Source organism: Paraburkholderia adhaesiva, from assembly GCF_021390575.1.
Classification (GTDB): domain Bacteria; phylum Pseudomonadota; class Gammaproteobacteria; order Burkholderiales; family Burkholderiaceae; genus Paraburkholderia; species Paraburkholderia adhaesiva.
Genome location: NZ_JAJEJQ010000001.1, coordinates 916,129 through 1,090,000 on the forward strand (window position 1 = coordinate 916,129; position 173,872 = coordinate 1,090,000).

Sequence of the window (173,872 nt, forward strand, 5' to 3'; positions counted from 1 at the left end):
CGTTATTTAAGTTCGTAGAGTCCGACGTAGGTCGTCGAGTCCAGTTCGTTCAGGTGCGTCATGAAGCGGGCGACTGCGTTGGTCGTCTCCGGCGTCACCGGAAGGTGTGCCGCCTTCAGCGCATGCACGCGAAAGATATAGCGATGGGGCTGGTCGCCCCGCGGCGGCGCCGCACCGCCGAAGCCGACCGTGCCATAGTCATTGCGCATCTGCACGGCGCCCTGCGGCAGCAGACTGCCGTCCGCCTTGCCCGCATTGCGAGCGAGCGAGCGCACGTCCGGTGGAATGTTGACGACGACCCAATGCCAGAAGCCGCTGCCGGTGGGTGCGTCGGGATCGTAGACCGTCAGCGCGAAGCTTTGCGTGTCCTCGGGCGGCGCGTCCCACTGCAGGGCGGGCGAGACGTTGTCTCCGTCGACGCCGAAAGCCCGATCGTCGAATTCCTGCGCCTTTGGCATGAAGCCGTTGCTCGGGAAGTCGTCGGACCAGAGTCGGAAATCAGCCATTGGTTATCTCCTTCTCGTCGTTTCTTGCAGGCGTTGTTAAACCAGGCGCGGCTGGCCAAAACCAGTCGAGTGAGTTTATCACCGCGACACGACACACAGCCTTCAGCCGCGCGCTTCGAACCAGACCGAGCCGCTGTCCTTCAACCACGCGTCGAGACGCTCGACGACCGCCTGCGGATCGTGATCAGCGCCGCGCAGCGCGCATTCCCAGATCACCGCGACGCGCCAGCCCTGCGCGGCGAGTGCGGCGAGCGTGCGCGCGTCGTTGGCGCGGTTGCGCGCGATCTTTTCGCGCCAGAACTCGGGGCGGGTCTGCGGCCATTTGAAGAGCGCGCACGCGTGGCCGTGCCAGAAACAACCATGCACGAGCACGACCGCACGATAGCGCGGCAACACGATGTCGGGACGGCCCGGCAGCTCCCGCACGTCGAGCCGGAAGCGAAAGCCGCGCCGGTGCAGCAGGCTGCGGATCACGCGCTCAGGTTTCGTGTCGCGGCCGCGGATGCCGGACATCATCCGGCTTCGGGTGGCGGCATCGACGACGTCGACCATGGCTTGCCGTCCGATCGTCGCGGGTTCGCGCGCCGCGGAGTCAGGCCGCCTCGGCGGCCGACTCGGTGCGGGGCGTCCTGCCCGCTTTTGCCGCTGTGGCTGGCTTGCGCGCCGCGCCGGATTTCGCCTGCGCCTTCGGGCCCGCCATCGCGAGCGCCGCGTCGAGGTGCGGCATCATCGTGCGCGCCACTTCGCGCATCACCGGCATCACCACGCTGTTGCCGAACTGGCGATACGCCTGGGTGTCGCTCACGGGAATGCGGAACGTGTCGGGAAAGCCCATCAGCCGTGCGCACTCGCGTGGCGTCAGGCGGCGTGGGCGCAAGCCTTCGCCCTGGTGGACGAGGATCTCGCTGCCGTCCTTGTGATAGCGCGCCGACAGCGTGCGCGTGACGCTCTGCTCGAACGCGAGGCCGAAGCCGAAGCCGTTGCCCGCGGCGCGATGCTTCTCGGCGTATTGCTGGAGGTACTGCCAGAGGCCCGGCGTGAGTGTGTACTTCGGTTGCACGCGGCGGGCACCGTGATCGAAGAAACGATCGCCGTCCCACGGGAGGATGGGCTCGCAGCCGTCCGTGCGATGAAGGATCGAGCCGAGACGCGGGCCTTCTTCGGGCAGCGCGAGCGCGTCCCAGGTGAACGCGGCGGGCTCGCGGAACCCGGCGATGATGATGCGCTCGCGATGCTGCGGCGTGAAATGGCGCCCATCGATCACGCGATAGTGGATGTCGTAGCCCAGTTCGTCGCGCAGCACCTGGCGGATCACGTCGAACGTGCGGCCGCGATCGTGCGAGAGCAGGTTCTTGACGTTCTCGAGCAGGAAGGCGGCGGGCCGCTTTTCGGCGATGACGCGCGCAACGTCGAAGAAGAGCGTGCCCTGGGTCGAGCACTCGAAGCCGTGCGGACGGCCGAGCGCGTTCTTCTTCGACACGCCGGCAATCGAGAACGGCTGGCACGGAAAGCCGGCGAGCAGGACGTCGTGATCGGGGATGTCGGCGGCGGCGACCGCCGTGATGTCGCCGGCGAACGTGTGGTCCTCGCCGTGGTTCTCCAGATAGGTCTTCTTCGAGAACGTGTTCCACTCGCTCGTGAACACGCACTCGCCGCCATGCGCCTCGAAGCCCATGCGGATGCCGCCGATGCCCGCAAACAGGTCGACGAAGCGAAAACGCGCGGGTGTCGCGACGGCGCGAGCGCCGCCGTGCAGGAGTTCACGCAGCGCGGCTTCGAGCATGGCGGGGCAGGGTGTTTCGCCTTTTTCCCAGCGACGCACGGTTTTGACGTCTTTGCCGACATGCTCGGCGATCTGCTGCTGGGTGAAGCGCTGGCGTGCCTGCTGAAGCAGGTCTCGCGAATGGGCCGAGGACACAGGATTCTCTCTGGGGATTTTGGCGGACATTATGACCGATAGCCGACCCGCGGCACCAGGAAATCTGCCCGCTGACTGCGAGGCGTCACGCAAAACCAGCCGGTGCCGTTTGTCGCGGCGAGAAGGATCAGGCGAGTGTCGAACCGCCGGCAGCGGCCCGCTGCCCGGAAGTCTCGTCGGCGTCTCCGGCCGCTTTCAGGTCGTACTCGTCGAGCACGTTCAGCAGGCTGTCGATTTCGCTGAGCTGGCCTTTGTTGACGTAGCCGGTGTCGAGCAGGCGATGGAGGCGCTTGCGCCAGTAGGTCGACGGGAGGATCGGCCCGGCGAGATCGCCGCTCAGCGCGAGCGGCATAACACGGCGAATGTGCGTGATGTCCTGATCGATGAGGCTCGACATGAGGTGCCCGGCAGGGGTGGGACGATCGGAGTCCATACCGGCCATAACGGCATGGATTGCCGCAGCTTTAGGGCTGCGTGCATTCATGTTTACCCGGGGCGATGAAGCGGCTCGTGCAGCCGTGCGCGCGGCCCGGCTGTCGCGGTGACGCGACGCCGCGCGAACGGGCTTGCCGGACTTACTTGTCTTGCAGCGGCGTGTCCGCCTGCGGAACCGCTGCGGCTTCGAAGAAGCGGCGGGTCGCTTCGAACGACTGCAGCATTTGTTCAGGCCACGGCGTCTGGAGCATCACGGCCTGATGATTTTCAAACGCCGATGTGAGCAGCCGGCTGAGTTCCGGCGAATTCAGATGACGCATCACGACGCTCAGCGCGATAGCGGTAGCCTGGCTGGCGCCAGCCGTCTGCAGTTCGGACGCGGTGAGGGCTGCGACTTGTGTGTTGATGTCCATGGGGAGTCAGGCCTTTGAGAATAGCGTCGCCGGCCGTATCGCAGATAGCGGCCCGTGGCGTGGAATGGGTGTTCGCGCGGAGCCTCGCCGAATCCGGCAAGCGGATTAACGGGCGTAGGGCGCGTCACGCGGTTGGTCCCCCCGGCAGGAATCGAACCTGCATCTAGCGCTTAGGAGGCACTTGTTCTATCCATTGAACTACAGGGAGGCGTGCGGGACGCAAACCTGCGGGCTCCGCTATGTCCGCCATGTTTCCCAAGTCACCCGTCATGGCGCGGAGCGTTCGCGTTTTCGCGCCTGAGGCGAATCGCGATGCAGGACGTGGAGTATAGCAAACGCCTTCCAGCGCGAAAATGACGCGTTGCGGCGCGCCGGGGCTATTGCGTTTGGTCCGGGGTCGCATCCACATTGTGTGCGGTCACTAACCAGTGAAACCTTACCGGGAAAGGGGCCTGACGCACTTACCTGGCAGCGGCGTCGTTCCGGGTGACGTCGGCCTCGGCCGGGCATCGCGATGCGTGCCCGTGGTCGAGGCCTTCGAGCGACTCAACGATATGCTGCGTCAAGCGTTTCCCATGCTTCATGCACTGCCGTAGGCCCGGACGAACATCGCGTAGTTGTCGGCATTGGTGATGGCTGCCTGGTCGTTCGTCGCTGCGAGACGGTGGTCATCCTCCATACCGTACGAATGATCCTCCGTGCCGCCGATGTTCGTGAAGTGACTTAGCTCGTGGACAAGCGTCGTTTCAAGGGTATTCGGACCTTCCACCTTGGTAAGCGCCAGCGGCGTCAGATCGATCTTATGGGGGGAGTTGGGGAACACGTGGGCCAGTTCATGACTGTCCGCCCCTCGGGTGGCGATCAACATGTTCGCGTCGTGTGCGAGAGCATGCTGGATGTTGCTCAATACCTGCGTCACGTGCTGTACGTTTTGGGGTGTCGGTGTCCCGAACCAACGTTGAAAGTTGCTGTCCGGACCATGACCGAGAAGATGGTCGAGCGCTGCATCGACCATTTGTTTTGCGTGGTGATACGCGTTGCGAAGCGTGTGTTGCTGCTCCGTATTGAAGCCTTTCGTGAGCGGGTCGCGGGCTGATGCGTGCGGCGATTTCTCAGCGAGGAAAGTGTCCAGCGCACCGGCTCGGACGGCTGGGCCTGTCCCTGTCCCATTGAGTGCCCCGGATTCGCCGACGAGTTGGCCCGAATCGCCATCTCCGGGTTCGCCGACTGGACCGGCTTCGTTACCACCGCCGTCGTATGCTCCGCCGGGTGCTCCGCCACCACCGCCACCGTATGCTCCGCCGGGTGCGCCACCACCACCATCGTATGCTCCGCCCGGTGCGCCACCACCACCACCATCGTATGCTCCGCCCGGTGCGCCGCCTCCACCACCACCGTCAGCTCCGCCGGGTGCGCCGCCACCACCGCCACCGTATGCTCCGCCGGGTGCGCCGACGTCACCGCCGCCACCGTCTGCTCCGCCGAGTGCGCTACCACCACCGTCACCGTCACCATCTGCCCCGCCCGGTGCGCCGCCACTGCCGCCGTCATCCGAGTCGGACCCGCCATCTGCATCTGCAGGAGTATCGTTTGTCCCGTCGTCTGGTGGCCCACTCATACCCGGTGCGCCGATACCCGCAGGTAGCAGGCCGTCCCAGGGGTGTTTGCGGTGTGGCTTTCCGTCGTCGTAGTCGATGAAGCGCAGATGGTGACCTTGCTCGTTCCAGATGTCGCGTATGCGGTCGCCTGCCTTGTCCTGGATGTCGCGTATGTAGTTGCCAGCCTTGTCCCAGATCTCGCGCGTATGGCTGCCAGTCTTGTCCCACGCCTCGCGCGTATGGTTGCCGGCCTTGTCCCAGACCTCGCGTATGTGGTTGCCCGCCTTGTCCCGAATGTCGCGAATGTGATTGCCAGCCTTGTCCCACGTGTCCCGAATATGGTCGCCATTTTTGTCCTGTGATTCGCGGACGATGTTGCCATCCTTGTCCCGTGTGCCACGTATTGGGCTACCCGCGTAATCGCGCACATTGCCTGCGGGATAATTCGCTGTATCTCCGCGTGGGGCGTGCGATTTGCCGAACACTGCGGTATCGAATGCGCTATTACCGCTTCCAGGTCCGTATTCAGTTGGTGAATGGATTTTGGGCTCGCGAGCGATACTGGCGGATTGCATTGCGCATTCCACGTTTTCCGAATGCCACGCGCAATAAGTGCTGGAGAGGGAATCGACGTCCATGAGCGCTCCAATAGAATGAATCGGTAAAACGATTTAATCATCGGAGAATCGCGAGGTGTAACACGCTGGTATGTGATCGCCCACAGGGCCCGCAGGCATTCTCGCCTGATGCAGCGATGTGCTGTTCGCTCTGTATGTGGTGAAGTTCCGGCGTCACCGATTGCGCATATATGCCGCCCATCATCGCGTAGTGGTTTCATTGCGGCGCATGCGAATTTCAATCGATGCCTTTGCAGGGCATTTTCTGCATGCGAATGCGCGTGGAGCAGCAGAAAACGGCAACTGGCTGACACCATCTGGTTTTCCACGCGATCGCATCAAATTTCGCTTGCGACTGCCGCCACGGGAAAGTTGTGGCAAATGCGGTGGTTTTTTGGACGTGGACCCTGTATTCAACGTGAACGTGCAGGAAACTGAGTCGGCAGCAATTTCGTCAGGCCGATGGGGCTGGTCCGTAAAAGGCGTGTCTGACCAGGACAGGCCCGTAGTTGCCAGGCGGTAATGTCTTTTCTAATGCGTGCGCCATTCGTCCGTCGTTTTCCTGGCGCTGGACTGGCGTCCCCGCAAACCGACCAACCGCCCCGACCAGCGAAGCGTGAACAATGATTAACGTGATTGAATCGCCACGGTTGCTGCTTCAGCCTTTTTCTCCCGCTGACGCCGATGAAGCGTATCCGTGCATTACGCCTTCGCTCACGCGTTACATGATGAGCGAGCCACCGGCACGCCAGAGTGAATTCGCCGGGAGTTGGCGGGCGTGGATGCAGGCCTTCGCCGACGGCACCGAGTGGGTCTTTACGGTGAGAGAGAAGCTACACAACCGTTTCCTTGGACTGGCCGGACTGGGTCGTATACAGACACCGAATCCGGAACTCGGAATATGGATTCGCGAAAGTCGCCAGGGCAACGGATTCGGATGGGAAGCGGTAACCTGCCTTTACCTGTGGGCAGGCGCGAATTTCGACTACTCGTGCTTCATCTATCCCGTTGCTGAAGATAACCACGCCAGCCGTCGCATCGCTGAATCACTCGGTGGTGTCGTGACGAACAGCGGTGCGACGCCAAAGTATCGATACGTTGTGTACAGCATTCCACGCTATCGCCCGGTGTCGGAAAATTCATTCGCAAAAGCCACGAACGCAATCTCCGATGCTGATTGGCACGTTTCGTTCGGGCAGTCGTTCATTGAGTCAATACGACGATCGACGCGATGAATGATCGATGATCTGCCATGCGTGCCACCGTTGCGGTAGTGAGACTCCGCGCGCTGTCAACATTACCGGAATCGATTTCGGCGCCGACGTCCCCGCTGCATCCGCAAGGAAATCGCCGCCCTGAATCTGGCACTCCTCGACGCTTCGTGATTAACGCGCCCGGGCTCGACGCGACACCGAAACGCCGGTTAAGACGGCATGGGACGCTGATTCCCGCCACAACCTGCTCGACATGCGAGCCACAGCCTGGTGCAATCGCCTTGTGAGGCGCGCGGCGCGCTCAGAACTCGACGATGACGAAGTCGCCCTTGCCGACGTCGCACAGCGGGCAGCGCCAGTCTTCGGGGATATCGGCAAAGCGCGTGCCCGCCGCGATGCCCTCGTCGGGCAGTCCATCTTGTTCGTTGTAGACCCAGCCGCAGATCACGCAGACCCAGCTCTTGTATTCGATGACTTCGCTCACTGCGCACCTTCTATGTGTTTGATGGCTTGCCTGCGATGCACCCCCTATTAATCGTCAAATCATTGCCGGTGTGCGGGTGGCAGGCGACGCGCGATGATACCGGAAATGGTGGTGCGAGCCACCCGCTGGGAGCGCCGCGCCGGGGGCGGCATTGGGTGTCGCGTGCAACGAGCACCGGCGGCGCCGGCGTCGGTCGACGCGTGTATGCTAGCCCGCAGGCGTTTCGTGAGCACGGAGGCATCGTGCGGAGCCGGTTGGACCACTTACTCCCGAGGAGAACCATGATGGTCAAGAACACCTGGCTGGCGGGCGCGGCATTCGCGGCCCTCCTTTTCGTGAGTGGCGTTGCGCGCGCCGAAGGCGTCTCCATCGTCGAGCCGAAGGACGGCGCGACGGTGACCAACCCGGTGCACGTGCAATTTGCCGTCGAAGGCATGACGGTCGCCCCGGCGGGCACGACGACGCCCGGAACCGGCCACCATCATCTGCTGATCGACGGCGCGCCGCTGCCCCAGGGGCAGGTCGTGCCGGTGGGCGACAAGTCGCTGCACTACGGCAAGGGGCAGACCGAAACCGATCTCACGCTGCCGCCCGGCGATCACACACTCACGGCGCAGTTCGCCGACGGCGCGCACCGCTCGTACGGGCCCGCGTGGAGCCAGACGATCACGGTCCACGTGAAGTAACGCTGCCGCCTGCGTGACCCGCCGCGGTATCGGTGCGCGCAGGCGCTGCCCGATCGTGGCCGCGCCGGACCGGTACAATGCGCGCTTCAGGTCCAACGCAGGCATCGTTTCCCAGTCATGTCGCTTTACACCATTACCGGCGCGCAACTCGCGTTCGGTCACGTCGCGCTGCTCGATCACGCGGACTTCTCGCTCGAAGCGGGTGAGCGCGTCGGGTTGATCGGCCGCAACGGCGCGGGCAAGTCCTCGCTGCTCAAGATCGTCGCCGAACTTGCCAAGCCCGACGACGGTCTCGTCACGCGCCAGCAGAATCTTTCGACCGTTTATGTGCCGCAGGAGCCTGAATTCGACACCGACGCGTCGGTGTTCGACACGGTGGCCTCGGGGCTCGAACGCGTGCGCGCGCTGCTCGACGAATACGACACCGTCGCGCACAAGCTCGCGGACACGCCTGAAGGCGTGGAGCACGATGCACTGCTCGCGCGCATGAACGCGCTGCAGTCCGCGCTCGACGCCGCCGACGCCTGGAACTGGCGCACGCGCGTGGTGACGACGCTCGCGCAGATCGGCCTCGACGGCGATGCACGCGTGGGCGCGCTCTCGGGCGGCATGCAAAAGCGCGTGGCGCTTGCGCGTGCGCTCGTCGTGCAGCCCGACGTGCTGCTGCTGGACGAACCGACGAACCACCTCGATTTCGACGGCATCCGCTGGCTGGAGGACCTGCTCGTCGCGCAGCGCGCGAGCCTCCTCTTCATCACCCACGACCGCGCGTTCCTCGACCGGGTGGCCACGCGCATCGTCGAACTCGATCGCGGGCGGCTGCTCTCGTATCCGGGCAACTTTTCGCAGTATCAGGAGCGCAAGGCGCAGCAGCTCGAAGTGGAGCGCGTCGAGAACGACAAGTTCGACAAGCTGCTCGCTCAGGAAGAAGTGTGGATCCGCAAGGGCGTCGAGGCGCGGCGCACGCGCAGCGTCGGGCGCATCGCGCGGCTCGTGCAGATGCGTAACGAACGCGCCGAGCGCCGCAACGTGCAGGGCAACGTGAAGCTCGACGTCGCGCAGGGCGAGAAGTCGGGCAAGATCGTCGCGGAACTCAGCGACGTCGTGAAACGCTACGGAGACCGAACGATCGTCGATCGTTTTTCGACGATCGTGATGCGCGGCGACAAGATCGGTTTCGTTGGCCCGAACGGTGCGGGCAAGACCACGCTGCTCAAGCTCATTCTCGGCGAATTGAAACCCGACGAGGGCACGGTGCGCGTCGGCACGAATCAGCAGGTCGCGTACTTCGACCAGATGCGTGCGCAGCTCGACCTCGAAAAGACCCTCGCCGACACGATCAGCCCCGGCAGCGACTGGGTCGAGATCAATGGCGCGAAGAAGCATGTGATGAGCTATCTCGGCGATTTCCTGTTCGCGCCTGAACGCGCGCGCTCGCCGGTGAAGTCGCTCTCGGGCGGCGAGCGCAACCGTCTGTTGCTCGCGCGTCTTTTCGCGCGGCCCGCGAACGTGCTCGTGCTCGACGAGCCGACCAACGACCTCGATATTCCGACGCTCGAACTGCTGGAAGAACTGCTCGCCGATTACGACGGCACCGTGCTGCTCGTGAGCCACGACCGCGCGTTTCTCGACAACGTGGTGACCTCGGTGATCGCGGCCGAGGGCGAGGGGCAGTGGCGTGAGTACGTCGGCGGCTTCACCGACTGGCAGACGCAGAGCGCGCGTTCGCAGGCGATTGCCGAGGCGCGCGCGAGCGCGCCGTCCGCGCCGGCGGCCGCTGCGGCGAAGGACAGCGCGGCGGGACGCAACGCCCAGCGCACCGTGAAGCTCTCATTCAAGGAGCAGCGCGAACTGGAGGCGCTGCCCGCGCGGATGGAGGCGCTGGAGGCAGAACAGAAGGCGATCGGCGCGCAGATCGAGGACGGTTCGATCTTCGCGAAGGACGCGCAGGAAGGCGCGCGGCTCACCGAGCGCTATGCGCAGATCGAAGAGGAGCTGCTCGTCGCGCTGGAGCGGTGGGAGGAACTGGAGAGCAAGCGCAAGTGAGCAAAGCGGCCTTTGGAGGCCGCTTTTTTCTTGTGGGCCGGGCCTCTCCCGTTCGGCCATTCGACGCGAAGCAAATTGCCGGGCCACACCAAATCAGTACAATACCTGGCGAATCGGCCCGCGATGCAAGTGCCTGCAGTTGCCTGTGCGATGGGCAGACCAGTTCACCCCGTTGTTTCGTTTTGCTTTTTTTGAAAATTCAACGCGTTGTCCACGCGGTTGTCCACAGGACCTGTGGACAACCTTGCGGAAAACCGACGGACCACCATGTCTACGAAGAAGTCAAACGCCGCATATAGCGAAGCGTCGATCAAGGTGCTCAAGGGCCTCGAGCCCGTCCGGCAGAGGCCGGGCATGTACACGCGCACCGAGAATCCGCTGCACATCATCCAGGAAGTCATCGACAACGCTTCGGACGAAGCGCTCGGCGGCTACTGCAAGCACATCACCGTGACGCTGCACGCGGACCAGTCCGTCTCAGTCGAGGACGACGGCCGCGGCATCCCGTTCGGCCTGCATCCCGAAGAGAAGGTCCCTGTCGTCGAAATCGTCTTCACGCGGCTGCATGCGGGCGGCAAGTTCGACAAGGCCGCCGGCGGCGCCTATACGTTCTCGGGCGGCCTGCACGGCGTCGGCGTGTCGGTGACCAATGCGCTGTCGAAGCACCTCGATGTCACCGTCTGGCGTGACGGCAAGGTCGCTGAAATCGGTTTTGCCGATGGCGAGGTCGTCAATCAGCTCACCACGCGCAACGCCGCGCGCGACGAAAAGAAGAGCGGCACGCGCGTCACGGCCGTTCCCGACCCGAAGTATTTCGATTCGGCCAACGTGTCCGTCGGCGAGTTGCAGCGTCTGTTGCGCTCGAAGGCCGTGCTGTTGCCCGGCGTCGAAGTGACGCTCGTCAACGAGAAGACGGGTGAGCGTCAAAGCTGGAAGTACGAAGACGGCCTGCGCGGCTATCTGCTCGAAGGCATGAACGGCAGCGATCTCCTGATCCCGCTCTTCGAAGGCGAGCGTTACGCCGACAATGCGCGCACGGGCGACGACACCTTCGCGGACGGCGAGGGCGCTGCCTGGGTCGTCGCGTGGAGCGAGGAAGGGCCGCTCACGCGTGAGTCGTATGTGAACCTCATCCCGACGCCCGCGGGCGGCACGCACGAATCCGGCCTGCGCGACGGTCTGTTCCAGGCCGTGAAGAGCTTCGTCGAATTGCACAACCTGCAGCCGAAGGGCGTGAAGCTGCTGCCCGAGGACGTGTTTGCACGCGTCTCGTTCGTGCTGTCCGCGAAAGTGCTCGACCCGCAGTTCCAGGGGCAGATCAAGGAGCGCCTGAACAGCCGCGACGCGGTCAAGCTCATCTCGTCGTTCTCGCGTCCCGGGCTCGAACTGTGGCTCAATCAGCACGTCGAGCACGGCAAGAAGCTCGCCGATCTCGTCATCAAGCAGGCCCAGGCGCGCACGCGCGCGGGTCAGAAGGTCGAGAAGCGCAAGAGCTCGGGCGTGGCCGTGCTGCCGGGCAAGCTGACCGACTGCGAATCGACGGATATCTCGCGCAACGAGCTTTTCCTCGTCGAGGGCGACTCGGCGGGCGGTTCCGCGAAAATGGGCCGCGACAAAGAGTATCAGGCGATCCTGCCTTTGCGCGGCAAGGTCCTCAACACGTGGGAAACCGAGCGCGACCGCCTGTTTGCGAACAACGAGGTGCACGACATTTCGGTGGCGATCGGCGTCGATCCGCACAGTCCGGACGAGATCGTCGACCTCTCGAACCTGCGCTACGGCAAGATCTGCATCTTGTCTGACGCGGACGTCGATGGTTCGCACATTCAGGTTTTGCTGCTCACGCTCTTCTTCAAGCACTTCCCGCAACTGATCGAGCGCGGCCATGTGTGCGTGGCTCGCCCGCCGCTGTTCCGCGTCGATGCGCCCGCGCGCGGCAAGAAGCCCGCACAGAAGCTCTACGCGCTCGACGATGGCGAACTCGACGCGATCCTCGACAAGCTGCGCAAGGATGGCGTGCGCGATACGCAATGGGCGATCAGCCGCTTCAAGGGCCTGGGCGAAATGAGCGCCGAGCAGCTCTGGGATACGACCATGAACCCGGACACGCGGCGTCTTTCGCCGGTCGCACTCGGCGAGCTCGACTACGAGGCCACCGTCGCACGCATGACGATGCTGATGGGCAAGGGCGAAGCGGCGTCGCGCCGCTCGTGGCTCGAAGAGAAGGGCAACGAGGTCGAAGCGGATATCTGACGCGCGAACCTGCGCTTATGTGCGCTGCTTGTATGCGCTTTATGCGCTTGTTTGCAGGTCTGGACAGGAACACGGACTGATTGAATATGGACGATCTTTTTGCTGAAGTGACTGGCGGCGCCGAAGGCGACACGCTCACGCTCGGCCACTACGCGGAGCGCGCGTACCTCGACTACGCGGTTAGCGTCGTGAAGGGCCGCGCGCTGCCCGATGTCTGCGACGGCCAGAAGCCGGTGCAGCGGCGCATTCTTTTCGCGATGAACGAGATGGGCCTCGGCGACAACGCCAAGCCCGTGAAGTCGGCGCGCGTGGTGGGTGACGTGCTCGGTAAATACCATCCGCACGGCGACCAGTCGGCGTATGACGCGCTCGTGCGTCTTGCGCAGGACTTCTCGATGCGCTATCCGCTCATCGACGGCCAGGGCAATTTCGGCTCGCGCGACGGCGACGGCGCAGCGGCCATGCGGTACACGGAAGCGCGCCTCACGCCCATCGCGAAGCTGCTGCTCGATGAAATCGACATGGGTACCGTCGCTTTCATGCCGAACTACGACGGCTCGTTCGAAGAGCCAAAGACGTTGCCCGCGCGCCTGCCGATGCTGCTGCTGAACGGCGCATCGGGCATCGCCGTGGGTCTCGCTACCGAGATTCCTTCGCACAACCTGCGCGAAGTCGCGGCGGCGGCGGTCGCGATGATCCGCAATCCGCAGCTCACGCACGCCGAGATCATGGAGCGGTTGCCGGGGCCGGACTTCCCGGGCGGCGGCCAGATCATTTCGAGCGAAGCGGAGATCGCGGCGGCCTACGAAACGGGACGCGGCAGCCTCAAGGTGCGCGCGCGCTGGAAGATCGAGGATCTCGCGCGCGGCCAGTGGCAACTGGTGGTCACCGAACTGCCGCCGAACACGTCGTGTCAGAAGGTGCTCGAAGAGATCGAGGAACTGACGAACCCGAAGCTCAAGCTCGGCAAGAAGACCCTCACGCCCGAGCAGTTGCAGACGAAGCAGTCGATGCTCGCGCTGCTCGACGCCGTGCGCGACGAGTCGGGCAAGGACGCGCCCGTGCGTCTCGTGTTCGAGCCGAAGACGAGCCGCATCGATCAGACCGAATTCGTAACGTCGCTGCTCGCGAACACTAGCCTCGAATCGAACGCCTCGCTCAATCTCGTCATGGTCGGCGCGGATGGCCGCCCGCGTCAGAAGGGCATCAGCGAGATCCTGTACGAGTGGATCGGCTATCGCTTCGCAACGGTCACACGCCGCACGAAGCACCGGCTGATGAAGGTCGACGACCGCATCCACATCCTCGAAGGGCGGATGATCGTCTTCCTCAACATCGACGAAGTCATCCGCATCATCCGCGAGTCGGACGAGCCGAAGACGGCGCTCATGAGCGCATTCGGGCTTTCCGAGCGCCAGGCCGACGATATCCTCGAAATCCGTCTGCGCCAGTTGGCGCGGCTCGAAAAGATCAAGATCGAGAAGGAACTCGAGGAGTTGCGCGACGAGAAGGCGAAGCTCGAAGAGCTGCTCGCGAACGAGTCGTCGATGAAGCGGCTCATCGTGAAGGAAATCGAAGGCGACGCGAAGCAATACGGCGACGATCGCCGTACGCTGATCCAGCAGGAAAAACGCGCGTCGTTCGAGGTGCGTGTGGTGGACGAGCCCGTCACCGTGGTCGTGTCGCAGAAGGGCTGGGTGCGCGCGTTGAAGGGCCACGGGCTCGACCAGCAAGGCTTCACGTTCAAGGCCGGTGACGCGCTCTACGCGGCGTTCCAGTGCCGCACGCCCGACCTGCTGGTCGCGTGGGGCAGCAACGGCCGCGTCTATTCGGTTGCCGTGGCGCAATTGCCGGGCGGGCGCGGTGATGGCGTGCCGGTTACGTCGCTGATCGAACTCGAAGCGGGCACACACCTGCTGCACTACTACGCGGCGAGCGAGAACCAGCAACTGCTGCTCGCGTCGAGCAACGGCTTTGGCTTCATTGCGACGATCGAAAACATGAAGAGCCGCGTGAAGGCGGGCAAGTCGTTCATGACGATCGACGAAGGTGCTTTGCCGCTCGCGCCGATGCCGATGCTGCCCGGTGCCATCCAGGTGGCGTGTCTTTCGTCGGGAGGGCGTCTGCTCGTGTTCGGCCTCGACGAAATGAAGACGCTCTCGGCGGGCGGCCGCGGTGTGACGCTGATGCAACTCGACGACAACGAAAAGCTCGTGCAGGCGCTCGCGATCAGCGCGGCGGGCGTGGTGCTGACCGGCACGGGCCGCGGCGGCAAGCCTGGCGAGGATCTGATGTCGGGGCCGGTGCTTGCGCCGCAGATCGGCAAACGCGCGCGCAAGGGTCGTGCACCGGACTCGAAGCTCAAGCAGGTCGTGGCTTTGCGTCCGGTTCTGCCGCAGTAAGGCGTGCCGTGCGGCGCAATGAGGCAATGAGCGCGGCAGGAAGTAAATGTGCGCAGTCGGGTGTGCGCCTTGAACGCACCCGCCGCGCCGTCCCATTACGACAAAAAGGAATCTGAAGCATGGGTTACGCGATGGAAATTGCGCTGTTTGCGCATCTGCTGAGTGTTGCCGTCTGGGTGGGCGGCATGGTGTTCGCGCACTTCTGCCTGCGCCCCGGGCTCGCAGATCTCTCGCCGCAGTTGCGGCTGCCGCTCTGGGAGTCGGTGTTCAGCCGCTTCTTCAACTGGATTGGCGGCGCCGTGATCGTGATTCTGGTGAGCGGTGGCTTCATGCTGATGGAGTTCGGCGGTGCCAACGCCGCCTGGCAACTGAACACGATGGCCGCGCTCGGCTCGGTGATGATGCTGATCTTCGGCCACATCCGGTTCGCCGTCTTTCCACGTATTCGCCGCGCTGTGCAGTCGCAGAGCTGGCCCGAAGGCGCGCAGGCCGTGAACACCGTGCGCCGGCTCGTGCTCGTCAATATCGTCCTTGGTGTTGTGACTATCGGCGTCGCGGTGTTGGCGCGCGGGTACTGAGCTTCTTCTTTCTCGGGACGTAGGTCGCGCGGCGCCGCCCACAAGCGCGTCGCGCGCCACCGGCATTCAGCCGGAATGCGGCGCGTCGCTCACGCGCTCCTTACGTCCGTTCTGTCCGTTGCGTTCGGCAGTATTTTCTCCATGCGCGCTCGCGCATACTCCGAATCGTTCGATCAGCGCGCTTACGCCTTCCACTGGGACGGGACGCGAGAACAGGTAACCCTGTGCCTCGATCGGCCCGAGCGCCGAAAGCCATGCGATCTGCTCCTCGGTTTCAGTGCCTTCGACGACCACCGTCAGTCCGAGCGAGCGCGCAAGATTCACGATCGCCGAGACCATGACGCAGACGCTGCGGTCTGCGGGAATCGCCTGCACGAACGAGCGGTCCACCTTGAGCGTATCGACTGCGAAGCGGTTCAGATATGAGAGCGACGAGTAGCCCGTGCCGAAGTCGTCGAGCGCCACACGCACGCCAAGGCGCTTTAGCGCGAAGATCTTCTCGGAGACGAGTTCGGGGTACTCCATCATCGCCGTTTCGGTGATCTCCAGTTCGAGCCGGTGCGCGGCGACGCCCGATTCCTCAATCGCGTGCGCAACCGTTTCGTAGAGATCGCCGCGCCAGAACTGGACCGCCGAAATATTGATGGCCAGCGTGAGCGTTTCGTAGCCCTGTTGCTGCCACTGCGCGAGCTGCGCGCAGGCCGAACGGATCACGAAATCGCCGATGGGCACGATGAGTCCGGTCGATTCGGCGACAGGAATGAATTCGTTTGCGGCGATGAGTCCGTACTGCGGATGGGTCCAGCGCACGAGCGCCTCGAAGCCTGTAATGCAGCGCCGCCGTAGATCGATCTTCGGCTGGTAAGCGAGGAACAGCTGGCCTTCGGCGAGCGCCACGCGTAATTGCTGCTCCCACTTCATCAAATGGTCGGCGCGATGCGCGAGTTGTGGCGAGTAGAAGCGGAAGCAGTTGCGGCCCGCTTCCTTCGCGGCGTACATCGCGAGATCGGCCTTTTTCAGCAGATCGATTTCGCTTTCGTGCGCGACCGAGTAGAGCGCGATGCCCGTGCTCGCGTGCAGCACGAATGCGCTGCCGCGCACTTCGAAGGGCTGCGTGAACGCTGCGCCGGTCGCTTCCGCGATCGCGACCGCGCGATTCTCGATGTCGTCGCCCTTCACGATCACGACGAACTCGTCACCGCCGATGCGCGCGAGCGTGCCGCCACCGCCCACGGCGTCGGCGAGACGCGCCGAGCTCATCTGCAGCACGATGTCACCGGCGTTATGGCCGAGCGTGTCGTTGACGGTCTTGAAGTTGTCGAGATCAATGAAGAGGATCGCGAGGCGTCCGACATTGCCCGGCTGCGAGACCTCATGGCGCAACTGCTGCAATGTGGCGTAGCGGTTGGGCAGGCCGGTCAGCAGGTCGTACCGTACGAGTTGCGACATCTCGCGCTCTCGCCCGAGCAGCTTGCCGATGAGTCCCGTTGCGACCACGAAGAACGACAGCATGGCGAGCGAGATGAACGACGCCATGAGCAGGTACACGTCGCGCGTGTGGTTGTAGTCGGTGAACTCTTCGGCATCCGAAAGACCTACGAGCACGCCGAGCGGATAGCCGTCGATATGCCGGTACGACACGATGCGCTTGACGTGGTCGAGCGGGTCGTCGTAAGTCCCGGAGACGTGTTCGGAGATCGGGTACTCGCCGCTCGCGGAGAACGTGCCGCTCGCGCGTTCTGCGATGCCGGTGCGGCGCGCGAGCACCGTGCCCGTGTCGGAGATCACGGCGATTACGCCTTCGCGCCCGATGGCCGCGTTGTTGTAGAAGTCGCTCGTGAAGTAGCTCGGGTCTTCGGAGACCACCACGACGCCCGCGAACGAGCCGTCGGGATGGTTGAGGCGGCGTGTCATCTGCAGCGTCCACTGGCCGGACAGACGGCCGAGCACCGGTTTGCTGATGTAGAGCTGGTCGTCGTTCTCGTGTTCGTGCACGCGGAAGTGTTCGCGATCGGAGAGATCGATCGGCTTCGGGTTCGGCTGGGCGGTGCTCGCCACGAGCCTGCCGTGTTCGTCGATGAGCGAGACCTGCACGAGCGAATCGCTTTGCACGACGCCCTTCTCGACCGTGTTCGCGAGATTGAAGTGCTCCGGCGATTTCTCGAACTCGTACTTCACGAAGCGCGTGATCTGGTCGACCTGATGGATCGCCTTGACCGTATGTTGTTCGAGCGCCGCCGAGAGGATCGCTGCGGACGCGGTGGCATCGCGCATCGTCGATTCTTTTTCGACGGAGAGGCGCATGAAGATCACGGCCCACAGCACCGCGAGCACGAGGAGGCCGAGGACCGGGATTGCCAGAAGCGTGCGCGGGCGCGCGATGACTGGAGCGGGCGTCGCGTGCAGGCCCGCTACGCGGGAGAACGGACTCCGGCCCGCGCTCATCTTGATCGCCTCGCGCATGACTCACCGTGCCGCGGGTGCGGTGGCCGGAACGGCAACGTAGCGCTCGGACTGGTCGGCGGCATGCTGTGCAGGTCGGCTGAGGAATGCGCGCGGGACGTGCGCGGAGCGATGGCATCAGACGCCCTTCAGCGCCCGATGCGACCGTTCGATATTAAAGGCTGGAAATAGTTTACGGAAGCGTTTGCGGCTCAGGTATTACGCGAGTTCCGTTGCTGCGCGGGCGTTTGCGGCGATACGCCGAGCATAAATGAGCGATGGCGCATAAGCCGACGCCTGTCCCCGCAGAGGCGCGAGGCGCCGACGCTTGATCAGGGCAGGCGGCAGGTACCGTCGACGATTGTGACCGACGAACCGCCGATCCACACCCGGCCGCCGTCCTCGTAGTCAACCGTGACGCGGCCATCGCGCCCCATCACGGTGCCCTGGCGCACGGTGTAGCGTGTGCCTGGCCGACGGTTTTGCTGATCGAGCAGCATGGCGATGGCGGCGTTCGCGCTGCCCGTGACGGGGTCTTCGCCCTTGCCGAGGCCCGTCATCAGGCAACGGACCTCGAACGTGGCCGGGCCGCCCGCCGCGTGCGGCCCATAGGCGGCGAGACCGTGCGCGCCCACGCCCTCGGCGATCGTCGTGAAGGCCTGCAGGTCGGGGTCGAGTGCGAGCACGGCATCGGCGGACGCGAGGCGCACGACGAGCCACGGCGCGCCATTGTCCACACCGCACGGCGCTGCATCGAAGTCGATCGCATCCGAGCGCAATGCAGTGCGCAATGCGTCGTACTGCGCGTTGGGCAGCGGGGTCACACGCGCTGGCGGCGCGGCGAATGCCCAGGCACCTTCCTTGCCCGCGGCCAGTTCGACGAGACCGGCGCCGCACTCCTGCACGAGGCGTCCCGGCGTCTTCGGTCGATAACCACTTTCGAGCAGGGCGTGCGCGGTGCCGAGCGTCGGATGTCCGGCGAAGGGCAACTCGCCGCGCGTCGTGAAGATGCGCACGCGGTAGTCGGCGCGTGCGTCGGCGGGCGGCAAGAGGAAGGTGGTTTCGGAGAGATTGGTCCAGCGTGCGATGGCTTGCATCTGCGCGGTTTCGAGGCCGTCGGCGTCGAATACCACGGCAAGCGGATTGCCCTTGAACGGCACCGACGTGAACACGTCGACCTGTTTGAAGCGGACGCTGCGGTTAGTCATGGCAGTGTGGAGTGAAGGCGTAAAAGAAAGGTCCGGGCACGGGACGCTGTGGGCGACCCGCACGCGGGCCGCGTGCAGTGAAACCGGTGGGCGTCGCAGGAGCGCGAGGCCCGGAAGTTGATCGACGTTTATTCGACCTCTGCGATCAGCTCGATCTCGACGCACGCGCCGAGCGGAATCTGCGCCACGCCGAACGCCGAACGGGCGTGCTTGCCTTTTTCGCCGAACACGTCGGCGATCAGTTCCGATGCGCCGTTCGTGACGATGTGCTGTTCGGTGAAGGTGAGCGTCGAGTTCACGAGGCTCATGACCTTGACGATGCGCGTGACCTTGTTGAGATCGCCGGTGTGGGCATGCAGCGTGGCGATCAGGTCGATCGCGATCGAACGCGCGGCGGCCTTGCCCTCTTCGGTGGACAGGTTGTCACCCAGCTTGCCAGCCCACACCTTGCCATCCTTCTTGGCGATGTGACCGGACAGGTACACCGTGTTGCCGCTCTGTGCGCTCATCACGTAGGCCGCGGCGGGCGCGCCGGCCTGCGGCAGGGTGATGCCAAGCTGTTCGAGACGATCGTAGACGTTGATGTCAGCCATGTTCGGAAATCCTCGTGCGAGAAATATAAGTACGAAAACGTGTGTGCCGATCTAAGGGTGCGTGACGTCAGGCGCGCGCACGGATCAGTGCGCCGAGCTTCGCGATGCCTTCGTCGATCTTTTCGGGCGGCACCGTGACGAACGACAGGCGCAGTGTATTGTGTCGCGCTTCATTCGCAAAGAACGGCGCACCGGGCACGAAGGCCACGTTCTGCGCGATGGCTTCTTCGAGCAGCTTCATGCTGTCGATATGCGCGGGCAGATTGACCCAGATGAACATGCCGCCTTCAGGCCGGTTCCAGCTTACGCCCTCGGGCATGTAGCGCGCGAGCGCGGTATGCATCGCCTCGCACTGGTCGCGGTAGAGCGCGCGAATCTTCGGCACATGCGTATCGAGGAAGCCGTCTTTGACGACCTCGTGGACGATGCGCTGCGTGAAGCTCGGCGTATGCAGGTCGGCGGCTTGCTTGGCTTGCACGAGTTTGAAGTGCAGCGCTTCGGGCGCAATGATGTAGCCCACGCGCAGGCCGGGCGCCAGCACCTTCGAAAACGAGCCGAGATGGACGATGTGCTCCGGCGCCATCGAGAGCAGCGTCGGCAGCGGCTGGCCCGCGTAGTCGAGCGCGCCGTAAGGATCGTCCTCGATCACCGGGAACGGCGCGCGCAACGCGTAGGCGGCGAGCGCTTCGCGACGCGCGAGCGGCAGGCGGCGGCCGGTCGGGTTCTGAAAATTCGGAATCGCGTAGAGCAGGCGCGCGCCGGCGGTCAGTTCGGGCGTAAGCCCTTCGGGGACGAGGCCGAGGTCGTCGGACGGCACCTGCACGTAGCGCGGCTCGAAGAGCGAGAACGACTGGAGCGCGCCGAGGTACGTGGGCGTCTCGACGAGCACGGGGCTGCCCGGCGACACGAGCACCTTGCCGAGCAGGTCGAGCGCCTGTTGCGATCCGGTGGTGATGAGCACCTGCGAAGGACGGATTTTCACGCCGCCCACCGAATGGCGTTGTGCCACCCACTCGCGCAGAGGCAGATAGCCTTCGGTCGCGCTGTACTGGAGCGCCGCGGCGGCGTTCTCGCGCAGGATGCGGTCGGAGGCGGCGCGCATTTCCTCGACGGGGAAGGTGGCCGGCGAGGGCAGGCCGCCCGCGAACGAAATGACCTCGGGACGTTCGGTTACCTTCAGGATCTCGCGAATTGCCGAGCTGGTGAGCTTGATGGCGCGCTCGGACAGTTGCCAGGTGCGGGCGGCTTGAAGTTCGCTTTGATCCATGTGGGTCTCCTGTGTCCCATGCCCGTCAGGGCGGTCGACTGGAATAGACGCTTTAGCGCTTACTCCGGTCCCATAAAGGTGCGGCTTACCACTACGCGGAACATCAAATGTACCGGCGCGCGACCAGACAGTAACGGTACAATCGATCCGATAGTGTTCGGTACAGTTGAGAGAAATCATGTCCTCCGTCCCGCTCGACCAGATTCCGGCCCCACACGACGCGGCCACGCTCACGCTCGTCGATCAGCTCGTGCAGTGGGGCCGTCGCCGCATTGATGAGCGCGTGTTCCGGCCCGGCATGCGCATGCCGTCGATCCGCAAACTCGCGCTCGACAAGGGTGTATCGCGCTTCACGGTGGTCGAGGCCTACGAGCGGCTCGTCGCGCAGGGTTACCTCGACTCGCGGCGCGGCTCGGGCTTCTACGTCCGCGAACGGTTTGCGAACGTGTCTCCCATCGAGCGTCGCGGGGCCGCGGCGAGCGGTCCGGCCGATTCGGCCGAACCCATCGAGCCGCCCACCATCGACGTAGTCTGGCTGCTGCGCAGCATGCTTCAGTCCTCGACGCGTCCGGAGAAGGGGCCCGGCCTCGGCTATCTGCCCGCGCGCTGGCTGGACGGCGAACTGATCTCGGGCGCGCTGCGCTCGCTCGGGCGCCAGAGCGGCTCGCAGATACTCGGTTTCGGCTCGCCGCAGGGTTTCCTGCCGCTACGTCAGCAGTTGCAGACGCGTCTCGCCGAATTCGAGATCGGCGCCTCGCCCGACCAGATCGTCATGGTTTCCGGCATCACGCAGGCCATCGACCTGCTCGCTCGCATCTACGTGCGGCCGGGCGACACGGTGATCGTCGGCGATCCCGCGTGGTTCCAGATGTTCGGGCGCTTCGCGTCGCAGGGCGCGCGGCTCGTCGGCATGCCATACACGCCCGAGGGCCCCGACCTCGACGCGCTGGAGTCGCTCGTCGAAACGTGGCGGCCGAAAATGCTCGTCATCAATTCGGTGCTGCAGAATCCCACCGGCACGTCGCTCACGGCCGCGCAGGCGTTCCGCATCCTGCGGCTGGCGGAGCAGTACGACTTCATCGTCGTCGAGGACGACGTTTACGGCGACCTCTGTCCGGCGGGCTATCCGGCCACGCGTCTCGCAAGCCTCGACCAGCTGCGCCGTGTGATCTACCTCGGCAGTTTTTCGAAGACGCTCGCGCCGAATCTGCGCGTCGGCTTCATCGCTTCGGCACTCGACGTCACGCAGGCTGTTAGCGACCAGAAGATGCTCGTCGCCATGACGACCCCCGAACTCAACGAGCGCGTGCTGTATCGCATCCTCTCCGAAGGCCATTACCGGCGCCACGTGGAGCGCCTGCGCGCGCGGCTCGACGGCGTGCGCGACAAGGCCGCGCGGATGCTCGAGCGCACGGGCATGCGCCTTTTCACGGCGCCCGGGGCGGGCATGTTCCTGTGGGCCGACACGGGCGTCAGCGCCGATGCGCTCACGGCCGCCGGCCACGAGGCTGGCTTCCTGTTGACCCCCGGAAGCCTGTTCTCGCCGCACCAGTCGCCGACCACGTGGATGCGCTTTAACATCGCGAACTGCGCCGATCCGGCGCTCGCGTCGTTCCTGGCGGGCTACCTGGACCGCGTCGGGCGGCGAACCGGTTCGACCAGCGTTTGAAACACTCGAAACACTTGAAACGCGGGTGGATCGTCCCCATTTGCACGGACGGCGCGCCGAACCGGGCGCGAACCCGCCATATTCGCATTGCAACGAAAGAGGACCCTCGACCATGGCTCAAGAAACGATGAGCTTCCAGGCAGAAGTGAAACAGCTTCTGCACCTGATGATCCATTCGCTGTACAGCAACAAGGAAATTTTTCTGCGCGAGCTGATCTCGAACGCATCCGACGCGGCCGACAAGCTGCGCTTCGAAGCGATCGCGAACAACGCGCTCTACGAAAACGATCCGAACCTGCGCATCCGCGTGGGATACGACAAGGCCGCGCGCACGATCACGATCGACGACAACGGCATTGGCATGAGCCATGACGAGGCGGTCGCGAACCTCGGCACGATTGCGCGATCGGGCACGAAGGAATTCTTCGGCAAGCTCTCCGGCGACCAGCAGAAAGACGCGGCGCTGATCGGCCAGTTCGGCGTGGGCTTCTATTCGGGCTTCATCGTCGCGGACAAGATCACCGTCGAGAGCCGCCGTGCGGGTCTCCCGGCGAGCGAAGGCGTGCGCTGGGAAAGCGCAGGCGAGGGCGAGTTCTCGGTGGACAGGATCGAGCGCGCGCCGCGCGGCACCACGATCACGCTGCATCTGCGCGAGGACGAGGACGAACTGCTTTCGTCGTGGAAGATCAAGTCGATCATCCAGAAGTATTCGGATCACGTCGGCCTTCCGATCGAAATGCAGCAGGAAGAGTGGGACGCCGAAAAGAGCGAGATGGTCACGAAGGACGAAGTCGAGACCATCAACCAGGCCAGCGCGCTGTGGACGCGCGCGAAGAGCGACATCAGCGACGAGCAGTACGAGCAGTTCTATCAACACCTCGCGCACGATCACCAGAATCCGCTCGCGTGGACGCATAACCGCGTCGAAGGCCGCAGCGAGTACACGCAGCTCCTCTACGTGCCGTCGCACGCGCCGTTCGATATGTGGAACCGCGATCATCGTGGCGGCCTCAAGCTCTACGTGAAGCGCGTCTTCATCATGGATGACGCCGAGCAACTGCTGCCAGCTTATCTGCGCTTCGTGAAGGGCGTGGTCGATTCGAGCGATTTGCCGCTCAACGTTTCGCGCGAAATCCTGCAGGAAAGCCGCGACGTCAAGGCGATCCGCGATGGCGTGACCAAGCGCGTGCTGTCGATGCTCGAAGAAATGGCCGGCGCGCAGACCGACGCTGAGGCGAAGGACGAAGACAAGGCGAAGTACACGACGTTCTGGACCGAGTTCGGCCAGGTGATGAAAGAGGGCGTCGGCGAGGACTTCGCGAATCGCGAACGCGTTGCGAAGCTGCTGCGCTTTGCCACGACGCACGGCGACACCGCGGAGCAGAACGTGTCGCTCGCGGACTACGTCGCGCGCATGAAGCCCGAGCAGACGAAGATCTACTACGTCACCGCCGACACCTGGCTGGCCGCGAAGAACAGCCCGCATCTCGAAGTGTTCCGCAAGAAGGGCGTGGAAGTGCTGCTGCTCACGGACCGTGTGGACGAGTGGATGCTTTCGTATCTGAACGAGTTCGACGGCAAGCCGCTCGCGAGCGTCGCGCGCGGGGACCTCGACCTGGGCACGCTCAACGACGAAGAAAAGCAGCAGCAAGAGAAGGTAAGCGAGGACCTGAAGCCGCTCGTCGAAAAGATGAAGGACACGCTCAGGGACAAGGCGAAGGACGTGCGCCTCACGTTCCGCCTGACCGATTCGCCGTCGTGCCTCGTGGCCGACGAAGGCGAGATGAGCGGCTATCTGCAGCGCATGCTGAAGGCCGCGGGCCAGCAGGCGCCCGAGTTCCATCCGATTCTGGAAGTGAACCCGGAGCATCCGCTCGTGAAGGCGTTGTCCGCGGATCATGCCGACTTCGCCGACTGGTGCCATCTGCTCTTCGATCAGGCGCTGCTCGCTGAAGGCGGTGCACTCGAAGATCCGGCGAGCTTCGTGAAGCGCACCAACGCGCTTCTGCTCGCTCGCGCAGGCTGACGCACAGGGCGCGCGTGACGTAAGCGCCTTCGAAACCCCTCGCGGCCTTTGCGCTGCGAGGGGTTTTTCTTTGACGCGTCTGAGTGCGGCGCGAACCATGCGCGGCCTATAATGCGCGCCATGCCCATCCGATTCGATGCAGCCGACGCGCACTGGCGCGTGGCGCAAATGCCCGGCTTCAGTGCCGATCAGAAAGACTGGCTTACGCGCGGCGGTTCGCTGACCGCACATCTGCGCACGCTAGGCCAGGTCGAGGTGCGTGTGACGCGCGAAGCCGTGGATCTACCGTGGCCCGACGAGCGTGCGGCGCTTGGACTCGCACCGCGTGCAAGCGCGTGGGTGCGCGAGATCATGCTCGTGGTCGACGGCGTGCCGTTCGTCGCCGCGCACAGCGCGACGCCGCTTGCTGCAAGTCATGGCGCCTGGCGGGCGATGCGCAGCTTGCGCACGCGGCCGCTCGCCGAACTCCTGTATAGCGACAGCGGCGTTTCGCGATCCGCGCTTGTGAGCCGACGCGTGAATGCGCGACATCCGCTTCATGCGCTCGCCGCGAACGCAACGCACTCAGGCGTGCCGCACGTTTACGCTGCACGCCGGTCGGTGTTCGAACGGCACGGCGCCCCCTTGCTTGTCACCGAGTGCATGTTGCCCGCACTGTGGTCGCATCTTGTGCACGTTGCGCATGTCGAGCGCAACGTGCATATGGGACGCGAACGCGGGCCGCTCGATCACACTGCTTCGCGTGCAAATGCCGCGCAACGTGCGCATTCTGAATCGCGCTGAGGCGTTGCCGGAGGGGCGATGACTTTCAAGCGATGTTTCCCGCCCGTCGTCGATGAAGAGACACGTGTGCTCATTCTCGGCAGTTTGCCGGGGGAGGCGTCGCTTGCGCAGCAGCAGTACTACGCGCATAAGCAGAACAAGTTCTGGCGGCTTGTTGGCGATGTTATCGGGCGGGATCTGGTTGGGATGGACTATTCGACCCGGCTCGATACGTTGCTCGAATATCGCATCGGGCTATGGGATGTCGTTGCAGAAGCACGCCGCGTTGGAAGCCTCGATAGCCGGATACGTGACCATGCCGGGAACGATCTTGTCGCCCTGATCGATACGTTGCCGAATCTGGCAACGATCGCTTTCAACGGCGCGACGGCAGCCAGAATCGGGATACAAGCATTGGGCGAGCGCGGAGAGCAATATCGGCTTGTCCGTTTGCCATCGAGCAGTCCCGCTCATGCCTCGGTTTCATACACTCAAAAGCTAGAAATTTGGCGACAGCTAACCCGCGTCTGATCGACGGACAGCTCGCCGCTTGCCGTCATAGCTTCAGTGCAAGGAACCGGGTGCCTTCCACCGGATTCTCGTAGTACGGCACGGTATCGACGAACCCCAATCGCTCGTAAAGACGCTGTGCGAAACGCGTTTGCGGAACGGTGTCGAGAACCAGCGTAGAGAATCCCAACGTCTTCGCTTCCCGGATCACCGATGTGACCAGCTTTTCGCCGAGAGACAACCCTCGGAATGCTTCGCGAACATAGAGCCGCTTGATCTCCGCAGTCTCTGTCGTATGACGAAGCAGCCCCGCGCAACCGGCGACGTCGCCGTTGGCGTCGGCGACGAAGAACATTCCGGACGGCAGCGTATAGACGTGTTCGAACGCGTCCATTTCGGCATCGAATCCGCGGTATGAGAGATCCATATCCAGCCAGCGGACATACTCGCGGATCAAGGCGATCAGAGCGCGCGTATCCGACGGGAAAACGGCTTCGCGGATGATCGGCATCGGCGTTTGCATAGCGGCTCTCAGATCCACACGTCGTTTTCGGCCGTTCTTTCGTTGGTCATATCGCCAGTGTTGACGACGCCGCGCGGTTCGATCAGCAGCATCTTCACTTCCGACCCGGCATACGGCTTGTGCTCCACTCCCTTGGGGACCACGGCCATTTCGCCGGGAAGCACGTCGATCGAGCGATCGCGGAAATCGATGCGCAACCGGCCTTCGAGGACGACGAACGTTTCGTCGGTATCGCTATGCCGGTGCCAGACAAAATCGCCGACTATCTTTACGACCTTGAATTGATAGTCGTTCATCTCGGCAACGACGCGCTGTTGCCAGAAGCCGTCGATCTGGCGGATTTTGTCGAGCAGCTTGATCGTCTTCTGTTGGCCGCGTTGCTCGGGCGTCGGTTGGGAATCGGCGTGCATGGTCGCTCCATTCGGCAATATCTGGAACGGAGCTTAGGCCGGGCGCCGGCGAGCGTCTTGAACGATTGTGCAAACCGGCGCTAACGGGCGCGCCGATCGTCCATCATCGCGAGCCAGCGCGCGGGAGGGATTCCGTATGCGTGGCGAAAATGCCGGGTCATGTGGCTTTGGTCGGCGAATCCGGCGGCGGCTGCAATGTCGGCGAGGGAATCGCCCCGCAACATCAATGCGCGCGCGATTTCGAGCCGGCGCATGACCAGGTAGTGATAGGGACTGGTGCCGTAGAACGTTCTGAAATCGCGCGACAGGCTCCAGCGGTCCCGTCCACTAACGGCGGCCAGTTCATCGAGTGTGACGGCGCGTGTGCACGATGCGTGCAGATAATTTCGCGCCTGCTGTGCCGCTGCGAAATCGGCGGACTTGCGCGTCGGTCGTGCGCCCGACGCGCTATCCAGTGCGAGCGCGAGACCGGCGAGTGCGTCGTCGCGTTCGATCGGCTCGGAGTCGCCGCGCATCTGGCGCAGCGCTGTCTTCGTGGCTTCGAACAGGCGTCGATCGTTCGTGACGCCGCCTTCGATGAACGGCAGGGCCCGGCCGCCGAGGACTTCCTGGATCGCGGCGGGCTGGACGTAAATCATCTGGTAACGAAAACCCTCATGCGTACCGGCCTGACCGTCGTGCGCTTCGTCGGGATGCAGGACCATCGTCTGTCCCGGCAGGCTGCTGCGCAAGCTGTGCCGGTAATGGAAGCACTGGACGCCAGCGAGGGTCAGGCCAATCGCATACGTGTCGTGCCGATGCATCGAGTACGCGTTGCCATGGAAAAAGGCTTCGATGCGTTCGATACCGTCGGCGGGTTCGGAACGGGAAATCCAGTCGGATTGGAGTTGGGTGGTGTTGCTGTCCATCGCACGCTCCGGCGTGGTTTGGCAGGTCTGCGGGAACATCGATGTCCGATCATTGTATCGGTGCAAACGTCCGCGCGCAGGGCATGCGAGGCAGTGCGAGTGACGTTGGGTTCTCGTCACCGGGGCGTTGCTGGCGGCAACTGCGCAGCGGCGCCACGCGCTTTCACTTGTCTACGCCGGGCGGCCCGGTTATTGTGCGCTGCTCATTTACGGGAAAGCGAACGGAAAAGCGTCGCGACTGGCAGAGCAGAACCTGCCCGACTCCCGCTTCCGCGCCCGCGGTGACCGGATTTGTGGCTCAGGTAAAATCACTCGCCGCCGTGTTTCTAGAAGGCAGATGAAACAACGCCGGTGTCCCGGCGAGTGTAAATTCGTGCCATTTCACCTTCTGCCGAACCGGGGTCATGCCCGCTGCTTTTGAGCCGGGCGCGCAGGCCACCTGAACGCGAATGTCGATTAAAAACCATGCCAGCCGCACCAAACTCACCCAACGAAAACAGACGACTCGCCGCCGTTCACAAAGTCAGGTTGCTCGGTACTCCGGCCGAAGAGCGCTTTGACCGGATCACCCGCTTGGCCCGGCGGATTTTCGGTGTGCCGATGGCATGTATCGACATCGTCGGGGAGAAACTGGCGTGGCTCAAAAGCGTTCAGGGCTTCGACGGTATCGAAGGGCTGCGCAAGGACTCGTACTGTCACTACACGGTGCTGGATACAGACGTCTGCGTGATACGCGATGCCCGCGAGGACGTTCGCGTTTGCGATAGCGCATTAGCCCACGATTGGGTCTTCTACGCCGGCGTGCCTTTGCTGTTCGACGGCGAACACGTTGGCGTGCTCTGCATCGGCGATAGCACGCCCCGTGACTTCGGCATGGAGGAGATGGATAGTCTCGCCGATCTGGCCGCAATGGCGAATCACGAATTGCAGGTGGCGGCTTTGTCGGAGTCGCAGGTCGCGCTCGCGTTGTCGAACGAAGAGCTTGAGATGAAGGCGCGCATCGACGTGCTGACGCATCTGTGGAATCGTCTGGCGATCCGGGAGTTGCTCGACGCAGAACTGGCGCAGGCGGGGCAGTCGTCGGTCGCCGTTCTGATGATCGATGTCGATTACTTCAAGGCCATCAACGACAAGCAAGGTCACGCGGCTGGCGATCAGGTCTTGCGCATAGTGGCCGAACGACTGCGGGCCGGCGCACGGGCGATGGATGCGGTAGGCCGATACGGCGGCGAAGAATTCCTGATGGTGTTGTCGGGTGTCGATGAGGACGAGGCGGTTCGAGTTGGCGAGCGCGTTCGGGAACAGGTTGCGAGGACGGCGATCCAGTTCGACGAGCAGGGCATCCCGGTCACCTGCAGCATCGGCGTCGCAGTGGCGGCGGGTTCGACCGACGCCGATGCGTTGATCCGGCGGGCCGATGATGCGTTGTACCGGGCCAAGGCGGCGGGCCGCAACCGCGTCGAGATCAAGCGGGGGCCGGGCGGATCGCGGCATTAAGCGCGGTGTAGAGCCGTTGCCGTCAGCAACGGACACTCCACAATTCGCTGTGAGTGTCCGTTAGCTATGCATGATCACCATGCGGCCTGACGGCCAGCATTGACCGCCGACCTCTGTGCGTGCGCGCAGCGAATACAACGATCAGGTGAAGGATCATCCGTGAATTTGTTTGCATTCCTGATGTATATTTCGTGTGCGTAAGTCTATTGGAGACGATGGCGCGGGGCAAGGGTTCTTTTAACGGCATGCCCCAATGGCAGCGTCGAAACATGGGCGAGCGCAACGCGCATTGCGTCGGCGCATTCGGGGTTGGGATAACTGCCGAAATAGCAGCGCGAGCCGCACGAAAATTTTAGCGCTTGCGGTGCGCACGCAGTGGTGCGAGACGCTCAAGCTGGCGGCGGATTCGTGCGGCCTGTGCCGCAGCGGCGTCGCCCATCAGTGTCGCGGCGGACGGTACACCCTGGTGCGGCACGCCGAGCGAGGACGCGCCGCCGTGCTCGACGGCATGACGCAACGCGTCGCGCAGGGCCGCAGCGGTGCCCGCGTAACCGTCGCGCATGGTGAGGAAATCCGGGGGACGCTCAGGAAAGTGACGCCAACGTTGCACGGGCATCGGGATTCAGGGGTAGCAGAAGAGCGTCCTGAATAATCGCCATTGCAGCCAGATCTTGTTATCTGTCAAGTTCTGAAGCGTTTATGCGCTTTGCGTTGCTCCTGACTTTTCTTTAAACCTTATCTGATTGCCGTGTCAGTGCAGTCCATGAAACACTAATCAACGTGGTGCCTGTGCGTTCGGGGATTGCGAGGCAGGTCTGCCAGAACCGTCAATGCAGGACTCCGATGGACTGCATACGACTGGAGTGTTACGCCACCGAGTTGCCCTGCATCGGTGGGACCACGCAGGAATTCTCAGCGCTGCGAACCGGTATGCACAAGGTTTTCTGAACTCCTCTTATCGTTTTTATTTCCCTGCATGGAGTCTGCGATGTCATGGTTCAGGCAGTCCCGCATACTGGAGTTATCGGGCGCAGCACTACCCACCTGGCGCGACATGCCGCTCTTTACGGTGTCGCGCGTGTCGGGCAAGGAAAAGCTCGGTCACCTGTACGACTACACGGTCGAGGTGGCGACGCTTGACGAGATGATGCTCGGCGTGCGCGAAGCGCAGTCGCTGGTCGACGTCGACCAGCTCGTGGGCAAGGAAGTCACCGTGAGCATCGCGATCGAAGGGCGCGGCGATGGCTTCATCGGTGCGGCCAATATCGGTGCCGACACGCGCACGATCACGGGACTGATCGTTTCGGCCCGCTGTGTCGGGGCCGATGAGCGGCGCGCGTTCTACCAGTTCCGCATCCGTCCGTGGCTCTGGTTAGCGACCCTGAAGATCGATTCGCGCATCGACCAGGACAAGACGGTGATCCAGATCACCGACGCGATCCTGGAAAAATACCCCTACCCGTACGAGAAACGCCTGAACGGTCCGGGCTTCAGGCGCGGCTATCCACGGCGCGACTACCAGCGTCAGGCGTGGGAATCGGATTTCGCCTACCTGAACAGATTGTGGCAGGAATGGGGTATTTCGTTTTTTTACGAAGACAGCACGTTGGTGCTGGTGGATTCGGTCGGTGGCTTCAGGAAGCATGGCCCGGCCTATGCCACGCTGCGCTATCTCGCGCCCGAGGGCCAGCGCATCGACGAGGAACACGTCTCGCAGTTCGAGATCGCCCGCACGCTCACGACGGGCAAGGTAAGCGTCACCGACTACGACTACACGCGCTCACGCGCGGATCTGGCCGCGAAAGACCAGGATTTCCAGAAGCGCGCATTCGACAACTATGAGGAATACGCGTGGGGCGACTACTCGCAGCCGCTCGCGGGGGCGATGGGTATCGAAGGTGAGCCCAACGATGCGTGGTTCGAGGGCGAGCATCTGGCGTGTGTGCGGCTCGAAGCGCACCGCGCGAAGAGCCTGCGCGGCAAGGGTAAAGGCAACCTGCGTGGTCTCATGACCGGGCACATCTTCAGCCTTGAGGGCTACCCGCAGAAGCTGGGTAATGCCGGGTATCTGGTCGTCTCCACCCACATTGATATCCGCAACAACGACACCTCGACCCAGGCACCGGGCTCGGCCGCGCACTATAGCTGCGAGACGCGCTTCACGGTGCAGCCGGCCAACTCGCCATTCCGGACCGCGCAGAAGGCCAGGAAGCCCCGCCTGCATAGCGAGATTGCCGTAATCACGGGCTATGACAATTCGCCCGTGTGGACAGATTCGTACGGGCGGGCCCGCCTGCAGTTCATCTGGGACCGGCAGGGCCAGATGAACCAGGATTCGAGCTGCTGGATCCGGGCGGTGTCGCCCTGGCAGGGGGAGAACTACGGCGCGATCTTCATTCCGAGGCCGGGACAGGAAGTGGTGGTGGGCTACTACCATGGTGACCCGGACAAGCCGTATATCGCGGGGCGGCACGTGAACCAGTTCAATGAGCCGCCGTGGGTGCTGCCGCACAACGATGCGCTCTCGGGCTGGAGGAGCCAGTCGCTGGAGGGCCAGGGCTCGAACACGGTGGTCACCGACGACACGCCGGGCAAGCTCCAGGTACAGGTGTCGAGCGACCAGGCCAACTCGCGGCTCGTGCTCGGCGCCAACACGCACATCGATGGCAACCAGGGGCGGGCGCAGGCGCGCGGTGAAGGCTTCGAACTGGCCACCGATGCGCACGGTGTGGCGCGAGCGAACCGCGGCATGCTGATCACCACCGAGACACGCGCGGGGGCGGGCGCACCGGTGAAGGATATGGGCGAGACGGTGCAGCGGCTGACGCAGGCGCACCAGCAGCACGAGGACCTGGGCGCGCTCGCGCTGAAACACCAGGCGCAGACCACGGTAGCAGGCCAGCATGACGCAGCACAGACCGTCAAGACACAGAACACGGCCATCAGGGGCGGTGCGGCCAGCACCGGCAACCCCTCGCCGGAAATGACGCGGCCCGATCTCGTGCTCGCAAGCGCTGCGGGCATTGCCACGACCGCAGCCGACAGCACGCATCAGGCGAGCGTAAACGATCACGCGGTGACGGCGGGCCGCGACTACAGCGGCTCGGCGGGGCGTCACTATCACCTCTCGGCGCGCGGTGCGGTGTCGCTCTTTGCCTACCAGGACGGCATGAAGCTCCACGCCGCGAAGGGCAAGGTCCAGATCCAGGCGCAAAGCGACCAGATGGCGCTCGCCGCCCTCAAGGATCTCACCATCAGCAGTACGGACGGAAAAGTCATTATCACCGCCGCGAAGGAGGTCTGGATCGGCTCAGGCGGCTCCTATATCCAGATCAATGGGAGCGGCATCATTAATGGATCGCCGGGTCCGATCTTGGAGAAGGGTGCAACGTGGAGCAAGCTGGCTACGGATTCAAAGCTTATACCAATGCTGGTGCTTCCCCACGGCGACTATGACGAAACGATTGTCCTGAAGGACGAAACCGGTCAGCCCATTGATAATCAAAATTATAGAATTACCACCGAAGACGGTCACGTATATGAAGGTGTGACAAATAATTTTGGCGAAACAATGCGAATTTATTCGGCCGAGCCGAAGGAATTAACCGTCGAATTATTGGTATAATTATGAGTAATTTTTTACAAAACAATGATGCCGCGACCAATCAAATTCAAAATAGCAGTCACGTGGTAATCGGCGAAACTCGATATGTCAAATTAACATCCTTTAGATCTAAGTGGTTGACCGTGCTTCTTTCAAATGAAGGGGCGCCCGGGAAGCCGGTTTCTATTTGCGAGTACACCAAAACAATCATAATTAATTCGCAAAATGGCTATACTTTTTTTAAAATCGCTGATGGCAATAGCGAATATGTAGGAAAGGTGGCCTGCATATCCGATGATAATGTTGATAAATATTTATTGAAAAATCCACCAAGCGCTGCCAAGGCGACATTGCTGGTGCAGTACAGCAATATGGAAACCAGAACTAAGTCGCTCCCGAGGCGGGATCCCGGATATGGCGGCCACCGCGATGAAATTTTGGATCAACAGTGGGGGGTGGCATCAATTCCAGGTAATTCCTCAATTAAGGTGACGCTTAACAGCGTGTGGGGTCAAAAATATTCTCCAATACCGCGTGGCGTTCACCGTATCATGGCTCCGGAAAATCCACATAATAGTAACATGACGGATTTCTACGTGAAATATGCCAAAGATCATGGAGTTGGTGAGGTAATAGCAGATCAAGTATGGTTCCCAATTGAATTGAAGGGGACGTCTGGAAATTCTTCGAGATACGTTCACATTGGAAATTTATCGGAAGGATGTGTAACTGTTTACGATTTGAATCGGTGGAGCGATGTTTACGTGTTTTTAATATCCCACCGCATTCCAGAAACCAGGGGTAAATATGTCGGTTATTTGGAGGTTAAATGATAAAAATAATTGTTTGTTTTATTTTAATATTCTTATTAAAAGATGTGTATGCGGAAAAAAGACCGGAGCCTCCGCTGGTTTGCGGTGACTTTTTGGCGCAGATTGGTCTGGGTCGACCCGATGTGCAATTTTTCAATTGCAAAATCGGTAGCGAGGATGGGGGGGCTTTGGAGTGGTTAGAGGCTGAATATCGTGTAAGTGGCAAAGATGCTGTGCATGTGGAAAATTGGTTGGCTCGGACTGCAAATACTAGTCACTTAAAATTTGCTTGTTGTAATTGGGAGACCAATCAAAAATCTATTCGGGGAAGGGGTAGCGACTGGTATGTTGTCGAAATGCATAGCGGGGAGACTGAAATTGATCGGAGAAAATATTTTTCAAAAATACCTTTTATGTATTTAACAGTAAGACATTATACTCGCACTCCATGAGCGTTATATTGTCCACAGACGCCATGCCGGGGGGCTGGCTACGTGAGTAGGGAGCGCAAGTGAAGCAGATTTTATTTGGTACGATGGCTATTGCCATTTCATTTGCATCTAGCGGTCGAGCCTGAATGCTGTTTACAACTCTAACAGACCGGACTGATATGGAGCTATTTATTCGTCTGCATTTGTTCTGTCCCGCATTACATAAGCGTTACTAAGCAAAAGAAATCAAAACAAAACCCTCAAGGATTCTCCCAGGTGGCCGACATTTGAATTAGGACAGGCTAAAAGCGTCGAGGCGCTTTTCTAGACGTTGCTAATCAAGGGAGTCGTAGATGGGGTTTAGTTTGAACAGCTTGCGCATTGGTGCCCGACTCGGTGTCGGTTTCGGGATTTTGCTGATTCTGCTGTGTGCGGTCGGTGGCTTCGCCACGTTCGAGGCGTCGAAACTCAACGACAACACCGTCGACCTTGCCGATAACTGGCTGGTGGGCACGCGCGACCTCGGCGACGTGCGGGCGGCCGAGAACGGATCGCGGCGCACGTCGTTGCGTTACGTGCTCGAAAGCGATGCAACGAAGAAGCAGAGTCTGCACGCCGCCCACGAATCCGCGCAACAGCAGTTCGAAACGGCGATGACCGCCTACGAGAAGACAGTTTCCGGGTCGGACGAGACGCAACTGGCCCAACGCATCCGGAGCACCTGGAGCGACTATCTGACAACCGACAAGCAGATGCTCGCATTGTCGGATGCGAACAACGCTGCGGCAGCCGATGCGCTGGCGACCGGCGACAGTTCCTCGACCTTTAACACGGCGATGGACGCGATCTCCAAAGACGTCGTGTTCCAGACGCAGGGCGCAAACGCCGCACGTAACGAGGCCGCGTCGACCTACCACACGGCACTCATTGCGATCGGGTTGGCGATTGCGCTCGCGGTGGTGATCGGCGTCGTGACGGCTGCAGTTATCGCGCGTTCAATCGTCGAGCCGATGCAAAAAGCTGTCGCGGTCGCGCAAACGGTTGCGAATGGCGACCTGACCTCGCATATCGACGCGCAGGGCAGCGACGAAGCGGCACAACTGCTCGGCGCACTCAAGCAGATGAACACGAATCTCGCGAACCTGATCGGCCAGGTGCGCAACGGCAGTGAAACTATTGCCACCGGCGCATCGCAAATCGCCACCGGCAACACCGATCTGAGCTCGCGTACCGAAGAACAGGCCGCGTCGCTCGAAGAAACCGCCGCGAGTATGGAAGAGCTGACTGCCACCGTGCGTCAGAACACGGAAAGCGCGAAGCAGGGCAATACGCTGGCAGCGAATGCATCCGATGTCGCTGCGCGTGGCGGCGAAGTGGTCGGGCGCGTGGTTCACACGATGCGCGAAATCTCGGAAAGCTCGGCGAAGGTCGCCGACATCATTAGCACGATCGAAGGCATTGCGTTCCAGACCAACATCCTCGCGCTGAATGCGGCCGTCGAAGCGGCGCGGGCGGGCGAGCAGGGGCGCGGTTTCGCGGTGGTCGCGGGCGAAGTGCGCAGCCTCGCGCAGCGTGCGGCGACGGCGGCGAAGGAGATCAAGGAACTGATCAACGAGTCGGTGGAACGCGTCACGACCGGTACGGAGCAGGTGGACGAGGCGGGGCGCACGATCAACGAGGTGGTGTCCGCCGTGCGTCGCGTGACGGATCTGATGGGCGAGATCGCCGCCGCTTCGAACGAGCAGCACAAGGGCATCGAGCAGGTGAACTCGGCGGTGGTCCAGATGGATCAGGTCACGCAGCAAAATGCGGCGCTGGTCGAACAGGCGTCGGCTGCGGCGCAGTCAATGGCCGAGCAGGCGCGCGGTTTGCGTGATGCAGTGTCGGTGTTCAAGGTCTCGACGGCACACACGGCTTTTGCGGGTACGGCCAGCGTCGTGGCGCGCAAACCGGCTATGCCGGCGACTAAAGCGCCGGTGGCACCGGTGGCGCCCGTGCGCTCCGCGCCGCGTTTTGCGGCGAAGTCGGTCGTCGCGACAGAAGCGGTCAAGCCGGTCGAGCAAAGCGACGAATCCTGGGAAACGTTCTGATCAAATCTTCGGCGCGCGACAGGAGGGCGGACGTCATGTCTGTCGACAGAAAGAAACCGCGTTCGTGCCGCGCAGCAGATGCCAAAGGACGGGGCGGTGGTCGACGGCAAGACGATCCACCGTGCTGAGGCGCACGAGTACCAGGCCCGGCGAGTGCTATGCTCTCGTTCGCCCGGGAAACCGCCTCTATTAGCACGATATTTCCAACATGACGACCTTGATCAAACGCGCCTCGGCCGAAGCGCGCGCATTCCGCAAGACCTCCATTGCCCAGAACGCGGACGCTGCCGCGAACCTGGAGAACGCGGAAGCCGAAACCGCGCCACGCGCAAAGACCGCGAAAACTGCAAAGAGCGCTGCACGCACGCGCCGCGCCACCGACGATCTCGACCGTGCGCCGACTATCGAAGCGCCGCGCAAGCCGCGTTTTGCACCGGTGACGTTTTCGGAAGAGGACGGCGTGCGCTATCTGCACTTTGGCACCGAGTGGGTTCAAGGCGCGATGCGCCTGAAGAAGCCGCATCATATCGAGCTGGAATACGCACAGCAGATGATGGCCTGGCTGCTGTTCCTCGCGACGCCGAAGCGTATCGTGCAACTCGGCCTCGGCGCGGCAGCGCTGACGAAATTCGCGCATCACTATCTGCGTGACGCGAAGGTCGAGGCGATCGAACTGAATCCGGCGGTCGTGATCGCTGCACGCACGATGTTCGAACTCCCGCCCGACGATGCGCGCCTCACCGTGCGTGAGCTCGACGCGTGGGACTTCGTGAACGACCGCGCAAACCATGGCACCATCGGCGCGATGCAGATCGACGTCTACGACGCGACCGCGCGCGGCCCGGTGCTCGACGGCGTCGCGTTCTATCGCGCCGTGCGCTCGTGCCTCACCGATGCCGGTATCGCGACGATCAACCTCTTCGGCGATCATCCGAGCTTCGTGCGCAACATGAAGCGTCTCAACGAGGCGTTCGAGGGCCGCGTGATCGCGCTGCCGGAAGTGCACGAGGGCAATCGTGTCGCGCTCGCATTTTCCGGTCCCGCGCTCGAGGTAACGTATGAGGCGCTCGAAAAGCGCGCCCGAGTGCTCGAAACCACGCTTGGTCTGCCGGCGCACCAGTGGGTGACGGCGTTGCGCGAATCGAGCGGCCAGAAAGGCGAGACGTTCTCGATCTGATCGGATATCCCCCGTTTTCTTTTCGTTAGGCTTCGCACGACCGGCAATTGCGCCGGTCCTGCGATGTCGACGCGCACAAACCGGCCGCTGGCCGGTTTTTTATTGTCGATTGAGTATTCGCAACAGCATCGCTGTTCAAGCGTGCGCTGAGGGCTTGACAGCCGCGCCAGGATTGGGGTCGGCCCCGGCTTGACCTCGCGCCGCGCCCTCGATACTCTTTTTGTGCTCTCGGGGACCTTGCTGGCTACGGGTCGGCAAGGCCATCGGCCGCTCCGCGGGGCGGCGCGCACATCACAATAAAGTAAAAAGGAGACGTCATGGCTAACAACGCCAACGGCGGCAAGGGTAGCCAGGGCAGCAAGCACTGGCTCTGGCTTCTGGTGCTGCCGTGGATCGCGATGGTCTGGGTGCCGTCGTACAACCGGATCGAACCCACGCTGTGGGATTTCCCGTTCTTTTACTGGTATCAGCTCCTCTGGGTGCTGATCAGTGCCGTCATTACCGCGTTCGTTTATCAAAAGACGAAGCAACGCAGTCGCGGCGATGAAGGGGAGGCGCAATGAACATCGTCGCCACTACCGTCTTCGTCCTGTTCTTCATCGGCGTCACGATTCTCGGCTTCTTCGCGGCGAACTGGCGTAAGGGCGACCTCGCTCATCTCGACGAGTGGGGCCTCGGCGGCCGCCGCTTCGGCACGGTCGTCACCTGGTTCCTGCTCGGCGGCGACCTTTACACCGCCTACACGTTCATCGCGGTGCCCGCGCTCGTGTTCGGTGCGGGCGCAACGGGTTTCTTCGCGCTGCCGTACACGATCCTGATCTATCCGTTCGCGTTCGTCGTGTTCCCGAAGCTGTGGGCCATCGCGAAGCGTCATCACTATGTCACGTCCGCCGACTTCGTGAGCGCACGCTACGGTAGCCGCTGGCTCGCGCTTGCCATCGCCGTGACGGGTATCGTCGCGACGATGCCGTACATTGCGCTGCAGCTCGTCGGTATCGAGGTGGTGATCGGTGCGCTCGGCTTCAATACGACGGGCTTCGTCGGCGACGTGCCGCTCATCATCGCATTCGCGATCCTTGCCGCGTACACGTACACGTCGGGCCTGCGTGCCCCGGCGATGATCGCGATCGTGAAGGACCTGCTCATCTACATCACGATCGCTGCGGCAATCATCGTGATTCCCGCGCAGCTCGGCGGCTGGGGCCACATCTTCGCTGCCGTGCCGCCGGAGAAGCTGCTGCTCAAGTCGCCGGATGCGTCGAGCCTGAACGGCTATAGCGCGTACGCGACGCTCGCAGTGGGTTCGGCGCTCGCGCTGTTCCTGTACCCGCACTCGGTCACGGCGATTCTCTCGTCGTCGTCGGGCAACACGATCCGCCGCAACATGGCGATGCTGCCCGCGTACTCGTTCGTGCTCGGCCTGCTCGCACTGCTCGGCTTCATGGCGCTCGCCGCGGGCGTGCAGAACATGCCGGAGTTCGTGCCGTACTTCAAGGCTTTCGGTCCGAGCTTTGCGGTGCCGGCGCTGTTCCTGCACTTCTTCCCGTCGTGGTTCGTCGGCGTGGCGTTCGCCGCGATCGGCATCGGCGCACTCGTGCCCGCTGCGATCATGTCGATTGCCGCCGCGAACCTCTACACGCGCAACGTCCACAAGGAGTTCATCAACCCGAGACTGAACCACGAGCAGGAGACCAACGTCGCGAAGCTGGTTTCCCTGATCGTGAAGGTTGGTGCGGTGGCGTTCATCGTCGGCTTGCCGCTCAAGTACGCGATCCAGCTGCAGCTCCTCGGCGGTATCTGGATCATCCAGACGCTGCCGGCCATCGTGCTCGGCCTCTACACGCGCAAGCTCGACTACCGCGGCCTGCTGCTCGGCTGGGCCGTGGGCATCGCAACGGGCACGTGGATGGCGATCTCGCTGAAGCTCGCTAGCTCGATCTTCACGATCCATCTGTTCGGTATTGCGATCCCGGGCTACGCGGCGGTGTGGTCGTTGATCGTGAACCTCGTCGTGGCAGTCGTCGTATCGGCGCTCGTGCACGTCTTCGGTATGGAGAAGGGCGAGGACCGCACGCGTCCGGAAGACTATCTCGACGTCGTCGAGAGCTGATCGACACTGATCGAACCGGCGGCGGGGCCGTATCCACGAACCCGCCGCGCCGATGCCCGCAACGCGCAGTTGCGGGCATTCGTTTTTCTGGTGCACGATGAGCGCTGCAGATGTTTCCTCACCGGTTCACGTTCACTAGCGCCATGGCCCAGTCCGAATCCGATTCCGCCGCTGTTCGTCCCGTGCCGCCGTTGCGCCGCAGCCGTTCGCGGATCTCGCGCATCTGGCACGCGCTGGCTTCGCCGTATTACCGCTACCGGAACGCCCGCCTTATTCACAGCATCCGCGTCGGACTCGCGATGCTGGTTTCGATCCTCGCGACCACCGGCATCGACATTCCGCACGGCATCTGGGCGTCGGTGACGGTGCTCGTCGTGATCGGCGGGCTTCAGCATCACGGCAATATCCGCAAGAAGGCCGCCGAGCGCTCACTTGGCACACTGCTCGGCGCGGGCATCGGCCTCGTGCTCATCGTCATCCAGGCGGTCACGGATTCGACGGTGTTGACCTACGTGCTGATGTCGGTCGTGGCGGGCGTCTGCGCCTGGCATGCGATCGGCAAGGCCGGTTACGTCGGGCTCCTCACGGCGATCACGATGTGCATCGTCGCAGGCCACGGCGACAATCTCATCGACACCGGCCTCTGGCGCACGCTGAACGTGATGATCGGCATCGTGATTGCGGTGGCGTTCTCGTTTGCTCTGCCACTGCATGCCACGTATTCGTGGCGCTACCGGCTCGCCGATAACCTGCGTGAATGCGCGCGTATCTACACGCAGGTGGCGCACGGCGAGCGTGTCGATGGCGAGGAACAGATCCGGACCTTCATGCGCCTGAATGAGCGGCTCGTGCAGTTGCGCGCGCTGATGCCTTCGGTAGCCAAAGAGATCGGCGTGCCGCTCGCGCGGCTGGAGCACATCCAGCGGTCGCACAGGTCGCTGCTGAGCGCGCTGGAAATGATGTCGATGGGGATGCAGCGCTACGAGCAGGAACTCATTCAGGTCGCGTTCGCCGGACGCGGCGCGAGCGTGCGCGTGGCGCTGCTCCAGACGGCGCGGGCGCTGCGTTTCGGCGGCGGACGCCATCCGGAGGCGGTGGCGGGGGCGCTTGGCCCCAGCCATGACATAGCGCCGGAGGCCCGGGATGCAGCGAACGGCGCCGGCGACGACGCCGTGGCCGAATTCTCCGCTCCGCTCGCGCCCGAGATGGAGGGACCGTACTGGCTCGGTCTGCGCGTGGAGGAACTGGTCGACATGCTGCGCGCGCTGCTGCTCGAAACCGAGCCGCACTGGAACATCGAGCGCACCTCGGGGCACCGGGTGGCGTGAGTGCCGTGAAGCGCGCTCCGCAGTTTGACTCCTTAGCCCGACGTTATCCCGCGGGCATTTCCATCGGCGGCGCGGTGACCATCCAGGGCACGCCAAAGCGGTCCGTGAGCATGCCGAATCCCGGCGACCAGAAGGTCTTCTGGAATGGCATCGTGACCTGTCCGCCTTTTGCGAGCGCGTTGAAATGCCGTTCGGCGGTCGCGACGTCCGGCGCGCCGAGTGAAATGCTGAATCCCTGGAACTTGTCGTTCTTCGTCATGCAGCCGCCGTCGGACATCATGAGTTCGGCGTCGCCGACCTGAAGCGTCGCGTGCATGATCTTTTCGTTGAACTCGGGCGGCATCGGGTGCTCGGGATCGGGCGGGGCGTCCTTGAAACGCATCTTGAACAGCTCCTTCGCGCCAATCGCGTCGCGGTAGAACGCGATCGCTTCCTCGCAGGTGCCGTTGTAGAAAAGATAGGGCTGGATTTGCATCGTCGGTTTCCTTGCGGATGGGACGTATGGCCGGCCCGAAGCCAGGGCCGGATCGCGCGGCAGAGGGTGCCGCTCAACTGATTCTAGGCGTGTGGTTTCGTGCCTGCGTGCCATCTGTCCGGCCAGAGTTTGCGTGATCGCTGCCGGGAATGGGGGGCGAAGTGGGGGAGCCGCGAGACGTTGCCAGACGTTGCGAAACGGGGCAAATCGGCGCGTAAAGCCTTGGGCCGGTTGCCGAGGGGTACGAGGACGGGCCGGCCGCAGCCGGCCCGTGTGCGGCGTGAGCGCCATACGAAAACGCAATAGAGGCGCCTCGGCGCCCTGGCGCGTCAGTGCGCGCGCAGTTCCAGGATCAGCTTTTCGAGCTTCACGGCGTCGGCGGCGAACGCGCGGATGCCTTCGGCAAGCTTTTCCGTTGCCATCGCGTCGTCGTTCACGAGGTAGCGGAACGACGCCTCGTCTACCGGCACGCGCGCGATTTCCGCATTCTTCGACGCCTCCGGCGAGAGCTTGCGCTCGACCGTTTCCGTGCTGTCGTGGAGCTTCTGCAGCAGGTCCGGGCTGATCGTAAGCAGGTCGCAGCCCGCGAGTTCGACGATCTGGCTCGTGGTGCGGAAGCTCGCGCCCATCACCTCGGTCTTGTAGCCGAACTTCTTGTAGTAGGCGTAAATGCTGCGCACCGAGCGCACGCCCGGATCGTTCGCGCCGCCGTCCTTCGCCTCGTCCCAGTTCGGGCCTGCGGCCTTCTTGTACCAGTCGTAGATGCGGCCGACGAACGGCGAAATCAGTTGTGCGCCCGCTTCAGCGCACGCTGCGGCCTGCGCAAGCGAGAACAGCAGCGTCATGTTGCAGCGGATGCCGTCCTTCTGCAGCACTTCGGCCGCGCGGATGCCTTCCCACGTCGATGCGAGCTTGATCAGCACGCGCTCCTTCGGGATGCCGGCCGCCTTGTACAGGTCGATGATGTGGTGGGCCTTGTCGATCGACTTCTTCGTGTCGAACGAGAGGCGCGCGTCGACTTCGGTCGAGACGCGGCCCGGGATGATCTTGAGGATTTCGGTGCCGAAGGCGATCAGCAGGTGGTCGATGATCGATTCGACCGATTCGCCTGCGTGATCGCGCACGGTTTTCTCGAGCAGCGGACGGTACTCGGCCTTCTGGACGGCCTTGAGGATCAGCGATGGATTCGTCGTCGCGTCCTGCGGCTTGTACTGCGCGAACTGCTGGAAGTCGCCCGTGTCGGCGACGACGGTGGTGTACTGCTTCAGCTGGTCGAGTGCGGTAGTCATGTCAGGCCTTGAGGGCGCTCACGCGCCGTGACGGTTGAGAGTCGAACGGCTGGCCGGCGTTGGCGTCCAGCCGTTGTGTCAGGGGGACTGCAACGCCCCCGCGTCCGGTACAGATTACGTGCTTTACGCGGACGGGGTGCGGCTCGCGACAATCATTTTATGGCGGATCGGGTGTAGTTGCGATGACGCGGTCGAAGCCGCCGCCTGAGCCTCGGGACAGCGTGTTCCGGCGTGCTCAGGCGCGCCGGGTGTTAAGCACGAATTGCGTGATCGCCCCCGCGATGAGCCCCCAGAACGCCGCACCGATCGAGAGCAGCGTCAGGCCCGAGGCGGTCACCATGAACGTGACGAGCGCGGCTTCGCGCTGCTTCGGATCCTGCATCGCGTTGGTGAGGCCGCTCATGATCGAGCCGAACAGGGCGAGTGCCGCGATCGAGACGACCAGCGCCTTCGGAAACGAGGCAAACAGCGCGGCGATGGTCGCGCCGAATACGCCCGCGATCAGATAGAACACGCCGCCCCACACAGCGGCCATGTAGCGCTTCGAGGGGTTCTCGTGAGCGTGGGGCCCGGTGCAGATCGCCGCGGTGATGGCGGCGAGGTTCACGCCATGCGAGCCGAACGGCGCGAGCACGAGCGACGCGAGGCCCGTCGTCGCGATGAGCGGCGAGGCGGGCGCGACCGTGTGATCGTAGCCGTCGGCGCGCAGCACGGCGACGCCGGGCACGTTCTGCGATGCCATGGCGACGACGAAGAGCGGAATGCCGATGCTCACGATCGCCGAAACGGAGAACGCGGGCATCGTGAAGACAGGCTTCGCGACGGCCACACGGAAGTGGCTGAAATCGAGCAGACCGAGCATGGCGGCGGCGGCAATGCCGACGAGAAGCGTCGCGACGATCGCATAGCGCGGCAGGTAGCGCTTGATGACGAGGTATGCGAAGAACATCGTGAGAACGAGGGGCGTCTGGTACTGCGCGGCCCTGAATATCTCGATGCCGATCTCGAAGAGAATGCCCGCGAGCAGCGCGGCGGCGATGCCCGACGGGATGCGCTTCATGAGCGGGTCGAACCAGCCGGACACGCCCACTGCGGTGAGCAGTAACGCGCAGACGATATACGCGCCGATCGCCTCGGCATAAGGGACATGGGGCAGCGAACTGATGAGGAGCGCCGCGCCCGGCGTAGACCATGCGACCACGATCGGCGCGCGGAACCACAGCGAAAGGCCGATGGTGCAAACCGCCATGCCGATGGAAAGCGCCCAGATCCACGAGGAAATCTGCTCGGCGCTGAGATGGGCGGCAGAGCCGGCTTGGAACATCAGCACGAGCGAACTCGTGTAGCCCGTCATCATCGCGACGAAGCCCGCGACCACCGTGGACACTGATGTGTCCGCGAACGGTCGCAGCGGTCCCGGCCGGAATGCCTTGAGGTCGGGGGATGAAGGCGCGCTCATGCGGTGGGTCTCCTCGTCGTGCCTGATTGTGATAGGGGGGACGCTTTACTTGCTCATCACGCGCATGGCCGTTTCCAGCCCGGCGATCGTGAGCGGATACATGCGGTGGCCGAGAATCTCGCGGATGACCGACACCGACTGCCGATATTCCCACAGCCGCTCGGGCTCGGGATTGAGCCACGCGAAACGCGGGAAATGATCGGCGAGACGGCGTAGCCACACGGCGCCCGCTTCCGGGTTGTTGTATTCAACCGAACCGCCCGGCTGCAGCACCTCGTACGGGCTCATCGTGGCGTCGCCGACGAAGATCAGCTTGTAGTCGGGTGTGAACTTGTGCAGCAGGTCCCAGGTGGGCGTGCGCTCGGCGTGCCGGCGGCGGTTGTTCTTCCACAGATAGTCGTAGACGCAATTGTGGAAGTAGTAGAACTCAAGATGCTTGAACTCGGCTTTCGCCGCCGAAAACAACTCTTCAGTACGTCTGATGTGATCGTCCATCGAGCCGCCCACGTCGAGCAGCATCAGCACCTTCACGTTGTTGTGCCGCTCGGGGACCATCTTGAGGTCGAGCCAGCCCGCGTTCGCCGCGGTGCTGCGAATCGTGCCGGGAAGATCGAGCTCCTCGGCCGCGCCTTCGCGCGCGAAGCGGCGCAGTCGCCGCAGCGCGACCTTGATGTTGCGCGTGCCGATCTCGACCTGATCGTCGTAGTCGCGAAACGCGCGCGCGTCCCATACCTTCACGGCCTTGCGCTGGCCGCCTTCGCCGCCGATGCGTACGCCCTCGGGATTGAAGCCGCCGTTGCCGAACGGCGACGTGCCGCCCGTGCCGATCCACTTGCCGCCGCCTTCGTGGCGCTCCTTCTGTTCTTCGAAGAGTTCCTTGAGGCGCTCCATCAGCTTGTCGAGGCCGCCCATCGCTTCGATCTGCGCACGTTGCTCCGGCGTGAAGTCGCGCTCTAGCCGCTTCTTGAGCCAGTCCTCAGGAATGTCGAAGGCGAGTTCCGACTTCTTCTCCATGCCGCGGAAATACGCGCCGAATGCAGCGTCAAAGCGGTCGAAGTATTGCTCGTCCTTCACGAGCGTCATCCGCGAAAGGTAGTAGAACTCGTCGAGCGACGGCGCGATCACGCGTTCCTTTAGCGCTTCGACGAGCGTCAAATACTCCTTCACGGAAACCGGCAGCTTCGCGTCGCGTAGCGAGTAGAAAAAGTCGATCAGCATGCGGGTGCTCCGGGCGCGCTCGTTCAGCGGTTGTGACGGTTCATGTAGATCAGGCGCTCGAACAAGGTCATGTCCTGTTCGTTTTTGAGCAGCGCGCCCGCGAGCGGCGGCATGGTTTTCTGGCCGTCGGCGGCGCGCAGCGCTTCGGGCGGAATCTCTTCCGCGAGCAGCAGCTTGAGCCAGTCGAGCAGTTCGGACGTCGAAGGCTTTTTCTTCAGGCCCGCGATGCCGCGCAGTTCGAAGAAGCTTTCGAGCGCCGCATTCAGCAGTTGCTTGCGGATGCCCGGATAGTGCACCTCGACGATGCGCTGCATCGTCGACGGATCGGGGAAGCTGATGTAGTGGAAGAAGCAACGGCGCAGGAATGCGTCGGGCAGTTCCTTCTCGTTGTTCGACGTGATGATGACGAGCGGGCGCTGCTTCGCTTTCACGAGCTCGCGCGTCTCGTAGACGTAGAACTCCATGCGGTCGAGTTCGCGCAGCAGGTCGTTCGGGAATTCGATGTCGGCCTTGTCGATTTCGTCGATCAGCAGCACGCTCTGCTCGTCCGACTCGAAGGCCTGCCACAGCACGCCCTTCACGATGTAGTTGCGGATGTCCTTCACGCGCTCGTCGCCGAGCTGCGAGTCGCGCAGGCGCGAGACCGCGTCGTATTCGTAGAGGCCCTGCTGCGCCTTCGTCGTCGACTTGATGTGCCACTGCATGAGCGGCAGGCCGAGTGCCGCAGCGACTTCCTCGGCCAGCATGGTCTTGCCGGTTCCGGGTTCACCCTTGATGAGCAGCGGGCGCTTCAGCGTGAGTGCGGCATTGACCGCGAGCTTGAGATCGTCGGTGGCGACGTACTGCGAAGAACCTTCGAAACGCATGGCGCACATGGTGTACCGCTCGCTGAAAAAAATTCCAGTATAAGTCTAATGCGGTACGGCGTCGGGATCAGCCCTGGTGTTGTCCTGGCCGCCGTGGGGCCAGACTGGGGCACCCGTTGTGTCCGGCATCGCGCAAGAGCCCCGTCCCCACTGCGCGCCCCGTGCCACGCGGCTTGTGCACCGTCCCCCCGGGGCGTTCTGCGACGCCTGCCGGGCGCCCCGGGCCGTGTGGACGCGCGGACGGACAGCACGGTACAATCGGTTCGATTTTTTTCGGCCTGCACGGCGACGCATAAGTAAAAACGGCAGTACCTACGGCGCAGGCCGTCGCCTGCGGTTCGAGCTTTCGATTCCCCTCAAAGCAGGTAGGGTGCTATGAAAAAAATTGTCGGCAAGCACGTCGTGTTCGGAGCATTGACGGTGCTGGCGGGCTTCGCGGTCACGGCTCACGCGGATATCGTGGGCGACGCGAAGGCGGGGCAGGCCAAGGTGGCGATGTGCATCGGCTGTCATGGTATTCCCGACTATCGCACCGCTTATCCCGAGGTCTATCGCGTACCCATTCTGGGCGGTCAGAACGCCCAGTACATCATGAATGCGCTGCACGGGTACAAGAAGGGCGACCGTCACTTCGAGACGATGCACGCGATCGCCGCGTCGCTCACCGAACAGGACATCGCCGATATCGCGGCCTACTACGCGTCCCAGACGATCACTTCGAAGAACAATCCCGAGAAGTAACGGGCACCCGGCATGCACGGGATCAGAGTAAGCGCCAAAGCGCTAACTCTGGTCGACAGACAGGAGAATTCATGAACCAGTCGATCCACGCCGCACAGTCTTTCTTCGCCGATGCTTTCAATACGCCCGCCTCGTTTGTGAAAGGCGCTGCATACGCGGCGACGCTCGCCGCCATGCTGGCGCTGAGCCCGGCCCACGCCGCCGACGCAGCCAACGGCAAGGTGCTCGCCGATGCCCACAACTGCGCCGCCTGTCACGGAGTCGGCCTGAACAAGCCGATAAGCCCTGAATATCCGAAGCTCGCGGGCCAGCACGCCGACTATATCTACTGGGCGCTGCGCCAGTATCAGATGGGCGTCGGCAACCCGCATATGGGGCGCAGCAATCCGATCATGCAGGCGCAGGTGCAGACTCTTTCGCAGAGCGACATGAGGGATCTCGCCGCGTATATCGAGTCGCTACGGGGCGATCTGATCGACAAGAAGTGATGCGTCGGTGGGTGTGGGCCATGCCTCGCGGCATCCGCGCCACTTACGTTACTTGTGTCGCTCAAGCCGTATAGCGCGCAACGAAAACACCCCGCGAAGGTTTCGCTGACGAAGGCGATCCGTTCGCGGGGTGTTTTTTTGCTCGTCGGGAATGCTTGTGGATTGACCTCTGAATACGGTCGGTCGTTCACACCCGGGGCCGCGTTCGCGGCAACGCGTGTCGTGTGAGGTCCGATGGGGAATCGGCGATGCCAGTTAAGCAAACGCGGCTAGGCACATGCACGCCGGTCCAGGCGACCATATCACCACCTGCACGATCTAGACCCTCTTCACGGATGTGACTCCATGCCAACCAACGCCGCCTACGCGAAGCGCTTCGATGCGGTCCTCGCTCACATCGACGCCAATCTCGACGGTGACCTCTCGGTGAAGGCGCTGAGCGAGGTCGCGAACTTCTCGGCGTTTCACTTTCATCGGCAATTCAGGGCGTACGTGGGCGTTCCCGTTGCACGCTACGTGCAATTGATGCGATTGCGCCGCGCTGCCCAGCGCCTGGCTTCTGCCGCAAACGGTTCGGTGCTGGACGTCGCGCTCGATGCCGGATTCGAGAGTCCCGAGGCATTCAGCAGGGCGTTCAGGCGCGCGTTCGGCATGGCGCCGAGCCTCTTCCGGCAAAACCCGAACTGGCAAGTCTGGAGTGCGGTATTCGTTGTCCCTTACTTTTCCAGGAGCTTCATCATGCAAGTGCAAATTGTCGAATTCGCTGAAGCCCGGGTCGCGGCGCTCGAGCATTGTGGGCCACCCGGACTCGTCAACGAGAGCGTGCGCAAGTTCATCGAATGGCGCGTGCAAAGCGGGCAATCGCCCGTTTCATCGAGCCGCAGCTTTGGTATCCCTTATGGCAACCCCGACGTCGTGCCGCCGGACGCATTCCGTTTTGCCATCTGCGGCGAGATCCACGAGGCGGTGGTGCCGAATAGCTATGGCGTGCGCGAACTCGTCATCCCCGGCGGTCGTTGCGCTGTGGTGCGGCACGTGGGATCGCTCGACCACATCGGCGAATCGATTTATCCGATTTACCGCGACTGGCTTCCCACGAGCGGGGAAGATCTACGCGATCAGCCGATGTTCTTTCACTACCTGAGTGTTTACCCCGAGACGCCAGAGGATCAGTGGCAGACCGATATCTACATTCCGCTGGCGTAGTCACCGTGCGTACGACGTTGTTATGCCGTTACAGTCTAACGCTCGTGGAATTCAGTACTGGTGGGGGAAGAGGCCAATGATGGCAGGCATCGGCCGCCTCGCGGCGATGCCTGAGCCGGACGAGATCCGTGCCCTGGCAACAAAATCAGACCGGTCACAGCGACCGGGTCGCAAGCTCGTCATTCATGCGATTTTGCTAAGCCCGGTTCTTCGCCGTGCGCAACCGGCACGCGCACGCAACAACGCTCCGGCTTCAATCGCGCGACGCGCGGCGCTCGATGCGGGCGAGATAGGCGTCGGTGTCGGGCGGCGTGTTGGTCCGTTGCGCTTCCCAGATCGTTTCGCCGAGGCATTCCATGATCGCGTGCTGCGCGTCGTGCGTGGAGCCGAGCCGCACTGCGAGCCGCTCATGTGCCGCACGGATGCCGGGCGGCTGATCGATCGACAACTGCTCGCTGATCGCGAGGTGCATCGACAGATGCAGGAACGGGTTGCTCTGGCCGCGCTCGGGCGAGTAATCCTGCGCGGACGCCGCATCGGCGTCGGCGAGTTCGGAGTGGTACTCGGGATGCTCGACGATCCAGTCGGCAGCGATCGCTTCGAGCGGCGTGAGGATTTCGCCTGCGCGCTGCTTGCGCCAGGTTTCGGTGAAAAAGCGGCGGACTTCGTCGCGGCTGGGATTGAACATCTTCGGTGGGTGGTGACGTTTAAGGCGAGCGCCTATTTTACGCCGCACGGCGTGCGGTCGCTGGCGGCGCTCAGAGTTCGGGCGGTGGCGTTTTCGGCTTGAACTCGCAGAGCGGTTCGATCACGCAGTGCCAGCATTCGGGGCGGCGCGCCTTGCACACATAGCGTCCGTGCAGGATCAACCAATGATGCGCGTCGTGGCGGAACTCGGGCGGTGTGAATTTTTCGAGCGCAACTTCGACGGCCCGCACGTCTTTCCCGGGCGCAATGCCGGTACGGTTCGCAACCCGGAAGATATGCGTATCGACGGCGATGGTCGGCTCTCCAAACGCGATATTGAGCACGACGTTGGCCGTCTTGCGCCCGACGCCGGGCAGGCCTTCGAGCGCTTCGCGCGTCTTCGGGACTTCACCGCCATATTGCGCGAGCAGGATCTCGCAGGTCGCGACGACGTTCTTCGCCTTCGTGCGATACAGGCCGATGGTCCTGATGTAGTCAGCGATGCCTTCCTCGCCGAGTTCGAGCAGCTTGCGAGGCGTGTTCGCGACCGGATACAGCTTGCGCGTGGCCTTGTTCACCGACACGTCGGTCGCCTGCGCCGAGAGCATCACAGCGATCAGGAGTTCGAAAGGCGTGTCGTACTCGAGTTCGCTCTTTGGGTGCGGGTTGAGGCTCTGCAGCGTTTCGTAGATGGCTCGGCGCTTGGTGGCGTTCATTGCTTGTGGGCGTTGTCGCGTCAGCTCGTGCCCGCTCAGGCGGGCGTGTCTTCGTTCTTGTCGCCGCGCGGCGCGGGGGTATCCGTGCCGTCCTGCGCGGATTCGTCGATGCCGAGACGGCGTCGGCGCGCATGTGCTGCGTCGATCTGCGCCTGCACGTCGGCGCTGACGTTCGCGGTGTTGCGAGGGCCGTCGCCCTGCTGGGCCATTTCGGCCTTCTTGCGGCGCGCGCGTTCGAGCGCGGCCTCGATGATGGCCTTTTTCTTTGCTTGCGCATCATCGGCAGGCGTGACTGAGCTTTGCACTGCAGCAGCAGATGCGGCACCCTGGGTAGTGCCGGACGTTGACGCAGCGGCGCCGGCAGACGCGCTGGACAAAGCCGCCGCCCGCCGCGCCGCGAGCCTTGCCTCAGCCGCATCTCGTTCGCTCGCGAGCCGTGCCTGGCGGCGCTCGTAATTCCCCCGTGCTTCGTCGGCCTGAGCCTGCGTCCACGCGTCCCAGCCGGTCGCCGTGCCGGTGACGGGGATCATGGCGATGCAATCGACGGGGCAGGGTGCAACGCACAGATCGCAGCCCGTGCAGAGGTCCTTGACGATGGTGTGCATCTGCTTGGGCGCCCCGACGATCGCATCGACCGGGCATGCCTGCATGCACAGCGTGCAGCCGATGCAAAGACTTTCGTCGATGAACGCGACGGGGCGCGGACGCTCGACGCCGTTGTCGGGATTGATCGGGATGACGCTCTTGCCGAGCAGCTTCGCGAGGCGCGCGACACCCTCAGCGCCGCCTGGCGGGCATTGGTTGTAGCTGGCCGTGCCGGCGGCGATGGCCTCGGCGTAGGGCCGGCAGCCGTCGTAGCCGCACTTCGTGCATTGCGTCTGGGGGAGCAGATCCTCGATGCGGTCTGCGAGGGTCCTGGAATCGTTCACGGGTTTATGTTTGCAACAACTGGGCGGGCCGCGGGTTGTGTCTTGTGTATGCGTGTCTTGCGCGCCGCCATGCGGCGGCGTGGTCACGGCCCGAATGTCGCATTATCGCCGATTTCCCGCATTGCGATTGCCGGGTCCTGTGCCATAATCAAAGCGCTTAATTCGAAACGATTGTCGGGGAAAGCGTCGAAAGATGGCGCGCGAAACGGCAAAGTACGGCAACCAGACCGGCCAGTAAAACAGAGAACGCAAGACCGTTGGATGAAGGGTGTCTGTCCATTAACCTGGCGCGCCCCGTTCAACGCCGCCGCCCGCGGGTATGAATCCGGGCGAAAAACGGGCTAGGAGAGGCCCGGCGGTGTTATCCGGAAAACGCGGCTTACCGAGCGATCCTGCCACTATGAATCAGCCAAAAATCAAAAGAGATCCTGAAGGCACACGTCGTCGCATCCTGCTTGCCGCGGCGGAAGAATTTGCAGGTGGTGGACTGTTCGGCGCACGCGTCGATCAGATCGCCCGCCGCGCGGAAACCAACGAGCGCATGCTCTATTACTACTTCGGCAGCAAGGAGCAGCTGTTTACGGCCGTGCTCGAGCATGCGTTCACCTTGCTCACCGAAGCCGAACGCGCGCTCGACCTCGCCGACCTGGCGCCTGTCGAGGCGATCACGCGGCTCGCGCATTTCGTCTGGGACTACTACCGGGACCACCCCGAGTTCCTGCGGCTCATCAATAATGAGAACCTGCATGAGGCTCGCTACATGCAGAAGTCCACGCGCATCCGCGAGATGGTTTCGCCGATCGTAGCGACCGTCGCGGCGATTCTCGCGCGCGGCGAGGCGGCGGGGCTGTTCCGCGCGAACGTCGATCCGCTGCGGCTCTACGTGACGATCTCGGGCATGGGCTACTACGTCGTGTCGAACCGCTTCACGCTCGCGGCTACGCTCGGGCGTGACTTCAGCACGAGCACCGAGCGCGCGGAGATCGTTCAGCTCAACACGGAGATGCTGCTTGCGTATGTGATGCGCAAGTAGCGTCGCTGAAGGCCCGGGCTGGCAAGGAAGCGCGCGCCGCGTACTGCGGCGCGCTTCACGTGGTTCATACCGTTAGACGCGGTCCTTGAGGGAACTCAGGCGACCGCGTTTTCGCTCGTCCGTTGCTTCGTTTGCTGGTGCTGGCGGATGAACTCGCGCAGTTGCGGATAGATGATCGTGCGCCAGCGGCGGCCCGAGAAGATGCCGTAGTGGCCGCACTTCTCGGCGGTCAGGTGATGCTTCTCTTCGTCGGGGATGCCCGTGCACAGGTCATGCGCGGCGCGCGTCTGGCCTGCGCCCGAGATGTCGTCGAGTTCGCCTTCGATCGTCAGCAGCGCCGTGGTCCGGATGTCCTGCGGCCGCACGCGCTCGCCGGCCACGTCCCACGTGCCTTCCGCGAGGCGGAACTCCTGGAACACCGTCTTGATGGTCTCCAGATAGTATTCGGCGGCCATGTCGAGCACGGCGTTGTACTCGTCGTAGAACTGGCGGTGCGCTTCAGCATCCTCTTCGTCGCCGCGCAGCAAGCTCTTGTAGAAGTCCCAGTGCGACGCGGCGTGGCGCCCCGGATTCATCGCGACGAAGCCTGCGTGCTGCAGAAATCCCGGGTACACCGCGCGCCCCTCGCCCGGATAGTTCGCGGGAACCGTGTGGATCACGTTGTTCGTGAACCAGTCGAGCGAGCGCTCGGTGGCGAGCGAGTTGACCGACGTGGGGCTGCGGCGCGCGTCGATCGGGCCGCCCATCATCGTCATCGTGCGCGGTGTGTCCTCGCCGCGGCTCGCCATCAGCGAAATGGCCGCGAGCACCGGCACCGTCGGCTGGCAAACGGAGACAACGTGCAGGTTCTTCGCGCCGATATGGCGGATGAATTCCTGGATGTACGCGACGTAGTCGTCGAGGTGGAACGGGCCTGCCTCGACCGGGACCATCCGTGCGTCGATCCAGTCGGTGACGTAGACCTTGTGGTCCTGCAGCATCGTGGCGATGGTGTCGCGCAGCAGCGTGGCGTGGTGGCCCGAGAGCGGCGCACAGATCAGCACCACCGGGTCGTCCTTGAGCACCGTGACGGCGCCGCTGTCGTCGGCGTAGCGCTTGAAGCGCAGCAGACGGCAGAACGGCTTCTGGATAATCGTCTGCTCGACGATCGGAATGTTGAAGCCGTCCCTGACGATCTGGCGGATATTGAATTCCGGCTTCTCGTAGTCCTTGCCGAGCCGGTAGATCAACTCGTAGCCGGCGGCGAGTCGCGTCGCGCCCGGCACGAGCGAAAACGGGCTCGCCGGATTCGAAAACGACTTGGACGCCGCCTGGGCCCAGGCGGTCATCGGGCTCAGCAGTGCGCGCTGAAATTCACGGATGTGGTAGAGCATAGGTGCTCCGGCGTTATGGTCTGGTCTATATCCGGCGTATCCGGTGCGCGCGGGCTCGCGCGTCTCGAAAAAGCCGGACGGATTGGATTTTTTTTTCGGGCGGCACACCGGTCGGGGGTAAGGAAACATGCAGAACACGCGTCGCACGCGTAACGCGTGGGGCGCGGAGGTCATGCCAATTCCTTAGGGTGCCAGATCGTTGTGCAGCGCAACAACTCTAGTGTAGCTCAGCTTTTCGAATCCTGACGCATGCGTCACGGCGTCGCAACAGTTTCCGTCTCCGCGGGAACGCCTTTGCACGGCGGGTGCCCAGTCTCCTTCGCCATTTCCTGTTCGTGGCGGATCAGGTTCAAGCCCGTATGGACTAGCGCAACGTGCGAAAACGCCTGCGGGAAATTGCCGACCAGCCGCCCTGCGACGGGGTCGTATTCCTCGGACAGCAGCCCGACGTCGTTTGCCAGTGACAGCAGGCGCTCGTACATCGCGCGTGCGTCGTCCGTGCGGCCCTGCAGCGCGAGGTTGTCGACCATCCAGAAACTGCAGGCGAGGAAGGTGCCTTCGCCGGGAGGCAGTCCGTCGTTGAATTCTGTCGTCCGGTAGCGCATCACGAAACCTTCGCACATCAGATCGCGCTCAATGGCCGCGACCGTTCCGGCGATGCGCGGGTCAGATGCGGGCAGAAAACCGACCAGCGGCATGAGCAGGAGGCTCGCGTCGAGTTCGGTGCCCTCGTAGATCTGTGTGAACGAATTGAGCTGTGCGTTGAAGCTGCGCGCGCAGATGGTCGCGTGGATCGTGTCGCGCACTGCGCGCCAGTGGTCGAGCGGTCCCGGCAGACCGAATTTTTCCGCCGATCGGACCGCGCGCTCGAAGGCCACCCACGCCATCACTTTCGAGAACGTGAAGTGCTGGCGGCCGCCGCGCGTCTCCCAGATGCCCTCGTCGGGCTCGGTCCAGATCTTTTCCAGGTGATCGAGCATCGCGCCCTGGATCGACCACGCGGTTTCGTCGGCCTGAAGTCCGCCCACACGGGCTAGATGCAGCGCGTTCGCGACTTCGCCATACACGTCGAGCTGCAGTTGCCCGACTGCGTTATTGCCGATTCGCACGGGCTTCGCGCCCTCGTAGCCGGGTAGCCAGTCGATTTCGGACTCAGGCAGACGGCGTTCGCCGGCGAGCCCGTACATGATCTGCAACTGCGACGGCGAGCCCGCCATGACGCGGCCAAGCCACGCACGCCAGGCGCGCGCCTCGTCGAAGTAGCCGCCGCGCATCATCGCGAGCAGCGTGATGGTCGCGTCGCGCAGCCAGCAGTAACGGTAGTCCCAGTTGCGCGTGCCACCGAGTTGCTCGGGCAGCGAGGTGGTTGGCGCGGCGACGATGCCCCCGGTCGGCTCGTAGGCGAGCGCCTTCAGCGTGATCAGCGAGCGCCGGATCGGCCCGGCCCAGCGACCCTCGACGGTGCCGCGCGCCGACCATTCGGTCCAGTAGTTCTCGGTGCGCGCGAGCGCCGTGAACGGGTCGCGCGGCGGCGGCGGACGCAGGTGCGAGGCCGCATACGACATCGAGAACGGCACGCGCTCGCCTTCTTTCACCTCGAACTGTGCGACGGTGCGCATGTTTTCGCCTTGCAGGTCCACGGGCGTGCGCAGGACGACGGTATCCGGGCCGACGACCGCCTTGACGCCGTTCTCGTAGGTGAGTCGGCTCACCCACGGCACCGAAAAGCCATAGTCGAAGCGCAGCACCAGTTCGGAATGCATGCGCACGGTGCCGCGCCGGCCCACGACGATGCGCACGAGTTCCGACCAGCCGTTGCCCGGCGGCATGAAGTCGATCAGCGTGACGGCGCCTTCGGGCGTCTCGAAGTCGGTTTCGAGAATCAGCGTCTCGCCGCGGTAGCGGCGTGTGACCTTGACCTCGACGCCGGGGGCGACCTCGGGGGCGATGAGCCAGCGGCCGTTCTCCTCGGTGCCGAGCAGCGCGGCAAAGCACGCACCGGAGTCGAATCGCGGCCAGCAAAGCCAGTCGATGGATCCGGCGCGGGACACGAGCGCGGCGGTGTGGCCGTCGCCGATCAGGGCGTAGTCTTCGATGGGAGCGGGCATGGTTAGCGATCCGACAGGCGTTGTACGGTTTAACGGCACATGCACGGACAAGATTAGTGGGTGCAGGGGTGTGTGCGCAACGCGTTTTGCCGGTGCCGCTTGCCCGACGGGGCAGGGCGTGGCGTTCAGAGGTGCCCGCTGGCGCCGACGAGCCCGAGCATTCCTATGATGATCAGGTATAGCGCGACGATGTAGTTGAGCAGGCGCGGCACCACGAGAATCAGGATGCCGGCGATGAGCGAGGCAACCGGGCCAATGCCGAGGTGGATGTTCATGTTCGATTCCTGATAAGGCCTGTTCACGCGAATCACAGGCGTGTTCCATGGCTTAAAAAATCGTTCCCACGGGCCGACGCGCCAGAAGGGACGCTTGCCGGTTCGTCGCAATCCGCGTGCTCGGCCCGGCTGGCGGGCGGCGCAGGCCCGTTATCGATGTGTACAGGCCGTATGCGGGCGCGTGTCGCGCGCGGGTGATCGGCCTCTCTTATACTCGGGGCAGATCCGTCAGAACATGGTGCGCTCGCGCGCGACGCCGATCTGCTTTGTTGCGTAAGAAGGGGGCGACGTGTTCTTGCGCCTTGCATCTGCATACGCCGTGCCCGGCCTGGACCGGTTCATCCCGTGCCGGCGTGCACGCGGACTGGTCCATCTTCTCAATCAATTCATTGACGGTCTCGTCATCATGACTCTCGTTTCCGCCACCCACGCCTTCGCCCAATCGTCCGCTGCCGATGCACCTGCGGACGGCGTCTACAACCTGATCGTCGGGACCTATACGGGCGGCAGGAGCGAGGGGATCTACGTCTACCGTTTCGATACGAAGACTGGCGATGCCACTCCTGTGAGTGTCGCGAAGACGGTGAATCCCGCGTATCTGGCCGTGAGCCGCGACCGTCGCTTCGTTTATGCCGTCAACGAATTGCCCGGCGAAGACGGTCCCGCGTCGCTACGCGGCGACGTGAGTGCGTTCGCCTTCGATCCCGCGAGCGGACAACTTACGTTTCTCAACAAGGTGTCCGCCGAGGGCAACGATCCGTGCTACCTGATCCTGTCGCCGGATGGGCGCTATGTGTTCGTTTCGAACTACTCGATTGCCGCTGATCCCGGTGGCAGTTTTGTTGTGCTGCCGGTCGAGCAGGACGGCACGCTCGGCACGCCCGTGCAAACCGTGCGGCACGAGGGGAGCGGCCCGGTGAAGGGGCGCCAGGACAGCGCTCACGTCCACTCGACGGTGTTCTCGCCCGATGGCCGTCTCCTCTACGCGCAGGATCTCGGCGCCGACAAGCTCTACACCTGGCGCTACATGGCGGACGGTGGCCACGATGTCGTCAGCCCGGCCGAGTGGCATTACACGGAGATGAAGGCGGGTTCCGGCCCGCGTCATCTGGTCTTCAGCAATGACGGACGCCACGCGTACGTCATCGACGAGTTGTCCGCGTCGGTCACAGTGCTTCGCGATCAGAACGGGCAGCTCGTGCCCGAGCAGACCGAGTCGCTCGTCGAACCCGGCTTCAAGGGCGTGGTGGGGGCAGCGGCGCTGCATCTGTCGCCGGATGGGCGTTTCCTGTACGCATCCAATCGTGGCGACGCCAACGACATCACGATCTTCGCAGTCGATCAGGCTAGCGGGAAGCTTTCGTTCGTCGGGCGTCAGTCGAGTCTCGGCAAGACGCCGCGCGAGTTCTCCATCGATCCGACCGGCCGGTGGCTGATCGTCGGTAACCAGAATAGCGACACGGCTTATGTGTTCCGCCGCGATCCGCAGACCGGCCTGCTCGGGCCGGACCCGAAGCGGCTCGACATTGGGGCGCCGGTCGATTTCAGGTTCGTCGCCCGATAACGCGTTTGCCGTGCGATGCCTCGCGAGCGTCAACGCACCGTGATTCCGGCTAACCGACCGAGGCGCGGCGTATGCCGCACCTCAATCACTCAGGCTGGCCCGGAACGAGCACTTCACGGCTGCCGTTGATGCCCATCGGGGAGACGAGGCCTGCTGCCTCCATCTGTTCGACGAGCCGCGCGGCACGGTTATAGCCGATGCGCAACTGCCGCTGCACGGACGAGATCGACGCGCGCCGCGTGCGCACGACGAACGCGACGGCTTCGTCGTAGAGCGGATCGGCTTCGGCGTCGGGCGCGTCGCCGAAGAGATCCTGCGCCGCGCCTTCGGAGGCGGGTCCGTCGAGGATGCCTTCCACGTACTCGGGCTCGCCGAACTGCTTCAGATACTCGACGACCGCGTGGACTTCTTCATCGGCGACGAACGCGCCATGCACACGCTGCGGATAGCCCGTGCCGGGCGGCAGGAACAGCATGTCGCCCTGGCCGAGCAGCGACTCGGCGCCCATCTGGTCGAGGATCGTGCGCGAGTCGATCTTCGACGACACCTGGAACGCCACACGCGTCGGAATGTTGGCCTTGATGAGGCCCGTGATGACGTCGACCGAGGGGCGCTGCGTCGCGAGAATCAGGTGGATGCCGGCCGCGCGCGCCTTCTGCGCGAGACGCGCGATCAGCTCTTCGATCTTCTTGCCCGCCACCATCATGAGGTCGGCGAGTTCGTCGATCACGACGACGATCATCGGCATCGGCGAGAGCGGCTCGGGTGCCTCGGGCGTGAGCGAGAACGGATTGCCGATCTTCTTTTCCTGCGCCTCTGCGTCCCGGATCTTCTGGTTGAAGCCGGCGAGATTGCGTACGCCTACGGCCGACATCAGCCGGTAGCGCTTTTCCATTTCGCCGACGCACCAGTTGAGCGCGTTGGCTGCGAGCTTCATGTCCGTGACGACCGGCGCGAGCAGATGCGGAATGCCCTCGTAGACCGAAAGTTCGAGCATCTTCGGATCGATCATGATGAGCCGCACGTCCTCGGGCGCCGCCTTGTAGAGGAGCGAGAGGATCATCGCGTTGATCGCGACGGATTTGCCCGAGCCGGTCGTGCCCGCGACGAGCATGTGCGGCGCCTTCGCGAGATCGGTGACGACGGGCTGGCCGATGATGTCCTTGCCCAGCGCGATCGTGAGCTTCGAGGCCGAGCGCTGCCACGGCGTCGATTCGAGGATCTCCGAGAGCCGGATCATGTGGCGGCGCGCGTTGGGCAGCTCGAGCCCCATGCAGGTCTTGCCGGGGATCGTTTCGACGACGCGGATCGACGTGAGGCCGAGGCCGCGCGAAAGGTCCTTCATGAGGCCGACGATCTGGCTGCCGCGCACGCCGAGCGCGGGCTCGATTTCGAAGCGCGTGATCACCGGACCCGCCGACGCGCCGACCACCGTGACCGGCACCTTGAACTCCTGGAGGCGCTGCTCGATGAGCTGGCCCGTTTCGGCGAGCTTTTCCTCGGAGACCGGTTCGGCGTCCGACGAAGCGCGCTCGAGCAGATCGAGGCCGGGCAGTTCGACTGCCGACGCGGTGAGCGGTTCGAACACGAAGCCCGTCGGCGCGTGGCCGCGCACCGGCTGGCGCACGGGGGGGTCTTCTGTCGTGGGGGACGGTCGGGCTTCCGTGTCGTCTGGGTCGCTTTCGGGCTCAGCGGTTGGGGCCGAGGTGGCTGCGGCGAACGTTGGTCCGGGTGCGGCAGTTGTCACGGCGTGTGGGAACGGCGCGGGGATTGCGGGGACTTCCCATGGTGCAGCGATCGACGGCGCGCTGGGTGCGATTGGCGTGGTCGGCGAGGGTGCTGGTTGTGCGACCTGTGCGGGCGCGATTTCCCACGGCGTTTCAACGACGCGCGGGAAGCGCACGACGTTCGAGCCGTCCGATGACCCCTGCGAAGCGGGGAGGGCGCTCGCGCGCTGTTGTGCCGCTTCATCGGCGCCGATCGTCACGCGCGCGGGTGGCGTTTCATTTGTGTTCGTGTCTGCCGTTATGAGCTGTTCGGCGACTGCGTCGGCGATGATCGGTTCGCGCGCTGCAGGCGTCTCAACCGCAGGCGTATTAACCGTGACAGGGGCCGCAACCGGCGCAGCCGTCGGCGTGATGGGCATCGCCACGTCCGTACGCACTGAGGCGAACGTCATGAGCGCGTCGTCGGTGCCCGTTGCCTCGGCTGGCTCCGGTGACGCTTGAATTTCGTCCAGCGGTTCGTCGTCGAGCAGGACCCACGGTGCGAGGCCGTGCTCAGTCGCCGGCCAGGACGGCTGCGGCGGCGCTGCGAACGCGAGCGGCGTCACCCCGCTGTCCTGACCAGCCGTCATGGTCGCACTTTGATGCTGCGCGGCTTCGGCTGGCGGCGCGTCGGGCATCACGTTGTGCAGGAATTGGCCGCGCGTTGTCGCAGCGGTTACGTGGCCGGTTTCGGTGCGCCACATCGACTGAATGCCCGCGTGGGGGGCGTCGGGAACGGTATCGTGGGCCGGTGCGCCGAAGGGTGCAGTCACGCCTGTAGTGGCCGGCACCGCAGCAGGCCACGCGTCGGGCAGATCAAACGGCGTCGTGGAAAACGGCGTTGCCGTATCGGGCGCGAGCGTGCGCGTGCCATCAGCGATCGAGTCAGCGGGCGGTGCCTCGTCACCCGGCACGAAGTCCGGATCGGCATCGTGCATGGCGACTGGCTGCGGTGTGACGAACGTCGTAGGCGTGTCGGGCAACCACGCAAAAGGCGCGGCTGCGGACTGTGTCTGTTGCACTCCGGTGGCCGGTGATGCATCGAATTCGCCATGGGCCGTGGCGATAGCGTCCGTTTCGGCGGACCACATCCCAGCGGTGGCCGGGAGAGGTGCGGCAATCGTGCCCACACTCGTCGTAGCCGCGGCAGCGGCGGGTTGTGCCGCAGCGCTCGGGAATTGCGGCTCCGGTGTATTCGCGTCAGACAGATTCGCATCCGCCCCAATCGCGTCCGCCGGGTGATCCTCGATAGCGGAGCGTCGAGCGAGGCTCGCGCCGGCGAGCGTCGTCCAGCGCGCGGCGTTGTCCTCGATCGAGCGCAGCGTGTCGAGCACGTTTGTCGTCACCGGTGCGGGCGATTTTGGCTGGGCCGGCAAAGCAGTTTGCGGCCAGGATGCAGTCGCTTCGGGCGGCACTGTCATCGGCGTGCCCGGCTGCGCTCGCATGGTGTCGCGCGCAGATTTCGTCGGCCATACGAAAGGGCGGGGCGGCTTCGGCCGAGGCAGCGGCGGAGCAGAAGCGGCGGCGCGTGCAGCCGTGCTGCCCGCTACCGGCGGCGGGCCGTTGCGCCGGGCCGGCAGCGTTTTCGCAAATGGCGACGCGAGCGGATCGAGCGGCGTCGCGGTGCGTGCGCCTGCAGTGGCGGCGTCGAAGGCCTGGGCGGCCGGCGTAGCGCCGGGCGCGACCGAAATAGCCGATGCCGCAGTGCGTACCGCTGGCATCGGTGGGCGAACCGGTTCGGCGCGCCACGGCGCATTAGCGCCGGGCGTCTGCGTAGGGGCTCCAGCCAGAGGTTCGGCTGCGCGTGCCGTTTGCCGTCGCGTGTCGGTAACCGAAGCGGGTCCCGTCGCGACACGACCGCCCGTGGGCGGCGTCGTGCGCAGCCATCCCGCGGGCGCGACCGGTTCACTGCGGGCCAACCCCGACGCCGGGGCCGTCTGGTCCGTCAGACGCGGTTCGGCGCGCCATGGCGAGGCGCCTCGCGACGCGTCACCGCTTGCCGCAGCCGCGCCCGACGCAATGCCACCTGCAGCAGCGCCCGCCGCCTTTACGGTCGTCGCGGGCGGCCGCCACACGGTCGGGCGCCGACGCGGCGAACCGTCGAGCGTGGTCTGTGAATCGACGGAATGAGCACCGCTCACGCCACGCGCAGGCGCGGTGTCGTTATCCACTGCACGGCGGCTGCGCCGCTCGCTGCGCGGCTGGCGATCGTCGTCATGTTCCGCGCGGATGTTGAGGCCCAGCCCGAGCGACACGTCCGCCCAGGCGAGCACGCCGCGCCAGCGGAAATCGAGGAACCACGGCAGGCTCACGACGAAAAGTGCTGTCATCACGAGCGGTGCGGCGACGTGACCGACCAGTTTGCCGAGTCCCGAGCCGAGCGCCTGCCCGAGCGCATTGAAACCGCTAATGTGAATCAGCGTCGCTTCGAGCGTGCAGCTCGCGACGAGCACGCAGAGAAAACCAACCCAGAGCCGGATCGTGCCCGGTCCGCGCACGCCGGAACCACCGGGCAGGACGGACCTGACGAGACGCCAGATCAGAGGGATCAACCAGATGGACGAGGCGCCGAGCCAGCCAGGAACTACCGTGTGCATGCCAGAGATAAACGAATGGAAGTAGTACAACGCGTCGAGTGTAACCGCTCGGCCGTCTTGGCCCGACACGCGGCTGGCGGCGACGCTACGCGCACCTTGACGCAGGCGTAATCGCGTGCGGGCCGCCGTGGCCTGTGCGTATCGCGCCCGCCGTGCGAACCGTGCGAATCGCGAGAATCAAGCGCAATGCCACGCCGGTCCACGGCGTGGCGCCCGGAGCGTGAGGCGCTCACTGGGCGGGCTGCGTCGCCGCAGCGCCGTCCGGATGCTTGAAGGTCAGGCGGTCGCCGTTTTCGAGGATGAGCAGCAGCGAGCGCGGCTCGCGCATCTGCACGCCGCTGCGCGCGATGTGGGAGAGGGCGTCGAGGAACGCACCTTCGATATCGCCGCCCAAACCGACGCACGCCATACGCGTGCCGGCCATCTGCCCGAACGAAAGCAAGCCGTTCTTCAGCGTGTAGCTGCCCGTGTAGCGGTTGCAGCCCGAGAAGCCGCTCACGCGGCGCTGGCCGGTCTCGGTCGACAGATCGAGCGTGATGGGGTGTCCGCCGGCCACGCCGTTGGCCGCCGCGCCAGGCACTGCGCGCAACGTGCCGTCGGCCTGCTTCCATTCGACTAGCTGCCACTGAGTGTTGTCGAGCAACTGCGTCGCCGCGGGCACGAATGGATCAGACGGCGGCGCGGATGCGTAATCATGGACGGGCATCGTGCACGCGGCCAGCAAAAGGGCGGCGGCGAACGGCGCAATGCGCGACGCGATCAGGCGCATGGAAGAGCGCTCCGGTTTGCGTCCGGTCTGGAGTCCGGGTTGGCGTCGCGGCGGGCGCGTGCTCGAGCGGATTGGCATCGCATCGGTCCTCGTATTCAGCGAAGGCGTAAGCGTAACGCAGTAGTGGGGATGCGCGCGAGACAATCATCGCGTTACCTGAGCGCCGACGTCCTGCACGCGCGGGGCGTGGCAGCGCTTTCATGCGTTCGCGCGTGTTAACATCGGCGCTCTTTCGTATCGTGCAACACCGTCATTCTGGAGACATCATGGAGATCGGCACTCGCATCGGCACGCCGCTGTCGGCCTCGGCCACGCGCGTCATGCTGCTCGGCGCAGGCGAACTGGGCAAGGAAGTGATCATCGCGCTGCAGCGCCTCGGCGTCGAAGTGATCGCCGTCGACCGCTACGAGAACGCGCCCGGCCATCAGGTCGCACATCGCGCGCACGTGATCGACATGGCCGATCCCAAGGCGCTGCGCGCCCTGATCGACGCCGAGCGCCCGCATCTCGTCGTGCCCGAGATCGAGGCCATCGCCACCGACGCGCTCGCCGCTGTCGAATCCGAAGGCGTCGCCGAGGTGATTCCGACCGCGCGCGCCGCCCAGCTCACGATGAACCGCGAGGGCATCCGATGCCTCGCCGCCGAGGAGCTGGGTCTCGCCACCTCGCCGTACGCGTTTGCCGACTCGCTCGACGAACTGAAGGCGGGCGTTGCGAAGGTTGGCTACCCGTGTGTGGTGAAGCCGGTCATGTCATCGTCGGGCAAGGGGCAGTCGGTCGTGCGCAGCGATGCCGACGTCGAGAAAGCGTGGGAGTACGCGCTCGCGGGCGGGCGTGTGAATCGTGGCCGTGTGATCGTCGAAGGCTTCATCAACTTCGATTACGAAATCACGCAGTTGACCGTGCGCGCCATCGATCCGGCAAGCGGCCAGGTGAAGACGTATTTCTGCGATCCGATCGGCCATCTGCAGGTGGATGGCGACTACGTCGAATCGTGGCAGCCGCAACCGATGAGCCCGAAGGCGCTCGAACGCTCGCGCGACATTGCGCACAAGGTGACCGAGGCGCTCGGCGGGCGCGGGATTTTCGGCGTCGAACTGTTCGTGCGCGGCGACGACGTGTGGTTCTCGGAAGTGAGTCCGCGTCCGCACGATACGGGCTTGGTCACGCTCGCTTCACAGCGCTTTTCCGAGTTCGAACTGCACGCGCGCGCAATCCTCGGCTTGCCCGTCGATACGACGGCCCGCGCTCCGGGCGCGTCGGCCGTGATCTATGGCGGGCTCGAAGGGCATGGCATCGCGTTTGAAGGGGTGCAGGCGGCGCTTTCGGTGCCGGATTCGGACCTGCGTCTCTTCGGCAAGCCGGAAAGCTTCGTGAAGCGCCGCATGGGCGTCGCGCTCGCGACCGGGGCGGACGTCGAAGAAGCACGTGCGCGTGCGCGTGCATCGGCGGCGGCGGTTCGCCCGGTGCCGGGTTCCTCGGCGGACTGAGCGATCGGCACACCGCTCCCCGGTCACGCAGTCCTGCTCCTCGACGAACTGAGCGGCGCGGCGTTGACCTGGACGGAGCGCACATATCGCTGAGCGTCGCATAATCGCCGGATGGTGCAGCGCGCGCGCCGTTCGCGCGCTGCCTGTCTATCGTGTCGTACGAAGGCAGGAAGATCCGATGAAAATGTCGATGCCGTCTCGCTGGGTACGCCTCGTCGTGGCCGCTGCGTACGGGCTCATTGCGCTGTCGGGCTGCGGTCTCGCGGCGGCGCCGTGCCGCGTGGCCTCGGCGGGGCTGAAAATCGTGCCGGTAGTCGGTCATGCCGCCGCAGCGCCAACCGATGCCTGCGCCGCGGTGATCGATCCCTGATAAGCCGCACGTGGAGCAACGAACGATGCAACGGTGGGAGGACGCGATGAAGAGCAAGCACAAACGCGTTGCAGATCGGGTGAGTCGTGCGGCTCATGCCGCGGCAGCGCTGGCCCTCGTCTGCGGCGCAGCCACGGTGCGCGCGCATGCTGCGCAACTGGTCGTGCACGAGATCCAGACGCAATCGCGTCACACCTTCAGTTACACCTGTGCCAACGGCAAGACTTTCAAGGTCACCTATCTCAATGCGAAGAACGGCCAGAGCTTCGCAGTGTTGCCGGTACGGGGACAGAACTTCCTGTTTGTCTCGACCATCGCGGCATCGGGTGTGAAGTATCAGGCGGACCGCTACACGTGGTGGACGAAGGGGCCGCGCGCCGATCTCTTCGATGCCACGGCGGGCGAGAACGCAGCGGCGGTGCTCGCCGGCTGCGCGACGATCATGCGCTGAGCGCGCGCTGCTTCCGGATTGCCTCTGCGCCACGTTTCGCGGGCGCCCCAAATGATGGGGAGCGACCACGCCGCGCCGGACAAGGGGCGGCCCGGCGCAGAGGCCCTGACGCGTTGCCAGTGGGATTTATGCCAGGGTGCTACAATACCGCGCTTTCGGCGGGGTGCGCCGGCCGCAGAAAAACGCTGCGGGCCGCTCGACCTGCCGGATGAGAGCCGGGGGAAGCGCGCGACCTTGCGTCCGGGCCGATTCGTCGGTGCGGGAGCGATACCCCGGCTGTACGCCGGTGACTTGCGCCGGGCGTACTCCTCGCGGCCCGCCGGGCTGCGAGCCGCGACCCGCGCGTCCGTTGCGGCGCCCGGCCGTCAGCGCCGCGGCGTCAAGCGCTCAGGCGCCTTTATAGCGAAGCCACCATGTCCGACACTGACGTCAAGCCCAGCACTGCGACTTTCGACCAGTTTGGCCTTGCACCCGAAATCCTCAAGGCGATCGACGAGCAGGGCTACACGACGCCCACGCCCATCCAGGCGCAGGCGATCCCCGTGGTGCTCACGGGCCGCGACGTGATGGGTGCCGCGCAGACCGGCACCGGCAAGACCGCGAGTTTCTCGCTGCCGATCCTCCAGCGCCTGTTGCCCAACGCGAACACGAGCGCCTCGCCCGCCCGCCATCCGGTGCGTGCACTGATCCTCACACCGACACGCGAACTGGCCGACCAGGTCGCCGCCAACGTGCGCTCGTATGCGACGCACACGCCGCTGCGTAGCGCGGTGGTGTTCGGTGGCGTCGACATGAATCCGCAGTCCGACGAACTGCGCCGCGGCGTCGAGATCCTGATCGCGACGCCGGGCCGCCTGCTCGACCACGTCCAGCAGAAGACGACGAATCTCGGCCAGGTGCAGATGCTCGTCCTCGACGAAGCCGACCGCATGCTCGACATGGGCTTCCTGCCGGATCTGCAGCGCATCCTGAACCTGCTGCCGAAGGAGCGTCAGACGCTGCTGTTCTCGGCTACGTTCTCGGGCGAAATCAAAAAGCTGGCCGCCACGTATCTGCGCACTCCGCAGACGATCGAAGTCGCGCGCAGCAACTCGACGGCCACGAACGTCACGCAGGTCGTCTACGAAGTCCACGAGGGCGACAAGGCCGGCGCCGTCGTGCAACTGATCCGCGATCGCGGCCTGAAGCAGGTGATCGTGTTCTGCAACAGCAAGATCGGTGCGAGCCGCCTTGCGCGCACGATCGAGAAGCAGGGCATTGTCGCGGCGGCGATTCACGGCGACCGTTCGCAGAACGAGCGCATGCAGGCCCTCGACGCGTTCAAGCGCGGCGAGATCGAGGCGCTTGTTGCGACCGACGTGGCCGCGCGCGGCCTCGACATCGCCGAACTGCCGGCCGTGATCAACTTCGATTTGCCGTTCAACGCGGAAGACTACGTGCACCGCATCGGCCGAACGGGCCGCGCTGGTGCGTCGGGCGACGCGCTTTCGCTGTGCAGCCCGAACGAGAAGAAGCAGCTCGCCGACATTGAGAAGCTCATCAAGCGTCCGCTGACCGTGGAGCGTCTGGTCGTCGATGCGCCGGCCGTGCATCACGAAGGCGGCAGCCGCGGCCGTCACGAGCGCGGTGAGCGTGGTGATCGTGGCGAGCGCTCGGCTCATGGCCATCGCCGCACGGGGTCGTTCGACAGGCCGCATCATCGTGCGCAGCCCGTCGACGAGTTCTTCCTGAAGCCCTATGAGCCGTCGCCGTCAACGCGCAAGGCCGCCGAGGACACGAATGCGACGAACACGGTCGCGCCGCAGAAGTCGCAGTCGAAGCAGCCGCTCGCGGCGCTGTTGGGCGGCCTCGGGGCGTCGTGGCGTAACAAGCCTTCTTCGTCTTCGTCGAACTGACGTCGAACTTCGGCGCAGGTAAAGGTAGAAACAAAACGGCGTGCCAGGCGGCACGCCGTTTTGTTTTGGTGGGTTTGAATGGTGCGGGTCGTGCTCGTGGACTTTGCGGCCAAGTGTGTGTGGCGCGTCCGCCGCGTCTCGACTGCCTGACTCGGTTTGCCGCGTTCCGATTACCGTGCGTCGACCACCGGGTTCAGGCCAGCGCATTCAGCCAGCCGTATCTAGTCCACGACAGGCAACTTCGCGAGCCGACGCCGCCAGGCGTCGATGGCGTCAGCGTGAAAAGCGTCCAGCGTGGCCGGTGCGGGATCGCACAATTCCAGCCCCAGATGCCGGGCTGCCGCGACGAGCGCATCGAGCGGACGCACACCATCGAGTGCCTGCGCGCCAGTCTGTTTCGAGAGCTTCTCGCCGTCGTCGTTGGTCACGACCGGAACATGCAGGTAAGTGAGCGAAGGCACGCCGAGGCAGCGTTGCAGCCAGATCTGGCGCGCCGTCGAGTCGAGCAGGTCCGCGCCGCGCACGACGTGTGTGATGCCCTGTTCGGCGTCATCGACGACCACCGCAAGCTGGTACGCCCACTGACCGTCCGCGCGCAGCAGAACGAAGTCGCCCACATCGGTTGCGAGATTCTGCGACTGCGGGCCTAGCCAGCGGTCGTCGAAGCGGATTACGGCCGCGCCCGGCGGTGCGTCTACGGGTACGCGCAGGCGCCACGCGCGCGCGTGCTTGCCGTGCAGGCCGTTCCGGCAGGTACCGGGGTAAATCAGCGTGGTATTGCGCTGATGCGCGTGCAGTTGCGAATCGGCGATTTCCTTGCGCGTGCAACCGCACGGATAGACGTGGCGCGCGGCCAGCAGCCTGTCGAGCGCCGCGCGATAGCGATCGGTTCGCGCGCTTTGCCAGACGGGAGGTTCATCGGCCTGAAAGCCGAAGCGTTCGAGCGTCGCCAGGATGTCCTGCGCCGCGCCGGGCACGGTGCGCGGACCATCGATGTCCTCAACGCGCACGAGCCACGTACCGCCGTGCGCGCGCGCGTCGAGCCAGCTCGCGAGCGCCGAGACGAGCGAGCCGAAATGCAGCGGGCCGGTCGGCGAGGGGGCGAAGCGGCCGCGGTAGGGAAGATGACCGGGCGCGCTCGCGTAGTGGGTGTCGCTCACGCGCGCGTGCGTTTTCGGTGCGCTCAGGCGGCCAGGCCGGCCTGCGCCGAAGCTGCGTCGCCTTGCTCGCGCGCCGGATGGCACGCCGGGCAGGTCTTGCCCACAACATAGAGCGGCGATGCCTGCCCGGCCGGGGGCACAACGGCACGGCATGCAAAGCATTGAACGGTGTCGGTGGCTTCGAGGTTCGGATTAAGCGCGGTGCGTTGGTCGAACACGAAGCAGTCGCCGTGATAGTGCGCGCCGCCCACTTCCTCGAAATATTTGAGAATACCGCCTTCGAGCTGGTAGACGTTCTCGATGCCCGCTTCCTTCATGTGGATGGCGGCCTTCTCGCAGCGGATTCCGCCCGTGCAGAACGACACGACGGTCTTGCCTTCGAGATCGGCGCGGTTCGCTTCGATCACAGCGGGGAATTCGCTGAACTTGTCGATGCGGTAGTCGAGCGCTTGCTCGAACGTGCCGACGTCTACTTCAAAGGCGTTGCGCGTGTCGAGCATCACGACCGGGCGGCCCTCGTCATCGTGACCCCGGTCGAGCCATGCCTTCAGCGTGACCGGCGCAACCGACGGCGCGCGGCCCTCTTCGGGACGGATCGCCGGTTTCTTCATCGTGATGATCTCGCGCTTCAGGCGCACGAGCATGCGATTGAACGGGCGCGTTTCGGAGAAGCTTTCCTTGAACTGCAGCGTCGCGAACTTGCCCTCGAAGAGCGGATCGTGGCGGATGTAGTCGATGAAGGTGCGCACGGCGGTTTCTTCGCCCGCGACAAACAGATTGATGCCTTCCGGTGCAAGCAGGATCGTGCCCCGCAAGTCGAGCGACTTGCAGCGATCGAGGACTTGCGGGCGCCATTCGACCGTGTTGTCGAGCGTCGCGAACTGATAGGCGGAGAGATTGAGGATGCGCATGGACAGAACTGATGAGACTCGCACGCGTTTTCTGGCGCTGCCGGGAGGCCGGGCGGCGGGCGTAATCTCGTATTATCGCTCATGGTGCTTCGAGGCGCTCTGCAACGGCATGCAGCGTGCATTGTGGGACCCACGGGGCGGAAAGGCGCTCGCAAGGGCCAATGGACGGGCGTAAGGCCCGACATCAGGCCAACGACGCCTTATCCGTATGGCCAACGCCGTCGCGACGGCCCGAATTCGCCCCAGGCTGGAGTTACAATGACGCGCATGTCAGATCCCCGCTTCGTTCATCTTCGCGTCCACTCCGAATTTTCGATTGCCGACGGCATCGTGCGCCTCGACGACCTCGTCAAGGCGGCGGCCAAAGACGGCCAGGGGGCGCTCGCGCTCACCGACCTCGGCAACGCATTCGGCCTCGTTCGTTTCTACAAGGAGGCGCGCGGCAAGGGGGTCAAACCCATCGCCGGCTGCGACGTCTGGATCATGAACCCGGACGACCGCGACAAGCCTTCACGTCTACTGCTGCTTGTGAACGACAAGCGCGGCTACCTGAACCTCTGCGAACTGCTTTCGAAGGCGTGGCTGACGAACCAGTATCGCGGCCGCGCTGAAGTCGATGTCGCGTGGCTCGAAGCCGGGCTCGGTGAAGGGCTGCTCGCGCTTTCGGGCGCCCAGCAGGGCGATATCGGCCTGGCGCTTGCGGCGGGCAACGTCGAAAGCGCGAAGCGCCATGCGCAACGGTGGGCCACGCTGTTCCCGAACGGCTTCTACATCGAACTGCAGCGCTGCGGCCAACCGGGCGGCGAGCCGTACGTGCAACAGGCCGTTGCGCTTGCGGCGGACCTGAAGCTGCCCGTGGTCGCCACGCACCCGATGCAGTTCATGGAGGCCGATGAATACACGGCGCACGAAGCGCGCGTGTGCATCTCGGAAGGCGACATCCTCGCGAATCCGCGCCGCCAGAAACGCTTCACCACGGACCAGCGCTTCCTGTCGCAGGAGGAAATGACCGCGCTTTTCGCGGACATTCCGTCGGCGATTACGAACACGATCGAAATCGCCAAGCGCTGCAATCTCACGCTCGAACTCGGCAAGCCGAAGCTGCCGCTCTTTCCGACGCCGGACGGCCTCTCGCTCGACGACTACCTCGTGCAGCTCTCGAAGGAGGGCCTCGAAAAGCGTCTTGTGCAGCTGTACCCCGACGAAGCGGAGCGTGAGAAAGAGCGGGCGCACTACTACGAACGTCTGGAATTCGAGTGCGGGACGATCATCAAGATGGGCTTCCCGGGCTACTTCCTGATCGTCGCGGACTTCATCAACTGGGCGAAGAACAACGGCGTGCCGGTCGGGCCGGGCCGGGGCTCGGGTGCGGGCTCGCTCGTCGCTTACGCGCTCGGCATTACCGACCTCGATCCGCTGCGCTACAACCTGCTGTTCGAGCGCTTCCTGAATCCGGAACGCGTGTCGATGCCCGACTTCGACATCGACTTCTGCCAGCACGGGCGCGACCGCGTCATTCAGTACGTGAAGGAGAAGTACGGCCCGGACGCGGTCTCGCAGATCGCGACGTTCGGCACCATGGCCGCGAAGGCGGCCGTGCGCGACATCGGCCGCGTGCTCGACCTCGGCTACAACTTCACGGACGGCGTGGCGAAGCTCATCCCGTTCAAGCCGGGCAAGCACGTCACCATCGCCGACGCGATGAAGGAAGAGCCGCTCCTCCAGGAGCGCTACGACAACGAGGACGAAGTCCACCAGCTGCTCGATCTCGCGCAGCGCGTGGAGGGTCTCACGCGTAACGTCGGCATGCACGCGGGCGGCGTGCTGATCGCACCCGGCAAGCTCACGGATTTTTGCCCGCTCTACACGCAGGGCGACGAAAGCGGCGTCGTGAGCCAGTACGACAAGGACGACGTGGAAGCCGTCGGCCTCGTGAAGTTCGACTTTCTGGGCCTCACCACGCTGACGATCCTCGACTGGGCCGAGCGCTATATCCGCATGCTCGATCCGTCGAAGAATGACTGGTCGCTCGGGCAAGTACCGCTCGACGACGCGGCTTCGTTCCAGATCCTCAAGAAGGCGAACACGGTCGCCGTGTTCCAGCTGGAAAGCCGCGGCATGCAGGGCATGCTGAAAGACGCCCAGCCCGACCGCTTCGAGGACATCATCGCGCTCGTGGCGCTGTACCGTCCGGGCCCGATGGACCTGATTCCGAGCTTCTGCGCGCGTAAGCACGGGCGCGAGGTCGTGGAGTATCCGGATCCGCGCGTCGAACCCGTCCTGAAAGAGACCTACGGCATCATGGTCTATCAGGAGCAGGTGATGCAGATGGCGCAGATCATCGGCGGCTACTCGCTCGGCGGCGCGGACTTGCTGCGCCGCGCGATGGGCAAGAAGAAGGCCGAGGAGATGGCCGAGCATCGCGAGATCTTCGCAACGGGCGCCGCCACGAACGGCCTCACGCGCGAGAAGTCCGACGAGATCTTCGACTTGATGGAGAAGTTCGCGGGCTACGGCTTCAACAAGTCGCACGCGGCTGCCTACGCGCTGCTCGCGTACTACACGGCGTGGCTCAAGGCGCACCATCCGGCCGAATTCATGGCAGCCAATATGTCGCTCGCCATGGACGACACCGACAAGGTGAAAATCCTCTTCGAGGACTGCATCACGAACGGCATGAAGGTGCTGCCGCCGGACGTCAATGCGTCGGCGTATCGCTTCGAGCCTGTCGCTGAAACAGACGCGGGTGACAAACACACGCGCTCGCGCACGATCCGCTACGGCCTCGGCGCGATCAAGGGCAGCGGCCAGAACGCCATCGAAGAAATCCTGCGTGCACGTGAAGAAGGCGGGCTCTTCAAGGACCTGTTCGACTTCTGCGAGCGTATCGACCGCCGTCTCGTGAATCGCCGCACGATCGAAGCGATGATCCGCGCGGGCGCGTTCGACACGATCCACGCGAATCGCGCGCAACTGCTCGCTTCGGTGCCGATGGCGATGGAAGCCGCCGACCAGGCGAGCGCCAACGCCATGCAGGCCGGCCTCTTCGATATGGGCGACGCGCCGCTCGCCGCGCATGAACTGGTGGACGAACCCGCGTGGGGCGAGAAGCGCAAGCTTCAGGAAGAGAAGGGTGCGCTCGGCTTCTATCTTTCGGGACACCTCTTCGACGCCTACAAGGACGAGGTGCGCCGTTTCGTGCGCCAGAAGATCGGCGACCTGAAGGAAGGGCGCGACAAGCTCGTCGCAGGCGTGATTGCGTCGCTGCGCACGCAGATGACCCAGCGCGGCAAGATGCTGATCGCGCTGCTCGATGACGGCTCCGGCCAGTGCGAAGTGACGGTCTTCAACGAAACTTACGAGGCGCACAAGGCGCTCTTCAAGGAAGACGAACTGCTCGTCGTGCAGGGCGGGGCGCGCAACGACGCGTTCACGGGCGGAATCCGCTTTACCGTCGACACGGTGATGGACCTGGAGCGCGCGCGCAGCCGTTATGCGCAGGCCGTGAAGCTGGAGATGAACGGCAATGCGAATGCGCAGGCACTACGCGCCGTGCTGGAGGCGCATCGCGCGAAGCCCGACGATACGCTGCCCGCGCCTGCAGCAGACACGCGCGCACGCGGTGGCCGCGACGGCGGCGGCGGGTACGGACGCGAGCGAACTCAGGCGGTGATTCCGAACGGACTCGCCGTGCAGATCGTCTATCGCAACGCGAGTGCTGAAGGCGAAGTGCGGCTTGGCGATGCGTGGCGCGTCAAACCGACGGACGATCTGCTTGCGGCGCTGCGCGGCGAATTCGCGGGCAGTTCGATCGAGATCGTGTACTGACGTCGATGTTCGTTCGCTATGCGAAGGCCGCGCGAAGTCTATGACTTCGCGCGGCCTTCGTACTTCTGGGTTCTATTTCCGCGCCTCGCCCTTCTTCGCGACGCGGCCATCGCGTGTCAGCAGCGCGAGCTTCACGTAGCGGTAGTAGGTCGTCTCGGCGTTGTTGATGGCGAGCATCAGTCCCTCGGGGCCATCAAGGAAACCCGCGCGCAGCACCCACGTGCGGAAGAACGCCCAGAATCCCTTGCCGAGCGCCTTGCCGAGCGACGAGCGCTTGCCGGCTTCGGCCATCGTCAGTGCGCCGGCCGTCGAATACGCGTTGGTCTTCTCCAGCGCTTCGTGCAGGTCCGGCATCGAGAGGTGGATGATCGGTCCGTCGAAACGGCCGACCGTCCCCTGGATTTCCAGGTGCGTATGCGTGCGAACGTCGGTGAAGCGGGCGCTGCCGCGTCGGAAGATCCGCTCGATGCGGTCCGGCCACCAGCCCGAATGCTTCATGAAGCGGCCGCAGAAGCTGGAGCGGCGGGGCGTCGAAAACGCGGCGTGCGGCGTGCCTTTTGCGAGCAGCGCTTCCAGTTCGGCGCGCAGCTCGGGGCTTATACGTTCGTCGGCATCGAGGCACATCACCCAGTCCCCGTGCGCTTCGGCGAGCGCGCGGTTCTTCTGCGGGCCGTCGCCGGGCCAGTCCGTTTCGAATACGCGTGCGCCAAGCGAGCGGCACAGGTCGGGCGTACCGTCCGTGCTGCCGGAGTCGAACACGATGGTTTCCATCGCGAGCCCGCGCACGGATTCGATGCAGTCGCGAATGTCATGTGCCTCGTTCATCGCGACGACGATGACCGAAAGCGTCGCGCGCGCGGAGCCGTGTGCCCCGCGGGCGACCGTGGCCGGGGCGGGTTGCGTGGTCGAGGAAAGTCCTTCGGACATGAGGGTGACGCCTGTTGTGGACGGATAGCGGGAGCGAGTCCGGCGGCGGGGCGGCGCGGCTCGCAGAGGTGCGTATTCTAGACCATGCCTTCCGGCGCGGGACGGCTTGCCCATTCGTTTCCGGTCCCCGGAAAGCGATGGCGACGCACCGCGGCGTCCGTTCCGTCCCCGAAAATTAGCGCCGACACGCCGTCGCGTGCGCCCGACGCATCCCGTCGCATCGAGCGGCGCACCGCGCGGAGCGTTTACAATGCGGTACCCCGTTGCCGGCCCGAGTGCCGGATGACGGCGTTCGTGAGCATTTCCAGAGGATTCCTTGAGCAAGCAGCCCCCCCAGTCCACTCTCAGCAAGCCGATCGGCACCGGTCAGGCTTCGTCTCCGGCATCGGTCGGACGGCGGCTCTGGCCGTATCTGAAGCCGCTCCTCGGGGTGGCGATCGCAGCCGTGCTCACGCTGGCCCTCGTGGCCGCGACGGAAGCCGGCATTCCCGCGCTCCTCAAGCCGCTGCTCGACCACGGTTTCGGCACGAGTGGCAGCCCGATCGCCAAATGGCTCGTTCCCGTCGCCGTGATCGGGCTTTCGCTCGTGCGCGCGCTCGCGCAGTACGCGTCGGGTTATCTGCTGCAGTACACATCCAACCGGATTCTGCTCGAACTGCGTCTGAAGATGTTCGAGCGGATGATTCATGCGAGCGTCGGGTTCTTCCAGCGCGAGACGGCGAGCACGGTCATCAACGCGATCGTCTTCGAGGTCAACCAGATCCTGAACGTGCTGATGGGCGTGCTGGTCACCGCCGTGCGCGACTCGCTCACGGTGGTCTTCCTGCTCGGCTACCTGTTCTACCTCAACTGGCGTCTCACGCTGATCGTGGCCGTGCTGCTGCCGGCCATCGGCTGGCTCGTCAGCAAGATCAACCGTCGTCTTCGGCGCCTGAATCGCGAGAGCCAGTTGCTGACGAACGAGTTGTCGTACATCGTCGAAGAGACCGTGGGCGGCTACAAGGTCGTCAAGGTTCACAACGGCGAGCGCTACGAAATGGACCGCTTCGGCGAAATGAGCCGCCGCCTGCGCGGCTACCAGATGCGCATGGTGGTCCACGGCGGGCTCGCGCAGCCGCTCACGCAGTTCCTCGCTTCCATTGCGCTCGCTATCGTCGTGACGATCGCCGTGGTGCAGGCGTCGCACGATCAGACGACCGTCGGCGGCTTCGTTGCGTTCGTGACGTCGATGCTGCTCGTGATTTCGCCGCTCAAGCACCTGATCGACGTGAACCAGCCGCTCCAGCGCGGCATGACGGCGGCCGAACTGATCTTCGGCCTGATCGACGAGCCGGCCGAGCCCGTCGGCGGCGGCAAGCCGCTCGATCGGGCGCGCGGCGAGGTCGAGTTCCGCAGCGTTTCTTTTACCTATGGACCGGGCGGGCGGCCAATTCTCGAAAACGTGTCGTTCAGCGCAGCACCGGGCGAGATGATTGCGCTCGCGGGCCCGTCGGGCAGCGGCAAGACAACGCTCGTGAACCTGCTGCCGCGCTTCTTCGATCCGACTGGCGGGCAGATTCTGGTCGACGGCGTGCCACTGCCGGACTATGACATCCACGCGCTGCGCAGCCAGATCGCGCTGGTGAGCCAGGACGTGACGCTCTTCAACGACACCGTGTCGAACAACGTCGCCTATGGCCAGAAGGCCGACCGCGAACGCGTCGAGAAGGCGCTGCGCGCGGCGAACCTGTGGGACACGATCGCCGCACTGCCGGAGGGCATGGACACGCTCGTAGGCGACAACGGCATGAAGCTCTCGGGCGGCCAGCGCCAGCGTCTCGCGATCGCGCGCGCGATCTATAAGGACGCGCCGATCCTCATCCTCGACGAGGCCACGTCGGCGCTTGATTCGGAATCGGAGCGCCACGTGCAGGCGGCGCTCGAAACGTTGATGGCGGGACGCACGACGCTCGTGATCGCCCACCGTCTGTCGACCATCGAGCGCGCGGACCGCATCCTCGTGATGGAGGCGGGGCGCATCGTGGAGCGCGGGTCGCATCAGCAGTTGCTCGAACAGCGCGGCCTCTACGCGCATCTGCATCAGATCCAGTTCCAGCAAAGCGCGGCGTAAGTCGCTCGCAACGCGGGTCTTTCAGCCGCGGGGCGCGGTAGCGTCTCGCGGCACGTTTCGTCGCTGTGCGTTTGGCCGCTGTGCGTTTCGTATCAGGCAGCGGTTCAGGTTCGTTCAGGAAGAGGCAACCGGCGGCCTTGTATCAGGCTGCACGTGGCCATGAGCGCGTGCCTGAGCCGTGTCTCGCTGCGTTTGCGCCCGGAGTGCATCCAGTGCGCATTCGCGTCTGCGCGCGACGATCGCCGCCAGAAAGGTGGCCATGAGAAGCGCGAGCACCACGGTCACCATGATCGGCACGAAGACATCGATCGTCAGCCCGAACAAGATCGTGCTGAGTGAGACCGCAAGTCCGCTGCACGCAGCGGTGCGGATCACCGGGTCGGCGTCTCGTCGCGCGCGCCAGAAATAAACGGACGTCCCGAAGTACACGACGAAGATGCTCGCCGCACCGATCGCGCCCATCTCCGCGAGCGCCGAGAAGAAGTCGCTATGCGCGCGCTCGTTGATGATCTCCGGACTGGCAAGGCCACGCTGGGCGAGATCGCGGATCGCGCTCCTCAGATGTCCCTTGCCTACGCCATAAACCGGGTGCTGCTCGAAGAGCGTGATCGACGCGCGCCAGAGCTGCAGCCGCTGTCCGATCGATGTGTTCTCATCGCCGTGTTCGAGGAGCGAGACGTCCTTGGTGGCGTCGATAATGCGCTGATGGATGCGCTCAGTAGCGAGGAGCGCGGCCACGCACGCAGCAATGCACACCGCCGCGACGACGATACGCTTCCAGTGCGTGAACCATCCGTGCTGCACACCGATCAGGATCAGGAATAGCGGAATGGCGATCCAGCCGCCGCGCGTGCCGGAGAGATATGAGGCGACGCCGCCCGCGATCAGCCCGAGCAATTTGACGACCAGCGCAAACGCGCGGTGCTGGCGATCCCAGCCGAACGTAATCAGGCTGAGAAATGCGAAGAGCAGTGCGGTATCGCCGAACGGTATCGGGTTGGTGTAGGAGTTCGTGAGGCGTACCGTGGCGCTCCAGTCGCCTGCCGGGGGGGCGATGATCAGCCAGGCGCTCGCCGCCAGCGCACCGAGCGCACAGCCCCAGCCGATGGCGGCGAGATTGCGCGAAGGCAGGCGGCACAGCATCACGAAAATGGGCAGGGCGAGTGCGAAGCGGGAGAGCGGATCGAACTGACGCGGGTCCCAGTAGCCATATACGGCTTGCTGGACGAGCATCACGATGAGCGGGACGACCATCGCGACGACGTACCATGGGTGCGCTCGCAACGGCGCGAAGTAGTCGCGGTCGTTCCGGTTCACCCACGCCTGCTGCAAGGCAATCGCGAGCAAGATGAAGAAGCCGTAGCCGGTTCCTCCGCGCCAGACAAGGTTGACGGCCGGAGCGAGGAGCAAAAGCAGTGTGACGACAGGAACCAGGCGGCGAGGCAAGAACTTTGGTGCGTAATTCATGGCGGCTGGCGCGAATCGTTCGGGCTGTTGTTGTGGCGACATAATCCTTGCGGCGCGGTGTTCTGCGCGACTGAGGATCAACGGGACGCTGTCATGCCCATACCTGACCGATTATACCGAAGGCCCCTTTTGCGGCGCAGAAAGCGGGGAACGCTGAAAGAACCGCTGGAAGTCGTGCCGCATGATGCCCGCGCTATATAATCGGCGCGCGCCGCAGCCGGCGCCCGAAAAGGCGGCAGCCGCTACATCACACACCACGCACATACCACGTCGGACGGGGTCATGAAGATCGGAATCTCCAGCAACGCGCTCAAGCACAGCGGCGGCCTCGAACGGTACGCCATGGATCTCGTGCGCGGGCTCGCCGCTCGGGGCCAGCGACCGGCATTCTTCGCGCGTAAGTTCGATCTCGCAGTGCCGGAGTGTCAGCTCGTCGACCGGTATCGCATCAATGTCTCCTTCCTGCCCGGCAAGTGGCGCGATGCGTGGTTTTCGACGCAGCTCGCGACGCTGCGCCAACGGGCCGATGTGGACGTCCTGATCGGCTGCAACCGTGTCGATTCATCGGAGATTGCGATCTGCGGCGGCACGCACCGCGGCTTTCTGCGGGCCACCGGCCGCCCGTTGCGCCGGTCCGACCGCTGGCAGATCGAACTCGAAAGCCGTCAATACGAGCGTTCGCGCGTGATCGTCGCGCATTCGGACCTGATGCGCGCGGAGCTACTCGAACTGTACAACGTGGACGACGCGAAGATCCGCGTGCTCTACCCGCCCGTCGACGGTGCGCGCTTCTCGCCCGTCGATGACGCCGCGCGCGCCGCGCTACGCGCGTCCTATGGCTTTGGCGAGCACGAAACCGTGCTGCTCTTCCCGTCGAGCAGTCACGACCGCAAGGGTCTTCCGCTCATCGAGTCGGTCGTGAACGGGCTGGACCTGCCGGTTGTCGTCGCCGTGGCAGGGCGACCGCCCGAGCGCACGAGCGAGCACGTGCGCTATATCGGCTACGTAAAAGACCTCGAAAACGCCTACCGCGCCGCCGATTACGCGATTCTTGCATCGAAGTACGAACCGTTCGGGCTCGTCGGCATCGAGTCGGCGATGTGCGGCACGCCTGTGATTCTTTCGTCGAATATCGGCTGCTGCGACGCCATTGCCGACGCCGCGAAGCACGTCTTCCGCCCGGGCGATGCCGCCGACCTGCGCCGCGTGATCGAGGAGCTGGTCGCGGGCGGCAAGCGCCGCGTCATAGCTGATGGCGCCGCCATCCGCTATGACGCGAGCGTCGATGCCCACGTCGGCCAGCTTCTTTCGCTGGCAGCGGACATCGTCGCGGCACGATAGTTTCGCTCTGCGTAGGCGCGCACACCGCGGTGCACGCCGTGCGCGCATTGCCAGCGGCCGCGAGGCGGCAGCGCCGCGGATTCTGCTCGATCCTGCAAAGATCCTCTGAAGAACTAGGGGTTAACCCTCGCACTTGATCCTCCTACACTGCGCACATCGGTCACATGCACATACCGTCGCATGCAAACCGCACCAGCCAAATGGAGGTATTACCGTGAAGTCCCTGATTCAAGCCGTTGCTGTTGCCGCTGCACTTATCGTTCCCGTTGCTTCGTACGCCCAGGCAAATTCGCCCATCACCCGTGCGCAGGTTCGCGCTGAACTCGAGCAACTCGAGAAGGTCGGCTACCACGTCGGCGATGGCGGCGACGCCCACTATCCCGATGCGATCCAGGCCGCCGAAGCGCGCGTGGCGGCGGCGAACGGCAACACCGGGTACGGTGGCGTGGCCAACGGCACTTCGCAGGCCGGCGGCGGCGTCAAGGTATCGCAGAAAGACTGGGACGCGATGTACAGCCACTAAGCACGTTTTCAGACGCACTGCATGAGGCTGGCGGGTGCCACCTGTGCGGTGTGCCCGCTGCGAGGCCGATCGGCAAGACCATGCCTCGTACCTGAACGGATGCCCCACACCTCCGCCATCGGATGTTCGATGGCTTAGCCCGGACCCTTGCGGTCCGGGCGCTTTTTACAGCGTCCGACGAGAGGTTTTAGCGTAGCGCGCCGGCGTGTTCGGAGCGCGTTTCGGGAAGGGGTTCGTTCAGCGGTTTGCTCAATTGTTCGAGCAGCGTTCGCGCTTCGTCGACGACATCGCCGTTCACCGGATGAAACGCGAACCGCGGCGACTTTTCCAGCCTCGCGAAGTTGCGTCGGGTGCTACGCGTATAGGCCGGATCGTAGTGCTCGGCGATGAGCGCTTCGGACAGCGCCTGGCGATCGTCCGCCTCGAGCAGCCGGCACCACGCGTCGATGCGCTCGTGCCCGTGCAACGGCACGAGCTTTAGCAACTGCTCCCGAAAGTAGGCCCGGTTGTCGAGCAGATGGCCATATTCCTCGAGCAGCAGCGCGACACGCTCGTCGCGCGCAACATCCAGCACGACACAGGGCGCCTCGCGGATGTGATCGATCAGTACGACCGGCAGCGTGATCGTGCCGATGCGCCGGCTCTCCGCTTCGACGAATACGGGTCGCGCGGGGTCGAGCGCGTGCAGCGCTTGAATCAACGCTGTGTCGAACGACTTTTGCGAGGGCTGGGCACGCTCGGGCAGTGCGCCGAGGAGCGAGCCGCGATGGGCCGCAAGCGCTTCGAGATCGAGCGTCTGCGCGCCCGCAACGCCCAGTGCCTTCAACAGGCGCGTCTTGCCGCTGCCCGTGGGACCCGCGAGCACGACATAGCGGAAGTTCACGGGCAGCACGCCGAGCGCTTCGACGACCGACTGCCGGTACGCCTTGTAGCCGCCTTCGAGCTGGCGCGCGCGCCAGCCGATCATGTTGAACACCGTCGTCATCGCCCCCGAGCGCTTGCCGCCGCGCCAGCAGTAGATGAGCGGCCGCCAGTTGCGCGGCCGGTCGGCGAAGAGCGTATCGATATGCGTGGCGATGTTACGCGCAACGATGGCCGCGCCGATGCGCGAGGCATCGAACGGCGAGTCTTTGTAAAGCGTGCCGACGATCACGCGTTCTTCATTGCTCATCACCGGCGCGTTGATGGCGCCGGGAACATGGTCTTCGGCAAATTCGGCCGGCGTTCTCACGTCGATGACTTCTTCGAATTCGCCGATGTGCCCAATGGTGACGCGTTGGTGATTCAACTGCGGTGCTCCCTGATACTGCGTTACATCAGCACGATGTCGTACTGTTCCTGGCTCAGATTCGACTCGACCTGCAGCGACACCGGCTTGCCGATGAAGTCGATCAGCATCGCGAGATGCTGCGACTCTTCTTCGAGAAAGAGGTCGATCACCTGCTGCGACGCCACCACGCGAAACTCGCGCGGATTGAACTGGCGCGACTCGCGCAGGATTTCACGCAGCACGTCGTAGCAAACCGTGCGCGAGGTCTTCACCTGGCCTTTGCCGAGGCACGTCGGACACGGCTCGCACAGCACATGCGCGAGCGACTCACGCGTGCGCTTTCTCGTCATCTCGACGAGTCCCAGTTGCGAGAAGCCGTTCACGGTCACGCGCGTGCGGTCGCGCGAGAGCGCTTTCCTCAATTCGCCGAGCACCTGTTCGCGATGCTCCGCGTTTTCCATGTCGATGAAGTCGATGATGATCACGCCGCCCAGATTGCGCAGGCGCAACTGGCGCGCGATCGTATGCGCGGCTTCGAGGTTGGTCTTGAAGATCGTGTCGTCGAAGTTGCGTGCGCCCACGTAGCCGCCCGTATTCACGTCGATCGTCGTCATCGCCTCGGTCTGGTCGATCACGAGATAGCCGCCCGACTTCAGATCCACGCGACGTGATAGCGCCCGCTGGATTTCGGCCTCGATGTTGTAAAGGTCGAAGAGCGGCCGCTCGCCGGTGTAGTGGTGCAGCTTCGGCGTGACGGCGGGCGTGAACTCCATCGCGAACTCCGTGAGCATCTGGAAGGTTTCGCGCGAATCGACCTGCACACGCGTCGTCTCTTCATTCACGAAGTCACGCAACACGCGCTGTGCGAGATTCAGGTCCTGATAGAGCAGGCTCGTTGCGGGCAGGCGCTGCGACTGAGAGACGATCGTGGCCCAGGTCTTGCGCAGATAGGCCACGTCGGCGGCGAGTTCCTCGCTCGACGCATCCTCGGCGATCGTGCGCACGATGTAGCCGCCTTTTTCGTCGGCGGGCAGCACGGCCGTGAGGCGCGCGCGCACCGCTTCGCGTTCGGCCTCGCTCTCGATCTTCTGCGAGATGCCGATATGCGGCTCCTGCGGCAGATAGACGAGCGTGCGTCCCGCGATGCTCACCTGCGTCGAAAGCCGCGCGCCCTTCGTGCCGATCGGGTCCTTGACGACCTGGACCATGAGCGTTTGGCCCTCGAAGACGGTTTTTTCGATCGGCTGATGAGGCGCGGATTGATGCGATTCACCTGCGATGCGCGGCTGCCAGATGTCGGCGACGTGAAGAAATGCGGCGCGTTCGAGCCCGATGTCGATGAACGCGGACTGCATCCCCGGCAGCACGCGCACGACACGGCCCAGATAGACGTTGCCGACACGCCCGCGCGAAAGGGTGCGTTCGACGTGAAGCTCCTGTACTGCGCCTTGCTGGACCAGCGCGACACGCGTCTCCTGCGGCGTGACGTTGATCAGGATTTCTTCGTTCATGGTGTTGTTTTAGAAGTCGATGCGCGCCGCGCGCAATAGCGCGGCTGTTTCGAATAGTGGCAAACCCATGATACCCGAATAGGACCCGTCGATTCGCTCGATAAATTCGGCGGCGCGGCCCTGGATGCCATACGCGCCGGCCTTGCCGAACGGCTCGCCGCTGACGACGTAGCGCGCGATTGCCGCGGGCATCGCGGCGGCGAAGCGCACCAGCGAACGCGAGAGCGCGATCGGCAGGCACACGCCTTCGGCATCGACGACCGCTACGGCCGTGAGCACTTCGTGGGTGCGGCCGCAAAGGCGCTCGAGCATGGCGTAGGCGTCGGCGGCGTCGTGTGGCTTGCCGAGGATATGGCCGTCGATCGTGACCGTGGTGTCGGCGGTGAGGATCGGCGCGTGCGCGTGCGCTCCTGCGACGAGACGCGCACGTGCCGCATCGGCTTTTGCCGCGCACACGCGCACCACATAGTCGGCGGCGCTCTCGCCGGGCAGCGTGTTTTCGAGCGCTTCGGCGTCTTCGTCGGGACGCGGCAGCAGCAGCTCGAAACGCACGCCCAGCTGTTGTAGCAGTTCCTGGCGGCGCGGGCTTTGCGAGGCGAGGTAGATGTACGGATAAGTCACGGAGGAGGCCATCGGAGCGTCTCGGTCGTGGCGGTTAGCCGGGTGAAGAAAAGGGGGCGCGGTGTTGCGTCGTCGCGTCAGCGCCCGCTTCGCCGCGCACGGCGCCGCATCGTGGCTCAGGGTTGCGAGGTGCGCGCGGCGCACGAACGCGCCGGGATCACACGCGATGATAGGGGTGATTCTGCGTAATGGTCCAGGCGCGGTAAAGCTGCTCGGCGAGCAGCACGCGCACCATCGCATGGGGCAGGGTGAGGCTCGACAGGCGCAGCAGCAGGTCGGCGCGCGACTTGAGTTCCGCATCGAGTCCGTCCGCGCCGCCGATCAGGAACGCCACGTCGCGCCCGTCCTGCTGCCAGACCGGCAGCGCCTGTGCGAGCTGCATCGTGGACCAATCCTTGCCGCGCTCGTCGAGGGCGACGATGCGCGCGTTCTTCGGCAGCGCCGCCTCGATGCGCGTGCGCTCGGCGACCATGACGCTTTCGGCGGCGCGGCCCGACGAACGCTGCTCTGGCTTTACCTCGCGCAACTCGATGCGCAGCTCGGGCGGCATGCGCTTCGTGTACTCCTCGAAGCCCTCGGCGATCCAGTCCGGCATCTTGTGCCCGACGGCGACGATATGCAGTTTCATCGCGTGAACGAGCGGGCGGCGCTCACTTCGCGGCGCTGCGGCGCGCGGCGGTCTTGCGCGCCGGTGCCGCAGACTTCGCGGCGGGGCTCTTGCGCGCTGCAGCCGGCTTCGCGGCGGATTTTGCCGCCGGCGTTCGGGTGGTCTTCTTTGCGGCCGGCTTCTTCACCGGGGCGCTGGTTTCTTCTTCGATATCGTCCTCGTCGTCGTCCATCGGCTCGCTCGGGCGCGCGCCCGAGAAACCGCCCACGGCTGCGAGCTTGACGTGCACCGGCTTGTCGCCCCAGATTTCCTCGAGGTTGTAGTACTGACGCAGCGCGGGCTGGAGGATATGGACGACAGCGTCGCCGCAATCCACGAGCACCCATTCGCCGATGTCCTCGCCTTCCGTGCTGATGATGTCGCCGCCGGCTTCCTTGACCTTCTCGCGCACGCTGGAGGCGAGTGCCTTGGTCTGGCGGTTCGAGGTCCCGCTCGCGACGATCACCCGATCGAAGAGTTCGGTCAGATGGCTGGTGTTGAACACCTTGATGTCCTGTGCCTTGACGTCTTCAAGGCCGTCGACGATGGCGCGTTGCAGTTTGCGGATGTCCATATTTACCCGTGGTACAGATGATGTTGAAGAATATAGTCCCATACGGCCGGAGGAACGGGCGCGGTGGGGGTATCGCCAGCGCGCGCGACACTGTGGGGCGCGCTGTGGGTCGTTTTAGGGCCGGTTTCGCGTGCGGCCAGCGACTCGATCTGGCACGCGCGGATCTGGCGGCGAATTTCGGTGGCCGAGACGTCGTAGGCGAGCGACTCGTCGATCACCACGTGGCCGTGCGATGTCGCCGCGAGCGTCGTGGGCGCGGTGCGACGCGCGGCGACTTCAGCGGCGACGCCCAGCGGCAGCGTCGCAAAGTCGAAACCGGGACGGCTCGCCACGCCGATGTGGGCCAGTTCGAACAATTCGCGCCAGTATTGCCAGGTGTCGAGATGCACAAACTGATCGGCCCCCATCAGCAGCGTGAGCGAGCAGTCGTTGCCGTTGCGCGCTCGCCAGCGGCGCAGCGTTTCCACCGTATAAGTGGGGCCGTCATGCTCGATTTCGTCCGTATCGACGCTGACCGCCACACCCGGCAGCACGAGCGATGCGGCTGCGGCGCGCGTCATCGCGAGACGGTGCTCCGCCGCGCTCACCTCGGGCTTTTGCCACGGTTGACCGGCCGGCAGCAGCACCAGTTCCGTGAGGTCGAGCAGCGCGGCGAAGCGCCGCGCGAGTGCGAGATGACCGTCATGGATCGGATCGAAGGTGCCGCCGAACAGGCCAACGCGGCGCGCGCGCACACGAGGCGCTAAGACTTGCGTCACGGCGTCAGATCCAGTCGCGCACCGGCAGGAAGTCGGTGTAGAGGCGCGCTTCCGGCGTGCCGGGCTGCGGTTGCCAGTTGTAACGCCAGCTCGCGCTGGGCGGCATCGACATCAGGATCGATTCCGTGCGGCCTCCGCTTTGCAGGCCGAAATGCGTGCCGCGGTCGAGGACCAGATTGAATTCGACGTAGCGGCCGCGCCGGTACGCCTGGAATTCGCGCTCCGCTTCGCCATACGGCATCGCGCGGCGCTTTTCGATGACCGGCAGGTACGCCTTCAGGAAGCCCTCGCCGACGCTCCTCACCATCGCGAAGGCTTGATCGAAACCGCCTTCGGCGTAGTCGTCGAAGAAGATGCCGCCTACGCCGCGTGCCTCGTTGCGGTGCTTCAGGAAAAAGTATTCGTCACACCAGCGCTTGAAACGCGGGTAGAGGTCCGCGCCAAAGGGCGCGAGCGAATCGCGGCAGACGCGGTGGAAATGCTGCGCATCTTCCTCGAAGCCGTAGTACGGCGTGAGATCCATGCCGCCGCCGAACCAGAAGACGGGCGCTTCGCCCGCTTTGGTCGCGAGCAGCATGCGCACGTTCATGTGCACGGTCGGGCAGTACGGATTGCGCGGGTGGAGTACGAGCGAGACGCCCATCGCCTCGAAGCCGCGTCCGTTGAGCTGCGCGCGCGCAGCCGTGGCCGATGGCGGCAGCGCGTCGCCCGACACGTCCGAGAAGCCGATGCCCCCGCGCTCGAAGAACTGACCGCCTTCGATGATGCGCGTGCAGCCACCGCCGCGCAGCTTGTCGCCGGTCTCGCGCTCCCAGCGGTCGGTGGCGAGCGGGGTGCCGTCGAAGGCGCCGAGCGCGTCGGCGATCTGCGTCTGCAGTCCGGTCAGCCAGGCGCGAACGGCCGCGCTGTCGGGGGTGGTGCGCTCTTCGAGTGCGACGGTGCGATTTGTGTCGGTCATCGTGATGTGCGGGCGATGCGCCGGGTGAGTCCGGCGGGCATATCAGGTTGTTTGGGGAACGGCGTCATGCGGTGCACGTTTGAACGCACGGTGCATGCCGACAGCGGCAGTGTAGCGCCGTTCGGGCAGCCGACGGCACGCGCCGGGGCCGGATGCGCTACGTAACGCTTTCGCCCTGTTTTCGCGAACCGCACGATGCGCCCGGTCGCGGCACATCGGTTCGTTCAGGCTGCAGCGGGCAGGGCCACTGCGCAGGGGCCGGGCCCAATGTTCCCGGCATCGCAGACCTGGACTGGTCCACAAAAGCCTGGCCGCGTCGCCTTGCGAGACAACGCGGCCAGTCCGGTGACGCTTAACGCTTAACTCTTGCGTCCCGCAGCGCGGTAGCCGATGTCGTGGCGATACTGCATGCCATCGAACGAGATGCGGTTCACGGTCTCGTAAGCCACCGATTGCGCGCTGCGCACCGAATCCGCGAGGCCGACCACGCACAGCACGCGGCCACCCGCCGTGACGAGCTTGCCGTCGACGAACTGCGTGCCCGCGTGGAACGTCACCGAATCGTCGGTTTCCGCGGGGATGTCGCTGATGCGGTCGCCCTTGCGCGGCGTCTCGGGATAGTTGTGCGCGGCGAGCACGACACCAAGCGCCGTGCGCCGGTCCCATTCGAGTTCGATCTGGTTCAGCGTGCCTGCGATCGCATGCTCGACGACCTTCGAGAAGTCACCCTTCAGGCGCGCCATGATCGGCTGCGTTTCGGGGTCGCCCATGCGGCAGTTGAATTCGAGCGTCTTCGGGTTGCCTTGCGCGTCGATCATGAGACCGGCGTACAGGAAGCCCGTGTAGCGGATGCCTTCCTTCTCCATGCCCGCGACGGTCGGCAGGATGATTTCGCGCATCACGCGCGCGTGCAGCTGCGGCGTGACGATCGGCGCGGGCGAGTAGGCGCCCATGCCGCCCGTGTTCGGGCCCTGGTCGGCGTCCATGAGGCGCTTGTGGTCCTGGCTCGAAGCGAGCGGCAGCACGTGCTTGCCGTCCACCATCACGATGAAGCTCGCTTCCTCGCCCGCGAGGAATTCCTCGATCACGACGCGCGCGCCGGCGTCGCCGAGCTTGTTGTCGGCGAGCATCATGTCGATGGCCTGATGCGCTTCTTCCAGCGACATCGCCACGACCACGCCCTTGCCCGCGGCGAGGCCGTCGGCCTTGATCACGATGGGGGCGCCGTTCTTTTCGACGTAGGCGTGCGCGGCGGCGGCGTCGGAGAACGTCTCGTAGGCGGCCGTGGGCAGGCCGTGGCGCTTCATGAACGCCTTGGCGAAATCCTTCGAGCTTTCGAGCTGCGCGGCTTCCTTCGTCGGGCCGAACACCTTCAGGCCGCGCGAGCGGAACACGTTGACGATGCCGGCCGCGAGCGGCGCTTCCGGCCCGACCACGGTGAGCGCGACCTGCTCGCGCTCGACGAAGTCGGCGAGCTCGTTGATGTCCGTGATGTCGACGTTGGCGAGCCGCTCGTCCTGCGCGGTGCCGCCGTTGCCGGGTGCGACGTAGACGAGCTGCACGCGCGGCGACTGGGCGAGCTTCCACGCCAGCGCATGTTCGCGGCCGCCAGAACCGACGACGAGTAACTTCATTTGAATCCCCGAAAGACCTGAAAGGCCAGAAAGACCAGAAAACAGTGACGGCCGACGCACGAGCGCCGGCCGCGGTAACACGATGGGGCGACGCCGCCCCTCAGCACGACCGGCACGACGCCCATGCGTCGTGCCGCCCGGAAATCATTCGTCGACGATCGACGCGTTGGTGTAGACCTCCTGGACGTCGTCCAGGTTTTCCAGCGCGTCCAGCAGCTTTTGCATCTTCACGGCATCGTCGCCCGTGAACTCGACTTCAGTTTGAGGCTTCATGGTGACTTCCGCCATTTCCGCCTTGAAGCCCGCGGCTTCGAGCGCTTCCTTGACCTTCGTGAAGTCGAACGGCGGGCAGACCACTTCGATACTGCCGTCGTCGTTCGTCACGACGTCGTCGGCGCCCGCTTCGAGCGCGGCGTCCATGAGCTTGTCCTCGGGCGTGCCCGGTGCAAACACGAACTGGCCGACGTGATCGAACATGAACGCCACCGAGCCGTCCGTGCCCATGTTGCCGCCGAACTTCGAGAACGCGTGGCGAACTTCCGCGACGGTGCGGGTGCGGTTGTCGGTCATCGTATCGACGATGACGGCCGCGCCGCCGATGCCGTAGCCTTCGTAGCGGATTTCCTCGTAGTTCGCGCCGTCGACGCCGCCCACGCCACGCTGGATCGCGCGGTTGATGTTGTCCTTGGGCATGTTGGCGTCGTACGCCTTGTCGACGGCCAGGCGCAGACGCGGGTTGGTGTCGATATCACCCCCGCCCATGCGTGCGGCCACCTGGATTTCCTTGATGAGCCGCGTCCAGATCTTGCCGCGCTTCGCGTCAGCAGCCGCCTTCTTGTGCTTGATGTTGGCCCATTTCGAATGACCCGCCATACGTTTCTCCGTCGCACGCTCTTCTCGCGTGCATGGTGCAATGTGCAGTTGTCTATGCGTGTTCGCGGGCGCGGCCGCGCAGATCCGCCGGTGCGGCCTTTGTGCCCATGATTGTCCTGTCCGCCCTGAACGTGGTGAATGCGGCAGATGCGGCGCCAGGCACCGTCCGGTCTGCGGCTCGAAGCACACGTTGGCGGCCGGCTGCGGCGCGTGTCCGGCTTATCTGTGCGGCATGGGTGCGGTGCTTGTGCCATGCACGCCATGCAGCGAGCGCGCCGGACGCCCGTTCAGGTGGATCTGAATTTTATCACGCGGGGCTCTACGTCCGTGGCCCCGGTTGGGGGATTGGCCGTTTCAGGAAGCAAGCGGGAGCAGGCGGCTTGCCCGACGTGCGACGCAACTGCGGCGCAACTGCAACGCAGATGCAGCGCAAACGCAGCGCAAACGCAGCGCAAACGCAGCGCAAACGCACCGCAAACGCAGCGCGGGTGCGACTTCGCGGGGATTTACGCCGCCCGGCGATGCTTGCCGGTTCCCTGCCGTTCGGGTTGTTCCGCGAAGGCAGGGGACAGGGCGCACCGCCGTCAGTTCTTCGTACCGAAGAGCCGGTCACCCGCATCGCCGAGGCCCGGCACGATGTACGCGTGCTCGTTCAGGTGCGAGTCGAGGGAGGCGACGTAGAGTTTCACGTCCGGGTGTGCGTTCTGGAACACCTCGACGCCCTCGGGCGCCGCGACGAGCGCGAGGAACGAGATGCGTTCGCCCGGCACACCGCGGCGTTTGAGCACGTCGATCGCGTGCGCCGCCGAGTACCCGGTCGCCACCATCGGATCGCAGAGGATGAAGTGGCGGTCTTCGAGGTCGGGCAGACGCACGAGGTATTCGACCGGGCGATGATCGTCGGCGCGGTAGACGCCGATATGGCCCACGCGTGCCGAGGGGACCAGTTCGAGCAGCCCGTCCGACATGCCAATGCCCGCGCGCAGCACCGGCACGATGGCGAGCTTCTTGCCCGCGATGACGGGTGCGTCCACCTCGACGAGCGGCGTGCGTACGCGCCGCGTCGTGACCGGCAGGTCGCGCGTGATCTCGTAGCCCATCAGCAGCGTGATTTCGCGCAGCAGTTCGCGGAACGTCCGTGTGGATGTGTCCGTGTCGCGCATGTGGGTGAGCTTGTGCTGGATCAGCGGGTGATCGAGGATGAAGAGGTTGGGAAAGCGGCTGTCCTGTTTCATGGCGGGGCGCACAAGGCTGCAAGAGGGATCGGGGAGTCGGGAAATCGGCGGTTGACGCCGTGCGGCGTGGCCGCGCGCGGCAGGTGGCCGGACAGGCAGTCCGGCGCGGCATGAGCCGCGCACAAGCCGCGCTACAGGCGCAAGTATACGAAAATTCCCCCTCGTCCGGCAGGCTTGCGCCGGGCCGCGCGCGGGTGTCGCGGATGCAGGCGGAGCGTGGCGAGGCGGGGAACGTCGGGCGCGATGCCCGCGATTCTTCTAGAATCCGGAAAGGATGGGCCGCCTGCCGCAGACGGCCGTCACGAAAGCGTTACGTAACCTGCGACGACCGACTCACAAAAGCCGCGCCATGAAGGCGCCGGCAAACACGAAAGAAAGGACTGGGCAACGATGGACATGGGCATCGCAGGACGCAGCGCGCTGGTGTGCGCGGCAAGCAAGGGGCTCGGCCGGGGCTGCGCCGAGGCGCTTGCCGAAGAAGGCGTCAACGTCACGATCGTCGCGCGCACCATTGAGACACTCGAGGAAACCGCCGCGCAAATCCGTGCACGCACCGGCGTCGAGGTGAAAACCGTCGCGTGCGACATCACCACGGCCGAGGGCCGCGCCGCCGCGCTTGCGGTGTGCGGCCAGACGGACATCCTCGTCAACAACGCAGGCGGGCCGCCGCCCGGCGACTTCCGTACCTACACGCACGAAGCGTGGACCGCCGCGCTCGAGGCCAACATGCTCACACCGATCGCGCTGATCCAGGCCACCATCGACGGCATGATCGCGCGCGGCTTTGGGCGCATCGTCAACATCACGAGTTCGTCCGTGAAGGCGCCCATCGATGTGCTCGGCCTCTCGAACGGCGCGCGCTCGGGGCTGACTGGTTTTGTCGCGGGCATCGCGCGCCAGGTCGCCGCGACTGGCGTCACGATCAACAACCTGCTGCCGGGCGCGTTCGACACCGATCGCATCCGGGCCACCCTCGTCGCTCAGGCCAAGGCGAACACCATCTCGTTCGACGAAATGCGCGAGCGCCGCCTCGAGTCGATTCCCGCGCGCCGCCTCGGCACGCCCGATGAATTCGGCCGCGCCTGCGCATTCCTGTGTAGCGTCCATGCGGGCTATATCACCGGGCAAAACTGGCTGCTCGACGGCGGCGCTTTCCCGGGCACGTTCTGAGCCACGGGTTTGATCGCCCAGCCCATTTCGTAGCGCATCTGGTCGTCCATCCCTCCAACCCGAAAGAAGGAGCACCGAAGACATGGCAACTCGCGTCGCGCTGATCGCGCACGACCACAAGAAGGACGACATCGTCAAACTGGCCGGCGAATACGCCGATACGCTGCGTCGCTGCGAGCTGATCGCGACAGGCACGACAGGCTCGCGCATCGAGGCGGCGCACGGGCTTCCCGTCGAGCGCATGCTCTCGGGCCCGCATGGCGGTGACCTGCAGATCGGCGCGCAGCTCGCGGAGGGCCGCGTCAGCATGGTGATTTTCCTTCGCGACCCGATGACGCCGCAGCCGCACGAACCGGACATCAACGCACTCGTGCGCGCGTGCGACGTGCACAACGTGCCGTGCGCGACAAACATCGCGACGGCGCGCATGCTGCTGGAAGCACTGAAGCTGCACGTCGCCGGCACGGTTTGAGCCGAGCGCCGCGCCACGACGAACACAGCAAACTTTGTGTGGGATGGGACCAGGCGCTAAAGCGCCGAGTCCCATCGACAGCTCTGCATGGGACGGGACTAAGCGCTAAAGTGCTAAGTCCCATCGACAGGAGACACCATGAGCAAGGCAATCCAGATCGAGCAGACCGGCGGCCCCGAAGTCATGAAGTGGGTGGACGTCGAAGTGGGTGAACCGGGCGTTGGGCAGGTGCGTCTTTCGCAGACCGCGTGCGGCCTCAACTATATCGACGTGTATTTCCGCACGGGTCTTTACCCGCAGCCGCTGCCTGCCGGGCTCGGCATGGAGGCGGCGGGCGCGGTGACGGCGGTCGGGCCGGGCGTGACGGACCTGAAAGTGGGCGATCGCGTCGCTTACGTGGCGCGGCCGCCTGGCGCGTATGCGCAGGACCGCGTGCTGCGCGCCGACCAGGTGATCCGTCTGCCCGATGCAATCAGCGACGAGGCCGCCGCGTCGATCATGCTCCAGGGCCTCACGGCGCAATATCTGCTGCGCCGCACGTATCGCGTGCAGCCCGGCGACACGATCCTGATCCAGGCCGCCGCGGGCGGCGTGGGGCTTCTCGTTTGCCAGTGGGCGAAAGCGCTTGGCGCGACAGTGATCGGCACGGTGGGCTCCGATGAGAAAGCGCAGATCGCCAAGGCGCACGGCTGCGATCACCCGATTGTCTACACGCGCGAGGACTTCGCCGCGCGCGTGCGCGAGATCACGAACGGCGCGGGCGTGCCGGTGGTGTACGACTCGATCGGCAAGGATACGTATTCGAAATCGCTCGAGTGTCTCGCACCGCTTGGCATGTTCGTGAGCTTCGGCAACGCATCGGGGAAGCTGCCGCCGATCGATTCGCTGGACCTCTCCGCTCGCGGCTCGCTCTTCTTCACGCGCCCGACGCTCTTCACCTACATCGCAAAACGCGCGGACTACGAAGCGATGGCGGCTGAACTCTTCGAGGTCGTTGCTTCGGGCAAGGTGAAAACGTCAATTAACCAGCGTTATGCGTTGAAGGATGTTGGGCAGGCGCATGCGGATCTTGAAGCGCGCCGCACGACTGGGTCGACTATTCTCGTTCCCTGAACGCTTCCTTCTGCGGGGATCGCCGCAGTGCTCGTATAAGGGAGCGCAAGCTTTGCTTGCGCGCCCTTTTTCTTTGGGTCATCGAAGATAAGCGGGCCACGCGGCCGGACATCCGGGAACGGCGCTTGCTGTCCACTACGCCGCAGCAGAGCATGGCATCCAGGCTATCGCTAAAGCGGATTCGCAGTACAGTTGGCGCGAATTCCACGCTCAATCCCGGCATACCTCGTCTGTCACTGGATTGACACTAACCGCGACTAGTTTCATACGGCAACTTACAAGACTTTCGAGGAGTCTGTCATGAAGAACCTGTCGATCGTGCTTTGCGTGGCTATCAGTGGACTTGTCGGCGTGCCGGCTCATTCGGCCGATATCACTGGTGCGGGCAGCACATTCGCCGCGCCCATCTACAACAAGTGGGCCGCGGCGTATCAGAAAGCCGGCGGCGCGCGCGTCAACTATCAAGGTATCGGATCGGCAGGCGGGATCAAGCAGATACTCGCCAAAACCATCGACTTCGCCGGCTCCGACGCGCCGATGAAAGATGACGAACTTCAAAAGAATGGCCTGTTCCAGTTCCCGACCGTGGTTGGGGGCGTCGTGGCCGCGATCAATCTTCCGGGCGTCAAGCCGGGCGAACTGACGTTGTCGGGTCCTGTGCTCGCCGACATCTATCTCGGCAAAATCAAGAAATGGAACGCGCCCGCCATTGCGGCGCTGAACCCGAACATCAAGTTGCCGGATACGGACATCGCGGTCGTCCGGCGCGCGGATGGCTCGGGCACGAGTTTCATCTGGACGCACTTCCTGTCGCAAATGAGCCCGGACTGGAAATCGAAGGTCGGTGAAGGCACGACGGTGAGCTGGCCGACCGGAACAGGCGGCAAGGGCAACGATGGCGTGGCGGCATTCGTGCAGCGTCTTCCGGGTGCCATCGGCTATGTGGAATGGGCGTACGTGAAGCAGAACAAGATGATCTATACCGCGATGAAGAACCAGTCGGGCGCGGTCGTCCAGCCAAGTATCGAAACGTTCAAGGCCGCGGCGGCCGGCGCGAACTGGTCGCAGAGTTTCTATCAGATACTGACCGATCAGCCTGGGAAGAACGCATGGCCTGTCGTCGGCGCGACGTTCGTGATGCTGCACACGGTGCAGGCCAAGCCGGAACAAGGCACGGAAACACTCAAGTTCTTCGACTGGGCGTTCAAGAGCGGCGAGCAGGCGGCGCAGGAGCTCGACTACATCTCGCTTCCCGAGTCCGTTGTTAACGAGATTCGCACGCAATGGCGCGGGAAGGTGAAGGACGCTAGCGGGAAACCGGTTTTCCAGTGATCCGTCGCGGCAACGCGACGACTCGCACGTCACTACGGATTGTCTCGGTGACGATCTTTCTCTCGTTGTGCTGACTGTGGTTCCCGCTCGAAAGTAGCCACTAAGTAGTCATCTACGCGGCCCTCGCTCCAACAGGAGCAGGGGCCGGCGCACATTATCCATTCCTCGCAGATCTGAGAAGAGCCTTCTCTTTTGACCTGGTTTGCCAAACGCGCGGACTACAAAGCGATGGCCGCCGAACTCTTCGATGTCGCCGCTTCGGGCAAGGTAAAACTTCGATTGACCAGCGCCATGCGCTGAAGGACGCCGCGCAGGCGCACGCCGAACTCGAAGCGCACCGCACGACAGGGGCGACCATTCTCATTCCCGGAATGCGGCTCGACGTTCTGGACAGATCCAGCAATGCCAGGAATCTTGCCGGCTCGCTTGCTGTCTCGTAGTTGCGGTCAAGAATCTGCATAACCTCACCCGCACTAATGGGGCGACTGGCCGGCTAATTTGCGCTTGTGCTTGCCCATGTCCCAAGACGCAAAACGCGAAAGCAGATAACCACCGCAAAAGAACTTGCTTCATTGACGGTTGCGGTGCAGAACGGCATCGCGTATTTGCCAACTTATTTGCTAAAGAAGACCACTAGAACGGCAGAAATCGCCACGACACCTAGAAGCACGGACAAGGGGCCGAAGAAATACTTGGTGAGTTTCATCGCGCGCTCTTTCCCAAGCAAGGAAATCCAGATACGCGCATGACCGTGGTTTAGCCCCCATGCGGCGACCTTTTCATTGGTCGACAAGAGATAACCAATAACGACGAAACTGATTCCCACGAGAAACATCACGATATTTTGACTGGTCATATCCGGAAAACTTTGGGAGAGCGATACAGAATCGTCGACTATAGGTTAATTCGGTTGCCTGCCATATCGGATGCGTCTCATTTTTGGGGTGTCCCCGCGCGGTCCATATACGCGCGTTTTTTCCGCACGTTCGCCCCACCACCAGGTCACGCCACCTCCGCCCGCGTTTACGCGTTTTTTATACGCGCACGCTCACCTTTAATCCGATCTTGACGCGCAAACCCGTAGTGTTCGATATCTCTCATCCGCTAATGGGGAACACGACAATGGATGTGCTGTGTATCGGGGGGCTGGCGGTCTTCGCCGCGCTCACATACGGACTGATCGCCGGTTGCGAGAAGCTCATGCAGTTCCGGAGATCGGATCGGGGAGCGCGCTCATGACCTGGATCCTGTGGTTATCGGGGGCAGCGACGCTGTTGCTGTTCGTCTATCTCGTCCATGCGCTGCTGCGCGCGGAGGATATCGAATGAACACCAACAATCTGCTGCAGACCGCAATTTTCATCGTCGTTATGCTGGCGCTGGCCGTGCCGCTGGCGGGCTACCTCACGCGCGTGCTCGACGGACGCTCGCGTGTCGTACGCCTTTTCGCGCCCGTCGAGAACTTCCTCTATCGCGTGGCGGGCGTCGATCCGCAGACGGAGATGGACTGGAAGCACTATGCGTTCGCGACGATCTCGTTCAACGTGCTCGGCCTGTTTTTCCTTTACGTGCTGCTGCGCATTCAGGGCTGGCTGCCGGGCAATCCGCAGAGCTTCGGCCCGATGACCGTGGATGGCGCACTCAACACGGCTGTGAGCTTCGTCACCAACACGAACTGGCAGAACTACTCGCCCGAGCAGACCGTGAGCTACCTCACGCAGATGCTCGGCCTCACCGTGCAGAACTTCCTCTCGGCGGCGACGGGCATCGTGGTCGTGATCGCGCTGATCCGCGGTTTCGCGCGCCACTCGGCGAAGACGATCGGCAACTTCTGGGTCGATATCACGCGCACGACGCTCTATGTCCTCATCCCGATGTCGGCTGTCGTCGCTGCGCTCCTGATGAGTCAGGGGATGATCCAGAACTTCAAGGCCTATCAGGACGTCCCGGTTCTGCAGACGACCACGTATGCAGCGCCGAAGCTCGACGCGAAGGGTAATCCGGTAAAGGATGCGCAGGGTAACGCCGTCACGGTCGATACGAAGGTGACGACGCAGACGCTCGCCATGGGTCCGGTCGCTTCGCAGGTTGCGATCAAGATGCTCGGTACCAACGGCGGCGGCTTCTTCAACGCGAATTCGGCGCATCCGTACGAGAACCCGACGCCGTTCTCGAACTTCGTCGAAATGTTGGCCATCCTGATCATTCCGGCCGCGCTGTGTCTCGTGTTCGGCAATTTCGTGGCGGACCGGAGGCAGGGCGTCGCGGTGCTCGCGGTGATGACGATCGCGTTTGCGGTGGCAGTCGGCGGCGAACTGGCCGCGGAGCAGGCAGGCAATCCGATGTTCACTTCGCTCAACGTCGACCTGCACGCCAGCGCGCTGCAAGCGGGCGGCAACATGGAAGGCAAGGAAACGCGCTTCGGCATCGCGCAGACGGGCATCTTTGTCGTCACGACCACCGCAGCTTCGTGCGGTGCCGTGAACGCGATGCACGACTCGCTCACGCCGCTCGGCGGGCTGATTCCGATGCTCTTCATCCAGCTCGGCGAAGTGATTTTCGGCGGCGTCGGCTCGGGGCTCTACGGCATGCTCGTGTTCGCGATGCTCGCGGTGTTCGTCGCGGGTCTCATGATCGGCCGCACGCCCGAGTACGTCGGCAAAAAGATCGAAGCGTTCGAGATGAAGATGGTGTCGATCGCCATCTTGCTCACGCCGCTGCTCGTGCTCGTCGGCACGTCGATCGCTGTGCTGGTCGATCCGGGCAAGGCCGGTATCGCCAATCCGGGCGCGCACGGTTTCTCGGAGATTCTCTACGCGTTCAGCTCGGCCGCGAACAACAACGGCAGTGCGTTCGCAGGGCTTTCGGTGAACACGCCGTTCTATAACTGGATGCTCGCCATCGCGATGTGGTTCGGCCGCTTCGGCACGCTCGTTCCGGTGCTCGCCATTGCAGGCTCGCTCGCCGGCAAGAAGCGTATCGCCGAATCCGTCGGCACGATGCCCACGCACGGCCCGCTCTTCGTCGTGCTGCTGCTCGGCACCGTGCTGCTCGTCGGCGCGCTGACCTACGTGCCCGCGCTCGCCCTCGGCCCCGGCGTCGAGCATCTGATCATGATGGGCGTGCACTGAACAAGGACTTGACCAACATGACTCAACATAGTGCTACACGGTCCATGTTCGATCCGGCGCTCGTGCGTCCGGCTATCGTGGATTCGTTCAGGAAACTCAAGCCGCGCACGCAGTTGCGCAATCCCGTGATGTTCTGCGTGTACGTCGGCAGCGTGCTCACGACGATCCTCTGGATCGCTGCGCTCATGGGCCAGGCGGAAGCACCCGCGGGCTTCATTCTCGCCGTCGCGTTGTGGCTGTGGTTCACGGTCCTCTTCGCGAACTTCGCCGAAGCGCTCGCGGAAGGGCGCTCGAAGGCGCAGGCCGCGTCGCTGCGTCAGGCCAAGCGCGATGTGATGGCGAAGAAGCTCGGCGAGCCGCATCCGAAGGCGCCGATCCGCATCATGACCGCTACGGATCTGCGCCGCGGCGACGTCGTGCTCGTCGAAACGGGCGACACGATTCCCGCCGATGGCGAAGTGATCGAAGGCGTCGCATCGGTGGACGAATCGGCGATCACGGGCGAATCCGCGCCGGTGATCCGCGAGTCGGGCGGCGATTTCTCGTCGGTGACGGGCGGCACGCGCGTGCTCTCCGACTGGATCGTCGTGCGCGTTACGGCCAATCCCGGCGAGGCGTTCCTCGACCGCATGATCGCCATGGTGGAAGGCGCGAAGCGCCAGAAGACGCCCAACGAGATCGCGCTCACGATTCTGCTCGTCGCGTTGACCATCGTGATGCTGCTTGCCACGGCGACGCTCCTGCCGTTCTCGATGTTCTCCGTCGAAGCCGCGAAGATGGGCCACGTCGTCACGATCACGGCGCTCGTCGCGCTGCTCGTGTGCCTGATTCCGACCACCATCGGCGGGCTGCTTTCGGCAATCGGCGTCGCGGGCATGAGCCGCATGATGCAGGCCAACGTAATTGCGACGTCGGGCCGCGCGGTGGAAGCCGCGGGCGACGTGGACGTGCTGCTGCTCGACAAGACCGGCACGATTACGCTCGGCAATCGCCAGGCATCGGCGTTCATCGCAGCGCCTGGCGTGACCGAGGAAGCGCTCGCGGACGCCGCGCAACTCGCCTCGCTCTCCGACGAAACGCCGGAAGGCCGCAGCATCGTCGTGCTCGCGAAGCAGCGCTTCAACATTCGCCAGCGCGACATGGCGACGCTGCATCCGACGTTCCTCGCGTTCAGCGCGCAAACGCGCATGAGCGGCGTGGACCTTTCGCCCGAAGGGACCGCACCCGGCACGCACGGCCGCGAGATCCGCAAGGGCGCAGCCGATGCGGTCAAGCACCACGTCGAAGCCAACGGCGGCCGCTTTCCGGCCGAAGTGGAAACAGCCGTCGACGATGTCGCGCGTCGCGGCAGTACGCCGCTTGTGGTCGCACACCGCGTGCAGGAAGGCGGGGCGCAGGTGCTCGGCGTGATCGAACTGAAGGACGTCGTGAAGGGCGGCATCAAGGAGCGCTTCGCCGAACTGCGCAAGATGGGCATCAAGACCGTGATGGTCACGGGCGACAACCGTCTGACCGCCGCGGCGATCGCTGCCGAAGCGGGCGTGGACGATTTTCTCGCCCAGGCCACGCCGGAGACGAAGCTCGCAACGATCCGCGAGCACCAGGCTCAGGGCAAGCTCGTCGCGATGACCGGCGACGGCACCAACGACGCGCCGGCGCTCGCACAGGCCGACGTCGCGGTGGCGATGAACACCGGCACGCAGGCCGCGAAGGAAGCGGGCAACATGGTCGATCTCGACTCGAACCCGACGAAGCTCATCGAGATCGTCGAGATCGGCAAGCAGATGCTGATGACGCGCGGCTCGCTCACGACGTTCTCGATCGCCAACGACGTCGCGAAGTACTTCGCGATCATCCCGGCGGCGTTTGCGACCACGTATCCGCAGTTGAACGCGCTCAACGTGATGCATCTTGCGACGCCTGCTTCTGCGATCCTTTCGGCGGTTATTTTCAACGCGCTCATCATCGTGCTGCTGATTCCGCTGGCGTTGAAGGGCGTGAAGTACCGGCCGCTCGGCGCCGCAATCCTGTTGCGCCGCAATCTGCTGGTCTATGGCCTCGGCGGGATTCTCGTGCCGTTCGTCGGGATCAAGCTGATCGACATGGTGCTCGCCGCGTTCGGCTGGGTCTGATCCACACGCGACTTAATCGACGCCTATTCGGGAAAAAACATGAAATCGTTGCTGTTTCCTCTGATCCGTCCGGTCATCGTGATCTTCGCCGTGTTGACGGCGCTCACGGGACTCGCGTATCCGGCCGTGATGACCGTGTTCGGTCAGGCTGTCTTCCACCACCAGGCCAACGGCAGCCTCGTTGAAGTCGGCGGCAAGGTGGTCGGGTCCGAACTGATCGGCCAGCAGTTCGACGCGCCGCAGTACTTCTGGGGCCGTCTCTCGGCCACGACGCCGAATCCGTACAACGCGGCCAATTCGGGCGGCTCGAACCTGGGCCCGACCAACCCGGCGCTGGCTGACGAAGTCAAAGGGCGCATCGCCGCGCTCAAGGCCGCGGGCACCGACGTCTCGCAACCGATTCCGGCGGACCTCGTGACGTCGTCGGGCAGCGGACTCGATCCCGAGATCTCGCCCGCTGCGGCGGCTTATCAGGTCGAGCGCGTCGCGAAGGCGCGCCACCTGAACCTGTCCGATGTGCAGGCGCTCGTGGACCGCTATACGAAGGGCCGCCAGTTCGGCGTGCTCGGAGAGCCGCGCGTGAACGTGCTTGCGCTGAATCTTGCGCTCGACGGTAAAGAGGCTGACTGACGAGGCCGACTGAGCGCGTATCAACCCGAACCGCACGCCGCGCGTCCTTCGCGGCGTGCGGTTTGCCATTCCGGCGCCGCGGTGAGACGATCAACGTGCTGCACGCCCGCGCTTCAAGCATGAAAGACGCGAGACCAGCCGAGGCGCCAATTACACCGAGCCTAACCGAATGAACCGTCCCGATCCCGACGAACTGCTCGATCGACTCCAGCGCGACGAGGAAAAGCGCCGCCGCGGCAAGCTGAAGATTTTCTTTGGCGCGTCGGCGGGCGTCGGCAAGACCTATGCGATGCTGCAGGCCGCGCGCCGCCGCGACGAGGAGGGCGTTGACGTCGTCGTGGGTATCGTCGAGACGCATGGGCGCAGCGAAACCGCGGCGCTCACGAACGGCCTCGACGTGCTGCCGCGCGCGCAGATCGCATACCGCGGCCGCACGCTCGCCGAGTTCGACCTCGACGCGGCGCTCGCGCGCAAGCCGCAACTCGTGCTCGTCGATGAACTCGCGCACTCGAACGTGCAGGGCGCGCGCCACATGAAGCGCTGGCAGGACGTGTACGAGTTGCTCGACGCGGGTATCGACGTCTACACGACCGTCAACGTCCAGCACCTCGAAAGCCTCAACGATGTGGTCGGCCAGATCACGGGCATTCGCGTCTGGGAGACGGTGCCCGACCGCGTGTTCGACAGCGCCGACGAAGTGACGCTCGTCGACCTGCCCGCCGAGGAACTGCTCGACCGAATGCGCGACGGCAAGGTGTACTTGCCGGCGCAAGCCGAGCGCGCGGTGCGCAACTTCTTTCGCAAGGGCAATCTGATCGCGCTGCGCGAGCTGGCGCTGCGCCGCACGGCCGACCGCGTCGACGCGCAGATGCGCGAGTATCGCGCCGACCGTTCGATCCAGCATGTGTGGCAGGCGCGCGAGCGGCTGCTCGTGTGCATCGGCCCAGGCCCCGAGGCGAACGCGCTCGTGCGCGCGGCCGCGCGCCTCGCCGTGAGCCTGAAGGCCGACTGGATCGCTGTCTATGTCGAAACGCCGAAGCTCCAGCGCCTGCCCGATGCAATCCGCGAACGCACGCTCGGCGCGCTGAAACTCGCGTCCGAAATGGGCGCGGAGACCACGACGCTAGCGGGCGAGGACGCGGCGACGACGCTCGTTGGCTATGCGCGTCTGCGCAACGTGTCGAAGCTCGTGGCGGGCGCAACGCTACGCACGGGGTTCTCGCGCTGGCTGCGCCGGCCCTTCGGCGAGCGGCTCGCGGAAAAGGCGGGTGACGTCGATCTCACGCTCGTGCGCGCGCTGGCTGGTGAGGCCGGTGCCAGGACGGGCGACGCTTCGGCCACGGGCACGGCGTCGCGCGCCGCCAACGCGTGGCGCGACGCGCTGTTCGCGGGCGGTGACCGCTCGCCGCCGCGTGCCTACGCTGCGGCGCTCGTGATCTGCGCGTGCATCACGCTCGTCGCGAACCAGTTGATCGACCGCATCGACCTCACGAATCTCGTGATGCTGTATCTGCTCGGCGTGATCTTCACGGCGACGAAGCTCGGGCGCGGACCCGGCGTGATGCTCTCGTTCGTGAGCATCGCGGCCTTCGACTTCTTTTTCGTGCCGCCGCGCATGTCGCTCTCCGTGAGCGACACGCAGTACCTGTTGACCTTTGTGGGCATGCTGCTCACGTCGCTCGTGATCAGCCATCTCACATCGAGCCTGCGCCGCGAAGCGAGCGTCGCGCAGCGGCGCGAGCAGCGCACCGGCGCGATGTACGCGATGGCGCGCGAACTCGCAGCGGCGCTTACCACGGAGCAGATCGTCGCGATCGGCAGCCGCCACGTGAGCGAGGTGTTCGGCGCGCGCGTGGCGATCCTGCTGCCGGACAGCGTGGACAAGGTGCAGCAGAAGATCGAAGAGCCCGATCCGCAGACCATGCTCGATGCGCCGAGCGTCGACCTCGACGTGGGCCAGTGGGTCTACGACCAGCAAAAGCCCGCGGGCAACGGCACCGACACGCTGCCGGCGGCGGTGGCGCGCTATCAGCCGCTCAAGGCGCCGATGCGCACGCGCGGCGTGCTGGCGGTCGTCACGCGTGACGCGCGCGAACTGCAGGTGCCCGAGCAACAGCGCATGTTCGACGCGTTCGCGGCGCAGATCGCGCTCGCGCTCGAACGCGTGCACTACGTCGATATCGCCCGCGATGCGCTCGTCAACATGGAATCGGAGCGGCTGCGCAATTCCCTCCTGTCGGCGATTTCGCACGATCTGCGCACGCCGCTCACGGCGATCGTCGGGTTTTCGTCAATGCTTGCGAACACGCAGACGCCGGGCTCGCGTGTCGACGAGCGAGCGGGCGAACTGATCGAATCGATCCACGACGAGGCGCTGCGCATGACCGGCATCGTCACGAACCTGCTCGACATGGCGCGGCTGCAGGCGGGCAGCCTCAAGCTGAACCGGCAATGGACGCTGCTCGAAGAAACGGTGGGCGCCGCGCTGGCGGCATGCCGGCGCGTGCTGGCGCGGCATCCGGTGCAGGTGTCGCTCGAAGAGGGGCTGCCGCTGCTGCATCTCGACGCCGTGCTGATGGAACGCCTCTTCTCGAATCTGCTCGAAAACGCCGCGAAATACACGTCGCCCGATACGCCGCTCGTGATCGGCGCGCGCCGCGTGGAGACCGGTGGCCAGCCGTTCGTGCGCGTGACGATCGACGACAACGGGCCGGGCTTGCCACCCGGCATGGGCGAGCGCGTCTTCGAGAAGTTCACGCGCGGCGAGAAGGAGTCAGCGAAGCCCGGTATCGGCCTTGGGCTCGCGATCTGCCGCGCGATCGTGGAGGCGCACGGCGGTACAATCGGCGCGACCAATCGCACGGACGACGCGGGCCGCGTGCTCGGCGCTACGTTCTGGTTCTCGCTGCCTGTGGAGTTGCCGCCGCCGCCGCCCGCGGACGAGGTAGCGCCCGACGCGTCGGTCCACGGCGAGGAACTGTCGCGAGCCGCACGGCTCGTAGACGAGGGCGCTGACGCCGACTCACACAGGCATGTGGCGGATGCGGCGCATCGCGGCGCGCCGGCGTCTGTCGAACCTCAACGCGATGAACTGAAACCTGCCGATTCGAAGCCTTCCCATGAGTGATCCGAGTGTCGCCGTCGTCCTGATCGAAGACGAAAAGCAGATTCGCCGCTTCGTGCGGGCGTCGCTGGAGGGCGAGGGGATGGTCGTCCACGACGCCGAGACGGGTAAGCAGGGTCTCGTCGAAGCCGCCACGCGCAAGCCGGATCTCGTGATCGTCGACCTCGGCCTGCCCGATACCGACGGCCTCGACGTGATCCGCGAACTGCGCGGCTGGAGCGATCTGCCGGTAATCGTGCTTTCGGCGCGCACCCAGGAAGCCGAGAAAGTGGCCGCGCTAGATGCGGGCGCCGACGACTACCTCACCAAACCGTTCGGCGTCTCCGAGTTGCTCGCGCGGATCCGCGCGCAACTGCGGCGGCGCAATCGCGGCGGCGCGAACGAAGCGCCGCAGGTGCGCTTCGGCGACATCACCGTCGATCTCGGCCTGCGCCAGGTCACGCGCGCGGGTGCGGCGGTCCACCTGACGCCCATCGAATACCGCCTGCTCGCGACGCTCGTGCGCGACGCGGGCCGCGTGCTGACGCACCGGCAACTGCTGCGCGAGGTGTGGGGACCGTCGCACGTGGAGAGCAGCCATTATCTGCGGATCTATATGGCGCATTTGCGCCAGAAACTCGAACACGATCCCGCCCAGCCAGAACATATCGTCACGGAGACCGGTGTCGGCTATCGGCTAGTGGGCGCGCAATAGCGCCCGTAGCGCGCGTGGCGTACGAGAAGGGGAATGCCGCTATAATTTCGGGACAGCAAGGACGACCTTGCCATCCATCTTCACTCGGGGACGGCCCCATTTTTCGTGGAGCGTCTCCGATGTCCTGGTTTCTTCTTTTCCTCGCTGGCCTGCTCGAAGTGGTGTGGGCCGCCGGTCTCAAGTCTTCCGAAGGATTTTCGCGGCTGTGGCCGTCCGTGTTGACGATCACGTCCGCGCTCGGCAGTTTCGGCTTGCTCACGCTTGCGATGCGCCATTTGCCGCTCGGCACGGCTTACGCCGTGTGGACCGGCATCGGCGCGGTGGGCGCGTTCGTGTTCGGCGTCATCGCGATGGGCGAAACGCTCAGCGCTGCACGCGTGGCGAGTGCCGCGCTGATCGTGCTCGGGCTGGTGGGGCTCAAGTTGTCGTCGTCGGCGTGAGCCGGCTTCGTGGTCGCTTCGTGTCACTTCGTTGTCGCATCTTCCGCAAACCGCGGGTGGCGCCGCATCGGGCGTGACTATAATGGAGCCGTTGTATCCCGATAGCTGGCCGCTCCGGTAGCGCGGTCAGCGTTAGCCGCCCCGGGGTCCGGGTACGTACAGTCCGGGTCCAGGACTGATGCCGCGAGAGCGCCCGTCTGCGCTGCGCGAGTTTTGCATGGGACCCGATCAAGCGCCAACCCGGGTCGACAGCTTTGCATGGGACCCGAGTAAGTGCTCTGCATGGGGCTGGAGTAAGCGCTGAAGCGCTAACTCCAGCCGACAGCTAAAGCGCCAACCCGGGTCGACAGCTTTGCATGGGACCCGAGTAAGCGCTAAAGCGCCAACTCGGGTCGACAGGAGGCAGCCATCGTGGAACCACTATCGCTAGCAGCGGGCCTGTCTTGGGGCAGCGGCCTGCGCCTCTATCTCACCGTCCTCATGGCGGGCGTGTTGCAGCGCTTCGGCCTGATTCATCTACCCGATACGCTCGCCGTCCTGGCTTCCCCCTGGGTGATCGGTGCCGCCGGCACGCTCGCCGTGCTTGAATTCCTCGCCGACAAGATCCCCGCAGTCGATTCGCTTTGGGACGCGATCCACACCTTCATCCGCATCCCCGCCGGCGCGTTGCTCGCGGTAGGCGCGATGGGGCACGCCGATCCGGCCCTGCTCACCGTGGCCGCGCTCGCGGGCGGCACGCTCGCAGGCACCGCGCATCTCACCAAGGCCGGCACGCGCGCGCTCATCAATCTCTCGCCGGAACCGGTGTCGAACGTCGTCACGTCGACCGCCGAGGACGGTTTGACCTTCGTCGGCGTGCTGATGTCGTTCTTCCTGCCGATCCTGTTCCTCGTCCTCCTCGTCGCGTTCCTGTGCCTCGCCGCCTGGTTGCTGCCGCGGTTGTGGCGCGGCGTGCAGGGCGGCTTTCGCGGGATGGCGGCGCACATGGTTTCGCGCCTGTCTCTGCGGAGCCATCACGATTGAGCGGCGCCGGACGTTCTTCATCCACCCGCAAGCCCGCCCGCGGTGACGGCGGCGCCGGCCTGCCGCGGCCCGGCGCGACAAAGCCGCGTGAATCCCTCGGCGGTTTCGACCTCGTCCGGCTCGCCGCGCGCATGACCGCACGCGACTGGCGCGCGGGCGAACTGACGATGCTGCTGCTCGCGCTGGTGCTGGCTGTCGCCGCGCTCGCGAGCGTGGGTTTTCTCGCCGACCGCCTGAACCGCGGCCTCGAACGCGATGCCCGCCGCATGATCGCGGCGGATTTCATCGTCCGCGCCGATCATCCCGTCGATCCGATGTTCGCGCGCGAAGCGCAGTCGCTCGCGCTCGCCACGGCGAGCACGACGATCTTCCCGAGCATGGTCGGCGCGGATGGCGGCAACGGCCAGCCGCTTTCGCGTCTGGCGGCCATCAAGGCGGTGTCGGCGGAGTATCCGCTGCGTGGCGCGCTGCGTATCGCGTCCGCGCCCGGCGGGCCCGATCGTGATGCAAAAGGCATTCCGCCGCCCGGCACGGTCTGGGTCGACGACGAACTGCTCGACGCGCTGAAGCTTCGCGTCGGCAGCACTGTGAAGGTCGGCGAGCGCAGCTTCACGGTGGACGCGGTCATCACGCGCGAACTCGATCGCGGCTTCTCGTTCATCAACTTTTCGCCGCGCCTCATGATGCGCGCCGACGAACTCGCCGCTACGGGCCTCATCGGCTACGGCAGCCGCGTGACGTACAGGCTGCTCGTCGCCGGCGCCGATCCCGCCGTCGCGCAGTTCGCCGCGTGGGCGCATGCACGCGTCGACGACGGCAAAATGCGCGGCGTCGCGCTCGAATCGCTGCACGACGGCCAGCCGCAGGTGCGCGAGACGCTCGACCGCGCGCGACATTTCCTCACGCTCGTTTCGCTGCTGACCGCGCTGCTTGCTGCCGTCGCGATCGCCATGGCCGCGCACCGTTACACACGGCGTCATCTCGACAGCTGCGCGGCGATGCGCTGCCTCGGCGCAAGCCAGCGCACGCTGCGCTCGCTGTTCATACTCGAATTCGCGGGGCTCGGGCTCGTGGGCGGTGCGGTCGGCGTGGCGCTCGGCTATGCGGGGCATCTCGCGCTGCTTGCGTGGCTCGGCAGTCTCATCAACGTCGTGCTGCCGTATCCCGGACCGCTTCCCGCGCTCGAAGGCATCGCGGCTGGGCTCGTACTGCTGCTTGGCTTCGCCTTGCCGCCGCTTTTGCCGCTCACGCATGTGCCGCCCGTGCGCGTGCTGCGGCGCGAGTGGGGCGATGCCGGCCGCACGGCGTGGCTCGCGTATGGCGTCGGTATCGCGCTCTTTGCAGGACTGCTCGTGATCGCGGCGGGCGAGCTGAAGCTCGGCGGCATCGTCGCGGGCGGTTTCGCCATCGGGCTTCTCGCGTTCGCGTGCGTGGCGCGGCTCGCGCTCTGGTGCGCGGCGCGTGTGTCGCGTAGCGAGCGCTTTGGCGGTGGCGTGCGCGCGGGCGTCGGCTGGCGCTATGCGATGGCGTCGCTGGAGCGGCGGCCCGGCGCGAGCGCGCTGCAGATCACGGCGCTCGCCATCGGGCTCATGTGCCTCTTGCTGATCGCGATGACGCGCAACGATCTGGTCGACGGGTGGCGCAAATCGACGCCGCCCGACGCGCCGAATGAATTCCTCATCGACATCCAGCCCGACCAGCGCGACGCCGTGGCCGCGTGGCTGCGCACGCACGGCATCGAAGACGTTCAACTCGCGCCGATGGTGCGCGGCCGGCTCATCTCGATCAACGGCAAGCCAGTGGACCCCGCCCAGTACAAGAGCGAGGACGCGAAGCGGCTAGTCGACCGCGAGTTCAACCTCTCGTACACGACGCAACTGCCGGGCGATAACCGCGTCGTCGCGGGTACCTGGTTCGGCGAAACGACCGAGCCGCATATTTCGATCGAAGAGGGGCTCGCGAAGCTGATCGGCGTGAAGCTCGGCGACGTGCTCAAGTTCGACGTGACGGGCCTCGAAGTCACCGCGCCCGTGACGAGCGTGCGCAAACTCGACTGGGGTTCGTTCAAGGTCAACTTCTTCGTGCTGATGCCGCCTGCGCTCCTGCGCGATTTTCCGGCTACCTACATCACGAGCTTCCATCTTCCCGCTGCGGAGCGCCATGTGGTCGACGGCCTCGTGGCCCAATACCCGAACGTGACGGCCATCGACATCGCGCCGATCCTCGCGCAGATCCAGCGCATGCTCGAACAGGTGATCGGCGCCGTTCAGTTCCTCTTTCTTTTCACGCTCGCGGCGGGCGTGCTGGTGCTCTACGCGGCGCTCGCAGGCACTCGCGACGAGCGTATGCGCGAGTCCGCGCTGCTACGCGCGCTGGGCGCGTCGCACGAACAGATACGCGTGGTGCAGGTGGCCGAGTTCGTCACCGTGGGCGCGCTTGCGGGGCTCATGGCGGCAATCGGCGCACAGGCGGTGGGCTCCGTGCTCGCGACGCGCGTGTTCAACTTCTATCTGCCGCTCGATCCGTGGCTTGTGCCGGTCGGCATCGCGGCGGGTGTGGCGTGCGCGGGCGTTGGTGGCTGGATCAGTCTGCGGCACGTGCTGGCGCGCCCGGCGCTGCAATCACTGCGTGACGCGTGAACGCGGAGTTTGCGGATTACACGTAGTCGCGCGCGGGTGTTTCGCCTTATGATGCCGGGGTCCTCGACACCCATACCATGACCGCCGACACGATCAAGCCGCGCCGCTCGAACGCGGCCGCCCCGCAGGGCCAACACGATGCCGGAACCGCGCCGATGCGCTTCCTCGACACCTATCTCGCCGCATTGCTCGCGCGCGCGAGCAGCCTCATCTCCGACGAATTTCACGCGACGCTCGCGCGCAAGAAGATCCCCGCGCTGCAGTGGCGCGTGCTGGCGTGCCTCTACGATGGTCCGCTGCCGGTGGGAGATCTGGGGCGCCTCATCCTCGCGAAGCAGCCGACCGTCAGCAAGCTGATCGACCGGATGGAGGCGGCTGCGCTCGTGGTGCGCCGGGAGGACCCGGCAAGCCGTAGACGCACGCTCGTGGCACTCACGCCGCAAGGCGCGAAGCTCGCGGCGGAACTGATCGCGCTCGCGCTCGAACACGAGGCTTCCGTTCTGCTGCCGTTTCCGCCCGAGGTGGCGAAGGTTTTCATCGATGTGCTGCGGCAGCTGATCGCGCAGCACGCGGACTGAAGTCGCGCCCGGTTCGATGCGCGGGCGAAACGGAAAGGGCGGGCGCTAGCGCCCGCCCTTTAGCGTTTCAGATCTTCAAAGCGCGAGGCTGCCCGTGCTGGTCCCGCCGCATACATAGAGCGTCTGTCCCGTGACGAAGCCGTTTTCCGGCGACGCGAAGAACATGGCGGCCCGCGCGATGTCGTCGGGGCGGCCGAGCCGTGCGACCGGAATACCCGCCGCGATCTGCGCGACCTTGGGGCTGTCCGCGGGCACGATCTCGTGGAACATGCCCGTCTCGACCGGGCCTGGTGCGATGGCATTCGCCGTGATGCCGAGCGGCCCCAGTTCGAGCGCCCACGTGCGCACGAGTCCGAGCATTCCCGCTTTCGTCGCCGAATACGACGTGCGAGTCGCGAGCCCCAATGCCGCACGCGATGAGATCAGCACGAGCCGTCCGAAGTGCGCCGCTTTCATCGCGGGCAGCATCGCCTGCGCGAGCGTGACGCTCGCAGAGATATGCAGGTTCGTTAGCGCGATGAGATCGTCGTGCGCGACATCGGCCAGCAGCGCCGGGCGGATCACGCCCGCGTTGTGGATCAGCGTCGTGGGTGCGTAGCGAGCGGCGACTTCGGCGGCCGCCTCGCGCGTGGCAGCTGCATCGGTCAGATCGACTTCGACCGTACGAAGCCGCGCATGTCCCGGCGCGCCTGCCTTCCGGTCGAGCGAAATCACTTCGTAGCCGGCTTCGAGCAGATGCTCGACAATCGACCGGCCAATGCCGGCGTTGCCGCCGGTGACGATGGCTGCGCGGTTCATCGTGTTTCCTTCGGGTTCGGGGATCGGTGGGGTCATCTCAGTCCTGACGCTTCTTCATCGCGCGGGTGTCGATGCAGCGCGCCGTGCCGGGCAGCGTGCGCGCCAGATCCTTGAGCGCCGCGCGTTGCACCTTCTGCGTGCCGGTGAGCGGCAGGGCGTCGACGAATGCGACGTAGCCGGGCGCCTTGAAATAGGCGAGGCGCGTGAGGCAAAGCTGCGTGAGCGCGGTCGCGGTGGCGGCGAGCGAGCCGTCGTCGAGCGGCTCGCGCGGGACCACGCACGCGAGCACTTCATCGCCGCGTACGGCGTCGGGTGTGGCGGCCACGGCGACGTCCGCGACGCACGGATGCTTGCGCAACACGCTCTCCACTTCGACTGCCGAGATGTTCTCGCCGCTGCGTCGGATCACGTTCTTTTTGCGGTCGACGAAATACATCTGGCCGTCCGCGTCCTGCTGGACGATATCGCCGGTGTGGAACCAGCCGCCTTCCCATGCCGCAGTAGTTGCTTCGGGATCCTTGAGATATTCGCGGAAGAAGCCACGCCGTGGTTGAGGACCACTCGCACGCACCCACAGCTCGCCGGGCGTGCCGCTCTCAACCGGTGTTCCATCGTCGCCGACGATAAGCACTTCGAGTGCCGCCTCGGGCCGCCCGAAGCACGACATGCCGACATTGCGCGGCTCACGGTTCGCGATCACGACCGCGCCCGCGCCAGTTTCGGTCATCGCCCAGGCTTCGATGAGCGGGATGCCGAAGCGCGATTCGAACGGCGCGTGCAAGGTTTTGTCGACGCCCGCGCCAAAGCCGAAGCGCACTTCGTGACGGCGGTCGTCGGCGTGTTCGGGTGCGCCGAGCAACATCGCGGGCATTACGCCCAGGTAGTGCATCACCGTCGCCCGCGACGCGCACACGCTGTCCCACCACGAACGCGGATGGAAGCGGTCGAGCACCACGATAGCGCCGCCTGCGAGGATCATCGCCATCGTCGAGTACGCCATCGCGTTCATGTGCGTCATCGGCAGCGGCGTGATGAGACGTTCGGCGCCGGGGCGCAGCGCACACAGTCCGCCGATGCGGTTGTACCAGACACCCGCGAGCAGAAAGTACTCGTTTGGCAGCACGCAGGCCTTCGGGCGGCCCGTCGTGCCCGAGGTGTAGAGCAGCGCGCATTCGGTGTCGCCATCGGGCTTGCCGTCGCGCGGCGGCGTCGCGGCGCGCGGTGTCTCGTGAGCGTCCGCTTCGCACAGCGCAACGGTGCGCTGTGCTGCGACGGCTGCTGCGCGCAGTTCGGCGTGGCGCGCGACGGGCGCGATGGCGAGGTCGAGTTCGCTATGACCGGTGATGTATTCGAGTTCGGCGGCGCGCAACTCGGTGGAAAGCGGCACGACCGAAACACCGAGCGAGTTCAGCGCGAGCCAGTGCAGGAAGAACGCGGGGCGGTTTTCGAGCATCAGCCCGGCGCGATGACCGAGGCCGAAGCCCGCCGCGCGATAGCGCGCGGCCAGCGCGCCAACGCGCGCGAGCGCTTCGCCGTAGCGCAGCACGCCGGGCTCGATGCCGTAAATCTGCGCGGTTTCGGGCAGCACGACGAGAAAATCGTGACGGGGGTACTGTGCAGCACTCGCGGCGAACGCAGCATAGACGGACGCGAACGGCAAAGCTTCGGACTGGATTGAACTGGAAGTCACCATCGTTCTCACATGAAAAGCTGCACGGACGGCAGTGCTGCATCGCAGTTGAGCAGGTCGATGCGTTTCTCGCGGATACGCCACACACCGTTTTCGCCGACCAGGTGATGACGTACGACGCCCGTGAAGATCAGTTGCTCATCGCCGCGTGCTTCGGCGTAGAAGAACGGCGTGCGCAGGCGATAGCCTGCTTCGCCTTCCGCCGCTTCGACTTCAGGACGTTGCAGCACATGCTGGCAGCGGCTTTCGGGTTGCTGCGAAAACGCGCGGGGTTCTTTCAGGCGCTCGATGCGCAGCTTCAGCAGCAGACGGTCCTCATACATCAGCGATACATGGTTCAGGCCGTCCTGCTGGTTCGGCACGAGCGGAATCCAGTAGAGGCCGTCTTCCGCGAACAGGTCGTGCCACGCGTCGAATTTTTTTTCGTCGAGGAGCCGCGCCTCGCGGTAGACGAAATCGATCAACGCCTCGCGCAGGGCTAAATCGGGTGAGTGGATCATCGCGTTCGTCCTCGTCGTCATTTCGTGCCTTCCGGCGTCATGTAGCGCGCCCATGCGCGGAACTGGTTGCGCATCGAGATCTCGCTCGTGCCGTTTACCGTCAGATCTCGTTGGCCTTCTTCATCGGCGCGGTAGTCGCGGTGCAGGCTCACCCAGTCGTTGCCGCTCGCTTCGAGGCCCTCCTGGATGCCGCGGTACGCGTGCAGGTCGTCGTGACCGACCACGGACATCGGCGAGTTGATCAGGCGCGAGTACGTGAGCGTGCGTTGCAGGAGCGCGTCGGGCGCGCCCTTCAGGCGGAACGTCCACGATTCGATCAGCGTCTTGTCCGCCGCGATCGGGCGCACCACGCGGATCGCCTGGATCGCGCCCTTGATCGTGAGGCTCGGGTAGTAGACCGTGTTGTGGCGCGCCGTGCCGAGCACCGACTTCGCCTTCTCCTCGCCCATTGCGTCGATGAGCTTTTGCTCGTATTCCGGCTGCGCCGAATAGCTCGAATGAATCGAGAAGTTCACGCCCGTGTAGCTGTGTCCGTTTTCGAACACGCGCACGCCCATGCCGTCGAAGAAGGCGTAATCGGAGACGAACGGCACGAACTGCTCGATCGCCATCGGCTTCGGTTCGTCCGCCGGCTTGCCTTCCCAGAGCTTCTTCGCCGTGCCCGCCGACGACTCGTGCGCCACCATCGGATGCATCGTGTCGTTCAGGTTCTCGACGAACATCTTCCAGTTGCAGTCGTGCATATAGCGCAGACACCCGCCTGCAATTTCGAGTTCGCCTTCGGGCGAGCGGTCGGCCATGTTGTCGATCGACGAAAGCGAATCGCCGAAGTATTCCTCGAAGGTCGGGCCATCGTCGGAAAGACGCACAAACACGAATCCGCGATACGTGGCTACGTTTTCGACTGCGTGCAGGCCCTTGCCCGAGGGGCATTCCTTCATTCGCGTGCCTTCGTAACCGTTCTTTTGCGGAATCGCGAGCAGTTTGCCGTCGGTTTTGAAAGTCCATGCATGATACGGACAGCGAAAGAATTTACCGGTATTACCCTCGCGCGCGCTCACGAGCTTTGCGCCCTTGTGCGCGCAGCGGTTCTTGAGCACGCGGATGCCGCCGTTGCTTTCGCGGACCATCACGAGCGGCTCGCCCGCGATATCGACGGTCACGTAGTCGCCGGCGTTCGGCACCTGGCTCGTGTGCCCCGCGTAGACCCACGTGCGGCGCCAGAGGCGCTCCATTTCCAGATCGAAGACTTCCTGGTCGAGATAGACGTCGCGATGAACCTGATCCGGTTCGATCAGCGCGGCGAGGGCGGTGTCGTCGTCGCGGTAGCGGGGCATATGAGAGTCTCCTGGGCGTTGGATTTGTTGGGGCCGCGTGGTCAGGCGTCGAGTACGAGCCGCGAGCCGCACGCGCGCGACACGCAGATGTGCATGACCTTGCCTGCGCGTTTTTCGCTCTCGCTCAGGCAGTAGTCGCGATGGTCGATCTCGCCTTCGATCACACCCACCTCGCACACGCCGCATTCGCCGCGCTTGCAGTCGTAAAGCGGATCGAGGCCGTGGTCGAGCATGGCGTCGAGGATCGTTTTCTTCGGCGCGACACTCAGCGTGACGCCGGACTGGCGCAGTTCGACTTCGAATGCAGTGTCGCCAGATTGCGGCGCGGCAGCGGCGAACAGTTCGGAGCGGATCGCCTCGCGCGGCCAGCCGCGTGCCGTGGCGAGCGCGATAGTCGCGTCGATGAGACCTTGCGGACCACAGACGTAGAGCGGTTGCGTCGGTGCCAGCGTGTCGAAGAGGCGCGCAAGATCGAAGCGATTCGTTTCGAGTGCTTCATCGTCGCCGTAGAGACGGAGCTTCTCTCCCGCGACGGCACGCAGTTCATCGACGAACGCCAGTTGCGAGATCGCGCGTCCCGTGTAATGCAGCGTGAACCGATGCTGGCGCGCGGCGAGGGCGGCGGCCATCGACGCGATCGGCGTGACGCCGATGCCACCTGCGATCAGCACGGCGTCGTCGCACGCGCCGAGCGCGAATGCGTTGGCGGGCGGCGTGATCCGCAGCGTGCTGCCTGCACGCACGGCTTCATGCATCCATCGCGAACCGCCTGCGCCCGTGTCTTCGCGGCGCACTGCGATCAGGTAGTGATCGGGCGCATGCGACGCCGCAGCATCACCCGTGAAGTCGACGAGCGAATAGGCGCGCCAGTCGGCAACGCCCTCCGGATGCACCTGCACGCGGATATGTGCGCCCGCGGTGTAGCCCGGCAGCGCGCGGCCATCGGTTGAGCGCAGGCGGAACGCGGTGACGTGCGGCGTAAGAGGCTGCACAGTCTCGACGACGACATCGAAGGCATCGGTGATGCTCGGGGCGCTCATGTCGAGGCTCCTTCAAGGGCAACGGGTCGGCGAGAATTCATGAGGGCGTCTCCTGCCCGTCTGCTGCGGGCGATACTGCGTGGTCCAATCTTCGGGAATGGGGCGCTATGTACATAACCCCGCGTAAACCCTTTAGGTTGGAAAATATGAAATTTCATGGGTTTATTGGATAATGAAATTAATCGACTGTCAAGGCGGCGGCGGTTCACGCGGCGCACACGACGCAAACCCTGGGAAGACACGGATGAAGGCAGACGAAAGAAACGGCGGGAACGGTGGCGTGAGCCGCGCGTCCTGCTTGTGCAACCGGAACCACAAGGACCGCGCGCCACGCGGCGCAGGGAGGCGTCATGTCGGCTGATTTCGACGGCGCCGTGATTGCGGGCGGCGTCGAAGTGCCGTACCGCCGGCAGGCGCCCGAACTCACTACGGGCGATCTGCTCGCGCAGGCGTTCGACGCAGCGCTCGCGCAAACGGGTTTCTCTGCGCGCGACGTGGACGGGTTGGGCGTGGCGTCGTTCACGCTCGCGCCTGATCACGCGATCGACATGGCGTGGCGACTGGGCATCAGCCCGCGCTGGTGCATGGACGATTGCCACGGCGGCGCGAGCGGGATCAACATGCTGCAGCACGCGATCCGCGCGGTGCAGCACGGCGATGCTTCGGTGATCGTATTGCTCTCCGGTGACCGCTTCGAGGCAGCCGACTTCAAGCAACTCGTCGAGCACTACAACCTCACGACGCGCACGTATCTGCGTCCGCTGGAAAACGGCGGGCCGAACAGTTTGTTCGCCATGCTGACGAATCGGCATGCGGAGCGGCACGGGCTCGACGCGCGCGACTACGGTGCGTTGTGCGTCGCGCAGCGCGAGTGGGCGTCGCTGAATCCGGGCGCGGTGTACCGCTCGCCGCTGACCCTCGACGACTATCTCGCTGCCCCGCGTGTCGCGGACCCACTCGGCCGTTTCGACTGCGTGCCTGTGGTGTGCGGCGCGAACGCGGTGGTCGTGGCCCGCGCGGACCGGCTCCCACGCAGCGCGCGCACGGCGCCGCTACACGTACGAGCGCTGCAATGTTGCTACAACCCCGACCACCAGTCGGGCGACGGCCTGCGCACGGGACTCGCCACACTGGCGCCCGCGTTGTGGTCGCAGGCGCACATGGGCCCGGAGGATATGGACGTGGTCTCGGTCTACGACGACTATCCCGTGATGACGCTGATCCAGCTCGCCGATCTGGGCTTCGCACCCGATGGCGACCTGCGCGCGCTGATCGGGCGCATCGCGTCGCGCGCGCTGGCGGTCAATACGTCGGGCGGGCAGCTTTCGGCGGGGCAGGCTGGGGCGGCGGGTGGCATGCACGGGCTCGTCGAGGCGATCGTGCAACTGCAGGGCGAGGCGGGCGCACGCCAGATCGACGATGCCCGGCGCGCACTCGTGAGCGGCTACGGCATGGTGCAGTACCGCTACGGCATGTGCGCGAATGCGGTGGTACTCGAAAGGCAATCAGCATGAGCGAGACGACACTGACGATCTTCCGTTGCCGCGCTTGCGGCGAAGCGCTGTTTCCGGCGCGCTACCGCTGCCCGCGCTGCGGCGCGGCGGACTGGAAGGATGAAGCTGCGCCCTCGGGGGTGATCGAGGAAAGCACGGTGGTGCGTCATCGCGTCGGCGCACTGGGCGCTGGCGATATCCACCTCGCGAGCGTGCGTACCGAAGCGGGTGCAATCGTGATCGCGCGGCTCGACGTGCCCGGGCGTACCGGCGAGCCGGTGCTTCTCACGATCGACGACGCAAAGCGGGTGCTGGCGCGCCCGCGGTGAGCGGCGGCGCGCCACTATGCGAAAATTGACGTTCTGGGTCCGGCACCGGTATGCCGGACCTGCTCACAAAGTTTTTTCGCATCGATTCTCCGTATGACTGATCCAGCCGACGAAGCGCCGCAGCAACCCACGGCCTTTGAACTTGTCGGCGGCGAGGCGCGTGTGCGCGAACTCGTCGACCGTTTCTACGACCTGATGGACCTCGAGCCCGAATTCAAGGAGCTTCGCGCGATGCATCCGCCCACACTGGACGGGTCGCGCGACAAGCTCTTCTGGTTCCTCTGTGGCTGGCTTGGCGGCCCGGACCACTACGTCGAGCGCTTTGGCCACCCGCGTCTGCGCGCGCGGCACATGCCGTACGCGATTGCGTCGCCGGACCGCGACCAATGGGTGCGCTGCATGGCGTGGGCGATGCAGGACGTTGGCCTGCCCGAGCCGCTGCGCGAGCGCCTCCTGCATTCGTTCTTCGATACGGCGGACTGGATGCGTAATCGTCCGGGCTGAAGCCTTGCGATGGCGGGTTCGGTTGAGCCACGCTCAATGGATCGTCTGATCCTCGCTCAAACCCCATTTGAGCCTTACCTGGGCCAACTGGCCCGGCCGGCGGCCCGGTACAGTCCGGCAGCAAGGCGTCGCGGTTGATTTACGAAATAAGCCGTGCAACGCCGATAATGGCCGTTCGGCACGATGACGAGGAGACCGCTGTATGAGCACCACCCGGGCGTTGTTTCGCGAGGATGCCTATCTGACGCACTGCGACGCTACGATCGTCGCGGTGGGCGAGGACGGCGTGCGCCTCGACCAGACCATTTTTTATCCGCTCGGCGGCGGTCAGGCGGGCGACACCGGCGCGTTGCTCCTCGCGGACGGCACGCGCATCGAGATCGCCGACACGCGCAAGGCGAAGTTCGAAGGCGCCACACCCGATGACGCGCTGCACGTGCCCGCTGCGGGTCAGGAGGCGCTGATCGGACGCTTGCTCGCGGGCGAGCCGGTGCGCGCAGAAATCGACTGGGCGCGGCGTCACCGTCACATGCGGTTGCACACGGCGAGCCATCTGATGTGCGCGGTGCTTCCGTATCCCGTCGACGGCTGCAGCATCACGGCCGACTACGCGCGCATCGATTTCGCGACGGTCGAGCCGATCGAGCGCGACATGGTCGAGTCGCGCCTCGCGGAGCTGGTGGCGGGAGCACACGCGGTCGAAACCGAATGGATCACCGACGAAGAAATGGCCGCGCGTCCCGAACTCGTTCGCACGATGAGCGTGAAGCCGCCGATGGGCCTCGGTCGCGTGCGGCTCCTGCGCATCGAGAATGTGGATCTGCAGCCGTGCGGCGGCACGCACGTGCGCAATACGCGGGAAATCGGCGCGTTGCGCGTGGCGAAGCTGGAGAAGAAGAGCGCGCGCACGCGCCGTCTCGTGCTGGAGCTGGCATGACCGCCTCCGTATCCGATCCGCGCGATGTGCTGGACTTCTGGTTCGGCGAGCCCGGCTCGCCCGAATATGGCAAGGCGCGCAAGATGTGGTTCCAGAAGGACGAGGCATTCGACGCGCTATTGCGCGAGCGTTTCGGCGCGCTGCTCGATTCGGCCTGCGCAGGCGAACTCGCCGCATGGGCCGAGACGCCCGAAGGGGCGCTCGCACTCGTGATCGTGCTGGATCAGTTTTCGCGCAACTGCCATCGCGGCACGCCACGCGCATTTGCCGCCGACGAACACGCCCTTGCGATTGCGCGTCAACTCGTGGCGAGCGGCGCGGACCGCACGCTGCCGACGCCCCAGCATCGCGTCTTCGCGTACATGCCGTTCGAGCACGCGGAGTCGATGGATGTGCAGCGCGAATCGCTGCGTCTTTTCGGCGAACTCGTAACGGAGCCGGGGTGCGAGGACTACTACGACTACGCCGTGCGGCACGCCAAGGTCATCGAACGGTTCGGGCGCTTTCCGCATCGCAACGCCCAATTGGACCGCGCGTCGAGCGACGAAGAACTTGCGTTCCTGCGCGAGCCTGGTTCGTCGTTCTAGTTTCGCTCAGTTGGCTCGTGCAGTCGGCTCACTCAACGCCCGCCGCTCACGTCAAGAATCGAGCCCGTCACATACGACGCGGCATCGCTCAATAACCACACGATCGCTTCGGCCACTTCGTCGGCGCTGCCAGGGCGCCCGAGTGGCGTCTGCACGCCGAGCACCGCGGCGCGCTCAGGGCGGCCGCCGCTCGCGTGAATTTCCGTATCGATGAGGCCGGGGCGGACGGCATTCACACGCACGCCCTGCGGGCCGAGTTCTTTTGCGAGCCCGATTGTCATCGTGTCGATAGCGCCTTTGGACGACGCGTAATCGACATACTCGCCCGGCGACCCGAGCCGCGCCGCCGCCGACGACACATTCACGATCGCGCCGCCGTCGCCGCCACGGTCCTTCGACATGCGCCGCGCCGCTTCGCGCGCGCACAGAAACGCGCCATAGACGTTCACTTCGAACATGTGCGCGAGGCGCTCGGCGCTCATGTCGGCGAGCGACATGGAGGGCGCGACGATGCCAGCGTTGTTGACTAGCGCGTCGATGCGCCCGTAGGCGTTTTCGAGCGAATCGAACATCGCGATCACATCGGCTTCGTTTGCAACGTCGCCGCGCAGCACGCGCGCGTGGCCGCCCGCGCGTCCGACCTCGGCCGCTGTCTCGTCGGCGGCGGGTTCGTTGTGCCGATAGTTGACGCCCACGGTCCAGCCGCGCGCGCCGAGAAGTCGCGCGGTTGCGCGGCCGATGCCGCGGCTCGCGCCGGTGATCAGGACAACCTTGCTCATCGGAGTGCCCCCGTTGGATGCAGGTTCTGCTGCAAATTGGAAAATCAGACGCTCTCGCGCATGTCGGCCCACTTGTCCTGCGCGGGCGCGTGGTAGTGCGCGATCTTCGTAATCAGCGCCGCCGGATCACTGTCGATCTGGAGCAGGTCGAAATACTTTTGCTGCATGAAGCCCTCGCTCACCGTGTGCTTGAGCAGCGCGATGAGCGGATCGTAGAAGCCATCGATGTTGAGCACGCCGACCGGCTTGTGGTGATAGCCGAGCTGCGCCCACGTGTAGACCTCGAACAGCTCTTCGAGCGTGCCCGCGCCGCCGGGCAGCGCGACGAACGCATCGGAGAGGTCGGCCATCATCTTCTTGCGGTGATGCATGTCGGGCACGACGTGCAGTTCCGAGAGCCCCTCGTGGCCCACTTCCTTGTTCACGAGCAGTTCGGGAATCACGCCGATCGCGCGGCCGCCTTCGGCCATCACGGTATCGGCGATCACGCCCATCAGGCCAACCTTGCCGCCGCCGTAGACGAGCCCGAGGTTAGCCGCGACGAGCGCCTGGCCGAACGCCTTCGCGGCCGCACTGTGGGCCGGATTGACTCCGAAAGACGAGCCACAATAAACACAGACTGCTTTCATTCGGATATGTCCTTGCTGTCTTTCGCTACTGCGGCCATTGCTGCACCGTCGCGTGGCGGCAGGTAATCGTAGAACTCGCGCTTGGGCAGCTTGCCCGACACGAGATCGTCGAAGTGCTGGCGCGCACGTCCACGCAGATAGGGTGCCATCAGCGAAACGATCTGCACGCTCACCTGGTGCAGGTCGTCGCGAATCGCTTCCTGCTCGTTGTACTTGCGCGGATTCATCACGAACTGATACGACAGCCAGTACGTGCCGATCACGCCGATGTTGGTCGACATCACGGCGATCTCGGCGGGCGTCGCCACCATCTCGCCGTCTTCCACGAGCTGATCGCAGAACTGCTTCGCGAAGTGCACCTTGTGGCTGATGATCTGCTTGAAGTGCGTCTCCAGCGTGCGGTTGCGCGCGAGCAGGTCGTTCAGGTCGCGATAGAGGAAGCGATAGCGCCACGTGAAATCGACCATGTATTGCAAGTAGGCCCACATTTCGTCGATGGTGGCCCGATGGTCGTCGGGGAAACGCAGACGCCTTTCGATCTCCTGCTCGAACTGGCTGAAGATGCTGTTGATGATGTCGTCTTTGTTGCGGAAGTGGTAGTACAGGTTGCCTGGACTGATCTCCATTTCCTCGGCGATGGTCGTCGTGGTGACGTTCGGTTCGCCGATTTCGTTGAACAGCTTCAACGATAGTTCGAGAATCCGTTCGCGTGTACGGCGGGGAGGTTTGGCTTCCATGTCGTCCGGCCCTGTGAGCGCCGGGCTGGTGCGCTGCCGCAAGACGGCTGCTGCATGGACTGCCCGGACGCGGTTGGTCTTTTTTTAAGACTATCGATCGATTATAAACCGAGCGCCGATCCTTACAGGGCAGGGCACGGGCGCGCACGCCGGATCGCGGAGCTTACAGCGAGGCGAGCAGGCGCAGAAGCGGTGGCCCGAAGAGCGGCACGAGTATCAGTCCCCACGTCATGATGAGCACGACGAACGCTACGGTGACGGCCGCGCTGCCGAGATCCTTCGCGCGTCGCGAAAGCTCGTTGCGCTCGAGCCCGATGCGGTCGATGGCGTTCTCGATGCTCGAATTGATCAGCTCGACGATCAGCACCAGCATCACCGAGCCGAGCAGCAGCACGCGCGCCACTGGCTCCACGGGCACGAAGATGCCGATCGGCACGAGGATCGCCGCGAGCGTCAGCTCCTGGCGAAATGCGCTTTCTTCGCGGATCGCCACCCGGAAGCCCGCGATCGAATTCTTGAGCGCGTGCCACGCGCGTGTGAGGCCGCGATTGCGCTTGTACGGGTTGAACGGCGGCGTGAGCGGGTCGTCGGGGCTGAGCGGTTCGCGGGGCTCGTGCGGATCGACCGGTTCGGCGGCATCGTGATACGACAGGGGCGGCTGCGGCAAATCGTCCGGAGGCGCTGCTGCGGGCCTTCCCGGTGCCGCGGTGGTGACCGGCTGGACGGAGCGCGACGGTGATGAGGAGCGTGCTGACATGGCGGTGCTTGTGGATGCGCCAGTATCGCACGCTGACCTTGGCAATGCTGCTGCGCTGCCCGCGTCCGGCAAAGCGCCGGGTTCCGCGGATGGCGTCGCGACGTGCGACGCCAGCGGTCCGCCGGCGGGTTGGGCCTGTTCGTTCTCGTCGGTCGGGAGGCGCACGGTCGAGGGCCGGTGCATCGTGGAAAGGCGCGGCCGGTTCAGGCCGCGGCGCTCGTTTCCCGCATCTGCGCGCGCGGCCTGGGCTTCAGGTGTGCCGCGAACTGCTCGGACGCCGCGGCCCACGAGAAGCGCTCGGCCCATTCGCGTGCCGTTGCGCGATCGATCCTGAGCGCGTCGAGGCAGGCTTCGCGCAGATCTTCGTTCATCGCGCCGGCGTGGCCCGTGCCGAGCACGTCGATCGGACCCGTCACCGGATAGGCGGCCACAGGCGTGCCGCACGCGAGCGCTTCCAGCAGCACGAGACCGAAGGTGTCGGTGCGGCTCGGGAACACGAACACGTCGGCGGCGGCGTAGACCTTGGCCAGTTCGGGCTGGCTTAAAACGCCGAGGTAGTTCGCGTCCGGGTAGCGCGATTTCAGTTCGGCGAGCGCGGGTCCCTCGCCGCACACCCACTTCGAGCCGGGCAGATCGAGCTTGAGGAACGCCTCGACGTTCTTCTCCACCGCGACGCGGCCCACATAGAGAAAGATCGGCCGCGCCGTGTTCAGGACCTTCGATTCCATCGGATGGAAGATGTCGAGATCCACGCCGCGTGTCCAGAGCACGACGTTCGTGAAGCCGAATTTTTCGAGGTCCGATTTGACGACAGGCGTCGGCGCCATCACGGCAAGCGAGGGCTTGTGGAACCAGCGCAGGAAACGGTACGTCGCCGTTAGCGGAACGCCGAAACGCGCTTGCACGTATTCGGGAAAGCGCGTGTGGTAGGCGGTCGTGAACGGCAGATTGTGTTTGATTGCGTAGTTGCGCGCGACGAGGCCGAGCGGGCCTTCCGTCGCGATATGCAGCGCGTCGGGACCGAACGTGTTGATGCGCTCGTGCAAACGGCGCGTCGGGAACAGCGAAAGACGGATCTCGGGATACGTCGGGCACGGGATCGTGCGGAATTCGAGCGGCGTCAGCAGATCGACCTGATGGCCGAGCGCGGTCAGTTCGCGCGTCGTGTTCTTCAAGGTCCGCACTACGCCATTGACCTGTGGCTCCCATGCATCGGTCACGATCATCACTTTCATTGGTCGTCGGCCCTCTGATATGTCGGTTGGTCTCGCCCGTCGTGGGCCGTTTCGTGAGCGCCTGAAGGGGCGCCCCGAAGCGGCACGCCCTTTCAGGCGTTCACGCGTGCCTTCTTGCTCGTGCCCTGCACCTGCGGGGCCTGGATCACGGTCCAGTAGATGATCTGCAACTCGCCTTCCACGGTTTCGACGAGCGCCGAGAGACTCTCGACCCAGTCGCCGTCGTTGCAGTACAGCAGGCCGTCGATGTCGCGGATCTCGGCCTTGTGGATGTGGCCGCAAACCACGCCGTCGCAGCCGCGGCGGCGCGCTTCGTCGGTCATGACGCGCTCGAACGACGAGATGAAGTTCACCGCGTTCTTCACCTGGTGCTTGAGATACTGCGAGAGCGACCAGTACTGAAAGCCGAGCTTCGCGCGGATCCGGTTGAACCAGCGGTTCAGGAGGAGGATCAGCGTGTAGGCCGAGTCGCCGAGATAGGCGAGCCACTTCGCGTGCTGGATCACGCCGTCGAAGAGATCGCCGTGCACGACCCACAGGCGCTTGCCCGCGAGCGTCGTGTGAAACGCTTCCTCGCGAACGTGAATGTCACCGAACGCGGTATTGGTGAACTGTCGCGCCGCTTCGTCGTGGTTGCCCGGGATGTACACGACATGGGTGCCCTTGCGCGCCTTGCGCAGCACCTTCTGCACGACGTCGTTGTGCGCCTGCGGCCAGTACCAGCCTTTCTTCAGCTGCCAGCCGTCGATGATGTCGCCGACGAGGTAGAGATACTCCGATTCGTTGTGACGCAGAAAGTCGAGCAGATAGTTCGCCTGGCAGCCATTCGTGCCGAGGTGAATGTCGGAGAGCCAGATAGTGCGGTAGCGGTGCGGGGAGGGGTGATCGTCGTCGTGAGAGCCGTGGGATCCGTCGGATCCGCCTGGGTGCAGCGGCAACGGCGGTGACGCTGAAAACGACATGCCACCGGGGCCGGGCTGAAAGGCGACGGGGTCGGTGGCCGTTCCGGTGGTCTGCCGGAATAGTGTGGTCGCGGACGTCTTTTGGGCCATGGCTCACGCGGCGTGTTTGTAATGCCAGCATTGCGCCATGTGGTCGTGACCGTGCCGTGACAGTCACAAGAAGGTCTTGTTACGCAGTCCTGCACTGTGGTGTTACTGCGACAGGGGCGGTGGTGCCCACTCGCGCGCAGGCCCCGGTGGTCCCGGACTGGCGAGGTGTGGAGGCGCTCAGCGCGGCACCGCGACGACGCGCGTACCGGCGATACGGTCGTGAGGGAACTGGCGATCAGCGACGAAACAGGCGCTCGCGGCCCAGAGCGAAAACCACGCGGCTTCGGCCACGAGTGTGTGCGCGAGGGGGAGATTGAAGAGCGGGCGGAGCGCAAGCGGCGGCAGAAACCAGAGCCAGGCGGCGAGATATCGGATCGTTGCGCGCGAGAGCGACGGCGGCGCCCCGAGCGGGCCGGTCACGCGCAGGCGCCAGGTTTTCATCGGCAGCGTTTGTCCGCCGTGATGCCAGAACCCGACGAAGTACACGCCGGCGACGAGTGCGATCCACACCGACATCAGGCGATGGTAAGTAAGCCCGTCGCGCGCCTGCATGGCGAGACTGAACGCGAGCCCCGCGACAAAGATCACGCCGAAGAGCAGCACGCTTTCGTAGACGAGTGCGGCGAGGCGGCGGCGGATCGAGGCGGGTGGGAGTGCGGACGTCGTGGCGACGCCTGTCTGCGGGGCGGTTTGGGCGGCTTGCGCAGCGGTAGCAGGAGCGCGTTCGGTCACGTTGGCGTCGGAATAGGTGCGGAGCGCTGTAAGGATAACCGCGAATACCGGCGAAACGGCATAAGCGGTTTGTCGCGGGGAAACGCGGCTTACGAGCCCTTGTACAGTGCGGGCGCGTCGGCCGGCGCGGGAATCGGCGTTGCCGGGACGACGCTGGCCGGCGCGGGAATAGCCGCCGAGGCCGTTACCGGAGCATTCGTCACGCCGGACGTGCCGGGTGCAGCTGCCGGGCCGGAGGCCGGCAGGGACGTCGGCGCGTGCTGCTGACGGCGGCGCTCGCGCTCATCGACGAGGCGCTCGATGTCGCGGGTCTCGCGCTTGCCGCCTGTGGGCGGTGCACTGACGACCGTGCGGTGCTTGTGCTCGGTCGCGGCGAGACGCGCTTTCTGGTCAGGAGGGAGTTGCTGGTAGTCCGTCCATGCACGCTGGCGGGCTTGCGGCGGCAGTGTCTTGGAGACTTGATAGTTTTCCCGTGCGACGCGGCGCTGGTCGGGCGTCATGCGAACCCACTCAGTCATCCGTTCATGCAGGCGCTTTTGCGCTTCGGGCGACATTTTCGGGTAATTCGCGGCGATCTTCAGCCATTTGCGCCGACGCTCGTCGCTGAACTTGTCCCATTCGAGGGCGAACGGGGCGAGCGCGGTGCGTTGAGCGTCCGAGAGGTGCGCCCAGGCGAGCGGACTGTTACTGCCCGGAAGCGGCGCGAACGCCGTGGTGATCGCAGTCTCGACGGAAGGGCCGCTGGCCGCCGTGTCAGGGGCTATTGCAGTTGCATGCCCGGAATGGAAGCGCGGGTAGGTCGCTGCAAACGACACGAGTGCCGCGATCACCGATCCAGTCACTACGGCCAGGCCGCGCTTGTAACTCACCCCGCGAGTCTCCCGGTCAGTGCGAACGCGACAGGTACGCGTTGAAACCGTGATCGAGATACGCAGTGAGCGGCAGGTCGTCGCTCAGCATGGCGGCGTCGATATCGGCGAGTTCAGCGGTGCGCTGCTGATCCTCGAAATACGCGATGGCGAAGAGCCCCGCGACCAGCGCTGCGAGCGGCCACGCGAGCGCGAAGCGCGCGAGCCGCGAACGGCGCCGAGGCGCGGACACACCGGGCGCGGACATGCCCGCAGGCATGCCTGCCGGCGCGAACACCGGCGCACGCACGAACACCGGCTCGGCTTCGCTCTTTTTGTGGGCGAGCGCAGTACGGCGAGCGACGGCGAGTCGATCGGTGGTGGATACGGGCAAGCTGGCTGCGCTCTCGTCGAGCGCGCGGCGCAGCTCCCGCACGAACTCTGGTTCTGTGTTTTCGAGAGCGGAACTCATAGCGTGATTCCTTTTGCCTTGAGCGCTTGTGCCAGCGTGTGGGTAGCCCGCGAGCAGTGCGTTTTCACGCTGCCTTCGGAGCAGCCCATAGCGGCGGCGGTCTCAGCGACATCCATATCTTCCCAGTAACGCATCAGGAACGCCTCCCGTTGACGTGTCGGTAATTTCTGGATTTCATCGTCGATCAGCTTGAGCACCTGCGCCCGTTCGATCTGCTGCTCGCTGCTTTCGGCGCCAGCCGAGCCCTGCTGGGCCTCGAAGGTCTCCAGCGGGTCGAATTCCTCGTCCTCGGCGTTGCCGAGCGACGAGAACAAGCTCACCCACGTATTGCGTACTTTCTGTCGCCGAAAATAATCGTGCGTCGTGTTTTGCACGATGCGCTGGAACAGGAGGGGGAGTTCGGCCGCGGGCCGGTCACCGTATTTCTCCGCGAGCTTGATCATCGCGTCCTGCACGATGTCGAGCGCGGCGTCATCGTCCCGCACGGCGTAGACCGTCTGCTTGAACGCGCGTCTTTCGACGCCCGCCAGGAAGTCGGCAAGTTCCTTGTCTGATGCCATCCGTTGCAGGGCGCCGCCACCAGCGTACGCGTAATCGTTTGAAAAATGTCGTAAAACTCGCGGATCCTAGCAAATTTTCGAGCCGATGGGGTAGCGGGCCGTTCGGGTCGCCGGATTTGCGCGTTGGCCTGGGCGTTGTCTCGGTGTCGGTCTTTGCAGTCGCGTCACATCCGCACGCCGGTCTGGCGGACCATCCCGATCGATGTCAGCCCGTTCGCTTCGTTGCAAAAAGGGTACAAACCTTCGCAAACCTGTCGTGGCGCCGGGTGCGACATGGCGCGACGTAATTTCCGGCCTGACGCGGCAAGATTTGCTTGACCGGCAGGACGCGACCCGCTATCTTCGACGGTTCGCAACATAAGTGACCTGTCTCAATTCAGGTGTGGCCCATGAGGCTCATCTGTCAACTGGACGCGCCGCTTGAACCCGAGCCACAAGCCCGGCAGAGAGCACCCGATCAATTTTTTGCCGAAAATTCGAAAGGTGAATGATGAATATGCCTAGCGCGGAATTCTCCACGTCGGTTTCCCCTACACCAAACGCAACACCCGAATCTGACCCTCAAGGCTCGAGCAGCCAGTCCATTGGCGCGACCGTGCTGATGAAGGCGCTCGCCGACGAGCAAGTCGAATTCATCTGGGGTTATCCCGGCGGCTCGGTACTCTACATCTACGACGAGCTGTACAAGCAGGACAAGATCGACCACATCCTCGTGCGCCACGAGCAGGCAGCCGTTCACGCGGCCGACGCCTATTCCCGCTCGACCGGCAAAGTTGGTGTGTGTCTCGTGACCTCGGGTCCCGGCGTCACCAATGCGGTGACCGGTATCGCGACGGCCTACACGGACTCGATCCCGCTGGTCATCATCAGCGGTCAGGTGCCCACGGGCGCGATCGGCCAGGACGCATTCCAGGAATGCGACACGGTCGGCATCACGCGTCCCTGCGTCAAGCACAACTTCCTCGTGAAGGACGTGCGCGACCTCGCGGCAACCGTCAAAAAAGCTTTCTACATTGCGCGCACCGGCCGTCCCGGCCCCGTGCTGATCGACATTCCGAAGGACGTGTCGAAGACGCCGTGCGCGTATGAACCGATCAAGAGCGTCTCGCTGCGCTCGTACAACCCGGTCACGAAGGGCCACTCGGGGCAGATCCGCAAGGCGGTGCAACTGCTCCTGTCGGCCAAGCGTCCGTACATCTACACGGGCGGCGGCATCATCCTCGCGGATGCGTCGCGCGAACTGAACCAGTTCGCCGACCTGCTCGGCTACCCGGTGACGAACACGCTGATGGGCCTCGGCGGCTATCGCGCAAGCGACCGCAAGTTCCTCGGCATGCTCGGCATGCACGGCACGTACGAAGCAAACATGGCGATGCAGCATTGCGACGTGCTGATCGCGATCGGCGCGCGCTTCGACGACCGCGTGATCGGCGACCCGTCGCACTTCGCGTCGCGTCCGCGCAAGATCATTCACATCGACATCGACCCGTCGTCGATTTCGAAGCGCGTGAAGGTCGACATCCCCATCGTCGGCGACGTGAAGGAAGTGCTCAAGGAAATGATCGAGCAACTTCAGCACGCCGAGCACGGCCCCGACACCGAGGCGCTCGCCGACTGGTGGAAGGACATCGAAGGCTGGCGCGAGAAGAACTGCCTGAAGTTCGACCGCGGTTCGGAGATCATCAAGCCGCAATACGTCGTCGAAAAGCTCTGGGAGCTGACGGGCGGCAACGCGTTCGTCTGCTCGGACGTCGGCCAGCACCAGATGTGGGCCGCGCAGTTCTACCGCTTCAACCAGCCGCGCCGCTGGATCAACTCGGGCGGCCTCGGCACGATGGGCTTCGGCCTGCCGGCCGCGATGGGCGTGAAGATGGCGCACCCGGACGACGACGTCGTGTGTATCACGGGTGAAGGCTCGATCCAGATGTGCATTCAGGAGCTGTCGACCTGCAAGCAGTACGACACGCCCGTGAAGATCATCTCGCTCAACAACCGCTACCTCGGCATGGTTCGCCAGTGGCAGCAGATCGAATACAGCAAGCGCTATTCGCATTCGTACATGGATGCGCTGCCCGATTTCGTGAAGCTCGCCGAAGCGTACGGCCACGTGGGCATCCGCGTCGAAAAGACCGCGGAAGTCGAGCCCGCGCTCAAGGAAGCGCTGCGACTGAAGGACCGCACGGTGTTCCTCGATTTCCAGACCGACCCTTCCGAAAATGTCTGGCCGATGGTTCAGGCCGGCAAGGGCATCACCGAGATGCTGCTCGGTTCGGAAGACCTGTAACGGTCATTGCACGCACCGCTTCGACCTCGCGCGGCGCGCGTCTCCACAAAAGGCGCGCGGATTCGCGGGGAAGGGCGGCGGCTCAAACTGGATAAATCGCGGAACACACCATGAGACATATCATTTCCGTTTTGCTGGAAAACGAGCCGGGCGCGCTTTCGCGCGTGGTCGGCCTCTTCTCCGCACGCGGCTATAACATCGAAACCTTGACGGTGGCGCCGACCGAAGACCGTTCGCTGTCGCGCATGACCATCGTTTCCGTTGGCTCCGACGACGTGATCGAACAGATCACGAAACATCTGAACCGCCTGATCGAGGTGGTGAAAGTGGTTGACCTGACAGAGGGCGCCCACATCGAGCGTGAGCTGATGTTGATCAAGGTTAGGGCGGTCGGCAAGGAGCGTGAGGAGATGAAGCGACTGGCGGATATCTTCCGCGGCCGCATCATCGACGTCACCGAAAAGACTTACACGATCGAACTGACGGGTGCGAGCGACAAGCTCGACGCGTTCATCGAGGCGATCGACGGCAGCGCGATTCTCGAAACCGTCCGTACCGGCGGTTCGGGCATCGGGCGCGGCGAACGCATTCTGAAGGTGTGACGTCCGGTAGTATTCGCTACCATTCGTCAATTCAGATCGGCGATTGAATACCGGAAGCCTGCCGGGGCGCGGCGCAAATGCAGCGCCTCGTGCAGCAAAGAAACAGTAGTACCGAATCTCTCAATTTTTAGTATCTCGCCAGGGAACAGACATGAAAGTTTTTTACGACAAGGACGCCGACCTCTCCCTTATCAAAGGCAAGCAGGTCACCATCATCGGTTACGGCTCGCAAGGCCATGCTCATGCGCTGAACCTGAAGGACAGCGGCGTGAACGTCACGGTCGGTCTGCGCAAGAACGGCGCATCGTGGAGCAAGGCTGAGAACGCCGGCCTCACGGTCAAGGAAGTCGCCGATGCGGTCAAGAACGCCGACGTCGTGATGATGCTCCTGCCGGACGAGCAGATCGCCGACGTGTACGCGAAGGAAGTCCACGCGAACATCAAGAACGGCGCTGCGCTCGCATTCGCGCACGGCTTCAACGTCCACTACGGCCAGGTGATTCCGCGCGCCGATCTGGACGTCATCATGATCGCGCCGAAGGCGCCGGGCCACACGGTTCGCGGCACCTACTCGCAAGGCGGCGGCGTGCCCCACCTGATCGCCGTCCACCAGGACAAGTCGGGCGCGGCGCGTGACATCGCGCTGTCGTACGCAGCAGCGAACGGCGGCGGCCGTGCCGGCATCATCGAAACGAACTTCCGCGAAGAGACCGAAACCGACCTGTTCGGCGAACAAGCCGTGCTGTGCGGCGGTACGGTCGACCTGATCAAGGCCGGCTTTGAGACGCTGGTCGAAGCGGGTTACGCGCCGGAAATGGCGTACTTCGAGTGCCTGCACGAGCTGAAGCTGATCGTCGACCTGATCTACGAAGGCGGCATCGCGAACATGAACTACTCGATCTCGAATAACGCCGAGTACGGCGAGTACGTGACGGGCCCGCGTGTCATCACCGCCGAAACGAAGAAGGTCATGAAGGACGTCCTGAAGGACATCCAGACCGGCGAATACGCGAAGAGCTTCATCCTCGAGAACAAGGCTGGCGCACCGACGCTGCAGTCGCGCCGCCGCCTGAACTCCGAGCACCAGATCGAGCAGGTTGGTGCGAAGCTGCGCGCGATGATGCCGTGGATCGCGAAGAACAAGCTCGTCGACCAGTCGAAGAACTAATCTGGTGTCGATGCTCTGATCGCGCACGCGGCCGGTTTTGACCAGGGTCGCAGCGCGTCGGCATGTTCCAATAAAAGCCGCCCAGGTGGGATGAAGCCTGGGCGGCTTTTGCTATCCTACGGTTTTCAAAAATAACACCGACGCCACCATGAATTACCCTCATCCGATCATTGCCCGCGAAGGCTGGCCGTTTATCGCCATTGCGGTCGTCGTGGCGCTCCTGATCCATGCAATCGCAGGGTTGGTCATCGCCTGGCCGTTCTGGCTGATCCTCATCTTCGTCGTCCAGTTCTTCCGCGATCCGGCGCGGCCGATTCCGCAAGAGCCCAATGCCGTGCTGTGCCCCGCCGACGGGCGCATCGTCGCCGTCGAGACCGCACACGATCCGTATGCAAACCGTGAAGCGCTCAAGATCAGCGTGTTCATGAACGTGTTCAACGTCCACTCGCAGCGCTCGCCTGTCGATGGCGCCGTCGCCAAGGTCGAGTATTTTCCCGGCGCATATCTGAACGCCGCGATCGACAAGGCGTCCACCGAGAACGAGCGCAACGCCGTCGTCATCACCATGGCCGACGGCACGACCGTGACTTCGGTGCAGATCGCCGGGCTGATCGCGCGTCGGATTCTCTGCTACGTGCGCTCGGGCGAGCCGCTCTCGCGCGGCCAGCGCTACGGCTTCATCCGCTTTGGTTCGCGCGTCGACGTGTACCTGCCGTTGGGCAGCCGTCCGCGCGTGTCGATCGGCGAGAAGGTGTCAGCCTCGTCGACGATCCTCGCCGAACTGCAATCGCAATCGGCCTAAGGAGGGAAGCGATGGCCGGATTCAAACCGCGTCGTCCCCGCAATGCGCCCGGCGGTCCGCTGCCGCGGCCGTTTCGACGTAACAAGTCGGTGGCGGAGCCCGTGGGCGCGGTCGCGAACCGCCGTGCTGCGCGCCAGCAGTTCCTCAGAAAGCGCGGCATCTATCTGCTGCCCAACGCGTTCACGACCGCCGCGCTGTTCTGTGGCTTTTTCGCCGTCGTGCAGGCCATGAATGTGCGCTTCGAGGTCGCGGCGATCGCGATCTTCGTCGCGATGGTGCTCGACGGCATGGACGGGCGCGTCGCGCGGATGACGCATTCCCAGAGCGCGTTCGGCGAGCAGTTCGACAGCCTCTCGGACATGGTGTCGTTCGGTGTTGCGCCCGCGCTCGTGATGTACGAGTGGATCCTCAAGGATCTGGGGCGCTGGGGCTGGCTCGCCGCGTTCGTCTACTGCTCGGGTGCGGCGCTGCGGCTTGCGCGTTTTAATACGAACATCGGCGTGGTCGACAAGCGCTTCTTCCAGGGCCTGCCGAGCCCCGCGGCGGCGGCGCTGATCGCGGGCTTCGTCTGGCTAGCCACCGATAACCGCGTGCCCGTCAAGCTCGCGTGGTTGCCGTGGATCGCGTTCGTGCTGACGATCTACGCAGGCGTGACGATGGTGTCGAACGCGCCGTTCTACAGCGGCAAGGCGCTCGACGTGCGCCATCGCGTGCCGTTCGCGGCGACGCTGCTCGTGGTGGTGGCGTTCGTGCTTGTTTCGTCGGATCCGCCGCTCATGCTGTTCGGCCTGTTCGTCCTCTACGGCCTCTCGGGCTACATCTTCTGGGCTTACCAGGCGATGCGCGGCCGTGGCAATCCCGCGCGTTCGTTGCCGCGCGAGCGGTAGCGGCAAGTTTTCGGCGCGTCGCTACGCGCCATGCTCCCTGGGGGCCGCTTGCATGCGGCCCCTTTCTTTTTTGCCCTGCGCGCCGGGGCGGTGAGGGCACTGGCCGCTTCACGGTCACGCCGATTGCGCTATCGGCAGAATCCGGCTATAGTCGGCCACATGGAAACGACCATGTTCTCCCTCCTTTCTCTTCTAGCCGGTGCGCCGCTACGCGCGCTAGCACTAGCGCGCCTGCCGCGCTGATCTCGCTCGCCCTCCGTCTGCTTCGTTCATTGTCAGCGTCGCCAACGGTGGCGCGAACACCCGAACTCCGTTTTTAGACACTGAACAAGCCCCCTGGAGACCCGAAATGGCAGCAGACAAGCTCATCATCTTCGATACGACGTTGCGTGACGGCGAGCAGTCGCCCGGTGCGTCGATGACGAAGGAAGAGAAGATCCGCATCGCGAAGCAGCTGGAGCGCATGAAGGTCGACGTGATCGAGGCGGGCTTCGCGGCCAGCTCGAATGGCGACTTCGACGCGATCCACACGATCGCCGGCATGATCAAGGACAGCACGATCTGCTCGCTCGCCCGCGCGAACGACAAGGACATCCAGCGTGCCGCCGATGCCCTGAAGCCCGCCGATCACTTCCGCATTCACACGTTCATCGCGACCTCTCCGCTGCATATGGAGAAGAAGCTGCGCATGTCGCCCGAGCAGGTGCTCGAGCAGGCGAAGCTGGCGGTGCGCTTCGCGCGCAAGTTCACGAACGACGTGGAATTCTCGCCGGAAGACGGCAGCCGCTCGGATCTCGACTTCCTGTGCCGCGTGCTCGAAGCCGTCATCAACGAAGGCGCGACCACGATCAACATCGCCGATACGGTCGGCTACGGCGTTCCCGAGTTGTACGGCAACCTCGTGAAGACGCTGCGCGAGCGCATTCCGAACTCCGACAAGGCTGTCTTCTCGGTGCACTGCCATAACGACCTCGGCATGGCGGTCGCGAACTCGCTGGCGGGTGTGCAGATCGGCGGCGCGCGTCAGGTCGAATGCACGATCAACGGTCTCGGCGAGCGCGCGGGCAACACGTCGCTCGAAGAAATCGTGATGGCCGTGAAGACCCGCAAAGACTACTTCGGGCTCGACCTCGGCATCGATACCACGCAGATCGTGCCGGCCTCGAAGCTCGTTTCGCAGATCACCGGTTTCGTCGTGCAGCCGAACAAGGCCGTGGTGGGCGCTAACGCCTTTGCACACGCGTCGGGCATTCATCAGGACGGCGTCCTCAAGGCGCGCGACACCTATGAAATCATGCGCGCGGAAGACGTGGGCTGGAGCGCGAACAAGATCGTGCTCGGCAAGCTCTCGGGCCGCAACGCGTTCAAGCAGCGCCTGCAGGAACTGGGCATCGCACTCGACAGCGAAGCCGAACTGAACCAGGCGTTCGCGCGCTTCAAAGAACTCGCTGACCGCAAGGCCGAGATTTTCGACGAGGACATCATTGCGATCGTCACCGAGGAATCGGCACAAGCGCAGGAGAAGGAACACTACAAGTTCATCTCGCTCGCGCAGCACTCGGAGACGGGTGAGCGTCCGCACGCACGCATCGTGTTCTCGGCCGACGGCAAGGAAGTGACCGGCGAAGCCGCGGGTAACGGCCCGGTCGATGCGACGCTCAACGCCATCGAAACCGAAGTGGGCAGCGGCTCGGAACTGCTGCTTTATTCGGTGAACGCAATTACCACCGGCACGCAGGCGCAGGGCGAAGTGACGGTGCGTCTGTCCAAGGCGGGGCGCATCGTGAACGGCGTGGGCACCGATCCGGACATTGTCGCCGCGTCGGCGAAGGCGTATATCTCGGCGCTGAACAAGCTGTACTCGGCCGATAGCGACAAGCTCAATCCGCAGCGTTCGTAATCGACGGACCGTAGAAGGCAAAACCCCCGCGTGTGCAACGTGCGGGGGTTTTTGTCTTTTGGCACGGATGACGCGCGTTGTTCAGCGCGTTGCGCAGATTCGCGCGGCAAGGATCAGAACATGTGCCGACGATCCGGATCGTGCAGCGGATCAGGCGTCTTCTGCGTGAGACGCAGGATGCCGTCGTTGTCGAAGTAGAAGCTGTAAAGCATGTACCAGACGCCGACGTCCATATAGCGATAGGTCCATACCTCGCGCTGCATCAGCGGGAAATACGAGGTTTCCATCGGACGGCCGAAGTTCACGAGCACGTCGGCGCGCGTCCACTTGCCGATCTCGGCGCGATAGAACTCGTTCGTGTCCAGCACCTGGCGCACGTTGACGACTTTGCCGTGCGCGTCGATGTCGGCGGCGACGGTGGTTTCGCCCATCGGCTGAGTTGGCCACATCAGGCGCTTGCCGCCGTCGGGCAGATCGTAGACCTCGCGCGGCTGGCCGAAGCGCGCGATGACGGCCTCTCCATCGTCGCCCGCGTGGAATTGAGTCCACGGCTGCGCGCAGCCGGCGAGCGCGAGGGCACCGAGGCCCGTTATCAGCACGCGGCGCGCACCGCGCGGCAGGCGGAATGCAATGGCAGTAGTAAGGCGGTTGAGCATGGAGTCTCCCGATGACGCCATTATTGTCCGACCGGTATTTTGACATGCGGAGTGCCACATGGGACGAGGTCGCTGGCGGGCTTGCGGTTGCGGCGTCTGCCGCCCTATGATCCGCGCTTCAGGCGTCAGTGGGAACAAAAGGAACAAGGCATGAAGGCACGAATTACCCGCGCGGTGGCAGCCGTGCTGCAGTCGCTTGCGCTCGGGGCAGCGATCGCTTCTGGCGCGTGGGTTCAGGTTGCGCAGGCGCAGGCTAGCAAGCCGGCAGGTGCGCCGATCCAGCTCGCGCTGATCGAGGGCATGTCGGGTCCGTTCGCGGACGCGGGCGCGGCGGTGGAGCGCAACTTGCGTCTCGGTGTTGAACGCGTCAACGCGCGCGGCGGCGTGACGCTGCGCGATGGGCGCCATCCGCTCGAACTCGTCGTGCTCGACAGTAAAGGCAGCACCGAGGCGGCACTGATGCAACTGCGCGCCGCCGCAGACCGCCATATCGGTTTCATCCTGCAGGGTAATGGTTCGGCGGTGGCGGCGGCTCTCGTGACGGCGATCGAACGCCAGAACGCGCGCGAGCCCGATAACCGCGAGGTGTTCCTCAACTATTCCGCCGACGACCCCGCACTCACCGGCGCGAACTGCAGTTTCTGGCACTTCCGCTTCGATGCCCACGCGGGTATGCGTATGGACGCACTCGCGGATGTGATCGGTGCCGATCAGTCGGTCAAGAAGGTGTACCTGCTGAATCAGGATTACAGCTTCGGCCATGACGTGAGCACGCTTGCGCGGGCGACGCTGGCGAGCCGCCGCCCGGATATCGCCGTGGTCGGCGACGAGTTTCATCCGGTCGGCCGGGTGAAGGACTTCGCGCCCTATATCGCGAAGATTCGCGCTTCCGGTGCCGATGCCGTGATTACCGGCAACTGGGGCAGCGATCTCTCGCTGCTCGTGAAGTCTGCACGCGAGCAGGGGCTCGATACGAAGTTCTATACGTTCTATGGCAATAGCCTTGGTGCGCCGGCGGCACTCGGCGATGCGGGCGTCAAACGTGTGATTGCCGTTGCGGAATGGCATCCGAACGCAGGTGGCGCGGCCTCTGATGCGTGGTACGCGGCCTTTCGCGCACGCTATCCTGCGCCGCAGGACGACTATCCGGTGCTGCGCATGGAAATGCTCGTCGAAATGCTGGCGCAGGCGATGACCGCCGCCGGTTCGGCCGATCCGACTGCAGTGGCGAAGGCATTGGAGGGCATGCGCTTCGACAACGGCTTCCATCCGATGTGGATGCGCGTCGACGATCATCAGGTGATCCAGCCCCTTTACGTGATGCAGATGGACAAGGCGGGCACACCCGGCGTGCGTCACGACAACGAAGGGTCGGGCTACGGCTTTCGAACGGTGCTGGAACTGTCGCCACAAAGCACCGTGCCAGCTACGGTCTGCCGCATGAAGCGGCCGTGACGGCAGCGGGCATCGACGGGGCGGGGCGCTTACCCACGACGGACGGCCCCGTCGTGCGAGGATGTACACCCGGGGGGTGCCCCGGCCCGTGCCCGAGGTTCTACCGGCCTTCCCGCGACCCGGATCCTCGCCACCAGCCCCCGGTTCGCCGCGAATCGGCTCTGTGCTACAATACGCGCTTCGTTGTAACCCACGGCACGGCCTTTCTTCCGTGACCGCCCGTTAGCTTTATAGGAAAAGCAAATGTCCGTAGCAGATATCAAGAAGTCCGACATCGTCGCGCAATTCGCGCGCGGCACCGGCGACACGGGTTCGCCCGAAGTTCAGGTTGCACTCCTGACGTCGCGTATCAACGAACTGACCGGCCACTTCAAGTCGCACGCGAAGGATCACCACAGCCGCCGCGGTCTGCTGCGCATGGTGAGCCGCCGTCGTAAGCTCCTCGACTACCTGAAGGGCAAGGACGCTGATCGTTACCGCGCGCTGATCGAGAAGCTGGGTCTGCGCAAGTAACCGGAAGGTCTTCCAGCAAGATGCCTGTGTCAGTTCCGCTGATGCAGGCATTTTGTTTTTGAACGGTGCGCTTCGCACGAGGCGTACCGCATAAGCGGCACAATGCAGCAACTGTCGTACGTGTAAGCAAGCGCAGTATCAGCCAGGCCAGCCACGGGGCAGAGCTTTGTGTCATTCCAGCGGATCGCGCGTCAGCGCACCATCAGCGCACATCGAGCGCGATTCGCTGGAATGGCATAACACTCCTCTTCCTGCGTGGCGACGGTCCAAGTATTGCCGTGTCGCGCGCCAATGGCGCGCAACGCATAACAATGAGTAAGGAGTGACTTGACCATGACCATGTTCAATAAAGTCGTCAAAGAATTCAAATGGGGCCAGCACAATGTGCGCCTCGAAACGGGTGAGATCGCCCGTCAGGCAAGCGGCGCCGTCATCGTCGACGTCGAAGACACCGTCGTGCTCGCCACCGTCGTCGGTGCGAAGACTGCCAAGCCGGGCCAGGACTTCTTCCCGCTGACCGTCGACTACCTCGAAAAGACCTATTCCGCCGGCAAGATCCCGGGCGGCTTCTTCCGTCGCGAAGGCCGTCCGTCGGAAGGCGAGACGCTGATCTCGCGCCTGATCGACCGCCCGCTGCGTCCGCTCTTCCCGGAAGGTTTCTACAACGAAGTGCAGGTCGTCATTCACGTCCTGTCGATCAACCCGGAAATCCCGGCTGACATCCCCGCGCTGATTGGCGCGTCGGCGGCGTTGGCCGTTTCGGGCCTGCCGTTCAACGGCCCGGTCGGCGCGGCTCGCGTGGCCTACATCAACAACGAGTACGTGCTGAACCCGACGCGCGCGCAGATCAAGGAATCGAGCCTTGACCTCGTCGTCGCCGGTACGGAGCGCGCCGTGCTGATGGTGGAATCGGAAGCCCAGCAACTGCCGGAAGACGTGATGCTCGGCGCAGTGGTGTTCGGCCACGACCAGATGCAAATCGCCATCGACGCGATCCACGAACTCGTGCGTGACGGCGGCAAGCCCGAATGGGACTGGCAGCCGGCGCCGAAGAACGAAGCGCTGATCGCACGCATCACCGAAATCGCCAACACGGACCTGCTCGCTGCGTATCAACTGCGCGACAAGCAGCAACGTTCGACGAAGCTGAAGGAAGTCTACGCAGCAACGTCGGCGAAGCTCGAAGAAGAAGCCGCTGCCGCTGGCACGGTCGCGGCCGACAAGGCCACGGTCGGCAACATCATTTTCGATCTCGAAGCGAAGATCGTCCGCTCGCAGATCCTGAACGGCGAGCCGCGCATCGACGGTCGCGACACGCGCACCGTGCGTCCGATCGAGATCCGCACCGGCGTGCTGCCGCGCACCCACGGCTCGGCGCTGTTCACGCGCGGCGAGACGCAGGCGCTGGTCGTTGCGACGCTCGGCACGAAGGGCGATGAGCAGATCATCGACGCACTCGAAGGCGAGTACCGCGACCGCTTCATGCTCCACTACAACATGCCCCCGTTCGCGACCGGCGAAACGGGCCGCGTCGGTTCGCCGAAGCGTCGTGAAATCGGCCACGGCCGTCTCGCGAAGCGCGCGCTCGTCGCGTGCCTGCCGAGCGCCGAAGAGTTCGGCTACTCGATCCGCGTCGTGTCGGAAATCACCGAGTCGAACGGTTCGTCGTCGATGGCATCGGTGTGCGGCGGCTGCCTCGCGCTGATGGACGCCGGCGTGCCGATGAAGGCGCACGTCGCGGGTATCGCGATGGGCCTGATCCTCGAAGGTAACAAGTTCGCCGTGCTGACCGACATCCTCGGCGACGAAGATCACCTCGGCGACATGGACTTCAAGGTGGCCGGTACGGAAGCCGGCGTGACCGCGCTCCAGATGGACATCAAGATCCAGGGCATCACGAAGGAAATCATGCAGGTCGCGCTCGCGCAGGCGAAGGAAGGCCGCATGCACATCCTCGGCAAGATGACCTCGGCGGTTTCGGGCGTGAACACGGAGCTGTCGGCTTACGCTCCGCGCATGATCACCATCAAGATCAATCCGGAGAAGATCCGCGACGTGATCGGCAAGGGTGGTTCGGTGATCCGCGCGCTGACCGAAGAAACCGGCACGACGATCGACATCTCCGACGACGGCGTCGTGACCATCGCGAGCACGTCGAGCGAAGGCATGGCCGAAGCGAAGAAGCGCATCGAGAACATCACGGCTGAAATCGAAGTGGGCCAGGTGTATGAAGGTCCGGTTCTCAAGCTGCTGGATTTCGGCGCGATCGTGAACCTGCTGCCGGGCAAGGATGGTCTGCTGCACATCTCCGAGATCGCCAACGAGCGCATCAAGGACATCAACGACTATCTGAAGGAAGGCCAGATCGTGAAGGTCAAGGTCATCCAGACGGATGAGAAGGGCCGCGTACGCCTGTCGGCGAAGGCACTGCTGAACGAAGCAGCCGCCAATGCCAACGGCAACGACGGTGCGCCGCAAGGTGAACCGCAGCAGTAAGTAATGAGGTAGCCTGTAACGGCCGGCAGCGCAGCGCGCGCCGGCCGTTTTTCATGATGGGAAGCCTTGATGGCCCTGTGTATGCAACGCGTGCGCAACGCCATCAAGATCAGGGGGGAGCGAGATGAAGGCAGTCGAGATTACCGAATTCGGTGCGCCGGATGTGCTGAAGCTGACTGAGCGGCCGACGCCCGAACCGAAGGCGGGCGAAGTGCTCATCAAGGTAGCGGCGTCGGGCGTGAACCGTCCGGACGTGTTCCAGCGCAAGGGATCGTATGCGCCGCCGCCGGGCATCTCCGACCTGCCGGGGCTGGAAGTGGCGGGCGAGATCGTGGGCGGCACGATCGACGCGAAGAACAATCCGTTCGGCCTGAAGATCGGCGACCGCGTGTGCGCGCTGATCGCGGGCGGCGGCTATGCCGAATTCGCGGTTGCACCGCTCGGCCAGTGTCTTCCGGTGCCGAAGGGGCTCTCCGACGTCGAGGCTGCTTCGCTGCCCGAAACGTTTTTTACGGTCTGGTCCAACGTGTTCCAGCGCGGCCAGCTCGGCGCGGGCGAGGGCGGTGCGAACGAAACGCTGCTCGTGCAAGGCGGTTCGAGCGGCATCGGTGTGACGGCGATCCAGATGGCGCAGGCGCTCGGCTTTCGCGTGTTCGTGACGGCAGGCTCCGACGACAAGTGCCGCGCCTGTGAAGAACTGGGCGCCGAACGTGCGATTAACTATCGCACCGAAGATTTCGTCGAGGTCGTGAAGGCGCTGACGCACGATCGGGGCGTCGATGTGATTCTCGACATGGTCGGCGGCGGCTATGTGCCGCGCGAACTTTCTGCACTCGCGGACGGTGGCCGTATCGTGCTGATCGCGACGCTTGGTGGGTCGAAGGCGGAGGTCGCCATGCACGAGATTCTGCGCCGACGCCTGACGATTACGGGTTCGACGCTGCGCGCGCGACCCGTGGAATTCAAGGCGCGCATTGCTCGGGAGCTAAAGGAGCGCGTGTGGCCGCTTATCGAAGAGGGCCGCATCAAGCCTGTGGTGTTCCGCGTGTTTCCTGCCGCGAACGCTGCCGACGCGCATGCACTCATGGAGAGCAGCGAGCACATCGGCAAGATCGTGCTCGATTGGGGTCAGACGGCCTGAGCGCCCTTTGCCCCTCGTGCGGCTTGATTTTTGCGCCGCTTTTGTCAGTTCGCACGTGGAAATCCAGAGTCGCTGGTTTGACCGGCCTGGATTTCGCACAGTAAAATGATACGTTTTGCGTCCGCTTTTAACAGCAGCAGAATTAACGGAAGTTAACTGAAGGCGATGTCGAATCAACGATCCAAGCTTGTAGTCGGTAACTGGAAAATGCACGGGCGCCTCGCGCCGAATGCAGCGCTGCTGCAGGGCGTCGCGCGCGGCGCGCAGACGCTGCCGCAAGACGTGCGAGTGGGCGTGTGCGTGCCGTATCCGTATCTCGCGCAGGCGCAGGCGCTACTCGGTGGAAGTCGTGTGGCCTGGGGTGCGCAAGACGTATCGGCGCACGAGCAGGGTGCGTACACCGGCGAAGTCGCGGCGGGTATGGTTGCCGACTTCGAGGCGATGTACGCGATCGTCGGTCACTCGGAGCGGCGCGCGTACCACGGCGAAAGCCCGGAACTCGTGGCGGCAAAGACTCAGCGCGCGCTGGCTGCGGGCCTTACGCCCATCGTCTGTGTGGGTGAGACGCTCGACGAGCGCGAATCCGGCGCGACCGAGCGTGTGGTCAGTGCTCAGCTCGATGCGGTGCTCGCTGTGTTGTCGGCTGATGAGGCTGCGCGCATCGTTGTGGCCTACGAGCCGGTCTGGGCCATTGGTACTGGAAAGAGCGCGACGTCGGAGCAGGCTCAGCAGGTCCATGCTTTCTTGCGCGCGCGCCTTGCCGCCAAGGGAGCGCAGGTCGCGGATGTGCCGTTGCTCTACGGTGGCAGTGTGAAGCCGGAAAATGCGGCCGAACTGTTTCGTCAGGGTGATATCGACGGCGGCCTGATTGGCGGTGCGGCGTTGAAGGAAGGGGATTTTCTCGCGATTTGCGTGGCCGCCGCGGCGGCTGCGGATATCGCGGGCTGAGAGCTTCGCGCGTGCCCTCGAGAGGGGCGCGCAGGCGACGTATGCGCGGGCCGTAGAGGGCGTGCGCTCAACAACGAGTCAGGTGAGTGTGATGCTGGTTTTGAAAACATTGGTTATCGTCGTGCAGCTTCTGTCGGCGCTTGGGGTGATCGGCCTCGTGCTGCTGCAGCACGGCAAAGGCGCTGACATGGGTGCCGCTTTCGGTAGCGGTGCTTCGGGCAGTCTGTTCGGTGCGAGCGGTTCCGCGAACTTCCTGTCGCGCACGACCGCAGTGCTGGCGACGCTGTTTTTCGTATCGACCCTTGCATTAACGTACCTGGGGTCTTATCATGCGAAGCCTTCGGCTGGCGTGCTTGGTGCTACGGCTCCTGCTCCGGTTGCGGCATCCCCGGTTGTGGCTCCTGTAGCGGCTTCACCGGTGGCTGCATCGCCCGTAGCAGCATCCCCGGTAGCAGCATCTCCGGCCGCAGCGGCGACGCATCCTGGCAATGACGTTCCGAAATAAAAAATTCAAAAAACTTGGTTTTGTGCGTTGAACAATTCACGAGAACAGGTTAGAATTTAAGTCTTGAAGCGATTCGCGGGTTTCAACGAGAAATTGTTCTCCCGGATTGCATGTAGTGCCGACGTGGTGAAATTGGTAGACACGCTATCTTGAGGGGGTAGTGGCGAAAGCTGTGCGAGTTCGAGTCTCGCCGTCGGCACCAATGTTATCTAAAAAATGCCAGCCGCTTGCTTCAGCTTCGGCTGGCATTTTTGCTTTTAGATCGTGTTAGTTTGTTGTTCGCAGCGCGTAGTACGTGTAGTGATACCCGCAGAGTGATACGTCCCTGCGGATCCCCGAACCAAACCGATAGAGGATAGCCTTGAACCTCGCTGCCTATTACCCCGTCCTGTTGTTCATTGTCGTAGGTCTCGGTCTGGGCATAGCGCTGGTTACCATCGGCAAGATCCTCGGTCCCAACCGACCAGACAGCGAAAAAAATTCGCCGTACGAGTGCGGCTTCGAAGCGTTCGAAGACGCGCGCATGAAGTTCGACGTGCGCTACTACCTGGTCGCCATTCTCTTCATCATCTTCGACCTTGAAACCGCGTTCCTGTTTCCGTGGGGTGTAGCCCTGCGTGACATCGGCTGGCCCGGCTTTCTGGCGATGATGGTATTTCTGCTCGAATTCCTGCTGGGCTTTGCCTACATCTGGAAGAAAGGTGGTCTTGACTGGGAATGACGGGTTAATCGCCGGATAGCATGAATGGTGCTGCGGGGAACACTGCGGGCCGTTCGTCTGGAGTGGAAAACAAATGAGTATCGAAGGGGTCTTGAAGGAAGGGTTTGTCACCACTACGGCTGACAAGCTGATCAACTGGACGCGCACCGGCTCGCTGTGGCCGATGACGTTCGGGCTTGCATGTTGCGCGGTTGAGATGATGCACGCGGGCGCGGCCCGCTATGACCTCGACCGCTTCGGTGTCGTGTTCCGTCCGAGCCCGCGCCAGTCCGACGTGATGATCGTCGCCGGCACGCTGTGCAACAAGATGGCACCAGCGCTGCGCAAGGTCTACGACCAGATGGCCGAGCCGCGCTGGGTGATCTCGATGGGGTCGTGCGCCAACGGCGGCGGCTATTACCACTATTCGTATTCGGTTGTGCGCGGTTGCGATCGCATCGTGCCGGTCGATGTCTACGTGCCGGGTTGCCCTCCCACTGCGGAAGCCCTGGTCTACGGGGTGATCCAGCTGCAGGCGAAGATCCGTCGCACCAACACCATCGCCCGTCAATAAAGGCCGCGTGCCTCCCCACAATATGGCAAGCAAACTCGAGACCCTGAAAGCGAACCTCGAAGCAGCCCTTGGCGCGCGCGTCGTCAGTCTTACCGAGGCACTCGGCGAGCTGACGCTGGTCGTCAAGGCGGGCGATTATCTGGGCGTCGCGAAGGAACTGCGCGACAACCCCACGCTGCGCTTCGAACAGTTGATCGACCTGTGTGGCCTGGACTATCAGGCCTACGGTGATGGTGCGTGGGAAGGCCCGCGCTTCGCTGCCGTGTCGCACCTGCTCTCGATCGCGAATAACTGGCGTCTGCGTCTGCGCGTATTCGCGCCCGACGACGCAGTGCCCATCGTGCCGTCGCTCGTCGAGATCTGGAATTCGACGAACTGGTACGAGCGCGAAGCGTTCGACCTCTACGGCATCGTCTTCGAAGGTCATCCGGACCTGCGCCGCATCCTCACCGACTACGGCTTCATCGGCCATCCGTTCCGCAAGGACTTCCCGGTTTCGGGTTACGTCGAAATGCGTTACGACCCGGAGCAGAAGCGCGTCGTCTATCAGCCGGTGACGATCGAGCCGCGCGAAATCACGCCGCGTGTGATCCGCGAGGATCGGTACGGTGGTCTGAAGAAACACTAAGAGGGTCGCATGTCCGAGATCAAAAACTACACGCTCAACTTCGGCCCGCAGCACCCGGCAGCGCACGGTGTGCTGCGCCTCGTGCTCGAGCTCGATGGTGAAGTGATCCAGCGCGCCGATCCGCACATCGGCCTTCTGCACCGCGCGACTGAAAAGCTCGCCGAAAGCAAGACCTTCATCCAGTCGGTGCCGTACATGGACCGCCTCGACTACGTGTCGATGATGGTCAACGAGCACGGTTACGTGCTCGCGATCGAAAAGCTGCTCGGCATCGAAGTGCCGGTGCGCGCGAAGTACATCCGCGTGCTGTTCGACGAAATCACGCGCGTGCTGAACCACCTGATGTGGATCGGCTCGCACGCACTCGACGTCGGCGCGATGGCGGTCTTCCTCTACGCGTTCCGTGAGCGCGAAGATCTGATGGATGTCTATGAGGCGGTGTCGGGCGCGCGCATGCACGCGGCCTACTATCGCCCGGGCGGCGTCTATCGCGATCTGCCCGACGCGATGCCGCAATACAAGGCGTCGAAGCTCCACAACGAGCGCGCGCTCGCGAAGATGAACGAAGCGCGTCAGGGTTCGCTGCTCGATTTCATCGACGATTTCTTCACGCGCTTCCCGGGCTGTGTCGATGAGTACGAAACGCTGCTCACCGACAACCGCATCTGGAAGCAGCGGCTTGTGGGCATCGGCGTGGTGAGCCCCGAGCGTGCGATGCAGCTCGGTCTTACCGGCGCGATGCTGCGCGGTTCGGGTATCGAATGGGATCTGCGCAAGAAGCAGCCGTACGAAGTCTACGATCAGATGGACTTCGACATCCCGGTCGGCGTGAATGGCGACTGCTACGACCGCTATCTCGTGCGTGTCGAGGAAATGCGTCAGTCCACGCGCATTGCGAAGCAGTGTATTGAGTGGCTGCGCAAGAATCCCGGCCCGGTGATGATCGACAATCACAAGATCGCTCCGCCGTCGCGCGTGAACATGAAGTCGAACATGGAAGAGCTGATTCACCACTTCAAGCTCTTCAGCGAAGGCTTCCACGTGCCCGCGGGCGAGGCATACGCCGCGGTCGAGCATCCGAAGGGCGAGTTCGGCATCTATCTCGTGTCGGATGGTGCGAACAAGCCGTATCGCCTGAAGATTCGCGCACCGGGCTATGCGCACCTGGCCGCGCTCGATGAGATGGCGCGCGGTCACATGATTGCAGACGCAGTGACGATCATTGGTACGCAGGACATTGTGTTCGGCGAGATCGATCGCTAAGCGGGCAACATCCGGCGCGCCCCGGGGGCTCGGGCGCGTGCCGCGCAACATGCCGGGAACGCCACGTCTGTCGCAGCAAGCGGTAATGCAGCATGTGCGACAGGTTTTCGTTCGGTAGGAATTGAAAGAGTCGTGTCTGAAAATGATCTCAGCTGAAGGCCTGAAAGAAATCGATCGCGCGTTGACGAAGTACCCCGCCGATCAGAGACAGTCCGCCGTGATGGCGGCACTGGCCGTCGCTCAAGAAGAGCATGGCTGGCTGTCGCCCGAACTCATGCAGTTCGTGGCCGACTACATTGGCATGCCGCCTGTCGCGGTCCAGGAAGTCGCTACCTTCTACACGATGTTCGAGACGAAGCCGGTCGGCAAGCACAAGATCACGCTCTGCACGAACCTGCCGTGCCAGCTCGGTCCGGATGGCGGCTCCGACAGCACGGCCGCTTACCTGAAGCAGAAGCTCGGAATCGACTTCGGCGAAACCACACCCGATGGCAAGTTCACCCTGAAAGAGGGCGAGTGCATGGGCGCGTGTGGCGATGCGCCGGTGCTGCTCGTGAACAACCACCGCATGTGCAGCTTCATGAGCCGCGAGAAGATCGACCAGCTGCTCGAGGAACTTTCGAAATGACCTCTCTGCACAACCGGCACATCAAACCGCTGATTCTCGCCGGCCTTAACGGCGACAACTGGCACCTCGAAGACTACGTGGCACGCGGCGGTTACAAGCAGCTGCGCCGCATTCTCGAAGAAAAGATTCCGCCCGAGCAGGTGATCGCCGACGTCAAGGCGTCGGGTCTGCGTGGCCGCGGCGGTGCGGGCTTCCCCACCGGCCTGAAGTGGAGCTTCATGCCGCGCCAGTTCCCGGGACAGAAGTATCTCGTCTGTAACTCAGATGAGGGCGAGCCGGGCACTTTCAAGGACCGCGACATTCTGCGCTGGAATCCGCACTCGGTGATCGAAGGCATGGCCATCGGCGCTTACGCCATGGGCATCACCGTCGGATACAACTACATCCACGGCGAGATCTTCGAGGTTTATCGCCGCTTCGAGGCTGCGCTTGAAGAAGCGCGCCAGGCGGGCTATCTCGGCGACAACATTCTCGGCACCGACTTCTCGTTCCAGTTGCACGCGCACCACGGTTATGGCGCGTACATTTGCGGCGAAGAAACGGCACTGCTCGAGTCGCTCGAAGGCAAGAAGGGTCAGCCGCGCTTCAAGCCGCCGTTCCCGGCGAGCTTCGGCGTGTACGGCAAGCCCACCACGATCAACAACACCGAGACGTTTGCCGCGGTTCCGTTCCTGCTGGAAGTCGGTCCGCAGGCGTACATGGAACTCGGCAAGCCGAACAACGGCGGCACGAAGATTTTCTCGATTGCTGGCGACGTTGAGCGTCCGGGCAACTATGAAATTCCGCTCGGCACCCCGTTCGCGACGCTCATGGAGCTGGCCGGCGGCGTGCGCGGCGGCAAGAAGCTCAAGGCGGTGATTCCTGGTGGATCGTCGGCGCCGGTGATTCCGGGCGACCTGATGATGCAGACCGACATGGACTACGACTCGATCGCGAAGCAGGGCTCGATGCTCGGCTCGGGCGCGGTCATCGTCATGGACGAGACGCGTTGCATGGTGCGTTCGCTGCTGCGTCTTTCGTACTTCTATTACGAAGAGTCGTGCGGTCAGTGCACGCCGTGCCGCGAAGGCACGGGCTGGATGTATCGCGTCGTGAACCGCATCGAAAACGGCCAGGGCCGCCAGGAAGACCTGGACCTGCTGAATTCGGTGGCGGGCAACATCATGGGCCGCACGATCTGTGCGCTCGGCGATGCGGCTGCGATGCCGGTGCGCGGCATGCTCAAGCACTACTGGGACGAATTCGAATATCACGTGCACAACAAGCGTTGCCTCGTCGGCGGACATGCCGGCTCGCACGCGGCATCGGAGACGGTGACCGTCTGAGGGCGGAGCGCGGAAGGGGAGACCTGGGTGCGTGCCGCGAAGCGCGACGCATCCCGGTAGACCGCGGTGAACGATTGAGCGGTAACAGGTTAGGGACGATTAACCATCATGGTTGAACTTGAAATAGACGGCAAGAAGGTGGAAGTGCCCGCGGGCAGCATGGTGATCCAGGCTGCGCAGCAGGCGGACACGTACATTCCGCACTTCTGCTATCACAAGAAGCTGTCGATCGCGGCCAACTGCCGGATGTGTCTTGTCGATGTCGAGAAGATGCCGAAGGCCGTGCCCGCATGCGCGACGCCGGTGTCCCCGGGCATGATCGTGCGCACGACGTCCGATAAGGCCGTGCAGGGCCAGCAAGCCGTGATGGAGTTCCTGCTGATCAATCACCCGCTCGACTGCCCGATCTGCGACCAGGGCGGCGAATGCCAGTTGCAGGACCTCGCGGTCGGCTACGGCAAATCGGCTTCGCGCTACAGCGAAGAAAAGCGCGTGGTGTTTCACAAGAACGTCGGTCCGCTCATCTCGATGGAAGAGATGTCGCGCTGCATTCACTGCACGCGCTGCGTGCGCTTCGGCGACGAAATCGCGGGCGTGATGGAACTGGGCATGCTCGGCCGTGGCGAGCACTCGGAAATCACGTCGTTCGTCGGCAAGACCGTCGACTCGGAACTGTCGGGCAACATGATCGACCTGTGCCCGGTTGGCGCACTCACGAGCAAGCCGTTCCGCTACAGCGCACGTACGTGGGAACTCTCGCGCCGCAAGTCGGTGAGCCCGCACGACTCGACGGGTGCGAACCTCGTCGTGCAGGTGAAGAACAACCGCGTGATGCGCGTGCTGCCGTACGAGAACGAAGCGATCAACGAATGCTGGATCTCGGACAAGGACCGCTTCTCGTACGAAGGAGTCAATAGCGAAGAGCGCCTGACCCACCCGATGATCAAGCAGGGCGGTCAGTGGATTGAAACCGACTGGCAGTCGGCGCTCGCGTACGTCGTGAAGGGCATCAAGGGCATCAGCGACGAGCATGGCGAAAACATGATCGCCGCGCTTGCCAGCCCGCACAGCACGATCGAAGAACTCTACCTGCTCAAGCAGTTCGCGAACGCCATCGGCACGCCGAACGTCGATTTCCGTCTGCGCCAGAGCGATTTTTCGGCACCGGTCACGGGCGCACCGTGGCTCGGCACGAAGATCGCCGATCTGACGTACGCCGACGCCGCGTTTGTGATCGGCTCGTTCCTGCGCCGCGACCATGCGCTGTTCGCAGCGCGTCTGCGCCAGGCAGCGAAGGGCGGCGCGAAGGTCACGCTGCTTCAGTCCAGCAACGACAACGCGCTGATCCAGAACGCGCAGCGCATCGTCGCGGCACCGTCGGCATGGCTCGACGAACTCGCTGGCGTCGCAGTCGCGGTCGCGCAAGCCAAGGGCGTCGCTGTGCCGGAAGCATTCGCAAACGCGCAAGCTAGCGACGCTGCGAAGCAGGTTGCCGCATCGCTTGCGAGCGGCGAACGCCGCTTCGTGCTGCTCGGCAATACGGCCGTCCAGCACCCGGACTTCTCGCGCCTGCATGCCGCGGCGCAATTCATCGCCGATACGACTGGCGCAACGCTCGGCTTCCTCACCGAAGCGGGCAACACGGTCGGTGCATACCTCGCGGATACGCTGCCGGGCAACGGCGGCCTCAACGCACGCGAAGCGTTCGAGCAGCCGCGCAAGGGTTATCTGCTGCTCAACGTCGAGCCGGAATTCGATAGCGCGAATCCGGCGGTGGCGCGCGCGGCACTCGACCAGGCGGAAATGGTTGTGATGTTCTCGCCGTTCAAGGCGGGCCTCGACTACGCGGACGTGCTGCTGCCGATCGCGCCGTACACCGAAACGTCGGGTACCTTCGTGAACGCCGAAGGTACGGTCCAGAGCTTCAACGGCGTTGTCCGTCCGCTCGGCGAAACGCGTCCGGCGTGGAAGGTGCTGCGCGTACTGGGCACGATGCTCGGCGCGAACGGCTTCGAATACGAAACTTCGGAAGAAGTGCGTCGCAAGGCGCTGGGCGACGGCAGCTTTGCCGCTCGTCTGTCGAACAAGGCCGGTGCGCCGCTTTCGAAGGGCACGATGGCCGCGACGGCACAAGGGCGCTTCGAGCGCATCGCCGACGTGCCGATCTATCACGCCGATTCGCTCGTGCGCCGCGCCGATGCGCTGCAGCTTACGGCGGCGGCCCGCGTGGCGAACTCGGTCGGTCTGCCGGCCGCGCTCTTCGATCAGCTTGGCCTGAAGGATGGCGACGCCGTGCGCGTGCGCCAGGGCGATCTGTCGGTGAGCGCGCCCGCTACGCGCGATGCGAATCTTGCGCCGACGGTGGTGCGTGTGTCGGCGGCAACGCCGGCCGGCGCACAACTCGGCAGCCTGTTCGGTGAACTGCTGGTGGAGAAGGCGTAAATGAGCTTGTTCGAAACGATCAATGCAGGCGGCAGCCAGTTGCTCGGCGTGGCGTGGCCCACGGTGTGGGCGTTGGTGCGCATTCTCGTCGTCGCGGTGGTGATCCTGCTGTGCGTCGCGTACCTGATCCTCTGGGAGCGCAAGCTCATCGGCTGGATGCACGTGCGTCTCGGTCCGAACCGCGTCGGTCCCGCAGGTCTTCTGCAGCCGATCGCCGACGTGCTGAAGCTGCTGCTCAAGGAAGTCATTCAGCCTGCGCAGGCGAGCCGCTGGATCTACATGATCGCGCCGATCATGGTGGTGGTGCCGGCGTTTGCGGTCTGGGCGGTGATTCCGTTTCAGGCGGGCGCGGTGCTCGGCGACATCAACGCAGGTCTGCTCTATGTGATGGCAATCTCGTCGATCGGTGTCTACGGCGTGATTCTCGCGGGCTGGGCCTCGAATTCGAAGTACGCGTTCCTCGGCTCCATGCGAGCCGCGGCGCAGATGGTGTCCTACGAAATCGCGATGGGCTTCGCGCTCGTGGTCGTGCTGATGGTGTCGGGCAGCCTGAATCTCTCGGACATCGTTCACGGCCAGATGCGCGGCATCTTCGCTAGCTGGGGCATCACGTTCCTCTCGTGGAACTGGCTGCCGCTTCTGCCGATGTTCGTCGTCTACTTCATCTCGGGCATCGCCGAAACGAACCGCCACCCGTTCGACGTGGTGGAAGGGGAGTCGGAAATCGTCGCCGGTCACATGATCGATTACTCGGGGATGGGCTTTGCGCTGTTCTTCCTCGCCGAGTACATCAACATGATCGTGATCTCGGCACTCGCCTCGGTCATGTTCCTTGGTGGCTGGAGCGCGCCGTTCGCCTTCCTCGATTTCATCCCGGGCGTGTTCTGGCTCGTGCTGAAGGTCTTCTTCCTGCTGTCGGTCTTCATCTGGGCCCGCGCGACGTTCCCGCGCTATCGCTATGACCAGATCATGCGTCTCGGCTGGAAGGTGTTCATTCCGGTGTGCGTGGTGTGGCTCATCGTGGTCGGCTTCTGGTACATGTCGCCGCTGAGCATCTGGAAATAAAGGGCGGACGAGACCATGAACGCTATTCAAAATTTCTTCAAGACGTTCTTTCTGACCGAACTGCTCAAAGGGCTCGCGCTGACCGGCCGTTATACGTTCAAGCGCAAGTTCACGGTGCAGTTCCCGGAAGAAAAGACGCCAATGTCGCCGCGTTTTCGCGGTTTGCATGCGCTGCGCCGCTATGAAAATGGCGAAGAACGCTGCATCGCGTGCAAGCTGTGCGAGGCTGTGTGCCCCGCGCTCGCCATCACGATCGAGTCGGAAGTGCGCGAGGACAACACGCGCCGCACGACGCGCTATGACATCGACCTGACCAAGTGCATCTTCTGCGGTTTCTGCGAAGAGAGCTGCCCGGTTGATTCGATCGTCGAAACGCACATTCTCGAGTATCACGGCGAGAAGCGCGGCGATCTGTATTTCACGAAGGAAATGCTGCTGGCTGTCGGCGATCGCTATGAAACGCAGATCGCAGCGAACAAGGCAGCGGATGCACCGTACCGTTGATTTTTCAGTTTGACGCTGCATCGGCCCGCGGTTCGGGCCGGCTGCGGGACAGGTGTGTGCTCTAAAGCGACACCTCTTCGCAGCCTGTCCGCCGCGGCGCGGCGCTCCCTGGTCTGGCCGCCAGTCCGAGCCGCGCAACCCGCCTCACGATGGCCCCAACGATGAACCAGTAATCATGGAATTCACGACCGTCCTGTTTTACATCTTCGCGCTGCTGCTGACGCTGTCAGGGCTGAAGGTGATCACGTCGCGCAACCCTGTCTCGGCGGCGCTTTTCCTCGTCCTCGCGTTCTTTAACGCGGCTGCGATCTGGATGCTGCTCGAGGCGGAATTCCTCGCGATCCTGCTGGTGCTCGTCTATGTGGGCGCGGTGATGGTGCTGTTCCTGTTCGTGGTGATGATGCTGGACATCAACATCGACGTACTGAGCCGCGACTTCAAGCGCTTCGTCCCGGTTGCGACCGTGGTGGGCGCGATCATCGTGATCGAGACCGCGCTGATCCTCTGGCATGGTTATGGTGCGACGACGTCGCCGGTGCCCGATACGTCGGCTGCAGCGGTCGCGTCTGTGTCGAACTCGCATCTGATCGGCAAGATCATGTACACCGACTACATCTTCGCGTTCGAAGTGGCCGGCCTCGTGCTGCTCGTCGCGATCGTCGCGGCGATCGCACTGACCGTGCGCGAACCGAAGGATGCAAAGCGGCAAAACGTTGCGAAGCAGGTCGCCGTGCGTCGTCAGGACCGCGTGCGCCTCGTGAAGATGGCTGCCGTGAAGGAACTTCCGGAAGAGCCTGCCGCGGACGAAACCGCGTCCGGCAGCAAGAGCTGAACGCGCAGGAGAGAGACCCCATGTTGACCCTTGCCCATTACCTCGTCCTCGGCGCGATCCTCTTTGCGATCTCGATCGTTGGCATTTTCCTCAACCGCCGCAACGTCATCATCATTCTGATGGCGATCGAGCTGATGCTGCTGGCGGTGAACACGAACTTCGTTGCGTTCTCGCACTACCTCGGTGACATTCACGGCCAGGTGTTCGTGTTCTTTGTGCTTACTGTTGCGGCCGCGGAAGCCGCGATTGGTCTTGCGATTCTCGTGACCTTGTTCCGCAGCCTCGACACGATCAACGTCGAGGATCTCGATCAGCTCAAAGGTTAAGGCAGCCTGCTATGGCAACGACACTCAACGAAAACCTGTTGCTGGCGATCCCGCTCGCACCACTCGCCGGTTCCCTGATTGCCGGTCTGTTCGGCAAAACGGTGGGACGCGCTGGTGCGCACACGGTAACCATTCTCGGCGTTGCGATTGCGTTTGTGCTTTCGTGCATGACGTTCTTCGACGTACTCGGCGGCGCGAGCTTCAACGCGACCATCTACGAATGGATGTCGGTAGGCGGCCTGAAGTTCGAAGTCGGTTTCCTCGTCGATTCGCTGACGGCTCTCATGATGTGCGTGGTGACCTTCGTGTCGCTGATGGTGCACATCTACACGATCGGCTACATGGAGCACGAGGAGGGCTACCAACGCTTCTTCTCGTACATCGCGCTCTTCACGTTCGCGATGTTGATGCTCGTGATGAGCAACAACTTCCTGCAGCTGTTCTTCGGCTGGGAAGCGGTGGGTCTCGTCTCGTACCTGCTGATCGGTTTCTACTTCAAGCGTGAAAGCGCCATCTACGCGAACATGAAGGCGTTCATGGTGAACCGCGTGGGCGACTTCGGCTTCCTGCTCGGCATCGGCCTGCTGCTCGCATACGGTGGCTCGCTGAACTACAGCGAAGTGTTCGCCAAGGGCCACGAAATCGCCGCGCTGACGTTCCCGGGCACTTCGTGGAACCTGCTCACGGTCGCGTGTATCTGCCTGTTCGTTGGCGCGATGGGTAAGTCGGCTCAATTCCCGCTGCACGTCTGGCTGCCGGATTCGATGGAAGGCCCGACGCCGATCTCCGCACTGATCCACGCGGCAACCATGGTGACGGCCGGTATCTTCATGGTCGCGCGCATGTCGCCGCTGTTCGAGCTGTCGGAAGCCGCGCTGTCGTTCATCGTTGTGATCGGCGCGATCACCGCGCTCTTCATGGGTTTCCTTGGCATCGTCCAGAACGACATCAAGCGTGTCGTTGCGTATTCGACGCTCTCGCAGCTTGGCTACATGACGGTCGCGCTCGGCGTGTCGGCGTATCCGGTCGCGATCTTCCACCTGATGACGCACGCGTTCTTCAAGGCGCTGCTGTTCCTCGGCGCGGGTTCGGTCATCATCGGCATGCACCACGACCAGGACATGCGCAACATGGGCGGCCTGCGCAAGTACATGCCGATCACGTGGATCACGTCGCTGGTTGGCTCGCTCGCGCTGATCGGTACGCCGTTCTTCTCGGGCTTCTACTCGAAGGACTCGATCATCGAAGCCGTGAAGGCCTCGCATCTGGCGGGTTCGGGCTTCGCGTATTTCGCGGTGGTCGCCAGCGTGTTCGTGACGGCGCTGTACTCGTTCCGTATGTACTTCCTGGTGTTCCACGGTGAAGAGCGCTTCCGTCATCCGAAGCACCCGGATTCGCCGATGGGCGCGGAGGCCGCTTCGCATCACGACGATCACCACCACGCTCACGAGCCGCACGAGTCGCCGTGGGTGGTGTGGTTGCCGCTCGTCCTGCTTGCGATTCCTTCTGTGATTGCAGGCGCATTGGGCATCGGTCCGATGCTGTATGGCGACTTCTTCAAGAACGGTATCGCCTTCGACAAGGTGATCTACATCGGCCAGAACCATCCGGGTCTCACGGAAATGGCCGAAGAATTCCAGGGCTGGGCACTCATGGGCGCGCATGCGTTCTCGGGCCTGCCGGTTTGGCTCGCGCTCGCAGGTGTAGTGGTCGCGTGGTTCTTCTATATGAAGCGCCCGGACCTGCCGGAAGTCGTGCAACGCACGTTCGCACCGGTTCACAAGCTGCTCGCGAATGCGTATTACCTCGACAAGATCAACGAAGTGGTCTTCGCGCGCGGCGCGGTGGCGATCGGTCGTGGTTTGTGGAAAGAGGGCGACGTGGTCGTGATCGACGGCGTCGTAAACGGGAGCGCGAAGTTCATCGGGTGGTTTGCGACGGTTATCCGTTTCCTGCAATCCGGCTACATCTACCATTACGCATTTGCGATGATCATTGGTATGCTCGGGCTCCTGACCCTGTTTGTAACGCTCGGCGGCAAATAAGGCGAGGGAAACTGAATGCACGCTACCCCGATTCTCAGTATTGCGATCTGGCTGCCGATCCTGTTCGGCATCCTGGTTCTGTTTGTGGGTTCCGACCGGAACCCAGGCGCAGCCCGTTGGCTCGCGCTCATCGGTTCGTTGCTGGGTTTCCTCGTTACTATCCCGCTCATTTCGGGATTTGATCCGACCACGGCTGACCTCCAGTTCGTCGAGAAGTCGGTCTGGATCGAACGATTCAACATTGCGTATTACCTCGGTGTCGACGGCATCTCGATGTGGTTCGTCGTGCTGACCGCGCTCATTACCGTGATCGTTGTGATCGCCGGCTGGCAGGTCATTACGAAGAACGTTGCACAGTACATGGCCGCGTTCCTGATCCTCTCGGGGATCATGATCGGTGTTTTCTGTGCCGCCGACGGTCTGCTGTTCTACGTGTTCTTCGAAGCCACCCTGATCCCGATGTACATCATCATCGGCGTGTGGGGCGGTCCGAACCGCGTGTACGCAGCGTTCAAGTTCTTCCTCTACACGCTGGCCGGCTCGCTGCTGATGCTGGTCGCGCTGCTGTATCTGTACCGTGAGACCGGCACGTTCGATCTCGCAACGTGGCAGGCCGCGAAGATCGCCATGACGCCGCAGATCCTGCTCTTCGTCGCGTTCTTCCTGGCGTTCGCAGTGAAGGTGCCGATGTGGCCGGTGCACACGTGGTTGCCGGACGCGCACGTCGAGGCGCCCACGGGCGGTTCGGTGGTGCTGGCCGCGATCATGCTGAAGCTCGGCGCATACGGTTTCCTGCGTTTCTCGCTGCCGGTCACGCCCGACGCCAGCCACTATCTGGCACCGGTCATCATCACGCTGTCGCTTATCGCGGTGATCTACATCGGTCTCGTCGCGATGGTGCAGTCGGATATGAAGAAGCTGGTCGCGTATTCGTCGATCGCTCACATGGGCTTCGTCACGCTCGGCTTCTTCATGTTCGGTGAATCGAGCCAGCTGGCGATGGAAGGCGGCATCATCCAGATGATCTCGCACGGCTTCATCTCCGGCGCCATGTTCCTTTGCATCGGCGTGTTGTATGACCGCATGCACACGCGTGATATCGCGGACTACGGCGGTGTCGTCAACACGATGCCGAAGTTCGCGGCGCTCGCGATGCTGTTCATGATGGCCAACTGCGGCCTGCCGGGTACCTCGGGTTTCGTCGGCGAATTCATGGTGATTCTGGCAGCCGTGAAGTACAACTTCTGGATCGCGTTCGGCGCGGCATTCACGCTGATTCTCGGTGCAGCCTATACGTTGTGGATGTACAAGCGCGTGTACTTCGGCGCGATTGCGAACGACCATGTGCGTGAGCTGAAGGACATCGACCGTCGCGAGTATCTGGTGCTGGGAATTCTCGCGCTGATGACCCTTTTCATGGGCGTTTATCCGAAGCCCTTTACCGACGTGATGCACGTTTCCGTGGAGAATCTCCTCACCCACGTCGCGCAGTCGAAGCTGCCGGTGTCCCCGTAACGCCGGGTTGGGGATCAAGAAATCATGACCTACACCACTATGAATGTCCTGTGGCCCGACGCGTTGCTGATGCTGGCAACCGTCGTCGCCTGGCTCAACGACACGTTCACCGGTCCGTCGGGCCGCAAGAACACCTTCTACATCGCGTTGCTGTCCACGGTCGTGGCCGGCGTCTGGTTCGCGGTGAACGCGTTCGATCCGCACGTGTATTACACGTTCTCGCGCATGTACGTGATCGATCCGTTTGCTAGCGCGATGAAGGCCGTGGTGTCGCTCGGCTACGCAGTGACGATCGTCTACTCGCGCAAGTATCTGGAAGACCGCGACATGTTCCGCGGCGAGTTCTTCCTGCTCGGCATGTTCGCGCTGCTCGGCCAGATTGTCATGATCTCGGGCAATAACTTCCTCACGCTGTATCTCGGCCTCGAGTTGATGTCGCTGTCGCTCTACGCTGTGATCGCGCTGCGTCGCAACGCTACGCAGTCGAACGAAGCGGCGATGAAGTACTACGTGCTTGGCGCGCTGGCTTCGGGTTTCCTGCTGTACGGCATCTCGATGATCTACGGCGCGACCGGCTCGCTCGAACTGAACGAAGTGATCCACGCAGTGGGATTGGTTTCGGACCGTAGCGACTACATCGTGCTGCTGTTCGGCGTGGTCTTCATCGTTGCCGGCGTGGCGTTCAAGATGGGTGCCGTGCCGTTCCATATGTGGGTGCCTGACGTCTATCAAGGCGCGCCCACGGCCATGACGCTTCTCGTTGGCGGTGGCCCGAAGGTCGCAGCATTCGCGTGGGGCGTGCGCTTCCTCGTGATGGGTCTCCTGCCGCTCGCCGTCGACTGGCAGGAAATGCTGATCATCCTCGCGGCACTCTCGATGATCGTCGGCAACATCACCGGTATCGTCCAGCGCAACATCAAGCGGATGCTCGCGTACTCGGCGATCTCGAACATGGGCTTCGTGCTGCTCGGTCTGCTTGCCGGCATCGTGGACGGCAAGGCGACTGGCGCGGCCAGCGCCTACAGCTCGGCGATGTTCTACAGCATCGTCTATCTGATTACGACGCTCGGCGCATTCGGTGTCGTGATGCTGCTCGCGCGCCGTGATTTCGAAGCTGAAACGCTCGACGACTTCAAGGGTCTGAATCAGCGCAGTCCGGTGTTCGCATTCGTGATGATGCTGATGATGTTCTCGCTCGCGGGTATTCCGCCGACGGTCGGCTTCTACGCGAAGCTCGCCGTGCTCGAAGCGACGATGAATGCTGGTCTCACGTGGCTCGCCGTGCTTGCCGTAATCACGTCGCTGTTTGGCGCGTTCTACTACCTGCGCGTCGTCAAGCTGATGTACTTCGATGCACCGCAGGACACCGCGCCGATTGAAAGCCACGCCTGCAACCGTGCGCTGCTCACACTCAATGGCCTGGCCGTGCTGGTGCTCGGTATCGTTCCGGGGCCGTTGATGTCGCTCTGCCTGCGTGCCATTTCGCATACGCTGCCGATCTGATGTCCGCAGCGGGCTGGTTTATCGTCTTGTTGGCGCTTGTCGGCGCCAACCTGCCGTTCGTCAACCAGCGGTTGTTCGGCGTTGTGCCGCTGCGCGCGCAGAAAAAGCGCGTGTGGCTGCGGATCGCCGAACTGATCGTGTTGTATTTCGTGGTCGGCGCGTTCGGCTTCCTGCTGGAAGCGCGCGCCGGTAACCGCTTCGACCAGGGCTGGCAGTTCTACGCCATCACGTTCAGTCTGTTCGTGGTGTTAGCGTTTCCCGGCTTCGCCTGGCAATATCTCGTCAAGCGCCGTTCGGCGTAACGTACCCTTCGGCACACCTCCCGCGCGCCACTGGCGCGGGTCTTCGCCGCTTGTGCATTTTTCGCCCGTTTTCGCGCGGCATCGCAGAGGTTGAATATGGCTGCTGAACAGCACAAACACGACCCCGCACTTTCCGAGACGTGCGTCGAGAGCACGACGGTCTACGCAGGCAATTTCCTGACCCTCAAGCGTGACACCGTGGCGCTGCCGGACGGCAAGCACGCCACGCGTGAGTTCGTGGTGCATCCGGGGGCGGTGATGGTGATCCCGCTCTTCGACGATGGGCGCGTGCTCATGGAGCGCCAGTATCGCTATCCGCTTTCGCGCGTGATGACTGAATTTCCGGCCGGCAAGCTCGATCCGCAGGAAGGTGCACTTGCGTGCGCGAAGCGCGAATTGCGCGAGGAAACGGGCTACACGGCACGTGAGTATATTTTCCTGACCCAGATTCATCCGGTCATTTCGTACTCGACAGAATTCATCGATATCTATCTGGCACGCGGCTTGACCGCGGGTGACGCCGATCTCGACGACGGTGAATTCCTCGAAACTTTCACGGCAACGCTGCCGGAACTGCTCGAACGCGTGCGCAATGGCGATATCTCGGACGTGAAAACGATCATCGGGACGTTCTGGCTCGAGAAGGCGCTCTCGGGCGCCTGGCCGCTCGGTCAGGTCGAGAAGGGCTGACGCGTCGGCCGCAAGGCTGTGAGCAATGAGCGACGGTGGCGGGTAAAGGCGCTATCGTCGCGTGACGTTGGGTTCGAGCATCGTCAGCGATGCCGCCCGGGTGGCGCTACAATCCTGAGCCAGCCCGATTTACGTGCGGCGGAATTTTTTAGTACGATCGTTCACAAATCTGCTTTTTGCGCTACACTCGTTGCCAGGCCACGATTCCCCATGAAGGTCCTCGATTTACAGTGCCCAGACGGCCATCGGTTTGAAGGCTGGTTTGCTTCCGCTGACGACTTCGAGTCGCAGCGTTCGCGCAAGCTGGTCGAATGCCCGATGTGCGGCGCCACCGATGTGAGCCGCGTGCCGTCCGCACCCCGGCTGAATCTGTCCGGTGCGACTGAGGCGAGCGCTATTACGGCCTCGCAGCAAGCCGCACAGTGGCAGGGGCTGGCGTTGCGCGCGCTGCGCGAGGTCTTCGAGAAGACGGAGAACGTGGGCGACCGTTTCGCCGAGGAAGCGCGGCGCATGCATTACAACGAAGCGCCATCGCGCAATATTCGCGGCGTCGCTTCCGTTGAGGACGCGCAAGCCCTCGTCGAAGAAGGCATCGACGTGATGCCGCTGCCGGTTCCGGCCGCGCTGAAGGGCTCGCTGCAGTAACCATGCGGGTCTTCGCCGCGCCGACATTGGCCGCGGCGAGGAGACACTGCGCATGGATCTCGATTATTCCCCCGCCGACGAGGCATTCCGCGCCGAAGTCCGTGACTGGCTCGAGGCTAATCTGCCTCAGACCATTCGCGAGAAGGTGCTCAATCACAAACGTCTGAATCGCGACGACTTCGCGAGCTGGCACAAGCTGCTCGGTCAGAAGGGATGGTCGGCGCCCGCCTGGCCAGTTGTCTGGGGCGGCCCAGGCTGGACCGAAGTGCAGCGCCACATCTGGGACAGCGAGTGCGGACGCATTGGTGCGCCGATGGTGTTGCCGTTCGGCGTGTCGATGGTCGCGCCCGTGCTCATGAAGTACGGTAACGAAGCGCAACAACGTTACTACCTGCCGCGCATTCTCGCCGGCACCGACTGGTGGTGCCAGGGCTACTCCGAACCGGGCTCCGGTTCCGATCTGGCTTCCCTGCGCACGCGTGCCGTGCGGGCCACGGACGAGTCGGGCGATCACTATGTCGTGAACGGCCAGAAGACCTGGACCACACTGGGTCAGTACGCGGACATGATGTTCTGCCTCGTGCGCACCGACCCCGCCGCGAAAAAGCAGGAGGGCATCTCCTTTCTCCTCATCGACATGAAGACGCCGGGCATCACTGTGCGCCCGATCATCACGCTCGACGAAGATCACGAAGTCAACGAGGTCTTCTTCGAGGACGTGAAGGTGCCGGTCGCGAACCTCGTCGGCGAGAAGAATCGCGGGTGGACTTACGCGAAATATCTGCTTGGCCATGAACGTACAGGCATCGCACGTGTGGGCGCGTCGAAACGCGAACTCGAGTTCCTCAAGGGCGTCGCGCTCAAGCAGAAGAAGCACGGCAAGCCGCTGCTGCACGATCCGGTGTTCGCAGCGCGTGTGGCGTCAGTCGAAATCGAACTGATGGCGCTCGAAGTGACGGTCGCGCGCGTGATATCGAGTAGCGGCGATGGTCGTGGCCCCGGTCCCGAAGCGTCGATGCTCAAGATCAAGAGCACCGAAATCCAGCAAGCGCTGACCGAACTGATGGTCGATGCGATCGGCCCGCTTGCCGCGCCTTTCGATCCAGCCTTCCTCGAAGGCGAGCATCAGCACGCCGCCGGCGGCGACGACGATGCGGCTCCGCTCGCTGCGTACTATTTCAACTTCCGCAAGACGTCGATTTATGGCGGGTCGAACGAAATCCAGAAGAACATCATCGCGCAGATGATTTTGGGGATTTGAGGAGCGTCGCAATGGACTTCAATTTCACGGAAGAGCAACAGCAACTCGCCGACGCACTGCGCCGCTATCTCGACAAGCAATATGGCTTCGAAGCGCGTCAGGCGATCGTGAAGACGCCTGAGGGCATCTCGGCTGACCACTGGAAAGCGTTCGTCGAACTCGGCCTCACGGCGCTGCCGGTGCCTGCGGAGCAGGGCGGCTTTGACGGCGCGCCGTTCGACATGCTGGTCGTCATGCAACAGTTGGGCCGTGCGCTCGTCGTCGAACCGTACTGGGCGACGGCGGTCGGTGTCGAAGCGCTCAAACTCGCGGGCGCGTCACAACCCGACAACGCGCGATTGCTGGAGCGCGTGGCGTCAGGTGATGTTCGCCTCGCCGCAGCATTCCACGAACCCGATGCGCGCTACGACCTGCTTTCGCTTGCCACTACGGCAATGAAAACTGGCGACGGCTTTGCGCTCACGGGTACGAAGTCGGTCGTGCAGCACGGTGCGCAGGCCGACTACTGGATCGTCCCGGCCCGACTCGCGGGCGTTGTTGCGCTGTTCGTCGTTGCGCGTGATGCAAACGGTGTCGAAGTGCGCGACTATCGCACGATAGACGGCCAGCGCGCCGCGACGCTCAAGTTCGAATCTGCACCCGCGCGCCGTCTGGGTGACGAATCGATCGGCGCGGTGACGTGGGAGCATATTGCCGATTACGCGACGTTCCTGCTGTGCGCGGAAGCGATCGGCGCGATCGATGCGCTGACGAGCGCAACGGTCGAATACACTAAAACACGTCAACAGTTCGGCGTGCCGATCGCACGGTTCCAGGCTTTGCAGCACCGCATGGCCGACATGCTGATCCACGCCGAGCAGGCCCGATCGATTACGTATCTCGCCGCGGCACGTTACAGTAGCAAGTCGCCCGATGAGCGTCGTCGTGCCATTTCCGCCGCGAAAGCGCGCGTGGGCCAGGCGGCGCGTTACGTCGGCCAGCAGGCCGTGCAATTGCACGGCGGCATGGGTGTTACCAACGAAGTCGCGGCGGCGCATCTGTTCAAGCGTCTCTCGATTATCGAAACGACACTCGGCGATGTCGATCATCATCTGGAGCGGTTCGCCGCGATGCCAGACTTCGCGCACACGGCAGCGTGATTGAAGGCGTATTGAGGAAAGTTACTATGGGTTTGAGTTTCGAAGATATCGAAGTCGGCAAGACGTACACGGTCGGCTCGCATACGTTCACGCGCGAGGAGATCGTGCATTTCGCGGAACAGTTCGATCCGCAATCATTTCACCTGAGCGAGGCGGGCGGCGAGGCGTCGATGTTCGGTGGGCTCGTTGCGAGCGGCTGGCACACGTGTTCGGTCATGATGGGCATGTTCGTGCGTAACTTCCTGCGCGATTCGACATCGATGGGGTCGCCCGGTATCGACGACATCCGCTGGCTCAAGCCGACGCGCGTCGGCGACACGCTCACGATGACGAACACCGTTCTGAGCAAGCGTGTGTCGGCGAGCAAGCCAGATCGCGGCATCGTCGAAACGCGTTGGGATGGTGTCAACCAGCACGGCGAAACCATTGTGACGGTGCAGTCGAAGGCGCTGTTCGGGCTGCGCAATTCCGGCGTGCGCGAACAGGGGAACGTGTCGTGAGCGAGAGCGGCGTCGTTCAGATTGCCGACACGGCTGCATTGCGCGCGCTCGCAGGCGGCGCGCCGATCGTGAGCGGCTGGACTACGGTGGGCGAATCGCAGGTGCTCGGCTTTGCAGACGCCACCGGCGACCACCAGTGGATCCACGTCGATGCGGAGCGTGCGCGCCGCGAGTCGCCGTTTGGTGGGCCGATCGCTCATGGCTTTCTCACGCTTTCGCTGATTCCGGCGCTGCTCGTACAAACGGTGCAGATGCGTCAGCGCATGGGCGTCAACTACGGGCTCAACCGCGTGCGCTTTACCGCGCCGGTGCCAGTAGGTTCGAAGGTTCGCGCGCGCTTCAGTGTGAAAGAGACTGACGAAACCGGCGACGGCGGTGTGCAAGTGATCTGGGACGTGACCATCGAGTGCGAAGGCAACGATCGGCCCGCTTGTGTCGCGGAATTCATTACGCGGCACTACTTCTGATTTACGTTTTGCGTTCCGGCGCGTAAGTGCGAAACAGACAAAAGGGGCGCCCGGCTTTCGCAGCCGGGCGCCCCTTTTTCGTGTCCTTAGTGTTTCGCGTACTGCGTAGCGCCGAACAGTATTTCGCGAGCCTTGTCGTCCTGAAGCGCCTGGCGCGCCGATGCCAGCACCTCGACACCACGCTTGACGGCAGGCCTGGCCGCGATCGTCTCGTGCCAGCGCTTCACGTTCGGAACGCTGTCGAGATCGATGCCCTGGTTCTGCCACGAACGAGTCCAGGGGAAGGCGGCGATGTCGGCGATCGTGTAGTCGTCGCCGGCCAGGTATTCGGTCTTCCCAAGCTGCTTGTCCATCACGTTGTAAAGACGTCTGGCCTCGTTCGTGTAGCGGTTGACCGCGTAATCAATTTTTTCAGGCGCATAGATCCGGAAGTGGTGAGCCTGGCCGAGCATGGGGCCGAGGCCGCCCATCTGGAACATCACCCATTGAAGCACGTCGTAGCGCGCGGCCAGGTCCTCGGGCATGAACTTGCCGGTTTTCGCTGCCAGATAAATCAGAATCGCACCGGATTCGAATAGCGAGAACGGCTCGCCGTCGGCACGGCGCGGGCCTTCGGAATCGACGATCGCAGGGATCTTGTTGTTCGGACTGATGGCCAGGAACTCGGACGTAAACTGGTCGCCCGCACCGATATTGACTGGATGGACGCGATACTCGAGGCCGGTCTCCTCAAGCATGATGTGGACTTTGTGACCGTTCGGGGTGGCCCAGCTGTAAACATCGATCATTGTGATTCCTCGCATGGTGGACGGATGACGCCGCGGGCCTGCCGCGCGTCTTGGCTGGCGAAAATTAGAGCACAGTTCGTTGCAGGGCGCAGAGTGTGAATCAGTGCCCCTGTCGCGTGCACGGATTTACGATCGCGTTCGTCAGCGGACCTTTTGCGCGTAGCGCCATGCGAGTTCGGCCATCGGTCGCGTGCGGCTGCCCGCGTCGATGGCCTGGGCGCTCGCCGCCGTCCCATCGGTGACGCGTTTCATGATGCCCTGCAGGATGGCCGCAATGCGGAACATGTTGTACGCAAGATAGAAGTTCCAGTCGCCGAGAATCTCGAGACCGGTACGCTCGCAGTAGCGCTCGACGTAGTGCTGCTCGTCCGGGATACCTAGCGCGAACCAGTCGAGTCCGCCGATGCCGCGGAACTGCGCAGGATCGACATGCCAGGCCATGCAGTGATAGGAGAAGTCGGCGAGCGGATCGCCGAGCGTCGAAAGTTCCCAGTCGAGGACTGCGAGTACGCGCGGTTCGGACGGGTGGAAAATCAGGTTGTCGAGGCGATAGTCGCCATGAACGACCGACACGCGCGAGCCGCTTTTGTCGTCCTCGTTCGGTATGTGCTGCGGTAACCATTCGATCAGGCGATGCATTGCGTCGATCGGTGTCGTTTCCGATGCCTGATACTGGCGGCTCCATCGATCGATCTGGCGTGCGAAATAATTGCCGGGTTTGCCGTAGTCAGCGAGCCCCACCGCCTCCGGCTTCACGCTATGCAGTGCCGCGATCACGCGGTTCATTTCGTCGTAGATCGCCGCACGTTCTTCGCGCGACATACCCGGCAGCGACGGATCCCACATCACGCGGCCCTCGACGTACTCCATTACGTAGAACGCGCGGCCGATCACCGTTTCGTCCTCGCATAGCGCAAGCATCTTCGCAACCGGTACATCGGTCGCGCTGAGCGCGTCCATCACGCGATATTCGCGTTCGATTGCATGGGCCGATGGAAGCAGCTTTGCCTTAGGGCCCGGCTTGGCGCGCATGACGTACGTGCGTTGCGGCGTGATGAGCTTGAAGGTCGGATTCGACTGGCCGCCTGCGAATTGCTCGACGGTGAGTGGGCCGTCGAATTCGTCGACACGCGCGTGAAGCCAGGCGGTGAGTACAGCAGTGTCAAAGCGCTGACGCTCGGCAACGGGACGCGTACCTTCGAACGCCGAGTAGTCTGTTTGCGTCGGGTTCTGCTTTGGGGTGTCTCCGTCCGGGGTAGCTTGAACCATGTCTGTCTCCCGTGTTTGATACGGTGCACCTTTCGCTATGGGACCAAAGCAGGTGCTAGCGAGGTCGACCGCTTTGCATGGGCCGGGAGCAAGGTGCTAAAGCACTAACTCCGGTCGACAGCTTTGCATGGGACCGGAGTAAGCGCTAAAGCACTAACTCCGGTCGACATCCGGGCGGTAGAGCAGGAATTGCGCGTACAACGTTTCCATTGTTGTGTTGCGAACGTCACGATGCAGCGGCGAGGGCGGCGAATAGTTGAGCATGCGCACGACCCAGTCGCTGTTCGCTGCACCGACGTCAAGCGCATTGATGCAGCCGGTCGCCTGCGCCAGATGGCCGAAGAACGTACGAGCGCCCGCCGTGATCGCGTGCGAAAGGATCGCGCGGTTCACCCCACCGTGTAGCACGAGCAGCACAGTGTCCCACGACGGATCGGCGCGCAGCGCAGCGAGCGCCGGCAGCACGCGATCGAGCAGTTCGCCGATCGTTTCGCCGCCGAGGAACCGCACATCCTCGGCAACGATGCCGTCGAACGCGCGCAGGAACGCACTCTCCATTTCGTCGGGTGGGATCGTTGCGAGACGTCCGCCACGAATCTCCTGCCAGGCAGGCTCGATGCTGAGGTCGATATGCTGCCCCGTCTCGACCAGGACGAGCTGCGCGGTCTCGACCGTCCGGCGCAGTCCGCTCACTATCACGCGGTCGAAATGTACCGCCTGCGATGCAAACGCGCGACCGGCCGCCATCGCCTGCTCACGGCCGTTCTTGTTGAGCGGCACGGTGTCGGGGTCGATGGCGCGGCCCGAGTCGTCGAAGTAGGTGACGTCGCCATGGCGCATCAGGAAGATGCGCCGGCGCCGGGGTAGCTGGAATTCGCTCATTTGTAGACCGGTGAGCGTTTTTCGAGGAACGCCGTGATGCCCTCGAGGCCGTCGCGGTGATGCAGCGACGCGACGAAACTTTCGCGTTCGGAGACGAGGTGATCGGCGAGCGGCTGCGCGTGGGCGACGTTGACGAGGCCTTTGATCCGTGCGGCTGAGTTAGGCGAAATGTTGGCGAGATCGTCGGCCCAGGCGAGTGCGGCGTCGAGCGCCGTCTGCGGCTTGACGAGGCGGTTCACGACGCCGAGTGCGGCAAGACGTGCGGCACCGATCGGCTTGCCCTCGAGCATCACTTCGGTAGCGAGCGCCCTCGGCAGCGCGTGTGCGAGGAACCATGAGCCGCCGCCATCGGGCGTGAGGCCTACGCGCGAATACGACATGACGAATTTAGCATCCTCGGCGGCGACGATCAGGTCGGCGGCGAGCGCGAGCGAGAAGCCCGCGCCGGCGGCGGCGCCTTCGACGGCAGCGATTACAGGCTTGCTCGACTGCCGCATCGCTGTGATCCACTCGGCGAGCATGTCGATGCTGGCGGCCTGCACGGACGGGTCTTTCGCGCGGTTCTCCAGCAGGCGGTTCAGGTTGCCGCCCGCGCAAAAGAAGTTGTCGGCGCCGGTCAGCACAATGGCGCGCAGCGATGTGTCGCGTTCGGCGGCGTCGAGCGCTTCGATGGCGGCGGCATACATGTCGGGATGGAGCGCGTTGCGCGCACCGGGGTTCGACAGCGTCAGGACGAGTGTCGATTCATGGCCTTGCGGCCGGCTGCTGAGAAGTTCTGCGCTCATGCGCGGGCCTCGTTGGGTTTGTTGATGTTGGTGGTATCCGGCTGCGTCAGCGGGATGCCGAAATGCGCGCGGTGAGTGACCCACGGCGACGGTCGACCGCGCGGGCGATCAGGCGCTTGTACACCATCGGCACGCGCCGACACAGCGTGTGAGGCGCCATCGTCGATGCGGTTTTCGGCACGCCGGATGAAGGCGTCCGCGAGATGATTTCGCGCGGCCGCTACGGCTTGTGCTTTCGCATCGTATTGCCGCATCGCGAGGTTCGCCTGCGATACGATCCGGGCGATACCGCGCCCCATCGCGCCAGCTCCGACGATGCCGATAGTCTCAATGTTGTAATGATGGGTGGTCATGGGAAGCATTGCTGCATGATAATCCGGGAATGGCACGGTCGTACATTTCAATGAGACAGGCCGGCGATGCCGTTTGGAGCGTCGCCGTTTCCAGGGAGAAACAAGGATGATCAAGCTGCACGGTATCGCGCTCTCGAACTACTACAACAAGGTCAAGTTCGTGCTGCTCGAGTACGGTATCGCCTTCGAGGAAGTGATCAACAAGTTGCCGCTCGATGAGGCGCTGCTTGCGCACTCGCCCGCAGGCAAGGTGCCGTTCATCGAAACCGAAAACGGCTTCCTGTGTGAGTCGGAAGTGATCGTCGAGTACCTGAACGCGCGCTATCCCGAATGTGGCATTTTTGCCGCCGATCCGTGGCAGGCTGCAAAGGAGCGCGAACTGATCGCGTTTGTCGAAACGCATCTGGAACTTGAGGCGCGAGAACTCTATGGCGAGGCTTTCTTCGGCGGCACGGTGAGCGACGAAGTGAAGGCGACGGCAGAGAAGCGCTTGCGCCGCTATCTCGCGAGCTTCAAGAGGATCGCGAAGTTCGCGCCCTATGTGGCGGGTGAGCAGTTTGGCATCGCGGATGCGGCGGTGTACGCGAACCTGCCGCTCGTCGCGATGGCGACGCAGCGAATCTACGACAAGGATTTCGTGGCCGAGGCGGGCATCGACTGGAAGTCGTACGGGAAGCTGATCGGCGAGCGTCCCTCGGCTCAGCGCGTCAATGCCGATCGCAAGGCGTATATCGAGGCCAAGTCGTAAGCGATTCGCGGTCCGTTGCGTGCGCAACGGGCCGCAACAGGCATGACGGCCGCGTGCGCGTAATACGGCAGTCTGGTGCGATGATCGGGAACGCAATGACGCTCGCGGATTCATCGCGCGCACGCGCTCAGAGTTGCGCGAGACGCTCGAGCGCCGTCGCGAGCGTGCTTTCCTGTTTCGCAAAGCAAAAGCGCACGACGCCCGATTCGTGCGGTTCGTGATAGAACGCCGAGACCGGAATCGCTGCCACACCGATCTCGGTGGTGAGCCACTTCGAGAACTCGGCTTCGGGCATGTCGCTGATCGCCGAATAATCGACGCACTGGAAGTACGTGCCTTCGCACGCAAGCATCTTGAATCGCGTGTTCGCGAGACCAGCGCGGAAGAAGTCGCGCTTCTTCTGGTAGAACGCCGGCAGCTCCAGATACGGCCTCGGGTCGCGCAGATACTGCGCGAGACCGAACTGCATCGGCGTGTTCACGGTGAACACGTTGAACTGGTGGACCTTGCGGAATTCAGCCGTGAGCGGCGCGGGCGCGGCGACATAGCCCACCTTCCAGCCCGTCACGTGATAGGTCTTGCCGAAGCTCGACACGATGAAGCTGCGCGCGGCGAGCTCCGGATAGCGCGCGACGCTTTCGTGCGGCGCGCCGTCGTAGACCATGTGCTCGTAGACCTCGTCGGACAGGATCAGCACGTTGGTGCCGCGCACGATCGCTTCGAGCTTGCGCATGTCGTCATCGCGCCAGACCGTACCCGTCGGGTTGTGCGGCGTGTTGATGAGGATGAGGCGCGTCTTCGGTGTGATCGCGGCCGCGAGTCGGTCGAACGGGATCGCGTAATCGGGCGCTTCCAGCGTGACGAAGACGGGCTTGCCGCCTGCGAGTTCGATTGACGGCAGATAGCTGTCATAGGTCGGCTCGACGACGACCACTTCGTCGCCCGGATGCACCGCGCACAGAATCGCCGTCAGGATCGCCTGGGTCGCGCCCGCTGTGACCGTGATTTCAGAGTTCGCGTCGTAGCGACGGCCGTAGACGTGCGCGATCTTGTCGGCGATCGCCTCGCGCAGCGCGAGGATGCCTGCCATCGGCGGATACTGGTTGTGGCCCTCGCGCATGGCCTGGGCAACCGCGTCGACGATCCGCGTGTCGCAGTCGAAGTCGGGAAAGCCCTGGCCCAGATTCACCGCGCCCCTTTCGGTGGCGAGCGCGCTCATGACGGTGAAGATCGTCGTGCCGACGTCCGGCAGTCGTGAAGGAAATGAGGGCGTGAGTAGTGTGGACGGAGATTCGTGCGACGGATGCGTTGCGTTCATGGCGCGGACGGGCTGTGGACGTTGGGCGTTGATTCGGGAAAGCCTGATTGTAGGCAAATCCGCGCGCTCCGGCGCGCCATGGGGCGTTGGCGCGGCGTCGGGGCTGCGCGCGAGGCCGCGTCAGGCAGGGGCGGATTGCGTGGCGGCGAGCCCGGCAATGACGACGAACGCATCGGGTGTCGCGATACGAAAGCCAAAGTCGCGCGCTACGCGCTTCGCGAGCTTGAGCACGGCGCGGTCCTTCGAGATGAGCCACGCTGCGCCGCTTGCGCGCGCGAGTTCGAGGAACTTCTGGTCGTCGCGGTCGCGGCACTGAGGAAGGGCTCGCTCGCCGTCGGGCAGGGCGGGCGGAACGATTTCCTCCGCGAGACGCGACACCGTGGCGAGTGCAACGGTTTTATCGACGCCGCGTTCGGCGAGATGCGGATAGTCCAGCACGTACGTCAGCTCGGCGAGACACCGGGCGTCGATCAATGCGTGCAGCGCGCCGCTTTCGAGCGCGGCGCGAATCGGGCGCGTGTGCGGATCGTCGAACACGAGGATATCGAGCCACACGTTCGAATCGAGCACCACGGGTAACGCCGTAACGGCGGGTGGGGGCGGAAAACCGGTCATTCGTGACATTCGCTACAATCGGGCTTTCGCCTTTGAACATCGGCACTTTCGTGCCTGCAAGCCTCTATGATAATCGTTCTGTCGCCGGCCAAATCGCTCGACTATGAGACACCGGCGCACGTCGAAACCCACACGATCCCTGATTTCGTCGATGACGCAGCCGAACTGATCGACGGCCTGCGTCGTCTTTCGCCGCAGCAGATTGGCACGCTCATGAGCATTTCCGATCCGCTCGCGCGGCTGAATTTCCAGCGCTACGCCGACTGGTCGACCGAGTTCAGTAAATCCAACGCGAAGCAGGCCGTATTTGCGTTCAACGGTGACGTCTATGAAGGCTTCGACGCCCGATCGCTCGATGTCGCCGATCTCGACTATGCGCAGCACCATGTGCGCGTGCTCTCGGGTCTCTACGGCGTGCTGCGCCCGCTTGACCTGCTGCAGCCGTATCGCCTCGAAATGGGTACGCGCTTCGAAAATGCGCGTGGCAAAGATCTCTACGCGTTCTGGGGCGAGCGCATCACGCACGCGCTCAACGCGCAGCTGGAACGTAACGACAAGGGAGCGCGCGTGATCGTGAACTGCGCATCCACCGAGTATTTCAAGGCAGTCAAGCCGAAGAAGCTGGCGGCGCCCGTGGTCACGCCGGTCTTCGAAGACTGGAAGGGCGGCCGGTACAAGATCATCAGCTTTCACGCGAAGCGGGCGCGCGGCTTGATGGCGCGTTACGCCGTCGAGCATCGCATCGCCGAGCCGGAGGCGCTCAAGGGTTTCGACGCCGAGGGCTATGCATTCGATGCCGATGCATCGAACGATTCGACTTACGTATTTCGCCGGCGCATCGCCGAATAAGCGAGGAAACAGCCATGACGCTTTCTATTACCAGCCAGTTCGACGCGGGCGCGATCGAAGTTCTCTCGTGCGAGCGCGCCGACGACATCCGCCTGCGCGTTCGTGCCGACAATCAGTCTGAATTCGCGCAATGGTTCTACTTCCGGCTCTCGGGTGCGCGTGGCGAGCGTTGCGTGATGACGTTCGAGAATGCTGCGGCCTGCGCTTTTGCGGAAGGCTGGCGCGACTATCAGGCCGTTGCGAGCTACGACCGCGTGAACTGGTTCCGCGTGCCGACTTCTTACGACGGCCAGAAGCTCACGATCGACCACACGCCCGATTTCGATCGTGTCTACTACGCCTATTTCGAGCCGTATAGCGAAGAGCGTCACTCGGAGTTTCTTGGCGCGTTGCAGCAACTGCCGCACGCGACGCTCACCGAACTTGGCCAGACCGTCGAGGGCCGGCCGATGTCGCTGCTCACGCTTGGCACGGCGGGCGACACGACGCCGGAGGGGAAGCCCAAGAAGACGGTCTGGATCATCGCGCGTCAGCATCCTGGCGAGACGATGGCGGAATGGTTCGTCGAAGGGCTCGTGAAGCGTCTCGCCGGCTGGGGCGACTGGGCGGGCGATCCCGTTGCGCGCAAGCTCTACGACCGCGCGGTGTTCCACATCGTCCCGAATATGAATCCGGACGGCAGCGTGCACGGCAATCTGCGCACCAATGCTGCAGGCGCGAATCTGAACCGCGAATGGATGGAGCCGGACGCCGCGCGCAGCCCGGAAGTGCTGTTGGTGCGCGAGGCGATCGAAGCAACGGGCGTCGATCTCTTCTTCGACATCCACGGCGACGAAGCGCTGCCTTATGTGTTCGTCGCGGGCTCGGAAATGCTGCCGGGCTTTACCGCGCAACAGGGTGTCGAACAAAAGGCGTTCATCGACGCGTTCAGGATTGCGAGCCCGGACTTCCAGGACCAGCATGGCTACGAAGCGAGTCGATATCGCGAGGATGCGCTCAAGCTCGCGTCGAAGTACATTGGGCACACGTATGGGTGCCTCTCGCTGACGCTGGAAATGCCGTTCAAGGACAACGCCAACTTGCCTGACGAGCGCGTCGGCTGGAACGGCGAGCGCAGTGCCGCGCTCGGCGCCGCGATGCTGCAGGCGATCCTGCGTCACGTCGAGACGTTCGCGTAACGTCATACGCGCGCAGAAAAAAGGGAAGCGGTTGGTACCGCTTCCCTTTTTTTATTGCCCGGCGTTCTGGTGCGACTATCGGGCCGTCACGTTTGTTTCTTCTTCGACGTCGTTTGCTTCGTGCTAGCTTTGGCGTGGGTGCTCGGCGCCGCGGACTTGTGGGTCGGTTTGCCCGAGATCGCCTTTGTCGCGTGCTTGCTGGTCGACTTCTTCGATGAATGCTTGCCCTTGCCGTGTGACTTGCCGTGCGCGTTGCCGCGCGCCTTCGAGGGCGGTACGGGGTCGTTCCAGCTGAACGCGAGCATCTGTTTGCCGACGTAGCCACAGCGGAATTTCAGATCGTACGGCGCCTCATTGCTGTTCTGCGGGATGCCGAAGCCCTCGACGGTGACTATCGTGTCGACCTTGACGCGCTGCTTGCCTTCGTCGAATGAGTCGTTCCACGGGGTCACGGTGGCGTGCGCGCTGTCGAAGGAACGGGGAGGAAACTCCACGTGATCGAGCACCGTTGATGTGCTGGCGATGAAATTGCCGTGCGCGGCGCAGTCGGCGACCAGCGGATCGGCGTGCATCTTGGTGACGAAGGTGTTGACGAGGTCGTTGTGCTGTTCGAGCTGATCAGCCCGTACTGGTTGCACGATCGCGAATACGAAGCTCGCGGCACACGCAGCGAGCCGGCCGGCTGTCAGCAGCAACCGGTGAGATACGGAATTGCGGTCCATCTGATCAGTGTAAGAGCGGGATATGACGTCTGGCACGGTAAGAGCCTGCGACGCGTCGGAGAGTTCAATCCTGAAACGATAATTATCGCTGCGGTATCGCCGGATTAGCGGTAAGACGCGCGATTGCCCTGCTGCGGCGCAAGGTCGCGCGGGCGATGAGACAGCCGTATTTTAGCGCGGGGAAAGCGCGACAGAAGCGGCCTTCAGGTGCGTGGACCACCTAGTCGATAGCGGCGCACGTCGTACGTGGTGACCCATGTCGGTCGATAGACCGCGATCAGCGCGGTTGCCATGCCGGTAAACCATGCCTCGCCGGACGCCAGCAGAAATACGCTGAATGCATAGCCTGCTGGCACGGCAAGCATCGAGCCCCCAGTGAGCGCGACGTGCGTGCCGAGCGCGAGGAAAGATGCCGCCGAAACGGCAATGGCGGGCGACAGGAATCCCTGGCCGACGATGAACATGAAGAGGTTGCGCGGCAGCCAGGCAGTACACGCCCGCTGCAGCAGTGCCGAGATGGCAACCGGGAAGGCGCCGAAGACGAGGAAGGTCAGCGCGACGCCGTCCCAGGGAGCGTCAAAGACCAGCGCCGCGAGCGCGACGACCACGGCCATCGCGACTAGCGCGAGGCCCCAGTCGAAGAGTGTCACCATGAGGGTGGCGCCGAGCAGGTGCAGCACGGTGCCATCCTCGAGCCACGCGTTGCTGGCCCACAGCACGGACACGGCCACGATAATCGCAAGCCATACGTGCTGGAGCGTTGCGTCCTGAAGCCGCCTGAACGGGTTGTTCCATAACGCGAGCGCGAGCAGGCCGAGGGCGGTAATCCACCCACCGACGACGGCCCACAGCGGAAGCGGCGTATATAGGAACCCCATGACGTCATATTACTCGTTGGACGACAAAACGTGTGGCTGCGCTGTTGCTGGCGGCGTGTCTTCGCCATCTGCGGTGCCGGCGACTTCTTCGGCGCACTGCGTGAGACCGGCCGTGCCCCACGGGCAGTCAGGCTCCGCGGCCATGGGCAGCGACTCGGGGGTGTCGCCTGCCAGCAACGGATGTCCGAGTGACTGCGCGTCGCGCGGCCGCAATGCCACCGAGCCGTGTTGGCCGTGCACGGGTTTGGCGGCCCGCTCGGCCTGCGCGCGCAGCACCTCCAGTTGGTTAGCCAGCAGGCCGTTGTAGATTGCGACGGCCGCGGCGCGATTTGGCGCGCCGAGTTGCTGGAAGATGCTCGTCAGGTGGATCTTGACGGTTCCTTCGCTGATGCCGAGTGCGCGGGCGATCATCTTGTTCGTATTGCCCATGTGGACGCACCGGAGGATCTGCTCCTGACGGGGCGACAGGCGCACGATCGGCCGCCGCTTTCGCGCTGCCGTGTCGCTTTTCTCCTGGCGCTTCTGCGCCACCGGTGAGGGCCAGGGCTCACGAAGGACGTCGGCGGGCAGGTGATCGCCACCGAGCAGAATGAGTTCGAGCAGCTTGACGATGAGGATCGAGTCGGTGGTGCGCCGGATGATGCCGCGTGCACCTTCGTCCAGCAGCGTCTGGACGGCCGATGGCGGCTCTGTGCTGTCCACGAGCACGGCGATGGGCAGTGCGCGGTGGCGGTTCGCGAAATTCCGGAGTTCGCCGGCGCGGATACCGTGATGCCAGTCGACCACGAACAGGTTCGGCGTGAAGCGTTGCATTGCGCGTTCGGCGCTTCGCCAGTCGGGCGCATCGTTGAAGCGTGCGCGACGGTCGATTTGCCTAAGTAGCGCCTTAAGCCCTTCACGCCGTTCGGCGTCCGGATTGAATACTGCGAACCGCATGGACATGCCCTCCAGTTTTGACGACCTCTCGAATATAGGTACGTGGCGGGTGCGTCGCACACGCCACGGGTTGGGACCAACTGCACCATGATGACAAAAAGCTTGCGCCGTGGCGGCCTGTCCAGAAGGTATAGGACGTAAGGCAAAAAAAAGTCCCGCGCGAAGGCGGGACTGCGTAGGAATGTGACGCGTGGGTCAGTGGAAGTGTGGCTGAACGGGCTCGGCATCTTCCGGCATCTCGGCGTGGACGATCTCACCGAGCGGGTCCGCGTAGAGCGGTACGCCGCAGTCATCGCAATATTCCGGCTCGAAACGGCCAGCATGACGGCGAATGTCGGTGACGCCCGACTCCTTGAGCAGCGCAACGATCTCCTCGAGTGGACCGTTGCTGGTGCTTTCCTCGGTCGGCTCTTCATCGATGTCTGTGTCACCGTTCTCGCGGCCGTACAGCGGCCAGACGACGCCGTAGAGGACATCGTTGTTCCCACGCCGCGTAAAACCGATACGGTATTCGTCGATGCGACGCTCGCCGAAGCCTGCTACCACGGCGCGCAGGTCCTGTGCGGCCGCGCCGATCGTGTCGAGCAGATATCGGACAGCGGTGCGGATCGTGTGGGGGCGCACGCGCTCGTCGGCATCGCGACAGGCCGAGTAGTACGCGTCGGGCAGCAGGCACTCGAACTCGCAGCCCGGCATCACGACGGCGAGATTGGCGCCGCCCTGCGTCGCCCACTGCTCGAGGCATTGGCCGCGTTCGATGCGGGAGCCGTGCTCTTCCTCTTGCCAGCGGAAGAGCGGCGCACCGACTGGCGCAGCGACGACCGCGAGCAGGAAGCGAGGATCGGCGAGGATCGGCGAGGTCTCGGGCAACTCACCTGAGCTGACCTTTGCGGTGGCACCCGTCAGCGCAGCTTGCGCGAGTTGCTGGGAAAGACGCCAGGTTTCGACGTGATGTCGCGGCAGCTGGTCGATGCTGTAGAGATAGGGCGCCATCGCGACGCGTGTGCCGCTCGCGAGCACGTGGGCTTGCAGGTGCGTGCGCAAGGCGTCGGCATTGTCGGCCTTCAGCGGGCCCGAGGGAATGACATAGCGCGTCCAGGCGAGCACAGGTACGGCGACGAGCAGGGCTTCGTATTGTGTCCCGTCGTGCTCGACGACGAACGATTCGCTGTGGGTTTCGGCCATATCGGCCAAAGCGCCGTATGCGTCCGGATGGTTCTGCTGCAGGTGATCGAGCGCGGCGTCGAGCGTGGTTTGGTTGCCGTTGCGCACGACCTTCGCGAGCAGCGTGTCGAGCTTGGCCTCCCAGAAGCGGTCTTCAGTGCGGCTGCCCGAGGCGAACAGGGCAAGCGAGAGGCCGACGAGTTTGTCGGCATCTGGGGGAAGGCGTTTGGCGATTCGCGAGCGCATAAATCAGTATGTTGGGATGCAGAGAAAGAACCCCATATTCTAGTCTGTTCCGTGCGCGCCATAGGATTGCGCTGCGGGGACACCAAGACTATGCGATGTGCGGTGCGGCGTTACGAGATCGGCGTGCGGAGGTCAGACCATCATGCGGATGGACAGGCGCATCAGCCAGGGCCGAGTCGGCCCCGTGTTTCCGGCTGCATAAAAACCGCTTGCAAGAACGCGCGGCGGTCACTAGAATGCCGGTCTTTCGCGCTTTCGGATGAGAGCGCGGGGAAGCGGGAAGCCCCAAGGGGTGTGAGTTGGCGGGCGGCAGCGGTAGTGCCGGACAGGTTAAGCGAAGTAAAAAACCTGTTGACAGAAAGCCCGGCAGTCTTCATAATCTCGTTTCTCTGCTGCTGACGCAGCGACGCAGGAAACGCCGGGTAGTTGAGTGGTTTAACGGCGTTTTCGCGAACGATCTTTAAAAATTTACAGCCGATAAGTGTGGGCGCTTGATGTGCTGACGCGGCTCATCCGGTTCTTCGGAGCGGGATGGGAGTAGCGAAAGTATCAAGAGTCTCACACTAAAGTAAGTCAGGTTTTTGAATTTATTCAGAACCTGTCAGCTTTGAGTGAGCGACCTGTCCCGAGAGGGACAGAAACAAGTAACAGGTATTGAACTGAAGAGTTTGATCCTGGCTCAGATTGAACGCTGGCGGCATGCCTTACACATGCAAGTCGAACGGCAGCACGGACTTCGGTCTGGTGGCGAGTGGCGAACGGGTGAGTAATACATCGGAACATGTCCAGTAGTGGGGGATAGCCCGGCGAAAGCCGGATTAATACCGCATACGATCTATGGATGAAAGCGGGGGATCGCAAGACCTCGCGCTATTGGGGTGGCCGATGGCGGATTAGCTAGTTGGTGGGGTAAAGGCCTACCAAGGCGACGATCCGTAGCTGGTCTGAGAGGACGACCAGCCACACTGGGACTGAGACACGGCCCAGACTCCTACGGGAGGCAGCAGTGGGGAATTTTGGACAATGGGGGCAACCCTGATCCAGCAATGCCGCGTGTGTGAAGAAGGCCTTCGGGTTGTAAAGCACTTTTGTCCGGGAAGAAATCCCCTGAGCTAATACCTCGGGGGGATGACGGTACCGGAAGAATAAGCACCGGCTAACTACGTGCCAGCAGCCGCGGTAATACGTAGGGTGCAAGCGTTAATCGGAATTACTGGGCGTAAAGCGTGCGCAGGCGGTGATGTAAGACCGATGTGAAATCCCCGGGCTTAACCTGGGAACTGCATTGGTGACTGCATCGCTCGAGTA

Annotated in this window: 157 protein-coding genes, 2 tRNA genes, 1 rRNA gene and 3 pseudogenes (1 of these 163 cut by a window edge); 92 read left to right on the forward strand and 71 right to left on the reverse strand. The window is 63.8% G+C overall.

The window, feature by feature from the left end:
• Positions 1 to 2: 2 nt before the first annotated feature.
• From L0U80_RS04005 to L0U80_RS04035, 7 genes are all read right to left on the reverse strand, one after another.
• Positions 3 to 506: a YbhB/YbcL family Raf kinase inhibitor-like protein gene (locus L0U80_RS04005; protein ID WP_233862667.1), complete on the reverse strand. Its 504-nt coding sequence runs from the start codon at positions 504 to 506 to the stop codon at positions 3 to 5.
• A 102-nt stretch (positions 507 to 608) separates the two neighbouring features.
• Positions 609 to 1,058 (reverse strand): very short patch repair endonuclease, encoded by a 450-nt coding sequence (locus L0U80_RS04010; protein ID WP_124150054.1) that lies wholly within the window; start codon positions 1,056 to 1,058, stop codon positions 609 to 611.
• A 40-nt stretch (positions 1,059 to 1,098) separates the two neighbouring features.
• Positions 1,099 to 2,454 carry a DNA (cytosine-5-)-methyltransferase gene (dcm, locus tag L0U80_RS04015; protein WP_308444839.1) on the reverse strand — a complete coding sequence of 452 codons (1,356 nt, stop codon included), beginning with the start codon at positions 2,452 to 2,454 and terminating at the stop codon, positions 1,099 to 1,101.
• Positions 2,455 to 2,551: 97 nt separating this feature from the next.
• Positions 2,552 to 2,908, reverse strand: coding sequence for a hypothetical protein (locus L0U80_RS04020; RefSeq protein ID WP_233862668.1), 357 nt, complete (start codon positions 2,906 to 2,908; stop codon positions 2,552 to 2,554).
• A gap of 91 nt (positions 2,909 to 2,999) precedes the next feature.
• Complete coding sequence (locus L0U80_RS04025) at positions 3,000 to 3,272, reverse strand: hypothetical protein (RefSeq protein WP_233862669.1); 273 nt, start codon at positions 3,270 to 3,272, stop codon at positions 3,000 to 3,002.
• A 133-nt stretch (positions 3,273 to 3,405) separates the two neighbouring features.
• Positions 3,406 to 3,480, reverse strand: a tRNA-Arg gene (locus L0U80_RS04030).
• Positions 3,481 to 3,852: 372 nt separating this feature from the next.
• Positions 3,853 to 5,508: a M35 family metalloendopeptidase gene (locus L0U80_RS04035; protein WP_233862670.1), complete on the reverse strand. Its 1,656-nt coding sequence runs from the start codon at positions 5,506 to 5,508 to the stop codon at positions 3,853 to 3,855.
• Between the two features lie 602 nt (positions 5,509 to 6,110).
• On the opposite strand from L0U80_RS04035, the gene L0U80_RS04040 reads away from it, so the two are divergent.
• Entirely contained in the window at positions 6,111 to 6,722 is a 612-nt protein-coding gene (locus tag L0U80_RS04040; RefSeq protein ID WP_233862671.1) for a GNAT family N-acetyltransferase, read from the forward strand.
• A gap of 280 nt (positions 6,723 to 7,002) precedes the next feature.
• Here L0U80_RS04040 and L0U80_RS04045 read toward each other — a convergent pair whose 3' ends face one another.
• Positions 7,003 to 7,185, reverse strand: a complete 183-nt coding sequence (locus L0U80_RS04045) for a rubredoxin (RefSeq protein ID WP_233862672.1) — start codon at positions 7,183 to 7,185, stop codon at positions 7,003 to 7,005.
• A 284-nt stretch (positions 7,186 to 7,469) separates the two neighbouring features.
• Between L0U80_RS04045 and L0U80_RS04050 the strand changes: the two genes are divergently transcribed.
• The 5 genes from L0U80_RS04050 (at position 7,470) to L0U80_RS04070 (ending at position 15,150) form a co-directional block, all read left to right on the forward strand.
• The gene (locus tag L0U80_RS04050; protein WP_233865646.1) at positions 7,470 to 7,871 is read left to right on the forward strand and encodes a DUF4399 domain-containing protein; all 402 of its coding nucleotides are present in this window, start codon (positions 7,470 to 7,472) and stop codon (positions 7,869 to 7,871) included.
• 117 nt (positions 7,872 to 7,988) lie between these two features.
• Positions 7,989 to 9,917: an ATP-binding cassette domain-containing protein gene (locus tag L0U80_RS04055; RefSeq protein ID WP_233862674.1), complete on the forward strand. Its 1,929-nt coding sequence runs from the start codon at positions 7,989 to 7,991 to the stop codon at positions 9,915 to 9,917.
• 267 nt (positions 9,918 to 10,184) lie between these two features.
• Complete coding sequence (locus L0U80_RS04060; RefSeq protein ID WP_233862676.1) at positions 10,185 to 12,170, forward strand: DNA topoisomerase IV subunit B; 1,986 nt, start codon at positions 10,185 to 10,187, stop codon at positions 12,168 to 12,170.
• An 86-nt stretch (positions 12,171 to 12,256) separates the two neighbouring features.
• Positions 12,257 to 14,572: a DNA topoisomerase IV subunit A gene (gene parC / locus L0U80_RS04065; protein WP_233862677.1), complete on the forward strand. Its 2,316-nt coding sequence runs from the start codon at positions 12,257 to 12,259 to the stop codon at positions 14,570 to 14,572.
• A gap of 119 nt (positions 14,573 to 14,691) precedes the next feature.
• The gene (locus L0U80_RS04070) at positions 14,692 to 15,150 is read left to right on the forward strand and encodes a CopD family protein (protein ID WP_233862679.1); all 459 of its coding nucleotides are present in this window, start codon (positions 14,692 to 14,694) and stop codon (positions 15,148 to 15,150) included.
• A 66-nt stretch (positions 15,151 to 15,216) separates the two neighbouring features.
• On the opposite strand, the gene L0U80_RS04075 is transcribed toward L0U80_RS04070, so the two are convergent.
• The 4 genes from L0U80_RS04075 to L0U80_RS04090 all read right to left on the reverse strand — a co-directional run bounded on the left by L0U80_RS04075 (position 15,217) and on the right by L0U80_RS04090 (position 20,660).
• Positions 15,217 to 17,595, reverse strand: a complete 2,379-nt coding sequence (locus L0U80_RS04075) for a bifunctional diguanylate cyclase/phosphodiesterase (protein ID WP_233865647.1) — start codon at positions 17,593 to 17,595, stop codon at positions 15,217 to 15,219.
• Positions 17,596 to 17,924: 329 nt separating this feature from the next.
• Positions 17,925 to 18,800 (reverse strand): PhzF family phenazine biosynthesis protein, encoded by an 876-nt coding sequence (locus L0U80_RS04080; RefSeq protein WP_233862680.1) that lies wholly within the window; start codon positions 18,798 to 18,800, stop codon positions 17,925 to 17,927.
• A 128-nt stretch (positions 18,801 to 18,928) separates the two neighbouring features.
• Positions 18,929 to 19,393, reverse strand: a complete 465-nt coding sequence (locus L0U80_RS04085) for a RidA family protein (RefSeq protein WP_233862681.1) — start codon at positions 19,391 to 19,393, stop codon at positions 18,929 to 18,931.
• Positions 19,394 to 19,460: 67 nt separating this feature from the next.
• Positions 19,461 to 20,660: an aminotransferase-like domain-containing protein gene (locus L0U80_RS04090; RefSeq protein ID WP_233862682.1), complete on the reverse strand. Its 1,200-nt coding sequence runs from the start codon at positions 20,658 to 20,660 to the stop codon at positions 19,461 to 19,463.
• A 178-nt stretch (positions 20,661 to 20,838) separates the two neighbouring features.
• Between L0U80_RS04090 and L0U80_RS31780 the strand changes: the two are divergent.
• The 5 genes and pseudogenes from L0U80_RS31780 to L0U80_RS04110 all read left to right on the forward strand — a co-directional run.
• Positions 20,839 to 21,100 (forward strand): annotated as a pseudogene (locus L0U80_RS31780) (GntR family transcriptional regulator); the annotation flags it as partial.
• 77 nt (positions 21,101 to 21,177) lie between these two features.
• Positions 21,178 to 22,329, forward strand: a pseudogene (locus tag L0U80_RS04095) (aminotransferase-like domain-containing protein); the annotation flags it as partial.
• A 112-nt stretch (positions 22,330 to 22,441) separates the two neighbouring features.
• Complete coding sequence (htpG, locus tag L0U80_RS04100) at positions 22,442 to 24,355, forward strand: molecular chaperone HtpG (RefSeq protein WP_233862684.1); 1,914 nt, start codon at positions 22,442 to 22,444, stop codon at positions 24,353 to 24,355.
• Positions 24,356 to 24,475: 120 nt separating this feature from the next.
• Complete coding sequence (locus L0U80_RS04105; protein ID WP_233862685.1) at positions 24,476 to 25,138, forward strand: chorismate--pyruvate lyase family protein; 663 nt, start codon at positions 24,476 to 24,478, stop codon at positions 25,136 to 25,138.
• A gap of 18 nt (positions 25,139 to 25,156) precedes the next feature.
• Positions 25,157 to 25,648: a DNA-deoxyinosine glycosylase gene (locus L0U80_RS04110; protein ID WP_233862686.1), complete on the forward strand. Its 492-nt coding sequence runs from the start codon at positions 25,157 to 25,159 to the stop codon at positions 25,646 to 25,648.
• A 25-nt stretch (positions 25,649 to 25,673) separates the two neighbouring features.
• Here the strand turns inward: L0U80_RS04110 and L0U80_RS04115 are convergent, their stop codons facing one another.
• The 3 genes from L0U80_RS04115 to L0U80_RS04125 form a co-directional block, all read right to left on the reverse strand.
• Positions 25,674 to 26,150 carry a GNAT family N-acetyltransferase gene (locus tag L0U80_RS04115; RefSeq protein ID WP_233862688.1) on the reverse strand — a complete coding sequence of 159 codons (477 nt, stop codon included), beginning with the start codon at positions 26,148 to 26,150 and terminating at the stop codon, positions 25,674 to 25,676.
• 8 nt (positions 26,151 to 26,158) lie between these two features.
• Positions 26,159 to 26,560, reverse strand: coding sequence for a cupin domain-containing protein (locus L0U80_RS04120; protein ID WP_233862689.1), 402 nt, complete (start codon positions 26,558 to 26,560; stop codon positions 26,159 to 26,161).
• 80 nt (positions 26,561 to 26,640) lie between these two features.
• Entirely contained in the window at positions 26,641 to 27,468 is an 828-nt protein-coding gene (locus tag L0U80_RS04125) for an AraC family transcriptional regulator (protein WP_233862691.1), read from the reverse strand.
• 465 nt (positions 27,469 to 27,933) lie between these two features.
• Here L0U80_RS04125 and L0U80_RS04130 point away from each other — a divergent pair, with 465 nt between their 5' ends.
• Complete coding sequence (locus L0U80_RS04130) at positions 27,934 to 28,965, forward strand: GGDEF domain-containing protein (RefSeq protein ID WP_233862692.1); 1,032 nt, start codon at positions 27,934 to 27,936, stop codon at positions 28,963 to 28,965.
• A 352-nt stretch (positions 28,966 to 29,317) separates the two neighbouring features.
• Here the strand turns inward: L0U80_RS04130 and L0U80_RS04135 are convergent, their stop codons facing one another.
• Entirely contained in the window at positions 29,318 to 29,527 is a 210-nt protein-coding gene (locus tag L0U80_RS04135) for a hypothetical protein (protein ID WP_233862694.1), read from the reverse strand.
• A gap of 426 nt (positions 29,528 to 29,953) precedes the next feature.
• Between L0U80_RS04135 and L0U80_RS04140 the strand changes: the two genes are divergently transcribed.
• From L0U80_RS04140 to L0U80_RS04175, 8 genes are all read left to right on the forward strand, one after another.
• Positions 29,954 to 32,590: a type VI secretion system Vgr family protein gene (locus L0U80_RS04140; RefSeq protein ID WP_233862695.1), complete on the forward strand. Its 2,637-nt coding sequence runs from the start codon at positions 29,954 to 29,956 to the stop codon at positions 32,588 to 32,590.
• 2 nt (positions 32,591 to 32,592) lie between these two features.
• A complete protein-coding gene (locus L0U80_RS04145; RefSeq protein ID WP_233862697.1) occupies positions 32,593 to 33,402 on the forward strand; it encodes a hypothetical protein in 810 nt (269 codons plus the stop codon).
• Complete coding sequence (locus tag L0U80_RS04150; RefSeq protein WP_233862698.1) at positions 33,399 to 33,833, forward strand: DUF4952 domain-containing protein; 435 nt, start codon at positions 33,399 to 33,401, stop codon at positions 33,831 to 33,833. The genes L0U80_RS04145 and L0U80_RS04150 overlap by 4 nt, the downstream gene beginning before the upstream one ends.
• Positions 33,834 to 34,165: 332 nt before the next feature.
• Positions 34,166 to 35,902, forward strand: coding sequence for a methyl-accepting chemotaxis protein (locus L0U80_RS04155; protein ID WP_233862699.1), 1,737 nt, complete (start codon positions 34,166 to 34,168; stop codon positions 35,900 to 35,902).
• Between the two features lie 208 nt (positions 35,903 to 36,110).
• Positions 36,111 to 37,079, forward strand: coding sequence for a class I SAM-dependent methyltransferase (locus tag L0U80_RS04160; protein ID WP_233862700.1), 969 nt, complete (start codon positions 36,111 to 36,113; stop codon positions 37,077 to 37,079).
• A 317-nt stretch (positions 37,080 to 37,396) separates the two neighbouring features.
• Positions 37,397 to 37,642: a DUF3311 domain-containing protein gene (locus tag L0U80_RS04165; RefSeq protein WP_233862701.1), complete on the forward strand. Its 246-nt coding sequence runs from the start codon at positions 37,397 to 37,399 to the stop codon at positions 37,640 to 37,642.
• Positions 37,639 to 39,189 (forward strand): monocarboxylate uptake permease MctP, encoded by a 1,551-nt coding sequence (gene mctP / locus L0U80_RS04170; RefSeq protein ID WP_233862702.1) that lies wholly within the window; start codon positions 37,639 to 37,641, stop codon positions 39,187 to 39,189. Before L0U80_RS04165 ends, mctP begins: the two co-directional genes overlap by 4 nt.
• 143 nt (positions 39,190 to 39,332) lie before the next feature.
• The gene (locus tag L0U80_RS04175) at positions 39,333 to 40,517 is read left to right on the forward strand and encodes an FUSC family protein (RefSeq protein WP_233862703.1); all 1,185 of its coding nucleotides are present in this window, start codon (positions 39,333 to 39,335) and stop codon (positions 40,515 to 40,517) included.
• A 43-nt stretch (positions 40,518 to 40,560) separates the two neighbouring features.
• Here the strand turns inward: L0U80_RS04175 and L0U80_RS04180 are convergent, their stop codons facing one another.
• From L0U80_RS04180 to L0U80_RS04200, 5 genes are all read right to left on the reverse strand, one after another.
• Complete coding sequence (locus tag L0U80_RS04180) at positions 40,561 to 40,992, reverse strand: VOC family protein (RefSeq protein WP_233862704.1); 432 nt, start codon at positions 40,990 to 40,992, stop codon at positions 40,561 to 40,563.
• A gap of 329 nt (positions 40,993 to 41,321) precedes the next feature.
• Positions 41,322 to 42,281 carry a transaldolase gene (gene tal, locus L0U80_RS04185; RefSeq protein ID WP_233862706.1) on the reverse strand — a complete coding sequence of 320 codons (960 nt, stop codon included), beginning with the start codon at positions 42,279 to 42,281 and terminating at the stop codon, positions 41,322 to 41,324.
• Between the two features lie 235 nt (positions 42,282 to 42,516).
• A complete protein-coding gene (locus tag L0U80_RS04190; protein ID WP_233862707.1) occupies positions 42,517 to 43,740 on the reverse strand; it encodes a benzoate/H(+) symporter BenE family transporter in 1,224 nt (407 codons plus the stop codon).
• A 45-nt stretch (positions 43,741 to 43,785) separates the two neighbouring features.
• The gene (locus tag L0U80_RS04195) at positions 43,786 to 44,958 is read right to left on the reverse strand and encodes a vWA domain-containing protein (protein ID WP_233862708.1); all 1,173 of its coding nucleotides are present in this window, start codon (positions 44,956 to 44,958) and stop codon (positions 43,786 to 43,788) included.
• Positions 44,959 to 44,981: 23 nt separating this feature from the next.
• A complete protein-coding gene (locus L0U80_RS04200) occupies positions 44,982 to 45,824 on the reverse strand; it encodes an AAA family ATPase (RefSeq protein WP_233865648.1) in 843 nt (280 codons plus the stop codon).
• A 375-nt stretch (positions 45,825 to 46,199) separates the two neighbouring features.
• Here L0U80_RS04200 and L0U80_RS04205 point away from each other — a divergent pair, with 375 nt between their 5' ends.
• The 3 genes from L0U80_RS04205 to L0U80_RS04215 all read left to right on the forward strand — a co-directional run bounded on the left by L0U80_RS04205 (position 46,200) and on the right by L0U80_RS04215 (position 48,259).
• On the forward strand, positions 46,200 to 46,565 hold the full coding sequence (locus tag L0U80_RS04205; RefSeq protein ID WP_233862709.1) for a c-type cytochrome: 366 nt from the start codon (positions 46,200 to 46,202) through the stop codon (positions 46,563 to 46,565).
• A 173-nt stretch (positions 46,566 to 46,738) separates the two neighbouring features.
• Positions 46,739 to 47,053, forward strand: a complete 315-nt coding sequence (locus L0U80_RS04210) for a c-type cytochrome (protein ID WP_233865649.1) — start codon at positions 46,739 to 46,741, stop codon at positions 47,051 to 47,053.
• Positions 47,054 to 47,398: 345 nt separating this feature from the next.
• The gene (locus tag L0U80_RS04215) at positions 47,399 to 48,259 is read left to right on the forward strand and encodes an AraC family transcriptional regulator (RefSeq protein ID WP_233862710.1); all 861 of its coding nucleotides are present in this window, start codon (positions 47,399 to 47,401) and stop codon (positions 48,257 to 48,259) included.
• Positions 48,260 to 48,512: 253 nt separating this feature from the next.
• Here L0U80_RS04215 and L0U80_RS04220 read toward each other — a convergent pair whose 3' ends face one another.
• From L0U80_RS04220 to rsxB, 3 genes are all read right to left on the reverse strand, one after another.
• Positions 48,513 to 48,947: a DUF1841 family protein gene (locus L0U80_RS04220; protein WP_233862711.1), complete on the reverse strand. Its 435-nt coding sequence runs from the start codon at positions 48,945 to 48,947 to the stop codon at positions 48,513 to 48,515.
• A gap of 70 nt (positions 48,948 to 49,017) precedes the next feature.
• Positions 49,018 to 49,662: an endonuclease III gene (gene nth, locus L0U80_RS04225; protein ID WP_233862713.1), complete on the reverse strand. Its 645-nt coding sequence runs from the start codon at positions 49,660 to 49,662 to the stop codon at positions 49,018 to 49,020.
• A gap of 35 nt (positions 49,663 to 49,697) precedes the next feature.
• On the reverse strand, positions 49,698 to 50,591 hold the full coding sequence (gene rsxB, locus L0U80_RS04230; protein ID WP_233862715.1) for an electron transport complex subunit RsxB: 894 nt from the start codon (positions 50,589 to 50,591) through the stop codon (positions 49,698 to 49,700).
• 400 nt (positions 50,592 to 50,991) lie between these two features.
• Between rsxB and L0U80_RS04235 the strand changes: the two genes are divergently transcribed.
• On the forward strand, positions 50,992 to 51,624 hold the full coding sequence (locus L0U80_RS04235; protein WP_233862716.1) for a TetR/AcrR family transcriptional regulator: 633 nt from the start codon (positions 50,992 to 50,994) through the stop codon (positions 51,622 to 51,624).
• Positions 51,625 to 51,719: 95 nt separating this feature from the next.
• On the opposite strand, the gene L0U80_RS04240 is transcribed toward L0U80_RS04235, so the two are convergent.
• The 3 genes from L0U80_RS04240 to L0U80_RS04250 form a co-directional block, all read right to left on the reverse strand.
• A complete protein-coding gene (locus tag L0U80_RS04240; RefSeq protein ID WP_233862717.1) occupies positions 51,720 to 52,997 on the reverse strand; it encodes a polyhydroxyalkanoate depolymerase in 1,278 nt (425 codons plus the stop codon).
• 254 nt (positions 52,998 to 53,251) lie between these two features.
• Positions 53,252 to 55,105, reverse strand: a complete 1,854-nt coding sequence (locus tag L0U80_RS04245; protein ID WP_233862718.1) for a glycoside hydrolase family 15 protein — start codon at positions 55,103 to 55,105, stop codon at positions 53,252 to 53,254.
• A gap of 125 nt (positions 55,106 to 55,230) precedes the next feature.
• Positions 55,231 to 55,380: a DUF3096 domain-containing protein gene (locus tag L0U80_RS04250; RefSeq protein ID WP_233862719.1), complete on the reverse strand. Its 150-nt coding sequence runs from the start codon at positions 55,378 to 55,380 to the stop codon at positions 55,231 to 55,233.
• A gap of 406 nt (positions 55,381 to 55,786) precedes the next feature.
• On the opposite strand from L0U80_RS04250, the gene L0U80_RS04255 reads away from it, so the two are divergent.
• Positions 55,787 to 56,944, forward strand: coding sequence for a lactonase family protein (locus L0U80_RS04255; RefSeq protein ID WP_233862720.1), 1,158 nt, complete (start codon positions 55,787 to 55,789; stop codon positions 56,942 to 56,944).
• A gap of 85 nt (positions 56,945 to 57,029) precedes the next feature.
• Here the strand turns inward: L0U80_RS04255 and L0U80_RS04260 are convergent, their stop codons facing one another.
• Both L0U80_RS04260 and L0U80_RS04265 read right to left on the reverse strand, forming a co-directional pair.
• Complete coding sequence (locus L0U80_RS04260; protein WP_233862721.1) at positions 57,030 to 61,307, reverse strand: FtsK/SpoIIIE family DNA translocase; 4,278 nt, start codon at positions 61,305 to 61,307, stop codon at positions 57,030 to 57,032.
• A 229-nt stretch (positions 61,308 to 61,536) separates the two neighbouring features.
• Entirely contained in the window at positions 61,537 to 62,076 is a 540-nt protein-coding gene (locus tag L0U80_RS04265; protein WP_233862722.1) for an META domain-containing protein, read from the reverse strand.
• A gap of 266 nt (positions 62,077 to 62,342) precedes the next feature.
• Here L0U80_RS04265 and purT point away from each other — a divergent pair, with 266 nt between their 5' ends.
• The 4 genes from purT (at position 62,343) to L0U80_RS04285 (ending at position 66,282) form a co-directional block, all read left to right on the forward strand.
• Positions 62,343 to 63,566 (forward strand): formate-dependent phosphoribosylglycinamide formyltransferase, encoded by a 1,224-nt coding sequence (gene purT, locus L0U80_RS04270; RefSeq protein ID WP_233862724.1) that lies wholly within the window; start codon positions 62,343 to 62,345, stop codon positions 63,564 to 63,566.
• A 190-nt stretch (positions 63,567 to 63,756) separates the two neighbouring features.
• A complete protein-coding gene (locus L0U80_RS04275) occupies positions 63,757 to 63,936 on the forward strand; it encodes a DUF6726 family protein (RefSeq protein WP_233865651.1) in 180 nt (59 codons plus the stop codon).
• A 46-nt stretch (positions 63,937 to 63,982) separates the two neighbouring features.
• Positions 63,983 to 64,387, forward strand: coding sequence for an MliC family protein (locus tag L0U80_RS04280; RefSeq protein ID WP_373322179.1), 405 nt, complete (start codon positions 63,983 to 63,985; stop codon positions 64,385 to 64,387).
• A gap of 413 nt (positions 64,388 to 64,800) precedes the next feature.
• A complete protein-coding gene (locus tag L0U80_RS04285) occupies positions 64,801 to 66,282 on the forward strand; it encodes a DEAD/DEAH box helicase (protein WP_233862725.1) in 1,482 nt (493 codons plus the stop codon).
• A gap of 221 nt (positions 66,283 to 66,503) precedes the next feature.
• On the opposite strand, the gene gluQRS is transcribed toward L0U80_RS04285, so the two are convergent.
• Together gluQRS and L0U80_RS04295 are read right to left on the reverse strand one after the other, a co-directional pair.
• Positions 66,504 to 67,442, reverse strand: coding sequence for a tRNA glutamyl-Q(34) synthetase GluQRS (gluQRS, locus tag L0U80_RS04290; RefSeq protein WP_233862727.1), 939 nt, complete (start codon positions 67,440 to 67,442; stop codon positions 66,504 to 66,506).
• A gap of 23 nt (positions 67,443 to 67,465) precedes the next feature.
• Complete coding sequence (locus L0U80_RS04295; RefSeq protein ID WP_233862728.1) at positions 67,466 to 68,353, reverse strand: sulfurtransferase; 888 nt, start codon at positions 68,351 to 68,353, stop codon at positions 67,466 to 67,468.
• A 258-nt stretch (positions 68,354 to 68,611) separates the two neighbouring features.
• On the opposite strand from L0U80_RS04295, the gene dnaE reads away from it, so the two are divergent.
• Positions 68,612 to 72,181, forward strand: a complete 3,570-nt coding sequence (gene dnaE / locus L0U80_RS04300; RefSeq protein WP_233862729.1) for a DNA polymerase III subunit alpha — start codon at positions 68,612 to 68,614, stop codon at positions 72,179 to 72,181.
• Between the two features lie 72 nt (positions 72,182 to 72,253).
• On the opposite strand, the gene L0U80_RS04305 is transcribed toward dnaE, so the two are convergent.
• Positions 72,254 to 73,108, reverse strand: a complete 855-nt coding sequence (locus L0U80_RS04305; RefSeq protein WP_267954665.1) for a glycosyltransferase family 2 protein — start codon at positions 73,106 to 73,108, stop codon at positions 72,254 to 72,256.
• Between the two features lie 355 nt (positions 73,109 to 73,463).
• Here L0U80_RS04305 and msbA point away from each other — a divergent pair, with 355 nt between their 5' ends.
• Positions 73,464 to 75,218 (forward strand): lipid A export permease/ATP-binding protein MsbA, encoded by a 1,755-nt coding sequence (msbA, locus tag L0U80_RS04310; protein ID WP_373322180.1) that lies wholly within the window; start codon positions 73,464 to 73,466, stop codon positions 75,216 to 75,218.
• A 114-nt stretch (positions 75,219 to 75,332) separates the two neighbouring features.
• Here msbA and L0U80_RS04315 read toward each other — a convergent pair whose 3' ends face one another.
• A complete protein-coding gene (locus L0U80_RS04315; protein WP_233862731.1) occupies positions 75,333 to 76,685 on the reverse strand; it encodes an O-antigen ligase family protein in 1,353 nt (450 codons plus the stop codon).
• 282 nt (positions 76,686 to 76,967) lie between these two features.
• On the opposite strand from L0U80_RS04315, the gene L0U80_RS04320 reads away from it, so the two are divergent.
• Together L0U80_RS04320 and L0U80_RS04325 are read left to right on the forward strand one after the other, a co-directional pair.
• Positions 76,968 to 78,026, forward strand: coding sequence for a glycosyltransferase family 4 protein (locus L0U80_RS04320; protein WP_233862732.1), 1,059 nt, complete (start codon positions 76,968 to 76,970; stop codon positions 78,024 to 78,026).
• 214 nt (positions 78,027 to 78,240) lie between these two features.
• Complete coding sequence (locus tag L0U80_RS04325) at positions 78,241 to 78,549, forward strand: DUF4148 domain-containing protein (protein ID WP_233862733.1); 309 nt, start codon at positions 78,241 to 78,243, stop codon at positions 78,547 to 78,549.
• Positions 78,550 to 78,736: 187 nt separating this feature from the next.
• Here the strand turns inward: L0U80_RS04325 and mnmH are convergent, their stop codons facing one another.
• The 10 genes from mnmH to upp all read right to left on the reverse strand — a co-directional run bounded on the left by mnmH (position 78,737) and on the right by upp (position 88,629).
• On the reverse strand, positions 78,737 to 79,837 hold the full coding sequence (gene mnmH, locus L0U80_RS04330) for a tRNA 2-selenouridine(34) synthase MnmH (RefSeq protein ID WP_233862735.1): 1,101 nt from the start codon (positions 79,835 to 79,837) through the stop codon (positions 78,737 to 78,739).
• Positions 79,838 to 79,860: 23 nt separating this feature from the next.
• The gene (gene rng, locus L0U80_RS04335) at positions 79,861 to 81,330 is read right to left on the reverse strand and encodes a ribonuclease G (RefSeq protein ID WP_233862737.1); all 1,470 of its coding nucleotides are present in this window, start codon (positions 81,328 to 81,330) and stop codon (positions 79,861 to 79,863) included.
• Between the two features lie 9 nt (positions 81,331 to 81,339).
• On the reverse strand, positions 81,340 to 81,963 hold the full coding sequence (locus tag L0U80_RS04340; RefSeq protein WP_233862739.1) for a Maf family protein: 624 nt from the start codon (positions 81,961 to 81,963) through the stop codon (positions 81,340 to 81,342).
• Positions 81,964 to 82,108: 145 nt separating this feature from the next.
• Positions 82,109 to 82,579, reverse strand: a complete 471-nt coding sequence (rlmH, locus tag L0U80_RS04345; RefSeq protein ID WP_233862741.1) for a 23S rRNA (pseudouridine(1915)-N(3))-methyltransferase RlmH — start codon at positions 82,577 to 82,579, stop codon at positions 82,109 to 82,111.
• 22 nt (positions 82,580 to 82,601) lie between these two features.
• Positions 82,602 to 83,171: a ribosome silencing factor gene (gene rsfS, locus L0U80_RS04350; protein ID WP_233862743.1), complete on the reverse strand. Its 570-nt coding sequence runs from the start codon at positions 83,169 to 83,171 to the stop codon at positions 82,602 to 82,604.
• Between the two features lie 2 nt (positions 83,172 to 83,173).
• Positions 83,174 to 83,929, reverse strand: coding sequence for a nicotinate-nucleotide adenylyltransferase (locus tag L0U80_RS04355; RefSeq protein ID WP_233862745.1), 756 nt, complete (start codon positions 83,927 to 83,929; stop codon positions 83,174 to 83,176).
• A gap of 4 nt (positions 83,930 to 83,933) precedes the next feature.
• Positions 83,934 to 84,887, reverse strand: a complete 954-nt coding sequence (gene hemF, locus L0U80_RS04360) for an oxygen-dependent coproporphyrinogen oxidase (protein WP_233862747.1) — start codon at positions 84,885 to 84,887, stop codon at positions 83,934 to 83,936.
• 359 nt (positions 84,888 to 85,246) lie between these two features.
• Positions 85,247 to 86,521: a phosphoribosylamine--glycine ligase gene (purD, locus tag L0U80_RS04365; RefSeq protein ID WP_233862749.1), complete on the reverse strand. Its 1,275-nt coding sequence runs from the start codon at positions 86,519 to 86,521 to the stop codon at positions 85,247 to 85,249.
• Positions 86,522 to 86,665: 144 nt separating this feature from the next.
• Complete coding sequence (locus L0U80_RS04370) at positions 86,666 to 87,394, reverse strand: YebC/PmpR family DNA-binding transcriptional regulator (RefSeq protein WP_233862750.1); 729 nt, start codon at positions 87,392 to 87,394, stop codon at positions 86,666 to 86,668.
• A 584-nt stretch (positions 87,395 to 87,978) separates the two neighbouring features.
• Positions 87,979 to 88,629, reverse strand: coding sequence for a uracil phosphoribosyltransferase (gene upp / locus L0U80_RS04375; protein WP_233862752.1), 651 nt, complete (start codon positions 88,627 to 88,629; stop codon positions 87,979 to 87,981).
• A gap of 390 nt (positions 88,630 to 89,019) precedes the next feature.
• Between upp and L0U80_RS04380 the strand changes: the two genes are divergently transcribed.
• The 5 genes and pseudogenes from L0U80_RS04380 to L0U80_RS04400 all read left to right on the forward strand — a co-directional run.
• On the forward strand, positions 89,020 to 89,799 hold the full coding sequence (locus tag L0U80_RS04380) for an SDR family oxidoreductase (RefSeq protein ID WP_233862754.1): 780 nt from the start codon (positions 89,020 to 89,022) through the stop codon (positions 89,797 to 89,799).
• Positions 89,800 to 89,881: 82 nt separating this feature from the next.
• Positions 89,882 to 90,271 carry a methylglyoxal synthase gene (locus L0U80_RS04385; protein ID WP_233862755.1) on the forward strand — a complete coding sequence of 130 codons (390 nt, stop codon included), beginning with the start codon at positions 89,882 to 89,884 and terminating at the stop codon, positions 90,269 to 90,271.
• Positions 90,272 to 90,409: 138 nt separating this feature from the next.
• On the forward strand, positions 90,410 to 91,384 hold the full coding sequence (locus L0U80_RS04390) for a quinone oxidoreductase family protein (RefSeq protein ID WP_233862756.1): 975 nt from the start codon (positions 90,410 to 90,412) through the stop codon (positions 91,382 to 91,384).
• 300 nt (positions 91,385 to 91,684) lie between these two features.
• Entirely contained in the window at positions 91,685 to 92,716 is a 1,032-nt protein-coding gene (gene pstS / locus L0U80_RS04395; RefSeq protein WP_233862757.1) for a phosphate ABC transporter substrate-binding protein PstS, read from the forward strand.
• A 183-nt stretch (positions 92,717 to 92,899) separates the two neighbouring features.
• A pseudogene (locus tag L0U80_RS04400) lies at positions 92,900 to 93,084 on the forward strand (zinc-binding dehydrogenase); the annotation flags it as partial.
• A gap of 245 nt (positions 93,085 to 93,329) precedes the next feature.
• On the opposite strand, the gene L0U80_RS04405 reads toward L0U80_RS04400, so the two are convergent.
• On the reverse strand, positions 93,330 to 93,572 hold the full coding sequence (locus L0U80_RS04405) for a hypothetical protein (RefSeq protein ID WP_233862758.1): 243 nt from the start codon (positions 93,570 to 93,572) through the stop codon (positions 93,330 to 93,332).
• Positions 93,573 to 93,838: 266 nt separating this feature from the next.
• Here L0U80_RS04405 and L0U80_RS04410 point away from each other — a divergent pair, with 266 nt between their 5' ends.
• The 11 genes from L0U80_RS04410 (at position 93,839) to L0U80_RS04460 (ending at position 107,106) form a co-directional block, all read left to right on the forward strand.
• Complete coding sequence (locus L0U80_RS04410) at positions 93,839 to 93,955, forward strand: potassium ABC transporter ATPase (RefSeq protein ID WP_233865663.1); 117 nt, start codon at positions 93,839 to 93,841, stop codon at positions 93,953 to 93,955.
• The gene (kdpF, locus tag L0U80_RS04415; protein ID WP_027795505.1) at positions 93,952 to 94,044 is read left to right on the forward strand and encodes a K(+)-transporting ATPase subunit F; all 93 of its coding nucleotides are present in this window, start codon (positions 93,952 to 93,954) and stop codon (positions 94,042 to 94,044) included. The genes L0U80_RS04410 and kdpF overlap by 4 nt, the downstream gene beginning before the upstream one ends.
• Complete coding sequence (gene kdpA, locus L0U80_RS04420; RefSeq protein ID WP_233862759.1) at positions 94,041 to 95,846, forward strand: potassium-transporting ATPase subunit KdpA; 1,806 nt, start codon at positions 94,041 to 94,043, stop codon at positions 95,844 to 95,846. The genes kdpF and kdpA overlap by 4 nt, the downstream gene beginning before the upstream one ends.
• Positions 95,847 to 95,863: 17 nt before the next feature.
• Positions 95,864 to 97,978 (forward strand): potassium-transporting ATPase subunit KdpB, encoded by a 2,115-nt coding sequence (kdpB, locus tag L0U80_RS04425; protein WP_233862760.1) that lies wholly within the window; start codon positions 95,864 to 95,866, stop codon positions 97,976 to 97,978.
• Between the two features lie 51 nt (positions 97,979 to 98,029).
• Positions 98,030 to 98,608 carry a potassium-transporting ATPase subunit KdpC gene (gene kdpC / locus L0U80_RS04430; RefSeq protein WP_373322181.1) on the forward strand — a complete coding sequence of 193 codons (579 nt, stop codon included), beginning with the start codon at positions 98,030 to 98,032 and terminating at the stop codon, positions 98,606 to 98,608.
• Between the two features lie 169 nt (positions 98,609 to 98,777).
• Entirely contained in the window at positions 98,778 to 101,735 is a 2,958-nt protein-coding gene (locus tag L0U80_RS04435; RefSeq protein ID WP_233862763.1) for a DUF4118 domain-containing protein, read from the forward strand.
• Entirely contained in the window at positions 101,728 to 102,426 is a 699-nt protein-coding gene (gene kdpE, locus L0U80_RS04440) for a two-component system response regulator KdpE (RefSeq protein WP_233862765.1), read from the forward strand. The genes L0U80_RS04435 and kdpE overlap by 8 nt, the downstream gene beginning before the upstream one ends.
• Before the next feature lie 119 nt (positions 102,427 to 102,545).
• Positions 102,546 to 102,866 carry a quaternary ammonium compound efflux SMR transporter SugE gene (gene sugE / locus L0U80_RS04445; protein ID WP_233862766.1) on the forward strand — a complete coding sequence of 107 codons (321 nt, stop codon included), beginning with the start codon at positions 102,546 to 102,548 and terminating at the stop codon, positions 102,864 to 102,866.
• 408 nt (positions 102,867 to 103,274) lie between these two features.
• Positions 103,275 to 103,889, forward strand: a complete 615-nt coding sequence (locus tag L0U80_RS04450) for a DUF4126 domain-containing protein (protein WP_233865665.1) — start codon at positions 103,275 to 103,277, stop codon at positions 103,887 to 103,889.
• A 131-nt stretch (positions 103,890 to 104,020) separates the two neighbouring features.
• Positions 104,021 to 106,528 (forward strand): ABC transporter permease, encoded by a 2,508-nt coding sequence (locus L0U80_RS04455; protein WP_233865667.1) that lies wholly within the window; start codon positions 104,021 to 104,023, stop codon positions 106,526 to 106,528.
• A gap of 77 nt (positions 106,529 to 106,605) precedes the next feature.
• The gene (locus L0U80_RS04460) at positions 106,606 to 107,106 is read left to right on the forward strand and encodes a MarR family winged helix-turn-helix transcriptional regulator (RefSeq protein ID WP_233862767.1); all 501 of its coding nucleotides are present in this window, start codon (positions 106,606 to 106,608) and stop codon (positions 107,104 to 107,106) included.
• Between the two features lie 75 nt (positions 107,107 to 107,181).
• Here the strand turns inward: L0U80_RS04460 and L0U80_RS04465 are convergent, their stop codons facing one another.
• Genes L0U80_RS04465 through L0U80_RS04485 form a run of 5 tightly spaced genes read right to left on the reverse strand, consistent with a single transcriptional unit; the run spans position 107,182 to position 112,471 of the window.
• Positions 107,182 to 107,904 (reverse strand): SDR family NAD(P)-dependent oxidoreductase, encoded by a 723-nt coding sequence (locus tag L0U80_RS04465; protein WP_233862768.1) that lies wholly within the window; start codon positions 107,902 to 107,904, stop codon positions 107,182 to 107,184.
• Between the two features lie 37 nt (positions 107,905 to 107,941).
• Entirely contained in the window at positions 107,942 to 109,597 is a 1,656-nt protein-coding gene (locus tag L0U80_RS04470; RefSeq protein WP_233862769.1) for an AMP-binding protein, read from the reverse strand.
• A gap of 5 nt (positions 109,598 to 109,602) precedes the next feature.
• Positions 109,603 to 110,115, reverse strand: a complete 513-nt coding sequence (locus tag L0U80_RS04475; protein ID WP_233862770.1) for an aromatic-ring-hydroxylating dioxygenase subunit beta — start codon at positions 110,113 to 110,115, stop codon at positions 109,603 to 109,605.
• On the reverse strand, positions 110,112 to 111,431 hold the full coding sequence (locus L0U80_RS04480) for an aromatic ring-hydroxylating dioxygenase subunit alpha (RefSeq protein WP_233862771.1): 1,320 nt from the start codon (positions 111,429 to 111,431) through the stop codon (positions 110,112 to 110,114). Before L0U80_RS04480 ends, L0U80_RS04475 begins: the two co-directional genes overlap by 4 nt.
• 41 nt (positions 111,432 to 111,472) lie before the next feature.
• A complete protein-coding gene (locus tag L0U80_RS04485; RefSeq protein ID WP_233862772.1) occupies positions 111,473 to 112,471 on the reverse strand; it encodes a PDR/VanB family oxidoreductase in 999 nt (332 codons plus the stop codon).
• Between the two features lie 350 nt (positions 112,472 to 112,821).
• On the opposite strand from L0U80_RS04485, the gene L0U80_RS04490 reads away from it, so the two are divergent.
• From L0U80_RS04490 to L0U80_RS04510, 5 genes are all read left to right on the forward strand, one after another.
• Positions 112,822 to 113,985 carry a thiolase family protein gene (locus L0U80_RS04490; RefSeq protein WP_233862774.1) on the forward strand — a complete coding sequence of 388 codons (1,164 nt, stop codon included), beginning with the start codon at positions 112,822 to 112,824 and terminating at the stop codon, positions 113,983 to 113,985.
• Positions 113,982 to 114,293, forward strand: coding sequence for a Zn-ribbon domain-containing OB-fold protein (locus L0U80_RS04495; RefSeq protein ID WP_233862776.1), 312 nt, complete (start codon positions 113,982 to 113,984; stop codon positions 114,291 to 114,293). Before L0U80_RS04490 ends, L0U80_RS04495 begins: the two co-directional genes overlap by 4 nt.
• A 93-nt stretch (positions 114,294 to 114,386) precedes the next feature.
• Positions 114,387 to 114,797: a group II truncated hemoglobin gene (locus L0U80_RS04500; protein WP_233862778.1), complete on the forward strand. Its 411-nt coding sequence runs from the start codon at positions 114,387 to 114,389 to the stop codon at positions 114,795 to 114,797.
• Positions 114,798 to 114,999: 202 nt separating this feature from the next.
• Positions 115,000 to 115,734 (forward strand): alanyl-tRNA editing protein, encoded by a 735-nt coding sequence (locus L0U80_RS04505; RefSeq protein WP_233862779.1) that lies wholly within the window; start codon positions 115,000 to 115,002, stop codon positions 115,732 to 115,734.
• Positions 115,731 to 116,321 carry a DUF924 family protein gene (locus L0U80_RS04510; protein WP_233862781.1) on the forward strand — a complete coding sequence of 197 codons (591 nt, stop codon included), beginning with the start codon at positions 115,731 to 115,733 and terminating at the stop codon, positions 116,319 to 116,321. The genes L0U80_RS04505 and L0U80_RS04510 overlap by 4 nt, the downstream gene beginning before the upstream one ends.
• A gap of 32 nt (positions 116,322 to 116,353) precedes the next feature.
• On the opposite strand, the gene L0U80_RS04515 is transcribed toward L0U80_RS04510, so the two are convergent.
• The 10 genes from L0U80_RS04515 to L0U80_RS04560 all read right to left on the reverse strand — a co-directional run bounded on the left by L0U80_RS04515 (position 116,354) and on the right by L0U80_RS04560 (position 124,122).
• The gene (locus L0U80_RS04515) at positions 116,354 to 117,100 is read right to left on the reverse strand and encodes an SDR family oxidoreductase (RefSeq protein ID WP_233862783.1); all 747 of its coding nucleotides are present in this window, start codon (positions 117,098 to 117,100) and stop codon (positions 116,354 to 116,356) included.
• A 44-nt stretch (positions 117,101 to 117,144) separates the two neighbouring features.
• Positions 117,145 to 117,729 carry an LOG family protein gene (locus L0U80_RS04520; RefSeq protein WP_233862784.1) on the reverse strand — a complete coding sequence of 195 codons (585 nt, stop codon included), beginning with the start codon at positions 117,727 to 117,729 and terminating at the stop codon, positions 117,145 to 117,147.
• The gene (locus tag L0U80_RS04525; RefSeq protein ID WP_233862785.1) at positions 117,726 to 118,466 is read right to left on the reverse strand and encodes a TetR/AcrR family transcriptional regulator; all 741 of its coding nucleotides are present in this window, start codon (positions 118,464 to 118,466) and stop codon (positions 117,726 to 117,728) included. The genes L0U80_RS04520 and L0U80_RS04525 overlap by 4 nt, the downstream gene beginning before the upstream one ends.
• A 163-nt stretch (positions 118,467 to 118,629) precedes the next feature.
• Entirely contained in the window at positions 118,630 to 119,223 is a 594-nt protein-coding gene (locus L0U80_RS04530; protein WP_233862786.1) for a diacylglycerol kinase, read from the reverse strand.
• A gap of 203 nt (positions 119,224 to 119,426) precedes the next feature.
• Positions 119,427 to 120,458, reverse strand: a complete 1,032-nt coding sequence (locus L0U80_RS04535; RefSeq protein WP_233862787.1) for a glycosyltransferase family 4 protein — start codon at positions 120,456 to 120,458, stop codon at positions 119,427 to 119,429.
• Between the two features lie 92 nt (positions 120,459 to 120,550).
• Positions 120,551 to 121,510, reverse strand: coding sequence for a UDP-2,3-diacylglucosamine diphosphatase (locus L0U80_RS04540; protein WP_233862788.1), 960 nt, complete (start codon positions 121,508 to 121,510; stop codon positions 120,551 to 120,553).
• A 177-nt stretch (positions 121,511 to 121,687) separates the two neighbouring features.
• The gene (locus L0U80_RS04545; protein ID WP_233865669.1) at positions 121,688 to 122,149 is read right to left on the reverse strand and encodes an RDD family protein; all 462 of its coding nucleotides are present in this window, start codon (positions 122,147 to 122,149) and stop codon (positions 121,688 to 121,690) included.
• A 182-nt stretch (positions 122,150 to 122,331) separates the two neighbouring features.
• Positions 122,332 to 123,111, reverse strand: a complete 780-nt coding sequence (locus tag L0U80_RS04550) for a DUF3106 domain-containing protein (protein WP_233862789.1) — start codon at positions 123,109 to 123,111, stop codon at positions 122,332 to 122,334.
• A 16-nt stretch (positions 123,112 to 123,127) separates the two neighbouring features.
• Positions 123,128 to 123,562, reverse strand: coding sequence for a DUF3619 family protein (locus tag L0U80_RS04555; RefSeq protein WP_233862790.1), 435 nt, complete (start codon positions 123,560 to 123,562; stop codon positions 123,128 to 123,130).
• Complete coding sequence (locus L0U80_RS04560) at positions 123,559 to 124,122, reverse strand: RNA polymerase sigma factor (protein ID WP_233862791.1); 564 nt, start codon at positions 124,120 to 124,122, stop codon at positions 123,559 to 123,561. The genes L0U80_RS04555 and L0U80_RS04560 overlap by 4 nt, the downstream gene beginning before the upstream one ends.
• A 490-nt stretch (positions 124,123 to 124,612) precedes the next feature.
• On the opposite strand from L0U80_RS04560, the gene L0U80_RS04565 reads away from it, so the two are divergent.
• The 6 genes from L0U80_RS04565 (at position 124,613) to L0U80_RS04590 (ending at position 131,765) form a co-directional block, all read left to right on the forward strand.
• Positions 124,613 to 126,406: an acetolactate synthase 3 catalytic subunit gene (locus tag L0U80_RS04565; protein WP_233865670.1), complete on the forward strand. Its 1,794-nt coding sequence runs from the start codon at positions 124,613 to 124,615 to the stop codon at positions 126,404 to 126,406.
• 110 nt (positions 126,407 to 126,516) lie between these two features.
• A complete protein-coding gene (gene ilvN / locus L0U80_RS04570; protein WP_233862792.1) occupies positions 126,517 to 127,008 on the forward strand; it encodes an acetolactate synthase small subunit in 492 nt (163 codons plus the stop codon).
• 151 nt (positions 127,009 to 127,159) lie between these two features.
• On the forward strand, positions 127,160 to 128,176 hold the full coding sequence (gene ilvC / locus L0U80_RS04575; RefSeq protein WP_233862794.1) for a ketol-acid reductoisomerase: 1,017 nt from the start codon (positions 127,160 to 127,162) through the stop codon (positions 128,174 to 128,176).
• Between the two features lie 148 nt (positions 128,177 to 128,324).
• A complete protein-coding gene (locus L0U80_RS04580) occupies positions 128,325 to 128,978 on the forward strand; it encodes a phosphatidylserine decarboxylase (RefSeq protein WP_233862795.1) in 654 nt (217 codons plus the stop codon).
• An 11-nt stretch (positions 128,979 to 128,989) separates the two neighbouring features.
• Entirely contained in the window at positions 128,990 to 129,865 is an 876-nt protein-coding gene (pssA, locus tag L0U80_RS04585; protein WP_233862797.1) for a CDP-diacylglycerol--serine O-phosphatidyltransferase, read from the forward strand.
• Between the two features lie 349 nt (positions 129,866 to 130,214).
• Positions 130,215 to 131,765 carry a 2-isopropylmalate synthase gene (locus L0U80_RS04590; RefSeq protein ID WP_233862799.1) on the forward strand — a complete coding sequence of 517 codons (1,551 nt, stop codon included), beginning with the start codon at positions 130,215 to 130,217 and terminating at the stop codon, positions 131,763 to 131,765.
• Positions 131,766 to 131,878: 113 nt separating this feature from the next.
• Here the strand turns inward: L0U80_RS04590 and L0U80_RS04595 are convergent, their stop codons facing one another.
• A complete protein-coding gene (locus tag L0U80_RS04595) occupies positions 131,879 to 132,421 on the reverse strand; it encodes a hypothetical protein (RefSeq protein WP_233862801.1) in 543 nt (180 codons plus the stop codon).
• A 150-nt stretch (positions 132,422 to 132,571) separates the two neighbouring features.
• Here L0U80_RS04595 and L0U80_RS04600 point away from each other — a divergent pair, with 150 nt between their 5' ends.
• The 28 genes from L0U80_RS04600 to L0U80_RS04735 all read left to right on the forward strand — a co-directional run bounded on the left by L0U80_RS04600 (position 132,572) and on the right by L0U80_RS04735 (position 159,833).
• Positions 132,572 to 133,876, forward strand: a complete 1,305-nt coding sequence (locus L0U80_RS04600) for a branched-chain amino acid ABC transporter substrate-binding protein (RefSeq protein ID WP_233862803.1) — start codon at positions 132,572 to 132,574, stop codon at positions 133,874 to 133,876.
• A 243-nt stretch (positions 133,877 to 134,119) separates the two neighbouring features.
• On the forward strand, positions 134,120 to 134,389 hold the full coding sequence (rpsO, locus tag L0U80_RS04605; protein ID WP_027795476.1) for a 30S ribosomal protein S15: 270 nt from the start codon (positions 134,120 to 134,122) through the stop codon (positions 134,387 to 134,389).
• 333 nt (positions 134,390 to 134,722) lie between these two features.
• On the forward strand, positions 134,723 to 136,885 hold the full coding sequence (gene pnp / locus L0U80_RS04610) for a polyribonucleotide nucleotidyltransferase (RefSeq protein WP_233862804.1): 2,163 nt from the start codon (positions 134,723 to 134,725) through the stop codon (positions 136,883 to 136,885).
• A gap of 124 nt (positions 136,886 to 137,009) precedes the next feature.
• The gene (locus L0U80_RS04615; protein WP_233862806.1) at positions 137,010 to 138,026 is read left to right on the forward strand and encodes an NAD(P)H-quinone oxidoreductase; all 1,017 of its coding nucleotides are present in this window, start codon (positions 137,010 to 137,012) and stop codon (positions 138,024 to 138,026) included.
• 165 nt (positions 138,027 to 138,191) lie between these two features.
• Entirely contained in the window at positions 138,192 to 138,974 is a 783-nt protein-coding gene (gene tpiA / locus L0U80_RS04620) for a triose-phosphate isomerase (protein ID WP_233862808.1), read from the forward strand.
• Between the two features lie 91 nt (positions 138,975 to 139,065).
• Positions 139,066 to 139,479: a preprotein translocase subunit SecG gene (gene secG, locus L0U80_RS04625; protein WP_233862810.1), complete on the forward strand. Its 414-nt coding sequence runs from the start codon at positions 139,066 to 139,068 to the stop codon at positions 139,477 to 139,479.
• A 117-nt stretch (positions 139,480 to 139,596) separates the two neighbouring features.
• A tRNA-Leu gene (locus L0U80_RS04630) sits at positions 139,597 to 139,681 on the forward strand.
• A 159-nt stretch (positions 139,682 to 139,840) separates the two neighbouring features.
• Positions 139,841 to 140,200 carry an NADH-quinone oxidoreductase subunit A gene (locus L0U80_RS04635; protein ID WP_124150159.1) on the forward strand — a complete coding sequence of 120 codons (360 nt, stop codon included), beginning with the start codon at positions 139,841 to 139,843 and terminating at the stop codon, positions 140,198 to 140,200.
• A 73-nt stretch (positions 140,201 to 140,273) separates the two neighbouring features.
• The gene (locus tag L0U80_RS04640; RefSeq protein ID WP_006052903.1) at positions 140,274 to 140,753 is read left to right on the forward strand and encodes a NuoB/complex I 20 kDa subunit family protein; all 480 of its coding nucleotides are present in this window, start codon (positions 140,274 to 140,276) and stop codon (positions 140,751 to 140,753) included.
• A 22-nt stretch (positions 140,754 to 140,775) separates the two neighbouring features.
• Positions 140,776 to 141,381 carry an NADH-quinone oxidoreductase subunit C gene (locus L0U80_RS04645; protein WP_233862812.1) on the forward strand — a complete coding sequence of 202 codons (606 nt, stop codon included), beginning with the start codon at positions 140,776 to 140,778 and terminating at the stop codon, positions 141,379 to 141,381.
• Between the two features lie 9 nt (positions 141,382 to 141,390).
• The gene (locus tag L0U80_RS04650) at positions 141,391 to 142,644 is read left to right on the forward strand and encodes an NADH-quinone oxidoreductase subunit D (RefSeq protein WP_233862814.1); all 1,254 of its coding nucleotides are present in this window, start codon (positions 141,391 to 141,393) and stop codon (positions 142,642 to 142,644) included.
• Positions 142,645 to 142,786: 142 nt separating this feature from the next.
• Entirely contained in the window at positions 142,787 to 143,272 is a 486-nt protein-coding gene (gene nuoE / locus L0U80_RS04655) for an NADH-quinone oxidoreductase subunit NuoE (RefSeq protein ID WP_233862816.1), read from the forward strand.
• Positions 143,269 to 144,597: an NADH-quinone oxidoreductase subunit NuoF gene (gene nuoF, locus L0U80_RS04660; protein WP_233862817.1), complete on the forward strand. Its 1,329-nt coding sequence runs from the start codon at positions 143,269 to 143,271 to the stop codon at positions 144,595 to 144,597. Before nuoE ends, nuoF begins: the two co-directional genes overlap by 4 nt.
• A gap of 108 nt (positions 144,598 to 144,705) precedes the next feature.
• Positions 144,706 to 147,039: an NADH-quinone oxidoreductase subunit NuoG gene (gene nuoG / locus L0U80_RS04665; protein WP_233862818.1), complete on the forward strand. Its 2,334-nt coding sequence runs from the start codon at positions 144,706 to 144,708 to the stop codon at positions 147,037 to 147,039.
• Entirely contained in the window at positions 147,040 to 148,104 is a 1,065-nt protein-coding gene (nuoH, locus tag L0U80_RS04670; RefSeq protein WP_233862819.1) for an NADH-quinone oxidoreductase subunit NuoH, read from the forward strand.
• 15 nt (positions 148,105 to 148,119) lie between these two features.
• Positions 148,120 to 148,608 (forward strand): NADH-quinone oxidoreductase subunit NuoI, encoded by a 489-nt coding sequence (gene nuoI, locus L0U80_RS04675; protein WP_233862820.1) that lies wholly within the window; start codon positions 148,120 to 148,122, stop codon positions 148,606 to 148,608.
• A gap of 175 nt (positions 148,609 to 148,783) precedes the next feature.
• The gene (locus L0U80_RS04680) at positions 148,784 to 149,440 is read left to right on the forward strand and encodes an NADH-quinone oxidoreductase subunit J (RefSeq protein WP_233862821.1); all 657 of its coding nucleotides are present in this window, start codon (positions 148,784 to 148,786) and stop codon (positions 149,438 to 149,440) included.
• A 20-nt stretch (positions 149,441 to 149,460) separates the two neighbouring features.
• A complete protein-coding gene (nuoK, locus tag L0U80_RS04685) occupies positions 149,461 to 149,766 on the forward strand; it encodes an NADH-quinone oxidoreductase subunit NuoK (protein ID WP_124150167.1) in 306 nt (101 codons plus the stop codon).
• A gap of 11 nt (positions 149,767 to 149,777) precedes the next feature.
• Complete coding sequence (nuoL, locus tag L0U80_RS04690; RefSeq protein WP_233862822.1) at positions 149,778 to 151,811, forward strand: NADH-quinone oxidoreductase subunit L; 2,034 nt, start codon at positions 149,778 to 149,780, stop codon at positions 151,809 to 151,811.
• Between the two features lie 15 nt (positions 151,812 to 151,826).
• Positions 151,827 to 153,326 carry an NADH-quinone oxidoreductase subunit M gene (locus L0U80_RS04695; RefSeq protein ID WP_233862823.1) on the forward strand — a complete coding sequence of 500 codons (1,500 nt, stop codon included), beginning with the start codon at positions 151,827 to 151,829 and terminating at the stop codon, positions 153,324 to 153,326.
• A 39-nt stretch (positions 153,327 to 153,365) separates the two neighbouring features.
• The gene (gene nuoN, locus L0U80_RS04700) at positions 153,366 to 154,829 is read left to right on the forward strand and encodes an NADH-quinone oxidoreductase subunit NuoN (RefSeq protein WP_233865671.1); all 1,464 of its coding nucleotides are present in this window, start codon (positions 153,366 to 153,368) and stop codon (positions 154,827 to 154,829) included.
• Complete coding sequence (locus L0U80_RS04705; RefSeq protein WP_233862824.1) at positions 154,829 to 155,131, forward strand: DUF2818 family protein; 303 nt, start codon at positions 154,829 to 154,831, stop codon at positions 155,129 to 155,131. The genes nuoN and L0U80_RS04705 overlap by 1 nt, the downstream gene beginning before the upstream one ends.
• Before the next feature lie 96 nt (positions 155,132 to 155,227).
• Positions 155,228 to 155,821 carry an NUDIX domain-containing protein gene (locus L0U80_RS04710; protein WP_233862825.1) on the forward strand — a complete coding sequence of 198 codons (594 nt, stop codon included), beginning with the start codon at positions 155,228 to 155,230 and terminating at the stop codon, positions 155,819 to 155,821.
• Positions 155,822 to 156,031: 210 nt separating this feature from the next.
• Complete coding sequence (locus L0U80_RS04715) at positions 156,032 to 156,466, forward strand: DUF1178 family protein (protein ID WP_233862826.1); 435 nt, start codon at positions 156,032 to 156,034, stop codon at positions 156,464 to 156,466.
• Positions 156,467 to 156,518: 52 nt separating this feature from the next.
• Positions 156,519 to 157,727, forward strand: a complete 1,209-nt coding sequence (locus L0U80_RS04720) for an acyl-CoA dehydrogenase family protein (protein ID WP_233862827.1) — start codon at positions 156,519 to 156,521, stop codon at positions 157,725 to 157,727.
• 11 nt (positions 157,728 to 157,738) lie between these two features.
• Entirely contained in the window at positions 157,739 to 158,866 is a 1,128-nt protein-coding gene (locus tag L0U80_RS04725; RefSeq protein WP_233862828.1) for an acyl-CoA dehydrogenase family protein, read from the forward strand.
• A 26-nt stretch (positions 158,867 to 158,892) separates the two neighbouring features.
• The gene (locus tag L0U80_RS04730) at positions 158,893 to 159,366 is read left to right on the forward strand and encodes a MaoC family dehydratase (protein ID WP_233862829.1); all 474 of its coding nucleotides are present in this window, start codon (positions 158,893 to 158,895) and stop codon (positions 159,364 to 159,366) included.
• Entirely contained in the window at positions 159,363 to 159,833 is a 471-nt protein-coding gene (locus tag L0U80_RS04735; RefSeq protein ID WP_308444840.1) for a MaoC family dehydratase, read from the forward strand. The genes L0U80_RS04730 and L0U80_RS04735 overlap by 4 nt, the downstream gene beginning before the upstream one ends.
• Positions 159,834 to 159,919: 86 nt before the next feature.
• Here L0U80_RS04735 and L0U80_RS04740 read toward each other — a convergent pair whose 3' ends face one another.
• The 5 genes from L0U80_RS04740 to L0U80_RS04760 form a co-directional block, all read right to left on the reverse strand.
• Positions 159,920 to 160,621, reverse strand: coding sequence for a glutathione binding-like protein (locus L0U80_RS04740; protein WP_233862830.1), 702 nt, complete (start codon positions 160,619 to 160,621; stop codon positions 159,920 to 159,922).
• A 141-nt stretch (positions 160,622 to 160,762) separates the two neighbouring features.
• Entirely contained in the window at positions 160,763 to 161,890 is a 1,128-nt protein-coding gene (locus L0U80_RS04745) for a phosphotransferase (protein WP_233862832.1), read from the reverse strand.
• A 153-nt stretch (positions 161,891 to 162,043) separates the two neighbouring features.
• Positions 162,044 to 162,772, reverse strand: a complete 729-nt coding sequence (locus tag L0U80_RS04750; protein ID WP_233862834.1) for a histidine phosphatase family protein — start codon at positions 162,770 to 162,772, stop codon at positions 162,044 to 162,046.
• Entirely contained in the window at positions 162,769 to 163,557 is a 789-nt protein-coding gene (locus tag L0U80_RS04755; RefSeq protein WP_233862836.1) for an oxepin-CoA hydrolase, alternative type, read from the reverse strand. The genes L0U80_RS04750 and L0U80_RS04755 overlap by 4 nt, the downstream gene beginning before the upstream one ends.
• Positions 163,554 to 163,919, reverse strand: a complete 366-nt coding sequence (locus tag L0U80_RS04760) for a 3-hydroxyacyl-CoA dehydrogenase NAD-binding domain-containing protein (RefSeq protein ID WP_233862838.1) — start codon at positions 163,917 to 163,919, stop codon at positions 163,554 to 163,556. Before L0U80_RS04760 ends, L0U80_RS04755 begins: the two co-directional genes overlap by 4 nt.
• A gap of 97 nt (positions 163,920 to 164,016) precedes the next feature.
• Between L0U80_RS04760 and L0U80_RS04765 the strand changes: the two genes are divergently transcribed.
• Positions 164,017 to 164,658: a glutathione S-transferase family protein gene (locus L0U80_RS04765; protein ID WP_233862839.1), complete on the forward strand. Its 642-nt coding sequence runs from the start codon at positions 164,017 to 164,019 to the stop codon at positions 164,656 to 164,658.
• 127 nt (positions 164,659 to 164,785) lie between these two features.
• Here the strand turns inward: L0U80_RS04765 and L0U80_RS04770 are convergent, their stop codons facing one another.
• Entirely contained in the window at positions 164,786 to 165,976 is a 1,191-nt protein-coding gene (locus L0U80_RS04770; RefSeq protein WP_233862841.1) for a pyridoxal phosphate-dependent aminotransferase, read from the reverse strand.
• 120 nt (positions 165,977 to 166,096) lie between these two features.
• Positions 166,097 to 166,600, reverse strand: a complete 504-nt coding sequence (locus L0U80_RS04775) for a putative toxin-antitoxin system toxin component, PIN family (RefSeq protein ID WP_233862842.1) — start codon at positions 166,598 to 166,600, stop codon at positions 166,097 to 166,099.
• Positions 166,601 to 166,657: 57 nt separating this feature from the next.
• Here L0U80_RS04775 and yaaA point away from each other — a divergent pair, with 57 nt between their 5' ends.
• Positions 166,658 to 167,440, forward strand: coding sequence for a peroxide stress protein YaaA (gene yaaA / locus L0U80_RS04780; RefSeq protein ID WP_233862843.1), 783 nt, complete (start codon positions 166,658 to 166,660; stop codon positions 167,438 to 167,440).
• A gap of 14 nt (positions 167,441 to 167,454) precedes the next feature.
• A complete protein-coding gene (locus L0U80_RS04785; RefSeq protein WP_233862844.1) occupies positions 167,455 to 168,618 on the forward strand; it encodes a M14 family metallopeptidase in 1,164 nt (387 codons plus the stop codon).
• A gap of 86 nt (positions 168,619 to 168,704) precedes the next feature.
• Here L0U80_RS04785 and L0U80_RS04790 read toward each other — a convergent pair whose 3' ends face one another.
• The 4 genes from L0U80_RS04790 to L0U80_RS04805 all read right to left on the reverse strand — a co-directional run bounded on the left by L0U80_RS04790 (position 168,705) and on the right by L0U80_RS04805 (position 172,564).
• Complete coding sequence (locus tag L0U80_RS04790) at positions 168,705 to 169,340, reverse strand: BspC domain-containing protein (RefSeq protein WP_233862845.1); 636 nt, start codon at positions 169,338 to 169,340, stop codon at positions 168,705 to 168,707.
• 203 nt (positions 169,341 to 169,543) lie between these two features.
• A complete protein-coding gene (locus tag L0U80_RS04795) occupies positions 169,544 to 170,218 on the reverse strand; it encodes an energy-coupling factor ABC transporter permease (protein ID WP_233862846.1) in 675 nt (224 codons plus the stop codon).
• 9 nt (positions 170,219 to 170,227) lie between these two features.
• Complete coding sequence (locus L0U80_RS04800; RefSeq protein ID WP_233862847.1) at positions 170,228 to 171,154, reverse strand: helix-turn-helix transcriptional regulator; 927 nt, start codon at positions 171,152 to 171,154, stop codon at positions 170,228 to 170,230.
• Between the two features lie 195 nt (positions 171,155 to 171,349).
• Positions 171,350 to 172,564, reverse strand: coding sequence for a DUF2863 family protein (locus L0U80_RS04805; RefSeq protein WP_233862849.1), 1,215 nt, complete (start codon positions 172,562 to 172,564; stop codon positions 171,350 to 171,352).
• A gap of 656 nt (positions 172,565 to 173,220) precedes the next feature.
• Between L0U80_RS04805 and L0U80_RS04810 the strand changes: the two genes are divergently transcribed.
• Positions 173,221 to 173,872: ribosomal RNA gene (locus L0U80_RS04810) — 16S ribosomal RNA — on the forward strand (it continues 879 nt past the right edge of the window).

Excerpts from the sequence above, each read along its gene's own strand:
- L0U80_RS04005 (WP_233862667.1), bottom strand. The coding sequence starts at position 506 with ATGGCTGATTTCCGACTCTGGTCCGACGACTTCCCGAGCAACGGCTTC.
- L0U80_RS04010 (WP_124150054.1), bottom strand. The coding sequence starts at position 1,058 with ATGGTCGACGTCGTCGATGCCGCCACCCGAAGCCGGATGATGTCCGGC.
- dcm (WP_308444839.1), bottom strand. The coding sequence starts at position 2,454 with ATGTCCGCCAAAATCCCCAGAGAGAATCCTGTGTCCTCGGCCCATTCG.
- L0U80_RS04020 (WP_233862668.1), bottom strand. The coding sequence starts at position 2,908 with ATGAATGCACGCAGCCCTAAAGCTGCGGCAATCCATGCCGTTATGGCC.
- L0U80_RS04025 (WP_233862669.1), bottom strand. The coding sequence starts at position 3,272 with ATGGACATCAACACACAAGTCGCAGCCCTCACCGCGTCCGAACTGCAG.
- L0U80_RS04035 (WP_233862670.1), bottom strand. The coding sequence starts at position 5,508 with ATGGACGTCGATTCCCTCTCCAGCACTTATTGCGCGTGGCATTCGGAA.
- L0U80_RS04040 (WP_233862671.1), top strand. The coding sequence starts at position 6,111 with ATGATTAACGTGATTGAATCGCCACGGTTGCTGCTTCAGCCTTTTTCT.
- L0U80_RS04050 (WP_233865646.1), top strand. The coding sequence starts at position 7,470 with ATGGTCAAGAACACCTGGCTGGCGGGCGCGGCATTCGCGGCCCTCCTT.
- L0U80_RS04055 (WP_233862674.1), top strand. The coding sequence starts at position 7,989 with ATGTCGCTTTACACCATTACCGGCGCGCAACTCGCGTTCGGTCACGTC.
- L0U80_RS04060 (WP_233862676.1), top strand. The coding sequence starts at position 10,185 with ATGTCTACGAAGAAGTCAAACGCCGCATATAGCGAAGCGTCGATCAAG.
- parC (WP_233862677.1), top strand. The coding sequence starts at position 12,257 with ATGGACGATCTTTTTGCTGAAGTGACTGGCGGCGCCGAAGGCGACACG.
- L0U80_RS04070 (WP_233862679.1), top strand. The coding sequence starts at position 14,692 with ATGGGTTACGCGATGGAAATTGCGCTGTTTGCGCATCTGCTGAGTGTT.
- L0U80_RS04075 (WP_233865647.1), bottom strand. The coding sequence starts at position 17,595 with ATGAGCGCGGGCCGGAGTCCGTTCTCCCGCGTAGCGGGCCTGCACGCG.
- L0U80_RS04080 (WP_233862680.1), bottom strand. The coding sequence starts at position 18,800 with ATGACTAACCGCAGCGTCCGCTTCAAACAGGTCGACGTGTTCACGTCG.
- L0U80_RS04085 (WP_233862681.1), bottom strand. The coding sequence starts at position 19,393 with ATGGCTGACATCAACGTCTACGATCGTCTCGAACAGCTTGGCATCACC.
- L0U80_RS04090 (WP_233862682.1), bottom strand. The coding sequence starts at position 20,660 with ATGGATCAAAGCGAACTTCAAGCCGCCCGCACCTGGCAACTGTCCGAG.
- htpG (WP_233862684.1), top strand. The coding sequence starts at position 22,442 with ATGGCTCAAGAAACGATGAGCTTCCAGGCAGAAGTGAAACAGCTTCTG.
- L0U80_RS04105 (WP_233862685.1), top strand. The coding sequence starts at position 24,476 with ATGCCCATCCGATTCGATGCAGCCGACGCGCACTGGCGCGTGGCGCAA.
- L0U80_RS04110 (WP_233862686.1), top strand. The coding sequence starts at position 25,157 with ATGACTTTCAAGCGATGTTTCCCGCCCGTCGTCGATGAAGAGACACGT.
- L0U80_RS04115 (WP_233862688.1), bottom strand. The coding sequence starts at position 26,150 with ATGCAAACGCCGATGCCGATCATCCGCGAAGCCGTTTTCCCGTCGGAT.
- L0U80_RS04120 (WP_233862689.1), bottom strand. The coding sequence starts at position 26,560 with ATGCACGCCGATTCCCAACCGACGCCCGAGCAACGCGGCCAACAGAAG.
- L0U80_RS04125 (WP_233862691.1), bottom strand. The coding sequence starts at position 27,468 with ATGGACAGCAACACCACCCAACTCCAATCCGACTGGATTTCCCGTTCC.
- L0U80_RS04130 (WP_233862692.1), top strand. The coding sequence starts at position 27,934 with ATGCCAGCCGCACCAAACTCACCCAACGAAAACAGACGACTCGCCGCC.
- L0U80_RS04135 (WP_233862694.1), bottom strand. The coding sequence starts at position 29,527 with ATGCGCGACGGTTACGCGGGCACCGCTGCGGCCCTGCGCGACGCGTTG.
- L0U80_RS04140 (WP_233862695.1), top strand. The coding sequence starts at position 29,954 with ATGTCATGGTTCAGGCAGTCCCGCATACTGGAGTTATCGGGCGCAGCA.
- L0U80_RS04145 (WP_233862697.1), top strand. The coding sequence starts at position 32,593 with ATGAGTAATTTTTTACAAAACAATGATGCCGCGACCAATCAAATTCAA.
- L0U80_RS04150 (WP_233862698.1), top strand. The coding sequence starts at position 33,399 with ATGATAAAAATAATTGTTTGTTTTATTTTAATATTCTTATTAAAAGAT.
- L0U80_RS04155 (WP_233862699.1), top strand. The coding sequence starts at position 34,166 with ATGGGGTTTAGTTTGAACAGCTTGCGCATTGGTGCCCGACTCGGTGTC.
- L0U80_RS04160 (WP_233862700.1), top strand. The coding sequence starts at position 36,111 with ATGACGACCTTGATCAAACGCGCCTCGGCCGAAGCGCGCGCATTCCGC.
- L0U80_RS04165 (WP_233862701.1), top strand. The coding sequence starts at position 37,397 with ATGGCTAACAACGCCAACGGCGGCAAGGGTAGCCAGGGCAGCAAGCAC.
- mctP (WP_233862702.1), top strand. The coding sequence starts at position 37,639 with ATGAACATCGTCGCCACTACCGTCTTCGTCCTGTTCTTCATCGGCGTC.
- L0U80_RS04175 (WP_233862703.1), top strand. The coding sequence starts at position 39,333 with ATGGCCCAGTCCGAATCCGATTCCGCCGCTGTTCGTCCCGTGCCGCCG.
- L0U80_RS04180 (WP_233862704.1), bottom strand. The coding sequence starts at position 40,992 with ATGCAAATCCAGCCCTATCTTTTCTACAACGGCACCTGCGAGGAAGCG.
- tal (WP_233862706.1), bottom strand. The coding sequence starts at position 42,281 with ATGACTACCGCACTCGACCAGCTGAAGCAGTACACCACCGTCGTCGCC.
- L0U80_RS04190 (WP_233862707.1), bottom strand. The coding sequence starts at position 43,740 with ATGAGCGCGCCTTCATCCCCCGACCTCAAGGCATTCCGGCCGGGACCG.
- L0U80_RS04195 (WP_233862708.1), bottom strand. The coding sequence starts at position 44,958 with ATGCTGATCGACTTTTTCTACTCGCTACGCGACGCGAAGCTGCCGGTT.
- L0U80_RS04200 (WP_233865648.1), bottom strand. The coding sequence starts at position 45,824 with ATGCGTTTCGAAGGTTCTTCGCAGTACGTCGCCACCGACGATCTCAAG.
- L0U80_RS04205 (WP_233862709.1), top strand. The coding sequence starts at position 46,200 with ATGAAAAAAATTGTCGGCAAGCACGTCGTGTTCGGAGCATTGACGGTG.
- L0U80_RS04210 (WP_233865649.1), top strand. The coding sequence starts at position 46,739 with ATGCTGGCGCTGAGCCCGGCCCACGCCGCCGACGCAGCCAACGGCAAG.
- L0U80_RS04215 (WP_233862710.1), top strand. The coding sequence starts at position 47,399 with ATGCCAACCAACGCCGCCTACGCGAAGCGCTTCGATGCGGTCCTCGCT.
- L0U80_RS04220 (WP_233862711.1), bottom strand. The coding sequence starts at position 48,947 with ATGTTCAATCCCAGCCGCGACGAAGTCCGCCGCTTTTTCACCGAAACC.
- nth (WP_233862713.1), bottom strand. The coding sequence starts at position 49,662 with ATGAACGCCACCAAGCGCCGAGCCATCTACGAAACGCTGCAGAGCCTC.
- L0U80_RS04235 (WP_233862716.1), top strand. The coding sequence starts at position 50,992 with ATGAATCAGCCAAAAATCAAAAGAGATCCTGAAGGCACACGTCGTCGC.
- L0U80_RS04240 (WP_233862717.1), bottom strand. The coding sequence starts at position 52,997 with ATGCTCTACCACATCCGTGAATTTCAGCGCGCACTGCTGAGCCCGATG.
- L0U80_RS04245 (WP_233862718.1), bottom strand. The coding sequence starts at position 55,105 with ATGCCCGCTCCCATCGAAGACTACGCCCTGATCGGCGACGGCCACACC.
- L0U80_RS04250 (WP_233862719.1), bottom strand. The coding sequence starts at position 55,380 with ATGAACATCCACCTCGGCATTGGCCCGGTTGCCTCGCTCATCGCCGGC.
- L0U80_RS04255 (WP_233862720.1), top strand. The coding sequence starts at position 55,787 with ATGACTCTCGTTTCCGCCACCCACGCCTTCGCCCAATCGTCCGCTGCC.
- L0U80_RS04260 (WP_233862721.1), bottom strand. The coding sequence starts at position 61,307 with ATGCACACGGTAGTTCCTGGCTGGCTCGGCGCCTCGTCCATCTGGTTG.
- L0U80_RS04265 (WP_233862722.1), bottom strand. The coding sequence starts at position 62,076 with ATGCGCCTGATCGCGTCGCGCATTGCGCCGTTCGCCGCCGCCCTTTTG.
- purT (WP_233862724.1), top strand. The coding sequence starts at position 62,343 with ATGGAGATCGGCACTCGCATCGGCACGCCGCTGTCGGCCTCGGCCACG.
- L0U80_RS04275 (WP_233865651.1), top strand. The coding sequence starts at position 63,757 with ATGCCGTCTCGCTGGGTACGCCTCGTCGTGGCCGCTGCGTACGGGCTC.
- L0U80_RS04280 (WP_373322179.1), top strand. The coding sequence starts at position 63,983 with ATGAAGAGCAAGCACAAACGCGTTGCAGATCGGGTGAGTCGTGCGGCT.
- L0U80_RS04285 (WP_233862725.1), top strand. The coding sequence starts at position 64,801 with ATGTCCGACACTGACGTCAAGCCCAGCACTGCGACTTTCGACCAGTTT.
- L0U80_RS04295 (WP_233862728.1), bottom strand. The coding sequence starts at position 68,353 with ATGCGCATCCTCAATCTCTCCGCCTATCAGTTCGCGACGCTCGACAAC.
- dnaE (WP_233862729.1), top strand. The coding sequence starts at position 68,612 with ATGACGCGCATGTCAGATCCCCGCTTCGTTCATCTTCGCGTCCACTCC.
- L0U80_RS04305 (WP_267954665.1), bottom strand. The coding sequence starts at position 73,108 with ATGTCCGAAGGACTTTCCTCGACCACGCAACCCGCCCCGGCCACGGTC.
- L0U80_RS04315 (WP_233862731.1), bottom strand. The coding sequence starts at position 76,685 with ATGAATTACGCACCAAAGTTCTTGCCTCGCCGCCTGGTTCCTGTCGTC.
- L0U80_RS04320 (WP_233862732.1), top strand. The coding sequence starts at position 76,968 with ATGAAGATCGGAATCTCCAGCAACGCGCTCAAGCACAGCGGCGGCCTC.
- rng (WP_233862737.1), bottom strand. The coding sequence starts at position 81,330 with ATGAACGAAGAAATCCTGATCAACGTCACGCCGCAGGAGACGCGTGTC.
- L0U80_RS04340 (WP_233862739.1), bottom strand. The coding sequence starts at position 81,963 with ATGGCCTCCTCCGTGACTTATCCGTACATCTACCTCGCCTCGCAAAGC.
- rlmH (WP_233862741.1), bottom strand. The coding sequence starts at position 82,579 with ATGAAACTGCATATCGTCGCCGTCGGGCACAAGATGCCGGACTGGATC.
- rsfS (WP_233862743.1), bottom strand. The coding sequence starts at position 83,171 with ATGGACATCCGCAAACTGCAACGCGCCATCGTCGACGGCCTTGAAGAC.
- hemF (WP_233862747.1), bottom strand. The coding sequence starts at position 84,887 with ATGACCGACACAAATCGCACCGTCGCACTCGAAGAGCGCACCACCCCC.
- purD (WP_233862749.1), bottom strand. The coding sequence starts at position 86,521 with ATGAAGTTACTCGTCGTCGGTTCTGGCGGCCGCGAACATGCGCTGGCG.
- L0U80_RS04370 (WP_233862750.1), bottom strand. The coding sequence starts at position 87,394 with ATGGCGGGTCATTCGAAATGGGCCAACATCAAGCACAAGAAGGCGGCT.
- upp (WP_233862752.1), bottom strand. The coding sequence starts at position 88,629 with ATGAAACAGGACAGCCGCTTTCCCAACCTCTTCATCCTCGATCACCCG.
- L0U80_RS04380 (WP_233862754.1), top strand. The coding sequence starts at position 89,020 with ATGGACATGGGCATCGCAGGACGCAGCGCGCTGGTGTGCGCGGCAAGC.
- L0U80_RS04385 (WP_233862755.1), top strand. The coding sequence starts at position 89,882 with ATGGCAACTCGCGTCGCGCTGATCGCGCACGACCACAAGAAGGACGAC.
- L0U80_RS04390 (WP_233862756.1), top strand. The coding sequence starts at position 90,410 with ATGAGCAAGGCAATCCAGATCGAGCAGACCGGCGGCCCCGAAGTCATG.
- pstS (WP_233862757.1), top strand. The coding sequence starts at position 91,685 with ATGAAGAACCTGTCGATCGTGCTTTGCGTGGCTATCAGTGGACTTGTC.
- L0U80_RS04405 (WP_233862758.1), bottom strand. The coding sequence starts at position 93,572 with ATGACCAGTCAAAATATCGTGATGTTTCTCGTGGGAATCAGTTTCGTC.
- L0U80_RS04410 (WP_233865663.1), top strand. The coding sequence starts at position 93,839 with ATGGATGTGCTGTGTATCGGGGGGCTGGCGGTCTTCGCCGCGCTCACA.
- kdpF (WP_027795505.1), top strand. The coding sequence starts at position 93,952 with ATGACCTGGATCCTGTGGTTATCGGGGGCAGCGACGCTGTTGCTGTTC.
- kdpA (WP_233862759.1), top strand. The coding sequence starts at position 94,041 with ATGAACACCAACAATCTGCTGCAGACCGCAATTTTCATCGTCGTTATG.
- kdpB (WP_233862760.1), top strand. The coding sequence starts at position 95,864 with ATGACTCAACATAGTGCTACACGGTCCATGTTCGATCCGGCGCTCGTG.
- L0U80_RS04435 (WP_233862763.1), top strand. The coding sequence starts at position 98,778 with ATGAACCGTCCCGATCCCGACGAACTGCTCGATCGACTCCAGCGCGAC.
- kdpE (WP_233862765.1), top strand. The coding sequence starts at position 101,728 with ATGAGTGATCCGAGTGTCGCCGTCGTCCTGATCGAAGACGAAAAGCAG.
- sugE (WP_233862766.1), top strand. The coding sequence starts at position 102,546 with ATGTCCTGGTTTCTTCTTTTCCTCGCTGGCCTGCTCGAAGTGGTGTGG.
- L0U80_RS04455 (WP_233865667.1), top strand. The coding sequence starts at position 104,021 with ATGACCGCACGCGACTGGCGCGCGGGCGAACTGACGATGCTGCTGCTC.
- L0U80_RS04460 (WP_233862767.1), top strand. The coding sequence starts at position 106,606 with ATGACCGCCGACACGATCAAGCCGCGCCGCTCGAACGCGGCCGCCCCG.
- L0U80_RS04465 (WP_233862768.1), bottom strand. The coding sequence starts at position 107,904 with ATGAACCGCGCAGCCATCGTCACCGGCGGCAACGCCGGCATTGGCCGG.
- L0U80_RS04470 (WP_233862769.1), bottom strand. The coding sequence starts at position 109,597 with ATGGTGACTTCCAGTTCAATCCAGTCCGAAGCTTTGCCGTTCGCGTCC.
- L0U80_RS04475 (WP_233862770.1), bottom strand. The coding sequence starts at position 110,115 with ATGACGACGAGGACGAACGCGATGATCCACTCACCCGATTTAGCCCTG.
- L0U80_RS04480 (WP_233862771.1), bottom strand. The coding sequence starts at position 111,431 with ATGCCCCGCTACCGCGACGACGACACCGCCCTCGCCGCGCTGATCGAA.
- L0U80_RS04485 (WP_233862772.1), bottom strand. The coding sequence starts at position 112,471 with ATGAGCGCCCCGAGCATCACCGATGCCTTCGATGTCGTCGTCGAGACT.
- L0U80_RS04490 (WP_233862774.1), top strand. The coding sequence starts at position 112,822 with ATGTCGGCTGATTTCGACGGCGCCGTGATTGCGGGCGGCGTCGAAGTG.
- L0U80_RS04495 (WP_233862776.1), top strand. The coding sequence starts at position 113,982 with ATGAGCGAGACGACACTGACGATCTTCCGTTGCCGCGCTTGCGGCGAA.
- L0U80_RS04500 (WP_233862778.1), top strand. The coding sequence starts at position 114,387 with ATGACTGATCCAGCCGACGAAGCGCCGCAGCAACCCACGGCCTTTGAA.
- L0U80_RS04505 (WP_233862779.1), top strand. The coding sequence starts at position 115,000 with ATGAGCACCACCCGGGCGTTGTTTCGCGAGGATGCCTATCTGACGCAC.
- L0U80_RS04510 (WP_233862781.1), top strand. The coding sequence starts at position 115,731 with ATGACCGCCTCCGTATCCGATCCGCGCGATGTGCTGGACTTCTGGTTC.
- L0U80_RS04515 (WP_233862783.1), bottom strand. The coding sequence starts at position 117,100 with ATGAGCAAGGTTGTCCTGATCACCGGCGCGAGCCGCGGCATCGGCCGC.
- L0U80_RS04520 (WP_233862784.1), bottom strand. The coding sequence starts at position 117,729 with ATGAAAGCAGTCTGTGTTTATTGTGGCTCGTCTTTCGGAGTCAATCCG.
- L0U80_RS04525 (WP_233862785.1), bottom strand. The coding sequence starts at position 118,466 with ATGGAAGCCAAACCTCCCCGCCGTACACGCGAACGGATTCTCGAACTA.
- L0U80_RS04530 (WP_233862786.1), bottom strand. The coding sequence starts at position 119,223 with ATGTCAGCACGCTCCTCATCACCGTCGCGCTCCGTCCAGCCGGTCACC.
- L0U80_RS04535 (WP_233862787.1), bottom strand. The coding sequence starts at position 120,458 with ATGAAAGTGATGATCGTGACCGATGCATGGGAGCCACAGGTCAATGGC.
- L0U80_RS04540 (WP_233862788.1), bottom strand. The coding sequence starts at position 121,510 with ATGGCCCAAAAGACGTCCGCGACCACACTATTCCGGCAGACCACCGGA.
- L0U80_RS04555 (WP_233862790.1), bottom strand. The coding sequence starts at position 123,562 with ATGAGTTCCGCTCTCGAAAACACAGAACCAGAGTTCGTGCGGGAGCTG.
- L0U80_RS04560 (WP_233862791.1), bottom strand. The coding sequence starts at position 124,122 with ATGGCATCAGACAAGGAACTTGCCGACTTCCTGGCGGGCGTCGAAAGA.
- L0U80_RS04565 (WP_233865670.1), top strand. The coding sequence starts at position 124,613 with ATGAATATGCCTAGCGCGGAATTCTCCACGTCGGTTTCCCCTACACCA.
- ilvN (WP_233862792.1), top strand. The coding sequence starts at position 126,517 with ATGAGACATATCATTTCCGTTTTGCTGGAAAACGAGCCGGGCGCGCTT.
- ilvC (WP_233862794.1), top strand. The coding sequence starts at position 127,160 with ATGAAAGTTTTTTACGACAAGGACGCCGACCTCTCCCTTATCAAAGGC.
- L0U80_RS04580 (WP_233862795.1), top strand. The coding sequence starts at position 128,325 with ATGAATTACCCTCATCCGATCATTGCCCGCGAAGGCTGGCCGTTTATC.
- pssA (WP_233862797.1), top strand. The coding sequence starts at position 128,990 with ATGGCCGGATTCAAACCGCGTCGTCCCCGCAATGCGCCCGGCGGTCCG.
- L0U80_RS04590 (WP_233862799.1), top strand. The coding sequence starts at position 130,215 with ATGGCAGCAGACAAGCTCATCATCTTCGATACGACGTTGCGTGACGGC.
- L0U80_RS04595 (WP_233862801.1), bottom strand. The coding sequence starts at position 132,421 with ATGCTCAACCGCCTTACTACTGCCATTGCATTCCGCCTGCCGCGCGGT.
- L0U80_RS04600 (WP_233862803.1), top strand. The coding sequence starts at position 132,572 with ATGAAGGCACGAATTACCCGCGCGGTGGCAGCCGTGCTGCAGTCGCTT.
- rpsO (WP_027795476.1), top strand. The coding sequence starts at position 134,120 with ATGTCCGTAGCAGATATCAAGAAGTCCGACATCGTCGCGCAATTCGCG.
- pnp (WP_233862804.1), top strand. The coding sequence starts at position 134,723 with ATGACCATGTTCAATAAAGTCGTCAAAGAATTCAAATGGGGCCAGCAC.
- L0U80_RS04615 (WP_233862806.1), top strand. The coding sequence starts at position 137,010 with ATGAAGGCAGTCGAGATTACCGAATTCGGTGCGCCGGATGTGCTGAAG.
- tpiA (WP_233862808.1), top strand. The coding sequence starts at position 138,192 with ATGTCGAATCAACGATCCAAGCTTGTAGTCGGTAACTGGAAAATGCAC.
- secG (WP_233862810.1), top strand. The coding sequence starts at position 139,066 with ATGCTGGTTTTGAAAACATTGGTTATCGTCGTGCAGCTTCTGTCGGCG.
- L0U80_RS04640 (WP_006052903.1), top strand. The coding sequence starts at position 140,274 with ATGAGTATCGAAGGGGTCTTGAAGGAAGGGTTTGTCACCACTACGGCT.
- L0U80_RS04645 (WP_233862812.1), top strand. The coding sequence starts at position 140,776 with ATGGCAAGCAAACTCGAGACCCTGAAAGCGAACCTCGAAGCAGCCCTT.
- L0U80_RS04650 (WP_233862814.1), top strand. The coding sequence starts at position 141,391 with ATGTCCGAGATCAAAAACTACACGCTCAACTTCGGCCCGCAGCACCCG.
- nuoE (WP_233862816.1), top strand. The coding sequence starts at position 142,787 with ATGATCTCAGCTGAAGGCCTGAAAGAAATCGATCGCGCGTTGACGAAG.
- nuoF (WP_233862817.1), top strand. The coding sequence starts at position 143,269 with ATGACCTCTCTGCACAACCGGCACATCAAACCGCTGATTCTCGCCGGC.
- nuoG (WP_233862818.1), top strand. The coding sequence starts at position 144,706 with ATGGTTGAACTTGAAATAGACGGCAAGAAGGTGGAAGTGCCCGCGGGC.
- nuoH (WP_233862819.1), top strand. The coding sequence starts at position 147,040 with ATGAGCTTGTTCGAAACGATCAATGCAGGCGGCAGCCAGTTGCTCGGC.
- nuoI (WP_233862820.1), top strand. The coding sequence starts at position 148,120 with ATGAACGCTATTCAAAATTTCTTCAAGACGTTCTTTCTGACCGAACTG.
- L0U80_RS04680 (WP_233862821.1), top strand. The coding sequence starts at position 148,784 with ATGGAATTCACGACCGTCCTGTTTTACATCTTCGCGCTGCTGCTGACG.
- nuoK (WP_124150167.1), top strand. The coding sequence starts at position 149,461 with ATGTTGACCCTTGCCCATTACCTCGTCCTCGGCGCGATCCTCTTTGCG.
- nuoL (WP_233862822.1), top strand. The coding sequence starts at position 149,778 with ATGGCAACGACACTCAACGAAAACCTGTTGCTGGCGATCCCGCTCGCA.
- L0U80_RS04695 (WP_233862823.1), top strand. The coding sequence starts at position 151,827 with ATGCACGCTACCCCGATTCTCAGTATTGCGATCTGGCTGCCGATCCTG.
- nuoN (WP_233865671.1), top strand. The coding sequence starts at position 153,366 with ATGAATGTCCTGTGGCCCGACGCGTTGCTGATGCTGGCAACCGTCGTC.
- L0U80_RS04705 (WP_233862824.1), top strand. The coding sequence starts at position 154,829 with ATGTCCGCAGCGGGCTGGTTTATCGTCTTGTTGGCGCTTGTCGGCGCC.
- L0U80_RS04710 (WP_233862825.1), top strand. The coding sequence starts at position 155,228 with ATGGCTGCTGAACAGCACAAACACGACCCCGCACTTTCCGAGACGTGC.
- L0U80_RS04715 (WP_233862826.1), top strand. The coding sequence starts at position 156,032 with ATGAAGGTCCTCGATTTACAGTGCCCAGACGGCCATCGGTTTGAAGGC.
- L0U80_RS04720 (WP_233862827.1), top strand. The coding sequence starts at position 156,519 with ATGGATCTCGATTATTCCCCCGCCGACGAGGCATTCCGCGCCGAAGTC.
- L0U80_RS04725 (WP_233862828.1), top strand. The coding sequence starts at position 157,739 with ATGGACTTCAATTTCACGGAAGAGCAACAGCAACTCGCCGACGCACTG.
- L0U80_RS04730 (WP_233862829.1), top strand. The coding sequence starts at position 158,893 with ATGGGTTTGAGTTTCGAAGATATCGAAGTCGGCAAGACGTACACGGTC.
- L0U80_RS04740 (WP_233862830.1), bottom strand. The coding sequence starts at position 160,621 with ATGATCGATGTTTACAGCTGGGCCACCCCGAACGGTCACAAAGTCCAC.
- L0U80_RS04745 (WP_233862832.1), bottom strand. The coding sequence starts at position 161,890 with ATGGTTCAAGCTACCCCGGACGGAGACACCCCAAAGCAGAACCCGACG.
- L0U80_RS04750 (WP_233862834.1), bottom strand. The coding sequence starts at position 162,772 with ATGAGCGAATTCCAGCTACCCCGGCGCCGGCGCATCTTCCTGATGCGC.
- L0U80_RS04755 (WP_233862836.1), bottom strand. The coding sequence starts at position 163,557 with ATGAGCGCAGAACTTCTCAGCAGCCGGCCGCAAGGCCATGAATCGACA.
- L0U80_RS04760 (WP_233862838.1), bottom strand. The coding sequence starts at position 163,919 with ATGCTTCCCATGACCACCCATCATTACAACATTGAGACTATCGGCATC.
- L0U80_RS04765 (WP_233862839.1), top strand. The coding sequence starts at position 164,017 with ATGATCAAGCTGCACGGTATCGCGCTCTCGAACTACTACAACAAGGTC.
- L0U80_RS04770 (WP_233862841.1), bottom strand. The coding sequence starts at position 165,976 with ATGAACGCAACGCATCCGTCGCACGAATCTCCGTCCACACTACTCACG.
- L0U80_RS04775 (WP_233862842.1), bottom strand. The coding sequence starts at position 166,600 with ATGTCACGAATGACCGGTTTTCCGCCCCCACCCGCCGTTACGGCGTTA.
- yaaA (WP_233862843.1), top strand. The coding sequence starts at position 166,658 with ATGATAATCGTTCTGTCGCCGGCCAAATCGCTCGACTATGAGACACCG.
- L0U80_RS04785 (WP_233862844.1), top strand. The coding sequence starts at position 167,455 with ATGACGCTTTCTATTACCAGCCAGTTCGACGCGGGCGCGATCGAAGTT.
- L0U80_RS04790 (WP_233862845.1), bottom strand. The coding sequence starts at position 169,340 with ATGGACCGCAATTCCGTATCTCACCGGTTGCTGCTGACAGCCGGCCGG.
- L0U80_RS04795 (WP_233862846.1), bottom strand. The coding sequence starts at position 170,218 with ATGGGGTTCCTATATACGCCGCTTCCGCTGTGGGCCGTCGTCGGTGGG.
- L0U80_RS04800 (WP_233862847.1), bottom strand. The coding sequence starts at position 171,154 with ATGCGGTTCGCAGTATTCAATCCGGACGCCGAACGGCGTGAAGGGCTT.
- L0U80_RS04805 (WP_233862849.1), bottom strand. The coding sequence starts at position 172,564 with ATGCGCTCGCGAATCGCCAAACGCCTTCCCCCAGATGCCGACAAACTC.